This is a genomic window from Geobacillus sp. FJAT-46040 (genome assembly GCF_002335725.1).
GTDB lineage: Bacteria > Bacillota > Bacilli > Bacillales > Anoxybacillaceae > Geobacillus > Geobacillus thermoleovorans.
The window spans coordinates 174,805-405,490 of the sequence record NZ_NISS01000001.1; the positions used below are offsets into that span (position 1 = coordinate 174,805).

The 230,686-nt window shown below is 54.7% G+C and carries 208 protein-coding genes, 16 pseudogenes, 2 riboswitches and 7 other annotated features (1 of these 233 cut by a window edge); of the genes and pseudogenes, 179 read left to right on the forward strand and 45 right to left on the reverse strand.

Annotation, left to right across the window (positions count from 1 at the left end; genetic code table 11):
* On the reverse strand, positions 1 to 192 hold a 192-nt coding region (locus tag CD000_RS00965; RefSeq protein ID WP_143425270.1), incomplete at its 3' end, for a DUF4277 domain-containing protein.
* Between the two features lie 265 nt (positions 193 to 457).
* Here CD000_RS00965 and CD000_RS00970 point away from each other — a divergent pair.
* From CD000_RS00970 to CD000_RS00985, 3 genes and pseudogenes are all read left to right on the forward strand, one after another.
* Positions 458 to 1,099, forward strand: a pseudogene (locus CD000_RS00970) (5'-nucleotidase C-terminal domain-containing protein); the annotation flags it as partial.
* Between the two features lie 796 nt (positions 1,100 to 1,895).
* The gene (locus CD000_RS00980) at positions 1,896 to 2,528 is read left to right on the forward strand and encodes a LysE family translocator (RefSeq protein WP_096224682.1); all 633 of its coding nucleotides are present in this window, start codon (positions 1,896 to 1,898) and stop codon (positions 2,526 to 2,528) included.
* Between the two features lie 84 nt (positions 2,529 to 2,612).
* Positions 2,613 to 2,840: a hypothetical protein gene (locus tag CD000_RS00985; protein WP_033016373.1), complete on the forward strand. Its 228-nt coding sequence runs from the start codon at positions 2,613 to 2,615 to the stop codon at positions 2,838 to 2,840.
* A 36-nt stretch (positions 2,841 to 2,876) separates the two neighbouring features.
* On the opposite strand, the gene CD000_RS00990 is transcribed toward CD000_RS00985, so the two are convergent.
* On the reverse strand, positions 2,877 to 3,503 hold the full coding sequence (locus CD000_RS00990; RefSeq protein ID WP_096224683.1) for a LysE family translocator: 627 nt from the start codon (positions 3,501 to 3,503) through the stop codon (positions 2,877 to 2,879).
* Between the two features lie 130 nt (positions 3,504 to 3,633).
* A complete protein-coding gene (locus tag CD000_RS00995; RefSeq protein ID WP_011232353.1) occupies positions 3,634 to 4,584 on the reverse strand; it encodes a cation diffusion facilitator family transporter in 951 nt (316 codons plus the stop codon).
* A gap of 206 nt (positions 4,585 to 4,790) precedes the next feature.
* On the opposite strand from CD000_RS00995, the gene glgB reads away from it, so the two are divergent.
* Genes glgB through CD000_RS01020 form a run of 5 tightly spaced genes read left to right on the forward strand, consistent with a single transcriptional unit; the run spans position 4,791 to position 12,740 of the window.
* The gene (gene glgB, locus CD000_RS01000; RefSeq protein ID WP_233130489.1) at positions 4,791 to 6,803 is read left to right on the forward strand and encodes a 1,4-alpha-glucan branching enzyme; all 2,013 of its coding nucleotides are present in this window, start codon (positions 4,791 to 4,793) and stop codon (positions 6,801 to 6,803) included.
* Positions 6,685 to 7,854 carry a glucose-1-phosphate adenylyltransferase gene (locus tag CD000_RS01005; RefSeq protein WP_096224684.1) on the forward strand — a complete coding sequence of 390 codons (1,170 nt, stop codon included), beginning with the start codon at positions 6,685 to 6,687 and terminating at the stop codon, positions 7,852 to 7,854. The genes glgB and CD000_RS01005 overlap by 119 nt, the downstream gene beginning before the upstream one ends.
* The gene (locus tag CD000_RS01010; protein WP_096224685.1) at positions 7,851 to 8,885 is read left to right on the forward strand and encodes a GlgC family sugar phosphate nucleotidyltransferase; all 1,035 of its coding nucleotides are present in this window, start codon (positions 7,851 to 7,853) and stop codon (positions 8,883 to 8,885) included. Before CD000_RS01005 ends, CD000_RS01010 begins: the two co-directional genes overlap by 4 nt.
* Complete coding sequence (gene glgA, locus CD000_RS01015; RefSeq protein WP_096224686.1) at positions 8,882 to 10,339, forward strand: glycogen synthase GlgA; 1,458 nt, start codon at positions 8,882 to 8,884, stop codon at positions 10,337 to 10,339. Before CD000_RS01010 ends, glgA begins: the two co-directional genes overlap by 4 nt.
* Positions 10,326 to 12,740 carry a glycogen/starch/alpha-glucan phosphorylase gene (locus tag CD000_RS01020; RefSeq protein WP_096224687.1) on the forward strand — a complete coding sequence of 805 codons (2,415 nt, stop codon included), beginning with the start codon at positions 10,326 to 10,328 and terminating at the stop codon, positions 12,738 to 12,740. Before glgA ends, CD000_RS01020 begins: the two co-directional genes overlap by 14 nt.
* Before the next feature lie 114 nt (positions 12,741 to 12,854).
* Here CD000_RS01020 and CD000_RS01025 read toward each other — a convergent pair whose 3' ends face one another.
* The 3 genes from CD000_RS01025 to CD000_RS01035 all read right to left on the reverse strand — a co-directional run bounded on the left by CD000_RS01025 (position 12,855) and on the right by CD000_RS01035 (position 15,574).
* Complete coding sequence (locus CD000_RS01025) at positions 12,855 to 13,649, reverse strand: TIGR00266 family protein (protein WP_011232351.1); 795 nt, start codon at positions 13,647 to 13,649, stop codon at positions 12,855 to 12,857.
* A gap of 99 nt (positions 13,650 to 13,748) precedes the next feature.
* Positions 13,749 to 14,558, reverse strand: coding sequence for a yteA family sporulation protein (locus CD000_RS01030; protein WP_055358913.1), 810 nt, complete (start codon positions 14,556 to 14,558; stop codon positions 13,749 to 13,751).
* An 86-nt stretch (positions 14,559 to 14,644) separates the two neighbouring features.
* Positions 14,645 to 15,574, reverse strand: coding sequence for a 1,4-dihydroxy-2-naphthoate polyprenyltransferase (locus tag CD000_RS01035; RefSeq protein WP_096224688.1), 930 nt, complete (start codon positions 15,572 to 15,574; stop codon positions 14,645 to 14,647).
* Positions 15,575 to 15,742: 168 nt separating this feature from the next.
* Here CD000_RS01035 and CD000_RS01040 point away from each other — a divergent pair, with 168 nt between their 5' ends.
* The 5 genes from CD000_RS01040 to CD000_RS01060 all read left to right on the forward strand — a co-directional run bounded on the left by CD000_RS01040 (position 15,743) and on the right by CD000_RS01060 (position 22,074).
* Positions 15,743 to 17,119 carry an isochorismate synthase gene (locus CD000_RS01040; RefSeq protein WP_042381875.1) on the forward strand — a complete coding sequence of 459 codons (1,377 nt, stop codon included), beginning with the start codon at positions 15,743 to 15,745 and terminating at the stop codon, positions 17,117 to 17,119.
* Positions 17,112 to 18,845 (forward strand): 2-succinyl-5-enolpyruvyl-6-hydroxy-3-cyclohexene-1-carboxylic-acid synthase, encoded by a 1,734-nt coding sequence (gene menD / locus CD000_RS01045; RefSeq protein ID WP_096224689.1) that lies wholly within the window; start codon positions 17,112 to 17,114, stop codon positions 18,843 to 18,845. The genes CD000_RS01040 and menD overlap by 8 nt, the downstream gene beginning before the upstream one ends.
* A gap of 11 nt (positions 18,846 to 18,856) precedes the next feature.
* Complete coding sequence (gene menH / locus CD000_RS01050; protein WP_096224690.1) at positions 18,857 to 19,669, forward strand: 2-succinyl-6-hydroxy-2,4-cyclohexadiene-1-carboxylate synthase; 813 nt, start codon at positions 18,857 to 18,859, stop codon at positions 19,667 to 19,669.
* Positions 19,670 to 20,488 (forward strand): 1,4-dihydroxy-2-naphthoyl-CoA synthase, encoded by an 819-nt coding sequence (gene menB, locus CD000_RS01055; RefSeq protein WP_025950192.1) that lies wholly within the window; start codon positions 19,670 to 19,672, stop codon positions 20,486 to 20,488. It begins immediately after the preceding gene.
* Between the two features lie 113 nt (positions 20,489 to 20,601).
* Positions 20,602 to 22,074: an o-succinylbenzoate--CoA ligase gene (locus CD000_RS01060; protein WP_096224691.1), complete on the forward strand. Its 1,473-nt coding sequence runs from the start codon at positions 20,602 to 20,604 to the stop codon at positions 22,072 to 22,074.
* Positions 22,075 to 22,380: 306 nt separating this feature from the next.
* Here CD000_RS01060 and CD000_RS01065 read toward each other — a convergent pair whose 3' ends face one another.
* Positions 22,381 to 22,578 (reverse strand): hypothetical protein, encoded by a 198-nt coding sequence (locus CD000_RS01065; RefSeq protein ID WP_055358728.1) that lies wholly within the window; start codon positions 22,576 to 22,578, stop codon positions 22,381 to 22,383.
* A gap of 66 nt (positions 22,579 to 22,644) precedes the next feature.
* Entirely contained in the window at positions 22,645 to 22,806 is a 162-nt protein-coding gene (locus CD000_RS01070) for a DUF1540 domain-containing protein (protein ID WP_096224692.1), read from the reverse strand.
* Positions 22,807 to 23,131: 325 nt separating this feature from the next.
* On the opposite strand from CD000_RS01070, the gene CD000_RS01075 reads away from it, so the two are divergent.
* From CD000_RS01075 to CD000_RS01095, 5 genes and pseudogenes are all read left to right on the forward strand, one after another.
* Positions 23,132 to 23,422, forward strand: a complete 291-nt coding sequence (locus tag CD000_RS01075) for a DUF2325 domain-containing protein (protein ID WP_013144398.1) — start codon at positions 23,132 to 23,134, stop codon at positions 23,420 to 23,422.
* A gap of 18 nt (positions 23,423 to 23,440) precedes the next feature.
* The gene (locus CD000_RS01080; protein ID WP_033014575.1) at positions 23,441 to 23,929 is read left to right on the forward strand and encodes a hypothetical protein; all 489 of its coding nucleotides are present in this window, start codon (positions 23,441 to 23,443) and stop codon (positions 23,927 to 23,929) included.
* A gap of 146 nt (positions 23,930 to 24,075) precedes the next feature.
* A pseudogene (locus tag CD000_RS01085) lies at positions 24,076 to 24,510 on the forward strand (hypothetical protein); the annotation flags it as partial.
* 109 nt (positions 24,511 to 24,619) lie between these two features.
* Positions 24,620 to 24,853, forward strand: a pseudogene (locus CD000_RS17945) (hypothetical protein); the annotation flags it as partial.
* Positions 24,854 to 24,916: 63 nt separating this feature from the next.
* Positions 24,917 to 25,516: pseudogene (locus CD000_RS01095) on the forward strand (c-type cytochrome); the annotation flags it as partial.
* A 216-nt stretch (positions 25,517 to 25,732) separates the two neighbouring features.
* Here CD000_RS01095 and CD000_RS01100 read toward each other — a convergent pair.
* The 3 genes and pseudogenes from CD000_RS01100 to yidD all read right to left on the reverse strand — a co-directional run bounded on the left by CD000_RS01100 (position 25,733) and on the right by yidD (position 28,460).
* Complete coding sequence (locus tag CD000_RS01100; RefSeq protein WP_096224693.1) at positions 25,733 to 26,719, reverse strand: metal ABC transporter substrate-binding protein; 987 nt, start codon at positions 26,717 to 26,719, stop codon at positions 25,733 to 25,735.
* A 79-nt stretch (positions 26,720 to 26,798) separates the two neighbouring features.
* Positions 26,799 to 27,982: pseudogene (locus CD000_RS01105) on the reverse strand (GTP-binding protein).
* Between the two features lie 238 nt (positions 27,983 to 28,220).
* Positions 28,221 to 28,460 (reverse strand): membrane protein insertion efficiency factor YidD, encoded by a 240-nt coding sequence (gene yidD / locus CD000_RS01110; protein WP_096224694.1) that lies wholly within the window; start codon positions 28,458 to 28,460, stop codon positions 28,221 to 28,223.
* Positions 28,461 to 28,675: 215 nt separating this feature from the next.
* Here yidD and CD000_RS01115 point away from each other — a divergent pair, with 215 nt between their 5' ends.
* Positions 28,676 to 29,152 carry an S-ribosylhomocysteine lyase gene (locus tag CD000_RS01115; RefSeq protein WP_011232335.1) on the forward strand — a complete coding sequence of 159 codons (477 nt, stop codon included), beginning with the start codon at positions 28,676 to 28,678 and terminating at the stop codon, positions 29,150 to 29,152.
* Between the two features lie 22 nt (positions 29,153 to 29,174).
* Here CD000_RS01115 and ytzI read toward each other — a convergent pair whose 3' ends face one another.
* The gene (ytzI, locus tag CD000_RS01120) at positions 29,175 to 29,336 is read right to left on the reverse strand and encodes a YtzI protein (protein ID WP_015375668.1); all 162 of its coding nucleotides are present in this window, start codon (positions 29,334 to 29,336) and stop codon (positions 29,175 to 29,177) included.
* Between the two features lie 554 nt (positions 29,337 to 29,890).
* On the opposite strand from ytzI, the gene CD000_RS01130 reads away from it, so the two are divergent.
* The 4 genes from CD000_RS01130 (at position 29,891) to ytkD (ending at position 31,800) form a co-directional block, all read left to right on the forward strand.
* Positions 29,891 to 30,331, forward strand: coding sequence for a Dps family protein (locus tag CD000_RS01130; RefSeq protein WP_096224696.1), 441 nt, complete (start codon positions 29,891 to 29,893; stop codon positions 30,329 to 30,331).
* Positions 30,332 to 30,484: 153 nt separating this feature from the next.
* Positions 30,485 to 30,880: a phage holin family protein gene (locus tag CD000_RS01135; protein ID WP_013524459.1), complete on the forward strand. Its 396-nt coding sequence runs from the start codon at positions 30,485 to 30,487 to the stop codon at positions 30,878 to 30,880.
* Between the two features lie 61 nt (positions 30,881 to 30,941).
* A complete protein-coding gene (locus CD000_RS01140; RefSeq protein ID WP_011232331.1) occupies positions 30,942 to 31,274 on the forward strand; it encodes a hypothetical protein in 333 nt (110 codons plus the stop codon).
* 58 nt (positions 31,275 to 31,332) lie between these two features.
* The gene (gene ytkD / locus CD000_RS01145) at positions 31,333 to 31,800 is read left to right on the forward strand and encodes an RNA deprotection pyrophosphohydrolase (protein ID WP_011232330.1); all 468 of its coding nucleotides are present in this window, start codon (positions 31,333 to 31,335) and stop codon (positions 31,798 to 31,800) included.
* A gap of 118 nt (positions 31,801 to 31,918) precedes the next feature.
* On the opposite strand, the gene CD000_RS01150 is transcribed toward ytkD, so the two are convergent.
* From CD000_RS01150 to CD000_RS01160, 3 genes are read right to left on the reverse strand one after another with little or no spacing between them, the layout of a single operon-like run.
* Positions 31,919 to 32,728, reverse strand: coding sequence for an ABC transporter permease (locus CD000_RS01150; RefSeq protein WP_011232329.1), 810 nt, complete (start codon positions 32,726 to 32,728; stop codon positions 31,919 to 31,921).
* Positions 32,712 to 33,503 (reverse strand): ABC transporter ATP-binding protein, encoded by a 792-nt coding sequence (locus tag CD000_RS01155; RefSeq protein ID WP_096224697.1) that lies wholly within the window; start codon positions 33,501 to 33,503, stop codon positions 32,712 to 32,714. Before CD000_RS01155 ends, CD000_RS01150 begins: the two co-directional genes overlap by 17 nt.
* A gap of 18 nt (positions 33,504 to 33,521) precedes the next feature.
* Entirely contained in the window at positions 33,522 to 34,526 is a 1,005-nt protein-coding gene (locus CD000_RS01160) for an ABC transporter substrate-binding protein (protein ID WP_011232327.1), read from the reverse strand.
* A 293-nt stretch (positions 34,527 to 34,819) separates the two neighbouring features.
* Between CD000_RS01160 and CD000_RS01165 the strand changes: the two are divergent.
* The 4 genes and pseudogenes from CD000_RS01165 to CD000_RS01185 form a co-directional block, all read left to right on the forward strand.
* Positions 34,820 to 35,320: pseudogene (locus CD000_RS01165) on the forward strand (alpha/beta hydrolase family protein); the annotation flags it as partial.
* Positions 35,321 to 35,709: 389 nt separating this feature from the next.
* A pseudogene (locus CD000_RS01175) lies at positions 35,710 to 36,006 on the forward strand (alpha/beta hydrolase family protein); the annotation flags it as partial.
* Between the two features lie 92 nt (positions 36,007 to 36,098).
* Complete coding sequence (locus CD000_RS01180; protein ID WP_011232325.1) at positions 36,099 to 36,341, forward strand: DUF2584 domain-containing protein; 243 nt, start codon at positions 36,099 to 36,101, stop codon at positions 36,339 to 36,341.
* Between the two features lie 280 nt (positions 36,342 to 36,621).
* Positions 36,622 to 37,524 (forward strand): Rpn family recombination-promoting nuclease/putative transposase, encoded by a 903-nt coding sequence (locus CD000_RS01185; protein WP_025039217.1) that lies wholly within the window; start codon positions 36,622 to 36,624, stop codon positions 37,522 to 37,524.
* 143 nt (positions 37,525 to 37,667) lie between these two features.
* Here CD000_RS01185 and pckA read toward each other — a convergent pair whose 3' ends face one another.
* Complete coding sequence (pckA, locus tag CD000_RS01190) at positions 37,668 to 39,254, reverse strand: phosphoenolpyruvate carboxykinase (ATP) (protein ID WP_096224698.1); 1,587 nt, start codon at positions 39,252 to 39,254, stop codon at positions 37,668 to 37,670.
* Positions 39,255 to 39,472: 218 nt separating this feature from the next.
* A riboswitch (SAM riboswitch) is annotated at positions 39,473 to 39,587 on the forward strand.
* 129 nt (positions 39,588 to 39,716) lie between these two features.
* On the opposite strand from pckA, the gene metK reads away from it, so the two are divergent.
* Positions 39,717 to 40,928: a methionine adenosyltransferase gene (metK, locus tag CD000_RS01195; RefSeq protein ID WP_013144420.1), complete on the forward strand. Its 1,212-nt coding sequence runs from the start codon at positions 39,717 to 39,719 to the stop codon at positions 40,926 to 40,928.
* Between the two features lie 22 nt (positions 40,929 to 40,950).
* Here the strand turns inward: metK and CD000_RS01200 are convergent, their stop codons facing one another.
* Positions 40,951 to 41,499: a gamma carbonic anhydrase gene (locus CD000_RS01200; protein ID WP_096224699.1), complete on the reverse strand. Its 549-nt coding sequence runs from the start codon at positions 41,497 to 41,499 to the stop codon at positions 40,951 to 40,953.
* Between the two features lie 338 nt (positions 41,500 to 41,837).
* Here CD000_RS01200 and CD000_RS01205 point away from each other — a divergent pair, with 338 nt between their 5' ends.
* Positions 41,838 to 42,947: a tetraprenyl-beta-curcumene synthase family protein gene (locus CD000_RS01205; RefSeq protein ID WP_096224700.1), complete on the forward strand. Its 1,110-nt coding sequence runs from the start codon at positions 41,838 to 41,840 to the stop codon at positions 42,945 to 42,947.
* Between the two features lie 47 nt (positions 42,948 to 42,994).
* On the opposite strand, the gene mnmM is transcribed toward CD000_RS01205, so the two are convergent.
* Entirely contained in the window at positions 42,995 to 43,582 is a 588-nt protein-coding gene (mnmM, locus tag CD000_RS01210) for a tRNA 5-(aminomethyl)-2-thiouridylate-methyltransferase MnmM (RefSeq protein ID WP_011232318.1), read from the reverse strand.
* 285 nt (positions 43,583 to 43,867) lie between these two features.
* Between mnmM and CD000_RS01215 the strand changes: the two genes are divergently transcribed.
* The 7 genes and pseudogenes from CD000_RS01215 (at position 43,868) to CD000_RS01255 (ending at position 50,299) form a co-directional block, all read left to right on the forward strand.
* A complete protein-coding gene (locus tag CD000_RS01215; RefSeq protein WP_011232317.1) occupies positions 43,868 to 44,131 on the forward strand; it encodes a YtzC family protein in 264 nt (87 codons plus the stop codon).
* 18 nt (positions 44,132 to 44,149) lie between these two features.
* On the forward strand, positions 44,150 to 44,314 hold the full coding sequence (locus CD000_RS01220) for a hypothetical protein (protein WP_011232316.1): 165 nt from the start codon (positions 44,150 to 44,152) through the stop codon (positions 44,312 to 44,314).
* A gap of 210 nt (positions 44,315 to 44,524) precedes the next feature.
* A pseudogene (locus CD000_RS01225) lies at positions 44,525 to 44,959 on the forward strand (MFS transporter); the annotation flags it as partial.
* 154 nt (positions 44,960 to 45,113) lie between these two features.
* Positions 45,114 to 45,335 (forward strand) — a binding site (T-box leader).
* Between the two features lie 75 nt (positions 45,336 to 45,410).
* A complete protein-coding gene (leuS, locus tag CD000_RS01230; protein ID WP_096224701.1) occupies positions 45,411 to 47,828 on the forward strand; it encodes a leucine--tRNA ligase in 2,418 nt (805 codons plus the stop codon).
* A 57-nt stretch (positions 47,829 to 47,885) separates the two neighbouring features.
* The gene (locus tag CD000_RS01235; protein WP_013144427.1) at positions 47,886 to 48,200 is read left to right on the forward strand and encodes a rhodanese-like domain-containing protein; all 315 of its coding nucleotides are present in this window, start codon (positions 47,886 to 47,888) and stop codon (positions 48,198 to 48,200) included.
* A gap of 536 nt (positions 48,201 to 48,736) precedes the next feature.
* Positions 48,737 to 49,606 (forward strand): annotated as a pseudogene (locus CD000_RS01245) (M4 family metallopeptidase); the annotation flags it as partial.
* 513 nt (positions 49,607 to 50,119) lie between these two features.
* The gene (locus tag CD000_RS01255; protein ID WP_008880941.1) at positions 50,120 to 50,299 is read left to right on the forward strand and encodes a sporulation protein Cse60; all 180 of its coding nucleotides are present in this window, start codon (positions 50,120 to 50,122) and stop codon (positions 50,297 to 50,299) included.
* Between the two features lie 193 nt (positions 50,300 to 50,492).
* On the opposite strand, the gene CD000_RS01260 is transcribed toward CD000_RS01255, so the two are convergent.
* A complete protein-coding gene (locus CD000_RS01260; protein WP_011232309.1) occupies positions 50,493 to 51,803 on the reverse strand; it encodes a BaiN/RdsA family NAD(P)/FAD-dependent oxidoreductase in 1,311 nt (436 codons plus the stop codon).
* 112 nt (positions 51,804 to 51,915) lie between these two features.
* Here CD000_RS01260 and CD000_RS01265 point away from each other — a divergent pair, with 112 nt between their 5' ends.
* Complete coding sequence (locus CD000_RS01265) at positions 51,916 to 53,541, forward strand: putative polysaccharide biosynthesis protein (protein ID WP_096224702.1); 1,626 nt, start codon at positions 51,916 to 51,918, stop codon at positions 53,539 to 53,541.
* Positions 53,542 to 53,744: 203 nt separating this feature from the next.
* Here the strand turns inward: CD000_RS01265 and CD000_RS01270 are convergent, their stop codons facing one another.
* On the reverse strand, positions 53,745 to 53,957 hold the full coding sequence (locus tag CD000_RS01270; RefSeq protein WP_011232307.1) for a hypothetical protein: 213 nt from the start codon (positions 53,955 to 53,957) through the stop codon (positions 53,745 to 53,747).
* A 104-nt stretch (positions 53,958 to 54,061) separates the two neighbouring features.
* Between CD000_RS01270 and CD000_RS01275 the strand changes: the two genes are divergently transcribed.
* A complete protein-coding gene (locus CD000_RS01275; protein WP_011232306.1) occupies positions 54,062 to 54,808 on the forward strand; it encodes a pseudouridine synthase in 747 nt (248 codons plus the stop codon).
* Between the two features lie 117 nt (positions 54,809 to 54,925).
* Here CD000_RS01275 and CD000_RS01280 read toward each other — a convergent pair whose 3' ends face one another.
* Positions 54,926 to 55,147, reverse strand: a complete 222-nt coding sequence (locus CD000_RS01280) for a DeoR family transcriptional regulator (protein WP_096224703.1) — start codon at positions 55,145 to 55,147, stop codon at positions 54,926 to 54,928.
* Between the two features lie 250 nt (positions 55,148 to 55,397).
* On the opposite strand from CD000_RS01280, the gene pepV reads away from it, so the two are divergent.
* From pepV to CD000_RS01310, 6 genes are all read left to right on the forward strand, one after another.
* On the forward strand, positions 55,398 to 56,813 hold the full coding sequence (gene pepV / locus CD000_RS01285; RefSeq protein WP_096224704.1) for a dipeptidase PepV: 1,416 nt from the start codon (positions 55,398 to 55,400) through the stop codon (positions 56,811 to 56,813).
* A 95-nt stretch (positions 56,814 to 56,908) separates the two neighbouring features.
* Positions 56,909 to 58,072 carry a maltose permease gene (gene malA, locus CD000_RS01290; RefSeq protein ID WP_096224705.1) on the forward strand — a complete coding sequence of 388 codons (1,164 nt, stop codon included), beginning with the start codon at positions 56,909 to 56,911 and terminating at the stop codon, positions 58,070 to 58,072.
* Positions 58,069 to 58,647 (forward strand): RNA 2',3'-cyclic phosphodiesterase, encoded by a 579-nt coding sequence (gene thpR, locus CD000_RS01295; RefSeq protein ID WP_096224706.1) that lies wholly within the window; start codon positions 58,069 to 58,071, stop codon positions 58,645 to 58,647. The genes malA and thpR overlap by 4 nt, the downstream gene beginning before the upstream one ends.
* 11 nt (positions 58,648 to 58,658) lie before the next feature.
* Positions 58,659 to 59,597: a glucanohydrolase gene (locus CD000_RS01300; RefSeq protein ID WP_096224707.1), complete on the forward strand. Its 939-nt coding sequence runs from the start codon at positions 58,659 to 58,661 to the stop codon at positions 59,595 to 59,597.
* 101 nt (positions 59,598 to 59,698) lie between these two features.
* Positions 59,699 to 61,855, forward strand: coding sequence for a type I pullulanase (gene pulA / locus CD000_RS01305; RefSeq protein WP_011232301.1), 2,157 nt, complete (start codon positions 59,699 to 59,701; stop codon positions 61,853 to 61,855).
* Positions 61,856 to 62,308: 453 nt separating this feature from the next.
* Positions 62,309 to 63,091, forward strand: coding sequence for a phosphotransferase family protein (locus CD000_RS01310; RefSeq protein WP_015375644.1), 783 nt, complete (start codon positions 62,309 to 62,311; stop codon positions 63,089 to 63,091).
* A 109-nt stretch (positions 63,092 to 63,200) separates the two neighbouring features.
* Here CD000_RS01310 and CD000_RS01315 read toward each other — a convergent pair whose 3' ends face one another.
* Positions 63,201 to 63,470 carry a YtzH-like family protein gene (locus tag CD000_RS01315; protein WP_044744746.1) on the reverse strand — a complete coding sequence of 90 codons (270 nt, stop codon included), beginning with the start codon at positions 63,468 to 63,470 and terminating at the stop codon, positions 63,201 to 63,203.
* A gap of 208 nt (positions 63,471 to 63,678) precedes the next feature.
* On the opposite strand from CD000_RS01315, the gene trmB reads away from it, so the two are divergent.
* Together trmB and CD000_RS01325 are read left to right on the forward strand one after the other, a co-directional pair.
* Positions 63,679 to 64,332 (forward strand): tRNA (guanosine(46)-N7)-methyltransferase TrmB, encoded by a 654-nt coding sequence (gene trmB, locus CD000_RS01320; protein WP_096224708.1) that lies wholly within the window; start codon positions 63,679 to 63,681, stop codon positions 64,330 to 64,332.
* A gap of 80 nt (positions 64,333 to 64,412) precedes the next feature.
* Positions 64,413 to 65,261 (forward strand): YtnP family quorum-quenching lactonase, encoded by an 849-nt coding sequence (locus tag CD000_RS01325; RefSeq protein WP_096224709.1) that lies wholly within the window; start codon positions 64,413 to 64,415, stop codon positions 65,259 to 65,261.
* Here CD000_RS01325 and CD000_RS01330 read toward each other — a convergent pair.
* Positions 65,256 to 65,555, reverse strand: a complete 300-nt coding sequence (locus CD000_RS01330) for a PepSY domain-containing protein (RefSeq protein ID WP_096224710.1) — start codon at positions 65,553 to 65,555, stop codon at positions 65,256 to 65,258. The two genes, CD000_RS01325 and CD000_RS01330, sit on opposite strands and share 6 nt — an antisense overlap.
* 116 nt (positions 65,556 to 65,671) lie before the next feature.
* Between CD000_RS01330 and CD000_RS01335 the strand changes: the two genes are divergently transcribed.
* The 12 genes from CD000_RS01335 (at position 65,672) to ccpA (ending at position 76,675) form a co-directional block, all read left to right on the forward strand.
* Entirely contained in the window at positions 65,672 to 66,748 is a 1,077-nt protein-coding gene (locus tag CD000_RS01335) for a M42 family metallopeptidase (RefSeq protein WP_096224711.1), read from the forward strand.
* A gap of 45 nt (positions 66,749 to 66,793) precedes the next feature.
* Positions 66,794 to 67,324 carry a DUF84 family protein gene (locus CD000_RS01340; RefSeq protein ID WP_096224712.1) on the forward strand — a complete coding sequence of 177 codons (531 nt, stop codon included), beginning with the start codon at positions 66,794 to 66,796 and terminating at the stop codon, positions 67,322 to 67,324.
* A gap of 40 nt (positions 67,325 to 67,364) precedes the next feature.
* Entirely contained in the window at positions 67,365 to 67,538 is a 174-nt protein-coding gene (locus CD000_RS18980) for a hypothetical protein (RefSeq protein ID WP_014196573.1), read from the forward strand.
* Positions 67,535 to 68,332 carry a DUF1444 domain-containing protein gene (locus CD000_RS01345; RefSeq protein ID WP_096224713.1) on the forward strand — a complete coding sequence of 266 codons (798 nt, stop codon included), beginning with the start codon at positions 67,535 to 67,537 and terminating at the stop codon, positions 68,330 to 68,332. The genes CD000_RS18980 and CD000_RS01345 overlap by 4 nt, the downstream gene beginning before the upstream one ends.
* Before the next feature lie 20 nt (positions 68,333 to 68,352).
* On the forward strand, positions 68,353 to 68,958 hold the full coding sequence (gene ytpR / locus CD000_RS01350) for a YtpR family tRNA-binding protein (RefSeq protein ID WP_013144448.1): 606 nt from the start codon (positions 68,353 to 68,355) through the stop codon (positions 68,956 to 68,958).
* Positions 68,959 to 69,064: 106 nt separating this feature from the next.
* On the forward strand, positions 69,065 to 71,422 hold the full coding sequence (locus CD000_RS01355; RefSeq protein ID WP_096224714.1) for a DNA translocase FtsK: 2,358 nt from the start codon (positions 69,065 to 69,067) through the stop codon (positions 71,420 to 71,422).
* 153 nt (positions 71,423 to 71,575) lie between these two features.
* On the forward strand, positions 71,576 to 72,880 hold the full coding sequence (gene murC, locus CD000_RS01360) for a UDP-N-acetylmuramate--L-alanine ligase (protein ID WP_096224715.1): 1,305 nt from the start codon (positions 71,576 to 71,578) through the stop codon (positions 72,878 to 72,880).
* A 146-nt stretch (positions 72,881 to 73,026) separates the two neighbouring features.
* Positions 73,027 to 73,440 carry a DUF948 domain-containing protein gene (locus CD000_RS01365; RefSeq protein ID WP_011232288.1) on the forward strand — a complete coding sequence of 138 codons (414 nt, stop codon included), beginning with the start codon at positions 73,027 to 73,029 and terminating at the stop codon, positions 73,438 to 73,440.
* Positions 73,441 to 73,455: 15 nt separating this feature from the next.
* Positions 73,456 to 73,851, forward strand: a complete 396-nt coding sequence (locus CD000_RS01370) for a hypothetical protein (protein WP_011232287.1) — start codon at positions 73,456 to 73,458, stop codon at positions 73,849 to 73,851.
* Positions 73,852 to 73,856: 5 nt separating this feature from the next.
* Positions 73,857 to 74,186, forward strand: coding sequence for a bacillithiol system redox-active protein YtxJ (gene ytxJ / locus CD000_RS01375; RefSeq protein WP_011232286.1), 330 nt, complete (start codon positions 73,857 to 73,859; stop codon positions 74,184 to 74,186).
* Between the two features lie 211 nt (positions 74,187 to 74,397).
* Complete coding sequence (locus tag CD000_RS01380) at positions 74,398 to 75,480, forward strand: bifunctional 3-deoxy-7-phosphoheptulonate synthase/chorismate mutase (RefSeq protein ID WP_011232285.1); 1,083 nt, start codon at positions 74,398 to 74,400, stop codon at positions 75,478 to 75,480.
* A 202-nt stretch (positions 75,481 to 75,682) separates the two neighbouring features.
* Complete coding sequence (gene ccpA / locus CD000_RS01385; RefSeq protein ID WP_015375640.1) at positions 75,683 to 76,675, forward strand: catabolite control protein A; 993 nt, start codon at positions 75,683 to 75,685, stop codon at positions 76,673 to 76,675.
* Positions 76,676 to 76,821: 146 nt separating this feature from the next.
* Here the strand turns inward: ccpA and CD000_RS01390 are convergent, their stop codons facing one another.
* From CD000_RS01390 to CD000_RS01400, 3 genes are all read right to left on the reverse strand, one after another.
* Positions 76,822 to 77,991, reverse strand: a complete 1,170-nt coding sequence (locus tag CD000_RS01390) for an acetoin utilization protein AcuC (RefSeq protein WP_096224716.1) — start codon at positions 77,989 to 77,991, stop codon at positions 76,822 to 76,824.
* Entirely contained in the window at positions 77,988 to 78,632 is a 645-nt protein-coding gene (locus tag CD000_RS01395; protein WP_096224717.1) for an acetoin utilization AcuB family protein, read from the reverse strand. Before CD000_RS01395 ends, CD000_RS01390 begins: the two co-directional genes overlap by 4 nt.
* 92 nt (positions 78,633 to 78,724) lie before the next feature.
* Positions 78,725 to 79,357, reverse strand: a complete 633-nt coding sequence (locus tag CD000_RS01400) for a GNAT family N-acetyltransferase (RefSeq protein WP_011232281.1) — start codon at positions 79,355 to 79,357, stop codon at positions 78,725 to 78,727.
* Between the two features lie 174 nt (positions 79,358 to 79,531).
* Between CD000_RS01400 and acsA the strand changes: the two genes are divergently transcribed.
* Positions 79,532 to 81,247 carry an acetate--CoA ligase gene (gene acsA, locus CD000_RS01405; protein ID WP_096224718.1) on the forward strand — a complete coding sequence of 572 codons (1,716 nt, stop codon included), beginning with the start codon at positions 79,532 to 79,534 and terminating at the stop codon, positions 81,245 to 81,247.
* 355 nt (positions 81,248 to 81,602) lie between these two features.
* Here acsA and CD000_RS01410 read toward each other — a convergent pair whose 3' ends face one another.
* Complete coding sequence (locus CD000_RS01410; RefSeq protein ID WP_096224719.1) at positions 81,603 to 84,353, reverse strand: transglycosylase domain-containing protein; 2,751 nt, start codon at positions 84,351 to 84,353, stop codon at positions 81,603 to 81,605.
* A 155-nt stretch (positions 84,354 to 84,508) separates the two neighbouring features.
* Positions 84,509 to 84,733 (forward strand) — a binding site (T-box leader).
* A 50-nt stretch (positions 84,734 to 84,783) separates the two neighbouring features.
* On the opposite strand from CD000_RS01410, the gene tyrS reads away from it, so the two are divergent.
* A complete protein-coding gene (gene tyrS, locus CD000_RS01420) occupies positions 84,784 to 86,043 on the forward strand; it encodes a tyrosine--tRNA ligase (protein WP_015375638.1) in 1,260 nt (419 codons plus the stop codon).
* Positions 86,044 to 86,089: 46 nt separating this feature from the next.
* Here tyrS and rpsD read toward each other — a convergent pair whose 3' ends face one another.
* Positions 86,090 to 86,692 (reverse strand): 30S ribosomal protein S4, encoded by a 603-nt coding sequence (rpsD, locus tag CD000_RS01425; protein WP_011232276.1) that lies wholly within the window; start codon positions 86,690 to 86,692, stop codon positions 86,090 to 86,092.
* A gap of 310 nt (positions 86,693 to 87,002) precedes the next feature.
* Between rpsD and CD000_RS01430 the strand changes: the two genes are divergently transcribed.
* Positions 87,003 to 88,862: a sensor domain-containing diguanylate cyclase gene (locus CD000_RS01430; RefSeq protein ID WP_198962523.1), complete on the forward strand. Its 1,860-nt coding sequence runs from the start codon at positions 87,003 to 87,005 to the stop codon at positions 88,860 to 88,862.
* Between the two features lie 55 nt (positions 88,863 to 88,917).
* Here CD000_RS01430 and CD000_RS01435 read toward each other — a convergent pair whose 3' ends face one another.
* A complete protein-coding gene (locus CD000_RS01435) occupies positions 88,918 to 89,394 on the reverse strand; it encodes a GAF domain-containing protein (RefSeq protein WP_011232274.1) in 477 nt (158 codons plus the stop codon).
* Positions 89,395 to 89,486: 92 nt separating this feature from the next.
* Entirely contained in the window at positions 89,487 to 90,311 is an 825-nt protein-coding gene (hisJ, locus tag CD000_RS01440) for a histidinol-phosphatase HisJ (protein WP_011232273.1), read from the reverse strand.
* Between the two features lie 195 nt (positions 90,312 to 90,506).
* Between hisJ and ezrA the strand changes: the two genes are divergently transcribed.
* The 5 genes from ezrA (at position 90,507) to mbcS (ending at position 96,970) form a co-directional block, all read left to right on the forward strand.
* Positions 90,507 to 92,210, forward strand: coding sequence for a septation ring formation regulator EzrA (gene ezrA / locus CD000_RS01445; protein ID WP_011232272.1), 1,704 nt, complete (start codon positions 90,507 to 90,509; stop codon positions 92,208 to 92,210).
* Between the two features lie 378 nt (positions 92,211 to 92,588).
* On the forward strand, positions 92,589 to 93,734 hold the full coding sequence (locus CD000_RS01450) for a cysteine desulfurase family protein (protein ID WP_011232270.1): 1,146 nt from the start codon (positions 92,589 to 92,591) through the stop codon (positions 93,732 to 93,734).
* A 4-nt stretch (positions 93,735 to 93,738) separates the two neighbouring features.
* Positions 93,739 to 94,944: a tRNA uracil 4-sulfurtransferase ThiI gene (thiI, locus tag CD000_RS01455; RefSeq protein WP_096226212.1), complete on the forward strand. Its 1,206-nt coding sequence runs from the start codon at positions 93,739 to 93,741 to the stop codon at positions 94,942 to 94,944.
* A gap of 81 nt (positions 94,945 to 95,025) precedes the next feature.
* Positions 95,026 to 95,229, forward strand: a complete 204-nt coding sequence (locus CD000_RS01460; RefSeq protein ID WP_011232268.1) for an alpha/beta-type small acid-soluble spore protein — start codon at positions 95,026 to 95,028, stop codon at positions 95,227 to 95,229.
* A 148-nt stretch (positions 95,230 to 95,377) separates the two neighbouring features.
* Positions 95,378 to 96,970 (forward strand): acyl-CoA synthetase MbcS, encoded by a 1,593-nt coding sequence (gene mbcS / locus CD000_RS01465; protein WP_096224720.1) that lies wholly within the window; start codon positions 95,378 to 95,380, stop codon positions 96,968 to 96,970.
* Between the two features lie 163 nt (positions 96,971 to 97,133).
* Here mbcS and CD000_RS01470 read toward each other — a convergent pair whose 3' ends face one another.
* Positions 97,134 to 97,937, reverse strand: a complete 804-nt coding sequence (locus CD000_RS01470) for an NAD kinase (protein ID WP_096224721.1) — start codon at positions 97,935 to 97,937, stop codon at positions 97,134 to 97,136.
* Between the two features lie 110 nt (positions 97,938 to 98,047).
* Between CD000_RS01470 and sppA the strand changes: the two genes are divergently transcribed.
* From sppA to CD000_RS01520, 9 genes are all read left to right on the forward strand, one after another.
* Complete coding sequence (gene sppA, locus CD000_RS01475; protein WP_096224722.1) at positions 98,048 to 99,055, forward strand: signal peptide peptidase SppA; 1,008 nt, start codon at positions 98,048 to 98,050, stop codon at positions 99,053 to 99,055.
* 12 nt (positions 99,056 to 99,067) lie between these two features.
* Positions 99,068 to 99,541, forward strand: coding sequence for an RDD family protein (locus CD000_RS01480; protein WP_096224723.1), 474 nt, complete (start codon positions 99,068 to 99,070; stop codon positions 99,539 to 99,541).
* A 109-nt stretch (positions 99,542 to 99,650) separates the two neighbouring features.
* Positions 99,651 to 100,340 (forward strand): DUF2953 domain-containing protein, encoded by a 690-nt coding sequence (locus CD000_RS01485; protein ID WP_096224724.1) that lies wholly within the window; start codon positions 99,651 to 99,653, stop codon positions 100,338 to 100,340.
* Between the two features lie 11 nt (positions 100,341 to 100,351).
* Positions 100,352 to 100,816 carry a GerW family sporulation protein gene (gene ytfJ, locus CD000_RS01490; protein ID WP_013144472.1) on the forward strand — a complete coding sequence of 155 codons (465 nt, stop codon included), beginning with the start codon at positions 100,352 to 100,354 and terminating at the stop codon, positions 100,814 to 100,816.
* Positions 100,817 to 100,940: 124 nt separating this feature from the next.
* Positions 100,941 to 101,441 carry a thiol peroxidase gene (gene tpx / locus CD000_RS01495; protein WP_011232261.1) on the forward strand — a complete coding sequence of 167 codons (501 nt, stop codon included), beginning with the start codon at positions 100,941 to 100,943 and terminating at the stop codon, positions 101,439 to 101,441.
* A 119-nt stretch (positions 101,442 to 101,560) separates the two neighbouring features.
* Positions 101,561 to 102,550 carry a class I SAM-dependent methyltransferase gene (locus CD000_RS01500; protein ID WP_021322113.1) on the forward strand — a complete coding sequence of 330 codons (990 nt, stop codon included), beginning with the start codon at positions 101,561 to 101,563 and terminating at the stop codon, positions 102,548 to 102,550.
* A 379-nt stretch (positions 102,551 to 102,929) separates the two neighbouring features.
* Positions 102,930 to 104,120 carry an acetate kinase gene (locus tag CD000_RS01505; RefSeq protein WP_096224725.1) on the forward strand — a complete coding sequence of 397 codons (1,191 nt, stop codon included), beginning with the start codon at positions 102,930 to 102,932 and terminating at the stop codon, positions 104,118 to 104,120.
* A gap of 232 nt (positions 104,121 to 104,352) precedes the next feature.
* Positions 104,353 to 104,709, forward strand: a complete 357-nt coding sequence (locus tag CD000_RS01515) for a hypothetical protein (RefSeq protein ID WP_233130381.1) — start codon at positions 104,353 to 104,355, stop codon at positions 104,707 to 104,709.
* A 126-nt stretch (positions 104,710 to 104,835) separates the two neighbouring features.
* Positions 104,836 to 105,369 (forward strand): MogA/MoaB family molybdenum cofactor biosynthesis protein, encoded by a 534-nt coding sequence (locus tag CD000_RS01520; protein ID WP_023633831.1) that lies wholly within the window; start codon positions 104,836 to 104,838, stop codon positions 105,367 to 105,369.
* A 208-nt stretch (positions 105,370 to 105,577) separates the two neighbouring features.
* Here CD000_RS01520 and CD000_RS01525 read toward each other — a convergent pair.
* Positions 105,578 to 106,133, reverse strand: a pseudogene (locus CD000_RS01525) (AMP-binding protein); the annotation flags it as partial.
* A 285-nt stretch (positions 106,134 to 106,418) separates the two neighbouring features.
* Positions 106,419 to 106,769 (reverse strand): hypothetical protein, encoded by a 351-nt coding sequence (locus CD000_RS01530; protein WP_096224726.1) that lies wholly within the window; start codon positions 106,767 to 106,769, stop codon positions 106,419 to 106,421.
* A gap of 180 nt (positions 106,770 to 106,949) precedes the next feature.
* On the opposite strand from CD000_RS01530, the gene CD000_RS01535 reads away from it, so the two are divergent.
* Both CD000_RS01535 and argH read left to right on the forward strand, forming a co-directional pair.
* Entirely contained in the window at positions 106,950 to 108,170 is a 1,221-nt protein-coding gene (locus CD000_RS01535) for an argininosuccinate synthase (RefSeq protein WP_011232231.1), read from the forward strand.
* A 62-nt stretch (positions 108,171 to 108,232) separates the two neighbouring features.
* Positions 108,233 to 109,612: an argininosuccinate lyase gene (gene argH / locus CD000_RS01540; RefSeq protein WP_096224727.1), complete on the forward strand. Its 1,380-nt coding sequence runs from the start codon at positions 108,233 to 108,235 to the stop codon at positions 109,610 to 109,612.
* Positions 109,613 to 109,698: 86 nt separating this feature from the next.
* Here argH and CD000_RS01545 read toward each other — a convergent pair whose 3' ends face one another.
* Positions 109,699 to 110,145, reverse strand: a complete 447-nt coding sequence (locus tag CD000_RS01545; protein WP_096224728.1) for a universal stress protein — start codon at positions 110,143 to 110,145, stop codon at positions 109,699 to 109,701.
* A gap of 216 nt (positions 110,146 to 110,361) precedes the next feature.
* Here CD000_RS01545 and CD000_RS18625 point away from each other — a divergent pair, with 216 nt between their 5' ends.
* The 3 genes from CD000_RS18625 (at position 110,362) to ald (ending at position 112,570) form a co-directional block, all read left to right on the forward strand.
* Entirely contained in the window at positions 110,362 to 110,502 is a 141-nt protein-coding gene (locus CD000_RS18625; protein WP_011232228.1) for a hypothetical protein, read from the forward strand.
* Positions 110,503 to 110,598: 96 nt separating this feature from the next.
* Complete coding sequence (locus CD000_RS01550) at positions 110,599 to 111,363, forward strand: SDR family oxidoreductase (RefSeq protein WP_011232227.1); 765 nt, start codon at positions 110,599 to 110,601, stop codon at positions 111,361 to 111,363.
* 88 nt (positions 111,364 to 111,451) lie between these two features.
* Positions 111,452 to 112,570, forward strand: a complete 1,119-nt coding sequence (gene ald, locus CD000_RS01555) for an alanine dehydrogenase (RefSeq protein WP_096224729.1) — start codon at positions 111,452 to 111,454, stop codon at positions 112,568 to 112,570.
* Positions 112,571 to 112,700: 130 nt separating this feature from the next.
* On the opposite strand, the gene CD000_RS01560 is transcribed toward ald, so the two are convergent.
* Entirely contained in the window at positions 112,701 to 113,795 is a 1,095-nt protein-coding gene (locus CD000_RS01560) for a M24 family metallopeptidase (RefSeq protein ID WP_096224730.1), read from the reverse strand.
* 139 nt (positions 113,796 to 113,934) lie between these two features.
* On the opposite strand from CD000_RS01560, the gene CD000_RS01565 reads away from it, so the two are divergent.
* Positions 113,935 to 114,615, forward strand: coding sequence for a metal-dependent hydrolase (locus CD000_RS01565; RefSeq protein WP_011232224.1), 681 nt, complete (start codon positions 113,935 to 113,937; stop codon positions 114,613 to 114,615).
* 117 nt (positions 114,616 to 114,732) lie between these two features.
* A complete protein-coding gene (locus CD000_RS01570) occupies positions 114,733 to 116,040 on the forward strand; it encodes a CBS domain-containing protein (protein WP_096224731.1) in 1,308 nt (435 codons plus the stop codon).
* Between the two features lie 87 nt (positions 116,041 to 116,127).
* Here the strand turns inward: CD000_RS01570 and CD000_RS01575 are convergent.
* Positions 116,128 to 116,433: pseudogene (locus tag CD000_RS01575) on the reverse strand (YtpI family protein); the annotation flags it as partial.
* Positions 116,434 to 116,535: 102 nt separating this feature from the next.
* Between CD000_RS01575 and CD000_RS01580 the strand changes: the two are divergent.
* Positions 116,536 to 117,483, forward strand: coding sequence for a DHH family phosphoesterase (locus CD000_RS01580; RefSeq protein WP_011232221.1), 948 nt, complete (start codon positions 116,536 to 116,538; stop codon positions 117,481 to 117,483).
* A 152-nt stretch (positions 117,484 to 117,635) separates the two neighbouring features.
* On the opposite strand, the gene ytrI is transcribed toward CD000_RS01580, so the two are convergent.
* Complete coding sequence (ytrI, locus tag CD000_RS01585; RefSeq protein ID WP_014196532.1) at positions 117,636 to 118,139, reverse strand: sporulation membrane protein YtrI; 504 nt, start codon at positions 118,137 to 118,139, stop codon at positions 117,636 to 117,638.
* Positions 118,136 to 118,477, reverse strand: coding sequence for a sporulation membrane protein YtrH (gene ytrH / locus CD000_RS01590; RefSeq protein WP_011232219.1), 342 nt, complete (start codon positions 118,475 to 118,477; stop codon positions 118,136 to 118,138). Before ytrH ends, ytrI begins: the two co-directional genes overlap by 4 nt.
* A gap of 115 nt (positions 118,478 to 118,592) precedes the next feature.
* Here ytrH and dnaE point away from each other — a divergent pair, with 115 nt between their 5' ends.
* From dnaE to pyk, 6 genes and pseudogenes are all read left to right on the forward strand, one after another.
* Positions 118,593 to 121,868, forward strand: a complete 3,276-nt coding sequence (gene dnaE, locus CD000_RS01595; RefSeq protein ID WP_198962473.1) for a DNA polymerase III subunit alpha — start codon at positions 118,593 to 118,595, stop codon at positions 121,866 to 121,868.
* Between the two features lie 59 nt (positions 121,869 to 121,927).
* A pseudogene (locus CD000_RS01600) lies at positions 121,928 to 122,612 on the forward strand (FadR/GntR family transcriptional regulator).
* 39 nt (positions 122,613 to 122,651) lie between these two features.
* Positions 122,652 to 123,524 carry an acetyl-CoA carboxylase, carboxyltransferase subunit beta gene (accD, locus tag CD000_RS01605; protein ID WP_014196529.1) on the forward strand — a complete coding sequence of 291 codons (873 nt, stop codon included), beginning with the start codon at positions 122,652 to 122,654 and terminating at the stop codon, positions 123,522 to 123,524.
* Positions 123,509 to 124,486, forward strand: coding sequence for an acetyl-CoA carboxylase carboxyl transferase subunit alpha (gene accA / locus CD000_RS01610; protein WP_011232215.1), 978 nt, complete (start codon positions 123,509 to 123,511; stop codon positions 124,484 to 124,486). The genes accD and accA overlap by 16 nt, the downstream gene beginning before the upstream one ends.
* 179 nt (positions 124,487 to 124,665) lie before the next feature.
* Complete coding sequence (gene pfkA / locus CD000_RS01615) at positions 124,666 to 125,625, forward strand: 6-phosphofructokinase (protein WP_011232214.1); 960 nt, start codon at positions 124,666 to 124,668, stop codon at positions 125,623 to 125,625.
* A gap of 27 nt (positions 125,626 to 125,652) precedes the next feature.
* Positions 125,653 to 127,416, forward strand: coding sequence for a pyruvate kinase (pyk, locus tag CD000_RS01620; protein WP_025039133.1), 1,764 nt, complete (start codon positions 125,653 to 125,655; stop codon positions 127,414 to 127,416).
* 142 nt (positions 127,417 to 127,558) lie between these two features.
* On the opposite strand, the gene ytvI is transcribed toward pyk, so the two are convergent.
* Positions 127,559 to 128,677: a sporulation integral membrane protein YtvI gene (ytvI, locus tag CD000_RS01625; protein WP_096224733.1), complete on the reverse strand. Its 1,119-nt coding sequence runs from the start codon at positions 128,675 to 128,677 to the stop codon at positions 127,559 to 127,561.
* Between the two features lie 93 nt (positions 128,678 to 128,770).
* On the opposite strand from ytvI, the gene CD000_RS01630 reads away from it, so the two are divergent.
* The 24 genes from CD000_RS01630 to CD000_RS01745 all read left to right on the forward strand — a co-directional run bounded on the left by CD000_RS01630 (position 128,771) and on the right by CD000_RS01745 (position 153,089).
* Entirely contained in the window at positions 128,771 to 129,226 is a 456-nt protein-coding gene (locus CD000_RS01630; protein WP_021322131.1) for a DUF441 domain-containing protein, read from the forward strand.
* 286 nt (positions 129,227 to 129,512) lie between these two features.
* The gene (citZ, locus tag CD000_RS01635) at positions 129,513 to 130,631 is read left to right on the forward strand and encodes a citrate synthase (RefSeq protein ID WP_096224734.1); all 1,119 of its coding nucleotides are present in this window, start codon (positions 129,513 to 129,515) and stop codon (positions 130,629 to 130,631) included.
* Positions 130,632 to 130,703: 72 nt separating this feature from the next.
* Complete coding sequence (icd, locus tag CD000_RS01640) at positions 130,704 to 131,975, forward strand: NADP-dependent isocitrate dehydrogenase (RefSeq protein WP_011232209.1); 1,272 nt, start codon at positions 130,704 to 130,706, stop codon at positions 131,973 to 131,975.
* A gap of 26 nt (positions 131,976 to 132,001) precedes the next feature.
* The gene (mdh, locus tag CD000_RS01645; protein ID WP_013524302.1) at positions 132,002 to 132,940 is read left to right on the forward strand and encodes a malate dehydrogenase; all 939 of its coding nucleotides are present in this window, start codon (positions 132,002 to 132,004) and stop codon (positions 132,938 to 132,940) included.
* An 84-nt stretch (positions 132,941 to 133,024) separates the two neighbouring features.
* Complete coding sequence (locus CD000_RS01650) at positions 133,025 to 133,492, forward strand: MaoC/PaaZ C-terminal domain-containing protein (RefSeq protein ID WP_096224735.1); 468 nt, start codon at positions 133,025 to 133,027, stop codon at positions 133,490 to 133,492.
* A gap of 208 nt (positions 133,493 to 133,700) precedes the next feature.
* A complete protein-coding gene (locus tag CD000_RS01655; RefSeq protein WP_014196523.1) occupies positions 133,701 to 134,408 on the forward strand; it encodes a response regulator transcription factor in 708 nt (235 codons plus the stop codon).
* Positions 134,401 to 136,149, forward strand: coding sequence for a two-component system histidine kinase PnpS (gene pnpS, locus CD000_RS01660; protein WP_096224736.1), 1,749 nt, complete (start codon positions 134,401 to 134,403; stop codon positions 136,147 to 136,149). The genes CD000_RS01655 and pnpS overlap by 8 nt, the downstream gene beginning before the upstream one ends.
* Positions 136,150 to 136,302: 153 nt before the next feature.
* On the forward strand, positions 136,303 to 138,939 hold the full coding sequence (gene polA / locus CD000_RS01665) for a DNA polymerase I (RefSeq protein ID WP_020278097.1): 2,637 nt from the start codon (positions 136,303 to 136,305) through the stop codon (positions 138,937 to 138,939).
* 330 nt (positions 138,940 to 139,269) lie between these two features.
* Entirely contained in the window at positions 139,270 to 140,094 is an 825-nt protein-coding gene (gene mutM / locus CD000_RS01670; protein ID WP_015375584.1) for a DNA-formamidopyrimidine glycosylase, read from the forward strand.
* Between the two features lie 27 nt (positions 140,095 to 140,121).
* The gene (gene coaE / locus CD000_RS01675) at positions 140,122 to 140,727 is read left to right on the forward strand and encodes a dephospho-CoA kinase (protein ID WP_014196518.1); all 606 of its coding nucleotides are present in this window, start codon (positions 140,122 to 140,124) and stop codon (positions 140,725 to 140,727) included.
* Positions 140,728 to 140,843: 116 nt separating this feature from the next.
* Entirely contained in the window at positions 140,844 to 141,872 is a 1,029-nt protein-coding gene (locus CD000_RS01680; protein WP_011232200.1) for a glyceraldehyde-3-phosphate dehydrogenase, read from the forward strand.
* Positions 141,873 to 142,187: 315 nt separating this feature from the next.
* The gene (speD, locus tag CD000_RS01685) at positions 142,188 to 142,562 is read left to right on the forward strand and encodes an adenosylmethionine decarboxylase (protein WP_011232199.1); all 375 of its coding nucleotides are present in this window, start codon (positions 142,188 to 142,190) and stop codon (positions 142,560 to 142,562) included.
* A gap of 123 nt (positions 142,563 to 142,685) precedes the next feature.
* Entirely contained in the window at positions 142,686 to 143,084 is a 399-nt protein-coding gene (locus CD000_RS01690) for an aminotransferase class IV (RefSeq protein ID WP_014196515.1), read from the forward strand.
* Positions 143,085 to 143,151: 67 nt separating this feature from the next.
* Positions 143,152 to 143,613, forward strand: a complete 462-nt coding sequence (nrdR, locus tag CD000_RS01695) for a transcriptional regulator NrdR (RefSeq protein WP_013144522.1) — start codon at positions 143,152 to 143,154, stop codon at positions 143,611 to 143,613.
* Between the two features lie 104 nt (positions 143,614 to 143,717).
* Positions 143,718 to 145,103: a replication initiation and membrane attachment family protein gene (locus tag CD000_RS01700; RefSeq protein ID WP_096226214.1), complete on the forward strand. Its 1,386-nt coding sequence runs from the start codon at positions 143,718 to 143,720 to the stop codon at positions 145,101 to 145,103.
* Between the two features lie 11 nt (positions 145,104 to 145,114).
* Positions 145,115 to 146,056 (forward strand): primosomal protein DnaI, encoded by a 942-nt coding sequence (dnaI, locus tag CD000_RS01705; protein ID WP_013144524.1) that lies wholly within the window; start codon positions 145,115 to 145,117, stop codon positions 146,054 to 146,056.
* A gap of 333 nt (positions 146,057 to 146,389) precedes the next feature.
* Positions 146,390 to 147,265 (forward strand): putative sporulation protein YtxC, encoded by an 876-nt coding sequence (gene ytxC, locus CD000_RS01710; RefSeq protein ID WP_011232194.1) that lies wholly within the window; start codon positions 146,390 to 146,392, stop codon positions 147,263 to 147,265.
* A 45-nt stretch (positions 147,266 to 147,310) separates the two neighbouring features.
* Positions 147,311 to 147,541, forward strand: a binding site (T-box leader).
* A gap of 59 nt (positions 147,542 to 147,600) precedes the next feature.
* On the forward strand, positions 147,601 to 149,559 hold the full coding sequence (gene thrS / locus CD000_RS01715) for a threonine--tRNA ligase (RefSeq protein ID WP_096224737.1): 1,959 nt from the start codon (positions 147,601 to 147,603) through the stop codon (positions 149,557 to 149,559).
* Positions 149,560 to 149,785: 226 nt separating this feature from the next.
* Positions 149,786 to 149,919, forward strand: a sequence feature (ribosomal protein L20 leader region).
* On the forward strand, positions 149,914 to 150,498 hold the full coding sequence (gene infC, locus CD000_RS01720) for a translation initiation factor IF-3 (protein ID WP_096226215.1): 585 nt from the start codon (positions 149,914 to 149,916) through the stop codon (positions 150,496 to 150,498). Its footprint overlaps the feature before it by 6 nt.
* Before the next feature lie 13 nt (positions 150,499 to 150,511).
* Positions 150,512 to 150,712: a 50S ribosomal protein L35 gene (rpmI, locus tag CD000_RS01725; RefSeq protein ID WP_011232191.1), complete on the forward strand. Its 201-nt coding sequence runs from the start codon at positions 150,512 to 150,514 to the stop codon at positions 150,710 to 150,712.
* A 25-nt stretch (positions 150,713 to 150,737) separates the two neighbouring features.
* Positions 150,738 to 151,097: a 50S ribosomal protein L20 gene (rplT, locus tag CD000_RS01730; protein WP_011232190.1), complete on the forward strand. Its 360-nt coding sequence runs from the start codon at positions 150,738 to 150,740 to the stop codon at positions 151,095 to 151,097.
* A 57-nt stretch (positions 151,098 to 151,154) separates the two neighbouring features.
* On the forward strand, positions 151,155 to 151,406 hold the full coding sequence (locus CD000_RS01735; protein ID WP_047758142.1) for a DUF1294 domain-containing protein: 252 nt from the start codon (positions 151,155 to 151,157) through the stop codon (positions 151,404 to 151,406).
* A gap of 15 nt (positions 151,407 to 151,421) precedes the next feature.
* Entirely contained in the window at positions 151,422 to 151,907 is a 486-nt protein-coding gene (locus CD000_RS01740; protein WP_011232188.1) for a dUTP diphosphatase, read from the forward strand.
* Between the two features lie 93 nt (positions 151,908 to 152,000).
* A complete protein-coding gene (locus tag CD000_RS01745; RefSeq protein ID WP_011232187.1) occupies positions 152,001 to 153,089 on the forward strand; it encodes a M42 family metallopeptidase in 1,089 nt (362 codons plus the stop codon).
* 28 nt (positions 153,090 to 153,117) lie between these two features.
* On the opposite strand, the gene sspI is transcribed toward CD000_RS01745, so the two are convergent.
* Entirely contained in the window at positions 153,118 to 153,327 is a 210-nt protein-coding gene (sspI, locus tag CD000_RS01750; RefSeq protein WP_013524294.1) for a small acid-soluble spore protein SspI, read from the reverse strand.
* 127 nt (positions 153,328 to 153,454) lie between these two features.
* Between sspI and CD000_RS01755 the strand changes: the two genes are divergently transcribed.
* The 6 genes from CD000_RS01755 (at position 153,455) to pheT (ending at position 159,855) form a co-directional block, all read left to right on the forward strand.
* The gene (locus CD000_RS01755; protein WP_096226216.1) at positions 153,455 to 154,198 is read left to right on the forward strand and encodes an HI0074 family nucleotidyltransferase substrate-binding subunit; all 744 of its coding nucleotides are present in this window, start codon (positions 153,455 to 153,457) and stop codon (positions 154,196 to 154,198) included.
* Positions 154,199 to 154,326: 128 nt separating this feature from the next.
* Positions 154,327 to 154,851, forward strand: coding sequence for a peptide-methionine (S)-S-oxide reductase MsrA (gene msrA, locus CD000_RS01765; protein WP_013144533.1), 525 nt, complete (start codon positions 154,327 to 154,329; stop codon positions 154,849 to 154,851).
* On the forward strand, positions 154,848 to 155,603 hold the full coding sequence (locus CD000_RS01770; RefSeq protein WP_096224738.1) for a TrmH family RNA methyltransferase: 756 nt from the start codon (positions 154,848 to 154,850) through the stop codon (positions 155,601 to 155,603). Before msrA ends, CD000_RS01770 begins: the two co-directional genes overlap by 4 nt.
* A gap of 40 nt (positions 155,604 to 155,643) precedes the next feature.
* A complete protein-coding gene (locus CD000_RS01775; protein WP_033025969.1) occupies positions 155,644 to 155,994 on the forward strand; it encodes a hypothetical protein in 351 nt (116 codons plus the stop codon).
* Positions 155,995 to 156,049: 55 nt separating this feature from the next.
* Positions 156,050 to 156,285 (forward strand) — a binding site (T-box leader).
* A 99-nt stretch (positions 156,286 to 156,384) separates the two neighbouring features.
* On the forward strand, positions 156,385 to 157,419 hold the full coding sequence (gene pheS / locus CD000_RS01780; protein ID WP_011232181.1) for a phenylalanine--tRNA ligase subunit alpha: 1,035 nt from the start codon (positions 156,385 to 156,387) through the stop codon (positions 157,417 to 157,419).
* Positions 157,420 to 157,440: 21 nt separating this feature from the next.
* Positions 157,441 to 159,855, forward strand: coding sequence for a phenylalanine--tRNA ligase subunit beta (gene pheT / locus CD000_RS01785; protein ID WP_096224739.1), 2,415 nt, complete (start codon positions 157,441 to 157,443; stop codon positions 159,853 to 159,855).
* Between the two features lie 111 nt (positions 159,856 to 159,966).
* On the opposite strand, the gene CD000_RS01790 is transcribed toward pheT, so the two are convergent.
* The gene (locus tag CD000_RS01790; protein WP_096224740.1) at positions 159,967 to 160,890 is read right to left on the reverse strand and encodes a helix-turn-helix transcriptional regulator; all 924 of its coding nucleotides are present in this window, start codon (positions 160,888 to 160,890) and stop codon (positions 159,967 to 159,969) included.
* A gap of 124 nt (positions 160,891 to 161,014) precedes the next feature.
* Between CD000_RS01790 and modA the strand changes: the two genes are divergently transcribed.
* The 10 genes and pseudogenes from modA to CD000_RS01835 all read left to right on the forward strand — a co-directional run bounded on the left by modA (position 161,015) and on the right by CD000_RS01835 (position 170,601).
* On the forward strand, positions 161,015 to 161,806 hold the full coding sequence (gene modA, locus CD000_RS01795) for a molybdate ABC transporter substrate-binding protein (protein ID WP_096224741.1): 792 nt from the start codon (positions 161,015 to 161,017) through the stop codon (positions 161,804 to 161,806).
* A gap of 48 nt (positions 161,807 to 161,854) precedes the next feature.
* Positions 161,855 to 161,917, forward strand: a riboswitch (Fluoride riboswitch).
* A gap of 45 nt (positions 161,918 to 161,962) precedes the next feature.
* Positions 161,963 to 162,352 carry a fluoride efflux transporter FluC gene (locus CD000_RS01800; RefSeq protein ID WP_096224742.1) on the forward strand — a complete coding sequence of 130 codons (390 nt, stop codon included), beginning with the start codon at positions 161,963 to 161,965 and terminating at the stop codon, positions 162,350 to 162,352.
* Entirely contained in the window at positions 162,352 to 162,702 is a 351-nt protein-coding gene (gene crcB, locus CD000_RS01805) for a fluoride efflux transporter CrcB (RefSeq protein WP_013524286.1), read from the forward strand. The genes CD000_RS01800 and crcB overlap by 1 nt, the downstream gene beginning before the upstream one ends.
* A 520-nt stretch (positions 162,703 to 163,222) precedes the next feature.
* On the forward strand, positions 163,223 to 163,675 hold the full coding sequence (locus CD000_RS01810) for a MarR family winged helix-turn-helix transcriptional regulator (RefSeq protein WP_011232174.1): 453 nt from the start codon (positions 163,223 to 163,225) through the stop codon (positions 163,673 to 163,675).
* Positions 163,672 to 166,836, forward strand: a complete 3,165-nt coding sequence (locus CD000_RS01815) for an MMPL family transporter (protein WP_096224743.1) — start codon at positions 163,672 to 163,674, stop codon at positions 166,834 to 166,836. The genes CD000_RS01810 and CD000_RS01815 overlap by 4 nt, the downstream gene beginning before the upstream one ends.
* Before the next feature lie 674 nt (positions 166,837 to 167,510).
* A complete protein-coding gene (locus tag CD000_RS01820; protein WP_033010796.1) occupies positions 167,511 to 167,801 on the forward strand; it encodes a hypothetical protein in 291 nt (96 codons plus the stop codon).
* Positions 167,794 to 168,249 carry a PIN domain-containing protein gene (locus CD000_RS01825; RefSeq protein ID WP_158225530.1) on the forward strand — a complete coding sequence of 152 codons (456 nt, stop codon included), beginning with the start codon at positions 167,794 to 167,796 and terminating at the stop codon, positions 168,247 to 168,249. The genes CD000_RS01820 and CD000_RS01825 overlap by 8 nt, the downstream gene beginning before the upstream one ends.
* 206 nt (positions 168,250 to 168,455) lie before the next feature.
* Positions 168,456 to 168,551: pseudogene (locus CD000_RS17960) on the forward strand (Rpn family recombination-promoting nuclease/putative transposase); the annotation flags it as partial.
* Between the two features lie 31 nt (positions 168,552 to 168,582).
* A pseudogene (locus CD000_RS01830) lies at positions 168,583 to 169,707 on the forward strand (MMPL family transporter); the annotation flags it as partial.
* Between the two features lie 228 nt (positions 169,708 to 169,935).
* Positions 169,936 to 170,601: a type 1 glutamine amidotransferase domain-containing protein gene (locus CD000_RS01835; protein WP_033010793.1), complete on the forward strand. Its 666-nt coding sequence runs from the start codon at positions 169,936 to 169,938 to the stop codon at positions 170,599 to 170,601.
* 142 nt (positions 170,602 to 170,743) lie between these two features.
* On the opposite strand, the gene rnhC is transcribed toward CD000_RS01835, so the two are convergent.
* The gene (rnhC, locus tag CD000_RS01840; RefSeq protein ID WP_096224745.1) at positions 170,744 to 171,682 is read right to left on the reverse strand and encodes a ribonuclease HIII; all 939 of its coding nucleotides are present in this window, start codon (positions 171,680 to 171,682) and stop codon (positions 170,744 to 170,746) included.
* A gap of 111 nt (positions 171,683 to 171,793) precedes the next feature.
* On the opposite strand from rnhC, the gene zapA reads away from it, so the two are divergent.
* The 15 genes and pseudogenes from zapA to uvrC all read left to right on the forward strand — a co-directional run bounded on the left by zapA (position 171,794) and on the right by uvrC (position 185,870).
* The gene (zapA, locus tag CD000_RS01845; protein ID WP_096224746.1) at positions 171,794 to 172,069 is read left to right on the forward strand and encodes a cell division protein ZapA; all 276 of its coding nucleotides are present in this window, start codon (positions 171,794 to 171,796) and stop codon (positions 172,067 to 172,069) included.
* Positions 172,062 to 172,601 (forward strand): CvpA family protein, encoded by a 540-nt coding sequence (locus CD000_RS01850; RefSeq protein WP_096224747.1) that lies wholly within the window; start codon positions 172,062 to 172,064, stop codon positions 172,599 to 172,601. Before zapA ends, CD000_RS01850 begins: the two co-directional genes overlap by 8 nt.
* Before the next feature lie 90 nt (positions 172,602 to 172,691).
* Entirely contained in the window at positions 172,692 to 174,416 is a 1,725-nt protein-coding gene (polX, locus tag CD000_RS01855; RefSeq protein ID WP_096224748.1) for a DNA polymerase/3'-5' exonuclease PolX, read from the forward strand.
* A gap of 20 nt (positions 174,417 to 174,436) precedes the next feature.
* On the forward strand, positions 174,437 to 176,791 hold the full coding sequence (locus tag CD000_RS01860; protein WP_369806541.1) for an endonuclease MutS2: 2,355 nt from the start codon (positions 174,437 to 174,439) through the stop codon (positions 176,789 to 176,791).
* Positions 176,792 to 176,805: 14 nt separating this feature from the next.
* A complete protein-coding gene (locus tag CD000_RS01865; RefSeq protein ID WP_015375560.1) occupies positions 176,806 to 177,213 on the forward strand; it encodes a DUF350 domain-containing protein in 408 nt (135 codons plus the stop codon).
* Positions 177,214 to 177,226: 13 nt separating this feature from the next.
* Entirely contained in the window at positions 177,227 to 177,391 is a 165-nt protein-coding gene (locus tag CD000_RS18630) for a hypothetical protein (protein ID WP_011232165.1), read from the forward strand.
* Positions 177,392 to 177,479: 88 nt separating this feature from the next.
* Positions 177,480 to 179,180 (forward strand): long-chain-fatty-acid--CoA ligase, encoded by a 1,701-nt coding sequence (locus CD000_RS01870; protein WP_096224750.1) that lies wholly within the window; start codon positions 177,480 to 177,482, stop codon positions 179,178 to 179,180.
* 59 nt (positions 179,181 to 179,239) lie between these two features.
* Positions 179,240 to 179,827 (forward strand): fatty acid metabolism transcriptional regulator FadR, encoded by a 588-nt coding sequence (locus CD000_RS01875; RefSeq protein WP_011232163.1) that lies wholly within the window; start codon positions 179,240 to 179,242, stop codon positions 179,825 to 179,827.
* Between the two features lie 25 nt (positions 179,828 to 179,852).
* Positions 179,853 to 180,626, forward strand: a complete 774-nt coding sequence (locus CD000_RS01880; RefSeq protein WP_096224751.1) for an enoyl-CoA hydratase — start codon at positions 179,853 to 179,855, stop codon at positions 180,624 to 180,626.
* Positions 180,627 to 180,690: 64 nt separating this feature from the next.
* Positions 180,691 to 181,467: an electron transfer flavoprotein subunit beta/FixA family protein gene (locus CD000_RS01885; protein WP_044742492.1), complete on the forward strand. Its 777-nt coding sequence runs from the start codon at positions 180,691 to 180,693 to the stop codon at positions 181,465 to 181,467.
* A 65-nt stretch (positions 181,468 to 181,532) separates the two neighbouring features.
* Entirely contained in the window at positions 181,533 to 182,510 is a 978-nt protein-coding gene (locus CD000_RS01890; protein WP_096224752.1) for an electron transfer flavoprotein subunit alpha/FixB family protein, read from the forward strand.
* A gap of 152 nt (positions 182,511 to 182,662) precedes the next feature.
* Positions 182,663 to 182,980 carry a thioredoxin gene (gene trxA, locus CD000_RS01895; RefSeq protein WP_096224753.1) on the forward strand — a complete coding sequence of 106 codons (318 nt, stop codon included), beginning with the start codon at positions 182,663 to 182,665 and terminating at the stop codon, positions 182,978 to 182,980.
* A 46-nt stretch (positions 182,981 to 183,026) separates the two neighbouring features.
* A pseudogene (locus CD000_RS01900) lies at positions 183,027 to 183,176 on the forward strand (FTR1 family iron permease); the annotation flags it as partial.
* A pseudogene (locus CD000_RS19515) lies at positions 183,159 to 184,076 on the forward strand (nucleoporin-interacting protein); the annotation flags it as partial. The pseudogenes CD000_RS01900 and CD000_RS19515, both read left to right, overlap by 18 nt.
* Before the next feature lie 6 nt (positions 184,077 to 184,082).
* Complete coding sequence (uvrC, locus tag CD000_RS01910) at positions 184,083 to 185,870, forward strand: excinuclease ABC subunit UvrC (protein WP_096224754.1); 1,788 nt, start codon at positions 184,083 to 184,085, stop codon at positions 185,868 to 185,870.
* Between the two features lie 416 nt (positions 185,871 to 186,286).
* Here the strand turns inward: uvrC and CD000_RS01920 are convergent, their stop codons facing one another.
* The gene (locus tag CD000_RS01920) at positions 186,287 to 186,739 is read right to left on the reverse strand and encodes a YslB family protein (protein ID WP_096224755.1); all 453 of its coding nucleotides are present in this window, start codon (positions 186,737 to 186,739) and stop codon (positions 186,287 to 186,289) included.
* Positions 186,740 to 186,983: 244 nt separating this feature from the next.
* On the opposite strand from CD000_RS01920, the gene CD000_RS01925 reads away from it, so the two are divergent.
* The 24 genes from CD000_RS01925 to yihA all read left to right on the forward strand — a co-directional run bounded on the left by CD000_RS01925 (position 186,984) and on the right by yihA (position 214,678).
* Positions 186,984 to 187,592: a succinate dehydrogenase cytochrome b558 subunit gene (locus CD000_RS01925; RefSeq protein WP_011232147.1), complete on the forward strand. Its 609-nt coding sequence runs from the start codon at positions 186,984 to 186,986 to the stop codon at positions 187,590 to 187,592.
* A gap of 169 nt (positions 187,593 to 187,761) precedes the next feature.
* Entirely contained in the window at positions 187,762 to 189,519 is a 1,758-nt protein-coding gene (sdhA, locus tag CD000_RS01930; protein ID WP_096224756.1) for a succinate dehydrogenase flavoprotein subunit, read from the forward strand.
* Between the two features lies 1 nt (position 189,520).
* Positions 189,521 to 190,282, forward strand: a complete 762-nt coding sequence (gene sdhB, locus CD000_RS01935) for a succinate dehydrogenase iron-sulfur subunit (RefSeq protein WP_011232145.1) — start codon at positions 189,521 to 189,523, stop codon at positions 190,280 to 190,282.
* A gap of 232 nt (positions 190,283 to 190,514) precedes the next feature.
* Positions 190,515 to 190,739 carry a helix-turn-helix domain-containing protein gene (locus tag CD000_RS01940; protein WP_008881129.1) on the forward strand — a complete coding sequence of 75 codons (225 nt, stop codon included), beginning with the start codon at positions 190,515 to 190,517 and terminating at the stop codon, positions 190,737 to 190,739.
* A gap of 208 nt (positions 190,740 to 190,947) precedes the next feature.
* Complete coding sequence (locus CD000_RS01945; protein WP_096224757.1) at positions 190,948 to 191,391, forward strand: MarR family winged helix-turn-helix transcriptional regulator; 444 nt, start codon at positions 190,948 to 190,950, stop codon at positions 191,389 to 191,391.
* Between the two features lie 9 nt (positions 191,392 to 191,400).
* A complete protein-coding gene (gene racE, locus CD000_RS01950) occupies positions 191,401 to 192,195 on the forward strand; it encodes a glutamate racemase (RefSeq protein WP_011232143.1) in 795 nt (264 codons plus the stop codon).
* 104 nt (positions 192,196 to 192,299) lie between these two features.
* Positions 192,300 to 193,373: a GerMN domain-containing protein gene (locus CD000_RS01955; protein ID WP_096224758.1), complete on the forward strand. Its 1,074-nt coding sequence runs from the start codon at positions 192,300 to 192,302 to the stop codon at positions 193,371 to 193,373.
* A 151-nt stretch (positions 193,374 to 193,524) separates the two neighbouring features.
* The gene (gene rph, locus CD000_RS01960) at positions 193,525 to 194,295 is read left to right on the forward strand and encodes a ribonuclease PH (RefSeq protein ID WP_042382079.1); all 771 of its coding nucleotides are present in this window, start codon (positions 193,525 to 193,527) and stop codon (positions 194,293 to 194,295) included.
* A complete protein-coding gene (locus CD000_RS01965) occupies positions 194,292 to 194,906 on the forward strand; it encodes an XTP/dITP diphosphatase (RefSeq protein WP_011232140.1) in 615 nt (204 codons plus the stop codon). The genes rph and CD000_RS01965 overlap by 4 nt, the downstream gene beginning before the upstream one ends.
* Positions 194,903 to 195,409 carry a metallophosphoesterase family protein gene (locus tag CD000_RS01970; RefSeq protein ID WP_011232139.1) on the forward strand — a complete coding sequence of 169 codons (507 nt, stop codon included), beginning with the start codon at positions 194,903 to 194,905 and terminating at the stop codon, positions 195,407 to 195,409. The genes CD000_RS01965 and CD000_RS01970 overlap by 4 nt, the downstream gene beginning before the upstream one ends.
* Positions 195,410 to 195,921: 512 nt before the next feature.
* Positions 195,922 to 196,821, forward strand: coding sequence for a branched-chain-amino-acid transaminase (ilvE, locus tag CD000_RS01975; RefSeq protein ID WP_011232138.1), 900 nt, complete (start codon positions 195,922 to 195,924; stop codon positions 196,819 to 196,821).
* 22 nt (positions 196,822 to 196,843) lie between these two features.
* Positions 196,844 to 197,110: a binding site (T-box leader), on the forward strand.
* Between the two features lie 71 nt (positions 197,111 to 197,181).
* Positions 197,182 to 198,921, forward strand: a complete 1,740-nt coding sequence (gene ilvB, locus CD000_RS01985; protein WP_033845346.1) for an acetolactate synthase large subunit — start codon at positions 197,182 to 197,184, stop codon at positions 198,919 to 198,921.
* Positions 198,900 to 199,418: an acetolactate synthase small subunit gene (ilvN, locus tag CD000_RS01990; RefSeq protein ID WP_011232136.1), complete on the forward strand. Its 519-nt coding sequence runs from the start codon at positions 198,900 to 198,902 to the stop codon at positions 199,416 to 199,418. Before ilvB ends, ilvN begins: the two co-directional genes overlap by 22 nt.
* A gap of 342 nt (positions 199,419 to 199,760) precedes the next feature.
* The gene (gene ilvC / locus CD000_RS01995; protein ID WP_014196461.1) at positions 199,761 to 200,786 is read left to right on the forward strand and encodes a ketol-acid reductoisomerase; all 1,026 of its coding nucleotides are present in this window, start codon (positions 199,761 to 199,763) and stop codon (positions 200,784 to 200,786) included.
* Positions 200,773 to 202,320, forward strand: coding sequence for a 2-isopropylmalate synthase (locus CD000_RS02000; protein WP_096224760.1), 1,548 nt, complete (start codon positions 200,773 to 200,775; stop codon positions 202,318 to 202,320). The genes ilvC and CD000_RS02000 overlap by 14 nt, the downstream gene beginning before the upstream one ends.
* A gap of 17 nt (positions 202,321 to 202,337) precedes the next feature.
* On the forward strand, positions 202,338 to 203,453 hold the full coding sequence (leuB, locus tag CD000_RS02005) for a 3-isopropylmalate dehydrogenase (RefSeq protein WP_096224761.1): 1,116 nt from the start codon (positions 202,338 to 202,340) through the stop codon (positions 203,451 to 203,453).
* A 20-nt stretch (positions 203,454 to 203,473) separates the two neighbouring features.
* Entirely contained in the window at positions 203,474 to 204,889 is a 1,416-nt protein-coding gene (leuC, locus tag CD000_RS02010; RefSeq protein WP_096224762.1) for a 3-isopropylmalate dehydratase large subunit, read from the forward strand.
* A 97-nt stretch (positions 204,890 to 204,986) separates the two neighbouring features.
* Positions 204,987 to 205,580 carry a 3-isopropylmalate dehydratase small subunit gene (gene leuD / locus CD000_RS02015; protein ID WP_023633493.1) on the forward strand — a complete coding sequence of 198 codons (594 nt, stop codon included), beginning with the start codon at positions 204,987 to 204,989 and terminating at the stop codon, positions 205,578 to 205,580.
* A gap of 196 nt (positions 205,581 to 205,776) precedes the next feature.
* Entirely contained in the window at positions 205,777 to 206,757 is a 981-nt protein-coding gene (locus CD000_RS02020; RefSeq protein ID WP_096224763.1) for a tetratricopeptide repeat protein, read from the forward strand.
* Positions 206,758 to 206,921: 164 nt separating this feature from the next.
* Positions 206,922 to 208,208 (forward strand): trigger factor, encoded by a 1,287-nt coding sequence (gene tig / locus CD000_RS02025; RefSeq protein WP_021322169.1) that lies wholly within the window; start codon positions 206,922 to 206,924, stop codon positions 208,206 to 208,208.
* A gap of 231 nt (positions 208,209 to 208,439) precedes the next feature.
* Positions 208,440 to 209,705 carry an ATP-dependent protease ATP-binding subunit ClpX gene (clpX, locus tag CD000_RS02030; RefSeq protein WP_011232128.1) on the forward strand — a complete coding sequence of 422 codons (1,266 nt, stop codon included), beginning with the start codon at positions 208,440 to 208,442 and terminating at the stop codon, positions 209,703 to 209,705.
* A gap of 142 nt (positions 209,706 to 209,847) precedes the next feature.
* Positions 209,848 to 211,521, forward strand: coding sequence for an ATP-dependent protease LonB (lonB, locus tag CD000_RS02035; RefSeq protein WP_011232127.1), 1,674 nt, complete (start codon positions 209,848 to 209,850; stop codon positions 211,519 to 211,521).
* A 230-nt stretch (positions 211,522 to 211,751) separates the two neighbouring features.
* Positions 211,752 to 214,094 carry an endopeptidase La gene (lon, locus tag CD000_RS02040; protein ID WP_096224764.1) on the forward strand — a complete coding sequence of 781 codons (2,343 nt, stop codon included), beginning with the start codon at positions 211,752 to 211,754 and terminating at the stop codon, positions 214,092 to 214,094.
* Entirely contained in the window at positions 214,091 to 214,678 is a 588-nt protein-coding gene (gene yihA, locus CD000_RS02045) for a ribosome biogenesis GTP-binding protein YihA/YsxC (protein WP_011232125.1), read from the forward strand. The genes lon and yihA overlap by 4 nt, the downstream gene beginning before the upstream one ends.
* Before the next feature lie 41 nt (positions 214,679 to 214,719).
* On the opposite strand, the gene CD000_RS02050 is transcribed toward yihA, so the two are convergent.
* Positions 214,720 to 215,205 (reverse strand): LiaI-LiaF-like domain-containing protein, encoded by a 486-nt coding sequence (locus tag CD000_RS02050; RefSeq protein ID WP_011232124.1) that lies wholly within the window; start codon positions 215,203 to 215,205, stop codon positions 214,720 to 214,722.
* Positions 215,206 to 215,371: 166 nt separating this feature from the next.
* Here CD000_RS02050 and hemA point away from each other — a divergent pair, with 166 nt between their 5' ends.
* The 8 genes from hemA (at position 215,372) to ysxE (ending at position 223,811) form a co-directional block, all read left to right on the forward strand.
* Complete coding sequence (gene hemA, locus CD000_RS02055) at positions 215,372 to 216,736, forward strand: glutamyl-tRNA reductase (protein ID WP_011232123.1); 1,365 nt, start codon at positions 215,372 to 215,374, stop codon at positions 216,734 to 216,736.
* Positions 216,737 to 216,746: 10 nt separating this feature from the next.
* A complete protein-coding gene (gene ccsA / locus CD000_RS02060; protein WP_011232122.1) occupies positions 216,747 to 217,565 on the forward strand; it encodes a cytochrome c biogenesis protein in 819 nt (272 codons plus the stop codon).
* Positions 217,566 to 217,580: 15 nt separating this feature from the next.
* Entirely contained in the window at positions 217,581 to 218,513 is a 933-nt protein-coding gene (gene hemC / locus CD000_RS02065) for a hydroxymethylbilane synthase (RefSeq protein ID WP_096224765.1), read from the forward strand.
* Complete coding sequence (locus CD000_RS02070) at positions 218,510 to 219,277, forward strand: uroporphyrinogen-III synthase (RefSeq protein WP_096224766.1); 768 nt, start codon at positions 218,510 to 218,512, stop codon at positions 219,275 to 219,277. Before hemC ends, CD000_RS02070 begins: the two co-directional genes overlap by 4 nt.
* A complete protein-coding gene (hemB, locus tag CD000_RS02075; RefSeq protein WP_013144588.1) occupies positions 219,278 to 220,252 on the forward strand; it encodes a porphobilinogen synthase in 975 nt (324 codons plus the stop codon). It begins immediately after the preceding gene.
* A 16-nt stretch (positions 220,253 to 220,268) separates the two neighbouring features.
* Positions 220,269 to 221,558, forward strand: a complete 1,290-nt coding sequence (gene hemL / locus CD000_RS02080; protein ID WP_096224767.1) for a glutamate-1-semialdehyde 2,1-aminomutase — start codon at positions 220,269 to 220,271, stop codon at positions 221,556 to 221,558.
* 118 nt (positions 221,559 to 221,676) lie between these two features.
* The gene (gene spoVID / locus CD000_RS02085; protein WP_096224768.1) at positions 221,677 to 222,732 is read left to right on the forward strand and encodes a stage VI sporulation protein D; all 1,056 of its coding nucleotides are present in this window, start codon (positions 221,677 to 221,679) and stop codon (positions 222,730 to 222,732) included.
* Between the two features lie 44 nt (positions 222,733 to 222,776).
* Positions 222,777 to 223,811, forward strand: coding sequence for a spore coat protein YsxE (ysxE, locus tag CD000_RS02090; protein WP_096224769.1), 1,035 nt, complete (start codon positions 222,777 to 222,779; stop codon positions 223,809 to 223,811).
* Positions 223,812 to 223,849: 38 nt separating this feature from the next.
* On the opposite strand, the gene CD000_RS02095 is transcribed toward ysxE, so the two are convergent.
* The gene (locus tag CD000_RS02095; RefSeq protein WP_011232115.1) at positions 223,850 to 224,038 is read right to left on the reverse strand and encodes a hypothetical protein; all 189 of its coding nucleotides are present in this window, start codon (positions 224,036 to 224,038) and stop codon (positions 223,850 to 223,852) included.
* A 139-nt stretch (positions 224,039 to 224,177) separates the two neighbouring features.
* Positions 224,178 to 224,507: a binding site (T-box leader), on the forward strand.
* A gap of 100 nt (positions 224,508 to 224,607) precedes the next feature.
* Here CD000_RS02095 and CD000_RS02100 point away from each other — a divergent pair.
* The 3 genes from CD000_RS02100 to CD000_RS02110 form a co-directional block, all read left to right on the forward strand.
* Entirely contained in the window at positions 224,608 to 227,250 is a 2,643-nt protein-coding gene (locus CD000_RS02100) for a valine--tRNA ligase (RefSeq protein ID WP_096224770.1), read from the forward strand.
* Positions 227,251 to 227,467: 217 nt separating this feature from the next.
* Positions 227,468 to 228,775 (forward strand): bifunctional folylpolyglutamate synthase/dihydrofolate synthase, encoded by a 1,308-nt coding sequence (locus CD000_RS02105; protein WP_096224771.1) that lies wholly within the window; start codon positions 227,468 to 227,470, stop codon positions 228,773 to 228,775.
* Between the two features lie 55 nt (positions 228,776 to 228,830).
* A protein-coding gene (locus CD000_RS02110; protein ID WP_096224772.1) for a VWA domain-containing protein crosses the window boundary here: on the forward strand, positions 228,831 to 230,686 show its 5' portion. It continues 1,369 nt past the right edge of the window; 1,856 of the gene's 3,225 nt are visible here — the first part of the coding sequence; its start codon is at positions 228,831 to 228,833; its stop codon lies beyond the right edge, outside the window.

Sequence of the window (230,686 nt, forward strand, 5' to 3'; positions counted from 1 at the left end):
GTGAACGAGGGCTTGCCGGCCGTCAAACAGATTGTAGATGATGGCCTGAACGGCATCGCTGACTCGAGTCTGGCACTGTGGATCAACGGGAACGAGATGGTCAATCAATTGGGGCAGGCCCAGTTTCTTGAATAGGGCACTTATTATATTCAAATAATCATTACGATAGACCTTTTTGACTTGAACGTTCATGAGAGAAAAACTCCTTCACTTTCCTTGTATGTCAAGGATTCATTCGACTTATATTCAAATAATAATTGCGATAGACCTTTTTGGCTTGAACGTTCATGAGAGAAAAACTCCTTCACTTTCCTTGTATGTCAAGGATTCATTCGACGATGGACACAAAAAATCCTCCCGATTTTCGTTGGGAGGGTGCGAAATGTGAGAAATAACTAATTTTTATTCGATGAAATCAGGTTTATTTTGAATTTTTATTCAAGGTGCGAAATGTGAGTTGTATCCAAACACGGTGTATGCGCTGAAAATTACGGGAGCCGAGTTGAAAGAATGGCTTGAGTGGTCGGCGGGACAATTCAACCAAATCGACCCGAACAAGACAGGCATTCAGCCGCTTATCAACAACGACTTCCCGACGTACAACTTCGACATTATTGATGGAGTGACGTATGAGATCGATGTCACCGAGCCGGCGAAATACGACAAAAATCAAAATGTGATCAACCCGAAAGCAAACCGCATTAAAAACTTGCGATTCCAAGGCAAACCGGTGACGCCGAAGAGGGAATTTATCGTTGCGACGAACAACTATCGGGCGACGACGAACCGGATCATCAATCCGGGCGGGAAAAACACGATTTTGGCTGCGCCGGATGAAAACCGGCAAGTGATCATCGATTATATTCGCGAAAACGGAACGATCAACCCGTCCGCGGACGGCAACTGGACCTTTGCGCCAGTGAAAGGGAAAGCATCGGTGACCGTTTCCTTTGAATCGTCACCGGAAGCACAAAAATATTTGCCGCCAGACAGCCGCATCCGCTATGTGGCGACATTGTCCAACGGGTTTGCCCAATACGAACTTACGCTGTTGTCTTGGAAAGAAACGAAAACAAACCATTCGAAAGAGCTAGAAAAATCTGGACGTTAAGAAGAGGTTGGAAAAATAGCAGGTGATTTCGTATAAAATACTGCTAGTTCCAGCTGTTTCTTAATTAGAACAACCTTGCGGAATCAATCTTCTTTTTCGGCGAAATGCCGCTGATTTGCTCGTGACAGCCGTTTTTTACCGGCCTTTTAGGTGACACGAAAATGTGACTAAAAGTATTTCTGGCGCTACTGCCATTTTTTCCATTTCGAAAATATCGCCTTTTTGACTGACGATGAGAAGAAGATCTTTTACGTTAACGTCATTTCCGAAAGAAGTCTCCCACCTCAAGGAATGTGAAGAGCGATCGATCAATGAGTAGGTGGGAGATGAATTTCGGTTGGCCATCGCCGATGAATATGATCGTCTATGGTTCAAACCGACACCTTTGGAACGAAGGGAAGCGTAAAGGGTTCTTGTTTGTGGCTTACCGTTCAGCGAACACGCACAAGTCGCTTGAAGCCCCTGCCTCTAAGCGAAGCGTAGGTGGTGGGCAGTTCACTTCTAACAAGGACAGTGAAAAACAGCCGCTTTCGTTGAGCGGGCGGTCATGGAAGGAAAAAAGATGTTCGATTGGGGAAGCGCTGCTTGTCCGACCGGGCGCTACCCATCATCTGCTTTTTCGAAGGCCGGTGGACATCGAGGTTCTTGGGATCATTCGTTTTGGAAAACGGAACGATTTTGTCACTGTATCGGTGGTGAAGCCACCTACCTTTTGTAACATTGCCCGAAAGCAGTGCCACTGTCCATGGATGATTGTTTGCTAGCTTGGTCAGGAGGGAGACATGTGTTAGGCATTACAAGTTACGGGATGTATTTGCTGGCGTCGATTTTGATGCATGCCACTCCGGGAGTGGATACGATGTATATTATGGGGCGCAGTGTGGCGCAAGGGAGAAAAGCGGGCGTGTATTCGGTGTTGGGCATTTCGACGGGGGTGTTCATTCATACGTTGCTCGCTGCGTTTGGTTTGGCGGTGATTTTGCAGCAGTCGGTTGTCTTATTTACGGCTGTGAAAATCGCTGGCGCGGCGTATTTGGTGTATCTTGGCATCAAAATGATGCGGCAGCCGGCGCCGCCCGCGTTGGAGTCGGGGGAGTTGGCGCCGATGAAGCTGAACAAGATTTATTGGCACGGCGTGACGACGAATGTGTTGAATCCGAAAGTGGCGTTGTTTTTCCTTTCGTTTTTGCCGCAATTCATCGAAACGGCCCAGCCATACGGCCCGCTTCCGTTTCTGCTGCTCGGCGTTTCGTTCGTGGTGACGAGCACGCTGTGGGGGCTTGGCGTCGTCTATGTCGCCGCGCTGGCGACGAAACGGATGCGTCAAAACGCGAAAATGGCGCTTCTTGTCAATCGATTGACAGGGATCGTGTTTATCGGGCTTGGTGTGAAGCTGCTGCAAACGAAAGCGTCGTGAGCGAGGGCGAACGGCGTCAGAAAGCATGATCCTCACCTGCCTGAAAGCGCGGGCGGTGATTCGGTGCGGAGGTTGGCTAGAGGAATGGGGACGGATGACAAAGGAATAGCGGTGATTCTCCTTGTGGCGGGAATCGGGGTGTTTCCGTTTGGGATCGTGATCATTAAGCAGCAGTGGGAAGAATACAAGAAGAAGGAGGGGCGTGAGCGGAGAATAGTCTTGTTTTTTGAAATGATCGATCTTTGGTCAACATGGGTGCTATTTCTCTCCCTGCTCCTCATATTGGGAGGCGCGGCACTGTTGTGGAGATGAGCAGAAAAGAGGGCAGCCGCCCTCTTTTTTCTTCCGCTACGACCGCTCGCTGAAGGCGATTTGGATGCCGATGGCGGCGAAAAGGATCCCTTTTAGCCAGTTGATCCGCCGAGCGATTCGTTCGTTCGACAGCAGCCAGTGGCGCAGTTTTTCCGCACCGATGCTCACTAAGGTGAAGACAGCGAGAGCTTGAACGAGAAAGATGACGCCTAATACGAGCATTTGCTGCGGGATCTGGCCCGCTGACGGATCAACGAACTGCGGCAGGAGCGCCAAAAAGAAGAGCGACACTTTCGGATTGAGCACGTTCATGACAATGCCTTTTTTGTACAGCGAGGCGTATGCCATTGGCTTCTGCCGCCCAAAGGCGAGACTGCTGTCTTTTTCGCGGAACGCCTGCCATGCCAAGTACAGCAAATACGCGGCGCCGGTGTACTTGACGATGGCAAACGCCAAGGCGGATTGGTAAATGACAGCCGAGACGCCAAGCGTGGCTGCACTGATGTGGACAAGCAGTCCGGTGCACAGCCCGAGCGCGGTGGCGATGCCCGCCTGTTTGCCTTGGGACAGGCTTTGGGCGATGACGAACAAAATGTCTGGCCCCGGCGCTAACGTAAGCAAAACGGCGACGCCGAAAAACGAGAAGATCGTTCCGATTCCCATGAGGCATCCCTTCCTTCGGCATGATGACTCTATATGTTCGCCGCGGATCGTATTGATTCCTTTTTGTTTGAAAGGGAAAATGGACAAACGAAAAAGCCGCCCATGCCATTAGAAGCAGAGGCGGCATTTCCTATTCATGGAAAGCTTTTTTCTCCAAAAACGCCCGGCCATAGCGGCCATGGTCATGGAGCATGGCGTGCTCCACCTGGATGGTGGCGTGCTCGATTCCGTATTTTTCCTTCAACATTTCATTCACCGCCAAGATGACGCATAGCGGCTGGATGCGTTCGTTGACAAACACATGAGCCGACAGCGAGTAATGGTCGGTCGAGATGGCCCATAAGTGCATGTCGTGCACGTCTTCGACCCCTTCGATCTTTCGAATATCGGCGCGGATTTGTTCGAGGTCGAACCCATCTGGCACGGCTTCCATTAAGATGAGATACGATTCGCGCATAATTTTCGCCCCGCCTGTGAAAATGATGGCGGCGATCACTAAGCTGATGATCGGGTCGAACACCGTCCAGCCGGTGAAGTAAATGAGCAGTGCGGAAACGATGACGCCGATCGAGCTAATCAAGTCGCCGATGAAATGCCAAAGGGCGCTCTGAACGTTCAAGTTGTCTTCCTCTTTCGTGCTCCGGCTTAAGACGATGGTCAACGTCAAGTTGACGACGAGGCCGATCGCTGCGATCCCGAGCATGAGGCGAAAGTTGATCGGTTCAGGATGGAGAAAACGCTGAATGCCTTCCCATAAAATCCACAGCGCAATGACGGCCAACGTCAGCCCATTCAAAAACGATGTGATGATTTCAAACCGCAAAAAGCCGAACGTAAACCGACGGTTCGGCGGGCGCGTCGCCATGTAGAGGGCGACCATGCTTAAGCCAAGCGCCAATACATCGGATGCCATATGGGCCGAATCGGACAAGAGGGCGAGTGAGTTGGAAATCAGTCCGCCAATGATTTCGACGGCGGTGAAAAACATGGTCAACAAAAGCGTCACCCAGAGCGCTTTTTTCGATTCATTTTGCGTTTTGACGTGCGGGAGATGGTGAAAATCGTACAGTGTTGGAGCCATAATGCACCTCCATTATTTATAATAATTATCAACTTGTATATATTATAATATAAAAATCCACCTGTGTGCAAATGAAATTTCGACAGCCAGAAACAGCGGTTGTTGGAATTTGTCTAAAAATATAGACGAAGCATTCAAGGAATAAAGCCTTCTGTTGGCGAATAGGAATCAATGCTGTGTATGGCCATCATTTTGCTTCGGAAAGGATGCGATCCAGCTTGATTGCGGCGAATCCGACAGATTTAGAAGTGTATTTGTTTCATGAAGGCCGTTTGTATCAAAGTTATGAGCTGTTCGGCGCTCATGTCATCCGCGGCGGCGGAGCGGTCGGCACTCGCTTTTGCGTGTGGGCGCCCCATGCGCGGGAAGTCCGTCTTGTCGGCAGTTTCAACGATTGGAATGGGGCGAATTCCCCCCTGACGAAGGTGAACGACGAAGGGGTATGGACGATCGTTGTTCCAGAAAACTTGGAAGGGCATCTCTATAAATATGAGATCATCACACCGGATGGCCGTGTTCTGTTGAAAGCCGACCCGTACGCCTTTTACTCCGAATTGCGCCCTCATACCGCCTCGATTGTCTACGATTTGAAAGGATACGAGTGGAATGATTCACCTTGGCAGCGGAAGAAACGGCGAAAGCGGATTTATGACCAACCGATGGTCATTTATGAACTTCATTTCGGTTCGTGGAAAAAGAAACCGGACGGCCGCTTTTATACGTACCGTGAGATGGCCGACGAACTCATTCCGTACGTGCTGGAGCGCGGATTTACGCACATTGAGCTGCTTCCGCTTGTCGAGCATCCGCTCGATCGTTCGTGGGGATATCAAGGGACCGGCTATTATTCGGTGACAAGCCGCTATGGCACGCCGCACGATTTCATGTATTTCGTCGACCGCTGCCATCAAGCGGGGCTTGGCGTCATCATCGACTGGGTGCCGGGGCATTTTTGCAAGGACGCCCACGGGCTGTACATGTTTGACGGCGCGCCGACGTATGAATACGCGAATGAAAAAGACCGAGAAAATTACGTCTGGGGGACGGCGAATTTTGACTTGGGCAAGCCGGAAGTGCGCAGTTTTCTGATCTCCAATGCGTTGTTTTGGCTGGAGTATTACCATGTGGACGGGTTTCGCGTCGATGCGGTCGCCAATATGCTTTATTGGCCGAACAACGACCGGCTCTATGAAAATCCGTATGCGGTCGAGTTTTTGCGCCAGTTGAATGAGGCGGTGTTTGCCTATGACCCGAACGTCTTGATGATCGCTGAAGATTCGACCGACTGGCCTCGGGTGACCGCGCCGACGTACGATGGCGGCCTTGGGTTTAACTACAAGTGGAACATGGGCTGGATGAACGACATGCTGAAGTATATGGAAACGCCGCCGCATGAGCGGAAATACGCCCATAACCAGGTCAGTTTTTCCCTCCTTTATGCGTATTCGGAAAATTTCATTTTGCCATTTTCCCATGATGAAGTTGTGCATGGCAAAAAATCACTGCTCAATAAAATGCCTGGGTCGTACGAAGAGAAGTTCGCCCAGCTGCGCCTATTGTATGGGTACATGATGGCCCACCCTGGGAAAAAGCTGCTGTTTATGGGCAGTGAGTTTGCCCAGTTTGATGAATGGAAGTTTGCCGAGGAGCTGGACTGGGTGCTGTTCGATTTTGAATTGCACCGGAAAATGGACGAATATGTGAAGCAGCTGATCGCCTGCTATAAACGGTATAAGCCGTTTTACGAGCTTGATCATGATCCGAGAGGGTTTGAATGGATTGACGTTCATAATGCCGAGCAAAGCATTTTTTCATTCATCCGCCGGGGGAAAAAAGAAGGTGATGTGCTGGTCATTGTTTGTAATTTCACAAATCAGGCGTATGACGATTACAAAGTCGGCGTGCCGCTTTTGGCGCCGTACCGCGAAGTGCTTAACAGCGATGCAGCGGAGTTTGGCGGTTCGGGACATGTCAACGGGAAGCGGCTTCCCGCTTTCAGTGAGCCGTTTCATGGAAAACCGTACCATGTGCGCATGACGATTCCGCCGTTTGGCATTTCCATTTTGCGGCCAGTGCAAAAACGAGGGGAGAGAAAGCAGAATGAAGAAGAAGTGCATCGCCATGTTATTGGCCGGCGGGCAAGGAAGCCGGCTTCGCTCGCTGACGAAAAACATCGCGAAACCAGCCGTGCCGTTTGGGGGGAAGTACCGGATCATTGATTTTACGTTGAGCAATTGCACGAACTCGGGCATTGACACAGTCGGGGTGTTGACCCAATATCAGCCGCTTCTTTTGCACTCGTACATCGGCATCGGAAGCGCATGGGATTTAGATCGAAGAAACGGGGGCGTCACCGTCCTTCCCCCTTACTCCGCCTCTTCCGGCGTCAAATGGTACGAAGGCACAGCGAACGCCATTTATCAAAATATGAATTATATTGAACAATACGACCCGGATTACGTTCTCGTGCTGTCTGGCGATCATATTTACAAGATGGATTACCAGCAGATGCTCGACTACCATATCGCCAAACAGGCGGATGCAACGATTTCCGTTATTGAAGTGCCGTGGGAAGAGGCGAGCCGATTCGGCATTATGAACACGAATGAAAACATGGAAATTGTCGAATTTGCCGAAAAGCCGGCCAATCCGAAAAGCAATTTGGCATCGATGGGCATTTACATTTTCAATTGGCCGTTATTGAGGGAGTATTTGCAAATCGACAACGCCGATCCGCATTCGTCGCACGACTTCGGCAAAGATGTGATTCCGCGGCTTCTTCGGGAGAACAAGCGGCTCGTGGCCTATCCGTTCAAAGGCTATTGGAAAGATGTCGGCACCGTCAAAAGCTTGTGGGAAGCCAACATGGATTTGCTCGATGAACACAATGAACTTGACTTGTTTGATCGCTCGTGGCGCATTTATTCGGTCAACCCGAACCAGCCGCCGCAATACATCGCTCTCGAGGCGGAAGTGAGCGATTCTCTCATCAATGAGGGATGCGTCGTGGAAGGAACGGTGGAGCGCTCGGTGCTGTTTCAAGGCGTCTGCATCGGCAAGGGAGCGGTTGTGAAAGAATCCGTCATTATGCCAGGGGCAACAGTTGGTGAAGGAGCGTATGTCGAGCGAGCGATCGTCACTCCGGAGATCGTCATCCCGCCGCATTCGACTGTGAGCCCGGGCGATGCTGATGATGACGTCGTGCTCGTAACGACCGAGTGGATCAAGCAACGGAATAAGGACACCGCAAGGAAGGATGGAGCACAATGAACAACAACATGATGTTGGGCGTCATCGACGCGACCACGTATATGGAGGCAATGGCGCCGCTTGTCGAGCAACGCTCAATCGCAGCGGTGCCGTTTGCCGGGCGGTATCGGCTCATTGATTTCGTGCTTTCAAGCATGGTCAACTCCGGCATTGAAAGCGTCGCGATTTTTTCGAAATACCAATATCGGTCGCTGATGGACCATTTAGGATCAGGGAAGAATTGGGATTTAAACCGAAAGCGGGACGGATTGTTTTTCTTCCCATCGCCGGACTTGTTGTTTTCCGGTGAGCGCCGGATCGGGGCGTTTGCCCATTTTGAGCAGCATATCGACTATTTTTTGCGGAGTCGGCAAAAGTATGCGGTCATCGTCAATAGCTACACGGTGTGCAACATCGACTTTGACGCCGTCCTCGAGCGCCATATCGAACGCGGCTGCGATGTGACGCGAATCTGCCATCGCGGCGAGCCGCTGGAGATGTACGTGTTGGAGACGTCTCTTCTGCTTGATTTCATTGCCAATTATAAAAACCGCGGCTATCGAAGCATCGTCGATGTCGTCTGCGATAACTGTCATTCGCTGTCCATTTGCGACTATGAATACAGCGGGTATGCGGCCGTCATCGATTCGCTCGCCCGCTATTTCCGCGCGAGCATGGAGCTTCTTGACCGCAGTGTTTGGGAGCAGCTTTTTCTTCCATCGCGGCCGATTTATACGAAAGTGAAAGACGAGCCGCCGACGAAGTACGGGCGGGAAGGGATCGTAAAGCGCTCGATGATCGCCAACGGCTGCGTCATTGACGGGACGGTGGAAAACAGCGTCTTGTTCCGCTCTGTGAAGATCGGCAAAGGAGCGGTCGTGAAAAACAGCATTATTATGCAAAAGTGCCAAATCGGCGACGGCTGCGTCCTCGATGGCGTCATTATCGATAAAGACGCCAAGGTCGAACCGGGCGTGGTGTTGAAAGGAACGGCTGATCAACCGTTTGTCGTCCGCAAAGGAACGGTGCAGGGGGAGGTCGCCAGCCGATGAACGTGCTATTTGCCGTTTCCGAATGCGCCCCGTTCGCCAAATCGGGGGGATTGGCCGACGTTGCCGGCGCGCTGCCGAAAGAGCTGCGCCGGCTCGGCGTTGACGCCCGTGTCATGCTGCCGAAATATGAGACGATCGCCCGCGAATGGAAAGAGAAGATGAACAAAACGGCGGAGTTCACCGTGCCGGTCGGGTGGCGCCGCCAATATGCCGGCGTGGAGGAGCTCGAGCACGACGGGGTCATCTATTACTTCATCGACAACGAGTATTACTTCAAACGGCCGCAGCTGTACGGCCATGATGACGACGGCGAGCGGTTTTCTTATTTTTGCCGGGCGGTGCTGGACGCGCTGCCGGAGATCGGGTTTCAGCCCGACATCATTCATTGCCATGACTGGCACACCGGCATGATTCCATTTTTGCTGCGCGAGCAATACCACCATGATCCGTTTTATGCGGATATCCGCACGATGTTTACGATTCACAACTTGCAGTTTCAAGGGCTGTTTCCGCGCGGGATTTTAGAGGATTTGTTGAATTTGGACGGACGGTATTTCACTGTCGACCAGCTCGAGTTTTACGGAAGCGTCAGCTTTATGAAAGGGGCGCTTGTCGCCTCCGATTTGATCACGACGGTGAGTCCGACGTACAAAGAAGAGATTCAAACCGCCTATTACGGCGAGCGGTTGGACGGCTTGCTGCGGGCGCGGCGGGCCGATTTGCTTGGCATTTTAAACGGCATTGACGACGAGTTTTACAACCCGCAAACCGATCCGTTTTTGGCGGCGACCTATAGCGTACATACGCGGGAAAGAAAAAAACTCAACAAGCGCGCTTTGCAGCGGCGGTTCGGTCTGCCAGAGCGGGATGATGCGCCCATCGTCGCCATGGTGACGCGAATGACGGCGCAAAAAGGGCTCGATTTGGTGACGTGCGTCTTTCATGACCTCATGCAGGAAGACATGCAGCTCGTCGTGCTCGGCACCGGGGATTGGCGCTTTGAACAGTTTTTCTCGCAAATGGCAGCGGCCTATCCGGACAAAGTCGGGGTGTACATCGGCTTTCACGAACCGCTCGCCCATCAAATCTATGCGGGCTCGGACTTGTTTTTAATGCCGTCATTATTTGAACCGTGCGGGTTGAGCCAAATGATCGCGCTTCGGTACGGGACGATTCCGATCGTTCGGGAAACGGGTGGGCTGAACGATACGGTGCAATCGTACAATGAATTTACAGGAGAGGGAAACGGGTTCAGCTTTACGAACTTTAATGCCCATGACATGTTGTACACGATCCGCCGGGCGCTGTCGTTCTACCACCAGCCATCTGTCTGGGAGCGGCTCATGGAGCGGGCGATGCGCGGCGATTACAGCTGGCGCCGGTCGGCGAGGGAGTATCGAAAAGCGTACGAACAGCTGAACAAAAAGGGGGAAGACGCGCTTGTTCGCGGATAAAGAAACGTTTCAACGGGCGTTTGTGACGCGGGTCGAGGAGTTGTGCGGCAAACCGTTTGCGGAGTCGACGGCGCGCGATCATTATCATGTCCTTGGCCATATGGTGCGCGAACATATCAGCCGCCATTGGATCGCGACGAATGAACGCTACCGGGCGCAACGGTGGAAGCAAGTGTATTATTTGTCGATTGAGTTTTTGTTGGGTCGCCTGCTCGGCAACAATTTGTTAAACCTCGGCGTCCGCTCGGTCGTCGAGGAAGGATTGCGCGAGCTCGGCATTCGCCTCGAAGATGTCGAGGAATGTGAGGCGGACGCCGGGCTTGGCAACGGCGGGCTGGGGCGGCTCGCCGCCTGTTTTCTTGACTCGCTCGCCACATTGAATTTGCCGGGCCACGGGCACGGCATCCGCTACAAGCATGGGCTGTTTGACCAAAAGATCGTCGACGGTTATCAAGTCGAACTGCCGGAGCAATGGCTGCGAAACGGGAACGTTTGGGAAATCCGGAAAGAAGAGCTGGCGGTCGAAGTCCGGTTTTGTGGGCGGGTTGAGGTGTCGGAGCAAAACGGCCGCCTTGTCTTCCGCCATGTCGACAGCGAAAACGTGATGGCGGTGCCGTACGATATGCCGGTCATCGGCTACGGGACGAACACGGTCAACACGCTCCGGCTTTGGAGCGCCGAACCGGCGAAAACGTTCCCGCTTCATAAAGATGTCATGCAATACAAACGGGAGACCGAAGCCATTTCCGAGTTTTTGTACCCGGACGATACGCATGACGAAGGAAAAATTTTGCGGCTGAAGCAGCAGTATTTTCTCGTCGCCGCCAGCCTCAGCAGCATCACTCGCGCCCATCGCCGCCAGCACGGGAGCTTGCGCCGCCTCCATGAATATGTCGCCATTCATATCAACGACACGCACCCCGCGCTTGCGATTCCGGAGTTGATGCGCATTTTGCTCGATGAGGAAGGGATGAGCTGGGAAGAGGCTTGGCACATTACGACCCATACGATCGCGTACACGAATCATACGACTCTGGCGGAAGCGCTCGAGAAATGGCCGATTCGTCTGTTTCAGCCGCTGTTGCCGCGCATTTATATGATCGTCGAGGAAATCAACGAACGGTTTTGCCGCGAGCTGTGGGAACGCTACCCTGGCGATTGGGGGCGGATTGAACAAATGGCCATCATCGCCCACGGGATGGTGAAAATGGCGCACTTGGCCGTTGTTGCGAGCCATAGCGTCAACGGTGTGGCGAAACTGCATACGGACATATTGAAACAGCGGGAAATGCGCTTGTTTTACGAATGGGCGCCGCACAAGTTCAACAACAAAATGAACGGGGTGACGCATCGTCGCTGGCTGTTAAAGGCGAACCCGGAGCTGTCGGCGTTGATTACGGAAACGATTGGTCCGCGCTGGATCCGCGAGCCGGAAGCATTGATTGAGCTGAAGTCTTATGCTTCCGATCCGGCGTTTCAGCAGGCGTTGGCTGCGGTCAAACAGCAGCGGAAGGCGAGGCTCGCCGCCCGCATTTACGAAAAAACCGGGATTCTTGTTGACGAATCGTCCATTTTTGACGTGCAAGTGAAGCGGCTGCACGCTTATAAACGGCAGTTGTTAAACGTTTTGCACATTATGCATTTATACAATCGGCTGAAAGAAGACCCGTATGTTTCGATCCACCCGCGCACGTTCATTTTCGGAGCGAAAGCGTCGCCAGGCTATTATTACGCCAAGCGGATCATCAAGCTCATCCATTCGGTGGCGGATCAGGTGAACAACGATAAACGGACGAACGAGCAACTGAAGGTCATTTTTTTGGAAAATTACCGCGTATCGCTCGCGGAAGAAATCATTCCGGCCGCCGATGTGAGCGAGCAAATCTCAACAGCCAGCAAAGAAGCGTCCGGGACGGGCAACATGAAGTTTATGATGAACGGCGCCGTTACGCTTGGCACGCTGGATGGAGCGAACGTCGAAATCGCGGAAGCCGTCGGGGAGGACAACATGTTTTTGTTCGGACTGACGGCCGATGAAGTGCTCCGCTACTACGAACACGGAGGCTATCGGGCGCATGAGTATTACCATCATGACAAACGGATCAAGCAAGTTGTCGACCAGCTCATCAACGGCTTTTTCCCTGATGTCGGCGACTACTTTGAGCCGATTTACGACTCGCTGCTGGCGCAAAACGACGAATATTTTGTGCTGCGCGACTTTGCCGCCTACGCCGAGGCGCACGAGCGGGTTGAGGCCGCTTACCGCGATCCGGCGCGCTGGTGGCGGATGAGCGCCGTCAACATCGCCCATTCCGGCCGTTTCGCCAGCGATCGAACCGTAGCGGAATACGCCGCCGAAATTTGGGGTCTTTTGCCGTCGGGGGAACGTTTCTCAACTTAGAAAAGGACGTTTTTGGGCTGCTTTTTCATTTAATCATCGTCCTTTTAGGGAATTTCGAGGGGGAAGGCAGAAAAGCAAAAGGGCGTTCCGTTTGGCCGGAGCGCCCTTTCTCGCTTAGTCGTCGCCGTCGAGCCAGTCGCCGATGCCGCCGAGGATGCTGCCTTCGCCGACCGACCGTCCGCCGGCGCTCGGGGCGGCAGCGAGGACGCGGTCAGCGAGCCGGCTGAACGGAAGCGACTGCACCCACACTGCTCCCGGACCGGTGACGGTGGCCAAAAACAATCCTTCGCCGCCGAAGAAGGCGGTTTTGATGTTGCCGACATATTCAATATCGTAGTTGACGTCTTTCGTCATGGCGACAAGGCAGCCGGTGTCAATACGAAGCGTTTCCCCGGGCTGCAAGTCGCGGCGGTGGATCGTTCCGCCGGCGTGCAAAAAGGCAAGCCCGTCACCTTCCAACTTTTGCATAATAAACCCTTCGCCGCCGAAAAAGCCAGCGCCGAGCTTGCGCTGAAACTCAATGCCGACGGAAACGCCTTTTGCCGCACACAAAAAGGAGTCTTTTTGGCAGATGAGCTTCCCGCCAAGTTCGCTTAAATCGACCGGGATGATTTTTCCCGGATACGGAGCGGCGAAGGCGACGCGGCGCTTGCCGCTTCCTTGGTTGGTAAACACGGTCATGAACAAGCTTTCGCCGGTGAGCAGCCGCTTTCCCGCGCCGACAAGGCGGCCAAGCAGCCCTTTTCCGGACGAGGAGCCGTCGCCAAATACGGTTTCCATGACGATGCCGTCATCCATCATCATCATCCCGCCCGCTTCCGCGACCACGCTTTCGTATGGGTCGAGCTCGATTTCGACAAACTGCATGTCATCGCCGTACAGCCGGTAATCGATCTCATGTGCGTTCATCATTTCGCCTCCATTCGGATCATATGACGTTCTGCTCTGTACTACGGAAAACGGCATCGGCCCGTTTCACAAAAAAGACCATCTTGCCGATGGCCTTTTTCATGGAGTTGTTTCCCCAAAATGCTGCTGGGACAGTCTTTCATCGTACCGGCGGTAGCTGTCTGTCGATGTATACGGGTCTTTTTCATACGCCGGCAAATCGCCGATGTTCGACATGATGCCTTCGTCATCCAATATGTTTTCCAGCAGCTCATGCTCCCGCGTCGGGTACACACGTACGTGTCTGCCATGCAAATCGACGGCCGCGAAATTTTCCAAGTCTTCGACATAGCCGACGTTCTCTTCCGACTCGGCATACACTTCGCTGTAGGAATCGACGTTTTTGCCAAGGTCCGAAGGGGTGTCGGATGTGCCGTAGCGGGCTGCTTCCTGCCATGCATCTTCCGCGTCGTAAGCGACCGATTCCGCGCGGTCATCGAAATCGAATTTGCCAAACGGCGGCATAAGAACGCCCTCTTCAAGCGGCCGCTTTTGCGACACCGTTTGATCCGGGCTGTGCTCGCGGCAGTAGAGTGTTGTCGGCAGTGCCTCGAGCCGTTCGTATGGGATCGGGCGGCCGCATACGCGGCACGTTCCGTATGTGCCGTCGGCGATGGCGCCAAGCGCCCGTTCAATCTCGCGAACTTCGCGCTCGGCATGCTCCTTTAGGGCGAGATCTTTTTCCCGCTCATACAGCTCTGTCGCCTCATCGGCCGGATGGTTGTCGTAGCTCGCCAGCTCACCGACCGCATCGTGGGCGTGGCTGCGGATCATGCCGAAATGGTCGTTTTGCTTCAGCCGGTCTTCCGTCTCCCGTTTCATGTCGAGCAGTCTTGAGCGGAGGGCGGCAAGCTGTTCGTTCGTCAGCATCAGTCGCAATCCCTTCCTTCGCAGTAGCGTCTATATGGTGTAGTATGGGCGAAAATCAAAAAAAAAACACGGTCATGTTGACCGTGTTACAGCCAATGGGCAATGAGCAAGCCAGCGGCGAGCAAAAAGCCGAACTGTGTATTCGTTTGCGCCGTCGCCTTCATGGCCGGCATCATCTCGATCGGCTTGATTTTGCCGATAAATCCGCGCGTCGCGGCGATTGCTTTTGGAATGCTCAATAAAGCGAGCAGCGCCCAAAACGGCACGATCTGAAACACCGCAAGCGCGGCCGTCCAAAGAAAGGCAACGGCGAACATGGCAGCGAGCAGGCGGATGGCCCAATCGCGGCCAATCAAAATGGCGAGCGTCTTTCGCCCTTTTTCACGGTCGCCGTCCAAGTCGCGAATATTGTTCGCCAGCAAAATGGCGCCGACCAAAATCGCGATCGGAATGGCGGTGAGCACGGCGTCGCCGCTGATATAGCCCGTTTGGATGAAAAATGAAATCAAAATGATGACAAAGCCCATAAAAAACCCAGCCGCCAGTTCGCCAAACGGCGTATAGGCGATCGGAACCGGCCCTCCGGTGTAAAAATAACCGGCCGCCATGCAAATCGTTCCGACAACGGCGAGCCACCAACTGCTTTCGGCGCAAATGTAGATGCCGATGAGCATAGCCAACCCAAGACAGCCAAACGCCAACGCCAGCACCGTTTTCGGCTTGAGGCCGTCGCGGACGATGGCGCCGCCGATGCCGACCGACTCCGGTGAATCGAGGCCGCGTTGATAATCGTAGTATTCGTTGAACATGTTCGTCGCCGCCTGAATCAACAAAGAGGCGATCATCATCGCGGCAAACAGCAGCCAATCGATCGATGTTTCGCCAAGCGCCAGCACCGTGCCGACGCATACGGGCACAAATGCCGCCGTCAGCGTATGCGGGCGCGTCAGCCGCCAAAAGACGCGCCAGTCGCGGCGCGCCGGCGGGCGATGGTCCATATGTGTGAATGATTGCATATTCATTCCCCTTAGATTCTGTGAAAATATCATTCGTTTATGTCCAAAATAAGTGTAGGCAAACGTTGAAAGCATGTCAACCCTTCCCAATAGATAAATGATTTCCTATTGTATTATAATGGGAAGTGGGGATGGAGGGGGAATTTTACGACAGAAAGCGTGAGGAACGTGGCGATTGGATTTCGACATCACCTGCAGCAACAATTGCATAGATTGGCGGTGAATGCAGGGCGGCCGTTTGTCAGCTGGGCGGAACCGTGGGAGGGCGTTGATCCGGTTTCTTTTTTTATGCAAGGGCCGTCATGCGGCTTCCGCGAACGGTTTTTTTGGGCGGATCGAACCGGAGGCACGATATTGGTCGGCCTCGGCTCCGTTTATGCGATCGAAACGGAGAAGGCCGACAGCCGGTTTGATGACGTGGAAGCGGGCCGGCGCCGATGGAAGAAGGAGATGGAGCCATACGGCGCGGCCGATGCGCCGCCGTTATTGTTTGGCGGATTTTCGTTTGACCCCTATCGGCCGGGCACCGACATGTGGCGCGGCTTTCCGGCCGGGAAGCTCGTGGCGCCGGCCGCGCTTCTTGCCGTAAGAAACGGCAAAACGACGTTGACCGTCACCGTCCCAACGGACAAAAGAGGACGGGACTGGGAGCGGGTCGGGCGCTTGCTTGAGCGGATCAGCGACCCCATGGCCGCTCCAAAGCGGCTTCCGCGCCTTGTGTCAGACGAAGAAGAAGAGAAAGAACGATGGTTGGCGGCTGTTCGCGAAGCGATCGCCTCGATTCGGGCGGGGGCGTTGGACAAGGTGGTGCTCGCCCGCGCTCGGCGCCTGGCGTTTGCCAAAACGGTGGATGCCGCGGCCGTACTCCAGCGGCTTCGCGAGCAGCAGCCGTTTGCTTACATTTTTGCGTTTGAACAGGACGGCCGCTGTTTTATCGGGGCTTCCCCTGAGCAGCTTGTCCAAAAAGAAGGGAAAATGTGCCGGTCGGTTTGCCTCGCCGGATCGGTGCGCCGCGGGGCCGATATGGAGGAAGACGAGCGGCTTGGCGCTTGGCTGCGGGCAGATCGAAAAAACAACGAAGAACATCAGTTTGTTGTGCAAATGATCGGCCGCTTGTTTTCTTCCGTCTGCGAGACGGTCGAGATGCCGCCCGCACCGCAGCTGCTCAAGCTGCCGCACATCCAGCATTTATGCACTCCGGTTGTCGGCCGTGGCTCCCGCGAGCGCTCGGTGCTCCGCTTAGTGGAAATGATGCATCCGACACCCGCGCTCGGCGGAACGCCGCGCGATCGAGCGCTGGAGGTGATCCGCGCCCTTGAGCCGCTTGACCGCGGATGGTATGCAGCGCCGATCGGCTGGGTGGATGGCGAAGGCAATGGGGAATGGGCGGTCGCCATTCGCTCCGCCTTGCTCGCCGGGAAGGAAGCCATGCTGTTTGCCGGCTGCGGCATTGTCGCCGATTCCGACCCAAACAGCGAATATGAAGAGACAAATGTGAAAATGGCCCCGATGTTATCGGCGTTGGGAGTGATGAACGATGGCTGATGCCTTGTCTGTTTATGCAGCGGCATTGGTGGACGGATTGGCGCAGGCCGGGGTGACGGAGGCGGTGATCAGCCCCGGTTCGCGCTCGACGCCGCTTGCGATGGCGATGGCGGCCCACCCTGGCCTTCGACTATATATGAATATCGATGAGCGGTCGGCCGCGTTTTTCGCCCTCGGCTTGGCGAAAGCGAAGCAGCGTCCGGTCGCGCTCGTATGCACGTCCGGAACGGCGGCGGCCAACTATGGGCCCGCGGTTGTCGAGGCATACTATTCGCGCGTGCCGCTCGTGGTGCTGACGGCCGACCGGCCGCATGAACTGCGCGATGTCGGGGCGCCGCAGGCGATTGATCAGCTGCACTTATACGGACGCTACGCCAAGTGGTTTGTGGACTTGGCGCTGCCGGAAGAGGCGGATGATATGCTGCGATACGCGCGGACGATGGCGGCAAGAGCCGTCCAAACGGCCGCCGGTGCACCGTGCGGGCCTGTGCATGTGAACGCGCCGTTTCGCGAGCCGCTTGTCCCGCATATCGATGAGGCGGTTTGGGAGCGGGTGCGGTCTGTTTCGAGAGCGCCGCAAGTGTGGCACGGCCGCCCAGCGCTGCCGCAAGAAAGCGTATCGGCGCTGTATGAGCAGCTGTCGGCGGCGGAACGCGGGTTGATCGTCTGCGGGCCGCTCGATCGCCCTGGGTTTGCCGAGGCGGTCACCGAGTTGGCGCGGGCGCTTGATTTTCCGATTTTGGCCGATCCGCTTTCCCAGTTGCGCGTCGGTACGCATGACAAAACGTACGTGCTGGACAGCTATGATGCCATATTGCGGGAGGAAACCGCCGCTTCCAAGCTTGTGCCGGATGTGGTGCTTCGGTTCGGCGCCATGCCGGTGTCGAAGCCGCTCTTTTTATGGCTCAAGCGCCATCGCGCGATTCGTCAAATTGTTGTCGACGACGGCGGCTGGCGCGATCCAACGTTGTCCGCGGACAGCTTCGTTCGGAGTGATGAACTGATTCTTTGCCGCCAGCTTCTTGAATGGGCGAAACCGAAAGAAAACAAAAGCGCGTGGTCGGCGATATGGCTAGAGATGAACGCGATCGCCCGCGCGGCGCTTGAGCGCCATCTGCCAAAAGAAGAATGGTTTGAAGGGAAAGTGTTCACGGAACTTGCCGATTTGCTTCCAGCCGGGGCGACGCTGTTTGTCGGCAACAGCATGCCGATTCGCGATGCGGATACGTTTCTCTTTGCGACGGACAAGCCGCTTCGCGTTTTGGCCAACCGCGGCGCCAACGGCATTGACGGAGTCGTCTCGAGCGCCTTGGGCGCAAGCGTTGCCGCGAACCCGCTTGTGCTGGTGATCGGCGACTTGTCGTTTTACCACGATGTAAATGGCTTGTTGGCGGCGAAGATGCATTCGTTGTCAGCTACCATTGTGTTGTTGAACAACAACGGCGGCGGCATTTTCTCGTTTTTGCCGCAGGCGCGCCATAAAGGGGCGTTTGAAACGCTGTTTGGCACGCCGACGGATTTGTCGTTTGCCCACGCCGTCGAGATGTACGGCGGCCGCCATACGGTGCCGCACAATTGGGCGGAGTTCCGCCGCCATGTATCGGAATCGCTGTCGTCAGGCGGGCTTCATGTCATTGAAGTGCGCACGTCGCGCGCGGAAAATGTCCGAATGCATCGATTGTTGTGGAACGAGGTTGCTCGGGAAATCGCGAAATGTCTCGAATGAAGAGGATTGGCATGACTATGATGGTGAATGGGGTTTGTTACCATGTGGAACAATACGGAGAAGGAGAGCCGCTTCTGTTGCTTCACGGGTTTACGGGCAGCGCGGACACGTGGCGGCCGCTCGCCCCGTTTTGGCCGGACTTCCGTGTGATGGCCGTCGACTTGTTGGGCCATGGGCGGACCGAGGCGCCAAAGGACGCCCGACGGTATCGGATCGAACACGCGGCGGCTGACTTGGCGGCGCTCCTTGACGAATGGGGCGTCGAACAAGTGAACGTGCTCGGCTACTCGATGGGCGGCCGGCTCGCGTTGGCGTTCGCCGTTTGGCATCCGCGCCGCGTTCGCCGCTTAGTGCTGGAAAGCAGTTCGCCCGGCTTGGAGACAGAGGAGGAGCGGCGCGCGCGGCGGGAAGCGGATGAGGCGTTGGCGCGAAAGATCGAAACGGAAGGCGTCCGTGCTTTTGTCGATGATTGGGAAAAAATCCCGCTGTTTGCCACTCAGCAGACGCTCCCGGATCCGGTGCGAGCGGCGATTCGCCGCGAGCGGCTCCGCCATACGGCAACGGGGCTTGCCAACAGTTTGCGCGGGATGGGGACCGGCGTGCAGCCGTCGTTTTGGGAACGGCTTGGCGAACTTGCCATGCCTGTGCTCCTTGTTTGCGGGGAGCGCGATGAGAAGTTTTGCCGCATCGCCGCCCAAATGCACGAGCGGCTGCCCAACAGCGAACTTATCTGTGTAAAAGGAGCCGGACATGCAATTCACGTGGAACAGCCCGGCATTTTTGTTAAAATAGTAAGTGAATTCATGACAAAGGGGGAAGTGTAAATGCCGTTTGAATGGGTGAAGCAGTACGACTATGAGGATATTATTTACGAAACGTACAACGGCATCGCCAAAATTACGATCAACCGTCCGGAAGTACATAACGCGTTTCGGCCGAAAACGGTGAACGAGATGATCGATGCGTTTACGAAAGCGCGCGATGATTCGAATATCGGCGTCATCATTTTGACCGGCGCCGGCGGCAAGGCGTTTTGCTCGGGCGGGGACCAAAAAGTGCGCGGCCATGGCGGCTATGTCGGCGAGGATGAAATTCCGCGCCTCAATGTGCTTGATTTGCAGCGGCTCATCCGCGTCATTCCGAAGCCGGTCATTGCGATGGTCGCCGGCTATGCCATCGGCGGTGGGCATGTGCTTCATGTCGTATGCGATTTGACGATCGCCGCGGACAACGCCATCTTCGGCCAAACCGGGCCGAAAGTGGGAAGCTTTGACGGCGGCTATGGCGCCGGTTATTTGGCCCGCATCGTCGGCCATAAAAAGGCGCGGGAAATTTGGTATTTATGCCGTCAGTACACGGCGCAAGAAGCGCTCGAAATGGGGCTGGTCAACAAAGTTGTGCCGCTTGAGCAGCTTGAAGAAGAAACGGTCAAATGGGCGCAAGAAATTTTGGAAAAAAGCCCGACGGCCATTCGCTTCTTAAAAGCGGCATTCAACGCCGACTCCGACGGCTTGGCCGGCATCCAACAGCTCGCCGGCGACGCGACGCTTCTCTTCTACACGACCGAAGAGGCGAAGGAAGGAATGCGGGCGTTCAAGGAAAAACGGAAGCCGGACTTCGGCCAGTTCCCGCGTTTCCCGTGAGAACGGACCAAGCAGCTTGATGCCGCATCAAGCTGCTTTTTGTCGCTTTTCCGAAGGGAGGAATCCTTTCGCTGGCCGTCGGCGGAGGAGGGGGCAAGAAAGGAGGACGCTAGATGACAACGATGCCAAACTGGCTGAAGCAGCGGGCGTTTTTAACCCCGGAGCGAATCGCCGTGAGCGACGGGCGGCGGACAAAAACGTTTGCCGAATTGTATGAAGCGGCTGCCGTCTGGGCGCGGCGCCTCGCTCAAGCAGGCGTCAAGGAAGGAGATATTGTCGCCTTGCTGATGAAAAATCGCATCGAGATGATCGAGATCATCCATGCGTTGTTTTTTCTCGGCGCCCGCGTCCTGCTGCAAAACGTGCGCCTTACGTCCTATGAGCTTGGCTGGCAGCTTGATGACAGCGGCGCGCGGCTTGCCATCGCCGATGAGGAGCTAGCCGGGAGCCTTGACGGCGATGGACGCGTTCTGACTGTGGGCGCGGTTGCCGCGCTTCCGGAAGTGGACGTCTCCTTAAAAGAAACGTGCGATTTGGAGGAAGTCGCCACGATCATGTATACGTCCGGGACGACCGGCACTCCGAAAGGCGTCTTGCAAACGTACGGCAACCATTGGTGGAGCGCGGTCGGTTCGGCGCTCAATTTAGGCTTGCATGAGCGCGACTGCTGGCTGGCCGCCGTGCCGCTGTTTCATATCAGCGGCCTGTCGATCGCCATGCGCAGCGTCATTTATGGCATGCCGATGCGGCTGCAAACGTCATTCGACCCAAAGGAAGCGAGCGAATGGATCATGCGCGGCGACGTGACGATCATGTCGGTCGTGGCTGCCATGCTTCAGCGGATGGTGGCCGAGCTCGGGGAAGCGCGCTACCCCGATACGTTCCGCTGCATGCTGCTGGGGGGCGGGCCGGCGCCGCGCCCGCTGCTTGAGGCATGCAAAGAAAAGGGCATCCCGGTGTACCAGACATACGGGATGACGGAAACGGCGTCGCAAATCGCAACACTCGCGCCGGAATACAGTTTGACGAAGCTCGGTTCGGCCGGCAAGCCGCTTTTTCCGGCGGAGCTTTGCATCCTAAAAGACGGAAAGCCGGCTGCGCCGCATGAAGCGGGGGAAATTGTCGTCAAAGGGCCGAATGTGACAAAAGGATATTGGCAACGCCCGGAAGCGACGGCGCAAGCGATCCGCGGCGGCTGGTTTTTTACCGGCGATATCGGCTATCTTGATGAAGACGGATTTTTGTACGTCCTTGACCGCCGTTCTGACTTGATCATTTCCGGCGGCGAAAACGTCTATCCCGCTGAGGTGGAGGCGGTGCTGCTGTCGCATCCCGATGTGGAAGAAGCCGGGGTGACGGGCGTCGAGAATGAAACGTGGGGGCAAGTGCCGTATGCGTTCGTCCGCCTGAAACGCGGAGCGTCGCCAGACGAAGCGGCCCTTCGCGCGTTTTGCCGCGAGCGGCTGGCGAAATATAAAGTGCCGGCCCGCATTTACTTCGTCGACGAACTGCCGCGCAACGCCGCGCAAAAACTGCTGCGACGCGAACTGAAAAGGCTCATTCCAAAAACGGAACAAACCTTTTGATAGGAGTAAAAACGCCTGTTCGGAAGCAGAAAAGGCAGGGCCTCGCCTAAGTCGAGGTTCCTGCCTTTTTGCCGCTGCCATTCCCGCGGCGTTCCGACCGGGAGGCATGGCGTTCGCCGAATCGAAGCCCTTGCTTTTAGACCGCTGCGATCCAGCTTCATCCGTCCGCTTTGTCCCCTGTTGGAGGACGGCAGTCAAACGTCATCCCTTGCACGGCCGATTTCCATCGCGCAGATGGAAACATAGGGATGGCCATCCAACGTCGTTTTTTGCTCCACCTGGCGTTTGTTCCGAAATGGACGGCCCTCAAACGTCATCCATCCACCCGAGTTCAGCGGCCCGATGCGCGATGAGCCGTTCAATCTCAGGTGGGAGTTGATCAAACGAACCGAACTCATAATCCCACAAACGGGCGAAGGAGTCGATGCAAGCTGGGTATGTTCCTAAAGCGGCCCGCTTCATTTCCTTTTGGAACGCTTGAATGAGACTGGCGCGCTTGTCCACCGTCATCCCCCTCTAACGATGCAAGCGCCGCCCGCAACACCGGGCAGCGCTTTATTTGCTGAATCGTTACGCTTCATTGGAAGGAGTAAACGTTTTGCAGTCCGTTTCCGACGAATCAGACGCCATGTTTCCGGCATGGCTGATCACATAAATGGACTCCGCACTGCAACGGTTCCCTTCCGCCCAATAATGGCAGTTGCGCACTTCGCAAAGAACATCTTTCGCCATGGTCATCCCCCTTGTCGTGATGAAATCGCCCGCGTCTATAGTTTGACGCATTTGCAGGCATTTTATCCATCTCTAATCGAGAAGACTCCCGCTTGGGATCAACGGAAGCAGGGGCAATCGACAGCTTCCATCATGGTTGTTCTCCCACGCCTCCCCAAATATAAAAGAAGGATTTCGTGCAGAAATGGCGTTTCCTTCTTTACCATCGTTGAAGCGGGGGCTCATCGTCCAAAAAATGATGAAAATATCTCTTGTTATAATTGACATAGAAAATCATTCTCAATTAAAATAAAAAAGAAAGAAGCGAGCAAAGGAGGCTTTCGTGATGGCATCACTGCTTGTTGTCGGAGCCGATCATTTAGGCCATATTACCGATAAATTGGAGCGTTCCGGATTCCGGGAAATCATTCATCTCAATGGACGAAAAGTGAATATGGTGAAACGCGACATTCCGGAGCATGTCGACGCCATATTGGTCATGATCGATTACGTGAACCATAATTTGGCGAAGAAAGTGAAAGAGAAGGCGAAAAGCAAAGACAAGCCTATTTATTTTGCGAAACGGTCATGGAGCTCGATAAACGCCGTGTTGGAGCAGCTGGGAAAACATGCATGAACAAACAGGAGGCGAGCCATGGTGTCTATCCATCACGAGACGTTGGATGTCTGGCCGTATGCGTTGCGCCGGTTTCTTCGCCGCGTCATTCAAGCGTATTGCGACACCGCCCCTTCGCTGCGGTCGCCGCTTTGCTTGCTCCGGTTGATTGATCAGCACCGTTCGCTCCTTCCTTTGTCGATGTTTCCGACGCCGTTGCATTACGGACTTGTGTTGGCCAAGGTGACGGATCATTTGCTGCAGTTTTTCGGTTCGATGGAAGAGGCGGCATGCAAGCCTCTGCTACTGGCGGACGGCGGATTGGGCGAAGAAGCGGATCGGGAATTGTACATCGTTTACCGCGACCGGGTTCGCGTGTTGCTGTGGTGTGAGGAAGAGGAAGCCATTCGGCGATGCAAAGAAACGGCGTCGTCCTTATGCCGCAAAACAATCGGACGTTGTCCGAACGAACTGGAATGCTGCTTTTTATGGACGGGCGGACGCCGCATTGAGTGGATTCCGGCTTAAGGGAAGGAGAAGAGGCATGAAAAGCGTCTTTCTCGGGCGGAATGTGATGGAACGGATTCCGGCTTGAATGAAGGGGATCGCCTGCGTATAATGAAATAGATTGAAAATGAAAATCGTTATTTTTAAATAAAATGGGGGAGCAAGTTATGAAACGCATGCCTTGGAAAGTCATGGCCACGTCGGCGGCGGCCTCGCTGCTTTTGGCGTCCGGCTGTTCCGCCGTCGGGGAGAAAGAGAACGGCCGTTCAGCGGAAGCGCCGCGCCTGCACGTGCCGGTGGCGGACGATCATTTTGATACGGCCGGCAATATGTTTGCCTACTCGGAATTTGAACTTTCGGGCGAACCGCTCGCTGAAGGGCTCGGGCTTGATTTGGACACCCTTGACGCGAGAAAGCCGGATGAGCCGACGAAATTTGACTATACGGCCGGCATCGAGTCATACGAGTATTCCGAAGAAGCCATGTATGAGGTGACGGAAAAGTCAGGGCTCGGGCTCCATCTCATCAACGGCCCGATCGCCAAGCAACGGGCCGAACAGCGGCATAAGCCAGCCGATGAAGCACTCGCCGACCGTTTTTATCTTAATTAGGCGAGAAGACTCCCACTTCAACGAAGCGAAGCGGAGTAAGTGGGAGATGAATCGCCTTAACTATATTTTGCTGAAAATAGGATAGATTCAGTAAAATATAGACGGCAGATCATTCATCATTGATGGGCGGAGATTAAAAAGTATAAATCAATGGTTTAACAAAGAAAATGCCAGACTTCAAAGCATGAAAGATAAGCAAAAAATCAAAGGCACCACTCGTAAACAGGATGTCAATGGCGCATTAAACATCTTAAAGAAAAGTAAAGCTGTAGACCTGAGTGTCTTATGCTCTAGCGGCGAAGTGGACACGCCTCAAAGAATAAGGATTGCTTGAAGCAGTCAAACTTCTTTGGAAGCCCCTACTTCAAATTTTCGCTAGAAAATTAAGTGGGGGTAGTTCACGTGGGATGGTTCGCGCGACGATTTTACCGACTACATTCATACGGTGCAAGGCGAGATGGGCGGCATGACGGCGATCGACCCGTCCAAGCCGCTGCCGCCGAAAGTCCGGCATATGTTTGACGCCATTCTCGCCTACTTGAACGACCCGCGTTCGTTCCCCGTGCCGAAAAGCCCGTATCGAAAGGCGGACGGCAGCTTGACGGCGGAAGCGAAGGAAGGGGAGCGCCTGTTTAACGGGAAAGGGAATTGCTTAAGCTGCCATGGGGGCGAGTATTTCACCGACAGCGTCAAGGCGGTCGGGCCGGACGGGAAATTGACGACTGCCAATACCGCCTACTTGCACGATATCGGCACGGCCAATCCGAAGGACCGCGCCTCCAAAGGCGACGCCCGCGCCCGGTTCACAAACCCGCGGACGCCCAAACAGTGGGATACGCCGACGCTGCGCGGCGTATGGGCGACAGCCCCGTATTTGCATGACGGCAGCGCGAAAACGATCGAGGAAGCAATCCGGCGCCATCGGACGAAAGAAGTGCAAACATTGACGCCGGGAGAAATTGCGGCCATTGCGGCCTATGTCCGCTCGCTGCAATAGTGAGAGTGATGGGTGAGGAAAAGGGTGCTTTTCTTTCTGCAGGGCAGAAGATCGCACGTCATAAAGGAAGGTGTCCCACGCTCGTTGGGGACACCTTTTTCCTTGTTATTTTGGCCGTACATAGCGCTTATCGTGCATAAACAAACGCCAGAAATAGACGAAGCCGGGAAACAAAATGAGAAAGCCCACGAATCGAAAGAGACAGGCGGTTGTATTTTAATAAAGGGCTTTTTGCAGCACGCGGAGATTCTCGGCCATAAGAGCAAAGTAATCTTTGTGGGCTTTTCGATCTTCATCGGTCAGCGATTCCAAGTTATGCAGACGGAGCGGCTTGGCGCCGATTTCGTTCTGAATCACTTCCGCCGTTTTGGGATGAACATTTTGTTCGAAAATGACATAGCGGATGTGATGCTGTTTGGCTGTCTGGATGAGCTGAGTCAGCTCTTTTTGCGATGGTTCGTTGCTCGGAGAAAGCCCGGAAACGCTCAGCTGTTTGATTCCGTAGCGGTCTTCCCAATATCCGTAGGCTTGATGGGAAACGAGTATCTCTTTTCTGGGAGCTTTCTCCACTGTTGAACGGAATTGCCGGTCAAGGCGCTCGAGTTTCATCTTTAACGTTTCAAAGTTTTGCATAAACAGGTCTTTTTTGTCAGGTTTCAGTTCAATCAGCAAATCGCGGATGTTCTCGGCGATCGCAATGGATCGGATGGGGTCAAGCCATACGTGAGGATCTTTGTCTCCGTCTTCATGGCCATGTTCTTCCTCATGTCCCTCTCCGTGTTCGTCTTTGTGCCCTTCGCCATGCGCATCCTCCTGTTCATGGTTCGATTCAAGCAATTCGATGCCGTTTGTGGCAACGAGAAATCGGACGTGCTCATTTTGTAATGTTTCCTGCAGTTTTTCGGCGAACGGTTCCATCCCGTGGCCAATGTAAATGAAGGCGTCCGCATCGGCAATCTGCTGCACGGTTCTGGTTGTCGGTTCGAACGTATGGGCTTCCACTCCCGGCGGGTAAACATTTTTGACGTTCACAGCGTCGCCGCCGATTTTTTTCGTAAAGTCTTCAAGCGGATAGACGGTTGTATAAATCGTCAATGGGTCGTTCGATGTTTGGGCCTTATGTGCCTCCGGTTTTGCTTGGCAGCCGTATAGCCAGGCGCTTGCCGCCAAAAGGAAAGACAAAAGAATGGATGGTAGTCTCATATTGAACTCCTTTCTGGGCTCAAGATGTCCGCATTTATTATATCGTAATCATTACGATTTGAAAATGATGGATCGCCGTTTAGACCGAAGGGATCAATGAAGGAAACGGATTGGGCAACAGCGTCCAATCTTCCTTCATCTCCTCATCCGTCAGCAAGCATTGGTCCCGCGAGCGTTCGATGCGATCTGCGTTCATCTGGATGCCAATCAACACGAGTTCGGTCAAGTGATCGCCGTAGGTCTCATCCCACTTTTCCCGCCATCCTTCCTCTTCTTGCAACAGCTGTTTTATGTCCTCTTCTGGATAGGAAGCCATCCATCGTCCCACTGCTTGGATGGAGATGGATGTTCCTGCTTGCGATAGGAGAACGCACATGTCATTCCAGGAGGCAAGCCAAATAAATCCTTTCACGCGAACCACTTCTGTGGGCCAGTTTTCAAGCCAATTCATCAAACGTTCCGGATGAAACGGCCGTTTTCTTCGATAAACAAAGGAAGAGATGCCGTATTGTTCAGTCTCGGGTGTGTGCTCTTCATTCAGCTCTTTGATCCAGCCGGCTGATTGGCTCGCTTTTTCAAAATCAAATAAGTGGGTGTTTAAAATGGAATCAAGCGGCACTTGGCCGAAAGTTGCCGGGATGATGACGGCTTCCGGATTGAGCTTGTGAAGCACGGTTTGTAATTTTTGCACTTCCTCTGGCGAGACAAGATCGATTTTATTGACAATGATGACATTAGCGAATTCGATTTGTTCAATGAGCAAATCCGCAATTTCGCGGCTGTCCGTTTCATCGACGGCCTGTTGACGGTCAAGCAAGGTTTCGCCCGAGGAAAAGTCCGTCCAAAAACGGTTGGCGTCGACAACCGTCACCATGGTGTCCAATCGGCATTTTCGGGATAGGTCGATTCCAAGTTCCTCATCCAAATACGTAAACGTTTGCGCAACGGGAATGGGTTCGCTGATTCCGGAAGATTCAATGACAATATAGTCGATCTCTCCGTTTTCAACGAGCTGGTCGACCGCTTTGATTAAATCCTCTCTCAAAGTGCAGCAAATACAGCCGTTTTGGATTTGCACAAGCTTTTCCTCGGTGCGGAAAAAGTCGTTTTGCCGAATCAGCTCGGCATCCACATTGATTTCGCTCATGTCGTTGACAATGACGGCAATTTTTTCCCTTCGCGATTGTGCAAAATATGATGAAGCAAGGTTGTTTTTCCAGCCCCTAAATAACCGCTTAATACCGTGACAGGAATTTTGTTCATCTGTCCCACCTCATTTTTTTTGAAAATAGTAATCATTACGATTTAACAAGATCGATTGTACAAAAAAATGAACCAAATGGCAAGAGGGAAGTGATTTTGTGGCTCCTCATCAAAAGATGTGTTCGAATTGTAAAGACAAACATGATCGCCGTATTGAGCAAACGGCGGGGGCAAAAGAAAACAGGCTGTGTTGATTTTGGGCGTGATCGGTCAAGGACAATTTGTGGCAAAGAGACGACTATTTTGTTTTTTTCAGACGCCGAGAAGGTTCAGGAACGGGGTCAAAACCGCCCGGATGGAACGGGTGGCATTTCAAAATGCGCTTGACCGTCAGCCATCCCCCTTTTATGGCGCCAAAGCGCCGGATCGCTTCGATGCCGTAGTTCGAGCAGGTCGGATAAAAGCGGCATGTCGGCGGCTTGAGCGGAGAAAGGAAGCGTTGATAAAAGCGGATGCACCAAATCAGCCATTGGCCCATGTGGAGTTCTCCTTTCTGTGATCATCATGATTACAATAGAACAAACCGTTCTTTTGTTCAAGAAAAACGACTGTCGTTCGCTCGGAATGGGGGCGCCGACCCAGCCTTGCTTTTTGGGCATAGACGCCAAGCCGAACGAGAGGCAAAAAAGATGCGGGACGTTCCTCGTTTTGGTTATGATAAAAAAGAGAATAAATAACCTAGGAGTGATTGACATGCCTTCACCGGTGGAAAGCTTTGAATTGGACCATTGCGCGGTCAAAGCGCCGTACGTTCGGCATTGCGGCGTTCACAAAGTCGGCAGTGACGGCGTCGTCAATAAGTTTGACATTCGCTTTTGCCAGCCGAACAAAGAAGCGATGGACCCGGCCGCGATTCATACGCTCGAACATTTGTTGGCGTATACGCTGCGCCGACATGCGGCCAAATATGATCATTTCGATATTATCGACATCTCGCCTATGGGTTGCCAAACCGGGTTTTATCTTGTCGTGAGCGGCTCGCCGACCGTGGACGAGATCATTGATTTGTTGGAAGAAGCCATGAAGGACGCGCTCGCCGCGACGGAAGTGCCAGCCGCGACCGAGCGGCAATGCGGCCAAGCGAAGCTGCATGATCTAGAGGCGGCCAAACAGCTGATGCGCTTTTGGCTTTCGCAAGAGAAAGAAGAGTTGAAAAAGGTGTTTGGTTGATGAACAAGCCAGCCCCGCGCCGCTACTGCGGCTGCTTCGGGCCGGCTTGTTGTTCGCCGCCGTGTTCATTCGGGTGCGGATCGACCGTATGCTTGTAGGCATACGCTTTGGACGTCGTGACGACCGCCAGCACGAGAACGACAGCGGCGATGATGAGGCAAACGATCAAGGTCCAGTACATCATGACGCCCGCCTTTTTTCTTTTTATTATACCATATCTGGCAGAGCTGGCGTTCATATTTCCGGTGAAATCGGGCAAGCTATCCATCGACACGTTTTCCATGTTTCATCTCTATTTCGCGCAGGAGACTCCCACTTCAACGACCAAAGGGAGTAAGTGGGAGAGGAATGCGCGTTCCCCCTTTCTTTTGTGTATGATCGAATAAAGGCGTGGAGAAAACTGTTCAATAAAGGCACTCCAATCACGGCTGCTCGATGGATGGGGTTGGTTGCAGGAAACGTTACAACCGTAAAACATCGAGCGTAGGTCCGTCTGTTGTGTGTGGAAGCCAAGTACTGCCAACAGACACACCGAGAGAATCGGCAACGATGCAGGCATGACCTGCATCGTTGGGCAGTTGTCAACCTGCCCCTGATGCAACCCCAAGTCAAGGAAGGAGGACGAAGTCCGCTCGCACTTCTGGGGAGTTGCAAGCCCCCACTTCAAGCGTTCGCGAAGTGGGGGTAGTTGACCAACAAGCCAGCTGGGTATAGAGAACCATGAGGAGGAGTGAGACGATGACAACTCGACTGATCGATCTTGTCAACAAGCAAATCGCCAACTGGACTGTGTTGTACGTGAAATTGCACAACTATCATTGGTATGTCACCGGGCCGCAGTTTTTCACGCTGCATGAAAAATTCGAAGAGCTGTACAACGAAGCCGCGACCCACATTGACGCACTGGCCGAGCGGCTACTGGCGTTGGGCGGCAAGCCCGTGGCGACGATGAAAGACTGCCTCGAGCAGGCGTCCGTCAAAGAAGCGGCTGGGACGGAAACGGCCGAACAAATGGTGGCTTCGATTGTCCGTGACTTTGAAACGATGATCGGCGAATTGAAAGAAGGCATGCAGCTGGCGGATGAAGTGAACGATGAAACGACGGGGGATATGCTGCTTGGCATTCATCGCAGCTTGGAAAAACACGTCTGGATGTTGAAATCGTTCTTAGGACGATAAGAATGAGGAGGCTGTCCTCAGGCCGGGGGACGGCCTTTTGCTTTGTCCTTTCTTTGTCGAAAAAGGGCGATTTTTTAGGGAATGCGCCGCGCCGCGTTCTCCCCTCCGGGCATACGATAGTTACGCGTATCCTATGTTCAAGGAGGGGGGAGCGTGAACAAGCCGATCCCGATGGTTGCCGTGTCGCTGTTCGGTTCGTTTCTGTCGCTGTTTGTCGGCAGCGTGGACTCATTTGTCGTGATTTTGCTTGCTTTGGTCATTGTCGACTACCTTACCGGCATTGCCGCCAGCGCGGTCGAAGGCAAGCTGTCAAGTCAAGTCGGCTTTCGCGGCATCATCCGCAAACTGTTGATTTTCGTTCTGGTGGCAGCATCGCATCTCGTCGATTTGGCCATTGGATGGAACATGCATGTAATCCGCGATGCGATCATTTTTTTCTATATCGCCAATGAGTTTATCTCGATTGTGGAAAACGCCGGCCGGGCGGGCGTTCCGATCCCGTCCGTGCTGCGCAAGGCGATCGAGCTGTTGAAAGATGAAATAAAATAAGCATATTTTTCCCCGATTGCCCCACACTAAGCAAAAAGAGCAAAAGAAGGAGTGGACGAAGGTGGCAGACGAACGAAAAAAGACGTATTACGTCTCGATGGCAACCGGAGAAATCTCGCAGTTGAAAACCGCTTCGCCGTGGGACTTCCAAATTGAAGCAACGGATGAGGAAATCACCCAGCTGCGCGAATATTTTGATCAAAATTATTCGACCGACTGGCAGGCGTTTTGGCGCACCCATGTGCCGTACATCCAATACCATTATGATCGGGAAAACGATGCTTACGACCGGACGTTGACGAAAATTTATGAAATGATTTACCGCCTCGGCAACGAGGAGGCGAAGGAGCATATCCGCTCGCTCGGCATCCTTCCTGACGAAAAAGAAGAGTAAACGCCGCGAGTCGAGCGGCGTTTTTCTGTATAATGGGGAGAGGAAAGGGGAGAGTCCGATGCATGAATTTCGTGATTACTACGGACATCGCGTTCGGCTGGCCTTTGCGGATCATCCGTTTTCCCCCTCCCCCGGGCATGTATGGGTCATTTGCCGCTATGGCGGGCGATGGCTGTTGACGGATCATCCGCGCCGCGGCCTTGAGTTTCCCGGCGGCAAGGTGGAAGAAGGGGAAACAGCGGCGGAAGCCGCGGCCCGCGAAGTGATGGAAGAAACGGGGGGAATCGTCGGCCGGCTCGAATACATCGGCCAATATGAAGTGGAGCCCGATATCGTGAAAAACATGTATTTTGCCGACATCGCTGCGCTCGTCGAGCGGGGGTCGTATTTGGAAACGAACGGCCCGGTGCTGCTTGAGGCGCTGCCGGATGACATCCGCGCCGATCAGCGTTTCAGCTATTTCATGAAAGATGACGTGCTTTCACTGGCGCTTGCCAAGTTGAAACAGCGCGGGCTGATCGATTGAAAAGGGGCGCCGATCGGCGGCGGCTCCCGAAGATGGGCTTCCCAAAAGCGGCGGATGCCGGCTCATTGGGACGACAGGAATGAAACGAGACGCCCGGCAACATTCGGCGGGCGTCCCGCTAGCGGCGGTTTCCCCATTTTTTCTCGATCAAGGCGACAAGCTGATACATAACGGTCGACAGCAAGGCGACGATGAGCAGGCTCATCAACACAAGCGTGAAGTTGAACACTTGGAAGCCGTAAATGATTAAATACCCAAGCCCTTGTTTCGAGACGAGAAACTCGCCGGTGATGACGCCGACCCAAGCGAGGCCGACGTTTACTTTCAACGTCGAAATGATCGCCGGGAACGACGCCGGCAGCACCGCCTCTTGAAAGCATTGGTAGCGGGTGGCGCCGAACGTCCGCAATACTTTCAAATAGTTCGGATCGACCTCTTGGAACGCCGAATAGACGACGATCGTCGTGATGATGATGGAGATGACGACGCCCATGGCGACAATCGACGTAAATCCCGGTCCAAGAGCGACGATCAAAATCGGCCCGAGGGCGACTTTTGGCATGGCGTTGAACACGACCAAATACGGATCAAGCGTCTTCGCCAGACGCGGAAACCACCAAAGAAGCGCGCCAATCAGCGCCCCGCCGGCTGTGCCGATGAAAAATCCAAGCAGGGTTTCAAACAGCGTCGCCCATGTATGGGCGAACAGGGAGTGGTCGCTCATTTTTTCGACAAACAGCTTGGCGATGGCGGATGGAGAGCTAAATAGAAGGGGATCGACCCAATGGAAGCGGCTTGCCGCTTCCCAGACGGCGAAAAAGGCGACAAGCAGCACCGTCTGCCAAAGGCGGATGATCCGCTGTTCTTTGCGCAAGACGGTGAGGTATTCTGTGTGCAGCGCTTCAATGCGTTCATTGGGCGGATTCAAGGGCCTCCATCTCCTTCCAAATGGATTGAAAGAGCGCCGGAAACGATGGCTGCTGGCGGGCGGCAAGCGGCGGGCGGCAGCGCAGTTCATCCGGGATGACAAACGTCCGCACCAGGCGGCCGGGGCGCGGCGAAAACAAGAAAATGCGGTCGCTCATGGCGATGGCTTCTTCGATGTCATGGGTGACGAGCACCGCTGTTTTTTCGTATTGTTTTAACGTCTTCCAAACGAGTTCTTCCAGTTTCAGCTTTGTTTGTTGATCGAGGGCGGAAAACGGTTCATCAAGCAAAAGCAGCTTCGGGTCGGTCGCCAACGTGCGCACGAGCGCCGCGCGCTGGCGCATGCCGCCGGACAGCTGGCTCGGGTAATACGACTCGACGCCGGCTAGGCCGATCTCCGCCAGCAGAGCGAGCGCTCGTTCTTTCGTGTCAGCGGTCAGCGTGTCGGTGATTTTCAACCCGAGAAGGATGTTTTCTTCGATCGTTTTCCACGGAAACAAATAGTCTTGCTGAAGCATGTAGCCGATCGCGCGCCGCGCCGTCGGCGCGGCCGTTCCGCTCGGCCAAATCGGTTGGCCTTCGATGTGGACCGCCCCTTCCGTCGGCTCAATCAGCCCAGCGATGATCGACAAAAGCGTCGTTTTGCCGCAGCCGCTTGGGCCGAGAAAGGAGACAAATTCTCCTTTCTCGACGGACAGCGACACGTCATCGAGCGCAGTGACAGCGGTCGTTTTCGTCAAATACGTATGCGAAAGGCGGTCGATCGAAAGAAACATGACGTTCACCCGCTTTCGTCAATCGTTCATCGCTTTTTTGGCAAACGACGAATCGACAAGCGTATTCAGGTCGATGCGCTTCGGCAGCTCGCCGGCTTCGGCCATAATGGTTTGCAAGTTGTTCCATTCTTCTTCATCCAAAATCGGATCGGTCGCATAGGTCCCTTGGCTTTTGTAGCGCTCAACCACTTTTTCGATGATGGCCGAGTCCGTGTCCTTAAAGTACGGTTGAATGGCTTTGGCAATTTCAGCTGCGCTGTGCGATTCGACCCATTGCTGCGCTTTGTAGATCGCGCGCGTAAATTTTTCAATCACGTCTTTGTTTTCGTTCATGTAGCTTCGTTTTGCCATATACGACGTGTACGGCACGCGCCCGGATTCGGTGCCGAATGAAGCGACGATATAGCCTTTCCCTTCTTGTTCAAAAATGCTCGCTGTTGGCTCAAACAGCTGGACGAAATCGCCGGTGCCGCTCGCAAAGGCGTTGGCGATATTGGCGAAATCGACGTTTTGAATGAGATGCAAATCGTTGTGCGGGTCAATGCCGTGTTTTTTCAGCACAAACTCGCCGACCATCTGCGGCATGCCGCCTTTCCGTTGGCCGAGGAACGTGCTTCCTTTCAACATCTCCCATGTAAAGTGGCCGATTTTTTTGCGCGAGACGAGAAACGTTCCGTCCGTCTGGGTCAGTTGGGCAAAGTTGATGACCGGGTCGTCCGTTCCTTGGCTGTAGACGTAAATCGACGTTTCCGAGCCGACAAGGGCGATGTCCGCGCCGCCGGAAAGCAGCGTCGTCATCGTTTTGTCGCCGCCCCATGTCGTCGTCAGTTCGACATCCAGCCCCTCTTCTTTAAAGAAGCCTTTTGCCAGGGCGACGTACTGTGGTGCGTAAAAAATCGAGTGCGTCACTTCGGCGAGCCGCACTTTTTGGAGCGGCTTTTCGCTTTGGCCCCCGTCATTCGTGCAGGCGGAAAGCGGCAAAAGCAGCAGAAGAGAGCATAACCATACGGCCCATTTTTTCATGTTCGTTACCCCCCTTGGTTCGCATGCGGTAAACCGTGGTTTCACCTTATCGTATGCACGCAGCCAAAATGTGTGAATGCCTAGAAAAAATGGGCGGTCGAACGAGAACGGGCGACGGTCGGGACGCTCCTCGCGCTCCAGGGCTTTTTCAAGCTGACGCTCGGCCAAGGGGCGGCATGCAAGAGCGGCGAGGCAGTCGGACATCCCCACTTGCCCTAATGAAAGAAGGCGTTGGGGGATGATGACGGGTGGTTCGCACATCATCTGTTTTCGCGTAGGAAGGAGGCAGGCGTATGGACGGGGACATCATCGACCAATACCGGTTTCCGTCGCCGCATCCGGGAATCGATGTGTTCTTTGTCACCTATATGTCCCAAGGGCTGAAGGTGAAAGGATTTTTAGCGGCGCCGAAGCGAAAAGGCGTTTATGACGGGTTTTTGTATTTGCGCGGCGGCATCAAAAACGTCGGGCAAGTGCGGGTGCCGCGCCTTGTCCAATTCGCTTCGCACGGGTTTATCGTCTTCGCTCCGCTCTATCGCGGCAATGGGGGCGGAGAAGGAAACGAAGATTTCGCCGGTGAAGACCGTTATGACGCGCTCGCTGGGTTTCATCTCCTTCGCCGCCATCCGCTCGTCCATCCCGGGCGCGTGCACGTGTTTGGCTTCTCGCGCGGCGGGGCGATGGCGCTCCATGCCGCCCTAATGGCCGAGGGGGTCTGTTCGGTGGCGGTCTGGGGAGGGGTGGCGGATATGGAGCTTACGTATTGGGAGCGGCCTGACTTGCGGCGGATGGTCGACTACCCCCACTTAGCTAACGCTTGAAGCGGGGGCTTGCAACTCCCCAGAAGTGCGAACGGACTTCGTCCTCCTTCCTTGACTTGGGGTTGCATCAGGGGCAGGTTGACGACTACCCAACGACATAGGTCATGCCTATATCGCTACCGAGTGGCTCGGCATGTCTGTAGGCAGTACTTGACTTCCACGCACAACAGACGGATGTACGCTCGATGTTTTACGGTTGCAACGTTTCCTGCAACCAACTCCCTACATCGAGTAACGGGGATTGGAGTGCCTTGATTCAACGGTTTTCTCCACATTCTTATTCTATCATATACAAAAGAAAGGAGGAAGGGCGATTCCTCCCCGACTTTCGCTCTCGCTTAGAAGTCGGGGTCTCCTCGCCAAAGATGATGAAGCGCGTCATCGGCGGGATGCCGAACAAATGCCCGGAGCGCTACCGGCACCGCACGCCGCTCTATCATCTGGAACGGCTCAAGGCCCCGGTGCTCATCATCCACGGCGAGCGCGATGAGAACGTCTCGATTGAGCACGCCTGGCGGCTGGAACGGCGGCTGAAGCAGCTCGGCAAACCGGTCACGGCTTGGTACTTCCCTGAGTTCACCCACTATTTTCCGCCGCAAGCCAATCGCGAGACGGTGCAAAGGCTCACGGAATGGATGAAACAACAGCCGACGATGTGATACGATACAACTAGAGGGGCGGCTGCGTGCGCCGCTCGGGTGGCGGCGCGGCCGCCAACGAATCGATGGGGTGCCAAGGAGGTTGGAATCATATGGGCATGCCGATGGAGCTGCAGACGGTCATTGTGACAAAAGGAAAGGAACAGCGCGTTCAAGGAAATGTGTTTGTGTTGAAAAAAGAAGGCTACCGCTTGTATCCGCTTGACGTGCCGCTTGAAGTGCGCCGGACGGTGCAAAGCGAAGCGAGCGGCGTCGCGGTCGTGAGAAAGCTCGAATGGGAAGACAGTCGGACGACGGTGACGTATGAGCTCGTCAGCCTGTATTCGACGAATTGAACGAGGCTGCACACCATGAAGCGGCTGAATGAGAGCTGAACGGGTTCATCGGACAGGAGCGCAAACGGAAGAACGGTTTGCGCTCTTGGCTCAAGTTTTTTCCGTCTATAGTTAACTTGTGGCGTCAGGCCGGTTCAGACAAGCATAAAAATAGCCTTTGCTTGAGGATTTCCTGTGCGACGTTTGATCATACCATAAAAAAAGTAGGGGGGAGGAGAAGGAGTTTGGCCGCGGAGAGCGAATATCATACGATGAATTCGATGCCGCAAGGAGGGGAAACGTGGCCAAACCGCGAATCGATCACGACCGGTTGTTCAAAGAGTTGCTGTCGACGTTTTTCGAAGAGTTTTTGCTTCTTTTCTTTCCCAACGTGTACGAGCACATCGACGTTCGCCACCTTTCTTTCCTCACAGAAGAACTGTTTACCGACGTGACGGCCGGAGAGAAGCATCGCGTCGACTTGTTGGTCGAAACGAAGATGAAGGGGGAGGAAGGGCTCATCATCGTCCATGTCGAACACCAAAGCTACGCACAGCGGACCTTCCCCGAGCGAATGTTCCTCTACTTCAGCCGCTTGTTTCAAAAATACCGCCGCCGCATTCTTCCGATCGCCATCTTCAGCTATGATGAACACCACGATGAACCTTCCTCATTGGTCGTCCAGTTTCCGTTTTTGACCGTTCTCGACTTCCGTTTTCTGACGGTGGAGCTGCGCAAACTGCCGTGGCGCGCGTACATCCGCCATGACAATCCCGTCGCCGCTGCCTTGTTAAGCAAAATGGGGTATAATGAAGAAGAAAAGGTCGAAGTGAAAAAAGAATTTTTGCGCATGCTCGTCCGCCTTGAGCTCGATGAGGCGAAACAGCGGCTGTTGTTCGGTTTTTTTGAAACGTATTTGCGGTTGTCCGAAGAGGAGGAAGTCAAACTGCGAAACGAGGTGAGCCAAATGGAAACGAAGGAAGCGAAGCAAGTGATGGAGCTCATCGTCTCGTACGAACAGCGGGGAATGGAAAAGGGAATTCAACAAGGAGTCAAACAAGGGATGAAGCAAGGGCGCCAAAAAGGGATTGAGGAAGGGAAGCTCGACGTGGTGAAGAGAATGCTGGCGAAAGGGTACGATGTCGACACGATCCACGAACTGACCGGGCTGCCGGTTGAGAAGATCGAACGGGTGAAGGGGTAAGCAGAGCAGACTCTTCGCCGTCGAGCCTCACATTGTCGTCGACCCCCAATCGTGCAAAAACCCCGGGGGATCGACGACAATCATTTTATGCGTTCGAAAAAACAGCCGGACAGGGAACGGTTCCCTGTCCGGCTGGGTTCTTGTTAAACGAGCGGTCCGCCGAGTTTTTCGATCGTCGGGTCGATATGGGCGAACTTTCGGAAGTTGGCGCGGAACTTTTGCGCCAGCTCTTTTGCTTTTTGTTCGTATGCTTGTTTGTCAGCCCATGTGTTTTGCGGCTGCAGGACGTCATCCGGCACGCCGGGGACGTGGGTTGGGATAGCGAGGCCGAAAATCGGGTCTTGCACCGTTTCGACGTTGTCCAGCTCCCCTTCGACGGCGGCTTGCACCATCGCCCGGGTGTAGGCGAGCTTCATGCGGCTGCCGACGCCGTACGGTCCCCCTGTCCAGCCGGTGTTGACCAAAAAGACGCGGACGTTGTGTTCGGCGATTTTTTGCCCGAGCATTTCCGCGTATTCGACGGCCGGGCGCGGCAAAAACGGTGCGCCAAAGCACGTTGAGAACGTTGCTTCCGGTTCGGTGACGCCGCGTTCGGTGCCGGCGAGTTTGCTTGTGTAGCCGCTTAAGAAATGGTACATCGCCTGTTCACGCGTCAGCTTGCTGATTGGCGGCAGGACGCCGAACGCATCAGCCGTCAAAAACACGATCGTGGACGGATGGCCGGCGACGCTTGGGTCGATGATGTTTTTGATCGCCTGAAGCGGGTAGGAGGCGCGCGTGTTTTCCGTCAGCGTGCCGTCGTCGTAATTCGGCACCCGCGTCGCGTCGTCGAGGACGACGTTTTCGAGCACCGCGCCGAAGCCGATGGCGTCAAAAATTTGCGGCTCTTTCTCGCGCGATAGGTTGATGCATTTCGCATAGCAGCCGCCTTCGATGTTGAAAATGCCGCGGTTTGACCAGCCGTGCTCATCATCGCCGATCAAGCGGCGGTTCGGGTCGGTCGAGAGCGTCGTTTTTCCCGTTCCCGACAAGCCGAAAAAGAGGGCGACGTCGCCTTCCTGGCCGACGTTGGCCGAGCAGTGCATCGGCAGGATGCCTTGTTCCGGCAGCAAATAGTTCATCACCGAGAAAATCGATTTTTTCATTTCGCCGGCATACTCGGTGCCGCCGATCAACACGGTGCGCCGTTCAAACGAGATGATGATGAACGCTTCCGAGCGCGTGCCGTCAACTTTCGGGTCGGCTTTAAAGTTCGGCGCGCAAATGACGGTGAATTGCGGCTCGTGCGCGGCGAGCTCTGCGGCGCTCGGCCGAATGAACAGCTGATGGACGAACAAGTTGTGCCAGGCGAATTCGTTGACGACTTGAATCGGCAGCCGGTATTTCGGATCGGCGCCGGCAAAGCCTTTAAACACGAACAGTTCATCTTTCTTCATTAAATAGTCGAGCACTTTGTCGTACAGTTTATCAAACGTCTCCGGAGACATCGGCTGGTTGACCGCGCCCCAGTCGATCGTTTGCTTCGTTGACGGTTCTTCGACGATGTATTTGTCTTTCGGCGACCGCCCTGTGTACTTGCCGGTTGTCACCGCGACGGCTCCGGTGTGCGTCAGCCGTCCTTCGTTCCGTTGCAGGACTTTCTCAACGAGCTCGGCGACGGACAGTTGATGATGCACGTACGGTTTTTGCAGCAATAAATCAAGCTTATTCGTCATGTTTGCGATCCCCATATTCAAAACCTGCCTTCTTTTTGTAATCACTCTTGAAAATAGTATAACACATTTTTATTAATAGTCCATACTAATTGTGTGGGTTTTTCAAACTTTATTTTGCCCAATGTGTCGATTTCCTTGAGGAAAGAATTTTCGCGGCTGGAAATGATAAAAAATGAATTTTGATAGTTGACTTTGCCGATTCCGTTGCGATAAGATAAGTCATTGAACGGATACTCTTATCCCGAGCCGGTGGAGGGACAGGCCCGATGAAGCCCAGCAACCGTCACAACTGTACATGTGTGAAATGGTGCTAACCTGTGGCAAGGCGCAGTCCTTGAACGATAAGAGTGAAAGGAAGCAATACGATTGCCATGACCTTTCCTCAGCCGTTACAGGAAAGGTTTTTTATATTGCGAAGGGAAAAAGGGAAATGAGTTCCGTGTCGCCACATTATGCCAAGAGGAGGAAACAAACCGAATGTCAGCCAAACGCCGCTTGTTTACTTCAGAGTCTGTGACGGAAGGACATCCGGATAAAATTTGCGACCAAATTTCTGACGCCATTTTGGATGCCATTTTGGAAAAAGATCCAAACGCCCGCGTCGCCTGCGAAACGAGCGTCACGACCGGGCTGGTGCTCGTGAGCGGGGAAATCACGACATCAACATACGTGGACATTCCGCGCATCGTCCGCGATACGGTTCGGGAGATCGGCTACACGCGCGCCAAATACGGATTTGACGCTGATACGTGCGCGGTGCTGACGTCGATTGACGAACAATCGCCGGACATTGCGATGGGGGTGGACCGGGCGCTCGAGGCGCGCGAAGGTCAGATGACTGACGAGGAAATTGAAGCGATCGGCGCCGGCGACCAAGGATTGATGTTTGGGTTCGCCTGCAATGAGACGGAAGAATTGATGCCGCTGCCGATTTCGCTTGCGCACCGCTTGGCGCGCCGATTGGCGGAAGTGCGCAAAACGGACGTCTTGCCGTACTTGCGGCCGGACGGAAAAACGCAAGTGACGATCGAATACGATGAAAACGGCAAACCGGTGCGCGTCGATACGATCGTCGTTTCCGCGCAGCACCATCCGGAAATTACGCAAGAGCAAATCCAGCGCGACATTAAAGAGCAGGTCATCAAGCCGGTCGTGCCCGCGGAGCTGCTTGATGAGAACACGAAATATTTCATCAACCCGACAGGACGGTTTGTCATCGGCGGTCCGCAAGGGGATGCTGGGTTGACGGGGCGCAAAATCATCGTCGATACGTACGGCGGCTACGCCCGCCACGGCGGTGGCGCGTTCTCGGGCAAAGATCCGACGAAAGTCGACCGCTCGGCAGCGTATGCGGCCCGCTATGTCGCGAAAAACATCGTCGCGGCAGGACTGGCCGACAAATGCGAAGTGCAGCTTGCCTACGCGATCGGCGTCGCCCGCCCAGTTTCGATTTCGATCGATACGTTCGGCACCGGCAAAGTGTCGGAAGACATTTTGATTGAAGTCGTGCGCAACAACTTCGATCTCCGCCCAGCGGGCATCATCAAAATGCTCGACCTTCGCCGCCCGATTTACAAACAGACGGCTGCTTACGGCCATTTTGGGCGTACGGACATCGACCTGCCGTGGGAGCGCACCGACAAAGCCGCCTTGTTGAAAGAACAAGCGCTGGCGTTGGCGGACAAGTGATGAAAGAAAAAGAGCTGCCTGATCACGGCAGCTCTTTTTTGTCGGCGCACGATGTCCGCTGTTGCTGCAGCGCTTTGTAATACTGCCCTTTCTCGACATATTCGCGGCGGATGCGCTCCATTTCGCGGATATCGTCTTCCGTCAGTTCGCGGACGACTTTCGCCGGCCGGCCGAGGGCGAGCGTGTTGGGCGGAATTTTTTTGCCCGGCGGCACTAAACTGCCGGCGCCGATAAACGCGCCTTCCCCGATTTCCGCGCGGTCCAAAATGATTGAGCCCATGCCGATGAGCGCGTTTTTGCGAACGATGGCGCTGTGCAAAATGACTTGATGGCCGACTGTCACCCCGTCCTCAATGATAAGCGGATTGTTTGGACTTTGATGCAAAATTGAGTTATCCTGAATATTGACCCGGTTGCCAATCACCGTTGGCGCCACATCGCCGCGAATGACGGTATTGAACCAAATGCTTGTCTCTTCGCCGATCACGACATCGCCGGTGATCGTCACATAGTCGGCGATAAAGGCGGAGGCGGCAATTTTCGGCGTTTTGCCTTTGTATGGGTAAATCATGGGCGTTCGTTCCTTTCTGTTGCAAAATCGATCGTTCACCATGTATTGTACAACGCTGCGTCCAAATCGCCAACGAAAGCGAGCGCGCCTAATCGGGATTGGTGAAAAACGTTTCGTTTCGCCCGATGAGTGGTTGGGATCGGGGAAGAAGATCCGATTTCACAAAGCTTCTCAACGTGAGAAGAACCGTTGTTGAGCGGCTTTTTCATTCCGTCGCCAACCCTTTTATGGTTTGCCCCAGCCGCATTGATGGCAATACTGGAAGACGAGATCGCAAGCTGTTCAGACGCGAAACAATTTTGGTTGCCGATAAGATGGAAATGCTAGGAGACGAGACCATGGTGTTTGCACCTGAGGTGAGTCGATTGAACATTCCGAAAAACCCCATCGCCTTGATGAAAATGGTGTATCGTGACGTGCTTCCGCTTGTCCACCGCGAGCTTGCCTATTGGCGGCGCCAGGCCGAGCGCATTCCCGACCCGGAATTGCGGCGCCAGGCGCTCGCGAGCATCGCTTCGAAAACGTTCCATTGCGAAGGCGGCTCCATTTTGGCGCTCTTGGCCGGAGAAAACATGGAGGATTGCATCCGCTTTATCGTTGCTTACCAGACGATCAGCGATTATTTGGATAATTTGTGCGACCGCAGCACCTCGCTCGATCCGCTCGACTTTCGCGCCTTGCACGATTCGATGCCGGACGCTTTGACGATCGGCGCGGAGCCGTCGAACTATTACCGCCATCGCCGCGAACAGGAAGACGGCGGCTATTTGCCGGCGCTTGTCCGCACGTGCCAAGAGGTGCTCAAGACGGTGCGCCATTATGAGACGATCGCCCCATTTTTGCATGAATTGGCCGGATATTATTGCGACTTGCAAGTGCATAAACATGTTGAAGCGAGCGAGCGGGTGCCGCGGCTGGAGAAATGGTTCGCGCAATACAAAGACGCCTTGCCGCCGATGGAGTGGTATGAGTTTTCCGCCTGCTCCGGTTCGACGCTCGGCTTTTTCTGCCTCGTCGCCTATGCGTTTGGCGAATCGCTGCCGCCGGAGATGGCGAGACAAGTGCGCGACGGTTATTTTCCGTACATTCAAGGACTGCACATTTTGCTCGACTATTTGATCGATCAGGAGGAAGACCGGGACGGCGGCGATTTAAACTTTTGCTTTTACTATCCGAATGAAACGGTGATGCTTGAGCGGCTTTGCCATTTCATCGAAGAGGCCGACCGCCATGTCGGCGCCCTTCCGCACGGCGAGTTTCACCGCCTTATTCACCGAGGGCTTCTTGGATTGTATTTGTCGGATGCCAAGGTGAAAAAGCAACGCGGGCTGCGCCGGCTGGCGCGCCGGCTCGTCCGCGCCGGCGGGGCGGCGTCGCAGTTTTTCTATTGGAACGGAAAAGCATACCGCTTTTGGCAGGAGCGGCAAAAACGGCTGTCCTTTTCATAAGGGCGGCCGTTTGCTTGTATTGGCAAAAGGGGCGGGATCCGATTGATTCAGGCGCCCTTATCCGCCCGGGTTTCGAGCGCGAGCAAAAACGGCGGGTTGTTTTGCCGATTGATGAATTCGTATTTCAAGGCATGGACGCGCCGTTGATCAAGAGAGCGGACGTAATCAAGGAGCGCGTCGCGTTCGCGCTTTCCTTCCGGATGGCCGTGGTAGACGACAAGAACGATGACGCCGCCCGGCTTCATGACGGAAAGCAACTGGCGGACCGCTTCGATCGTCGATTCCGGCTGGGTGACGATTTGCTTATTGCCGCCCGGCAAATAGCCGAGGTTGAACACCGCGCCGGCGATGCGCCCGTGTACATCGGCGGGAAGCGCCTCAAGCAGTTCACTATGGCTTCGCTCGAACAACGTCGCCCGCCCGCATAGCCCATGTTTCGCGAGGCGGGCGGAAGCGGCGGTGATGGCCTCAGACTGAATGTCAAAGCCGAACACATGGCCGAAATCCCCGACGCGTTGGGCCAAATACACGGTGTCGTGCCCGTTGCCGACGGTCGCGTCGACGGCGATGTCGCCTTCGTTGACTGCTTGATCAAGCAAAAAGCGGGCAAACGGCAAAATGTTCATCAAAGCCATCGGTTGTCCCCTCCTTGTGATCGTTTCATCGTTTACGTTGGCAGGCGTGGCGTTGCGCCAAAGTGTCGGATGCCATCGCTTTTCCCCTAAACTTTCCATCCTCTGCGCCGGCGTGACAGAAAACCTTGAGCTGACCGACATTGATCGAGCTGAACGAAGATCCTCACGTCGGCATTGTAACAAAAACTTCATGGAAAATCGACCGCTGCCAATCATTGGCGTGATACGGCCGGCCTATGCGGCGCATAGTAAACATGAGGGAATATCACGAAACGAGGTGAGCGCATGGCGACAAGACAATCCGTTGAGGAATTTTTGCAGCGGTGTGAAGATGTGATCCGCTACGCGAAAGAGCAATATACGGAAGCGCAAAAGCAGGAGCATTACAACATCACCGAATACACCAACGCCCAGCAGATGCTCGAGCAGACGGTCATCGATTTAGCGCACTTGGCGCGAAGCTGCAACGCCCAGCAGCGCGAGCAGCTGCATCGGATGCGGCTCCAACTGGAGCAATTGCAAAATGACATGATTTTGCTTGACCGCTGAAACGAGGAGGAACACGACATGAAGCGACGCTTGAAACAAACGAATCCGGAACAAAAAACACGCAACGGCCAAAACAATAACGATTTGGAGCTTGGTCAAGACTTTGACCCGGTGAAGCTGGCGAAAAAGCAATACGAGGAAACGGGCGGCCAACCGATCCGCTCCAAGCAGCGGAACGGGTGACGACAAGCCAAAGGGGCGGAAGCCGCTCCGTCTTGTTCTTCTTTTCGCGCAGGAGCCCCGCTTCAAAAGCCATTGTTTCCGTGGGGAGTTAGTTTGGCAAAAAAGTGGCGGACGCATCGGAACGCTCCGCCTTTTTGATTGCATTTTTTCCTGTTTTCCCCTACAATTATTTCGGAACTCAAAATAAAAACCAGAAAAGGATGATGACCGATGCCCCGCGCTCTTTGGTGGCTGCTTGTCGGCATGGCGCTCAATGTGACAGGGGCGTCGTTTCTATGGCCGCTAAACACGATCTATTTGCACGAACAGCTCGGTCAGCCGCTCGCTGTCGCTGGTGTCGTGCTCATGCTCAACTCTGGGGGAAGCGTCATCGGCAGCTTGGCCGGCGGCTTTTTGTTTGACCGGATCGGCGGGTTTCGCGTTTTGTTGGCCGGAGCGGTGTTGACGATGGCCGCGCTCGGCGGCTTAAGCGTTTGGCACGGTTGGCCGCATTATGCGGTGTTTTTGGCGTTTGTCGGCGTTGGCAGCGGCGTCGTCTTTCCGGCGGCGTCGGCGTACGCCGGGGCGATTTGGCCGGAAGGGGGGCGGCGGGCGTTCAACGCCTTGTATGTCGCGCAAAACATCGGCGTCGCCGTCGGGTCGGCGCATGATCGTCGGCTCCCGAAGCGGACGGAGAACGCGGATGAAAAAACCGCGGCTTCCGTATAGATTTCGGCTTGCAATTGATCGACAAATTTTTTAAAATAATAATAAATTTGTCATTCTGTCCACTCATCGGTCGATTCATGTGCGAATAAGGCGAATAACGGTGAAGAGGAGCAGTAGCGGGCCCGACGGACGGCAGAGAGTTGACGGATGGTGCGAGTCAACCGAAGTCGGCTCGTGAACTCGCCTCGGAGTTGCCGGCGTGAACGGTCATCGACAGCGCCGGCCGTCCATCCGCGTTAAGGAAGAAAGCGGGTGCGCCGTTTGGCGCGCCAAAAAGGGTGGTACCGCGGGAAGCGCGCCTCTCGTCCCTTTGCTGTGGGGATGGGGGGTTTTTTTGTACATATTTTCGTCAATGATGCAAGTAGAACTTGATAGGAGGAGTGCTGAGATGAGCTTCAACCACCGCGAAATTGAACAAAAATGGCAGGACTATTGGGAGAAAAACAAAACGTTCCGCACGCCCGATGATGATGACAAGCCGAAGTTTTACGTTCTCGACATGTTCCCGTATCCATCCGGCGCCGGCTTGCACGTCGGCCATCCGGAAGGATATACGGCGACCGATATTTTGGCGCGCATGAAGCGGATGCAAGGGTACAACGTCCTTCACCCGATGGGCTGGGACGCGTTCGGGCTGCCGGCCGAGCAATATGCGCTCGATACCGGCAACGACCCGGCGGAGTTTACGCAAAAAAACATCGACAATTTCCGCCGGCAAATCAAATCGCTTGGCTTTTCGTACGACTGGGACCGGGAGATCAATACGACCGACCCGAACTATTACAAATGGACGCAATGGATTTTCTTGAAGCTGTATGAAAAAGGGCTCGCCTACATGGATGAAGTGCCGGTCAACTGGTGCCCGGCGCTCGGCACGGTGCTGGCGAACGAAGAGGTGATCAACGGCCGGAGCGAGCGCGGCGGGCATCCGGTCATCCGCAAGCCGATGCGGCAATGGATGCTGAAAATCACCGCCTATGCCGACCGCTTGCTTGAAGATTTGGAAGAGCTCGACTGGCCGGAAAGCATTAAAGAGATGCAGCGCAACTGGATTGGCCGTTCGGAAGGAGCGGAAATCGAGTTTGCCGTCCACGGCCATGACGAAACATTCACCGTGTTCACGACGCGTCCGGATACGCTGTTTGGCGCGACGTACACCGTCTTGGCGCCGGAGCATCCGCTCGTTGAAAAAATCACGACGCCGGAGCAAAAGCCAGCCGTTGACGCCTACTTAAAGGAAATTCAAAGCAAAAGCGACCTTGAGCGCACCGATTTGGCGAAAGAAAAAACGGGCGTGTTCACCGGCGCGTACGCCATTCACCCGGTCACCGGCGATCGGCTTCCGATTTGGATCGCTGACTACGTCTTGATGAGCTACGGCACCGGAGCGATCATGGCCGTGCCGGCGCACGATGAGCGCGACTACGAGTTTGCGAAAAAATTCCACTTGCCGATGAAAGAAGTCGTCGCCGGCGGGAATATCGAAAAGGAAGCGTACACCGGAGATGGTGAGCATATCAACTCCGAGTTTTTGAACGGCTTGAACAAGCAGGAAGCGATCGACAAAATGATCGCCTGGCTTGAGGAGCATGGCAAAGGGCGGAAAAAAGTGTCGTACCGGCTGCGCGACTGGCTGTTCAGCCGCCAGCGCTACTGGGGCGAGCCGATTCCGATCATCCATTGGGAAGACGGCACGATGACGCCGGTGCCGGAAGAGGAATTGCCGCTTGTGTTGCCGAAAACGGATGAAATCCGTCCGTCGGGAACGGGCGAGTCGCCGCTGGCCAACATCGAAGAATGGGTCAATGTTGTCGACCCGAAAACCGGGAAAAAAGGGCGGCGCGAAACGAACACGATGCCGCAATGGGCTGGAAGCTGCTGGTATTATTTGCGCTACATCGACCCGCACAACGACAAGCAGCTCGCCGATCCAGAAAAGCTGAAAAAGTGGCTGCCGGTCGATGTTTACATCGGCGGGGCGGAGCACGCGGTTTTGCATTTGCTTTATGCCCGCTTCTGGCATAAGTTTCTCTATGACCTTGGCATCGTGCCGACGAAAGAACCGTTCCAAAAGCTGTTCAACCAAGGGATGATTTTAGGCGAAAACAACGAAAAAATGAGCAAATCAAAAGGCAATGTCGTCAACCCGGACGACATCATCGAAAGCCATGGGGCCGACACCTTGCGGCTGTATGAAATGTTCATGGGGCCGCTTGAGGCGTCGATCGCTTGGTCGACGAAAGGGCTTGACGGTGCGCGGCGCTTTCTCGACCGCGTCTGGAGGCTCTTTGTCACCGAGAATGGCGAACTGAACCCGAACATTGTCGACGAACCGGCAAACGATACGCTCGAGCGCATCTATCACCAAACGGTGAAAAAAGTGACGGAAGACTACGAATCCTTGCGCTTTAACACCGCCATTTCGCAGCTTATGGTGTTCATCAACGAAGCGTACAAAGCGGAGCAAATGAAAAAAGAATACATGGAAGGCTTCGTCAAGCTCTTGTCGCCGGTCTGCCCGCACATCGGCGAGGAGCTGTGGCAAAAGCTTGGCCACACGGACACGATCGCCTATGAACCGTGGCCGACGTATGATGAAACGAAGCTTGTGGAAGACGTCGTGGAAATCGTCGTGCAAATCAACGGCAAAGTGCGGTCGCGCTTGCACGTGCCAGTTGACTTGCCAAAAGAAGCGCTCGAGGAGCGGGCGCTCGCCGATGAAAAAATCAAAGAGCAGCTTGAGGGCAAAACCGTGCGCAAAGTGATCGCCGTCCCCGGCAAGCTCGTCAATATCGTCGCCAACTGATGATGAGGGCGGGCTTCGGCCCGCTCCCTATCCACCAACGAAAGGGGTCGATCTGCCATGGAAGAGATCAAGGAAATCACGCCGGCTGAAGTGAAAGAAAAACTCGAACGCGGGGAAAAGCTGAACATTGTCGATGTGCGCGAAGACGAGGAAGTCGCCCTCGGCATGATCCCCGGCGCCAAACATATTAAAATGGGCGACATCCCCGATCGGCTTGAGGAATTCGACCGCAACGAAGAATATATTTTCGTCTGCCGCTCCGGACGGCGGAGCGAAAACGTCTGCCGCTACTTGCAAGAGCTTGGCTATCGCGTCCGCAACATGACGGGCGGCATGCTCGAGTGGGAAGGCGAAACAGTGCCGAAGCGATAAGCGCTTCCGGCTCAAAGAACAGGGCATGGCGGCGGGCCGTCATCCAAGTGATCCCGTTTTTGTCGAGACCAAAACGACGGAACGTGTCAGCGGATGGGAAATGGATCCATCCGAACGGCCCCGTTCAGTCAAGAGGCAGAGGAATGGCTGGCTGCCGCGGGCCTTTTCATGCGTCGGCGGCTTGCGCTTCCCCGGTCCGCTTGCGGGGTAGGAGCGAAAAAGCGTCCCAGCTTTTTGGGGCGCTTTTTCCATTTTGTTTTAGTACCAAAGTGTGATGCAAGAAAAAAAAGTATTGGAAGTTTTTTGGGCTTTTATATTATTGTCAAGAAAAATATGACGACGCCTTGCATTGTTATCAAAAGGCAGAAGAGTTGTTGAAGGGGGAATGGAAAACGAGCGGGGAGGAGGCCGATTTGGCTTACTTGTCGGCGCTTGCATAAAGATCAATCGTTTTTTCGCTTGGCAGCTTCGCTGTCGGTCGTGTTTCACTTTGGCTGTTTTGTCGCAGGCCGACGTATTCCTCGTATTATGGCTACTACTATTTGCAAGACAATACGCGCGGCAGCGGCATTTTTACGTATGACGGACGAAACCGCACCGTTTTGCCCGGCAGCTTATGGGCCGATGTCGACAACCAATTTTTCGCCAGCTATGACGCGGCGGCCGTGGACGCCCATTATTACGCCGGTGTCGTGTATGATTACTACAAAAATGTGCACGGCCGGCTGAGCTATGACGGCAGCAACGCCGCCATCCGTTCGACCGTCCATTACGGCCGCGGCTACAACAACGCGTTTTGGAACGGTTCGCAAATGGTGTACGGCGATGGCGACGGACAGACGTTTTTGCCGTTTTCCGGCGGCATTGACGTCGTTGGGCATGAGCTGACCCATGCGGTGACGGATTATACGGCCGGGCTTGTTTACCAAAACGAATCCGGCGCCATCAATGAAGCGATGTCCGATATTTTCGGCACGCTCGTGGAGTTCTACGCCAACCGCAACCCGGACTGGGAGATCGGCGAAGACATTTACACGCCGGGAATTGCCGGCGACGCGCTTCGCTCCATGTCGGATCCGGCGAAATACGGCGATCCGGATCATTATTCCAAACGGTACACCGGCACACAAGACAATGGAGGAGTCCATACAAACAGCGGCATCATCAATAAAGCGGCGTACTTGCTCAGCCAAGGCGGCGTCCATTACGGCGTAAGCGTCACCGGCATTGGCCGCGACAAAATGGGGAAAATTTTCTACCGGGCGCTTGTCTACTATTTGACGCCGACGTCGAACTTCAGCCAGCTGCGCGCCGCCTGCGTGCAAGCGGCCGCTGATTTGTACGGGTCGACAAGCCAAGAAGTCAACTCGGTGAAACAGGCGTTCAATGCGGTTGGAGTGTATTAAGACGAGTCAACTACCCCCACTTAGCTAACGCTTGAAGCGGGGGCTTGCAACTCCCCAGAAGTGCGAACGGACTTCGTCCTCCTTCCTTGACTTGGGGTTGCATCAGGGGCAGGTTGACGACTACCCAACGACATAGGTCATGCCTATATCGCTACCGAGTGGCTCGGCATGTCTGTAGGCAGTACTTGACTTCCACGCACAACAGACGGATGTACGCTCGATGTTTTACGGTTGCAACGTTTCCTGCAACCAACTCCCTACATCGAGTAACGGGGATTGGAGTGCCTTGATTCAACGGTTTTCTCCACATTCTTATTCTATCATATACAAAAGAAAGGAGGAAGGGCGATTCCTCCCCGACTTTCGCTCTCGCTTAGAAGTCGGGGTCTCCTCGCCAAAGATGATGAAGTTTCTGACGTCACGCGTCCCGCTGTTCGAGGGCGCGTGACGCCTTTTGTGGGCAGGATTTTCCCTAAATGCGTGGAAAAGGAAAAAGAAAACGGGGGAATGGCGATGTACAAAGTGAAAGTGTTTGATAAAGAGCATGAAAAAGATTTGGAAGCGGCGGTCAATGATTTTTTAGCCCGATTGAAAGACGGACAGTTGATCGATGTCAAGTACAGTGTGGCGGCGATGGAATCGGAAGGCGAGCAAATCTACTGTTTTTCCGCCATGGTCATTTACCGGACTTGACACTCCACACGGCTTCAGACCGTGGGATTCTTTGGGCCGTTTTCGTGCTGATCCCCCTAAAGCGGGCGACGTTTTGTTCATTGCGGCATTTCCATTTCAGGCGGCGAAATTTTGCGATCGCCCGCCTTGAAGACGGGCGTTGTCGGAATGTCAGCGGACGCCCCGGAGCACCCGAGGGGCATGAGGACGGCGGTCAATTCGTTGCTGTCTGCCCCGCGGAGCCGCTCGCCCCGTTTTTTTCCGCCAATGCATAGCGGGCGGCGTTCACGCCGGCGAGCCGCCCGGTGACAAGGGCGGCGGTGATGTTGTAGCCGCCCGTGTAGCCGTGAATGTCCAAAATTTCCCCGCAAAAGTAAAGGCCGGCCATGCATTTGGAGGCCATTGTCTTCGGCTCAATTTCTTTGACCGACACGCCGCCGCCGGTGACGAATGCTTTCTCAAGCGGCAGCGTGCCGTGGACGTAAAAGGTAAACTGTTTGCACTGTCGGACAAACGCCCGCAGCGCCTCATGGCCGACCGTGCCGGCAGAGGCGTGCGGGTCGATGCCGGCCCGCTCGAGCAAAAAGACGGCGTACCGCTCGGGAAGAACCGTTTTGGCGATCGTTTTCATCGCCTTTTTCGGCTCCTCTTTGCACAGCTTGGCGAAATGTTGAAACAGCTCTTCCTGCGTCACGTCCGGAAGCGCGTCGATGCTCATTTCGACCGCGCCGTCCGCCGCTTTTTTCAACGCCTTGACGACAAACTGGCTGCAGCGGAGGGCGGCTGGGCCGGAAATGCCGAAGTGCGTAAACAGCATATCCATCCGGTGGGTGATGATCGGCTTGCCGTTCGGCTTTAAGACGCTTAACGCGACGTCGCGCAGCGACAAGCCTTGCAGCGTCCGCTCTTTGATGAACGGCTCATGCGAGACGATCGGAACTTCGGTTGGAAACAGTTCGGTCACCGTGTGACCCGCTTTTTCCGCCCACGGATAGCCGTCGCCTGTTGAGCCGGTTTGCGGCACCGATTTGCCGCCGACGGCGACGACAACCGCACGGGCGTGGATCGTCTCCCCGCTTTTCAGCGTGACACCGACTGTTTTTCCTTGTTCATACAACACGTCCGCCACTGGCGATTCAAGCCGAACATCGACGCCAAGGCGCGACAATTCGCGAACAAGCGCGTCGACGACCGACTGGGCGCTGTCGCTTTTAGGAAACATGCGGCCGTGGTCTTCCTCCTTGAGCGGCACGCCGAGCCGCTCAAAAAAGCGGATGATGTCTTCATTGTTAAATACGGAAAAGGCGCTGTATAAAAAGCGGCCGTTGCCGGGAATATGGCGGACCATTTCATCCACCGGCAGCCGATTCGTCACGTTGCAGCGTCCGCCGCCGGAGATGGCGAGCTTGCGCCCGAGCTTCGTTCCTTTTTCCAACAAGAGCACTTTCGCCCCTTCTTCGCCGGCGCCGATGGCCGCCATGAGCCCGGACGGACCGCCGCCGATGATGATGACGTCGTATCCCATGTTCATTCCACCCTTTCTTTCTGCGCGTGGCCGATATTTTTCGTTCCATTGACAACTATGGTAAAATAGATACGCTGTCATTTTCAACGTCCATGGCTAGGGAAGGGGTCATATGTCAACATCGAAACTGCTGCGCGGCACGTTTATTTTAACGGCTGGCATGATGATTTCTCGCCTTCTTGGTTTATTTTACGTCATCCCGTTTTACCATCTTGTCGGCGAGCGTGGCGGGGCGCTGTACGGATACGGCTATGTGCCGTACCAAATTTTTTTGAGCTTGGCGACCGGCGGGCTGCCGGTGGCGGTGTCAAAGTTTGTGTCGAAATACAACGCGCTTGGGGAATACGGCGTCGGCTATCGGCTCTTTCGCTCCGGCCTTGTCTTGATGATCGCAAGCGGCATCGCCTCATGGCTCATTTTGTACGCCCTGGCGCCCATCTTGGCGCCGCACGTCATCGATGCGAAAACGAACGTCAACTCGGTCGACGACGTCACGGCCGTCATCCGCGCGGTCAGCTTTGCGCTCCTCATCGTGCCGGTGATGAGCTTGATCCGCGGATTTTTCCAAGGACATGAGTCGATGGGCCCGACGGCGCTGTCGCAAGTCGTCGAACAAATCGCGCGCATCGCGTTTTTGCTTGGGGCGTGCTACGTCATTTTGCGCCTGATGGACGGCTCGATCGTCTCCGCTGTGAGCGCGGCGACGTTTGCCGCGTTTGTCGGGGCGGCGGCGGGGCTTTTGGTGTTGCTTGTCTATTGGTGGAAGCGGCGTCCGTATTTGCAGTCGCTGCTTGCGCGTGACCGCGGCGAAGCGGACGTGTCGCTTTTGGCGATGTATAAAGAGCTGCTTCTTTCTTCGATTCCGTTTGTTTTTGTCGGCTTGTCGATGTCGCTGTACCAGCTCGTCGATCAGTTTACGTTCAATCACGCGATGGCGGCGGCGGGCCGCGGGAACATCTCGGAGCACGCGTATTCCGTGTTCAACATGTGGGCGCAAAAGCTCGTCATCATACCCGTGACGCTCGCGACCTCGTTCAGCTTGGCGCTCATCCCGACGATTACGAAAGCGTATGTCGCGCAAGACCGGAAAGCGCTGCGGCAATATTTGAACCAGACGTTTCAAGTGCTCATGTTTTTAACGCTCCCGGCGGTGGTCGGCATGGCGGTGCTCGCCGGTCCGGTGTACAGCTCGTTTTACAGCTATGATCCGCTTGGTGAACAAGTGTTGCGCTGGTATGCGCCGGCGGCGATTTTGTACGCTTTGTTTTCTGTGACGGCGGCGATCATGCAAGGCATCAACGAGCAGCGGTTTACGGTCGTCAGTTTGACAGCCGGCTTGCTTGTGAAGCTTTTGCTCAACACGCCGCTCATTATGAAATGGTCGGCCGTCGGGGCCATTGTTGCCACGATGGCGGGCTATTTCGTCTCTGTGGCGTTCAACTTATGGGTCATTCAGCGCCGCACGCGCTACCGCTATCGGTTTGTCGCCCGCCGGACGGCGTTTATGGCCATCTTGACGGCGGCGATGTCAGCGGCGGTTATGGGGGTCGAGGCGCTGGCGTCCCGATGGATCGATTACCGCGCCGGCACCGCTGAATCGGTGGGCGCTGCTGCCATCGGCGCAGCGGTCGGGGCAGCCGTCTACTTGTTTCTCAGCATCCGCTCCGGGTTGTTTTCGGCGCTGTTTGGCGACCGGTTTGCGTTTTGGCGCCGGAAAGAGAAAAAGGCGGTATCGTAGAAGGGATCGGCCGTTGACCGGACGGCCGTTTCCTAGAAGCGGCTCGTTTAGGCCGGGAGCCCGGCGGACGGCGCTTCTTGCGAACGTCGCGGCGCCCTAGCGAAAGGGTTCGACGACGGCTGTTTTTCGCCCTCCCCCATGCCGTTCGGCTTGCGGCAAAAAAAGAAGAAGGCGGTCGTCCCCGCCTTCTTTCTCCATTTTGCTTACGACAGGCCGAGCCGGCGTTCGATGCGATCGAGGCGGCTTTCCACCCGGTCGAGCCGGCGGTCGAGCCGTTCGACGGCCCGCTCAAGCCGTTCGATGCGCCGCGCCCAGTTGGCGAATGGCCCGCCTGGGTATCCGGGCCAAAATTGGCTGGCTGGCGGCTGTTGACGGTAATCATCCAACGTTGGGACATAATAGTAATATTCATTCATCGGCAAATCCCCCTTCTTGATGTTTCCTTCACAGTGTATGGGGGGAAGGCGGAAGCGGACTAGATGAACGCCTAATGAAGGCCATATTTTTAGGAGGGAGATTTGTGGAACTGCGCATTGACAAGCTGCTCGCCCATATGGGGTATGGGACGAGGAAGGAAGTGAAAAAGCTGCTCAAGTCCGGAGCGGTGAAAGTGGATGGCGCGCCGGTCCGTGATGCGAAAACGAAAGTGCGGCCGGATGAGCAAATCGTGACCGTTTGGGGAGAAACGGTCGAGTACAAGCCGTTCATTTACTTGATGATGAATAAGCCTTCGGGGGTCGTTTCCGCGACGGAAGATGCCGTGGAAGAGACGGTCGTCGATTTGCTTGAAGAAGAAGACCGGGCATTTTCCCCGTTTCCGGTCGGGCGGCTTGACAAAGATACGGAAGGGCTGCTGCTCTTGACGAATGACGGCCAGCTCGCCCATCAGCTGTTGTCGCCGAAAAAACACGTGCCGAAAACGTATTTTGCCGTCGTGGACGGGGAAGTGACGGAAGCGGATGTCGCGGCGTTTCAGCGCGGCGTCGTCCTTGATGACGGCTATGAAACAAAGCCGGCCAAGCTCGTTGTGTTGAAATCCGGCCTTCGTTCCGATGTCGAGGTGACGATCACCGAGGGGAAGTTCCATCAAGTGAAGCGGATGTTTCAAGCGGTCGGCAAGCGGGTCGTCTATTTAAAACGAATTCAAATGGGGCCGCTGCCGCTTGACCCGGATTTGGCCGTCGGCGAGTATCGGGAATTGACGGATGAAGAGGTGGGCATGTTGAAGCAATACCGGCCAGAGACGGACGAAAAAAAAGGAACCTGACGCGGTTCCTTTTTTATGGAAAAATAGTGGATATTCATCTGTGGAAAAGTGGTTTGCGTTCATCTCCCATCTTGCCTACCCTATTGGCACCGGGTTTACGACCTATTGGCACCGGGTTTACGAAGAGATGCGCACTTTTTTGTTTGTGGTCGTCCATTTGCCCTTGCTTGGGCTGCGAACGAGATCGTTGTACATAAGCACGTTCAAGTCGCGCTGGATCGTTCGTGGGGTGGTGCCGAACTCATCAACAAGCTCTTGGGTCGTAACCGTTCCTTTTTCGCTAATGTACATATACATGGACTTGATGCGGGTAAGCATCCGATGTGTTGAAGGTTTCAAAAGACCACTCCCTATCTTAGCATCATTCGCATGGCACAACCGACCGCTAGCAGATGAGAGATGTCTTTGTCTGTTTACTACCATTGTACACGAAATGAGAGGGAAAATGCTACCCGGTTGCTTCTATTCACGAAAAATTTCAACATTTTGTCATGAAACGGAAGTCGATTTGCAACGAATGAAACATTTTGACTTCCTGTTTTTGATATGATACGTTGGCAACAAAGGTTGTTGAATAAGGAAAGGAAGAATGGCGTTGAACATCGACTGGATGAACGAAGCGAAGAAACGAAAAGACGATCTTGTCCGCGACGTGCAAGCGCTTGTCCGCATTCCGAGCGTCCGCGAGGATCAGCAGGCGCAGCCGGGCGCGCCGTTTGGGCCCAAGGTGGCCCAAGCGCTTGAGCATATGCTTCGCCGCGGCCGGGAGGAAGGGTTTCGCGTCAAAAATGTGGACGGATTTGCTGGGCATATCGAAATGGGGCATGGGGAGAAACTTGTCGGCGTGCTCGGCCATATCGACGTCGTGCCGCCCGGGGACGGCTGGACGATGGATCCGTTTGCCGCTGAGGTGCGCGATGGCCGCCTTTACGGGCGCGGCGCGATCGATGACAAAGGGCCGACGGTCGCGGCGTTTTACGCGATGAAAATCATCCGTGAACTCGGGCTGCCGCTTGGCAAGCGGGTGCGGCTCATCATCGGGGGCGATGAGGAAAGCGACTGGCGGTGTGTGGAGCATTATTTTCGCTATGAGGAAATGCCGGATGTCGGATTTGCGCCGGATGCTGATTTTCCGATCATTTATGCTGAAAAAGGAATCATTGACGCCGATTTGTCGTACCGCCCGCCTAAATCGGCGGAGGCGGAAGGGCTCGCGCTTGCCTCATTCCAAGCTGGGCGCCGCTACAACATGGTGCCGGATGCGGCTGAAGCGGTGGTGGAAGGAGCGGGACGGACGGAGGAGCTGCTTGGCCTCTATGAACAGTTTTGCTGGGAGCGCGGCGTAAAGGGGAGCATGAGGCAAAGCGAAGGGGCCGTCGTCTTTCAATTGGAAGGGGTGTCCGCTCATGGCGCCGAGCCGGAGCGCGGCAAAAACGCCGGCGTCTATTTGGCTCAGTTTTTGGCGTCGCTTCCGCTCGATGGCCGAAGCCGGCCGTTCGTTCAGTTTGTGGCCTCCGCCTTTTTCGGCGATGCCCGCGGCCGGCGGCTCGGCCTTGCGTATCGGGACGAACAAAGCGGCGACTTGACGGTCAACGTCGGGGTGCTGTCGTATAACCGGCGGCATGGCGGAACGATTGGGCTGAACATCCGCTATCCGGTGACGGCCGACGGTGACGCGATCCGCCGGACGCTCGCCGGCGCTGCGGCTGAACATGGATTCGCGCTCAGCCGTTTCAGCGATACGAAGCCTCATTATATCGATCCGAGCCACGAGCTTGTCCGCACGCTTCAGCGCGTCTACGAAGAGCAGACGGGCGAGCCGGCCCGGCTTTTGGCCATCGGCGGCGGCACATACGCCCGCGCCTTGACCGCCGGGGTGGCGTTTGGCGCGTTGTTTCCGGGCCGTCCGGATGTCGCCCACCAGAAAGATGAGTATATCGAAATCGACGATTTGGTGAAAGCGACAGCCATTTACGCGCAGGCGATCTACGAGCTGGCGAAATAAACGGCGGTCCGCCGCCCCGGCGAAAAAAGAGAGCGGGGCGGGCGTTGTTTTAACGAAAGGGGGGACGGGAAGCGGCGTTCAAACGGGAGGCGGCGGTGCGAAAACAGGTGTTTCCGCTCTTTTATTTTCTCATCTTTTTTGCTTTTGGCGCGTTGTTTCCGCTTTTGTCCGTCTATTTGCAGGAAGAGGCGCGCCTTTCGGGGGCGGCGATCGGCTGGATCATGTCGCTTCCCCCGATCGTGACGATGGCGGCCCAGCCGCTTTGGGGCACGGCGGCCGATTATACGCGCAAACCGGTCGAACTGTTGACGCTGGCGCTCGGGGTGACAGCGCTGTTTGGGCTTCTTTATTCGCTGGCCGGAAACTACCAGGTGTTCGTCGCCCTGACCGTGCTGCTTTCGGCGGCGCAAAGCGCGATCGTTCCGCTCTCAGACAGCATCGCCCTTCATCATGTGCGCCGCTCGGGCGGAAACTACGGGGCGATTCGGCTTTGGGGGTCGATCGGGTTTGCCGCGTCGGTGTTGGTTGTCGGATGGCTGTCCGATCATGTCGCGTTTGCGGTCATTTTTTACGCCTTTTCGTTGGCGCTGTTGGCCGCGTCTGTTTTGGCCGCCCGCCTGCCGCGCTACCCGATGGCGGCGCCGGGGGCGTTGACGTTTCAGGATGTGCGCGGGCTGCTGTCCGTCCGCTCGTTTCAGCTCCTGCTTGTCGCAACATTTTTGCTGTTTGGTCCGATTTATGCCAACAATTCCTATTTCGGGCTGTTGATCCACGAGCTTGGCGGCACGCTGACCGGCATCGGCTTCGCCTTTTGGCTGGCTGCCGGAAGCGAAGCGCCGTTTATGAAAACGGCCGACCGGCTCATCCGCCGGTTCGGCATGACGCGCCTGCTCGTGTTGGCTGCGCTCGTGTCGGCCGCCCGCTGGTGGTCGTATGTCGCCGATCCGCCGCTTTGGTTTGTCTATATCACAGCGATCGTTCAAGGATGTTCGGTCGGGCTGGCAATTCCAACCGCCCTCCAGTATGTGCGCCGCTTGGCGCCCGAGCGGGTGCAGGCGACGGCCGTCGCCCTTTACTCGGCGACGAGCAGCGGACTTGGCGCGTGGTTTTGCACGTTGGTGGGCGGATATTTGTTTGAGCGTTGGCAGATTGGCGCTGTCTACGTGTTTTTTGGCGCTTGCACCATCGTTGGAGTGTTCGTGCTCATTTGGTTGGGGAAACTGGAAAAAACGACCAAATCGGCAGGTGAGAAAGGATGAAACGGAGTCATTATTTCATCGCTGTTCCGCTGGCAGCCGAAGCGAAACAAGCCATCGCCCGTTTTTCGAGCAATGCGGCGCCGTCGCTGCCGTTTCGCACATGGGTGCATGAAGAGGACTATCATATCACCCTCGCGTTTTTAGGCGATGTGCCGCCGAAAAAAATGGCGCCGCTGTGCGAAGCGATGGCCGCCACCGCCGCCCGATGCGCCCCGTTTCCCCTCGTGCTTGCCGGGCTTGGGACGTTCGGGGAGCGGACGGCGCCGCGCATTTTTTGGCAAGGAGTCGAAATGGAAGAGCGGCTGCATGCGCTGCGGCGCGACGTGTATGAAGCGTGCATGAAGCTTGGGTTTTCCTTGGACCGGCGGCCGTTTGCCCCGCATATTACGATCGCTCGCAAATGGCAGGGAGCCGAACCGTTTCACCCGGATCGCCTCCGTTCGCTTGCCGCGGCCAAGGCGGTGTTTTCGGTGCCTGAGATCGTGCTGTATCGGACGAATATGGAACAGACGCCGAAGTACGAAGCGATCGCCGTGTTCCCGTTGCTTGGCGCGCCGATGAATGGCCGGAAATAGCAGGTGAAACAATGGGTCAGCTCGTTAAACTCATGGATTGCATTTCCCGCTACGAAACGGATGTGTACTATTATGTGCCGGAGTTCATCCGGCTGAAGCAGCGGCAATGGGAGCAGGCAAAAGCGCGGTGGCAAGCCGAACGAACGGCTGAGGCCAGCGGATGGCTTGAAACGGGCGAGACGTGGAATGCTTGGCTTGACAAACCGTCATGGTGGGAACGGCTGACGAAACGACGGCGCCGCCGTGCCGCGCTTACGGAAGAAGAGACGTTTTCTCTTGCGCCGATGGCTCGTCCGGCGGCTACTCTGGAGGAATTGAAACAGCAGTTTTTGGATGAGTTGTTCGAGTTGCAGCTGAAATGGGCGAGTTCCACGATGATGTACGTTTCCTCCCTCGATGAAGCCGTGTATGGCGATGAGACGTTGAAATATTTTTTGCAGCGGTTTCCGGATACGCATTTATGCTTTTACCGGCCTGTGGCGATGGTCGGCAAGGCGCCGGTGGAGCTGGAGACGATGATGTTGACGCCATCCGCGCTCTGGTGCATTGCCTTCGTCGAAGGAAGGCCGGACAACATCGTCATGGCGTCAACCGGCCGGTTTTGGGTGGAACAGGCCGGAACGAACGAAACGAGGCTGGTCAACCCGGTCGTGTCGCTGCGGCGGACGGAGCAGATCGTTTCGGAGATTTTTCGCAAACATGAGGTCGATTGGCCGATCCACCTCGTGCTGTTAAACCGCTCCGGCTACATTGACAGCGGCGGTCTTTTTCCGTTTATCCGCTATATTGATAAGCGAAATTATGACGAGTGGTTTTCCCGCCTGCGCCGCTCCGCTCTCCCGCTTCGGCACGGGCAGCTGAAAGCGGCTGAGGCGCTGCTTCGCCATTGCGCCAGCTTTTACGACCGCCGCCATGACGGGAATATGAGCGGCGAGGAAGGGCAACAATAGAAACATCTGTGCATCGATAGGGCGACCGGCCGATGATTTGGCACCGCCCTTTTTCTTTTACGTATGATGGTATTAACGGGAGAAAAAAGGGGTGAACGCACATGCTTCACATCAGCCGAACGTTTGCCGCCTATTTGGACGAGATGGATCAAATCGTTGTGCTTGCGCCGAAATCGCTCGGCTTTGATGGAATGGCGCCGTTTACGCTCGTGGCGCCGAGCGGCGAGGAGATTCCGCTGTCCGTGCAGCACGTCGAGGATGTTGGGGAGACGGTGAAATATGTGTGCCGGTTTGCATCCGCGTTCGAGTTTGGAGCGACATACTGGGTGCGTTCTTGCCGCGGGGAGGAGACCGATGTTCAAATCGGCGCCGTTGTGCGCACTCCTGCATTTGATGATCGGTTTTTCTATGATGGACCGTTAGGAGCGGAGTATCTCAAAGAACAGACGGTATTTCGCGTATGGGCGCCGACCGCCACCGCGGTTAGCGTCAAGCTGGTTCATCCGCATCTCGACGAGATCCGCTGCGTGCCGCTTGTGCGCGGCGAACGCGGCGTATGGTCAGCCGTCGTCCCCGGCGATTGGGAGCGAGCGCGTTACACATATATCGCCTGCATCAACCGCGTATGGCGCGAGGCAGTGGACCCGTATGCGACCGCGGTTTCGGTCAATGGCGAGTTCGGCGTCGTGATCGACTGGGAGAAAACGAAGCTGGCGCCGCCCTCTTTGCCGCTTCCACCGCTCTGTTCGCCGACGGATGCCATCATTTATGAGCTGAGCATCCGCGACTTTACCAGCCACCCGGACAGCGGCGCCGTCCATAAAGGGAAGTATCTCGGGCTGGCCGAAACGAACACGAGCGGGCCGAACGGGACGGCCACCGGGCTTTCGTATGTCAAAGAGCTGGGCGTCACCCATGTGCAGCTCATGCCGTTTATGGACTTTGCGGGCGTCGATGAGCGCGACCCACAAGCGGCTTACAACTGGGGATACAATCCCCTTCATCTATATGCGCCGGAAGGGAGTTATGCGACCGATCCAGCGGATCCATACGCGCGCATTGTAGAATTGAAGCAGGCGATCCACACGCTGCACGAAAATGGCTTGCGCGTCGTGATGGATGCGGTCTACAACCATGTCTATGACCGGGAGCAATCGCCGCTTGAGAAGCTCGTTCCCGGTTATTACTTCCGCTACGACGCCTATGGCCAACCGGCCAACGGCACCGGCGTCGGCAACGACATCGCTTCGGAGCGGCGGATGGCGCGCCGCTGGATCGTCGATTCGGTGGTGTTTTGGGCGAAAGAATATGGCATTGACGGGTTCCGCTTTGATTTGATGGGCGTGCACGATATCGAGACGATGAAAGCGGTGCGCGATGCCCTCGACGCCATCGATCCGTCGATCCTTGTGTATGGGGAAGGGTGGGATTTGCCGACGCCTCTTCCACCGGAACAAAAGGCGACGATGGCCAACGCCAAGCAGCTGCCGCGCTTCGCTTATTTCAATGACCGGTTTCGCGATGCGGTGAAAGGGAGCACCTTTCATTTGCCGGACCGTGGGTTCGCCCTCGGCAACCCAGGCGGGCGAGAACAGGTGAAGCTCGCCATTGCCGGGAGCTTGCGAGCGCTCGGCGGGCTGTTTTGCCACCCGCGTCAGTCAATCAATTACGTCGAATGTCATGACAACCATACGTTTTGGGATAAGATGGAGGCGGCCAACCATGATGAGCCGGAATGGCTCCGGCGAAAGCGGCAAAAGCTGGCGACGGCGATCGTTCTGTTGGCGCAAGGCATTCCGTTTTTGCACAGCGGCCAAGAGTTTTATCGGACGAAAGGCGGCGATGGGAACAGCTACCGATCGCCGGATGCGGTCAATCAGCTGGATTGGGAGCGGAAAAGCCGCTATGAAGACGACGTCCGCTACGTTCAAGGATTGATCGCCCTTCGCCGTGCGCATGGCGCATTTCGCCTCGCCACGGAGGCGGAAGTGCTGCGTCATTTCACGTTTCTTGAGCCGCTGCCGCCGTCGGTCATCGCCTACCGATTGCATGATGCCGCCGTCTATGGGCCTTGGGAGGACATCATCGTCGTGCATCATAACGAGGAGAAAGAGACAGCCATTGCGCTCCCCGACGAGCGCGAGTGGGCGGTTGTATGCGACGGACAGCGATGCGGGACAACGCCCTTTGGCCAAGCGCGCGGCATGCTTCGGCTTGACGGCATCGGCACATGGGTGCTCGTCCATCCTGCAGGGTGACCGCTCAGACGGCGCGCGGGGTTCGCCACAAGACCTTTGGAAGGCCGATGAAAAACGAGTATGTTCGCCAAGCCAATGGGGGTTGTCGGAAAGGAGAAGCCGATTTGGCAATCCTTCTGCACTTGAGAAAGACCGGCGTTGAGCAGGTTGTTTGTTTCAGTCGTCAGCCCTTTGCAAGAGCGGCTGCGCTCGTCTTTGGCGCACCCAATGAACGGTGTTCCAGTTGAGACGAAACAGGAAAGGGCGGCCGATCGGAGTGAGAGACGCGGGGCACTTCCGCTTTGGCAGTTTTAAGCAGGGCGTTTGCCGAGAAAAATGTTTGCATGCCGGAGCGGTATTTCAGTATAATACAAGTAAAACGGACGGAGGAAGGACGCGGCCTGGCCGTCCTTTTTATTTGGGCGCGAGAAGCAAACGGAGATGTTTCTATTTTTAAGTCGCAGGTGAACACGCTTGGAACAGTTACTAGGTAAGGAGTGGGAGATCACTCCCGCTGGCGGCGCTACAGGGGATGCGTATTTTGCGGAATATGAAGGAAAGAAATTGTTTTTAAAGCGGAATTCTTCTCCGTTTCTGGCTGTATTGTCGGCCGAGGGCATCGTCCCGAAGCTTGTATGGACGAAACGGCTCGAAAACGGCGATGTGTTTACGGCCCAGCAATGGCTGAACGGCCGGGAGCTGAAGCCGTGGGAGATGGGAAGCGAGCAAGTGGCGGCGCTGCTAAGGAAAATCCATCGTTCAAAAGAGCTGGTGACGATGCTGAAGCGGCTCGGCAAATCTCCGCTGCGCGCGAAGAAAATGCTCGCTCTCCTCGCTGAGCAGCAGCGGCGTCATCCGGTCGGTGGTTCTGTCGTCTGTCAGGCGCTTGACTGGCTGGAGCAGCATGTGTCGTCATTGCCGGATGGCGAATATGTTGTCTGCCACTGTGACATCAACCATAACAATTGGCTGCTGGCCGATGATGGCACGTTGTACTTGATCGATTGGGACGGAGCGATGATCGCCGATCCGGCGATCGACATCGGCATGCTCCTTCATCTGTACATTCCGCGCGCCGAATGGAAGACGTGGCTCGACCAGTACGGATGGGAATGGAGCCAGGAGCTTGGCCTCCGCCTAAAGTGGTATACGATCGCTCATACGTTGCACTCGCTGTTTTGGCCGAAAGGGAAGGATGGCCAAAAAGAAAAGGAGCAGTCGCTTCGGTTATTGAAGCGCGTCATGGTAGAGAGTTGACCAAGCGAGGCCTCAGCGTCCGAACGGCTGGCGCCGGGGGCTGCGCGATCGCTGTGTTCGGCTGCCGCCGCGCCATTTGTTTCCGCTGCCGATGACGAAGGCGCCGCGGTCAGGACAGCCCATTCACCCAATCGGCGAGCTGGCCTTGGTGGGCGGAAATGTGGGCGTTTAAGTCAGCGCTGTATTTCCCGCCTTGGCCATAAGCGTAAATATGGGGGAGAATTTGCTTGACTTGGCTGTTCACCTCATCGTTGGCGAGCAGCGATTTGGCGAGCCGTTCAATTTGTTCGCATTCGGAAACCGTTCCGCAGCAATCGAGCTGATGTTCGGATAAAATGTCGCGAAGTACGGTCAATTGATGGTTATAGTTGAGCGGCATGCTGGTCACCATCCTTTCGCCAGGCTGTACGGTTTTATCATGCCCGGATCGAGCCGAGTTTATGATTCGAAACCGAAAAGACCCCCTGCTTCTACGCGTGAGCGTAGGCGGGAGAGCGTTCAAGCCCGGGCGTTTTTTCGCGTTTGCTTCTTTGGCGCGAGTGTGGTATCGTCAAACCAACAAACGGAAACAAGGCTGAGGTGTCAATATGCGTTTGCGCAACAAACCGTGGGCGAAAGACAAAATCGCCGCGTATCCGCAATACGTCATTCCCGATCCCGAAACAAAGCGCGGGCGATGGCGCGAGCTGTTCGGCCACGACCAACCGCTCCATGTCGAGATCGGGACGGGGAAAGGCAAATTTATCACGGAAATGGCCAAACTTCATCCGGATGTCAATTTCATCGGCATCGAGCTGTACCCGAGCGTGCTCGTGTCCGCGCTTGACAAACTGATCGAAAGCGGGCTCGCGAACGTCAAGCTGCTGAACGCCAATGCGAAAGATCTGACCGCGTTTTTTGCCGACGGGGAAGTGTCGCGCATTTATTTGAACTTTTCCGACCCATGGCCGAAAAAGCGGCACGAAAAGCGGCGGCTGACGTATCGGGACTTTTTGGCGCTCTATGACCGCATTTTGGCGGAAGACGGAGACATCCATTTGAAAACGGACAATCAATCGTTTTTCGAATACTCGCTTGTCAGTTTGTCGCAATATGGGTTTGTGCTCGCATCGGTCCAGCTCGACTTGCATCAAAGCGGCATGACGGACAATGTCATGACAGAGTATGAGGAAAAATTTTCTGCCAAAGGAAACCGCATTTACCGATGCGAGGCGGTGCGCCCGCCGCGGCAGTCGTCATAGGCCCGAACCGATTGGTCGGGTCTTTTTCTATTTCCGATTGATGGAGAAAATGGTACACTAGTGGAGGGGGGAGAGAGGAAATGGAACAGTTGCGAATTGGACAAGTCACATTGACATGGCTTCGGGGCGGCGTCACCCATCTTGACGGCGGGGCGATGTTTGGCGTCGTGCCGAAACCGCTTTGGTCGAAAAAATATCCGCCGAACGACAACAATCAAATCGAGCTGCGCACCGATCCGATTTTGGTGGAAGCCTATGGAAAACGGCTGCTCATTGAATCCGGCATCGGCAACGGCAAGCTGACCGACAAGCAAAAGCGAAACTTCGGCGTCACGGAAGAATCAGCGATTGATGAATCGCTTGCCAAGCTCGGGCTGACGCGGCGCGACATCGACATCGTCATCATGACCCATTTGCATTTTGACCATGCGTGCGGATTGACCGTTTGGGAAGACGGACGGCTCGTGCCGGCGTTTCCGCGCGCGGCGATCATCACCTCGGATGTCGAGTGGGAGGAAATGCGAAACCCGAACATCCGATCGTGCAATACGTATTGGAAAGAAAATTGGGAGCCGATCGCGGATCAAGTCGTTCCGTTTACAAAGGAAACGGAAGTCGTTCCTGGCATCCGCCTCGTCCATACCGGCGGGCATAGCGCCGGGCATGCGATCGTGCTCATCGAATCAGACGGGGAGACGGCCATTCATCTTGGCGATTTGCTTGGCACGCACGCCCATCAAAACGTCCTTTGGGTGATGGCGTACGACGATTACCCGATGGATTCGATTTTTGCCAAACAGCGATGGCTCCCGTACGGCATAGAAAGAAACGCGTGGTTTACGTTTTATCACGACGCCTATTACCGGGCGGTCAAATGGCGGGCCGACGGAACGATGGAAGCTGCCGTGAAGCGGGAGCGACCGCTATGACAGCGGCTTGGCGTCTACGATGGCTCCCGTGTAGGCGTTGATGAAAAACTCGTCATCCCCGTCGTCGCGGCAGACGCCGCCGCGGTATACGGTGTACGTCAAGCCGTCCTTCTCATACCGCTCCGGGGCGGACTGAATCCAGGAACCGCGGATGGCGCGCGGACCGCCAAGCGCGGCTTTCGCCAGCGCCAGCGCTTGTTCCGGGGCAAGGAGCGCCGGTTTGGAAGCGGAGCGGATGGCATAGACGACGGCCGCACCGACGGCGGCGCCGACGAGCCACTGTTTCCAAGCCATGTTTCTTTCCTCCTTCTCGCTTTGATACGGTTTAGTATAGCCGATTTTGGCGGAACATGTAAGAAGGACGGAAAGAAACGGAACGGTGAAATCGAACATAGAAAGGGAGACGCGTGATGAATGAGGACACGCTGCAATTATTCCAAACGTTGACCGAGCTTCCAGGCGCACCGGGTTATGAACATCCGGTGCGGCAGTTTATGCGCCAAGAGCTCGCGAAATACGCCGATGACATTGTGCAAGACCGCCTCGGGAGCCTTTTCGGCGTCAAACGCGGTGATGAGGCGGGCCCGACGGTGATGGTCGCCGGCCATATGGATGAAGTCGCATTTATGGTGACGGCGATCACCGACAATGGCATGATTCGGTTTCAGCCGCTCGGCGGCTGGTGGGATCAAGTGCTGCTCTCCCAGCGCGTGCAGATTATCACGGACGGAGGGCCGGTCATCGGCGTGATCGGGTCGATTCCGCCGCATTTGCTTGATGAGGAGCAGCGCAAAAAACCGATGGAGATCAAAAACATGTTGATTGACATCGGAGCGGAAAGCCGTGAAGATGCCGAACGAGTCGGCATTCGCCCCGGCCAGCCGATCGTGCCGGTCAGCCCGTTCACTTTGCTTGCCAACGGAAAAACCGTGATGGCAAAAGCGTGGGACAATCGGTTTGGCTGCGGGTTGGCGATCGAGCTGTTAAAAGAGCTGAACGGCGAAACAGTGCCGAACGTCTTGTACGCCGGGGCGACCGTGCAGGAAGAGGTCGGGCTGCGTGGGGCCCAGACGGCGGCAGCGATGATCAACCCGGATATCTTTTTCGCCTTGGAAGCCAGCCCGGCCAACGATATGTCCGGCGACAAGCAGGCGTTCGGCCATATCGGCAAAGGAGCGCTCATCCGCTTGTACGACCGGACGATGATTACGCACCGCGGCATGCGCGAATTTGTGCTTGATACGGCGGAAACGATCGGCGTCCCGTACCAGTTTTTCATTTCCCCAGGCGGCGGAACCGACGCCGGGCGGGTGCATATCGCCAACCGCGGCGTGCCGTCGGCGGTGATCGGCATTTGCGCCCGCTACATTCATACGCATGCGTCGATCATTCATGTCGACGATTACGCGGCGGCCAAACAGCTCATCGTTGAGCTCGTCAAACGGTGCGACCGGACGACGGTCGAGACGATTCGCCAAAACAGCTGAGGAGAAGCGAGGGCTTCTCCTTTTCCATGACAAGGAGGGCACTGGATGAAAACCGTTGCGGTTGGAACGAACAACGAAGCGAAAATCGCCGCCGTTCGGGCGGTGCTTTCGGAAAAGGAATACCGCATTGTATCGCTTGAGGTGCCATCAGGCGTTTCCGCGCAGCCGCTGTCCGATGAAGAGACGCGGCTTGGCGCCATCAGGCGCGCCAAACGGGCGCTCGAAGCGACGGAGGCGGACATCGGCATCGGATTGGAAGGCGGCGTGACGAAGATCGATGGGCAATGGTGGCTGTGCAACTGGGGGGCGCTCGTTGACCGAGACGGAGTGATGGTGGCCGCCGGCGGTGCACGCCTCGCCCTCCCGCCGGACGTCGGCGCCGGCATCGAGGCGGGGCGCGAGCTCGGCGACGTGATGGAAGCGTACACCGGGCGGAGGAACGTTCGGCGGAAAGAAGGCGCGGTCGGCGTATTGACGAACGGGCGCGTTGACCGATCGGCGATGTTTTCCCACATCGTCGAGCTTTTGGCCGGTCAATATGAATGGCTTTGTCAAAACGGGTCGTTCCATGTATGATAAATAACGAACGGTCATGCCGATGATGGCGGCCGGCTGAATGAGCGGGCCGCGCGAGGATCTAGACCGAGCGGCTGGCAACGTCAAACGGTGGAAAACGCCGCACGGGCATGGCCTGGCATTGTCAACGCCGGATGCGCCTTTGGCCAAGTCCCGGCCGAAAGAGGGAAACGGAAGGCACGGCCGCCGGCAAAACAAGGAGGAACACGAATGAACAGCCGGCAAATGTATGAGAAGATTAAAGAGCGTCTCGTCGCCCACCGGCACTGGACGTTTCGCTTTGACGCCAAGCAAGACGCGATGCGTGTCGAAGACCGCCGCACGAAAAAAGGCGTCACGATCTCGCTTCCCGGCGTGATCGCCAAATGGCACGAACAAAAAGATGAGGCGGTGCGCGAAGTCGTTTATTATATAGAGGAAACGTTGAAAACAATGGAGGAAGACGCGGCGCTTTCCGGCAACGAGGGAAACATTTATCCCGTCATTCGCTCGGCGTCGTTTCCGACGGAGACGAAAGAAGGCATTCCGTTGCTGTTTGATGATCATACAGCCGAAACGCGCATTTACTATGCGCTTGATCTCGGCAAAACGTATCGCTTGATTGATGAGCGCATGCTGGAGAAAGACAAATGGAGCCGCGAGCGGGTGAAGGAAATCGCCCGTTTCAACGTTCGGTCGCTGCCGACGCCGGTGAAAGAGGATCGGGTGGCCGACAACGTGTTTTATTTTGTGAACACCAATGACGGGTATGATGCGAGCCGCATTTTAAACGAATCGTTTTTGGCCGGCATGCGGGCGCGCGTGGAAGGAACGATGGCCGTCGCTGTTCCGCATCAAGATGTGCTCATCATCGCTGATGTCCGCAACGACATCGGTTATGACGTGCTCGCGCAAATGACGATGAGCTTTTTTGCCGGCGGCCGCGTGCCGATCACGGCGCTGTCGTTTTTATACGAAAATGGGAAACTTGAACCGATTTTTATTTTAGGAAAAAAACGGAGAACGTAGCGGCAAGGAGGAATGAAGCGATGAACGTGTTTTACAACCGAGAAGGGGTCGGCGACGTGCTGCTCGTGTCGCTGAAACCGGCGGCGGATGAGGAACGGACGTTTGTCAGACAAGGCGATGTCGTCCGCATCATGTCCGAACGGACGGGCGAGACGGTCGGCTATAACATTTTTTCCGCGTCTTCGTACTATCCGTTTTCCGGCAACGGTCCGCTGGAAGTGAATGAGGAGCTCGTCGGCGTCATCAACGACATCTTGGCGAAAAACGGTTTTGACGAACCGATCGAAGCTGACTTGTCGCCGAAGTTTGTCGTCGGATATGTGAAAGAGAAAACGAAGCATCCGAACGCCGATAAATTGAGCGTCTGCCAAGTCGATGTCGGCGGTGAGGTGCTGCAAATCGTCTGCGGAGCGCCGAACGTCGCCGAAGGGCAAAAAGTCGTCGTCGCCAAAATCGGCGCCGTGATGCCAAACGGCCTCGTCATTCAAGAAAGCGAGCTGCGCGGCGTCCGGTCATCCGGCATGATTTGTTCGGCCCGCGAGCTTGGGCTGCCAAACGCCCCGCAGGAGAAAGGCATTTTGGTGCTGTCCGATGAGTATGAGGTCGGCCAGCCGTTCGTTTTTTGACGTTCCGACGGGCGGTGCAGACGGATTCCGACTGTTGTTTCGCCACTGGAACGACGCCAGTGGCGTTTTTTCCGACAATGAAGGCAAAGAAAGAGTGACGTGATGGATGAAATTTTGGAAACGATGGCTTCGTTTTCTCACGAGCGATGAGGAAGAGGAAGGGAACGAACAGCGAGCGAATTCCCCTCTGTCGGCCAGCATGCCCGAACGCGGCGCGGTGAATGTCATTTACCAATATCCGCAAGGCCGCTTCCGCTTTCCGTTGATTCCGGATGACCAGCCCGGTGAAAATCGGGAAAGGTCGGGGCGGGCGAAAAGCGAGGCATCCCGGCCGCTGCCGAGTCGGCGCCCGTCGGCTGGCGTTTCAAGGGAAATAGCGGAAAAACGGCCGTTCCGCCCGTCCGATGTGCCATCCCCGGTTTTTGGATATGATCGGAATCGGGGGAAACAGCGGCAACGAGCGGATGAACCCGGGCTGACCGGTGCGGGGGACATGGAGAATCGGAGCGATGAGGCGGTTCGGGAAGAGGCCCTCCGCGGTGAAGCGACACGGCGAGACGCGCGAGAGGGCACGGAAAGCCGGGCGGCTGAACCGCCAAAAGAAGAGGCGCCTTTGGCCAAGGGGGCAGAGGAATGGAACGAAGACGCGAGCGGAGCGATGCCCGCGGCTGTTATGGAAACGGAAGGAAAACATGAGCTGGCGCCGGCGGCAGGGCAGGAAGAACGTGATGCCGAGGCGGATGAAAAGAAAGGGCGGGAGCTGGACGAACGAGGCAACGAACGCGCGCCGCACGCAACAGACGGCGGCTTGGAGAGCGAAGGACGAGGGGTGCCGTCACAGATGAGGAAGAATGGAGACGGAGGGAGCGCTTCTTCGACAGAACAGCGGGAGACGACCCCAGATCGCGAAATCCGTCACTCGGCGGCGCCCGCGGGCCGGGAGGAGGCTTCCCGCCCCGAACGAACGCGCATCCCGTATAATGTGATCATGTTAAAGCAAGATTGGCGCAAACTCGAAGAAAAGGCGGCGAATCGATCGAACGGCTGCGTGCTGCCGCCATTGGCGCTTCTTGAACCGCCCGAGAAAGCGGCCGAACGCGACGAGCAGTGGCTTCGCGACCAATGCCAGCGTTTGGACCGGACGTTTGCGAGCTTCCATATCGGCGCCAAAGTCGTTGGGGCGACGCAAGGACCGACGGTGACGCGGTTTGAAGTGCAGCCGGATTTAGGAGTGAAAGTGAGCAAGATTACGAGTTTAATCGATGATATCAAACTCAGTCTGGCGGCGAAGGACATTCGCATCGAGGCGCCGATCCCGGGAAAACGGACGATCGGCATTGAAGTGCCGAACCGAACGAGCCGTCCGGTGCGCCTGCGGGAAATTTTAGAAAGCGAAGCGTTCCGTAAAAGCCCATCGCCGCTCACCGTGGCGCTTGGGCTTGACATTAGCGGTGCGCCGGTCGTGACTGACATCCGAAAAATGCCGCATGGGCTGATCGCCGGGGCGACCGGGTCGGGAAAAAGCGTATGCATGAACGCGATGCTTATCAGCATGTTGTATAAAGCAGCGCCGCACGAAGTGAAATGGCTGCTTATTGATCCAAAAATGGTCGAACTGGCGCCGTACAACGGGCTGCCGCATTTGCTCAGCCCGGTGATCACCGAGGCGAAGGCGGCGGCGGGGGCGCTCAAGTGGGCGGTCGGCGAAATGGAACGGCGGTATGAACAGTTTGTCCACGCCGGCGTGCGCGATATTGAAAAGTATAACGCCCATCTTCGCGAACGCGGAAGCAGCGAGCCGCCGCTGCCGTACATCGTCATCGTCATTGATGAGCTAGCGGACCTCATGATGGCCGCTCCAGCCGATGTCGAAGAATCGATTTGCCGGCTGGCGCAAAAAGCGCGGGCGTGCGGCATCCATCTGCTGATCGCGACGCAGCGGCCGTCGGTCGATGTCCTCACGGGATTGATCAAGGCGAACATTCCGACGCGCATTGCGTTTTCCGTCTCCTCCCAAGTCGATTCGCGCACCATTTTAGATGTGAATGGGGCTGAGCGGCTGCTTGGGCGCGGCGATATGCTGTTTTTGGAAAATGGTTCGGCCAAGCCGGTGCGGCTGCAAGGCTGCTTTATTTCTGATGAGGAGATCGAGCGGGTGGCAGCGCACGTGAAAGAGAAGCAAGGCCCATCCTATCTGTTTGATCCGGACGATTTTCGGCAAACGGCGTCGATGGGCGGCGAGGATGACGAACTGTTCGAGGAGGCGTGCCGGTTTGTCATCGCCCAAGGAGGGGCGTCGACATCGAGCCTGCAGCGTCATTTCCGCATCGGCTACAACCGCGCTGCCCGGTTGATCGAGATGATGGAGGAACGAGGGTTGATTTCGGAGGCGCGCGGCAGCAAACCGCGCGATGTGTTGATGAGTGAGGATGAGTGGGAGCGCTGGCGCGAGCAGAACAGCTGAGGGTGGGCGGCCTCCTTTGGGCGGGCGGTAGTGTTTTGCCTCCTTGCGTGCTATAATGGGGAAATGAATGGTGCACCGCAATGAGAGAAATGGCAAAACGAGATGGATATCATATACTGTCTTACAGAGAGACGATGGTTGGAGGGCTTAACGATGACAGTTTACCATTTTGTAGGCATTAAAGGCACGGGGATGGGCGCGCTCGCACAAGTGCTTCATGACCTTGGCTATACGGTGCAAGGGTCGGATGTAGAGAAATGGTTTTTCACGCAAAAGGCGCTTGAAGAGCGGGGAATCCCGGTGCTGCCTTTTTCGAAAGACAATATTCGTGCAGGTTATACGGTCATTGCCGGCAACGCATTTCCGGATACGCATGAGGAAATCGAGGCGGCCCGTCAGCTTGGTGTGCCTGTCATTCGTTACCATCGCTTTTTAGGCCAGCTGGCAGGCAAGTTTACGAGCATCGCGGTGACCGGTTCGCATGGAAAGACGACGACGACGGGGTTGCTTGCCCATGTGATGCAAGGAGCCCATCCAACGTCCTATTTGATCGGAGACGGCACGGGAAAAGGAGAACCAGGGAGCAAATACTTTGTGTTTGAAGCGTGCGAATACCGCCGGCACTTCCTTTCCTACTTTCCAGATTATGCGATCATGACAAATATTGACTTTGATCACCCGGATTATTTTGCCAATGTCGACGATGTGTTTTCCGCTTTCCAGCAAATGGCGAATCAAGTGAAAAAAGCGATCGTCGCCTGCGGGGATGATCCGTATTTGCCGAACATTCAAGCGAAAGTGCCGATTTTGTTTTATGGATTCGGCGAAGAAAACGATTTTCAGGCGCGCAATATCGTCAAGACGACGGAAGGGATGGCGTTTGATGTGTTCGTGCGCAATACCTTTTTCGCTTCGTTTGCCATTCCGCGCTTCGGCGATCATAACGTATTGAATGCTCTCGCCGTCATCGCCCTCTGCCACTACGAAGGGGTGGATGCGGACACGATCGCCAAGCGGCTGCAAACGTTCCAAGGTGTGAAGCGCCGCTTCAGCGAGAAAACGGTCGGGCGCCAAGTGCTGATCGATGATTACGCGCATCATCCACGCGAAATTACGGCGACATTGGAGGCGGCAAGGCAAAAATATCCGGGGCGCGAAGTCGTGGCGATTTTCCAGCCGCATACGTATACACGGACGCAGACGTTTTTGCGCGAGTTCGCTGAAAGTTTGCGCCAGGCGGACCACGTCTATTTGTGCGACATTTTCGGCTCGGCGCGCGAACATGAGGGCAAATTGTCGATCCGTGATTTGCAGGCGCAAATTCCGCGTTCCCAGCTGCTTGAGGAACAAAACGTAGCCGTGTTGAAGCAGCATCAAGATGCGGTGTTGGTGTTCATGGGCGCCGGCGACATTCAAAAGTTTCAACAAGCGTACGAACGGGCCGTTCTTTCCGCCTGACGGCCGACAGGGAACGGGCTGTGATGAAGATGGCCCGTTTTTTCCTGTTTCAAAAAGGAAGCCGTCTTTTCTATGTCGAAGTTTGAAAGCGGGAAAAGATGGGTACAAAGGGAATGAAACGTTCGAATGGGCAAGGAGGGAATCGGGTGGAATGGCTTTTGTATGGAAGCGTGGCGCTCATCGCGCTTGCTTTTTTGCTGCTTGTTGTTTACATAGCCAGGACGCTCATCGTTTTGCAGGAAACGCTGCGCCGGCTGACGGCGGCGATCGACCATGCCGATGAGCAAGTGCAAACGGTGGCGAAAGAAGTTCGTGAACTTCTCCATACGGCCAACGGCATCGCCAGCGATGTGCAAAAAAAAGTAGAAACGCTAAATGGCGCAATCGAAGCGGTCGGAGAGATCGGCGGCACGATTCGTTCGCTCAACCGCGCGCTTCGGCAGGCGGCTGCCGGTTTGTCGGCGCGGGCGGGCCTGGGGCAAGGAAAATGGGGCAAGGCGTTGCGCTGGACAAATGTTTTGCTCGATTTACGGGAAAAATGGAGAAAAAACAATCGTTAAAGGAGGGTGTATCGAATGGCGAAAAATAACGGTGGATTTTTGCTTGGCGCGCTGGTCGGCGGCATCGCCGGCGCGGCTGCTGCGTTGTTTTTGACGAGCGAAAAAGGGCGGAAATGGCTGGCCGAGTGGAGCAACGATGAAACGTGGGAGCCGGTGAAAACAACGGCTGTCGAATGGTTGGAAACGGCGAAAGAGAAAACGAAGGAAATCGCCAACTTCATCCCGTTGAAATCCACGACGGCGCCAGCCGGCGGGGAAAACGATGGAGAGGAAGCCAAGGAGGCGACGATTCCGATTCCGCCATCCGCCGGGCCAGCCGACCGGGAAACGCTGCAAAAGCTGCTTGAGGAAGCCGAGGCGGCGCTTGATGACGCCGAGCAAAGCATCACGTCGCGAAAAGAAACGGAGTGAAGGCGATGGGAATGGAGAAGCTGGAGACGATCGAACAGTTTGACCGCGTCATGAAGGAAACGGAGCGTTTTTTGTTCGTCAAGCATAGCCTCACCTGCCCGATCAGTCAAGCGGCGTTTGGCGAATGCGAGAAGTTCGCCGCAGACCATCCAGAGCTGGCGGTGTATTGCCTGTACGTCCAAGAGGCGCGGCCGCTCTCCAACTATATCGCCGAAACGACCGGGGTGAAACACGAGTCGCCGCAAGTGCTGCTGTTTGAAAACGGCCGCGTCGTCTGGCATGCGTCCCATTGGGCCATTACGTATGGCGCGCTCTCGGAGCATGTCGGCGCTTGACCGTCCGCCTTTACTGCGGGCGGTTTTTTGCACACTTTTTACTTTATCGCTTAAAAGCGTTTAATCAAAAAAGCATTTTTTTCGTGACAACGATAGCTCCATCGATTATAATAAACACTAATTAAACGACTTCGCTCTCCAAGACGGGGGCGCCGCTTGCCGGCAAGCGGCGAAAACAATGCACTACACTTGGCGAAAGGATGAGAAAAGCATGAGCAATGAGAGATTAGACGAACTGCGGGCGCGAGTCGATGAGATCAACTTGCAGCTGTTGAAACTGATCAATGAACGGGGGCGGCTCGTTCAGGAGATCGGAAAAATTAAAGAAGCGCAAGGGACGCACCGCTACGATCCGGTGCGCGAACGGAAAATGTTGGATCTCATTTCCGAGCATAACGATGGGCCGTTTGAAACATCGACGCTGCAGCACATTTTCAAGGAAATTTTTAAAGCAGCGCTCGAGCTGCAGGAAGACGATCACCGCAAGGCGCTCCTTGTCTCGCGGAAAAAGCATCCGGAAAACACGATTGTTGAAGTGAAAGGCGAGCGAATCGGCGACGGCAACCAATATTTCGTCATGGGCCCGTGCGCTGTGGAAAGCTATGAACAAGTCGCTGCGGTGGCGGAGGCCGTGAAAAAACAAGGGATCAAGCTGCTGCGCGGCGGCGCCTACAAACCGCGCACGTCGCCGTACGATTTCCAAGGGCTCGGCGTGGAAGGGCTGAAAATTTTGAAACGGATCGCCGATGAGTTTGATTTGGCGGTCATCAGTGAAATCGTCACCCCGGCGGACATTGAAATCGCCTTGGACTATATTGACGTCATCCAAATCGGCGCGCGCAACATGCAAAACTTTGAGCTGCTCAAGGCAGCCGGCCAAGTGAACAAGCCGATTTTGCTGAAGCGCGGCTTGGCGGCGACGATTGAAGAATTCATCAACGCCGCTGAGTACATCATGTCACAAGGAAACGGGCAGATCATTTTGTGCGAGCGCGGCATCCGCACGTACGAGCGGGCGACGCGCAACACGCTCGACATTTCGGCTGTGCCGATTTTGAAGAAAGAAACGCACTTGCCGGTGTTCGTTGATGTCACCCACTCAACGGGGCGGCGCGATCTGCTCATCCCGTGCGCCAAAGCGGCCTTGGCGATCGGCGCCGACGGCGTCATGGCCGAAGTGCATCCGGACCCGGCCGTCGCCTTGTCCGATTCCGCCCAGCAAATGGACATCGCTCAATTCAACGAGTTTATGGAAGAAGTGCGCGCGTTCCAACGTCAGTTTGTTCAGGCGTAAGACGATCCCCTCGGTTGTTGCCCGAGGGGATTTTTTGATGAGATGGCGAGTGTTGGGGCAAACTACCCGTGAACGGTTTGTGAACAAACCGGCAAAATGGTTGCGATTTCGTTGCGAGTTGGCGATAATGTATCGTATGATAGTTGTACATACATTCGGAATTTGACCGGTTATCGGATCGAGCGAAAAGGAGTGAAACAAAATGACGGTAACGATTTATGATGTGGCGCGGGAGGCGAACGTCTCGATGGCGACCGTCTCGCGCGTCGTCAATGGCAACCCGAACGTCAAACCGTCGACGAGGAAAAAAGTGCTTGAGGCCATCGAACGGCTCGGCTACCGCCCGAACGCCGTGGCGCGGGGGCTCGCCAGCAAAAAAACGACGACGGTCGGAGTGATCATCCCGGATATTTCGAGCATTTTCTTCGCCGAACTGGCGCGCGGCATTGAGGACATCGCCACGATGTACAAGTACAACATCATTTTGAGCAACTCCGACCAAAACAAAGAAAAAGAGCTGCATTTGCTCAACACGATGCTCGCCAAGCAAGTGGACGGCCTGTTGTTTATGGGCGGGACGATCACCGAAGAGCACGTCGCCGAATTTCAAAAGTCGTCGGTGCCGATCGTGCTTGCGGCGACGATGGGACCGAACGAGATTCCCTCGGTCAACATCGACTATGAGCAGGCGGCGTTTGAAGCCGTGACGTATTTGCTGGAAAAAGGAAACCGCCGCATTGTCTATGTAACCGGTCCGACCGATGACCCGATCAACCAGCGGAAGTTGGCGGGGTACCGACGCGCGCTTGAGGAACACGGCGCGCCGTATGAGGAAGAGCTCGTCATTGAGGGCGACAACTCGTACGACTCCGGCTTGGAGGCGTATGAGAAAATCACAGAGCTTGCCGAACGGCCGACGGCGGTGTTTGCTGGCACGGACGAAATGGCGCTCGGCATCATCCACAGCGCCCAAGACCACGGGGTGCGCGTGCCGGATGAACTGGAAGTCGTCGGTTTTGACAACACGCGATTGGCAACGATGGTGCGGCCGCGGCTGACGACCGTCGTGCAGCCGATGTACGACATCGGGGCGGTGGCGATGCGGCTCTTGACGAAGTATATGAATAAAGAGCCAGTGGACCACCATATCGTTGTCTTGCCGCACCGGCTTGAAGTGCGGGAGTCGACGAAATGAAAAAAGCTGGCCTCAACACGGGGACCAGCTTCTTGCTTGCTTTGCTCCATTTCTTTTTTGACAGCTGCAATCGCCTTGCAGTCGGCCCGTTTTTCGGTGAAAACGGAAGTTGACTAGGAAAACAGGACGTTTTAAATGAAAAAAAATCAAGTCCCCGCCCGGCGTTGACTGCGAATGAAATACAACGCCTTTTCCACCGTTTGCGCATTTTTTTCGCTGATCTCCGCCTTGCGCGGGATCGGGGGATACAAGTCATCCGGGTCGTCCCACTCGAGCGGAAGCGCGACGGGTGAAAGCGGTTGCCAACGTTCGCGCCACTCATCCGGCAGCGGGCCGGACACATCGGCTTGTCCCGTCATCTCGAGCCAAAGGAGCGCCCATGCCCGCGGCACGACGCGCCAGATGTCATAGCCGCCGCCGCCGACGGCGATCCAGCGTCCGCCGCAATATTCATGCGCGATTTCGTGCGCGAGTTTCGGAATGGCGCGGTAGGTTTTCATCGTCACCGACAAATGGGTGAGCGGATCGTAATAGTGGGCGTCGACGCCGTTTTGCGTCACGATGACGTCCGGGCGGAAAAAGTCGGCGATTTCCCGAAGCGCGGTCGTATAGGCGGCGATCCATGATTCGTCTCCCGTGAACGCATCAACGGGAATGTTGAACGAATAGCCGTAGCCCGCGCCTAAGCCGCGCTCGTTGACATTTCCGGTCCCTGGGAACAAATAGCGCCCCGTTTCATGAATGGAAAACGTGCAAACGTTCGGATCGTCGTAAAACGCCCATTGCACCCCGTCGCCGTGGTGGGCGTCCGTGTCGACGTACAACACGCGCAGTCCGTATTTCTCCCTGATGTATTGAATGGCGACCGCGCTGTCGTTGTAGACGCAGAAGCCGGATGCTTTGCCGCGGAAGCCGTGGTGCAGACCGCCGCCAAGGTTGAGCGCATGCTCGGCCGCTCCGGAAAGAACCGCGTCGACGGCGGTGAGGGTGCTGCCGACCAAAAGAGCGCTCGCTTCGTGCATGTTTGGGAAAATCGGCGTATCCTCGGTGCCAAGGCCGTAGTTTTGCGCCGCCGCTTCCGACAGCTCGCCGCGTCCGGCCGCTTTCACCGCCTCGATGTAGGAGCGGTCGTGAATGAGCGCCAGCTCGTCATCGGTCGCCATGCGCGGGGCGACGATCTGGCGGTCTTCGAGCGCGCCGAGCGTGCAAAGCAAGTCGTATGTCATTTTGACCCGCAGCTGGTTGAACGGATGGTCGTCATGAAATTTGTACTGAAGAAATTGCTCGCTATAGACGAATGCGCAGTTTCGGCTCATGACGTAACCCCCGGCAAGTTCGGCCATAGCACGTGATAGCCGGCGTTTTGCAAATCGCGGATCAATGGAAGCGGATTCATCGTCTGCACGCGGAAAACTAAAATTTTCTCATTCGGATCCGGAGCTGGATACACCAAGACGCTGGCGATGTTCACATGGCGCTCGCTGATGATGGCCGCCGCTTTGCTTAACATGCCGGTTTCGTTCGGCACTTTGATCTCGATTTGCGACCCCGGCTGGTGAACGCCGGTCAATTCAATGAACGTGCGGAGCAAATCCGTTTGCGTGATGATGCCGACGAGTTTCCCGTGATTGACGATCGGCAGACAGCCGATTCGGTGTTCGTAAAAGAGCGCCGCCACCTCCTCGACGAAAACGAGCGGATGGCCGACGATGAGGTCGGTTTTCATAATCGTGCTGACCGGTTTTTGCAAGTCTTCAAGATGTTCATGAAGATGGAAAATGGACGGGCTCGCGTCGCGCAAATCGCGATCGGTCACAAGACCGATCAATCTCCCGCTTTCATCGATGACCGGCAGATGGCGGATGCGGTGATGTCTGAGCAGCTGCAGCGCTTCGGCGATCGTATTCGTGGCGCGAAGCGTGATAACCGGTGCTTTCATCACTTGTTCGACAAGCATCGTTCTCCTCTCCCCTTTGTGCGTGGCATTTTATGCGCGCCGCCCGCAACCGGCAAGGCGGGCGCAAACGTCCGGACAGCTGAGAATTTCAGCTAGTACATATAGCGGTTCATAAACCGCAGCCGGTCGAACCGTTGAATCGATTCGGCGTCGACCCGTTTGCCAATGCGGACCATGAGGCAGTTCGCCGGATGGGAGCAAATTTCCGGGTCGTCGGTCGCATACCAGACGAGCCCGCCGGCGTTCATCATTTTCTCCATCACTTTTCGGTACTCCCACACGTTCAGCCCCGTGCCTTTTAAATCCCAATGCCAGTAATATTCAGTTGTAATGATGATGTAGTCTTCCATGGCGTCGTCCATCATCGAGACGATCAATAAATTTTTTCCGACGCCAAACCCGCGGAACTCCGGAATGACTTCAATGGCGCCAAGCTCGAGCAAATTTTCCATGTTCCCTTCCGACCAACGCTCAAGCGGATCGGGATACAAAAACGTCACATATCCGACAATCACCTCGCCGCGGCGGGCGATGATGATCCGCCCTTCCGGCAGCTTGGCGATTTCGATCAACGCTTTGTGCTGTTTGGCAGGCGGGCGGAAGGAAGTGAGGTCATGGTGGAATTCGTAGCTGGCCAACGCTTCCGGCGTCACCGGCCCTTCGATGAGGAGCGTTCCTTTCGGGGTTTTCAGCTCTTTGGCGTTATACGTTTTTTTATGTTCCATTCGTCCACCACCTGAATTGGTCGTTCTGCTTCCATTATACATAAAAGCGGCGCCGGCTGGTGCGGTTCAAAAAAATTTCAAAAAAGTGAGAACGAGGAATATTTTAAAAATTGAGAAATGGTTTTCAATCGACTATAATAGAAATGTAATCACTTACATAAGGGGGATCGGAGAATGAACACAGAACGGCTTCCTGTCATACAAGGGGACTACAATTTGAAAAACTACGAAGAAACATATAAACAGTTTCAATGGTCGGAAACAGAGAAAGCGTTTTCTTGGCATGAAACGGGCCTAGTCAACATGGCGTATGAGGCGATCGACCGCCATGCTGAGTCGTTCCGTAAAAATAAAGTGGCGCTCTATTACCGCGACGCGGTGCGGAACGAGAAATATACGTTCAAAGAAATGAAAGAGATGTCCAATAAGGTGGCGAACGTCTTAAAACAGGCGGCGGACATTCAGAAGGGCGACCGTGTGTTCGTGTTCATGCCGCGTTCTCCGGAACTGTACTTTGCGGTGCTTGGGATCATTAAAACCGGCGCCATCGTCGGGCCGTTGTTTGAGGCGTTCATGGAAGGAGCGGTGCGCGACCGTCTTGAAGACAGCGGGGCGAAGGCGATCATTACGACGCCGGAGCTTCTGCCGCGCGTGCCGGTCGGCGATTTGCCGGAGTTGAAGTACGTCTTTTTGGTCGGCGACGGCATTGTCGAGGAAGGGCCGTACATCGATTTGAAAAAGCGGATGAATGAGGCAAGCAAGCATTTCGACATCGAATGGGTCGACCGCCAAGACGGCTTGATTTTGCATTACACATCCGGTTCGACCGGCAAGCCGAAAGGCGTTTTGCACGTCCATAACGCGATGATTCAGCACTATCAAACGGCGAAATGGGTGCTCGACTTAAAAGAAGACGACATTTACTGGTGCACGGCTGACCCGGGGTGGGTGACCGGGACGTCGTACGGCATCTTCGGCCCGTGGCTGTGCGGAGCGTCAAGCGTCATCGTCGGCGGCCGCTTCAGCCCGGATGCTTGGTATCAAACGATCCAAGATTTCGGCGTCACCGTCTGGTACAGCGCGCCGACGGCGTTCCGCATGCTGATGGGCGCCGGCGATGAAGTCGTGAAAAAATATGATTTAAGCTCGCTCCGCCACATTTTGAGCGTCGGCGAGCCGCTCAACCCGGAAGTCATCCGCTGGGGGATGAAAGTGTTCGGCCGCCGCATCCATGATACGTGGTGGATGACGGAAACAGGCGGGCATCTCATTTGCAACTACCCGTGCATGGAAATCAAGCCGGGATCGATGGGGAAACCGATTCCGGGCGTTGAGGCGGCGATCATTGATGACCAAGGAAACGTCTTGCCGCCGTACCGGATGGGCAACTTGGCCATCAAAAAAGGCTGGCCGTCGATGATGAAAACGATTTGGAACAACCCGCAAAAATATGAATCATACTTTATCGGCGACTGGTACGTATCCGGCGATTCGGCCTACATGGATGAAGACGGCTACTTCTGGTTCCAAGGCCGTGTTGACGATGTCATCAACACATCCGGCGAGCGCGTTGGGCCGTTTGAAGTCGAAAGCAAGCTCGTCGAGCATCCGGCCGTTGCCGAAGCCGGCGTCATCGGCAAGCCGGATCCGGTGCGCGGGGAAATCATCAAAGCGTTCATCGCGCTTCGTGAAGGGTACGAGCCGTCCGAGGAGCTGAAAGAAGACATCCGCCAATTTGTGAAAAAAGGGCTTGCCGCTCATGCCGCGCCGCGTGAGATCGAGTTCCGCGACAAACTGCCGAAAACGCGGAGCGGGAAAATCATGCGCCGCGTCCTAAAGGCGTGGGAGCTCAACTTGCCGACCGGCGATTTGTCGACGATGGAAGACTGATGAGCGAAAAGCGTCTGGAACATCCGCTGTTCCAGGCGCTGTTGTTCTTTTCAGACTGGGGCCGAAGCGGGGCGGCTGCAAAGACGGTGATGGAACGGAAAACGCGGCCAACAGCGTGATTTCTCCATTTGAAAAACTTGATACATGCCCGTTTCCTCTTCGCTTAAGAACCATCCATTTGGCGAAAATCGTTGTGCTTTCCCCATCTTCACCAAACAAGAAAGGGTGTCCCAACAAGGATCGGGACACCCTCTTTTCGATCACCATATATACGCGCCAACTCTTTATTCAAAACGAATGGCATCTTCTAAAGAAAGCCAATCAAAGAAAGACAATCTTTTGGGTCAGCTCCTTGTCACTCTACGTCACCCGACGGCGGGGGAGAAGACGGCTCGCCGCTCTTTTGACGACCAGAATTGGGCGGCGAGGCGGACGGCAGCGAAACGAGGTTCGACGGCGCCGATTCCTGTCCGGCGATGTCCACAGCAGTGACGCAGTACGCGGCGCCCGGCTGCAGCGGCGAAAACGAGGCTGCCTCGTCCGCTTTAACAGCGGCGGCGAGGCGTCGTTCCCCCGTTTCGTTCACTAGATAGACGCGGTAGCCGATGACATCCGGCTCGTTATGGCGATTCCAGACGAGCTTGCCCCCTGCAAGCCGAGCGGCGGGTGGAGCCGGTGGACGGCCGTTTTCCTTTAATGTGGAGACGAGCGATGCATCGCCCGCCTGCCCTTCGCCGTTGATCCCCCAATCGGCGAGAAGCTTCGGATTCACGATCACTTCGCGAGTGACAAACTCTTCCGGCGTCGTCTCAAGCGCCACATAGCGGCGTCCGCCGATGACGACGACCCGGCTTTCCATCACTTTCTCGCCGCTTCCTTCCCGCGGTGCAAACTTCGTATTGTATAGATCGTAACGGACGAGCCCGGCTTTTTCGCACGCGGCCGACGGGCTGAAGCCGCTCGCGGCGCAGTAAGCGCGGCGGACGATGCCGCCTGGCATGAGAAACCGCTTCGGCGGAGCGATGAGCTTCGGGTTTTCTTGATAGGCAGCATTGATCAACCGCGCCCATAACAGCTGGGTGCGCTGGCTGTAGGAAAGCCCTTTGTAGCGGGACTCAAGCGGCGCCGGCCGGTCATAGCCGATCCAAACGCCGAACGTGACGTTCGGATTGACGGCGATAAACCACGAATCGCGCTTGTCTTGCGATGTGCCGGTTTTTCCCGCCCAATCGGCGGAAAAGGTCAAGTAGCGCGGCACCGACGAGGCCGTTCCGCCGTGAAGCACGTCGCGCATCATATCGATCATCAAGTACGACGTTTGCGGCGAAAACACCGGGACGGGTTTGCTTTGATGTTTGTAAACGATCTTTCCGTTTTTGTCCACAATCTTCTCAATCATGTAAGCGTCCACGAACGATCCGTAATTGGCGAACGTCGCATAGGCGTTGACGTTTTCCTCGACCGTGACGCCAATGTGCGTCCCGCCGATCGCCAAAGCTGGATTGGCCTCTTCTTGTTTGGCGACGCTCGTGACCCCCATTTTATGCAAATAGTCGATCGGATGGCGGGATCGAATTCTCATATACGTCCGAACGGCCGGAATGTTGAACGATTGCTGCAAGGCATAGCGCGCCGTGACGAGCCCGTGCGTTTTTCCGTCCGCGTTTTTCGGTGTATACGAACCGATCGAAAGCGGCAAGTCGGGAATGATCGTCGCCGGCTGGATGACGCCCATCTCCATCGCCGGCGCGTATACTAAGAGCGGTTTCATCGTTGACCCGTTGGACCGGTGCGCTTGGGTGGCGTGGTTCAACTGCTCGCGCCCATAATCGCGGCCGCCGACGAAGCTGATGATTTTTCCCGTTTTGTTTTCGATGAGCATCGCCCCGACTTCGACCGGTTGGCGATGGGGGATCATTTTTCCTGTTTTCTTGTCTTTGGTGTAATACACATTGTCGCTTCCGTAATACGGGTAGCGGGCGGCGATGCGCTGCATTTGTTCATAAATCTTTTTGTCGATCGTCGTATAAATCCGATATCCGCCTTGGCGCAACGCTTTTTCCGCCTCGCCGAGATAGCGGCGGAAACGAGCGGGGTCGCGCTTCACCTCTTCCGGCTTATAGCCGTCGCGCTTGGCGAACGTCTCGGCGAGCACCTCTTTCGCCCGCCGCTCAATCTCCAACGTCAAAAACGGATATTGTTCAAACGGCGACGGCTTCGGGGCGGCCAAATGCTTCGCCACATCATAGGAAAGCGCTTCCTTATACTGTTTTTCCGAGATGTAGCCGGCCCGTTTCATCCGGTACAGCACCGTTTTCATCCGTTTCAATCCCGCCGAGAGATCCGATTTGACGCGGCCGTCAGCGGCAAACGGGGTGTAGACGAACGGGTTTTGCGGCAGTCCGGCCAAAAACGCCGCTTGAGCGAGATTCAACTCTTTGGCGTTGACGCCAAAGACGCCTTGGGCCGCGGCTTGGATGCCGGCGATGTTGCGCCCTGAAGAATTGCGGCCGAACGGAACGACGTTTAAATACGCCTCTAAAATGTCTTCTTTGGAAAAAAATTTCTCCAGACGAAGTGAAAGCAGCATTTCTTTCGCCTTCCGCTCAAACGACACCTCGTTCGTCAACATCTGGTTTTTGACGAGCTGCTGCGTAAGCGTGCTCCCGCCGCTTTTGACCGGCGAGTTGGTCAGCTCTTGAAACACGGCGCGGATGACGGCCTTCGGAACGACGCCGTCGTGTTCATAAAAATGTTCGTCTTCGGTCGCGATGATCGCCTGCACGACGTATGGCGACACCTCGGAAAGAGGCACCGCCTCGCGGTCAAGGTCGGACCGGAACCGGCCTAAATATACGCCGCCGTTAAAGTACATGTGGCTCGTTTCGCCGTAATGGTAAATCTCCTTTTTCATCTCGTCGGGCGAGGGAACGGGCATATCTTTGACCAAAAAGGCAAAATAGCCGGCGCCGGCGCCGATGGCAAAGCAGACAAGGCAGAGTGCGGCGATGAGCAAAATTAAGATGACGTTCCAAACCACATCGTATGTAAGGGAAAAATAATGCCACGCTTTTTCAAGAGAAATGGAAAGTTGGTTTCGCTTCATGCCAGCCCCCCTATGCGGCAAGTCATTATACATCAGTATACCATAGGAAGGGGAGGCATTGTGGAATTTTGCCGATTTTTCGCCGTTTGTGCGAAAAGCGTTAGAGTTGACAGCGAGCGCATCGCTATGGTAATAAGAATGTATATATTTCATATGAGAAAGCGATGATGGGAACAAGTAGCGGCTGTCTCCCTGGTGCAGAGAGCTGGCGGACGGTGCGAGCCAGTCCACAGGCAGGCGTGAATTACCTCCCTGAGCAGCGATGGCGAACGTTTTTGGCACCTAGTAGCCATCCGCCGGCCGGCGCCGTTATCCAAATGAGTGAGAAAGCACCATGCTTTCTAAGTAGGGTGGTACCGCGACGAACACTCGCCCCTTCATCACGGGCGGGTGTTTTCTTTTGCATGACATTTATAGAGAGGTGAAGGACATGGATTTGCTTGCGGAATTGCAATGGCGCGGGCTCGTCAACCAAACGACGGATGAAGACGGGTTGCGCAAGCTGTTGAATGAGGAGCGGGTGACGCTCTACTGCGGGTTTGACCCGACGGCGGACAGTTTGCATATCGGCAACTTGGCCGCCATTTTGACGCTGCGCCGCTTCCAGCAGGCGGGGCACCGGCCGATCGCCCTAGTCGGCGGAGCGACGGGGTTGATCGGTGACCCGAGCGGGAAAAAAAGCGAGCGCACGCTCAATGCGAAAGAAACCGTCGAGGCATGGAGCGCGCGTATTAAAGAACAGCTCGGCCGTTTTTTAGATTTTGAAGCGGACGGCAATCCGGCGAAAATCAAAAACAACTACGACTGGATCGGGCCGCTGGATGTCATTACGTTTTTGCGCGATGTGGGCAAGCATTTCAGCGTCAACTACATGATGGCGAAAGAGTCGGTGCAATCGCGCATCGAGACGGGCATTTCATTTACCGAGTTCAGCTATATGATGCTGCAGGCATACGATTTTCTCCGCCTGTACGAGACGGAAGGCTGCCGCCTGCAAATCGGCGGGAGCGACCAATGGGGCAACATCACGGCAGGGCTTGAGCTTATTCGCAAAACGAAAGGCGAGGCGCGGGCGTTTGGCTTGACGATCCCGCTTGTGACGAAAGCGGACGGCACGAAATTCGGGAAAACGGAAAGCGGCACGATTTGGCTCGATAAAGAGAAAACATCGCCGTACGAGTTTTACCAGTTTTGGATCAACACCGACGACCGCGATGTGATCCGCTACTTGAAGTACTTTACGTTCCTGTCAAAAGAGGAAATCGAAGCGCTTGAACAAGAGCTTCGTGAAGCCCCAGAGAAGCGGGCGGCCCAAAAGGCGCTTGCTGAGGAAGTGACAAAGCTCGTGCACGGCGAAGAGGCGCTCAGGCAAGCGATTCGCATTTCTGAAGCGCTCTTTAGCGGCGACATTGCCAATTTGACAGCGGCGGAAATTGAGCAAGGGTTCAAAGATGTGCCGTCATTCGTTCATGAAGGAGGCGACGTTCCGCTTGTCGAGCTGCTCGTTTCTGCCGGCATTTCGCCATCGAAGCGGCAAGCGCGCGAAGACATCCAAAACGGCGCCATTTACGTCAACGGCGAGCGCCTTCAAGACGTCGGAGCCATATTAACGGCTGAACACCGCCTTGAGGGGCGGTTTACGGTCATCCGCCGCGGGAAGAAAAAGTATTATTTGATTCGCTACGCCTAAGAAAAAAGATCCGAAATGCATCGGCATTTCGGATCTTTTTTGCGCCTTAACGCGAGTAGAACTCGACGATGAGCGCTTCGTTGATTTCCGCCGGTAGTTCGGAACGCTCCGGCAAGCGGGTGTACGTCCCTTCCATTTTTTCCGGATTGAACGTCAAGTAATCCGGAATGTAGTTGTTCGCTTCGAGCGCTTCTTTAATCACTTGCAAGTTGCGCGATTTTTCGCGAACGGCGATCGTTTGTCCCGGTTTGACTCGGTACGACGGGATGTTGACACGGCTGCCGTCGACCAAAATGTGGCCGTGCGTCACGAGCTGGCGGGCTTGACGGCGCGTGCGGGCCAACCCTAAGCGATAGACGAGGTTGTCTAGGCGCGATTCTAACAAAATCATGAAGTTTTCGCCGTGTTTGCCCGGCATTTTGCCTGCTTCTTCAAACGTTTTGCGGAATTGGCGTTCGTTCACGCCGTACATATGGCGCAGCTTTTGTTTTTCTTGCAGCTGCAAGCCATATTCCGACAATTTCCGCCGTTGCCCCGGACCATGTTGGCCAGGCGGATACGGACGTTTTTGCAATTCTTTCCCCGTGCCGCTCAACGAGATGCCAAGGCGGCGGGAAATTTTCCACATTGGGCCAGTATAACGAGCCATTCGTTGCTCCTCCTTACGCTTTTATTCCCGTAAAATAAAAGCAGATGTGCGCCAACAATTATGGCCATTTTGTTTTCATGCATCCTCGCTCTCGCAGCTAAGAGTTACACGATGCACCTCGGCGGGTCGAGGAACAAAATGAACCATAAAGGTGGGCACAAAGGCTGCTATATTTTACACAAAGGCTATTATATGATTTTTAGAGGATAAAGTCAACATTTTGTTTCCCTTCTTCTCTATTTGTATGATATAATAAAAGATGCAATTTTTAGAAAAAATTTGTCATCCCATTCTCTCATTTGGAATGATGATGCCGGTTTGGGTGGAAAAGGCGATGAACAAGGAAGAAATAAAGCGGTATGAATCATTTAAACAAAAATTTTTCCACTGGTTTTTAGCGTTTCAGGACGATGGGCCGTTTTCGGCGGCGGCGGGCGAGTTGCTCGCGCTGCTAAAAGAAGAGCTGGCGCTCGAGCAAGCCGTTTTTTATTTGTACGACCCGGTGCGGGCTGCCTTTTATCCGGAAGCGGCCGCGGTTGGGACGCCGGACGCTGGGCCGATCGCGGCTGATGGAGAGCGGAAAGTCGCTGTTGTCGATACCGGTGGGCCGCATATGGCGGCCCGGCTCTTTTTCATGCTTTCCGATGAGACGCCGGCGATGGTCGAGCTGATGTATCGAAAAGATGGCGGTTTTGACGAGCGGTTGTTGTGGGAGATCCGGACGGATTTGGCGCGATTGTTTCGGAAACTTAGCGCGGTGCTGCAAGGAGAGGGCGAAGAGAAACGGTATGGACAGCTGCATCACTTTGCCGCAAAAATTCATTCCTCGATGCATATCGATGTTGTGCTTGAAGAAATTATCCGCACGCTGCAAAACATCTATCCATCATTCACCTACCACCTTCTGTTGTCGCATGACAACCATCTGCGCGGAAATTTGCCGATTAAAACGCTTGTATTGGATGAAAGGGAAAAACAGACGGCGGCGTTGCGGGCGTTTTTGACTGGACAAGTGCAATGCGAGGAGATGGAGGCGCCGCCGCGCTCGGTGCTGTACGCCCCGATTAAAGGGGTGCAGGCGGTGTATGGGGTGATTGAAATTATCGCCCCATACGCTGCGCCATTTCCAAAACGAGAGATTCATTTTATTTCGCTGCTGGCGAGCACGGCTGGAAGCGCGCTTGAGAACGCCAAGTTGTATGAACAGTCGCGCCGGCTTGTCGCCGATTTGCAGCTGATCAACGACACAATGCGCCAATTGAACGCCCGGCCGCGGCTTCATGAAGCCATTGAGTACATGGTATCGCAAATCCAACAATCGTTCGGCGCGGATGAAGTCGGTTTTTTCTTGTTTGCCGACGGCAAGCGGGAGCTTTTGCCAGGCAGCACGCCGTTTTTTTTCGACCATCGGTCCGAGCCCTATATCGAATGGGTGGAAAAGCGGCGCCAAAGCGGAAATGACATTTTATTTGCCGGTGATGTATGCGTGTCCGCTTTCGGTTCGTTTCGTTCCATCATGGCGGCGCCGATGCAGCAAAACAAGGAAACGAAGGGACTGTGCATTGCGCTCGCCAGCGAGCCATACCGATTTACGTTTGAGATGTTTAAGCTCTTGGAATCCCTCGTTCAACATTCAACGCTGGCGTTTATGAACGCGATGCTGCGCGAAGAGCTCGAGAAGATGGTAGTCACCGATTATTTGACAAAGCTGCATACGCGCCGTTACTTGGACGAGGTGATCCAAACATCCATGGGATCCGATGCATTCGGGGCGCTCATTTTGTTTGACATTGACAACTTTAAGCAAATCAACGATGTGTACGGCCATCAAACGGGCGATGGGGTGCTCGTCCAAGTGGCTGAGACGGTGCGCGCCAACATTCGCGATGGCGATGTGGCGGCGCGTTGGGGCGGGGAAGAGCTGGCGGTGTATTTGCCGAAAGTGCCGCTGTCTGACGCCATTTCGATTGCCCGCCGCATCACAGAAAAAGTCAGAGAACAAACGATTCCGACGGTGACCGTTTCGTGCGGCGTGTCATGGTGGGAGCGCCAAGGCTGCGAGGATGCAAAACAGCTGTTCAAACGAGCCGACGCCGCGCTTTATATGGCAAAAGAGACGGGAAAAAACTGCATTTTTGTGCACGATGACTGTCATTTGTATAAGGTGTAAAAAAAAGGAATCCGAGCAAGCGGATTCCTTCTTCGCGCTTGGTGCGCTTTTTTCGTCAGGCGGAAATGAGCACGCTGGCAAACTGCTCCAAGTAGCGGCGGTCGATGTCATCGAAGCGGTTTTTCACCGGGCTGTCGATGTCAAGAACGCCGATGACGCGGTCGTCTTTGATGAGCGGCACGACGATTTCCGATTGAGACGCCGCATCGCAGGCGATATGGCCCGGGAATTGGTGAACGTCTGGAACGACCACCGTCCGCCGTTTGGCGGCCGCCGTGCCGCACACCCCTTTGCCGAACGGAATGCGCACGCATGCCGGCAAGCCTTGGAACGGGCCAAGCACAAGCTCCTCGCCGTCTGCGAGATAAAAACCGACCCAATTGATGTCGGTGAAAAACTGGTTGAGCAAGGCGGCTGCGTTCGCCAAGTTGGCGATGAAGTTGGGTTCCCCGGAAATGAGCGATTTCAGCTGTTCGATGACGAGCGCGTAATTTTCTTCGCGTGTTCCGTTGTAAGCCATGGGACGAAACACAGAACTAGCCTCCTTTTTCATCATGGTTGGAGCAGGACTCTGGCCTCAACATCCAGCAGGATGCAAGCAGGGAAATGGCTGATTCGCCTATTTTATGACGGCTGCGGGCGGTTGTCAACCGAAAGCGCCTCGCGGTCCATCCTCTCCCGTCCTTGGTGCAAGTCGGCGGCGCGATGGGCGTCGGATCCGTAGACGATTGGGATGCCCCGCCGCCGCGCCTCGGCGATCACGCCGCCCGGCGGATACGGCTCAAGGCAGAGCGGTTTGGCGGCGCCGGCGCCGTTGTAGTCCAATTCATAGCCGAACTGCTTAATGTCATCGAGAATGGCAACAATCCACTCATCCATTGGTTCCAAGCATGGGAAACGGCGTTGGAACTTGCGCACAAGCGTCATATGGCCGATGCGTCTCGGTTTGTAGCGGCCAAGCTCCGTGCGGATCGATTGCAGCACCGTTTCGTAGTAGGCGCGGTGGACGCGTTCGACCGATCCGAACAAGCGGACGATGTCGGCGAACATATCTTCGCTGTAATCAAGGCATACATATTGCCCTTCGTGGGCCAAAAAGTGAACCGATAAAATGCTGTCGTCAAGCAGCGGGCCGACCTCGTCGAGCAGGCGGGTTGTTTCTTCCTCAAAGCCAGGAATAAAATCGACTTCGAGCCCGACACGGATGGCAATGTCGTTTCGGTAGCGGGCTTTCACCTCAGCGACGGCGTGCAAATAGCGCTCAAGCTGGCTAAGCTTCATCGAACAGTCCTGGTTGGGCGTTGGATCGATAAACCGCTCAGGAAGCGGGGCATGCTCCGTAAAGGAAATGTCGGTATAGCCCAGTTCGATCGCGCGCTCTACATAGGCCTCAAGCGGATCTTGGCTTCCGTGCGGACAAAACGGCGTATGAATATGCCCGTCGCGCATGATCGATTTTCCTCCTTTCTTCCTTATGTATCATAGCAAAAATAGTGAAGATTCTTGTAAAAAAAATAAAAATTTTGGTCAAAAAATGTCGTTAACATGGTATCATAAAAACATTGAAAAACATATATTTTTGCCTTCTCCGCTATTTTCGTTTGTTCGATAGAAGTAGCTTGAATGCAAGGAGGGCATCAGCGGATGGGAATGGCATGGATCGTTCTGCTCCTCGGAGCGGGGGCAATCATATATAATCATGTGTACCGGAAACGGATGTACCGGGAAATCGATCGGCTCGAGGAATGGAAAATCAACTTGATGAACCGGCCGGTGCCGGATGAGCTGGCGAAAGTGAAACAGCTGAATATGACAGGGGAGACGGAGCAGCTGTTTGAACGATGGCGCCAGCAATGGGATGACATTGTGGCAGTGAAGCTGCCGAATGTGGAAGAACAGCTGTTTGACGCGGAGCGGCTGCTCGACAAATACCGCTACCGGCAGGCGCGCCGGCTGCTTGGGCAGATCGCCGACGGATTGCGTCGTCTTGAGGAAGAAGTGCATGAAATCATTCATGAAGTGAATGAGTTGATCGGCAGCGAGGAACAAAGCCGGGCGGAGATCGAGGAGCTGCGTGCGGCTCACCGGGAAGCGAAAAAGGCGCTGCTTGCTTACCGTTATACGTTCGGTTCGGCTGCCGACTTGCTTGACGTCCGTTTAACGGAAGCGGAAAAGCAGTTTCAGCGGTTTGCCGAATTGACGGAAGCCGGCAACTATTTGGCGGCGCGCGATGTGGTTCTGACACTGAAGGAAGAGCTCGGCCGGCTCACAGCCATGATGGAAGAAATTCCCAAACTTCTTGGCGAATGCCAAACGTCGTTGCCAGCTCAGCTCGCTGAGTTGGCTGATGGCTATCGAGAGATGGAAGAGCGCGGATACATCCTTGACCATTTGCACATGGAGCGCACGCTTCAGGAAAAACGGGAAAAAATCGAGCAATGTCTGGCCATGATCCATGAGCTGCGCATCGAAGAAGCGAAGCAGATTGTCGCTGAGCTGAAAGAAGAGATCGACGCGCTCTACGATTTGCTCGAAAACGAAGTGCTCGCGCATCAATATGTGCAAACGGAAATGCCGCGCCTCAGCGGCATGCTTCAGGAGCTCGCCGCCGAGGCGAAGGAAACCGAGGCCGAGGCGCTGTTCGTCCAGCAAAGCTACCATTTGGCGCCAAGCGACCTCGAAAAGTACCGGAGCATCGAAAAGCAGCTGCACCAGTTGCAAAAGCGGTTTTTTCTCATTCAAGACCGCGTTGCCGAGGCGAAAACAGCGTATTCGCTCCTGAAAGAGGAGCTTGAGCAGCTTGTGTCTCAGATCGACCTCATGAAGGAAGAGCATGAACAGTTTCGAACGATGCTGCAGACGCTGCGCAAAGACGAATTGATCGCCCGCGAAAAGCTTGACGGCATGAGAAAAACATTGGCCGAGGCGCTCCGCCTTGTGCAAAAAAGCCGGCTGCCGGGGCTGCCTGAACCGTATGCGCTTGAATTGGCGGAAGCGAGACGCAGCTTGCAAGCCGTTGCCGCGCGTCTTGAAGAAAAGCCGCTTGACATGCCGGCGGTCGACCAAGCGTTGGAGGAGGCGAAAGCGGCTGTGGAACGGTTGTATGAGCGGACGGTGGAAATGATCGAACAGGCGACGCTGGCGGAGCGGACGATTCAATACGGCAACCGCTACCGCCGCCGCTATCCAGCGGTCCGCAAAGGGCTGGAAGAAGCCGAATTTTTATTTCGCCATTATGATTATGAGGAGGCGCTCCGGCAGGCGGTGGCGGCCGTTGAAGAAGTCGAGCCGGGCGCGTTTGACCGTGTGCAGAAATTATGGCAGGAGGATAACAGCCGCGAACAGTGATAAACCACCCGATCACGAGTATTGATTATCCATTATTTTACCTAAAAAACACAGAATCATATGGCTGAACACAAGCTTTTCTGCCTCTTCCCTCGAACAAGAACGCCGCCCGGAATATCTTGAATGAGGGGCTTCGTTTGCTGTCTTCGTAAGGCAGCCAAACCGTGGGACGCACGGGGATGGCTTGGCTGACAGCCTGCCGTGGGGCGGGTGTTCCCAAGAATCTCCCACCTCTAAGCGCAGGTGGGAGATTGTTCAATGGGTTTTTGGTGAATAATGTAAATGACGGTGTGTTTTCGTTGTCGATTGGCGCCTGTTTTGGTTAAGATGGACGATGTACAGCGATATTTTGCCGACAATGAGCGGAGGATGGAAGCGATGATTTATCTTGACAACAGTGCGACGACCAAACCATTTCCCGAGGTGATCGATTCGTTCGTCGCCGTCGCAACGAACTATTTTGCCAATCCGTCGTCGCTCCATGGGCTGGGCATGAAGGCGGAGCGGCTTTTGGCGCAGGCGCGTGAACAAATCGCCGCCATGCTGCGCGTTAAGCCGAACGAAATCGTTTTTACCTCCGGCGGAACGGAGGCGAACAATTTCGCCATCAAAGGGGTCGCCTGGCAATATCAGCGGCGCGGCCGGCATATCATTACGACGAAAATCGAGCATCCGTCTGTCGCTGAACCGTGCCGCCAGCTTGAGGAGCTTGGTTTTGAGGTGACGTACTTGCCGGTCGACCGCGAAGGAAGGGTATCGGTTGAGCAAGTGGAACGCGCGCTGCGCGACGATACGATTCTCGTGTCGGTCATGCACGTCAATAACGAAGTTGGCACGGTGCAGCCGATCGAAGAAATCGGCGCCCTCTTGTCCCGCTATCCGAAAACATTGTTTCACGTCGATCGGGTGCAAGGGATCAGCAAAGTGCCGCTCGACTTGAAGCAAGCCGGTGTCGATTTATGCACGATATCGGCGCATAAATTTCACGGATTGCGCGGCGCCGGCTTGCTTTACGTCCGTGAAGGCGTCCGCTTGGCGCCGTTGATTGCCGGCGGCGGGCAGGAGCGGCAGCTTCGGTCCGGAACGGAAAATGTCGCCGCCATCGTCGCGATGGCGAAGGCGCTTCGCTTGGCGCTCGAGCGCTACGAGCGGGACATCGGCCGGCTTCAAGCATTGAAAGACGAGTGGCTTGAAGCGCTCTTGGCGATTCCAGACATCGAGATCAACACGCCGCGCGATGGCGCCGCTCCTCATATCATCAACTTTTCGTTAAAGCGCGGCGTGAAGCCGGAAGTGTTTGTTCACGAACTGGAAAAAAGCGGAATCTACGTTTCGACGACGTCAGCCTGTTCATCGAAAAAAAAGGCGCCGAGCAAGACGCTTTTGGCCATGGGGCTTGGTGAAGACCGAGCCGAGCGCGGCATTCGCATCAGCTTGTCGTTTGACAACAGCCGGGAAGAAATCGCGCCGGCGGTGGCAGCGATCAAGCAGGCGATCAAAACATTAAGCGAGGTAACGGAATAAGATGATGAACTATGACCGCATTTTGATCCGCTACGGAGAAATGACGACGAAAGGAAAAAATCGGAACATCTTCGTCCGGCGTCTTAAAAACAACATTGCCCGTAAACTGCAGGCGTTCGAGCGGATTCAGATTGAATATATGCGCGACCGAATGTACATTTTATTAAACGGCGAGCCGCATGAACCGATCATCGAAAAGCTGAAAACCGTTTTTGGCATTCATTCGTTCAGCCTGGCGATGAAGTGCGAAAACGATCTGGACGCCATTAAGGGAACGGCGCTCGCCGCCGTCCGCCAGCTCCCATACAAAGGAAAAACGTTTAAAGTGAGCGCCCGCCGCGTCGATAAGCAGTTTCCGTATCGAAGCGACGAGCTGAACTACGAGGTGGGGGCGCATATTTTGCGGCAGACGGACGGGCTTAGGGTCAACGTGCGCGAGCCGGATATTGACGTGCGCATTGAAGTGCGCCAAGACGGGACATATGTCACGTGCCGCGACATTTTCGGCGCCGGCGGCCTGCCGGTCGGAACGAGCGGCAAGGCGATGCTCATGCTCTCCGGCGGCATCGACAGCCCGGTTGCTGGTTATTTGGCGATGAAGCGCGGTTTGGAAATCGAGGCCGTCCACTTTTTCAGCCCGCCGTTTACAAGCGAACGGGCGAAGCAAAAAGTGATTGACCTCGTGCGCAAGTTGACGACATACGGCGGGAGAATCAAGCTTCACATCGTGCCGTTTACGGAAGTGCAGCAAGCCATTTATCAAGGAGTTCCGAACGAGTACTCGCTCATTTCCACTCGGCGGGCGATGCTTAGGATCACCGACGCGCTGCGCCGCCGCCAGCGGGCGTTGGCGATTGTCACAGGCGAAAGCCTCGGCCAAGTCGCGAGCCAGACGCTAGAAAGCATGTACGTGATCAATGAGGTGACCAATACCCCGATTTTGCGCCCGCTTGTTTCGATGGATAAACTTGAAATTATCGAGCTGGCGAAGCAAATCGGCACACATGATATTTCCATTCTTCCGTATGAAGACTGTTGCACCATTTTTACGCCAAGAGCGCCGAAAACGAAGCCAAAAAAAGAAAAAGTGTTCCATTATGAGAGCCAGCTCGACCTCGCTCCGCTTCTGGAAAAGGCAGTCAATGACACAGAAACGCTCGTCATTGATGAAGAAACAGGGCAGGGCGATGAGCTTGCCGAGCTGTTTTGAATCTCAAAATTTACCAAAAAGCATCGCTGCATATCGCCATCTGTTTTCACACATTCTATAGGTACAAGGAGGTGAAAACAGATGGCACGCAACAACAGCAATCAACTGCTTGTTCCGGGTGCGCAACAAGCGCTGGAGCAAATGAAATATGAGATCGCTCAAGAATTTGGCGTGAACTTAGGCGCTGACACGACTTCGCGCGCCAACGGTTCGGTCGGCGGCGAGATCACGAAACGTCTCGTAGCCATGGCGCAGCAACAATTGGGCGGCGCACGCCAATTCTAATTTCATAATGATGGCTTACTGATGGCTTACGCGGCGGGGGCATTCCCCGCCGCTTTCATATGAGAAAAACGGTATTCAAAATAGAACGACTATTTTGTATAATAGAGATACCGGCCAAGGCGAAACAAGACAGAGGGGGAGAGGAACGATGAGGCGGGAAGACTTGATTGCTCCCGAGCGCTACAATTTAACATCGGAAATGGAACGACATGCGGCCGCCGACCCGGACCGGATCGCGTTGAAATGGGAGAGCGAGCAAGGCGAAACGAAAGAGATTACATACGGCCGCTTGATGGCGCGCGCCAACCAAATTGGAAACGCTTTCTTATCGCATGGGCTCGAAAAAGGCGATAAAGTGCTCGTCATGATGCCGCGCCTCATTGAAACATACGAAGTGTATATAGGGGCGCTCAAAGCCGGGCTTGTCGTCATCCCAAGCTCGGAGATGCTGCGGACAAAGGATTTGCAATATCGGCTCGTCCATAGCGAAGCGAAAGCTGTTGTCGCTTATGCGCCGTATACGGACGAATTTGCGCCGATTGACGGCATCGAACGTTTGACGAAGTTCGTCATCGGGGAACCCCGGGACGGATGGATTCCGCTTGAAGACGCCATGGCCAAAGAGAGCGAAACGCTCGAGGCGGCGGATACCTCGCGCGATGATATGGCGTTTTTGTCGTACACATCCGGCACGACCGGCAATCCGAAAGGGGTCGTCCATTGCCATGGTTGGGCGTACGCCCACTTGCGCACGGCTGCGAAAAACTGGCTGTGCATTGAAGAAGGCGACCTCGTTTGGGCGACGGCCGGACCGGGATGGCAAAAATGGATTTGGAGCCCGTTTTTATCGGTGCTCGGCTCGGGGGCGACCGGTTTCGTCTACTACGGCCGCTTTGAGCCGGAAACATATTTGCAGCTATTGGAAAAATACAACATCAATGTGCTGTGCTGCACGCCAACCGAGTATCGTTTGATGGCGAAAGTGCCGGACATCGGCCGCTATCATCTATCTCATTTGCACAGCGCCGTGTCCGCCGGAGAGCCGCTCAACCGCGAAGTGATCGACACGTTTGCCAAGCATTTCGGCGTCGAAGTGCGCGACGGCTACGGCCAGACAGAAAACACGCTGCTTGTCGGCGTCATGAAAGGAATGCCCATCAAGCCGGGTTCGATGGGGAAACCGACGCCAGGCAACCGCGTCGAAATTATCGATGAAAACGGCGAGCCGTGCCCGCCCAGACAAGTCGGCGACATCGCCGTCCATATCGAAACGCCGGCGCTGTTTAAGTATTATTACAAAGATCCGGAGCGGACAGCGATGCAGTTCCGCGGCGACTACTACATTACGGGAGACAAAGCGCGCAAAGACGAAGACGGCTATTTCTGGTTTGAAGGCCGCGGGGATGACATCATCATCAGCGCCGGCTATACGATCGGCCCGTTTGAAGTCGAAGACGCGCTTGTCAAGCACCCAGCCGTAAAAGAGTGCGCCGTCGTCGCCAGTCCGGATGAAGTGCGCGGCCATGTTGTCAAAGCGTTTGTCGTGCTGCGCGACGGGGTCGACAAAGACGATCCGTCTCTGATTCCGGCCCTGCAAGAACATGTGAAACAGTTGACGGCGCCGTACAAATACCCGCGCAAAATCGAGTTTGTCGACGATTTGCCGAAAACGGCGTCCGGAAAAATCCGCCGCGTCGAGCTGCGCGAGCGGGAAGCCCGCCTTGCCGGCCGGTCGTTGTAAGCAGAAAGAGCCGATTGAGCTGGCCGTTGCCAGAAGCGGAGCGATGTCCGCACAGCGGCCAAACAAGAGGGTGTCTCGTTGCGAGACACCCTCTTGCCGCATGCGCGTCGAACGGATTCGCCATTTTAGATCCGGTGTTTCGCCGGGAGAACAGACACACGCTTCACAAAAAGACGCGTTTCACTTTATCCCAGAACGAATTGTCTTTTAGGCGCACCGTTTTGACCACCCGGTCGCTTAAACGAATGTCAATCCGCTCAATATGCTGGATGCTGAGCGCTTCATTGTCGAGGCCGATGATTGGAAAATGGCTTGTTTCTTCCGACATTTTCAGCGTCAACGTCCGCGAGCCGCTCAAAATGAACGGCGAGCCGAGCGTCCGATAGCGGTTGCTGTTGAGCGAGGCGAGTTCGCTCACTTGAAAGCACGGCAAGAGCGGATCGACGACCGCTCCGTGCACCGATTTATTGTAGCCGGTGCTGCCGGTCGGCGTCGAGACGATAATGCCGTCGCCGCGGAACGTCTCAAAATGCAAATCGTCGATGAACACGTCGACCGCCATCGTTTTAATGATTTGCGAGCGGATCGAACATTCGTTTAAGCAGAAAAACGAAGCCGCGCCGTCGATCGTCACTTCGATGATTGGGTAGCGCCGCACTTCGAGTTTCCAATTTTTCACCGCTTCCACCATATGATCGATGTCATCAATATGGAAATCGCAGTAAAACCCGCGCGCCGGCAAGACGGACACGCCGACGTACAAACGGTCAGGAAGAAATCCCGTCTGCCGGACCGCCTGCAAAAATGCGCCGTCGTCGCCGATGCTGACAATGATGTTCGCTTCCCGATAGTCGTCGACAACGACAAACGGCCCGCGCTCAGCCCATTCGATGAGCGGTTTCACTCGCCGGACGAGTTCATCGTCGCGCTTATAAAAAAAATAAAGGCGGTTGCGTTCGGTATCCATATTTTGCATCCTCCTAGTAGCGTCGAATCTTGAACCGATGTACAATGAATATTGTACCACATTTGCCACGATTCTAAAAATATGGCAGCCGATGCAAAGGGGGGAAGATGATGAATCGAAAACGATGGACGGCGTTGGCCATCGCCGCCGCCTTGTTTGTGATCTCCGTGCTTGTTCAGGCGGTTGGCGTTCTTTTGTCCGACAAGGAGGGCGGCTGGTCGGAAAGGTGGCTGGCGCTCATGGAGTCGCCATTTAGCGAAGAAGTCATCGCCGAGGGCGACCCGTTGAAAAAAATCGCAGTGTTGGAAGTGAACGGAGTGATTCAAGATGCGGGGGAAGCGGAGTCGTTTCTTTCCTCATCACAGTACAATCACCAAACGTTTTTGCAAATGATCAAACAGGCGAAGGAAGATCGAGACGTCAAAGCGATCATCTTGCGCATTAATTCGCCGGGCGGTGGTGTCGCGGAAAGCGCGGAAATTTACGATCAGCTGATGAAGCTGAAAAAGAAGACGAACAAGCCGATTTATGTATCGATGGGGACCATGGCCGCCTCGGGCGGTTACTATATCGCAGCGGCCGGCGATAAAATTTTCGCCAGCCCGGAGACGATCACCGGCTCCATCGGCGTCATCATGCAAAGCGTCAACTATGAAGGGCTGGCAAAGAAGTACGGCGTGGAGCTTGTCACGATCAAAAGCGGGCCGTACAAAGACATCATGAATCCGGTGCGCAAAATGACCGAAGCGGAACGGGAGATTTTGCAGCGGCTGATCAATGATTCGTATGATGCGTTTGTTGATGTGGTAGCCAAAGGGAGAAAGCTGCCGGAAGACACGGTGCGCAAGCTGGCGGACGGCCGCATTTATGACGGGCGACAGGCGAAGGAGCTCCGCCTTGTCGACGAGTTCGGCTACTTGGATGACGCGATCGCTGCGCTCAAAAAAGAGCATCATTTGACCGGCGCTCAAGTCGTAAAATACGTGAACGATGCGCCGTGGAGCTCTCTCTTTGAGATGGTGTCGAACCGGATGAAGCCGGACAGCGAGGCGGCCGGGCTCATCCGCCTGTTGTCGCGCCCTTCCTCGCCGCGGCTTATGTATTTATACGCCGAATAAAGGAGTGGAAACATGACGGACATGCAAATAACGGCGACGCTGGCGGATCATCATCTCCCGCCGGCAGAGCGCCCCCTCTGCTACGGCGGCTTTTGGCTTCGTTTTTGGGCGTATTGCCTTGATGTCATTGTTGTCTCGAGCCTCAACCGGCTCATCGTTTGGCCGCTTTTTCGCCTGTTCGATTGGCCGCTTGCGCAGGACGGTTTGTTCGCGCCAGCGACGGTCGCGGCCGCCGTCGTCTTTTACACCTATTTCGTGTTGATGACGAAAGCGTTTGGGCAGACGCTTGGCAAAATGGTGTTCGGCTTAAAAGTGGTCGATGAGCGCGGCGAGCCGCTCACCTGGCTGACCGTGTTGTTTCGCGAAGTCGTCGGCAAATTCATCGCGAAAAAATTGCTGTTCATCGGTTTTTTGTTTGTTGCGTTTTCCGAAAAGAAAAAAGGGATGCATGACCAGTTCGCGGATACGATCGTCGTCCGCGAGTAACAATCCGCCTGCATCAAGAACAGAACGTCAACCAATGTCCGCCTGCCGAAACGGCAGGTTTATTTTTTTTCCAGATGGCGACAATGTATGATGAAAGGGAGGGCGGACATTGAAAGCAGTCATCGCGGTCATCGCAACGGTTGTTCTTTTGCTTCTTCTCGTCGCCTGGATGAAAGTATCGGTGACGGTCGTGTTTCGCCATGTGAAAGACGACGATGAATGCAAAATCGTGGTGCGCACGCTGTTTGGCCTCCTCCGCTATACTGTCCGCATTCCGTTCATCAAGCTGGACATGGATCCGGATGCGCCGGGAGTGGCGTTTCTCCAGAAAAAAGGAGTGGAGGGAACGCGCGGGAAGGAGGAAAAGAAAAGGAAATTGACCCTAAAAAAAATCGCTGACCTGTTTCGACAGCTGAAACGGTTTCTCGAGCAAGTCGTCGACTTGCATGAAATTATGAAACAATTTTGTCGCCACGTGACGATTACGAAATGGGAGTGGAAAACGAGAATCGGCACCGGCGACGCCGCGTCAACCGGCTTGCTCGTGGGGCTTGGCTGGTCGCTGAAATACATGATCATCGGCGCGGCGAGCCGCTATATGAACATGAAAACAACTCCGGCTGTCGTCATCGTTCCGGCCTACGATCGGGCCGCTTCGGAAACGGTGTTTTTATGTATGATTCAGTTTCGAATCGGGCATGCTATGGTAGCAGGATTGCGAGTGGTCAAACATTGGCGCGGACGGCGGCTGCCAAAGCGAAACCCATTGGCGGCCAAGCAGGCAAATGAAGGCTACTAGGAGGAATGACGATGACGAACCATCCGATTCAAGGGCTGATGACAACAGCGATGGAAAACTTAAAACAAATGATCGACGTCAATACGATTATCGGCGACCCGGTGGAGACGCCTGACGGCAGTGTCATTTTGACCGTTTCGAAAGTCGGGTTTGGCTTTGCCGCCGGCGGCAGCGAGTTTATGCTTGACGGTCAACAAAATGGCCACCAAGGGGCGCAAGCCGACGGGAACGGGCAGGCCCAAGGGAACGGACATCCGTTTGGCGGCGGCAGCGGCGGCGGCGTCTCGATTACGCCGATTGCGTTTCTCGTCGTCAACTCATCCGGGGTGAAGCTGCTCCATTTGGATGAAAGCACGCACTTATACGAAAAAATTCTCGATGTCGCGCCGCAGGCGTTTGAGAAGATTCAGGCGATGCTGAAGAAAAACAAGAAAGACGGCGCCGCAGGCCAAAAAGCAGACGACTTTGACATTTAGCCGGACCGTTGGCGTCCGGCCTTTTGTTTGTCTGCTGTCATGAACGGACAAAATCGTTGAAAAATTCCGTTCCGCGTTTTAGTATGGAAGTAGTACATATTTTTTCTAAAGGGGGAGAGAACCCATGGCCTATGTGACGTTTAAAGGGCAGCCGGTGACGCTTGTCGGCAACGAAGTGAAAGTCGGCGACAAAGCGCCGGATTTCACCGTGCTTGATCAAAACTTGCAGGAAGTGACGCTCGCGGATACGAAAGGGCACGTCCGCCTGATCAGCGTCGTTCCGTCGCTCGACACCGGAGTTTGCGACGCGCAAACGCGCCGGTTTAACGAGGAAGCGGCAAAGCTCGACAATGTGAAAGTGTTGACGATCAGCGTCGATTTGCCGTTTGCGCAAAAGCGGTGGTGCGGCGCCGCCGGCATTGAGAACGTTCAAGTGTTGTCCGACCATCGCGATGTTTCGTTCGGACAAGCATACGGCGTCTTGATCAAAGAACTGCGCCTGCTTGCCCGCGCCGTGTTTGTCATCGACAGCAATGACACAGTGACGTATGTCGAATACGTGCCGGAAGTGACGAACCATCCGAACTACGAAGCGGCGATTGAAGCGGCGAAAGCGGCGAAATAATGAAAAGGCCCCGACCCGTTCGGGGCCTTTTCGTTCCTATCGGCGCTTTTCTTGCGGCGCGAGGCGGACGGTCGTACAATATACAGAAGGGACGTTGGCAGAAAGGTGGGGACGTACAGATGATGACGCCAGTCGAACGGTTGTTCACGGTATTCGATGAAACGGCCCAACTTTTGCAAGAAGAATTGCAATGCACGTATTTAGAAGCCGTCGCGGAGACGGGGGAGAATTTGTTCCACGGCGACGTGCTGCAAAGCGAAGTGAGCGAGCTGAACGCGAAACGGCTGAAAAAGCAGTATCGCGAACTGATGCTGGAACGGTTTCAAAACGAAGAAATCCGCAAGGCGTTTCAGCTTGCGGTGTTAAAAGGGATGCGCAAGCATGTCCAGCCGCACCACCAAATGACTCCGGATGCGGTCAGTTTGTTTTTGGCGTATTTGGTCCGCGAGTTTACGCGCTCGCATTTGGCGCTTAAGATCCTCGACCCGGCCGTCGGCACGGCGAATTTATTGACGGCGGTGTTAAACGGCCTTCGAGGAAAACAGGCGGCGAGCTACGGCAGCGATGTCGATGATCTGCTTGTCAAATTGGCGTACGTCAACGCGAACTTGCAAAAGCATCCGGTGCAGCTGTTTAACCAAGACAGCCTAAGGCCGCTGTTTGTTGAGCCGGTTGACGTCGTCGTCTGCGATCTGCCGGTCGGCTATTACCCGGATGACGACAATGCCGCCCGCTTCGCCTTAAAAGCGAAGGAAGGCCGGTCGTATGCCCATCATTTGTTCATCGAGCAAAGCTTGCGCTATACGAAAGAGGGCGGCTACTTGTTTTTCCTCATCCCGAATATGTTGTTCTCGAGCCCGCAGGCGGGGCAGCTGAACGAATTTTTAAAAGAGGCGGCCATTGTCCAAGGAGTCTTGCAGCTGCCGCTGTCGATGTTTAAAAACGATCAGGCGGCAAAAAGCGTGTTGATTTTGCAAAAGAAAGGGCCGAACGTCAAAAAGCCAAAACACGTGCTGCTTGTCGAGCTGCCGCGGTTTTCCAACAAATCGGCGATGCAGGCGATGATGGCGAAAATCGACGCCTGGATCACCGAGGAAAAAGAATGTTGACGAAAGGGTGTCCCAAACGCAACGGGACGCCCTTTTTGATCACCGTATAGGCCGTCAAGCCCCTTCACAAAACGAGAGGTTGCATCTTCCTCCCCTTGCGCTCACGCGTGGAAGTGGGGGGGCTTCTCGGCTCAAGATGATAAATGTTGCTCTTTTCTTCATCGAAGAATCGCTGTTTTTCACCGACCTTTTCGGTCAGCTCCGTTTTCATTTTTCACAACATAAAAACTTTTTCTTGCAACCGGTTGCGAAACAAAGCCGCGCTTGAAACGCGAAAACGGAAGGCATACAATGAAAAAGGCATAGTGAAACGGCGCCCAATCGCGCACACTAACGGTAAGCGCGAGCGGATTTTGGCAAAAAAGGAGATGTGTTTTCGATGGCGAAAGTGCTAGCCATTAATGCGGGAAGTTCCTCGTTGAAATTCCAGCTGTTTGAGATGCCGGCAGAAACGGTGTTGACCAAAGGGGTCGTCGAACGGATCGGCTTTGACGACGCGATTTTCACCATTGTCGTAAACGGTGAAAAACATCAAGAAGTGACGGCGATTCCGGATCATGCCGCGGCCGTTAAAATGCTGCTTGATAAGCTCATTCGCTACGGCATTATCCGTTCGTTTGACGAAATTGACGGCATCGGGCACCGCGTCGTCCACGGCGGGGAGAAGTTCAGTGATTCGGTGCTCATCACCGAGGACGTCATCAAGCAAATTGAAGAAGTGTCCGAGCTCGCCCCGCTCCATAACCCGGCCAACCTCGTCGGCATTCGGGCGTTTCAGGAAGTGCTGCCGGACGTGCCGGCCGTGGCGGTGTTTGACACGGCGTTCCACCAGACGATGCCGGAACAGTCGTTTTTATACAGCTTGCCATATGAGTATTACACGAAATTCGGCATCCGCAAGTACGGATTCCACGGCACGTCGCACAAATACGTCACCCAGCGGGCGGCGGAGCTTCTCGGCCGGCCGATCGAACAGCTGCGCCTCATCTCGTGCCATTTAGGCAACGGGGCGAGCATCGCGGCGGTTGAGGGCGGCAAGTCGATCGACACGTCCATGGGCTTTACGCCATTAGCCGGCGTGGCGATGGGAACGCGCTCCGGCAACATCGACCCGGCGCTCATCCCGTACATTATGGAAAAAACGGGAATGACTGCGGATGAAGTGATTGAAGTGCTGAACAAAAAGAGCGGCATGCTCGGTCTGTCCGGCATCTCGAGCGATTTGCGCGACTTGGAAAAAGCGGCCGCCGAAGGAAATGAGCGCGCGGAACTGGCACTTGAAGTGTTTGCGAACCGCATTCATAAGTACATCGGCTCGTATGCGGCGCGCATGTGCGGAGTCGATGCCATCATCTTCACCGCCGGCATCGGCGAGAACAGCGAAGTCGTGCGGGCGAAAGTGTTGCGCGGCCTCGAGTTTATGGGAGTTTACTGGGACCCTACCCTAAACAAAGTGCGCGGCAAGGAAGCGTTCATCAGCTATCCGCACTCGCCGGTCAAAGTGCTCGTCATCCCGACCAATGAAGAGTTGATGATCGCCCGCGACGTCATGCGGCTGGCGAATTTGTAAGCGGATTGTAATAAAAAGAATCGTTGCAGCCATTTTGGCCAAAACGGCTGCCCCAAACAAACGGGGCAGCCATTTTTTTGTTTTGCCGCTTTGGTGCGCTTGATTCTTGTTTCAACAACTCCGGACGGAGATGTCTTGCGTTTTTCGTCTCCCCGGCAATCATCGGAATTGCCGGCGGCGTTGTTTCACGCCAAAATGAGAGTGCATACTCGGTTGAAGGGAGTGAACGGATATGGCATTGTTTCGTGATGATGCTCATGTGTATCGGGTGATTGGCGAGTTTATGCAAATTCCGTCGCGCCCAAGGACGGAATTTGAGCTGCGCAGCTGGTGGGAGCGGCATCCAGCGTATAAGGAATACGGCAACGAGGTGGAGCAAATCAATCGGATTGGAGAACAAATCCGCCGTTCCCGCGCCGCGTTCGTCTTTTATTTGACCGATCCGGAGGCGGTCATCAGCATCGATGCGAGGCGGCCGGAAACCGGTGAAAACTACGCCATTTATCCGAAAGTGTACAAAAAAGACGGCCGCCCGAAAACGGCCAGGCGCGCCTTCGGGACAGCCGATTGGTTGTCTTGTGGAGTGTAGGCGGAAGACATCGATTTCACGATGGGGTCTTTTCCTTTCGTTTCGCCAGCGAGAAGCAGCCGGCAAGAGTTGGGTAATTTTTGCTATACTATAGCCAACAACACAATGACAAAAGGAGATGAGGGAATGAGCACAGCTGTCCATAAACAAGAAGCTCCCCAAACCGTCCGCTGCAAAGTCATCACCGTCAGCGACACGAGAACGGAGGAAACCGACCAAAGCGGCCGGCTGATGATCGAGCTGCTCACGGAAGCCGGGCATGAGGTCGTCGGCTATGAGATCGTGAAAGACGAAGCGGACGCCATTCGCGAGGCAGTGCTTGACGGCTGCCGCCGCCTTGATGTTGATGCGGTGCTCACGAACGGCGGCACCGGCATCGCCAAGCGCGACGTGACGATCGAAACGGTCGGTGCGCTGCTTGAGAAAGAACTCGTCGGCTTTGGCGAGCTGTTCCGCTTCCTAAGCTACACCGAAGACATCGGCCCGGCCGCCATGCTGTCGCGCGCCGTCGCCGGCGTGGCAATGGACACCGCCGTCTTTTGCACTCCCGGCTCCACCGGCGCTGTGCGCCTCGCGATGACGAAGCTCATTTTGCCGGAGTTGGGGCATGTGGTGAGAGAGATTCGGAAGGATAGGGAGAAGCAGCGAAAGACGCTTTGACGAAAGGAGAGGATGAGCGGAAATGGGGGGGCTGACCTAAAAGGTTGTTTTTTCTTAAACAAAACACAACACATCGTTTCTTCAAGATTGTTTTACGCCTACATCATAGTTAAGAAAGGGTGTCCCGAGCCTTTTGGGACACCCTCCTCTTTGTTTTTTTGTATATTTTACCAAATGGAAGAAAATCCCGATTCTGTTCCCCCCTGACCGACAAGCCATAATGGTCATGGATCGTAACGCCCAAATGCTCTTGGAAAAAGCGGATGACTTCCGGATTGAGCGGCTCGCCGGCCGAGCTCATGGCGCGCACGTTCAGTTGATAGCGGCGAATGACGTCCGCGCCGGCCGCCGCCATCGCCCGATACGCGGTCGGGGCGTACGCGAAATTGGTCACCCGGTATTTTTCCATCAAGGAATAGCACGTCTCCGGCTTAAACGGCCCTTCGTAAAAGACGATCGGCACACCAAAGGCCATCGGCGCGAAGGTGCAAAAGATCAGCTCGTACGCCCAGCCCGGATCCGCCCCGCCGAAAAAGACATCGTCATCGCGCAGGCCAATCGCGCAATTGCCGATAGGTGATCGTTTTTTGCTCTCCTAAAGCGTTTTCATAAAACAGCGCAATGCGATTCGGATCCTCGGCATACCGGTCGCATACTTCGTGGGCGGCGTTGAACCGTCCGCGCGGATCGCCGTCGTAGTGGGCGAATGCCTGATCCCAAGAAAACGATTGAATGATAGAAGCGGGTGATAGATGGTTGGCCATGTCTGATCCCTTCGTTGTGTGAAAAATTGAAATAAAAATAAAATTCAATATATTTTTGGCGGATAATAAATGGAAATCGTTTGAGAAAGGGGATAGAATGAAAAAAGAGGAGCTCTCCAGCTTGAGTGCTCCTCTTCAATCGCCAAGAAAGCTTTCGTTTGCGACAGCGTATCCTTCGTCATCGCGGCGGAATCCGCCGCATCAATCCTCGATCTTCTCGTCAAAATTGTTGCGGCCGCATGGTTTGTCTGCCGTCTTCAAAAAGGGGACAAGCGGCATCGGCGCTCATTTGTTATGGGGTGTTATGGTTTTTCGACCCGCTTTTTTCCGTGTCGGCGATGAAACGGATGGAGCAATGCGATACCAAATCCATAAATCGTTGACGATCGAAGCGAGTTCGGCAATGTCGGCATTGAGCCGGCAGGAGCGTTCAAAATCATGCTCTTCGCCGAGTTCGTCTTGTTTTTCGTTGATTTCCCGCTCCAGGGCGGCGATGCGGTCGGGGATCAAGCCGCGGATCGTTTCCCATTCCAGTAAAATCGCCTCTTGTTCGTTTGGGCTGTAGTCCTCCCAAGGCTTGTCCAGATGCGGCAGGCGGATGCCGAGCCGTTTGTCTTCGATGAAGATGCCGTTCATTCTTGCCGCCTCCTTTTTTTCTATTATACGAAACATTTCCGCATATCGGTGAGGAATTTTTATTCTTTTTATTGAATAAGTATTGAAAAATCACGGGAAAGCTGATAAAGTGATAATGTGTTCAATTTGAATATTTATTTATATTTAAGTATATTTATGTGACAGGAGAGGAGAACGACCATGGCAAATCCAAAATTGGTGTTGGCCTACTCGGGCGGTTTAGATACATCGGTGGCGATCAAATGGCTTCAGGAGCGCGGGTATGATGTGATCGCGTGCTGCTTGGACCTTGGGGAAGGAAAAGACCTTGATTTCGTGAAAGAAAAAGCGCTCAAAGTCGGCGCGATGAAATCGTACGTGATCGACGTCAAAGACGAGTTTGCGAACGAGTATGCACTCATCGCCTTGCAGGCGAACGCGTTGTACGAAGGGAAATATCCGCTCGTTTCGGCGCTGTCGCGTCCGCTCATCGCGAAAAAACTCGTTGAAATCGCCGAGCTTGAAGGCGCGGTGGCGGTGGCCCACGGCTGTACGGGGAAAGGGAACGACCAAGTGCGCTTTGAAGTGTCGATCAAAGCGCTCAATCCAGATTTGGACGTGATCGCCCCGGTGCGCGAGTGGAGCTGGTCGCGCGAGGAAGAAATCGAATACGCGAAAAAGCACGGCATTCCAATTCCGGTTGACCTTGACAGCCCGTTTTCCATCGACCAAAACTTGTGGGGACGAAGCAACGAGTGCGGCATTTTGGAAGACCCGTGGGCGGCGCCGCCGGAAGAGGCGTATGAGCTGACGGCTTCGCTTGAGAACGCGCCGGATGTGCCGGATGTCATCGAGATCGGCTTTGAACAAGGCGTGCCGGTGACGTTAAACGGGAAGGCGTATCCGCTTGCGCAATTGATTTTGGAGCTGAATGCGTTGGCCGGCAAGCATGGCGTCGGCCGCATCGACCACGTCGAAAACCGCCTTGTCGGCATCAAGTCGCGCGAAGTGTACGAATGCCCAGGGGCGATCACGCTCATTAAAGCGCATAAAGAGCTGGAAGACTTGACATTGGTGAGAGAAGTCGCCCATTTCAAACCGATCATCGAACAGAAAATCGCCGAAGTCATTTACAACGGCCTTTGGTTCTCACCGCTGAAAGACGCGTTGGTCGCGTTTTTGAAAGAAACGCAGAAAAACGTCACCGGCGTCGTGCGCGTGAAGCTGTTTAAAGGCCATGCGATCGTCGAAGGGCGCAAATCGCCGTTCTCGCTCTATGATGAAAAATTGGCAACATACACGTCCGAAGATGAATTTGACCATCAAGCGGCGGTCGGATTCATTTCGCTGTACGGCCTGCCGACGAAAGTGCACAGCATCGTGAACAAGCAAAACAAGGCGTCGGTGCCGACCGGCCAATGAAGGAAAATGAAGGGAACTTCATGAAAGGAAGGAGGAAGTCGCATTCCTCTGCGGCGAGATTCGTGAAAAAGCTTTGGGGCGGACGGTTTACGAAAACAGCGGAAGAATGGGTCGACGAGTTTGGCGCGTCGATCCCATTCGACCAAGAGCTCGTTGAAGAAGACATTGAAGGCAGCCTTGCCCATGTGACGATGCTTGGCGAATGCGGCATCCTGCCTGAAGGCGATGTAGAGCAGATCAAAGGCGGGCTCATCCGCCTGTTGGAAAAGGCGAAGCAAGGGGAGCTCAAATTTTCCGTTGCCTACGAGGACATTCATTTAAACATTGAAAAAATGCTCATCGACGACATCGGACCGGTCGGCGGCAAGCTGCACACTGGACGGAGCCGGAACGACCAAGTGGCGACCGATATGCATCTATACTTGCGCAAGCGGGTTGAAGAGATTCTCGGCCTCATCCGCGGGATGCAGCGGGCGCTTGTCGCTCAAGCCGAAAAGCATGTCGAAACGATCATGCCCGGATATACGCATTTGCAGCGGGCGCAACCGATTTCGTTCGCCCACCATCTGCTGGCTTATTTTTGGATGCTCGAGCGCGACTATGAGCGGTTTTCCGAGTCGCAAAAGCGCATCAACCGCTCGCCGCTCGGCGCCGGGGCGCTCGCTGGGACGACGTTTCCGATCGACCGGCATCGGACGGCGGAGCTTTTGGGCTTTGCCGATATTTACGAAAACAGCCTCGATGCGGTGAGCGACCGCGACTTCATCATCGAGTTTTTAAGCAACAGTTCAATGCTCATGATGCACCTGTCGCGGTTGGCCGAGGAGTTGATTCTTTGGTCAAGCCAAGAGTTCCAGTTCATTGAGCTGGATGATGCGTTTGCGACCGGCAGCAGCATCATGCCGCAAAAGAAAAACCCGGACATGGCCGAACTCATCCGCGGCAAAACCGGCCGCGTGTACGGCCACTTGATGGCGCTCCTCACGGTGATGAAAGGGCTGCCGCTTGCTTACAATAAAGATATGCAAGAAGATAAAGAAGGCATGTTTGATACAGTAAAGACGGTCATTGGGTCGCTGAAAATTTTCACCGGCATGATCGAGACGATGAACGTGCGCACGGACGTGATGGAGCGGGCGACGAAACAAGACTTTTCAAACGCGACCGAGCTTGCCGATTACTTGGCCGCGAAAGGCGTCCCGTTCCGCGAGGCGCATGAGGTCGTCGGCAAGCTCGTCTTGCGCTGCATCGAACAAGGCGTCTTTTTGGCCGATTTGCCGCTTGACGTGTACAAAGAAGCGTCGTCGCTTTTTGAAGAGGACATTTATGACGCCTTGCACCCGCGCACGGCCGTCAACCGCCGCAACAGCGCCGGCGGCACCGGTTTTGCCGAAGTGCGCGCGGCGCTGGCGAAGGCGAAACAGTTGCTTAGCACCCCGTAACGGCGGGGTGTTCTTTTTTGTCCGTCACATGTTTTCGCATCGGACAAGGAAGTTTTTCGGTCCATCTGCTTCATGTGACGAAGACATTATTCTTTCGGCGTCCTTACAACGAGCACATCGCATTTCGCATGGCGGACGATGTTTTCGGAAACGCTGCCGATCAAGAGCCGTTCGACAGCGTTTAAACCGGTCGCCCCGCAAACGATGAGATCGGCTTTGTATTTCGGAGCGACGTCTTTGGCGATTTTCACTTTCGGCGAGCCGAATTCGACCGCGATGTCCACATCGTCGAGCCCGGCGGCGATGGCTTCGTTTTTACACCGTTCCAGAAGTTCGTTCGCATATTGCTCCGACCGTTCGGCGAGGGCGTAATCGTGCGCTTCCACGGTTGTGAACCCGCGCAAATCGATGATGTGGGACAAAATGAGTTTCGCTCCGTTTCGCTTGGCGATTTGGATCGCTTTTTTCAACGCCCATTCCGCTTCTTTCGAGCCATCGACGGCGACGACGATCGTTCGGTAGGTCATGGTCATGTTCTCCCCTCCCTGTGGTTAAAAATGCTATCTCTATCCTGAAAATACCCGAACTTCAAAATGTGCAAGGTTTCAGAGTTCGACATAGCGGCATTTTCATCCCTTCGATGGTGACGAAATTTTTTTGTCATGGGAGTCTATATATGGTATACCCATCGCCCTTTGATGAGAAACTAGGCCATATATTGAGATTTTGTGAACAGGGGAGGAAGAGCAATGGAAAAGCGGTATAACGACTGGCAGTACGATGAGGAGGAAGTGCGGACGATCACCGAGCAAATTACCGAGTCGTATGAAAGCGGCATTGTTGACGAGGATGAATCGTATTACGACCCGCGCCGCGAAGTCGGCGAATAGCCATAGCGCCTGCGCGTTATGGTTATTTTTTTGTATTCGCTCCGGTTTGTAGTAAAGTAAAAATGAGACAGCAAATCGCGACGAGGAGGGAGAAGGGTGCGGCATGCCTTGATTACGGCCGGAGCGAAAGGATTGGGGAGAAAAGTGACCGAGCTGTTGCTTGATAAAGGCTACTCGGTGACGGTGAACTACCGGAGCGATGAACAGGCGGTGCGCTCGCTTGCCGAGAAGTACCGCGGCGCCGCTGACCGCCTCCAGTTTGTGCAGGGAGATGTGACGGACAAAAACGATTTAGCGGCGCTTGTGGACGCCGCCATGGAGCGGTTTGGCCGCATTGACTGCCTCATCAACAATGCAGGGCCGTACATTTTTGAACGGAAAAAGCTGGCCGATTATACGGAAAACGAATGGTACGAAATGATTGAAGGCAATTTGAGCTCGGTCTTCCATTTAGTGAGAAGGACGATCCCGATTATGCGAAAACAACGGTTTGGCCGCATCATTACGTACGGATTTCAAGGAGCGGCGGATGCCCCGGGCTGGGTGCACCGTTCGGCGTTCGGCGCGGCGAAAGTCGGGCTTGTATCGCTGACGAAAACGATCGCCCTGGAAGAGGCGGAATATGGCATTACCGCCAATATGGTGTGCCCAGGCAATATTGTCGGCGCCATGAAAGAGGCGGGGATCGCCGACGCCCGCGCCAGGCGGGATGCGGAAACGCCGGTCGGACGCCCGGGGACTGGTGAAGATATCGCCCGCGTGATCGCGTTTTTATGCGAGGACGACTCGGATTTCATCACCGGCGCCGTCATTGACGTCACCGGCGGAGCGAACGTCATTTACCGCCACCTTTTCCGTTGAGAACAGCGCCTCCTCCTTTTTCGTTTGCTTTTGCGCGAAACGGGGCACAATAAAAGAAGAAGAGGGAAGGAAAAAGGAGGAAAAAGTAATGAAGATCGGCATTCCAAAAGAAATCAAAAACAATGAAAACCGCGTCGCCATCACTCCGGCAGGCGTGATGACGCTCGTCAAAGCGGGGCATGACGTGTATGTGGAGACGGAAGCCGGCGCTGGGTCGGGTTTTTCCGATTCCGAGTATGAAAAAGCCGGGGCAGTGATCGTGACGAAAGCGGAAGATGCCTGGGCGGCGGAGATGGTGTTGAAAGTGAAAGAACCGCTGGCTGAGGAGTTCCGCTATTTTCGCCCCGGATTGATTTTGTTTACGTATTTGCATTTAGCCGCGGCCGAAGCGCTCACGAAAGCGCTCGTCGAGCAAAAAGTGGTCGGCATCGCTTACGAGACGGTGCAGCTTGCGAACGGCTCGCTGCCGCTGTTGACGCCGATGAGTGAAGTCGCCGGCCGCATGTCGGTGCAAGTCGGCGCCCAGTTTCTCGAGAAGCCGCACGGCGGGAAAGGCATTTTGCTTGGCGGCGTGCCCGGGGTGCGGCGCGGCAAAGTGACGATCATCGGCGGCGGCACAGCGGGGACGAACGCGGCGAAAATCGCGGTCGGCCTCGGGGCGGACGTGACGATTTTGGACATTAACGCCGAGCGGCTGCGCGAGCTCGATGATTTGTTCGGCGACCAAGTGACGACGTTGATGTCCAACTCGTATCATATCGCCGAGTGCGTGCGCGAATCCGATTTGGTCGTCGGCGCCGTCTTGATCCCGGGGGCGAAAGCGCCGAAGCTTGTGACGGAAGAGATGGTGCGCTCGATGACGCCAGGCTCGGTGTTGGTCGACGTCGCCATTGACCAAGGCGGCATTTTTGAAACGACCGACCGCGTCACGACGCACGACGATCCGACATACGTCAAGCACGGCGTCGTCCATTACGCCGTCGCGAACATGCCGGGCGCTGTGCCGCGTACGTCAACATTCGCGCTTACGAACGTCACGATCCCATACGCCTTGCAAATCGCCAACAAAGGCTACCGCGCCGCTTGCCTCGACAATCCGGCGCTGTTAAAAGGGATCAACACGCTCGACGGGCACATCGTGTACGAAGCGGTCGCGGCGGCGCACAACATGTCGTATACGGATGTTCATTCGTTGCTGCAGGGATGAAACAATGAAGATGGAGCCGCCTTGATGGCGATGAGAAAACAAAGCTGTCCGAATCGACTTGGGGATCGGGCCGGTGGACAGCTTTTTTGATGCGCTCATTCGCGGCAGCTTTTGCCAATGGCCTCTCTCGTTAAACAATGATCAACTCCTTCGAAAACGACGTCAACACCTCAACCCCATGATCCGTGACCGCGACGTCGTCTTCAATGCGCACGCCGCCGATGGATGGGACGTAAATGCCTGGTTCGATTGTAAACACCATGCCGGGGGCGAGCGGTTCGTTGTTGGCGCCATGAAGCGATGGGTATTCGTGGATCTCGATCCCTAAGCCGTGCCCGACGCGGTGGGTGAAATAGTCTCCGTAGCCGGCTTGTTCGATGACGTTTCGGGCGGCGCGGTCGATCTCGCCCATCGCGGTTTGCGGGCGGCAGGCGTCGATCGCCGCCTGCTGGGCGCGCCGAACGGTATCGTAAATGAGCCGCTGTTCGTCGCTTGCCGTCTGACAGACGACGGTGCGGGTAATGTCGGAGCAATACCCATCGACGATGACGCCCAAATCGAACAGCACGAAATCGCCTGGTGCGACCGCCGCCGTTCCCGGCACGCCGTGCGGATCGGCTGATTTTGCGCCCGCAAGCACGGTCGTGGGAAACGACATCCCTTCAACGCCGAGTTTTTTCAGCTCATATTCAATAAGGGCGACAAGTTCGAGCTCTGTCACGCCCGGGCGGATGGCCGAGACGCCGATTTCGATCGCTTTGTCGGCCAGTTTTGCCGCCTGGCGCAACACCTTCATTTCCTGCTCATCCTTGATCAGGCGAAGCTGGCGCAGCTTTTCTTCGGCGTCGTGCCACTTGGCGTTTGGAAACAATGCCGAGAGACGCTCGAAACGGGCGAACGACAAATGGTTTTTCTCGATGGCAATCAAGCCGGGTTTTGCGCCGCGCGCTTCGAGATGGCGCCCGATCTCTTCCCATGGGTCGGTGCTGTCGTCGTAGCCGATCACCGTATACCCAAAGCCGCTCCGGCGGGCGCGCGGGACTTCCATTTGCGGACAGACGAGCGCGGGCTCGCTGTCAGGGAAGACAAGCAATGCAAGCAGCCGCTCGTGTGGATCGCAAAAAAAGCCGCTCAAATAAAAAACGTTGGCGCTTGACGTAATGAAGGCAAATGAATCATCATGATGTTGAAGCCATGATGAAAAAGCATCCAGCCGTTGGTTCATCGTTCCCTTCCTTCCTTTTTTCGTGATCGTCCATTTTGAGCGTATCAAGAAACGGGCCGTTTGTAAATGGACAGGAGGGAAAAGAAGGGAATGGATGGGCGGCGGCGAATCATGTGTAGTGGAAAGGAGAGATGTGACGATGAAAATCAGCTACCATGGCCATTCGGTCGTCCGCATTGAGACGAACGGAAAAACGATTTTGATCGACCCGTTCATCACCGGCAATACGACGACCGATTTGAACGCGGCGGATGTGAAAGCGGATGTCATTTTGTTGACGCACGGGCACGGGGATCATGTCGGCGATACGGTTGAAATCGCCAAGCGGAACAACGCCCTTGTCGTGGCCACATTTGAGCTGGCGACGTATTTAAGCTGGCAAGGCGTCGAGACGTTTGGTATGAACATCGGCGGGGCGCGCGAATTTGACTTTGGCACGGTCAAGTTCACGCAGGCGTTCCACAGCTCCGGGTTTGTGACGGACGACAAGCAAATCATTTATTTAGGCATGCCGACCGGCATTTTGTTCACGGCCGAAGGCAAAACGATCTATCATGCCGGCGATACCGGGCTGTTTTCCGACATGAAGCTGATCGGCGAGCGCCATAACATCGATGTCGCCTTTTTGCCGATTGGGGACAGCTTCACGATGGGGCCGGAAGACGCGGCGGTCGCCGCCGAGTGGCTCGGGGCGAAACTCGTCGTGCCGATCCATTACAACACGTTCCCGCCGATCACCCAAGACCCCGAGCGGTTCGTCTCGCTCCTTCCGCCGGGCGTCGGCCGCGCGTTGAAACCGGGGGAAAGCATCGAGCTGTAACAGAGGCGCTCTTCCCGCTTTGGGAAGGGCGCTTTATGATGGCCGGCGCGACCGTTGAATCCCCGCCGCCAGGCCCGTTATAATGAAAGTAACAAACGCGTAAAGGGTGAAGAACCGTTGGCGACAAAACACGAGCAAATTTTGGAATACATCCACCGGCTGCCGATCGGCGAGAAAATTTCTGTCCGGCAGATCGCCAAGGAAATGGGCGTAAGCGAAGGGACGGCGTACCGGGCGATCAAGGACGCCGAGAACAAAGGGTATGTGAGCACGATTGAACGCGTCGGCACGATCCGGATTGAGAAGAAACGGAAGGAAAACATTGAGAAGCTTACGTACGCCGAGGTTGTCAACATTGTGGACGGCCAAGTGCTTGGCGGACGTGAAGGGTTGCATAAGACGCTCAACCGTTTTGTCATCGGCGCAATGCAGCTGGAGGCGATGATGCGCTATACGGGCGCAGGGGATTTGCTTATCGTCGGCAACCGGACGAAGGCGCACGAGCTGGCGCTTCAGGCGGGGGCGGCCGTGCTCATCACCGGCGGGTTTGACACGGCCGACCACGTGAAAAAGCTCGCCGATGAGCGGCAGCTGCCGATCATTTCGACGAGCTATGACACGTTTACGGTCGCGACGATGATCAACCGGGCGATTTACGACCAGCTCATCAAAAAAGAAATTGTGTTGGTCGAGGATATTCTCATTCCGCTTGACAAAACAGCGTACTTGCGCGTCCATGATCCGATTGAGCGGTGGTATGCGTTGAACAAAGAGACGCGCCATAGCCGGTTCCCGGTCGTCGATGATGAGCTGAAAGTGCAAGGGGTTGTGACGGCAAAAGACGTGCTGGATGTCGACCGGCAGCTGCCGATCGAAAAGGTGATGACGAAGCAGCCGATTACGGTGAACGGAAAAACGTCAGTGGCGTTTGCTTCTCATATTATGGTATGGGAAGGAATTGAGCTTCTCCCGGTGGTGGATGACTATAACCGGCTGCAAGGGATCATCAGCCGCCAAGACGTGTTAAAAGCGCTGCAAATGGCGCAGCGCCAGCCGCAAGTCGGGGAGACGATCGATGATCTCATCACCGCCCAGTTTCGTGAGTCAGGCGACAAAGAAACGCTGTTTCGCTGCACGATCACGCCGCAGATGACGAACTATTTAGGGACGCTCTCGTACGGCGTGTTTACGACGATCGTCACCGAAGCGGCGGCGCGCATGCTTCGCGCGTACAAACGCGGCGATTTGGTGATGGAAAATATCACGATTTACTTCATCAAGCCGGTGCAAATCGAAAGCACGGTCGACGTGCGGGCAAAGCTTTTAGAGCTCGGGCGCAAGTTCGGGAAAGTGGATGTCGAAGTGTATAACGAAGGCGATCTTGTCGGCAAAGCGATGATGATGTGCCAGCTGATCGACCGATAAACGGTAAAGGAAAAAAAGGATGTCCACTTCCTTATGGGAACATCCTTTTCCTTTATCGTTGACCGGCGCATACGCCAAACGGCATTGCCCTTGTTTTGCCGCTTCCTTTGCCTCTTCGACCGCCTGCGGCAGATAGTAGCGGTAGGCGCGGTAGCCGGCCCAAACGCTCCCGAAGCCTAAGGCGATAAAAATGGCGCAGATGATATAGGTCACGGTTGTCTGATACAAAAACAATTGGTTGATCCCGAACAAGGCAACGAACAGTCCAAGCGCCATGCTCGATTTCGCTGAGAGAAAGCGGCGTTCCATCGGGCGCTGGGAGCGGACGTAGCGGATTTTATAATAGACGTAAAACGAAAAGGAAAATATAATGAAAATAACCAAGGCTGGCATGGTTGGGTCCCTCCGTTGTTCATTTTTCTTTTTTCATTGTACATAGAAGCAGGGAAAAATGCCAGCGGTTGAATATGACAGGTGACTAAAGGGGAAGAACGAATGAAACCGGTTCATCAACAAATTCTTGATGCGATTCGTGAATTTGACACGATCATCATCCACCGCCATGTTCGCCCGGACCCGGACGCGTACGGGTCGCAAGGCGGGTTGGCGGCGTTGCTCCGGGCGTCGTTTCCGGAAAAACGAGTGTATGCGGTGGGGACCGATGACCCATCGTTATCATTTTTACGACAAATGGATGTCATTGACGATGCCGTTTATGAACAGGCGCTTGTGATCGTCTGCGATACAGCCAATGAGGAGCGGATTTGCGACAGCCGCTATCGGCTCGGGCGAAAGCTCATTAAAATTGACCATCACCCGAACGACACGCCGTATGGCGACATTATGTGGGTCGATACCGCCGCCAGTTCGACAAGCGAGATGATTTATGAGTTTTATTTGGCGGGGAAAGAGGAAGGGTTGACGATGACCGCTGAGGCGGCGCGTCTCATTTACGCCGGCATTGTCGGCGATACGGGTCGCTTTTTGTTTCCGCGCACAAGTGAAAAAACGTTCCGCTACGCTGGGGAGCTCATTTCGTACGGTTTTTCGCTGACGGAATTGTACGACGGATTGTATCGGACGAGCTTGCCGCTCGCCCGCTTAAGCGGTTATGTGTTGTCGAACTTTATGATCGAGGAAGGGGTGGCGGCTGTGAAAATGCCGCGGGCGCTGCTTGGGGAATACGGCGTCACCCCGCTTGAGGCGTCGCAACTCGTCAGTTTGCTCGGCAATATTGACGGCATTGTCGCCTGGGTGTTTTTCATTGAGGAAGAACGGGAAATCCGCGTCCGCTTCCGTTCCAAAGGGCCGGTCATCAATGTGGTCGCCAAACGCTACGGCGGCGGCGGCCATCCGCTCGCAGCCGGTGCGTCCATTGCTTCTTGGGAGGAAGCGGATCGCGTGATTGAAGACGTAAAAGCGGTTTGCCGGGCTGAGCGGTGACGGAAACGGGTGGTTTTAAAAAGTTGTTGTTTCAAATGAAGCGTCATGTTGATAGGAGAAGGCGTCCCGAAGGCTTTCGGGACACCCTCTTTTCCCGCAAGACGCGCTTGTTTGGCACTCCACCGCGGCGGAATGGGGCGGCAAGGCGCGCTCTACGGAAGCGGCGTCAGTTTCACTTCGACGGCCAATAAGGTAAAGATCGTGAGTGTGTGAAGTTCAAGCCGGTATGTCTTCTCGTGGATCGTATACGTTTTGTTTTCAATTGCCCGCTCAATCAGTTCGCGGCTGTTGTACACCGTTTCGATGTCTTTCGCAATCAAATGGGACAAATCTTCTTTGACGCTGTCTTCAATGCGAAACGTCGTGTATGAATCAAGTTTATATTGCTCGGCGTTGGCGAGATGGACGGAAACGTCCTGCACGGTCAGCTTTTTTTTCATTTCCTTATTGTAATGAATATAGTCTTCCTGCCAAATGCGAATTTCGTTTTGCAAATCGGCGATCTGTTCGTTGAGCTCATTGACGTGTTGCACTTGTTTTTCCTGCAAGACGCCGAAAATATACAAAAAGACAAACCAACTGATGAGCGCTCCGATCGCCGCGCCGGCGAAAAAGCGCTGCCATGACGGGTATTGGTAATACGGAGGAATTCTCATGGCGAAATGTGCTCCTGCGTCAGCCACGTGATGATCGCCACTCCGGTCTGTGCTCCGCCCATGGCGGACAAAATGAGCAAAAATTGCCGCACGATGTCTTTCGTTTCCCCTAAAAACAGCCCTCGCTCAACGACGTAAAACGTGTCAAACGTCCCGCCGATGGCGGCGACGACCGCCCAAATGCGCAAATCGCCGGCAAATCGGTACATGGCCGTCAGCGGCTGGCCGCCGCTCAAAAACGCGCCGAGCGCGCCGATGATGGCGCCGCCAAGCAGCACGCCGACGGCGATAAAATAGCTTTGAATAAACGCCGGCAAGAAGGCCGCTTTTTCGTTCATGCGTTTCCCCGCCCTTTCTTTCTCTCTTATCTATGTATATCAATAGGGTGGACGGAGTATGTAGCCGAAAGAAAAGTTTTCGCCCGTCAAGCGCACGGATGAGGGAGGGATGGTCATGATGTTCGTCCACTTGCATGTGTTGAGCGGATACAGTTTGTTTCAAAGTGCAGCGGCGGTGGAGGCGCTTGCAGCGAGGGCGAAACAGCTCGGCTATCAAGCGCTCGCGCTCACGGACCGGAATGTGTTGTATGGCGCTATTCCGTTTTACCGGGAATGCAAGCAGAACGGCATTCGCCCGATTATCGGCGTGACGGCTGATGTCGCTCTTTCTGGGGAGGAAGCGTTCCCGCTCGTGCTGTTGGCCGCCAATGAAGAGGGGTATCGCCATTTGCTTGAAATCAGCACCATGATGCAAATGGGGGAAACAAAGCATATGGAGGAAGCCGCTCTTGTACGCTTAAGCGGCGGCATCATCGCCATCACTCCCGGAAGCGAGGGACGCGTCGAGTCGCTTGTGGCCGCCGGCGAATGGGAGCGGGCGAAAGAGGCGCTTGGCCGCTATCATCAGCTGTTTCCAGGACGGCTGTATGTCGCCGTTCAGCGCGGCGAGCAAACGCGAGCCCCATATGAAGCCGGGTTGTTGCAGCTGGCGGAGGAAACCGGCGTCCCGATCGTGGCGACGAACGACGTCCGTTACGTGGAGCGCAGCGATGCCGTGGCGTGGCGTTGCTTGCAGGCCATCGGCCGCGGCGCGTTGCTCGCTGACATTGAGGACGATAACGGCCGCTATTTGGCGGGGCCAGAGGAGATGGCGCGCCGGTTTGCGGACTTGCCGGAGGCGCTCGAGAACAGCCTGGCGATCGCCGATCAATGCGAGCTGCAGATCGAGTTTGGCGGTTGGCGGCTGCCGGCGTATCCCGTTCCGGACGGAGAGACGGCCGACAGTTATTTGCGCCTCTTATCGGAACAAGGGCTCGCCCGACGCGTGCCGTCGGCCGATGAGCGCTACTGGCGTCGGCTTTCGCATGAGCTGGATGTGATTCAGTCGCTTCATTTCAGCGACTATTTTTTGATCGTCGCCGATGTGCTCGCCTACGCCCGCCGGCGCGGCATCTTAACCGGCCCGGGCCGCGGTTCGGCGGCCGGGTCGCTTGTCGCCTACGCATTGTCGATCACCGATGTCGATCCGATCAAGTATGGGCTTTTGTTTGAACGGTTTTTAAATCCGGAGCGGGCGTCGGTGCCGGATATTGACTTGGATTTTCCTGATGGCCGGCGCGAAGAAGTGATTCGCTATGTGGCGGATAAATACGGGCGCGACCGCGTTGCGCAAATCATTACGTTCGGTACGTTCGGCGCCAAAGCGGCGCTGCGCGAGACGGCCAAAGCGCTTGGCGTCCCTGAGCGGGAGGCGGAACAGGTCGCGGCGCTGCTGCCGAGCAAACAAAGTGTGACGCTCCGCCAATGGCATGCCGAGTCCGCCGCTTTTCGGCGCGCGGTGGCAGCGGTTCCGCAAGGGAGAGAGTGGCTGGCTGTTGCGCAAAAACTGGAAGGGCTGCCGCGCCATACGTCGATCCACGCTGCTGGTGTCATCATCAGCCCAGAGCCGCTCGTTCGCTTCGTGCCGCTGCAGCCAAGCCATGGCGAATGGCCGCTGACGCAATACGCGATGGGGGCGCTTGAAGCGCTTGGATTGCTGAAAATTGATTTTCTCGGTTTGCGCACGCTCACGTTGATCGAGCAGATCGTGCGTTTGATCGAGCGGCAGACAGGAAAGCCGTTTGACATCCGCACGCTGCCGCTCAATGATGAAAAAACGTACGCGCTGCTTGGCGCTGGAGATACAAACGGCATTTTTCAGCTGGAATCAAGCGGGATGAAGCGTGTGCTCGCCGAGCTGCGGCCGTCGCAATTGGAAGATGTCGTCGCCGTCAATGCCTTGTATCGGCCAGGGCCGATGCAAATGATCCCCGTTTACATCCGGCGCAAGCGCGGGGAAGAGCCGGTGTCCTATGCCCATCCTGATCTTGAGACGATTTTGGCGCCCACATACGGGGTGTTGATCTACCAGGAGCAAATTATGCAAATCGCCGCCCGGCTTGCCGGATTTTCGCTCGGACAAGCGGACGTGCTTCGCCGGGCGGTGGCGAAAAAAGAGAAAGCGCTGCTTGCCAAGCAGCGTCAGGCGTTTGTCGCCGGCTGCGTGGCGAACGGCTATCCGAAAGCAGTCGCCGAGGAACTGTACCGACACATCGTCCGCTTTGCCGATTACGGCTTCAACCGAAGCCACGCGGTCAGCTATGCGCTGTTGTCGTATGCGATGGCGTATATGAAAGCTCATTACCCGCTTTGTTTTTATGCGGTCATGCTCACCAATGCTTCCGGCGACCGAGAAAAAGCGGCGGTATACTATTGGGAGGCGGCGCGAAAAGGGATCAACGTCCTTTTGCCGTCGGTCAACAAAAGCGGTTTTCGCTCTTCCGTGGAGGGGAGCGCCATTCGCCTTGGGCTCGCGATGGTGAAGCAAGTCGGCTCGGCGGCGAAGCTGATTGTCGAGGAGCGGAAAGCGAACGGACCGTTTGCCGACTTCTTTGATTTCGCTGCTCGCCTGCTGCCAAAAGGGCTCGGGCGCCCGGCGCTCGAGGCGCTCATTTCCGTTGGGGCGTTTGACGAGTTCGGTGCAGATCGGGCTTCGCTTCTTGCCAGCATTGACATTGCGATCGAACATGTGCAATGGGTTCAGGCGCTGCAAGCCGGAGGGCTGTCGTTAAAACCGAAATATGCTGCCGCACATTCGTGGCTTTTGTCCGAACGGCGGCGGCGGGAAGTGGAGTTTCTTGGCTTCGCCGTCACCCCGCATCCGGCGGCGGTGTGCCGCCCGTTGCTGCAAGCGGCGGGGGCGGTGTGTGTTGCCGATGTACAAGGTCCGTCAACTGTGGTTGGAGGAGCGGTCGTCCGCATACGGAAAACGAGAACAAAGCAGGGTGAAGAAATGGCGTTTTTCACCGTCGGCGATGAGAGCGGGGAATTGGAGGCGGTGGCGTTTCCGAACGTTTACCGCCGCGCGGCGGACATATTGAAAGAAGGACAGTTTGTATTGCTTGCCGGAACGATCGAGGTGCGCGGCGGACGGCGTCAGCTCATCATCCGCCGCGCCGAACGCTTGACGGCGTCGGCGCTGTATATCGACGCCAGCCGCCAAGACAAGGCGCGTCTTGCCGCGCTGAAGCCGCTGTTGGAACGACACCAAGGCCGCACTCCGGTGTATTTGTACGATGAAGCGAAGCGGAAGCTTCTCCGTCTTCCCGAGCGGTATGCGGCCGATCTCACCGCCCCGCTTGTCGATGAACTGCTTTCCTTGTTCAGCTTCGGACGCGTGGTCGTCAAGTAAATCGCTCTTTACTATTTCATTATTTTGTTATATCGTATAACCATTAGTTGGTCAGACCAGTGGATGAAGCGAAGGAGAGGGGTCATTGTATCAAAGAGGAGAACGTGTATGCCGAGACGTTGAAACATATCCACCGCATGATGGCGGAAGACAACCTAGCCCCTGGCGACAAGCTGCCGTCGGAGCGCGAGCTGGCCGAACGGCTCGGCGTCGGGCGTTCATCGGTGCGCGAGGCGTTGCGGGCGCTTGAATTTCTCGGCTTGATTGAAACGCGGCGCGGCGAGGGGAGGTATAGGCGTGAGGTCGGCAGCCACCAGCTGATCGACCTGTTGGCGATGTTTTTGTTGGAAAACGAACGGGCGAAGGCCGATTTGGCGGAAACAAAATGGCTCATCGAGCGCCTGTTGCTTGCGCTTGCGTGTCGGCGCCGGAGCGCGGAGGACGTAGACGAGTTGAAAAAAATCGTTCGTCAAAAACCGATTGATTTCGCGCGGTTTTTCGAGACGGTGGTGGAAGCGGCTGTCAATGTTTTGCTCGCCCGCATTTGGCGGGTGCTGTCGGGGTTTGCCGCTTCATTTGCGCCCGAGCCGCCCCTTGCCGACGCCGGTTATGAACAGCTGCTTGCCGCTTTGGAAAGGCAAGATCCGGCGGAGACTGTCGCCGTCTGGGAGGCGCAACGGCCCTTCGCCGTTGTCGAAACGGGCCGGACATCGTTTGACAAACAATGATGTCCATTTTCGATAAAGTAGTAGAGAGGCGAAAACGCAAAGGAGGGGCTCCCTCGTGTGGAAAGACTTGTTTGTGAAAAAGAAAAAGTATGCACCGCTGCCTTCAGAACAAGCGAGGCATGAAGTGCCGGAAGGCGTGATGACGAAATGTCCGCAATGCAAGAAAATTATGTATACAAAAGAGTTGATCAAAAACTTGCGCGTTTGCCTAAGCTGCGGCTACCATCATCCGATGCCGGCGCGTGAACGGATTGCAAGCCTTCTTGATGACGGCAGCTTCCGCGAGTATGACGCCGATATGATCTCGGTCAATCCGCTCGGCTTTCCGGGCTACATCGAAAAACTGGAAGAAGACCGGCGCAAGTCAGGGCTGAACGAGGCGGTCGTCACCGGCGAAGGGGCGCTTGACGGCCATCCGCTCGTCATTGCTGTCATGGATTCATCGTTTCGCATGGGCAGCATGGGCTCGGTCGTCGGCGAAAAAATCACCCGCGCCGTCGAACGGGCGCACAAACAGCAGATGCCGTTTCTCATTTTCACCGCTTCCGGCGGCGCCCGCATGCAGGAAGGGGTGTTGAGCCTCATGCAAATGGCGAAAACAAGCGCGGCGCTCAAACGGTTCAGCAACGACGGCGGCTTGTTCATCTCCGTCATGACCCACCCGACGACCGGCGGTGTATCGGCGAGTTTCGCCTCGCTTGGGGATTATAACTTTGCCGAGCCGGGGGCGCTCATTGGTTTTGCCGGCCGCCGCGTCATCGAGCAGACGGTGCGCGAAGAGCTGCCGAACGATTTCCAGACGGCGGAGTTTTTGCTGAAGCACGGGCAGCTTGATGCCGTCATTCACCGCCACGAGCTGAAAGAAACGCTTGCGGTCGTCTTGGATCTTCATCAAAAAGGAGGGGAAGAGGGATGGTGGCGGAATTAGAATTCGAAAAGCCGCTTGTCGAGCTGCGCCGCAAAATTCAAGAGTTGAAAGAGTTCATGAAAACGGCGGACGTCGATTTATCGGCGGAAATCGAAAAGCTTGAGGCGCGCCTCGCCAAGCTGGAAAACGAGATTTATGCGAATTTGACGCCGTGGGACCGCGTGCAAATCGCCCGCCACCCGCAGCGGCCGACGACGCTCGATTACATCGAGCGGTTGTTTACGAACTTTCTTGAGTGCCACGGCGACCGCTGCTTTGGCGATGACGAGGCGATCGTCGGCGGCATCGCCAAATACGACGGACTCCCCGTGACGGTCATCGGTCATCAGCGCGGCAAAGATACGAAAGAAAACTTGCGCCGCAACTTTGGCATGCCGCATCCGGAAGGATACCGGAAGGCGTTGCGGCTCATGAAGCAGGCAGAAAAGTTTTCGCGGCCGATCATCTGCTTTATCGACACGAAAGGCGCCTACCCGGGCAAAGCGGCCGAAGAGCGCGGGCAAAGCGAGGCGATCGCCCGCAACTTGTTTGAAATGGCTGGGCTCACGGTGCCTGTCGTCTGCATCGTCATCGGAGAGGGCGGAAGCGGCGGGGCGCTTGCTCTTGGCGTCGGCAATCATATCCATATGCTTGAAAACTCGACGTACTCGGTCATCTCGCCGGAAGGGGCGGCGGCGATTTTGTGGAAAGACGCCTCATTGGCGCAGCGGGCGGCGGAAACGATGAAAATCACCGCTCATGACTTAAAGGCGCTCGGCGTCATCGATGAAATCATTCCAGAAGTCAAAGGCGGCGCTCATCGCAACGCCGACGAGCAGGCAAAAGAAATTGACCGCGTGCTGCGCCGTTCGCTCAAACAGCTGTTGGCGCTTGACGGCGAAGAGCTCGTCCGGCAGCGCTATGAAAAATTTAAACAAATGGGCCAAGTGTCGTTTTTGCCGGAAACGATTCGGGCAAGATAAGGAAAAAGCTGTCTCCGTCGCGGGACAGCTTTGTTCTATCGTGAAAAAATCCACTTTTGTAAGCCGTTTCAGCGATCGCTTCTATATTGTGTTCCGCTGTTGTTCATGGTACATTAGGGATGTTCAAGAAGACGTATGAGGTCGGACGTGTGCAATTCGATGCAAACGAGGTGGAAATGATGAAACGGATTGGTGTGTTGACAAGCGGCGGCGACTCGCCGGGCATGAATGCGGCCATTCGCGCTGTCGTCCGCAAAGCGATTTACCATGGGGTGGAAGTGTACGGAATCTACCACGGGTATGCCGGGTTGATCGCCGGCAATATCAAAAAGCTGGAAGTCGGGGACGTTGGGGACATCATCCATCGCGGCGGCACCATCCTTTATACCGCGCGCTGCCCGGAGTTTAAGACGGAAGAAGGACAGAAAAAGGGGATCGAGCAGCTGAAAAAGCACGGTATTGAAGGGCTGGTCGTCATCGGCGGCGACGGGTCGTATCAAGGGGCGAAAAAATTGACGGAGCACGGCTTCCCGTGCGTCGGCGTGCCCGGGACGATCGACAACGACATTCCAGGCACCGATTTTACGATCGGTTTTGACACCGCGCTCAATACGGTCATTGACGCCATTGACAAAATCCGCGACACGGCGACGTCGCATGAGCGGACGTACGTCGTCGAAGTGATGGGCCGCCATGCCGGCGATATTGCGCTATGGTCGGGGCTTGCCGGAGGGGCGGAGACGATTTTGATTCCGGAAGCGGACTACGACATGGACGACATCATCGCTCGCTTGAAGCGCGGCCATGAACGCGGCAAAAAACACAGCATCATCATCGTCGCCGAGGGAGTCGGCAGCGGCGTCGACTTCGGCCGGCAAATTCAAGAGGCGACCGGCTTTGAGACGCGCGTGACGGTGCTTGGCCACGTGCAGCGCGGCGGATCGCCGACGGCGTTTGACCGCGTGTTAGCGAGCCGCCTCGGCGCCCGTGCGGTCGAGCTGCTCCTTGAAGGCAAAGGCGGCCGCTGCGTTGGCATTCAAAACAACCAAATCGTTGACCATGACATTGCCGAAGCGTTGGCGAAAACACATACGGTCGATCAGCGGATGTATACATTGTCGAAAGAGCTGTCGATTTAATTTCCGAGGGGAAAGGAAGAAGAAGTGATGAAGCGGAAAACGAAAATCGTCTGTACGATCGGGCCGGCAAGCGAGAGCGTAGACAAGCTCGTGCAATTGATCGAAGCGGGGATGAACGTGGCGCGCCTCAACTTTTCGCACGGAGATCATGAGGAACACGGGCGGCGCATCGCCAACATTCGCGAGGCGGCGAGGCGGACGGGCCAAACGGTCGCCATTTTGCTCGATACGAAAGGCCCGGAAATCCGCACGCACAATATGGAGAACGGCGCCGTCGAACTGAAGGAAGGGGCAAAGCTCATCATTTCGATGAGCGAAGTGCTCGGCACGCCGGAAAAAATTTCTGTCACCTATCCGGGGCTGATCGATGATGTGTCCGTTGGTTCGAAAATTTTGCTGGACGACGGGTTGATCGGCCTTGAAGTCAACGCGGTCGACAAGCAAGCTGGAGAAATTGCCACGACCGTCTTAAACAGCGGTGTGCTCAAAAACAAAAAAGGGGTCAATGTCCCCGGCGTGCGTGTCAATTTGCCGGGCATCACCGAGAAGGACCGAGCCGATATTTTATTTGGCATCCGCCAAGGCATCGACTTCATCGCCGCCTCGTTTGTGCGCCGGGCGTCTGATGTGCTCGAAATCCGCGAGCTGCTCGAGGCGAATGACGCCTTACATATCCAAATTATCGCGAAAATTGAAAATGAAGAAGGCGTCGCCAACATCGATGAAATTTTGGAAGCCGCCGATGGCCTCATGGTGGCGCGCGGCGACCTTGGCGTTGAGATTCCGGCTGAGGAAGTGCCTCTCATTCAAAAAATGCTCATTAAAAAGTGCAACATGCTTGGCAAGCCGGTCATCACGGCGACGCAAATGCTCGACTCGATGCAGCGCAATCCGCGGCCGACGCGGGCTGAGGCGAGCGATGTCGCCAACGCCATTTTTGACGGCACCGACGCCGTCATGCTTTCCGGAGAAACCGCAGCCGGCCAGTATCCGGTCGAAGCGGTAAGGACGATGCACCAAATCGCGCTCCGCACCGAGCAGGCGTTGGAGCATCGCGACATTTTGTCCCAGCGCACGAAAGAGAGCCGAACGACGATCACCGATGCCATCGGCCAATCGGTCGCCCACACAGCGCTCAATTTGGATGTCGCGGCGATCGTGACGCCGACGGTGAGCGGAAAAACGCCGCAGATGGTGGCGAAATACCGCCCGAAAGCCCCGATCATCGCGGTGACATCAAACGAAGCGGTCTCGCGGCGGCTGGCGCTCATTTGGGGCGTGTATACGAAAGAAGCACCGCATGTCAATACAACCGATGAAATGCTCGATGTGGCGGTCGACGCGGCAGTGCGCTCCGGCTTGGTGAAGCACGGCGACTTGGTCGTCATCACGGCCGGCGTGCCGGTCGGCGAAACGGGATCGACGAACTTAATGAAAGTGCACGTCATCAGCGACTTGCTTGCCAAAGGGCAAGGCATCGGCCGCAAGTCGGCATTCGGCAAGGCGGTCGTCGCCAAAACGGCAGAAGAGGCGTGCCGAAAAATGGTAGAGGGCGGCATTTTAGTCACCATCAGCACCGATGCCGATATGATGCCGGCGATCGAAAAAGCGGCGGCGATCATCACCGAGGAGGGCGGGTTGACGAGCCATGCGGCGGTCGTCGGCTTAAGCCTTGGCATTCCGGTCGTCGTCGGGGTGGAAAATGCCACAAGCTTGTTTAAAGATGGGCAAGAGATCACGGTCGATGGCGGCTTTGGCGCCGTCTACCGCGGCCATGCGAGCGTGTTGTAACGGACGTTGCAGCAAAACAGGGTGTCCCAAAAGCAGCGGGACACCCTTTCGCATCGTCCTATATACCCATTAAACATCTTTGTGAAACGAAAGATTGTATTCCTATTATAGAAAGCCGAGCTTTTGAGACAGCTCCCTTCGATTACGTGGTCGGCTTGCCGATAATAAAGCGCCAAAGATCACGAAAAACATTGGCGCTATGGAGCGTGCGGATGATGACAAGCGCGACGGGGCCGGCAATCAAGCCGAGAAAGCCGAGCAGTTTGAAGCCGACGAACAAGGCGATGAGCGTCGCGAGCGGATCGAGGCCGATCGTTGAAGAAAGCACTTTCGGCTCCATGATTTGCCGTTGGACGAGGACGACGACATACAGCACGCCCAATCCGATGGCAAACGGAATGTCGCCGCTAGCCATGGTGTAAATGATCCAAGGAACAAATACAATCCCCGTTCCCAAATATGGCAAAAGATCGACGAACCCGATGATCAATGAGATCGTAATGGCGTAATCGACGCGCAAAATAAGCAAGCCGATCAACACGATGACCGTCGTAATCGAAATGAGCGTCGCCTGCGCTTTGATAAAGCCAAACAGCGCCCGCTTTAAATCAAGAAACACCGTTTTTCCGCTTGTGCGGGCTTTCGTCGGCAGCCATTGCTGCGCCATGCGCATCAGACGGTGCCAGTCTTTGCTGATGAAAAACGTCGCCAACAGCGAAAAAATAAACACGGTCGCGGCATTCGGCAGCCAGGCGAGAAGCTGCGGAATGTTTTGCAGGATGCTCTGGACAAATTCACCAACCGTCGTCCCAATTTTTTTTCCGACGGCTTGAATGTTTTGCATAATCGTATCCTGTTGGGCGGCGCTTAAACTTTTAAACATCCCGGCCAAATCTTTGTAAATCGGGATGATTTGGTCGGCGACGAACGTCTCCATGTACGTGATCAATGCTTGAAATTTTTCAGGCACGACGCGGGCTAAATATTGCGTTCCCGAAACGATTTCGGCAACAAGAAGCGTGACCAAGCCGGCGACCGCGACAAACAACATGATGAGCGTGACGCTGACCGCGAGCCAGCGCGGCATTTTCGCTTTCCGCTCCAAAGCATCGACGAGCGGGTTGATGATCATCGCGATGAAAAAGGCGATGATGAACGGATACGTCACCGTCGCGATGTAGTACATAGCGATGGCGCCGAGCGCGACAGCGGCGATGACAAGAAAAAAGCGCAAAAAGCGATCAACATAAACTCGGGACAATGTTTCACCTCCAACGACGTTCCATATTGATATATTACACGTTTTCTTACGGGGAAGCAAAAAGACAAGTTTCATAGGAAAGGACGGACGACCGTGAACGAACCGGTGTTGTTTTTATTGTTGTTGCTTGCGCTCGGCTTTCTTGCGAAAAACAAGTCGCTTATTGTCGCCGTCGTTGTGCTGTTGGCCATCAAACTTGTCGGCTTGGATCAAAAAGTGCTGCCGATCATTCAGTCCAAAGGGATCAACTGGGGAGTGACGGTCATTACGATCGCCGTGCTCGCTCCCATCGCTTCTGGGGAGATCGGCTTTCGGCAGCTTGTCGGCTCTCTGCAGTCGTTGTCGGCCTGGGTGGCGCTCGCATCTGGCATTTTTGTCGCCTTGATCGCCAAAAATGGAGTAACGCTCCTTGCCAATGACCCGCATATGACCGCCGCGCTTGCATTCGGCACCATCCTCGCGGTTTCGCTGTTTCATGGGGTGGCGGTTGGTCCATTGATCGGCGCTGGCATTGCCTATACGGTCATCAAAATGGTAGAATATTTTTGATCATCAGGCGGTGTGTGGGATCCTCCGTTTTGAGATGAATCGATTTCTTCCTGATCATCATTTCTTTTGACGTGTGACAGCTGACAAAAGTCTGATAATTGTTTATAATAATAAACGTGAGTGGGTTTTCGGCCAAGCATTGTGCAGCTGTTGCGACGGGGCGGTTGTCGCCGGCGTCATGTAAGCACTTTCGCGCGCGCGTTTGTTTTTGCCTCCATTTCGAGCAAGCGCTCATCGGCCATCGGTCGTTATGGCCGGAACTTATGAAGAGAAGGGGAGATTGAACATGACAGTAACCCGTGGGTTAGAGGGAGTTGTGGCCACAACTTCAAGCATCAGTTCGATCATCGATGACACGTTGACGTATGTCGGTTATGACATTGACGATTTAGCCGAAAACGCTTCCTTCGAAGAAGTCGTTTATTTGCTTTGGCATCGCGAACTGCCGACGAAAGAGCAGCTTGAGGAATTAAAGAAACAGTTGGCGGAAAACGCTGAAATTCCAAATGAAATCATTGAACACTTCAAGCTGTATCCGATTGACAAGGTGCATCCGATGGCGGCTTTGCGCACCGCGGTATCGCTTCTCGGCTTGTATGACCAAGAGGCGGATGTGATGACGAAAGAGGCGAATTATCGGAAAGCCATTCGCCTGCAGGCGAAAATCCCGACGATTGTCACCGCCTTCGCCCGCGTGCGCAAAGGGTTGGAACCGGTTGCGCCGCGCAAAGATTTGAGCTTTGCTGCCAATTTCTTGTACATGCTGACCGGCAAAGAACCAGACGACATCGCCACGGAAGCGTTCAACAAGGCGCTCGTGCTGCATGCCGACCACGAGTTGAACGCGTCGACGTTCACGGCGCGCGTCTGCGTAGCCACGCTGTCCGATATTTATTCCGGCATCACGGCGGCGATCGGAGCCTTGAAAGGGCCGCTTCACGGCGGGGCGAACGAAGCGGTGATGAAAATGTTGACGGAAATCGGCACGGTCGACAACGTCGAGCCATACATCCGCAGAAAGCTCGCCAACAAAGAAAAAATTATGGGCTTTGGCCATCGCGTTTACCGAAAAGGCGACCCGCGCGCCAAACATTTGAAAAAAATGTCGGAAAAACTGACGAAGCTCGTCGGCGAGCCGCATTGGTATGAAATGTCGACGAAGATTGAAGAAATCGTCACATCGGAAAAAGCGCTGCCGCCGAACGTTGACTTTTATTCCGCCTCGGTTTACCATTGTTTAGGAATCGATCATGATTTGTTTACGCCGATTTTTGCCGTCAGCCGCACCTCGGGATGGTTGGCTCACATCTTGGAACAATACGACAACAACCGTCTCATCCGTCCGCGCGCTGAGTACACCGGCCCAGGCAAGCGGGCGTACGTGCCGATCGACGAGCGCGGCTAAAACAAGTGGACAAGGCGGTGAAGGCGCGCCTTCACGCCTTTTTATAAAAAAACTGCATTGGGGGTTTTGCTCGTGACGCAAGGAGAAAAAATTACAGTCCAAAATGGTGTGCTCAACGTTCCGAACAACCCGATCATTCCGTTCATCGAGGGGGATGGAACCGGCCCGGACATTTGGGCGGCCGCTTCGCGCGTGCTCGAAGCAGCGGTGGAAAAAGCGTACAAAGGTGAGAAAAAAATCGTCTGGAAGGAAGTGCTCGCTGGTGAAAAAGCGTACAAGCTGACGGGCAGCTGGCTTCCGGATGAAACGCTTGAGACGATCCGCGAATACATAATCGCCATTAAAGGGCCGTTGACGACGCCGGTCGGCGGCGGCATCCGCTCGCTGAACGTAGCGCTCCGCCAAGAGCTCGACCTGTTTGTCTGCTTGCGCCCGGTTCGCTACTTCCCAGGCGTTCCGTCGCCGGTGAAACGCCCGGAAGACACCGATATGGTCATTTTCCGGGAAAACACGGAAGACATCTACGCTGGCATTGAATATGCCAAAGGCACGCCGGAAGTGAAAAAAGTCATCGACTTTTTGCAAAACGAAATGGGCGTGCGCAAAATCCGCTTCCCGGAAACGTCCGGCATCGGCATTAAACCGATTTCCGAACAAGGGACGAAACGGCTTGTGCGCGCGGCGATCAACTACGCGATCGAACACGGCCGCAAGTCGGTGACGCTCGTTCATAAAGGAAACATTATGAAATTCACCGAAGGCGCGTTTAAAAACTGGGGTTATGAATTGGCGGAGGAAGAATTCGCCGACAAAGTGTTCACGTGGGCGCAATACGACCGAATCGTTGAAACGGAAGGCAAGGAAGCGGCGAACAAAGCGCTTGCTGATGCGGAAGCGTCCGGCAAAATCATTATCAAAGATGTCATCGCCGACATCTTCCTGCAACAAATTTTGACGCGTCCGCGCGAATTTGACGTCATCGCGACGATGAACTTAAACGGCGACTACATTTCCGACGCGCTGGCCGCTCAAGTCGGCGGCATCGGCATCGCGCCGGGGGCCAACATCAACTACGAAACCGGCCACGCGATTTTCGAAGCGACGCACGGCACGGCGCCGAAATACGCAGGGCTTGACAAAGTCAACCCGTCGTCCGTCATTCTCTCGGGCGTCATGATGTTTGAGCATCTTGGTTGGAACGAAGCAGCGAAATTGATCATCAAAGCGATGGAGAAAACCATCGCCGCGAAAATCGTCACGTATGACTTCGCCCGCCTGATGGAAGGGGCGACGGAAGTGAAATGCTCCGAATTTGCTGATGCGCTCATCCGCAATATGGACTAACCTTTGAAGGAAAGGGATGGCAAACGATGGCGATGAAACGGAAAAAAATCTCGGTGATCGGCGCCGGATTCACGGGGGCGACGACGGCGTTCCTTTTGGCGCAAAAAGAGCTCGGCGACGTCGTGTTGGTCGATATTCCGCAGCTTGAGAACCCAACGAAAGGGAAGGCGCTCGATATGCTCGAGGCAAGCCCGGTGCTCGGCTTTGACGCGAATATCATCGGCACATCGGATTACGCTGACACAGCCGATTCCGACATCGTCGTCATCACAGCAGGCATCGCCCGCAAGCCGGGCATGAGCCGCGACGATTTGGTGACGACGAACCAAAAAATTATGAAGCAAGTGACGAAGGAAGTCGTCAAATACTCGCCGAACTGCTACATCATCGTCTTGACGAACCCGGTCGATGCGATGACGTATACGGTCTTTAAGGAATCCGGATTCCCGAAAAACCGCGTCATCGGCCAGTCGGGCGTCTTGGATACGGCGCGCTTCCGCACGTTCGTCGCCGAGGAGCTGAACATTTCGGTAAAAGATGTCACTGGGTTTGTTTTAGGCGGCCATGGCGATGACATGGTGCCGCTCGTCCGCTACTCGTACGCCGGCGGCATTCCGCTCGAAAAACTCATTCCGAAAGATCGTTTGGACGCCATCGTTGAGCGGACGCGCAAAGGCGGCGGTGAAATCGTCAACCTGCTCGGCAACGGCAGCGCCTACTACGCACCGGCCGCCTCGCTTGTCGAAATGGTCGAAGCGATTTTGAAAGACCAGCGCCGCATTTTGCCGGCGATCGCCTACCTTGAAGGCGAATACGGCTATGAAGGCATTTATTTGGGCGTGCCGACGATCCTCGGCGGCAACGGCATCGAGAAAGTGATCGAGCTCGAGCTGACCGAAGAGGAAAAAGCGGCGCTCGCCAAATCCGTCGAATCCGTTAAAAATGTCATGCGCATGCTGGAATAGCGGCGAGGCAAAAATTCGGGCATTGCCCCGGATTTTTGCCCACAGTCAATGAAAGCGCTTTCTAGACAACGAAGGGGTGGGAACATGTTGAAAAAACGAAAGCTCGGGAGACGGATCGGGGAAATTCAAGCGGGGGAAAAGCTCGTGTTCCAAGCCGCCATCGAAGACAAAGACTTGCTTCTTTATCTTGGGCTGACGGATGATGCCAATCCGCTCTATATCCAGCATGATTATGCTTCACAGACGCCGTTTGGAAGACCGGTCGTGCCGCCGGTCATGTTGACGGGGATGATCACTTCCGCGGTTTCCAAATATTTGCCGGGCCCGGGCAGCTACATTACGCGGCAGGATCTTCGCTTTCTCCGCCCAGTTTATCATTATGAAACGCTCGAATTTTTGCTCGAAGTCGCCGATGTCGATGAGGCGGGCCATTGCGTGACGTTGTCCGTCATGGCGACGCGTGGTGCGGAGACGGTGCTTGACGGAACGCTGTCTGTCTGCCCGCCGCATACGTTGCCGCGCCTAGACGGGCGGGTGCTCGAGAACTTTTGACCTCATGTTGAAAGCAGTCCCCCACTTCGAAACAAAGGGGGAGTTTCATGCCGCTTTCCGCCAAAGGAAGCCAGCCAAACGCGAGGGGCAGTTTTCCGAGGGCAACCTGTCCGCAGGAAAACGCCCTTTTTTCTTTTTTTTGTCCGAATCAAGGCGTCAATTGTGGTATCATAAAGGCAGAAACCATTGGACGGGATGGAGGAGCGGCATGGGACGAAAAATTTTAGTTGTCGATGACGAACAGCCGATTGTGACTCTGTTGTCGTACAATTTGGAGAAAGCCGGATTTCACGTCGTGACCGCTCACGATGGCGAAGAGGCGCTCGTGAAAGTAGCGTCCGAGCAGCCGGCGCTCATTATTTTGGACTTGATGCTGCCGAAGCTTGACGGCGTTGATGTGTGCAAGCGGCTTCGCCAGCAGCAAATCATGACGCCGATTTTAATGTTGACGGCTCGCGATGATGAATTTGACAAAGTGCTTGGTCTTGAGCTTGGCGCCGACGACTATATGACAAAGCCGTTCAGCCCGCGCGAAGTCATTGCCCGCGTCAAGGCGATTTTGCGCCGCACGGAGATCGTTCAGCCGGCGGCTGAATCGAGCGAGCGGCTTGTTGTTGGCGATCTGGAAATTTTTCCGGAACGCTATGAAGCAACGATCGACGGCAAGCCGCTTGAGCTGACGCCGAAAGAGTTTGAGTTGCTCCTTTATTTGGCTCGCCATAAAGGGCGGGTGTTGACGCGCGACCAGCTGCTCAGCGCCGTGTGGAACTACGAGTTTGCCGGCGATACACGCATTGTCGACGTCCATATCAGCCACTTGCGCGAGAAGATCGAAACCGATACGAAAAAACCGATGTACATTAAAACGGTGCGCGGCCTTGGCTACAAGTTGGAGGAACCGAAGCGGCATGAATAGCTTCCGCACCCGCCTTTTGTTTTGGCTCGTGACGCTCATCGCCACGGTGTTGATCGCCCTCGGGCTTTTGCTCGGGCAATTGCTGAAAGATTTTTACGCCGAGACGATGAACAAACGGATGGAAAAAGAGGCCCAAGCGCTTGCGATTTTGCTTGAAAATGAACCGCTCGAGCAAATCCGCGCCGATTTGCAGGAAATGGGGAATGAGCTGTCGTCCCGCATCACCGTGCTCGATAAAGAAGAACGGGTGCGGTTTGACAGCGGTCGCGTCGCAGCGATCAGCGACAAAGACCATGAGCGCATCGTCCGCACGATTTTGCGCAAAAAGCAGTTTCCCCGCTTTTCCGTGATTGAAAAAACAAACGACGTCTATTACTACATCGTCCCGTACGAGCGCGGTGAACGGAGCGGGTACGTCGTTTTAAGCACACCGACGAGCTCACTCCAAAAAGTAAACGAGCAAATTTGGGGCGTGCTCACGAGCAGCCTCGGGATGGCGCTCGTTGTCATCATCGCCCTCGTCTGGAAAATCGCCAATCAATATATGAAGCCGATTGAAGAAGCGACGAAAGTGGCGTTTGAGCTGGAAAAAGGCAATTACGCCGCCCGTGTGCCCGATGGTGAATATAACGAGGCCGGGATGCTTGTGCGCTCGATCAATCGGCTGGCCCGCCATTTGCAGGAGATGAGCAGGGCGCGGGAAATTCAGACCGATCGGCTTCACACGCTCATTGAAAACGTCGGCAGCGGCCTGTTGTTTATTGACCACCGCGGACATATTTCTCTCATCAATCGGGCGTTCCAGACTCAGTTTCATCTCGATCCGTCGGATTGTTTGTACCGTCCGTACGCTGATGTGCTGCCGCACCGCGACATCGTCCGGTTTATCGATGATATTTTCATCACTGAAACGACGATGCGCCGGCATATGCGGCTGACGATTGGCATCGAGCGGAAACATTTCGATGTATACGGGGCTCCCATCATTGGCACGAACGCCGAATGGAAAGGGATTGTCGTCGTGTTTCATGACATTACGGAGCTGAAGCGCCTTGAGCAAATCCGCAAAGACTTTGTCGCCAACGTTTCGCACGAATTGAAAACGCCGGTGACGTCCATCAAAGGATTCGCCGAAACGCTATTGGATGGCGCTATGAAGGATGAAGCGGCGCTCGAACATTTTTTGACCATCATCTTAAAAGAAAGCGAACGGCTGCAAACGCTCGTTGAGGAACTGTTGGACTTGTCGAAAATCGAGCAGCACGGATTTCAGCTGCAACTCGAAGACGTGGATATCGCTCAAGTCATCGCCGAAGCGGCTGCTGTGTTTCGCCAAAAAGCGGCGGAAAAACAAATTGATTTGCATATCGAATCGCCATCCGGGCTTGTCATCCGCGGTGACAGAAATCGGATGAAGCAAATTTTGCTGAACTTGCTCGCCAACGCCATCACGTATACGCCGGAGCACGGACGGGTCGCTGTCGAGGCGGAAGAGACGAAGAAAGAAGTGCTGATCCATGTGAAAGACACCGGAATCGGCATTGAGGAAAAAGAAATCCCGCGCATTTTTGAGCGTTTTTACCGCGTCGACAAGGCGCGCAGCCGCGATTCCGGCGGAACGGGGTTGGGCCTGGCGATTGTGAAACATTTGGTTGAGGCTCACCATGGATATATTACCGTAGCGAGCAAAGTGGGGCGCGGCACCGTGTTCACGATCCATTTTCCAAAGCCGGGGCGGTAGCCGGCTTCTTTTTATCATCTCCAACTGAGAAGCCTGCCATTTTTCAGCGTGAGCGTGAGCACGGGATGAATCGGCGCCTCCCATCATGGTGGGAGAGCGTTCAAGGCAAGCCGCAGGCATGGTACAATAGGACAAGGAAGCATCCGAGGAGGGATGAGATTGAAAAAAAAGCTTGTTTTAATCGACGGCAGCAGCGTGGCGTACCGCGCCTTTTTCGCCTTGCCGCTTTTGCATAACGACAAAGGCATCCATACGAACGCCGTCTACGGGTTTACGATGATGTTGAATAAAATTTTGGCGGAAGAAGAGCCAACTCATATGCTTGTCGCGTTTGACGCCGGGAAAACGACGTTCCGGCATGAAGCGTTTCAAGAGTATAAAGGTGGGCGCCAGCAGACGCCACCGGAGCTGTCGGAGCAGTTTCCGCTGTTGCGCGAGCTGCTGAGGGCGTATCGCATCCCCGCCTATGAACTCGAGAACTACGAAGCGGACGATATTATCGGAACGCTTGCCGCCCGCGCTGAGCAGGAAGGGTTTGAGGTGAAAGTCATTTCCGGCGACCGCGATCTGACCCAGCTCGCCTCCCCCCATGTGACGGTGGACATTACGAAAAAAGGGATTACCGATATCGAACCGTACACGCCGGAGACGGTCCGCGAAAAATACGGCTTAACTCCGGAACAAATCGTTGATTTGAAAGGATTGATGGGCGACAAATCGGACAACATCCCCGGAGTGCCGGGCATCGGGGAAAAGACGGCGGTCAAGCTGCTCAAGCAATTCGGCACGGTCGAAAACGTGCTTGCCTCCATTGACGAGATCAAAGGCGAAAAGTTGAAAGAAACGCTGCGCCAACACCGGGAGATGGCGCTGTTAAGCAAAAAGCTCGCCGCCATTCGCCGCGACGCCCCGGTCGAGCTCTCGCTTGATGACATCGTCTATCAAGGGGAAGACCGGGAGAAAGTGGTCGCTTTATTTAAAGAGCTTGGGTTTCAATCGTTTTTAGAGAAAATGGAATCGCCGTCATCAGAAGAGGAAAAACCGCTTGCCAAGATGGCATTTACGCTTGCTGACCGCGTGACGGAGGAGATGCTTGCCGACAAGGCGGCGCTTGTCGTTGAAGTGGTCGAGGAAAATTATCATGATGCGCCGATCGTCGGCATCGCTGTGGTCAACGAACATGGACGGTTTTTCCTGCGCCCGGAGACGGCGCTTGCCGATCCGCAGTTTGTCGCCTGGCTTGGTGATGAAACGAAGAAAAAAAGCATGTTTGACTCAAAGCGCGCGGCAGTCGCCTTGAAATGGAAAGGAATTGAGCTATGCGGCGTTTCCTTTGATTTATTGCTGGCCGCCTATTTGCTTGATCCGGCGCAAGGTGTTGATGATGTGGCTGCCGCAGCAAAAATGAAGCAATACGAAGCGGTGCGCCCGGATGAAGCGGTGTATGGCAAAGGGGCGAAGCGGGCCGTGCCGGATGAGCCAGTGCTCGCCGAGCATTTGGTCCGCAAGGCGGCGGCGATTTGGGCGCTCGAACGGCCGTTTTTGGATGAGCTGCGCCGCAACGAACAAGATCGGTTGCTCGTCGAGCTCGAGCAGCCGTTGTCTTCGATTTTGGCGGAAATGGAATTTGCCGGAGTGAAAGTGGATACGAAGCGGCTCGAACAGATGGGCGAAGAGCTCGCCGAGCAGCTGCGCACGGTCGAGCAGCGCATTTATGAGCTCGCCGGCCAAGAATTCAACATCAATTCACCGAAACAGCTCGGCGTCATTTTATTTGAAAAACTGCAGCTGCCCGTCTTGAAAAAAACGAAAACCGGCTACTCCACTTCGGCGGATGTGCTTGAAAAACTTGCGCCTTATCACGAGATCGTGGAAAACATTTTGCATTACCGCCAGCTTGGCAAGTTGCAGTCGACGTATATTGAAGGATTGCTGAAAGTCGTGCGACCCGATACAAAGAAGGTGCATACGATTTTCAATCAGGCGTTGACGCAAACCGGACGGCTCAGCTCGACGGAGCCGAACTTGCAAAACATTCCGATTCGGCTTGAGGAAGGACGGAAAATCCGCCAAGCGTTCGTGCCGTCGGAGTCTGATTGGCTCATTTTCGCTGCCGACTACTCGCAAATTGAGTTGCGCGTCCTCGCCCATATTGCGGAAGATGACAATTTAATGGAAGCGTTCCGCCGCGATTTGGATATCCATACGAAAACAGCGATGGACATTTTCCAAGTGAGCGAGGACGAAGTGACGCCCAACATGCGCCGTCAGGCGAAGGCGGTCAACTTTGGGATCGTTTACGGGATCAGTGATTACGGCTTGGCGCAAAACTTAAATATTTCACGCAAAGAGGCCGCTGAATTCATCGAGCGCTACTTCGAAAGCTTCCCTGGCGTGAAGCGGTATATGGAAAACATTGTGCAAGAAGCAAAACAGAAAGGGTATGTGACGACGCTGCTGCATCGGCGCCGCTATTTGCCGGATATCACGAGCCGCAACTTCAACGTCCGCAGCTTTGCTGAACGGATGGCGATGAACACGCCGATTCAAGGGAGCGCCGCTGACATTATTAAAAAGGCGATGATCGATCTGAACGCCAGACTGAAGGAAGAGCGGCTGCAAGCGCGCCTTTTGCTGCAGGTGCATGACGAGCTCATTTTGGAGGCGCCGAAAGAAGAGATGGAGCGGCTGTGCCGGCTCGTTCCGGAAGTGATGGAGCAAGCGGTCACACTTCGCGTGCCGCTCAAAGTCGATTACCATTACGGCTCGACATGGTATGACGCGAAATAAAAAGGAGTCTTGGTGTGGATCGCCGGCACCCTTAAGAAGGCCTGTGATAGAATGAAAAAGCAGTTTCACAACGACTCTTCTCCAGTTGAGAAGCCTTGGAACATCGAGTCGTCCTTCTCAACCAACATGGCCGATTTTGCGAAAATCAGCGTTTCTCACCGGCCTTCTAGGCAGAATCTTTCGGTGCGACGATTCTCGGCTGCAACTCGATGAATTGGAGCGAAACAGCTGCCGCCCCATGGAGAATCTTTCTCTCGGCGGATGAACCGGCGTCAATGCGAAAGCGTCGGCGGGAACGATGCAGGAAAACGGAGGAAAGGGGGGATCGCCATGCCGGAATTGCCGGAGGTGGAAACGATCCGTCGTACGCTTTTGCCGCTTATTGTCGGAAAAACGATTGAGGATGTGCGCATCTTTTGGCCGAACATCATCCGCCATCCGCGAGACCCCGAGGAGTTTGCGGCAAGAATGATCGGACAGACGGTGCGTGGTTTGGAACGGAGAGGGAAGTTTTTGAAATTCCTGCTCGACCGCGATGCACTCATTTCCCATTTGCGCATGGAAGGGCGCTACGCCGTTGCTTCTGCCCTCGAGCCGCTCGAACCGCATACGCACGTCGTGTTTTGCTTCACGGACGGCAGCGAACTCCGTTACCGCGACGTGCGCAAGTTCGGAACGATGCACGTTTATGCCAAAGAAGAAGCTGACCGTCGGCCGCCGCTTGCTGAGCTTGGGCCGGAGCCGCTTTCCCCGGCGTTTTCCCCAGCTGTATTGGCGGAGCGGGCGGTGAAAACGAAACGGTCGGTCAAAGCGTTGCTCCTTGATCAGACGGTCGTGGCTGGGTTTGGCAATATTTATGTCGACGAATCGCTGTTTCGCGCCGGCATTCTTCCCGGCCGGCCGGCCGCCTCTCTCTCCAGCAAAGAGATCGAGCGCCTGCATGAGGAAATGGTGGCGACGATCGGCGAGGCGGTCATGAAAGGGGGAAGCACGGTGCGCACGTATGTGAACACGCAAGGCGAGGCCGGCACGTTTCAACATCATTTGTACGTGTATGGCCGCCAAGGCAATCCGTGCAAACGATGCGGCACGCCGATTGAAAAAACGGTCGTCGCCGGCCGCGGCACGCATTATTGCCCGCGCTGCCAGCGCTAGGCGGCGTGTAAAAAGGAGAGAGGTTCCATGACGTTGACGATCGGATTGACCGGCGGGATCGCCAGCGGCAAAAGCACGGTGAGCGCGATGATGCGCGAGCTCGGCCTTCCGGTCATTGATGCTGACGAAGCGGCGCGCGCCGTCGTCCGACCGGGGGAAGACGCCTACCGTCAGATTGTCGCCGCCTTCGGTCCGGGCATTTTGCAGACAAATGGAGAGATCGATCGGGCGAAACTCGGGGCGATCGTGTTCAACGACGAAGAAGAACGGAAAAAGCTAAACGCCATCGTTCACCCGGCGGTGCGTCAGAAAATGCTCGCGGAGAAAGAAGCGCTCGTCCGTTCCGGGGCGAAAACGGTCGTATTGGACATTCCGCTTTTATTTGAAAGCGGATTGACATCCTGGGTCGATAAAGTACTTGTCGTGTATGTTGACGATGACATCCAGCTTCGCCGGCTGATGGAGCGGAACGGGTTCACTGAGGAAGAAGCGCGCGCCCGCATTCGCGCTCAATGGCCGCTGGCGGAAAAAATGAAGCGGGCCGATGCGGTCATCAACAATAACGGAACGAGGGAAGAGACACGCCGTCAGCTGTTGGCTATTTTGAAACAATGGGACGCCTTGGAAAAATAGGCGTCTTTTTTGTTCGCTTTCAGTCATTTTGTTCTCCACATTTCCTAAAAATATGATATACTATTTATACAAATATAAGGAAATAGTATAACATATATGAGAGGAGAACAAAGTGAATGAAGGCGAAAGTGGCGATTAACGGTTTCGGACGAATCGGACGGATGGTGTTCCGGCGCGCCATCAATTCCCCTGATCTCGACATTGTGGCGGTGAACGCCAGCTATCCGCCGGAAACGTTAGCCCATTTAGTGAAATATGACTCAAACCACGGTAAATTTGACGGTGAGGTCATCGCCTTGGAAGACGGCCTGCTCGTCAACGGCAAAAAAGTGAGGCTGTTAAACTCGCGCGACCCGAAACAGCTGCCGTGGAAAGAGCTTGATATCGATATTGTGATTGAAGCGACCGGAAAATTCAACGATCGTGAAAAGGCGAGCCTTCACCTTGAGGCAGGGGCGAAGCGCGTCATTTTAACCGCCCCGGGCAAAAATGAAGATGTGACGATCGTTGTTGGCGTCAACGAGCATATGCTTGACATCGACCGCCATTTCATCATTTCGAACGCCTCGTGTACGACAAACTGTTTGGCTCCGGTCGTCAAAGTGCTCGATGAAGCGTTTGGGATTGAAAACGGCCTGATGACGACGGTTCACGCGTATACGAACGACCAAAAAAACATCGACAACCCGCATAAAGATTTGCGCCGCGCCCGCTCATGCGCGCAGTCGATCATCCCGACGACAACGGGAGCGGCGAAAGCGCTTGGCCTAGTGCTGCCGCATTTAAAAGGGAAGCTTCATGGCATGGCGCTCCGCGTCCCGACGCCGAACGTCTCGCTCGTCGACTTGGTCGTCGACTTGAAGCGCGATGTGACGGTTGATGAGGTGAACGAGGCGCTGATCCGCGCTGCCAACGGCCCATTGAAAGGCATCTTGGATTTCACGATGGAGCCGCTTGTCTCGATCGATTTCAATACGAATCCGCATTCTGCGATTATCGACGGCCTGTCGACGATGGTGATGGAAGGGCGAAAAGTGAAAGTGCTCGCTTGGTATGACAATGAATGGGGCTATTCGTGCCGCGTCGTTGATTTAGCCCATCTTGTCGCGGCCAAAATGAATGAGCGTCTCAGCGTCAATGCGTAACAGCGGTTCGATGTGAAGCGCGCCGCCTGCGCTATGGCTTTTGCGATCCGCACAAACGGATCGGGCCACGGTGCGGGAGTGGGCGCTTTTTCTCTTTTTTATGCAAAAAAAATTAAAAAAGCCTGTTGCAAAAACCCCCTAAACAAAGTATACTATGTCTCGTGAACTTCTTAACGGCAAGGGTAATGTGACTACTTAAAGGGTTAGGACCTCTTAGGACTAACTTTCCCCCGTGGTAGTTATACATGCCATTTTGCAACTCACCTTCTGTTTTTTTATTTGTTTGAGAAAATTGGTTAAAGGGGGATTCTTTTCATGGACACGATGGGTCGTCACGTTATCTCGGAACTTTGGGGATGCGACTTTGACAAACTGAATGATATTGATTTTATTGAAAAAACGTTCGTTGACGCCGCGTTAAAGTCGGGAGCGGAGATTCGCGAAGTGGCGTTCCATAAATTCGCTCCGCAAGGCGTAAGCGGGGTTGTCATTATTTCGGAATCGCATTTGACGATTCACACGTTTCCCGAACACGGCTATGCGAGCATTGATGTGTATACATGCGGCCATTTAGACCCGACGATTGCCGCCGATTACATTGCCGAAATGCTGGGCGCGCAAACGCGGGAAACGATTGAACTTCCGCGCGGCATGCGCCCGATCGAAGTGAAAAAGGCGCAGGCGCTGTAATTGGATAATGATAAACCGAAAGGAGCGTAAGCGAAACGCTCCTTTTTTTGCGCCCTCGGCGGTGCAACAGCGGCGAAAATCATGGTATGATGGAAGAAAAAGAATGACTAGGGAGACGTGGCAATGAGCATGTGGAAAACACTCAAATACGCCTTCACAAACCATTGTGAAACGCGGGAAAATCATGAAGATGAAGAGCTAAGAAGCCATTATTACAAAGCGACGAACCGCGCCGTCATCGATGCGGTCAAGGAGCTGCTCTCGTCGCTGCCCGGCGCCGAGCTCGTTTCTGTTTCCGAAGAGCGCGGCGAAATTTGTGCGCAAACAAAGCGCGGCAAAAAGTTGTTCATCGTCGCTACCGTCATTTCCGTGCGGCCGTTTGAAACGGCGGTCGACTTTTCCGCGACGACGGAGACGAAGCTATTGCCGTTTGATTTTGGGCATAGCCGGGCGGTCATTCTCGATTTGTATCGGAAGCTCGACGCCCGCCTGCCTTATATCGGTTCCGGACTGAACAGCTAACTATATCTTGTCTGCTTTCGTCCATTCCGGTATGATAGAAAATAAGAAGATCAACGGAGTGGATGTTATGCGATGTCCTTCATGCCATCATCAAGGCACGCGCGTGCTTGACTCGCGCCCGGTTGAAGAGGGTCGTTCGATCCGCCGCCGGCGGGAGTGCGAACAGTGCCATTATCGGTTTACGACGTTTGAGCGGATCGAGGAGCCGCCGCTGATTGTTGTGAAAAAAGAGGGAACGCGCGAAGAATTCAGCCGGGAGAAAATTTTGCGCGGCTTGATCAAAGCGTGCGAGAAGCGGCCGGTGGCGCTCGAGGAGCTTGAAAAAGTGACGCAGGAAATTGAGCGCGAACTGCGCAATCAAGGCGTCTCGGAAGTGAAAAGCGAAACGATCGGCGAAATGGTGATGGAGCGCCTGTCACACATCGATGAGGTCGCCTATGTCCGCTTCGCTTCCGTCTATCGGCAGTTTAAAGATATTAATGTGTTCATTGAAGAACTGAAAGAGCTGATCAAAAAAGGGCAACGGTAAAAAGGGCTTTGGCGTTAGGCGGCAAGCCCTTTTTTCAACGTCTTTTCGGCAGGAAAGGGGAGAGCCGGTTTGAAACGAATACGGCGGAATGGAAGGTCGGAGCGATGCAGCACCATTGGAAAGAGCTGATTGCTGTCGACCGTTATACCGTGCAAAGCCGTGGGGTGTTGCAAGAGGTGGACCGTAAAGTGCTGACGCTGCTTTACCAGCCGCTCATCGGCTGCCAGGCGTTGGCGCTTTATATGACGCTTTGGGGGGAGCTTGAGCTGCTTGACGGCCAGGAAGCGACCCATCATCGGCTTATGGCGCTCATGCAGTGCGGACTGCCGGACATTTACAGCGAACGGTTGAAACTCGAAGGAATCGGGCTGCTCAACACATACGTCCACGCTCCAGAGGCGGATGAACCGAAGCTGTTTCTTTATGAGCTGCGTCCGCCGCTGGCGCCAGACCAGTTTTTCCGCGACGAGATGTTGAGCGTTTTTTTGCACCGGCAAGTCGGCCGCCACTTGTTTATCCAGCTGAGCAACTTTTTTGCCCGTCCTTCCATTGATGAAACGAAATTCACCCAGGTGACGCGGTCGTTTTCCGACGTGTTTTCGGCCGTGCCCGCTGAACAAATCGTCGCCGGCCTCAGCGAAGAAGCCGGGCCCGAGCTGCTTGAAGGGAAGGATCACATCAGGCGGGATGAGGCGTCGTATGTGCTCGATGATGATGTATTCGACTTTGAGCTGTTTTTTGCCGGCCTGTCCAAGCAGCTTGTGCCGCGCCGGGCTGTGACAGCGAAAGTGAAGGAAGCGATTAAAAAGCTGGCGTTTTTATACGGCATTCCGCCGCTTGAGATGCAAAAACTGGTCCTTGGCGTCATCGATCCGGCCTATCATATCGATATTGACGCGTTGCGCCGGGCGGCGCGCGAATGGTATGAGCTCGAACATGGCGGTGTCGAGCCGCGCCTCGTCGAACGAGTGCAGCCGCTCGCCTACCGGACGATGGAAAACATCGAACCGCGCACAAAAGAGGAGCAACTAATGAAACAGCTGGAAACAATTTCCCCGCGCCAGCTGCTGAAAGAGATTTCAGGCGGCGCTGAGCCGTCGCTTGCTGATTTGCAGTTGATCGAAGACATTATGTTCCAGCAGCAGCTGCTCCCCGGAGTTGTCAACGTGCTCATTTATTATGTCATGCTCCGGACGAATATGAAGCTGTCGAAAAAATACGTAGAAAAAATCGCCAGCCATTGGGCGCGCAAAAAGGTGAAAACCGTGAAAGAAGCAATGGAACTGGCGAAAGAAGAGGCGAAAACATACCAAAACTGGGCGAACGAAAAGGAAAAAGGGACGCGGACGGTGCGCAAAGTCGTGCGCACGGAAATCGTCCCGGACTGGCTGAACATGGATTACAGCCAGCCGGATGATGATGATTTTGACGTCGAACAGGCGCGCAAAGAGCTTGAGGAACGGCTGAAAAAATACCGTGATGAATCATAGAGGGAAAAGCCATGGAACGAGTAAACCACCTGTTGCAGCGGTTGCTTGGCAATCAACGGTTTAAACAACGCTACGAACAAATGAAACGCTACATTTTGGAGCATCCGGACGTGCAGCCGTTTTTGCGGGCGCACGAACGGCAATTGTCGGCCGATGCGGTTGACCGCAGCTTGATGAAGCTGTATGAGTTCATCGAGCAGCACGGGAATTGCCGCCAATGTCCGGGCCTTGAGCGATGCAACAACATGCTGCCGGGGTACCATCCAAATTTGGTGGTCAACGGTGGAAGGATCGACGTTGAGTACGACCGCTGCCCAAAAAAAGTGCAGCATGACGAGCGAAAACGGCAAGAGTCGCTCATTCAAAGCATGTTCATGCCGCGCGAAATCTTGCGTGCTTCGCTCTCTGACGTCGATCTCAATGACGATGGGCGGATCAAAGCGATCCGATTTGCCGAGCGGTTTGTGGCGGAATACGAGCCAGGGAAAAAAATGAAAGGCTTGTATTTGCACGGATCGTTTGGGGTGGGCAAAACGTATTTGCTCGCCGCGATCGCCAACGAGCTGGCGAAGCGAAACGTTTCGTCGCTGATCGTCTACGTGCCCGAGCTGTTTCGTGAGATGAAACATTCGCTTCAAGACCAGACGATGAACGAAAAGCTTGATTATATCAAAAAAGTGCCGGTGCTGATGCTCGATGACCTTGGGGCGGAGGCGATGTCAAGCTGGGTGCGCGATGATGTATTTGGCCCGATCTTGCAATACCGGATGTTTGAAAACTTGCCGACGTTTTTTACGTCGAACTTTGATATGCAGCAGCTCGCCCATCATTTGACGTATTCGCAGCGCGGCGAAGAAGAGAAGGTGAAGGCGGCGCGCATTATGGAGCGAATCCGCTATTTGGCCTATCCGATTGAAATCACTGGACCGAACCGCCGTGAGCAAAATATATAAAGGCGATTTGAAACGTTGCCGTTTGCACAGGCGTGTTGATTAACCCATAAAAACTAGTTGAGCAGGTTCTGTTTCTAGCTTTTCTGCCGTAGTCGGCAAGCGGTTCGTTTGCCGACTGGGGCTGACCCAAAAGGGTAATTTCCCTTAAACAAAACACAACATATTTGTTTTATGCCTGTATACGGTAATAAGAAAGGGTGTCCCGATCCTTTTGGGGCATCCTCTCCTCGAACAATGAACGCCGCTAAGCTTTGTGGTTTTTTAGTCTAAACAGCCCGTTGTCCCCATATATATAAACCGAGCATTCCTTTCGGGCTAAAGGGGGGACAGCGGGTGATCGAAATCCATTTTGACGAGGCAAGCGAGGCGGAAAAATTGGTTGGGCTGCTAGATCACCGGCAACCGGATGACGGTCCGCTGTTTCATGCTGCTTATGACGGGAACAAAACCGTGGCGGTTTACATACAGGGCGAGGAGAAGCGTGTGCTTGAGGAGCATATCATCCCAGCGATGACGGCGTTTATGCAGGAGGTGATGGAAGACCGGCTGCTGCTATCCATCATTGCCAATGTTTTTTATTTCCGCGACGTCGAAGAACAGCAGCAAATTTTGGCCCTCGCTCATTCGTTTTTGGACGGCGAGCGGCGCGATTACCGGAAAAGCGCGGCGTTTGCCGCCTCGCGCACCGTGATGTTGCGCGACGCTTTTGCCTCCTTTTTGCGCGACGGCTTGTCATTTTCGTTTTCTTCGTTCGTTACGTTCCGGTTAAAGCCGTATATGGAGCGCCTCCAACATTATGTCGAGCTGGCGATTGATGAATACAAGCTGGAGCAGGAGTATCAAAATTTTGTGCAAATGCTGCGCGACTGCCTGGCTGGCCGGACGCCGCAATGGCCGCGCCTGTATTTGGTGCACGATCCGCCGCACTTCGTATTTTACGACAGCGAGCGGCGGGAGCTGTCGGCGGCGGAAGTGAGACAGTTGATCGACCGCCATCTCGTCTTCAGCCAGCCGATGTATATTGATGCATCGGTGCTCGCTCCGCTTGTCTCGCTCGCTCCGGCGGAAATTGAGCTGTACACCGATCATCCGGATGACGGCATGGTGCAGACACTGCAAAACGTGTTTCAAGAACGGCTGATCGTCTGCCGCCGCGCCGATTTTTCCCGCTTGTTTGCCGCCAACGCTGGAAATGGGGGAGAAGCTTGATTTTTCCTGCTGTTTTCGCTATAATGTCGTCATGAATATGGATGAATACAAGCGATGACGAGGACATGGGTGCATTTTTACGGTTTCCAGAGAGGGAAGGCAGCGGCTGGAACCTTCCTAACACGAAAAATGCGCTTACCCCCTCAGAGCTGCGGCAGCGAACGCAACGCCCAGTAGTTGCCGCCGGTGGACGACCGTTATTCTTGTTGAGCCATGGCATGGCAAGGCGCTGCCATGGGAAGAAGGGTGGAACCACGATGAAAACTCGTCCCTTTAGGAGGGAGGAGTTTTTTTATTTTTCCATTTTCATCATCATGACAAAGGAGTGATTGCCGATGCCAGACGTCATTCGCATCACGTTCCCAGATGGGGCGGAAAAGGAGTTTCCGAAGGGGACGACGACGGAAGACATCGCTGCCTCGATCAGCCCGGGGCTGAAGAAAAAAGCGATCGCCGGCAAACTGAACGGCCGGTTCGTTGATTTGCGCACGCCGCTTCACGAAGATGGCGAGCTTGTCATCATTACCCAAGACATGCCGGAGGCGCTTGACATTTTGCGCCATAGCACCGCCCACTTAATGGCGCAGGCGATCAAGCGGATGTATGGCAACGTCAAGCTCGGCGTCGGTCCGGTCATTGAAAACGGCTTTTACTATGATATCGACATGGAGCATAAACTGACGCCAGACGACCTCCCGAAAATCGAAGCGGAAATGCGCAAGATTGTCAAAGAAAATTTGGACATCGTCCGCAAAGAAATGAGCCGCGAAGAAGCCATCCGGCTGTATGAAGAAATCGGCGATGAGTTGAAGCTCGAGTTGATCGCCGATATTCCGGAAGGCGAGCCGATTTCGATTTATGAGCAAGGCGAGTTTTTCGACCTTTGCCGCGGTGTGCACGTGCCGTCGACTGGAAAAATCAAAGAGTTCAAGCTGCTCAGCATCTCGGGGGCCTACTGGCGCGGCGACAGCAACAACAAAATGCTGCAGCGCATCTACGGCACGGCCTTTTTCAAAAAGGAAGACTTGGATCGTTATTTGCGCCTGCTTGAAGAAGCGAAAGAGCGCGACCACCGGAAGCTCGGCAAAGAGCTTGAGCTGTTTACGACATCGCAACAAGTCGGACAAGGCTTGCCGCTATGGCTGCCGAAAGGAGCGACGATCCGCCGCATTATCGAACGGTACATCGTCGACAAAGAAGTGGCGCTCGGATACGATCATGTCTACACACCGGTGCTCGGCAGCGTCGAGCTGTACAAGACATCGGGCCATTGGGACCATTACAAAGAAAACATGTTCCCGCCGATGGAGATGGACAACGAAGAACTTGTGCTTCGTCCGATGAACTGCCCGCACCATATGATGATTTACAAAAGCAAGCTGCACAGCTACCGCGAGCTGCCGATCCGCATCGCCGAGCTCGGCACGATGCACCGCTATGAAATGTCTGGAGCGCTTACCGGCCTGCAGCGCGTCCGCGGCATGACGCTCAACGACGCCCACATTTTCGTGCGCCCGGACCAAATCAAAGACGAGTTCAAGCGCGTCGTCAACTTGATTTTGGAAGTCTATAAGGATTTCGGCATTGAGGAATACTCGTTCCGCTTGTCTTACCGCGATCCGCATGACAAAGAAAAATATTATGATGACGATGAAATGTGGGAAAAAGCGCAACGCATGCTGCGGGAAGCCATGGACGAGCTCGACCTCGATTACTACGAAGCGGAAGGGGAAGCGGCGTTTTACGGGCCGAAGCTCGATGTGCAAGTGCGCACGGCGCTTGGCAAAGACGAGACGCTCTCGACGGTGCAGCTTGACTTCCTGTTGCCCGAGCGCTTTGATTTGACATACATTGGCGAGGATGGGAAGCCGCATCGTCCGGTCGTCATCCATCGCGGCGTCGTCTCGACGATGGAGCGGTTTGTCGCGTTCCTCATCGAGGAGTATAAAGGCGCGTTTCCGACATGGCTCGCCCCGGTTCAAGTCAAAGTGATCCCCGTGTCGCCGGAGGCGCATCTCGATTACGCGTATGACGTGCAACGGACGCTGAAAGAACGCGGCTTCCGCGTCGAAGTCGACGAGCGCGACGAAAAAATCGGCTATAAAATCCGCGAAGCGCAAATGCAAAAAATCCCGTACATGCTCGTTGTCGGCGATAAAGAAGTGTCTGAGCGAGCGGTCAACGTCCGCCGCTATGGAGAAAAAGAAAGCCGGACGATGGGGCTTGACAAGTTTATGGCCTTGCTCGCTGACGATGTGCGGGAAAAACGGACAAGATTAGGGAAAGCGCAATAAACCGTTGACAGGCGACATAAACGTTCAAGCGCTACAAGGAAGCAACGGTGGCGATGGCCCATGTCATGGGCGGTTTTTCAAAGAAATGGCGGCGTGAACAAGATTTTCTCTTGCCAATTGAATGTTGATCCGCTATAATAAAGGACGTTGTGTTTATCAAGATCCGCTCCTTGACATGCCATCGCCAAGGTGGTATAGTGTATAAAGTGGAATGATTGCTTGTTTGTAACAAAAGCAGAAGCACCCCGCTTCTCACCTGACCGACGCCAAGACGGCTGTTGGCAGGTTGTTACGGTTCGTCAATGCGAGTGTGAGGACGTACTGCGCGGGTGCTTTGTGCATCTGCGCTTTTTTTTGGGCTGGAAGTGGGGCTCTGCTGGCAAACAAGCCAGTCGGAAAAAACCTTGGAGGTGGCTCATTATTAGCAAAGATTTTATTATCAACGAACAAATTCGTGCCCGTGAAGTGCGCTTGATCGACCAAAACGGCGAACAGCTTGGCATCAAGTCGAGGCAGGAGGCGCTTGAGATTGCGGCAAGACGCAACTTGGATCTTGTGCTTGTCGCGCCGAACGCCAAACCGCCCGTTTGCCGCATCATGGACTACGGCAAATTCCGCTTCGAGCAGCAGAAGAAAGAGAAAGAAGCGCGCAAAAAACAAAAAGTGATCAACGTCAAAGAGGTGCGCCTCAGCCCGACGATCGAGGAGCATGACTTCAACACGAAGCTGCGCAATGCGCGCAAGTTTTTGGAAAAAGGCGATAAAGTGAAGGCGACGATCCGCTTTAAAGGTCGGGCGATCACCCATAAAGAAATTGGGCAACGCGTCCTTGACCGCTTCTCGGAAGCGTGCGCCGACATTGCCGTTGTCGAAACGGCGCCGAAAATGGACGGGCGCAACATGTTTTTAGTGCTCGCACCGAAAAACGACAACAAGTAAGGAGGAACCTGCGATGCCAAAAATGAAAACTCACCGCGGCTCGGCGAAACGGTTCAAAAAAACGGCCAGCGGCAAATTAAAACGCGGTCATGCCTATACGAGCCACTTGTTTGCCAATAAAACGAAAAAACAAAAGCGTCATCTCCGCAAAGCGACGCTTGTCTCGCCTGGCGATTTCAAACGCATCCGCCAAATGCTTGACAACTTGAAATAACGACCGACTATAGGAGGGAACGATTATGCCACGCGTAAAAGGTGGACCAGTGACGCGCAGACGTCGCAAAAAAGTGTTAAAACTCGCAAAAGGCTATTTCGGCGCGAAACACGCATTATATAGAGTCGCGAACCAACAAGTGATGAAATCGCTCATGTATGCGTATCGCGACCGCCGTCAACGGAAGCGCGACTTCCGCAAACTGTGGATTGTCCGCATCAACGCGGCGGCTCGCCAAAATGGCTTGTCGTACAGCCGTTTGATGCACGGCTTGAAGCTGGCCGGCGTGGAAGTGAACCGGAAAATGCTCGCCGACTTGGCGGTGAACGATCAAGCCGCGTTCGCCCAACTCGCCGACTTGGCGAAAGCGAATTTGAATAAATAACAACGATGGCCATCCTTGATCAGGGTGGCCATTTTCTTATCAAGGAAAGGGATCGATATGGTACAATACGGGATAGCGATCAACCTTCTCGCTTTTTTCGTGATGGGGGTCGACAAATACAAGGCGAAGCGCCGCCGCTTTCGCACCGCCGAGCGGACGCTTTGGCTGCTGGCGTGGTTGGGTGGAGCTCTGGGGGCAATGGCGGGCATGTACACGTTTCGTCATAAAACGCGCCATCGGACGTTTCGCTATGGTTTGCCGCTGTTGGCAGCGGTGGAGCTGTTTCTCTATTGGCGATGGATGAGGTAGAAAGGGGAGGAGAGAATGAATTGGCCTTTGCTTTACGATATGCAGCGCATGTTGGATCGGCGCATTGAAACGGAGCATGGCTTGATGGAGGAAGATTTGTTTGCCCGCAAGCAGCTCGCCTTTCTTGTGGAGCTGGGTGAACTCGCGAATGAGACGCGTTGCTTTAAATTTTGGAGCATCAAACCGCCCGCGCCAGCCGAGCGAGTGCTTGAGGAATATGTTGACGGCTTGCATTTTTTATTGTCGCTCGGGCTGGAGTGCGGCTTGTTTTATGAAGAAAACGAAGCTCCGTCGGCGGGACGGCCGCTTGTCGAGCAGTTTCTTGCCGTGTTTCGCGCCGCCGAGCGGTTCGGGGAGACGAGAGCGCGAGGGGAATATGATGCGCTGTTTGCGGAGTATTGGCGGCTTGGCGTGGCGCTCGGTTTTTCTTCCGACGACATCGAGGCGGCGTATCGGCGGAAAAATGAAGTGAACCACAAGCGGCAAAACGAGCGCTATTGATCTTTTTTTCGGGTGGCGAATGATTCATTTTGCCAATCGTCAGCCTTTTCAAGTATAATAAAAAAGTGGACAAAACCGGAAAGGGGTGCCAAGATGGCGAAGTTGGACGAAACGTTGACGATGCTGAAAGCGCTGACCGATGCGAAAGGCGTCCCGGGCAATGAGCGGGAAGCGCGCGATGTGATGAAGACATACATAGCTCCGTATGCGGATGAAGTGACAACGGATGGCCTCGGCAGCTTGATTGCCAAAAAAGAAGGGAAATCGGGCGGGCCGAAAGTGATGATCGCCGGCCATTTGGATGAAGTCGGCTTTATGGTGACGCAAATCGACGACAAAGGATTCATCCGCTTCCAAACGCTTGGCGGATGGTGGAGCCAAGTGATGCTCGCCCAGCGCGTGACGATCGTGACGAAAAAAGGCGACATCACCGGCGTCATCGGTTCGAAGCCGCCGCACATTCTGCCGCCGGAGGCGCGCAAAAAACCGGTGGAAATCAAAGATATGTTCATCGACATCGGCGCGACAAGCCGCGAGGAAGCGATGGAGTGGGGCGTCCGCCCGGGCGATATGATCGTGCCGTATTTTGAATTTACGGTATTGAACAATGAAAAAATGCTGCTCGCGAAAGCATGGGACAACCGGATCGGCTGTGCGGTCGCCATCGATGTGCTCAAGCAGCTGAAAGGCGTCGACCATCCAAACACGGTATACGGCGTCGGCACGGTGCAGGAAGAAGTCGGCTTGCGCGGCGCGCGCACAGCGGCCCAGTTCATTCAGCCGGATATCGCGTTTGCTGTTGACGTCGGCATTGCCGGCGACACACCGGGCGTGTCGGAAAAAGAAGCGATGGGCAAACTCGGCGCCGGCCCGCACATCGTCTTGTACGACGCAACGATGGTGTCGCACCGCGGCTTGCGCGAATTTGTCATCGAAGTGGCGGAAGAGCTCAACATTCCGTACCATTTTGATGCCATGCCAGGCGGCGGTACGGACGCGGGAGCGATTCACTTAACCGGCATCGGCGTTCCGTCGCTCACGATTGCCATCCCGACGCGCTACATCCACTCGCACGCCGCCATTTTGCACCGTGACGACTACGAAAACACGGTCAAGCTGCTTGTTGAGGTGATCAAACGGCTTGACGCCGACAAAGTGAAACAACTGACGTTTGACGAATAAAAACACCGGCCGATTCGGCCGGTGTTCGTCATTGTTTAACCGCCTGCTCGAGTGTTGTGAGCATCATGTCTTTTTGCTGCTCATTGGCATGCGTCCAAATGGCTTCAAAGAGGACACCGAGGCCGGGCAAATATTTTTCCTCGCCTCGTTGGATCGCATCTTCGATCGTATGTTCCAGCTGCTCTTTCGAGTTGTTGGCTACGTTGTGCATAATGGCTTCCCGCAAGTTCAAATCCATTTGTCTCACCTCATTGGCCGTATTGTACACCGTTATCGTTTGCCAATGGCGGCGGATTTATACATGGAGCGGCTCTCGTATATGGTATAATAGAGGAAAAACTAGACCGAAATGAGTGATGGCGACGATGGACGAGAAACCGCTCTATGGATTGGAACGAACGGTATTTCGCCAACTGCTCCATCTATTTTCCCGTTATGCTGATGTCATTGAAAAAGTCATTTTGTTCGGCTCAAGAGCACGAGGCGATTACAAGGAAGGATCGGATATCGATTTGGCGATCCAATTTCGAAAACCGGGAGGCCCGCTGTACCTCCTGCAATCGGACTTGGATGAACTTCCGATCATTTATCCGATCGATGTTGTTGATTACAATCAAATTCACAACGAACAGCTAAAAATGAATATTGACCAAGAAGGAAAGACGATTTTTCAAACGAACGAGCACGGGAAGGTGATGGTTACAATGAGCCGGCTGATGGATCGATTTTACGATTTCGAACGGGCGCTCTCCAAACTCCGGCAAAGTGCCGCAAGAGACGCTCAAACGGATGACCTTGTTGTTGATGCGACCATTCAACGCTTTGAATTCACGTACGAACTAGCATGGAAATGGATGAAACTTTATTTGGAGCATCAGGGATACTCTGAAGTGACGAGTCCGAGGAAAACGATTCGCGAGGCGTTTCGGGAAGGGTTGATTCAAGACGGAGAGACATGGCTTCGCATGCTCGAAGACCGCAACCGGACGTCCCATACGTATGACGAAGAAACGGCGATGGACATTTACGAACGCATCCGTACACACTATATCCCGCTGTTTGACCGCTTGCTTGACGAAATGAAACAACGGCTTGACTCAGCGACATGAGCGGCCGGCGTGCGGAACGGAACGCGCTTGGCTTTGTGAAGGAACTTGGCTTTGGTCGTGAAAGATGACAACGGCGCACATTTTGTTATAATCAAATGAAGAAACTTGACGCATGAGGTGACGACACAATGGAAAAAGCGACATTCGCCGGCGGCTGCTTTTGGTGTATGGTGACGCCGTTTGAGGAGCTTGACGGCATTTACGGCATCGTCTCCGGCTATACAGGGGGACATGTGGAAAATCCGACATACGAGCAAGTGAAAACCGGCACGACCGGCCACTACGAAGCGGTGCAAATCACGTTTGACCCGGACGTCTTTCCGTATGAGCGGCTCTTGGAGCTGTATTGGTGCCAAATCGACCCGACCGATGACGGCGGCCAGTTTCACGACCGCGGGCCGCAATACCGGACGGCGATTTTTTACCATAACGAAAAACAGCGCCAGCTCGCCGAGCAGTCAAAGCGGGCGCTCGAGGAAAGCGGGCGCTTCTCCAAGCCGATCGTGACGAAAATTTTGCCGGCCACCACGTTTTATCCGGCGGAAGAGTACCATCAAAACTATCATAAGAAAAATCCGGAACATTACAAGCAAGATCGAGCCGCCTCGGGGCGTGACGAATTTATCGCCAAACATTGGGGGACGAAGCGGTGAAGCGGATCGAATCGCCGAAAAATGCGCGCGTCAAACAATGGAAAAAGCTGCTGACAAAAAAAGGGCGCGATGAGACTGGATTGTTTTTGCTTGAAGGGTTTCATCTTGTCGAAGAGGCCATAAAAAGCAACGCGCCCCTTGTCGAGCTGATCGTTGATGAGCGGACGGCCGTCCCGCCCGGCTGGAACGTCACAGGTGTCCCGGTTACGATCGTGACCGAAACGGTGATGAGGGCGATCAGCAGCACGGAGACGCCGCAAGGCATCGCCGCAGTGTGCCGGCAGCTGTCGACCGAGCTTGAAGGCGTGAAGACCGCCTTGCTTATTGACGCCGTGCAAGATCCGGGCAATCTTGGGACGATGATCCGCACCGCCGATGCCGCTGGGATCGATGCCGTCATCCTCGGCGAAGGGTGCGCCGATGTGTACAATCCGAAAGTGGTGCGGGCGACGCAAGGGTCGCTGTTTCACCTTCCGGTTGTCAAAGGCGATTTGGCGCAATGGATCGCGCGTTTCAAGGAGCAGGGCATTCCGGTGTACGGAACGGCCTTGGAGAATGCCGTCGATTACCGCACCGTTCCACAATCGTCTTCGTTCGCCTTGCTCGTCGGCAATGAAGGAAGCGGCGTCCGACCCGACCTGCTGCGCCTAACGACAGAGAACGTGTACATCCCGATTTACGGCCGCGCCGAGTCGCTGAATGTCGCCGTCGCGGCCGGAATTTTGCTTTATTCCTTGCAGGCGGTGCGGTAAAATAGAATCGAAAATCAATAGGACAAGGGAGCGGAGACAGATGGATGGCGAACTGCGGGCGTTATTGAACGCTGTGCTCGAGCGTCTTGATGTTCAAGGGGCCTACATCGAACAAATGCGCATGGATATCGTCAAGCTGCAAGGAAGCGTGAAACAACTCGAAGACAAAGTCGATCGCCTTCAAAGTGATGTGGACGCCATGAAAAAAGACATGGACGCCATGAAAAAAGACATGGATGCCATGAAAAAGGACATGTTGGGGGTCAAAAAAGATGTCGCCGCGCTCAAGGAAGGGCAAGTGCGGCAGGAAAAAATTATGGAGCGCCTTGCCATCCGCTCGATTGAACAGGAAGCGGAAATCGATGAGCTGCGCAAAGAAATTTCGGCCTGACCTTGCCTTTGCCTACTCATTTGCGTATAATGAATAGCGACAATTTCCCATACGGACAACAACGATGACGGAGAAAAGTAGCTTGCTGTCCGCCATCCAGGGAGAAAACGCCATAGACTGGGAGCGTTTTTATGGACGGCGCAAGTGAAGTTCACCTCCTGAGTTGACACCGGGACCATCCCGACGAGGGATGTAAAGGTGTTCCGGCTTTCGGCCGTTATCGCAATGAAGTGAACAGCACGCTTATGCTGTTAACAAGGGTGGTACCGCGAGCAACAACTCGTCCCTTACCGGGGCGGGTTTTTTTTATCATCTTAAACCGAGAAGCCCCCCGCTTCTACGCGTGAGCGTAAGTGGGAGGGCGTTCAACTGAAATGAGGAGGGATTGATGTGAAAGAACGGCTGTACGAGCTGAAACGCCAGGCGCTCGAACAAATCGGCCAAGCCCGCGACTTAAAAGCGCTGAACGACGTGCGCGTCGCCTATTTAGGCAAAAAGGGGCCGATCACCGAAGTGCTGCGCGGCATGGGGGCATTGCCGCCGGAAGAGCGCCCGAAAATCGGCGCGCTTGCCAATGAAGTAAGAGAGGCAATCCAACAGGCGCTGGAAGCGAAACAAGCGAAACTGGAACAGGAGGAAGTGGAGCGGAAGCTGGCTGCCGAGGCGATTGATGTGACGCTGCCGGGCCGGCCTGTTAGTCTTGGCAACCCGCATCCGCTGACGCGTGTCATTGAAGAAATTGAAGACTTGTTTATCGGCATGGGCTATACGGTCGCCGAAGGGCCGGAAGTGGAGACCGACTATTACAACTTTGAGGCGCTCAACTTGCCGAAAGGACATCCGGCCCGCGATATGCAAGATTCGTTTTACATCACGGAAGAGATTTTGCTTCGCACCCATACGTCGCCGATGCAGGCGCGGACGATGGAAAAGCACCGCGGGCGCGGTCCAGTGAAAATCATTTGCCCGGGCAAAGTGTATCGCCGCGACACCGATGATGCGACGCATTCGCACCAGTTTACGCAAATTGAAGGATTGGTTGTTGACCGGAACATCCGGATGAGCGATTTGAAAGGGACGCTGCGCGAATTTGCCCGCAAGCTGTTCGGGGAAGGGCGCGACATTCGCTTCCGACCGAGCTTTTTCCCGTTCACGGAACCATCGGTCGAAGTCGATGTGTCCTGCTTCCGCTGCGAAGGGCGGGGCTGTGGCGTCTGCAAAGGCACCGGTTGGATCGAAATTTTAGGAGCCGGCATGGTGCATCCGAACGTGCTTGAGATGGCCGGTTTTGATTCGAAAACGTACACCGGCTTTGCGTTCGGCATGGGGCCGGAGCGGATCGCGATGCTGAAGTATGGCATTGATGACATCCGCCATTTCTATCAAAACGATCTGCGTTTCTTGCGGCAATTTTTGCGTGTGTAACAGAAAAAGGAGGAGTTGGGAATGCTCGTTTCTTACCGTTGGCTAGGGGAATACGTCGATTTGACGGGCATCACCGCCAAAGAGCTCGCGGAGCGGATTACGAAAAGCGGCATTGAAGTCGAGCGGGTCGAAGCGCTTGACCGGGGAATGAAAGGAGTCGTCATCGGTCATGTGCTCGAGTGCGAGCCGCACCCGAACGCGGATAAACTGCGGAAATGCCTTGTCGACTTGGGAGAGGACGAACCCGTGCAAATCATTTGCGGCGCCCCGAACGTCGCCAAAGGGCAAAAAGTCGCCGTCGCCAAAGTCGGGGCGGTGCTGCCGGGCAATTTCAAAATCAAACGGGCGAAGCTGCGCGGGGAAGAATCGAACGGTATGATTTGTTCGCTCCAAGAGCTTGGCGTCGAAACGAAAGTCGTGCCGAAAGAATACGCGGACGGCATTTTCGTCTTTCCAAGCGACGCGCCGATCGGCGCCGATGCCATCGAGTGGCTCGGCTTGCATGACGAAGTGCTTGAACTGTCCTTGACGCCCAACCGCGCCGATTGTTTAAGCATGATCGGCGTCGCCTATGAAGTCGCCGCCATTCTCGGCCGCGATGTAAAACCGCCGGAAGCGGCGGTCAAGGAAAACAGCGAACATGTCCATGAATACATTTCCGTGCGCGTTGAGGCGCCGGAAGACAATCCGCTGTACGCCGGGCGGATTGTGAAAAACGTCCGGATCGGCCCGTCGCCTCTTTGGATGCAAGCGCGTTTGATGGCGGCCGGCATTCGCCCGCACAACAACGTCGTCGACATTACGAACTACATTTTGCTTGAGTACGGCCAGCCGCTTCATGCGTTTGACTACGACCGCCTCGGTTCGAAGGAGATTGTCGTCCGCCGTGCAAAAGCGGGCGAAACGATCATCACCCTTGATGATGTCGAGCGGAAGCTGACGGAAGAACATCTCGTCATCACCAACGGCCGCGAGCCGGTCGCCTTAGCCGGCGTGATGGGCGGGGCGAATTCGGAAGTGCGCGACGACACGACGACCGTGTTCATTGAAGCGGCGTACTTTACAAGCCCGGTCATCCGCCAAGCGGTGAAAGACCACGGGCTGCGCAGCGAGGCGAGCACCCGATTTGAAAAAGGGATCGATCCAGCGCGGACGAAAGAAGCGCTCGAGCGCGCCGCGGTGTTGATGTCGGAATACGCCGGCGGCGAGGTCGTCGGCGGCATCGTCGAAGCGAGCGTGTGGCGCCAAGACTCAGTGGTGGTGACGGTCACGCTCGAACGCATCAACGGCGTCCTCGGCACGGCAATGTCGAAAGAGGAAGTGGCCGCGATTCTTTCGAACTTGCAATTTCCGTTTACGGAAGACAACGGAACGTTCACGATCCACGTCCCGTCGCGTCGGCGCGACATTGCAATTGAAGAAGATATCATTGAAGAAGTCGCCCGTTTGTACGGCTACGACCGCCTGCCGGCGACGCTGCCGGTGGCCGAGGCGAAACCGGGCGGACTCACGCCGTACCAGGCGAAGCGCCGCCGCGTCCGCCGCTATTTGGAAGGAGCCGGCTTGTTCCAAGCGATCACGTATTCGTTGACGAGCCCGGACAAAGCGACGCGCTTTGCGCTTGAGACGGCCGAACCGATCCGCTTGGCGCTGCCGATGAGCGAAGAGCGGAGCGTTTTGCGGCAAAGCTTAATTCCGCATCTGCTTGAAGCGGCGAGCTACAACCGCGCCCGCCAAGTCGAGAACGTCGCCTTGTACGAAATCGGCTCTGTCTACTTGTCCAAAGGAGAACACGTCCAACCGGCGGAAAACGAGCGGCTTGCCGGCGTTCTCACCGGCTTATGGCACGCCCATTTGTGGCAAGGCGAGAAAAAAGCGGCTGATTTTTACGTCGCCAAAGGCGTTCTTGACGGGTTGTTCGACTTGCTTGGGCTGTCCAAGCGCATCGCGTACCGCCCGGCGAAACGCGCCGATTTGCATCCCGGACGGACGGCGGAGATTGCGCTTGACGGCAAGGTGATCGGCTTTGTCGGCCAGCTCCATCCAGCCGTGCAAAAAGAGTACGATTTAAAAGAAACGTACGTCTTCGAGCTCGCCTTGGCCGAGCTGTTGAACGCCGAAAGTGAAGCGATCCGCTACGAGCCGATTCCGCGATTCCCGTCCGTCGTGCGCGACATTGCCTTGGTCGTCGACGAAAACGTCGAAGCTGGCGCCCTCAAGCAAGCGATCGAAGAAGCCGGGAAACCGCTTGTCAAAGACGTCTCCCTCTTTGACGTCTACAAAGGTGACCGCCTGCCGGACGGGAAAAAATCGCTCGCCTTCTCGCTCCGCTACTACGATCCGGAGCGGACGCTCACGGATGAAGAAGTCGCCGCCGTCCACGAGCGGGTGCTCGCCGCGGTCGAGAAACAATTTGGCGCGGTGCTGCGCGGGTAAAACGAAAAGCTGTTCCGAAAGCGATGGGCTTTTGGAACAGCTTTTTTTGATGAGAGCTCGTTTTCAAACAGATTCAGAAAACGAAGGATGCTAACAAAGGTGGATGCCCTGTCAGCCGCGTTCAGCTATAATGCGCCCGGTTTGCGACACATCGTACCCGCCGAGCGCTTCGAGTTCGGCGCGGAACGAATCGGAGCGGAGCACGTCGAGCACGGAAGCGATGAGCGATTCATTCTCCGGCGTCCGCAGCATGACGACATCATACTGTTCGTTCATTAGCGGAATGAACTCGACGCCGGCCATTCGCGCCACCTTTTCCGTGCCGATGCCGACATCGGCGAGACCTGACGCCACCGCGGAGGCGACGCTCAAATGGCTTGTTTCCTCGCGTTCATAGCCGCGAATGGCGGACGGCGACAATCCATGCAGGCGCAGCTGTTCATCTAACAGGACGCGCGCCCCGGCCCCTTTCTCCCGATTGACGATCACGACGTCGCTCCTTCCTAAGTCGTGCCACGTTTGAATGCTGCGAGGATTGCCTTTTGACACATAAAATCCAATCGGCCGGCGCATGACGTTCACCATGATGTACGCATGGCCTGTCAACAGCTTTTCCACATACGGACGGTTGTACTCGCCTGTCTGCCCGTCAAACAAATGCACGCTGACGATGTCGCATTGCCCTTTATACAGGGCGATCAGCCCATTGAGGCTGCTCGTGTAGGTGCGGAGCGATTGATAAGGGCCGTTTTTTTCCAGATGGACGCCAAGCAAATCGAGCGCCGCATCTTGGCCGCTGATGATAATGGGGCGAACGGCGGCTTCGACCGGCCGTGAAACGGCGGAAGAAACGGGGCTTGTCTCCCCTTTTTGCCCGTCGATGTACCGGCGAAGATCATCCGCGGTAATCCGCATTTGCCGCCCGACGCGAAAGGCGGGCAGCTTCCCTTTTTTCACTAAATCGTACACCGTTAGTTTGGACACTTTTAATAAGGAAGCGATTTCTTCAATCGTGTATGACTGTGGCTCCGTCATCATGCCATCCTCCTTTCTTTCATTGTAGCGCAAAGAACGCATGGGGAAAAATTTTTCTTTCCTAACTACTTATTATTATTTATAATTAGATATAATTACATATAAAAAGATAAGGGGGAGACAGATGCGAAAAATCGCATGGCTTGCCGCATTGCTCTTGCTGTTCGGCTTGTATGGCTGCGACAGCGGCTCAAAAGAGGGGAAGGGGCAAACGAAACCGGCGGATAAAGTGGAGCTCACCGTCTCCGCCGCCGCCAGTCTGCAAGAAGCGCTGGAAGAAGCGAAAACGGCGTTTGAACGAAAGCACCCGAACATCCGCATCCAATATAATTTTGGCGCGTCGGGCGCCTTGCAAAAACAAATTTCCGAAGGGGCGCCGGTCGATCTCTTTTTCTCCGCGGCTGCCGAGCCATTTGAGGAACTGAAAAAGGAAGGGCTGATCGATTCCAAACACGAAAAAACCGTGCTCGCCAACGAGCTGGTGCTCATCGTTCCGAAACAAGGAGAAGAGGCGATTCGGTCGCTCGATGACATCACCCGCGCCAAACGAGTGGCGATCGGCATCCCCGAGTCGGTGCCGGCCGGCATGTACGCCAAACAAACGTTGGAGAAGGCGGGGTTGTGGGAGCAGGTGAAAGCGAAGCTTGTTTACGCGAAAGACGTTCGTCAAGTGCTGACGTACGTAGAAACCGGAAACGTCGACGCCGGGTTTGTGTACCGGACGGACGCGCTCGTGTCGGACAAAGTCAAGATCGCCGCCTCCGTGCCAAGCGGCATGCACGACCCGATCGTCTATCCGCTTGGTGTTGTCAAGACGAGCAAACATCTCAAGGAGGCGCGGGAGTTGTATGATTATTTGACGAGCGAACAAGCGCTCCAAATATTCGATCAACACGGGTTCCGACCAAGCCGTTGAATCTGCTTCCCATTGGGAGGGGATATATGGTAAAATAAAGGCGATGCCAATCGAATAGGCGATGGAGTTCGCCATAACCGCCGGCTTCCGGCTGATGACTCCTGCTGCAAATTGAAGCGGCAGGAGTCTGTTTATTTTACGAAGGAGGGGTCCTTATTGGTCTATCTCGCCGTCGGCGCAGCCGGCATGATCGGCGCGCTTGTCCGCTATGGCTTCGGTTTGGTTGTTCCCGCCGCCGCCGTCGGCGGCTTTCCGCTCGGGACGCTTTTCATCAACTGGACAGGCTCGTTTTTGCTCAGCTGGTTCACCGTGATGTTCACCCGCCGCCCCGCGTGGCCGCCATGGCTGAAAACAGCCGTAACGACCGGGTTCGTCGGTTCGTATACGACGTTTTCGACGCTTAGCGTTGAATGTGTGGAATTGATGGAACAAGGGCGCTTTGGCATGGCGGCCGTTTATATCGCTGCCAGCCTGTTTGGCGGGTTGCTCGCCTCATGGGCTGGATATGCCGCCGCTCAACCGGAACGGAAGGAAGGGATTGGATAATGTACGCACCGCTGTTTGTGGCGATCGGCGGTTTTTTCGGCGCCATGGCCCGCTATCTCGTCAGCCGCTGGGCGGCTCGGCGTTCGCCGCGTTTTCCCATAGGGACGCTCATTGTCAACTTGCTTGGGTCCTTCTTGCTCGGCTGGCTCGCCGGAAGCGGCGCCGCCGATGCCGCAAAACTGCTTGTTGGCACGGGCTTTATGGGCGCGTTCACCACGTTTTCGACCTTAAAATGGGAAAGCGTGCAAATGATGCAGCAACGCCAATGGGCGAAGGTTGTCGTTTATTTGGCGGCTACGTATTTGTGTGGCGTGTGGCTCGCGTGGCTTGGCTATCACGTGGGGCGGTGACCGCAGCGCCGAAAAACAAGCATTGTTTCTTAATTAGTTGATTGTGAAAAAGAACGTTCTTGGCTTGCTTTTAGAGGGCTGGTGATTGAATGAAAAATGTGAATCAACAACAGTGTTTTTCAATTTGATAAGCCTTGTAAAATCTGTTTTTCTCTTTGATCAAAAATGACCGGCTTGATGCAGCGCCAGTCCGGCGCTCAGCACGGCGATGAGCAAAGCCGTGCGGCGTTTCGATTGGAACATCGTTCTCCTTTCCCTCTTCAGATGATTTTGTCATCTTTATCGTACAAGCTGGATGTTAAGTGTTCGTGAATGCCATGTAATCGTTTTGAAAACATTTCCTTATTATTCGAATGGGGCGACAGAATGGGTTCTCTTTTGCCAACATTCCTCGTTGACTTTTTCTTTTTTCCTTGGTATCGTTACTAATAGTTCAACAGTTGAACTAAATGGACAAATGCCGCCGTGCAAGAGACCATCTGGTTGATTGTGCAATCATGAAACAAACGGAGGTGAATCAATGCCGGGACGAAACATCGATGAATGGATTGACCGCTATTTGTCCGTGTCGTTTCTCGTGATGAAACGCGGAGCGGCGCTTGTCAAAGGCAGTCTTTGCGAAGAGATGACGCACGATCAATATTATTTGCTTCGCTACATCCGCAGGCGGGGGGCGTGCACGTCAACGGAGCTCGCTGCGATGTTTGGCGTGAACAAAAGCGCGGTGACGGCGATGACAAATCGCCTCGTCGACAAAGGCTGGCTGCGCCGCGACCGTGACGAGAACGACCGGCGCGTCATCGTCTTATCGCTGACGGAGCAGGGGGAAGCATGGGTAGAGGAAATGGACCGCAGCGTCTATCGGCTCGTCGAAGAAGTGATCGCCCGCTTTCCAGAGGAGGAGATCGAAACGTTCATCCGTACGTATGAACGGTTGGCCCGCGTGCTGCAGGAGGTGGAAGAAGCGAAATGAGGGCGATGATCAAAGGAAGATGGTTTGTGCTTGCGGCGTGGATCATCATGGCGGCGGTGCTTGTGATGACCGCGCCGAACATGGGCGAGCTTGTCAGGGAAAAAGGGCAGCTGAGCGTGCCGGACGGCTACTCGTCGTCATTGGCGGCAAAATTGATCAAAGAGGCAAACGGCCAGGAAAACAAACAAAATGAACGATCCGCGGTGCTTGTCTTTTACCAAAAAGGCGGGCTGACGGCGGACGATAAAAAAGAGATTGAACGGGCGGTAAACGCGCTCGAAAAGAAAAAAGAGGAACTTCATGTCACGAACATCGTCTCGCCGTTTGCCAACCGGGAGCTGGAAAAAGAACTCATCTCCAAAGATGGAACGACGATGCTCATTTCCGTCAGCATCGACCCGGCCGGGCGGACGGCGAAGCAATTGACCGACGCCCTGTATAAAGCGGTCGATGGCGTCAAGGTCGAGCATTATTTCACCGGCGGCTGGATGATCGATGAAGATGTCGTGACGAGCTCGCAGGAAGGCGTGAAGAAAACGGAAGGGATCACGGTCGTCTTTATTTTAATTGTGTTGCTCGCCGTGTTCCGCTCGCCGGTGGCGCCGCTCATTCCGCTGCTCGCGGTCGGGGCGACGTATGTCGTCTCGCAGTCGGTCGTTGCGTTTTTAGTAGATAAAGTGAATTTCCCGCTGTCGACGTTCACGCAAACGTTTTTAGTCGCGGTGTTGTTTGGCATTGGGACCGACTATTGCATTTTGTTGCTGAGCCGGTTTAAAGAAGAACTGGCGAAACGCGGCGATCGGGTGGAAGCGATCGTCGCCACGTACCGGACGGCTGGGAAAACGGTGGCCGCAAGCGGCATTGCCGTCATGATCGGCTTTGCGGCGATCGGTTTGTCGACGTTTAAGCTGTACCAATCGGCGGCGGCCGTCGCCGTTGGGGTAGCGGTGCTGCTTTTGGCGCTTGTGACGCTCGTGCCGTTTTTCATGGCCGTGCTTGGCGAGAAGCTGTTTTGGCCGGTGCGCGGAAAGCTTGAGCACGGACAAAGCCGGCTTTGGCTCGCGGCTGGACGGTTTGCATTCGCCCGTCCGCTGCTGGCGCTCGCCATCGTCGCAGCGGTAACGGTGCCGGTGCTCGTGACGTACGATGGCAAACTGTCGTTTGATTCCATGGAAGAGATCGGCGATCATTACCGTTCGGTCAAAGCATTTCGCATCATCGCCGATCATTTCAATCCGGGAGATGCCATGCCGACGCAGGTGGTATTGAAAAGCAAAGAGCCGCTTGATTCGGAAGAAGGGCTGGCGTTGATTGAGAAAATGAGCCGTGAGATCGAAAAAGTTGATGGCGTGGCGAGCGTCCGCTCGGCGACGCGTCCGACGGGAGAGCCGATTCAGGAGCTGTATGTCACCGAACAGGCGAAACAGCTGAAAAGCGGCCTTGGCGCCGGCAAAGAGGGCATTGAGAAAATCGGCGCCGGCCTTGAGGCGGCAAGCCAAAAGTTGTCCTCGTCCGCTCCGCAGCTGAAGCAGGCGTCATCCGGCGTCGGCCAGCTCGTCTCCGGAACGGAGCGGCTTGAAGACGGCCTGCGCCAGCTGCAAACCGGTCTCAGTCAAATTGAACAAGGGGTGCGCCGGGGAGCAATGGGCGCCGGCGAGCTGAAAAACGGCTTAGTGACGCTTCGCGACAATGCGAAAAAGCTGCAGGAAGGCGCCACGCAGCTGCTTGACGGCTACAAGCAGGCGGAACAAGGACTGTCGGCGCTAAGCGGCCAGTACCGGCAAATCGAAGCGGGATTAAAAGCTGTCGCCGCTCAGCTTGCCGCCGTGCAGACGATGCTCGGGCAAGTCGAACAGTCGCATCCGGAACTCCGTCAAGATGGACAATACCAACAAGCGAAAATGACGGTCGCCGCCTTGTCCGGCCAGACGAAACAAATGGCGGACGGACTCACGCAATTGAACGGGGCGCTTGAGCAGGCGCGCGCCGGTTTGGCGAAAGCGAACGAATCGTTCGCCCAACTCGCGGCTGGTCAAGCGGCGGTCAACGGCGGCTTGGATCAAGTCATTGCCGGGCTTAGTGAGCTCGAAGCCGGATTGACGAAAGCGGCCGACGGCCAGAAACAGGCGGTTGACAAATTGCCGCAATTCTCCCGAGGGCTTGAGCAAGTGAACGGCGGCCAGCGCCAATTGCTTGAGCATTTCTCCGCGCTTGGCGGCCAGCTCGGCCAGCTTGTAAATGGCTTGGACCAAAGCGCGTCCGGCCTTCAAAAAGTGGCGGATGGCCTCGGAACGGCGGAAACGTATTTAGCCGATTTGTCATCGGCCCCGGAGAAAGAAATGGCCGGCTGGCACATGCCGAAAGAGGCGCGCGAAAGCAAAGACTTTGCGCAGGCGAAAGACGCGTATATGTCGAAAGACCGCCGCATCGTGACGTTCGATGTCATTTTAAAAGAAAATCCGTATTCAACATCGGCGCTCGGCCGCATCGATGACATTCGCGCCGCGGCCGAACGGGCAGTGAAAGGAACGAAGTGGGAAGACGCGACGATCGCTGTCGGCGGCGTCACAAGCACGTACGCCGATTTGCAGGCGATCTCAAACGCCGACTATAAACGGACGGCCGTGCTGATGTTGATCGGCATCGCCATCGTGCTCGCAGTGCTCCTTCGTTCGCTGATCATGCCGCTTTATTTGATCTTGTCGCTCGTGTTGACGTACTACACGTCGATGGCCGTCACCGAGCTCATTTTCGTCAACGGCCTTGGCTATGCCGGTTTGAACTGGGCGGTGTCGTTCTTCGCCTTTGTGTTGCTGTTGGCGCTTGGCATCGACTACAGCATCTTCCTGATGGATCGGTTCAACGAATACCGCGGCCGGTCGGTGAAGGAAGCGATGCTGTCGGCGATGAGCCATATGGGGACGGTCATTATCTCCGCCGCCGTCATTTTAGGCGGAACGTTCGCCGCGATGTATCCGTCCGGCGTCTTGTCGCTCTTGCAAATTGCGACGATTGTGCTGACGGGGCTTCTCCTTTACGCCCTCGTCGTCCTGCCGCTCTTCGTGCCGGTCATGGTCCGCACGTTCGGTCGCGCGAACTGGTGGCCGTTCCGGCAGCCGGTGAGTGAAGCGGACGGACTGGAACAACAAAAAATCAGTTAAGATGGCGAGCCAACGCCGCTCCCATATGGCTGAGGGAACAGCGTTTCTTTTTGATAATGAATGGAGGACTGCAAGCAGGTCCAAAGATCCAACCAAAATCGATGCCGCTTAAAGCCTGCCCCTACTTGATGGAATATATGTTCTGTTTTAGTTTGATGCAAGAGGAAAAGCGATAGGAAAAGACAACAATTCACCCGTGGTGCTAGTTGAGCGCTAGCGCTCAACTAGCCCTAGTGTGACAAGTGAATACGTCTACAAATATGTCATCTAGTGCCACTTCAATCCCTGCAATCGAGATACTTGTTCATTAGGACAGAGAGTACCGTTACCGTGGGGAGAATAACTGCTTTATGCTATTTCAACTTCTATACTTGCTTATTATTACGTTTTTGTTGTATGCGCTTATTGAACGAAAAGGGAAACCGCGAGAAAAGGTACTATTTTACACATGCATTTTCATTCTTTTATCCATATAAGTTGAAATTTTGTTTTACATCCAACTGATTCCCCGCCGTGCTACACCGTATCAGCTCGTATCGAGATGAAAACGGAAACGAAAAATTCGGAAATTCTTTATTGCAACTTATATATTTGGAAGAATGCGTCTATATTTTTGATATACTTGGTTGGTGTTGAATGGTATAATAAAAATATACAGAAATCGAGGGATAGCAATGGGAAATGTAGACATTTTAAAAAATCATAATGAAGATGAGCGCCACGACTACGTGCATATTTTTCAATTAGTTAAGCGGGCGTTACAGGAAGCGAATTTATTGCAGTTGACTGTTATTGAAGAACAAACAGATAAATTGATCGTGAAGCCGAAACCGTTGAGTACCGAGGATAAAGTGAAAGCTTTTGAAAGCTTAGCAGGTAGTGCCGTTCTCGCTGGTGAAAATGTAAAAGAGTTGCTTAAGATGGCTAATCGGGAAGAAGAATGGAGGAATAATGAGCTTGAGTAATATCGCACTTATTGATAATAACATTTATGTTTGTCATTATTTGGGCTATGAGCCAGTGAAACACCTCTTCACCCAACTGTTAAACGATGGTTTTGAAATCGCAATGTCTAGCGTTGTTGCGATGGAGTTTCTTTCATATGAAAAGGTAGAAACGAACGAAGCCATTCGTCATAAGCGATACAGCTATATTCGGGCATCAACGCTATACAACGTGGACTTCGAAATAGCAGAAAAAGCAGCGGAATTACGAAGAAAATGTAAGATGGAAACCGGAAAAACATTAAAAGCAGGGGATGCGCTTATTGCTGCTACAGCGATTGCAAAAGGAATGACATTGTTTAGCAATAATGATAAAGATTTTGTACGTTTGCAAAAATGGGGATTGAATTATGTGAATCCTATTCAAGATCCAGAAGACTTGCAAAAATTTCTTAATAAGCTGTTATAAGACCGTTGCAATTCATTTAGACCTTTTTCGAAACATGGGCATGATGCTGTCTTCTAATTCAATGTCTTTGTCACGCAAGCTTTTTGCGATGGTGAGTTTTTCAAAGAAACATTATACTCTCCTATGCTCACCGATCGTTCTCTCCTTACTTTTCCTTACAAACCCATATTTCTACATTTGCATTTCTCTTCTTCCTTCAGTATAGTATGTCAGAACGCCTGTTGTACTATTGGGCGCGGCTGTTTTCGTCCTCTCTTTTGCAAGGACAACGGTATGCCGCACTTCCACCGACGATTATGATCGTCATCCTGGGCGTGACAGGCACGTATCTTAGCGGCGATCAACGGCGGCTTGGACCGGATCATCGCCGGGCTTTCGGAGCTCGAAGCCGGGTTGACGAAAGCGGCCGACGGCCAGAAACAGGCGGTCGACCAATTGCCGCAATTCTCCCGAGGGCTTGAGCAAGTGAACGGCGGCCAGCGCCAATTGCTTGAGCATTTCTCCGCGCTTGGCGGCCAGCTCGGCCAGCTTGTAAACGGCTTGGACCAAAGCGCGTCCGGTCTGCATAAAGTGGCGGACGGCCTCGGAACGGCGGAAACGTATTTAGCCGATTTGTCATCGGCGCCGGAGAAAGACATGGCTGGCTGGCACATGCCGAAAGAGGCGCGCGAAAGCAAAGACTTTGCGCAGGCGAAAGACGCGTATATGTCGAAAGACCGGCGCATCGTGACGTTTGATGTCATTTTAAAAGAAAATCCGTATTCAACATCGGCGCTCGGCCGCATCGATGACATTCGCGCCGCGGCCGAACGGGCAGTGAAAGGAACGAAGTGGGAAGACGCGACGATCGCTGTCGGCGGCGTCACAAGCACGTATGCCGATTTGCAGGCGATGTCGAACGCCGACTATCGGCATACCGCGGTGCTTATGCTCATTGGCATTGCCATCGTGTTGACGGTGCTGCTCCGTTCGCTGATCATGCCGCTCTATTTGATCTTGTCGCTCGTCCTGACGTATCACACATCGATGGCCGTCACCGAGCTCATTTTCGTCAACGGCCTTGGCTATGCCGGTTTGAACTGGGCGGTGTCGTTCTTCGCCTTTGTGTTGCTGTTGGCGCTTGGCATCGACTACAGCATCTTCCTCATGGATCGGTTCAACGAATACCGCGGCCGGCCGGTGAAGGAAGCGATGCTGTCGGCGATGGGCCATATGGGGACGGTCATCATCTCGGCCGCCGTCATTTTAGGCGGAACGTTCGCCGCGATGTATCCGTCCGGCGTCCTGTCGCTTTTGCAAATTGCGACGATTGTGCTGACGGGGCTTCTCCTTTACGCCCTCGTCGTTCTGCCGCTGTTTGTGCCGGTCATGGTCCGCACGTTCGGCCGCGCGAACTGGTGGCCGTTTCGGCAGCCAGTGAGCGAAGTGGATGGTCTGGAACAACAAAAAATCAGTTAGGAAGGCGAGTCAACGCCGCTCCCCGCATGCTGGGGGCGGCGTTCTTTTTCAGGAGAGCTGGCACGATGCCGCCTCTCCTCATCAACGAAATATAGGTGCTCGTTGCTTGATCGTCCGCCAGCGATTCATTCCTTTTCCATTTCACAAAGCATATTTTTTCCTCTTTTGCCCAACATAAAGTATGATGAGTAGTAGAGAACATTCCAAAACCTAAAGGAGGGCTGCCGCATGACGAAACGAGTGCTCATGGTGGTGACGAACCATACGACGATCACCGACGACCATAAAACCGGGCTTTGGCTTGAGGAGTTTGCCGTACCGTATTTGGTATTTAAAGAAAAAGGGTATGACGTGAAAGTGGCGAGCATTCAAGGCGGCGAGGTGCCGCTTGACCCGCGCAGCATCAATGAAAAAGACCCGTCTTGGGCGGAGGCGGAAGCAGTGCTGAAGAACACAACACGTTTAAGCAAGGACGATGCACACGGGTTTGACGCCATTTTCCTTCCCGGTGGACACGGGACGATGTTCGATTTTCCCGACAATGAAACGCTGCAATACGTCTTGCAGCAGTTTGCCGAAGACGGGCGCATCATCGCCGCTGTCTGCCACGGTCCGTCAGGGCTGGTGAACGCCACATACAAAGACGGCACGCCGATTGTGAAAGGAAAAACGGTCACGTCATTTACGGATGAAGAAGAGCGTGAAGTCGGGCTTGATGTGCATATGCCGTTTTTGCTCGAGTCGACGCTGCGCCTGCGCGGTGCAAATTTCGTCCACGGCGAGAAATGGACCGATTTCTCGGTGCGCGACGGTAACTTGATCACCGGGCAAAATCCGCAATCAAGCCGAAGCACGGCGGAAAAAGTCGTCGCCGCGCTGGAAGAGCAGGCGTGAGCGATAAAGGCTGAATGTGCGGCAAAGGGGTGTCCCAAGAGAACGGGGCACCCTTTCTTCATGACGGGATGCAGGGACACACATATTACCCGTGGTGCTAGATAAACTCAAACAAACATCATTGTTCATCAATTCCACTCCTTCACTTCCGGCGCTTGGCGATGGCAAGCGCCTTTTTCGTATTGGCGAAATGAAGCTTGGCGCACGCCGCGAGCGCTTCTTCCCCCCGCGCGCGGATGATCCGGGCGGCGGCTTCGTCAACGATGGCGCCGGCACCTTTCGGGAGCAAAAGGCCGACGGTGCGGGATAATCGCTCCATCTCTTCTAAAAACACATAGCGGGCGATGATCGAGGCGGCGGCGACTGATACGTGGACACTTTCCGCCTTGGGAAGGCAGTGCACCCGCTCGCGGATAATGCGATCTTCATCGGAAAGGTAACGGAAATACGAATCCTGTTTTAAAAATTCGTCGATGATGATTGCTTCTGGTTCGGCGGGCGCGATGGCGTCAACGAGTTTCGCGAGCGTCCGGTTGTGAAGCAGCGCTTTCATTTTCGTCTGCGGCATGCCGCTTCGCTGCCAGCGGTTGTATTCGGCATTGTCCAACACGGTGACCGCATGCGGCACGGTTTCCATGATGGCGGGGGCGATCCGTTTGATTGCCTCATCGTTCAATTGTTTCGAATCTTTCACGCCAAGCGCCGCGATTTTGGCGATATGCGGCCGATCCACGTAGGCGGCGGCGACGACGATCGGGCCGAAATAATCGCCGGTGCCGACTTCATCCGAACCGATGGCAGAAAGCTTCTCGAGCCTATGTTCCAATGGGGGCGAGGCGGTCTCGCTCTCCTGTCGTTTGCCTGGATCAGCCCCCCTCTTCACCATCCATTTCCCTGCCTCTTGCTCCGCCGCTTTCCCTTGAAACAGCACTTTGCCTGAGCGGTAGGCGGTGATCACGACATCCGGGCGCTTGACGGCAAACAACGCTCCGGCCGGAAGCCGGTCGGATAAGGCGTCTTGGTAGTGGGCGCGCAAGGCGTCAAGCAGCTGTTGGTCGGCTTGAATCACATAGTTTGACAACGTTCGATCGCTCCTTTATCTTCTCTATCGTTGCTGTGTGTCGCTTCTTTCCATTATACCAGCGTTCATGATATGATAAACAGTAGGATTTGGCGAAATGGGGGAGAAAGCTTGACAGGACAGCCAAAAACGCGGGTGAGCGTCCGCATCTATGGTCAAGACTACACGATCGTCGGCGCGGAAAGCCCGGCCCATATCCGGCTCGTGGCGGCGTTCGTTGACGATAAAATGCATGAATTCAGCGAGAAAAATCCGCTCCTTGATGTGCCGAAGCTGGCCGTGTTGACAGCCGTCAACATCGCCAGTGAGTATCTCAAACTGAAAGAACAATATCAACGGCTGGCGGAACAGCTGAAACAGGAAAAGGACGGGAAACAGGATGATTGATGTCGTGCTGCTGTTTGTCCTGTTGATGGGGGCGATGATCGGGCTGAAGCGCGGCTTTATTCTCCAATTCATTCATATGGCCGGGTTTCTGATCGCCTTTTTCGTCGCCTATCGCTATTATGAACGGTTTGTGCCGACATTGCGCCTTTGGATTCCGTATCCGACGTTCGGCGATCCGGAGACGATGAAGCTGCTGTTTCAGAGCACCCATTTAGACGATGCCTATTATCGGGCGATTTCCTTTGCACTTTTATTTTTTGTGGTGAAAATCGTGCTTCAAATCGTCGGCTCGATGCTCGATTTCGTCGCCCAGCTGCCGCTGTTGCGCAGCGTCAACCGTCTGGCGGGGGCGGCGCTCGGATTTGCGGAAGTGTATTTGCTCGTCTTTTTGCTTTTGTATATCGGGGCGCTCGTGCCGATTGACAGCGTGCAGGAGCAGCTGCAGCATTCGCTCATGGCGACCGTGATTGTGAAACATACGCCGGTGTTGTCGGAGATGCTTGGCAACTGGTGGATTCATGGCCGCGTCTGATGACCTGCTTGAAGGACGACAAACGCTTTCACCGATTCATGACTATGTTTGCTGGAATGTGGCCGTGGTGTTGGAAAGAGAGGGGACGGCATGGACATAAACAAAAAAGATGTCATCCGCCTGTTGGAAACGATTGCGTTATATTTGGAAATCAAAGGGGAGAATCCGTTTAAAGTGAACGCATTCCGCAAGGCGGCAAGCGCGTTGGAGGCGGATGAGAGGAGCCTCGCGGAAATCAGCGACTTTACCGCCATCCCTGGCATCGGCAAAAGCACAGCGGCGATCATCACCGAATTTATCAAGAGCGGCTCGTCGTCGGTGCTGAATGAACTAAAACGCGATGTTCCGGAGACGCTGCTCGCCTTGCTCAAACTGCCGGGGCTTGGCGGCAAAAAAATCGCCAAGCTGCATCAGGAGCTTGGCATTGTCGATATGGACGGATTGAAAGAAGCGTGCTTGGCTGGAAAAGTGCGCGCGCTTGCCGGTTTTGGCGCGAAAACGGAAGAAAAGCTGCTTGCGGCCATTGAAAAGTCAGGCAAACGCCCCGAGCGGCTGCCGCTCGCCCGGGTGCTCGCGATCGCGGCGGACATTGAACGCCAGCTCGCTTGTCTTGATGGCGTGATTCGCTTCTCGCGAGCCGGCAGCTTGCGGCGCTTGAACGAAACGGTGAAAGATTTGGATTATGTCATCGCTACCGATCGTCCGGCCGAGGTGCGCGACGGGCTGCTCGGCTTTGAGCGCATCCGCGAAGTGCTCGCCGCTGGGGAGACGAAAGTGTCGCTTCTTTTTCAGTATGATGATGAAATTGCGGCTGATTTCCGTCTCGTCGGCGAGGACGAGTTTGCGACCGCGCTTCACCATTTTACCGGATCGAAGGACCATAATGTGCGCATGCGCCAGCTCGCCAAAGAGCGCGGGGAGAAAATCAGCGAATATGGCGTGGAAGACCAAGCGACAGGCAAGGTGAAAACGTTCCCCGATGAATCGGCGTTTTACGCCCATTTCGGGCTGCCGTACATTCCCCCGGAGCTGCGTGAAGATGGCACGGAAGTCGATCGATATTCTTCTGATGATCCACTTGTCCATTTTGACGATATCCAAGGCGACTTGCATATGCATTCGGCATGGAGCGACGGCGCGTGTTCGCTCGAGGAGCTCGCCGAAGCGTGCCGCCGCCGCGGCTATCGGTATATCGCCATTACCGACCATTCGCACTATTTGAAAGTCGCCAACGGCTTGACCCCGGATCGGTTGCGGCGCCAGCGCGAGGAAATTGAGCGGCTGAACGCGCGCTATTCGGATTTTACGATTTTGGCCGGCATTGAGATGGATATTTTGCCGGACGGGACGCTCGATTACGACGATGACGTGCTCAAGGAGCTTGATTTTGTCATCGCCGCCATTCACTCTGCGTTCAAACAGCCGCGCGAGACGATCATGAAACGGCTTGAGGCGGCGCTTCGCCACCCGTACGTCGATGTCATTGCTCATCCGACCGGAAGACTGATCGGCCAGCGCGACGGCTATGACGTCGATATCGAGCGGCTCATGAAACTCGCGGCCGAGACGAACACGGTGCTTGAGTTAAACGCCAACCCAAACCGGCTCGACTTGTCGGCAGCTTACGTGAAAAAAGCCCAGGAAGCGGGGGTGTACATTGCCATCAACACGGACGCCCACCATTTGGACATGCTCGAGGATATGGCGATCGGCGTAGCGACGGCAAGAAAAGGTTGGATCCATAAGGAAACGGTCATCAACACATGGCCGCTTGAAAAGCTGCAACAGTTTTTGCACGACAAACGAAAGAAATGAATCAGCTGGGGGTCAGATACGTGCAACCAAAAGTGCTTCACACCTTGGAGTTTGATAAAGTGAAAGAGCAGTTGGCTGAGCATGCGTCCTCGCCGCTCGGTTTGGAAAAAATCGACGCTCTCATGCCGTCTTCTGACTTGGAGGAGGTGGCCGCTTGGCTTGACGAAACGGATGAAGCCGCCGCTGTTTTGCGGCTTGCTGGCTATGTGCCGCTTGACGGAGTAGTCGACATCCGTCCGCATCTCAAGCGGGCGGCGATCGGCGGCACGCTCAGCCCGCAAGAGCTGCTTGAAGTGGCGGCCACCTCGGCCGCAAGCCGGCAAATGAAGCGGCTGATCGCGGGTCTCTATGACGAGCATGGCGGACTTGAGCGGCTTTTCCGTTATGCGGACACATTGGCTGAAGCGCCGGAACTCGAGCATGACGTTCGCCGCTCGATCGATGACCATGGCGAAGTGCTGGATGCCGCAAGCGACCGCCTCCGTTCGCTCCGCGGGCAAATTCGGTCAGTGGAAGCGCGCATCCGCGAGAAACTTGAGAGCATCATCCGCTCGCCGTCGGCGCAAAAGCGGCTGTCGGACGCCATCATTACGATCCGCAATGACCGATATGTCATCCCGGTGAAACAAGAGTATCGCGGCGCCTACGGCGGCATCGTCCACGACCAGTCGGCGTCCGGGGCGACGCTGTTTATTGAACCGCAGGCGGTCGTCGAGTTGAACAATGCGCTCCGCGAAGCGCGGGCGAAAGAAAAGCAAGAAATCGAACGCATTTTGCGCGAACTTTCGGCAAAAGTCGCTGAGCAGGCCGAGCCGCTTGCGCGGACGGTCGAAGCGCTCGCGGCGCTTGATTTTGCGTTCGCCAAGGCGAAATACGCCCGCCGGTTGCAAGCCGCGAAGCCAGCGGTCAATAGCCGAGGCTATCTTCGTTTTTTGCAGGCACGCCATCCGCTGCTGGATCAAGAAAAGGCGGTGCCCAATGATATTGAATTGGGCGGCGACTATACGACGATCGTCATCACCGGGCCGAACACCGGCGGAAAAACGGTGACGTTAAAAACGATCGGCTTGTTGACGCTCATGGCGCAAGCGGGGCTGTTCATCCCGGCGGCCGACGGATCGGAAGCGGCGGTGTTCCGTTCCGTTTTCGCCGATATCGGCGATGAGCAGTCGATCGAACAAAGCTTGAGCACGTTCTCGTCCCATATGGTCAATATCGTTGACATTTTGCGCCATGTCGATGGCCAAAGCCTTGTGCTGTTTGACGAGCTTGGGGCTGGCACCGACCCGCAGGAAGGGGCGGCGCTCGCCATCGCCATCTTGGATGAAGTGCACGGGCGCGGGGCGCGAACGGTGGCGACGACGCATTATCCCGAATTGAAAGCGTACGGCTACAACCGCCCCGGGGTGGTGAACGCGAGCGTTGAATTTGACACCGAAACGCTCCGCCCGACGTATAAACTGTTGATCGGCATCCCCGGCCGCAGCAACGCCTTTGATATTTCGCGCCGCCTTGGGCTTGATGAACGCATCATCGAGCGGGCGAAAGCGCAAGTGAGCGCGGAAAGCCATAACGTGGAAAACATGATCGCGTCGCTTGAACGAAGCAAAAAGCAAGCGGAGGAAGATGAAGCGCGGGCGCGCGCGGCGCTGGAGGAAGCGGAGCGGCTGCGCGCCGAGTGGGAGCAAAAGCTCGAAGCGCTCGAAGAAGAAAAAGCGGAGCGGCTGGCGGAAGCAACGCAAAAAGCAGCCGACATCATCCGCGCCGCGGAACGCGAAGCCGAGCGGATCATCCAGGAGCTGCGCCGCTTGCAAAAAGAAAAGCAGGCGGAAGTGAAAGAGCATGAGCTCGTCGAGGCGAAACAGCGGCTCGCTGCCGCTATGCCGAAAGTGGAGAAGCGGAAAAAGGCGAAAAAGGCTGCTTCACGCCATGTGTTCCAGCCGGGTGATGAAGTGAAGGTGACGAGCCTCAACCAAAAAGGCTACTTGATCGAAAAAGTGTCGGACGACGAATGGCAAGTGCAGCTCGGTATTTTGAAAATGAAAATTCATGAACGTGATTTGGAGTATATCGGCAGCGCGCCGGCGAAAGATGTGACGCCGATTGCGACGGTGAAAGGCAAGGACGCCCATGTTAGCCTCGAGCTTGACTTGCGCGGCGAACGGTACGAAGATGCTCTCATTCGGCTTGAGAAATACTTGGATGATGCTGTGCTCGCCGGATATGCGCGCGTTTCGATCATCCACGGCAAAGGGACGGGCGCGCTCCGCCAAGGAGTGCAGCAGTTTTTAAAACAACACCGGGCGGTGAAAAGCTTCCGGTTCGGAGAGGCGAATGAAGGCGGCACCGGGGTGACGATCGTTGAACTGAAATGATGGGGGCGATGGCAATGGCGTCGTTTTGGGAGCACGACATGGTGAAAACGGCGGCCAATTTCAGCGTCGCCGTGTTGTGCATCGTCGTCTTTTTAGCCGTATTTGAATTGGTGACGAAGTACAAAAACTGGGAAGAGATTCGCAAAGGCAATGTGGCGGTGGCGATGGCAACCGGCGGGAAAATTTTCGGCATCGCCAACATTTTTCGCTATGCACTCGCCCGCCATGAGTCGCTGCCGTCGATGATTGGCTGGGGGCTGTACGGGTTTTTGCTTCTGCTCGCCGCGTACTTTATTTACGAATTTTTGACGCCGAAATTCAATATTGATGACGAAATTGCCAATGACAACCGGGCCGTCGGCTTGATTTCCATGGTGATTTCCGTCGGCTTGTCGTTTGTCATCGGCGAAGGCATTCAGTAAAGGGGAACAACGAATGAACGCAGTAGTGAAATGGTTGTTGATTGCGGTCGGGCTGTTTTTGATCGCCGGCATCGTCTATATGGCCGTGCGCAACCGATCGGTCGATGTGCTGGCGAAAATCTTGTTTGTCATCTGCGCGTGCTTTTTCTTCGTTGGTTTGGTGTACTGGTTTTGGTAACGCTCGGTTCAAGCCCGGCGTTCTTTTTTTTTTTTTTGATGAAAAATTAGAAAAAGTAAAATAAAATAGAAGCAAGGGGGGATTGCATATGGAAAAACCGTGGCTTGCTCACTACCCGCCGGAGATTCCGCACACGCTCGACTATCCAAAGAAAACGCTTTCCGACTATTTGCGGGAGACGGCGGAACAATTCGGAGACCATGAGGCGATCGACTTTTTCGGAAAGACGATGACGTTTCGCGAGCTGTACGAGCAAGCATTGACATTCGCGCATTATTTGCGGACGATCGGATTGAAAAAAGGGGATCGGGTGGCGATTATGCTGCCGAACTGCCCGCAGGCGGTCATCAGCTACTACGGGACGCTCCTAGCCGGCGGCATCGTCGTGCAGACGAACCCGCTTTACACCGAGTATGAGCTTGAATACCAGCTGAACGACAGCGGCGCCTCGGTGCTCGTGACGATGGATCTTCTGTATCCAAAGGCGGAAAAGGTGAAAGGGAGGACGCCGGTCAAACATTGGATTGTCACGAGAATGCAAGATTATTTGCCCACGGTGAAGAAATGGCTGTATCCGCTTGTGCAGCGGAAGCAAAACATGCCCATCGTCCGCATCGCGGAAAGTGAAACCGTTCATATGTTCCGCACGATCGTCAGTCAGAAGGAAACCGCTCCGATCGGGGTGGACATCGATCCGGTGGAAGATGTGGCGCTGCTGCAATATACAGGCGGCACGACGGGACATCCGAAAGCGGCCATGTTGACGCATCGCAACTTGATCGCCAATACGCTCATGTGCGCCCATTGGGTGTATAAATGCGAAAAAGGAAAAGAAACGGTGCTCGGTGTGCTTCCGTTTTTCCACGTGTACGGCATGACGACGGTGATGAATTTGTCCGTGATGATGGCGAGCAAAATGGTGCTGCTCCCGCGCTTTGATGTCAAGCAAACATTAAAAGCAATCGAGCGAACCCGGCCGACGATGTTCCCAGGCGCGCCGACGATGTACATCGCTTTGTTGAACCATCCGGATTTGCCGAAATATGATTTATCCTCGATCAACGTCTGCATCAGCGGCTCCGCTCCGCTGCCGGTCGAGGTGCAGGAGCAGTTTGAACGGGCGACGGGCGGGAAGTTGATTGAAGGCTATGGGTTAACCGAGGCGTCCCCTGTCACCCACAGCAACTTCCTTTGGGACGGGGAGCGGGTGAAAGGAAGCATCGGCGTTCCGTGGCCGGATACGGACGCGAAAATCATTTCCTTGGAAACGGGTGAGGAAGCAAAGCCGGGAGAGTGTGGAGAACTCGTCGTGCGCGGGCCGCAAGTGATGAAAGGCTACTGGAATCGTCCGGAAGAGACCGAGCAAGTGCTGCGCGACGGATGGCTGTATACAGGTGACATTGGATATATGGATGAGCGTGGGTATTTTTATATCGTCGACCGCAAGAAAGATGTCATTATCGCCGGCGGTTACAACATTTACCCGCGCGAGGTCGAAGAAGCGCTGTATGAGCACCCGAAAGTGCAGGAAGCGGCCGTGATCGGCGTTCCGGATCCGTACCGCGGCGAGACGGTGAAAGCGTTCGTCGTGTTAAAGCCGGGGGAGATGTGCAGCGAACAGGAGCTTGACGCGTTTATGCGCCAGCGCCTGGCTGCTTACAAAGTGCCGCGCATCTACGAGTTCCGCAGCGAATTGCCGAAGACGGCGATCGGCAAAATTTTGCGCCGCGTGTTGGTGGAAGAGGAGAAAAAGAAGCTTGACAAATCGGCAGAATTGCCCGTAAAATGAAAATATGAATGATGGTTCATTCATTTGGCGGATGGAAAGTGAGAAAAGGAGAATCCATATTGCGGAGGGAAAAGCCGAAATTTAAGCAAATCATTGACGCTGCCGTCGTCGTCATCGCCGAGCACGGCTACCATCAAGCACAGGTGTCGAAAATCGCCAAGCAGGCCGGTGTCGCCGACGGCACGATCTACCTTTATTTTAAAAACAAAGAGGATATTTTAATTTCGCTTTTTCAGGAAAAGATGGGGGCGTTCATCGAGAAAATTGAACAAGAGACAGAAGGAATTTCAAGCCCCCTAGAGAAATTGTATGTATTGGTGAAAACTCATTTTTCCGCCCTCGCCGCTGATCCTCATATGGCGGTCGTGACGCAGCTTGAGCTGCGCCAGTCGAACAAAGAGCTGCGCCATCGCATCAATGAGGTGCTGAAAGGATATTTGCGGCTCATCGACCGCATCATCATGGAGGGGATGGAAAAAGGGGAGTTTCGCCAAGATTTAGACGTCCGGCTCACTCGGCAAATGATCTTTGGCACCCTGGATGAAACGGTGACGACGTGGGTGATGAACGAGCAAAAGTATGACTTGGCCGCCCTCGCCGATCCGGTGTACGAACTGCTCGTCAAAGGGTGCGCCGCCGGACGTTAGGAAAGGCAGAAAGGGGAGAGGCTTCATGGACTTTTTTCGTCTGGCGAAAGAAGAGTTCGTCGCCGTCGTGACGTTTTCGCGGCCGCCGGCGAACGCCCTTTCATCAGCGGTTTTGAAAGAGCTTTCAACCGTGTTGGACGAGCTCGAGACCGACCCGGACGTGCGCGTCGTGTTGCTTCATGGCGAAGGAAGATTTTTCTCAGCCGGCGCCGATATTAAAGAATTCACGTCCATCGCTTCCGTCGAGGAGGCATCCGGCTTGTCGCGCAACGGCCAACTCGTGATGGAGCGGATCGAACGCTTTTCCAAACCAGTCATTGCGGCGATTCACGGCGCCGCATTAGGCGGTGGGTTGGAGCTGGCTATGAGCTGCCACATTCGTGTGGTGGCGGAAAACGCCAAACTCGGCCTTCCGGAGCTGCAGCTTGGCATCATCCCTGGATTTGCTGGCACGCAGCGGCTTGTGCGCTACGTCGGCTTTGGTAAGGCAGCCGAAATGATGTGGACGAGCGAGCCGATCACCGGACTCGAAGCGGTTGAATGGGGGCTTGCCAACAAGGCGGTGCCGGAAGAACGGCTTCTTGACGAGGCCAAAGCGCTGGCGAAAAAGATCGCCGCCAAAAGTCCGCTTTCCGTTCGGGCGGTTATTGAGTTGCTTAACGCCGCCAAGGAAAAAACGTTCGTTGAGGCCGTGCGCGAGGAAGCGGAATGGTTTGGCCGCGTGTTTGGATCCGAGGATGCAAAAGAAGGCGTGCAGGCGTTTTTGGAAAAACGGCCGCCCGTCTTTAAAGGGAAATAATCTTTGTCAATATCTGAATGTTGGAACATGAAACAATGTTCAATCAAACCGAGGAGGGAACGACATGAACATTTTTGTGTTGATGAAACGCACGTTTGACACGGAAGAAAAAATCTCCATCGTCAACGGCAAGATTAACGAGGAAGGGGCAGAATTCATCATCAATCCGTACGACGAATACGCCATTGAAGAAGCGATTCAAGTGCGCGACAAACACGGCGGCGAAGTGACGGTCGTCACCGTCGGCAGCGAAGAGGCCGAAAAAGAACTCCGCACAGCGCTCGCCATGGGTTGCGACAAAGCGGTGCTCATCAACATTGACGATGATGTCGAAGAACAAGACCAATATACGACAGCGAAAGTGCTCGCTGAATACTTAAAAGACAAAAACCCGGACTTGATTTTAGCCGGCAACGTCGCCATTGACGGCGGTTCCGGGCAAGTCGGCCCGCGCGTTGCGGAATTGCTCGGCATTCCGTATGTGACGACGATCACGAAGCTCGACATTGCCGACGGCGGCAAAGTGACCGTCGTGCGCGATGTCGAAGGGGATGAGGAAATCATCGAAACGTCGCTGCCGCTCCTTGTCACCGCTCAACAAGGCTTGAACGAACCGCGCTATCCGTCGCTGCCGGGGATCATGAAAGCGAAAAAGAAACCGCTTGAAGAGCTAGAGCTTGACGATTTGGACCTCGACGAAGACGATGTTGAAGCGAAGACGAAAACGATTGAAGTGTTCTTGCCGCCGAAGCGCGAAGCGGGCAAAATTTTGCAAGGCGAGATCGCCGATCAAGTGAAGGAACTCGTTCAGCTGCTCCGCTCCGAAGCGAAAGTGGTATAAGCGGAAACCGCTGTCGGCGTTCGGATGAAGCACAACGGGGAATCAAAGGATAGGGGGACTGAAACATGGCACGTAAAGTATTGACCTTAGCAGAAGTGCGGGACGGATCGCTGCGGAACGTTTCGTTTGAGGCTATTGCGGCCGCCAAAACGATCGCCGAAGGCGGGGAAGTCGTCTCGGTGCTCGTCGGCGACCAAGTGCAGGCGCATGCGAACGAACTCATTTACCGCGGTGCGGACCGCGTCGTCGTCATCGAACATCCGAATTTGAAATTTTATACATCAGATGGCTATTCGCAAGCGTTAAAAGCCGTGATTGACAAAGAGCAGCCGGAAGGCATCGTCTTCGGCCATACGGCGCTTGGCAAAGACTTGTCGCCGAAATTGGCCATCAAGCTCGACGCCGGCCTTGTGTCCGACGTCATCGCCGTCGAAGAGGCAAGCGGCAACATCGTTTTCACGCGTCCGATCTACTCCGGAAAAGCGTTTGAAAAGAAAATCGTCACCGATGGCATCATCTTCGCGACCGTGCGTCCGAACAACATCGCGCCTCTTGAGCGCGACGAGTCGCGCACAGGCAGCGTGGAAGCGCTCGCCGTCGAGATTAAAGACTTGCGCGCAATTATCAAAGAAGTCGTCCGCAAAACGGCGGAAGGCGTCGACTTGACCGAGGCGAAAGTGATCGTCGCCGGCGGCCGCGGCGTCAAAAGCGCCGAAGGCTTCAAGCCGCTCAAAGAGCTCGCCGAAGTGTTGGGCGGCGCGGTCGGCGCTTCGCGCGGGGCGTGCGATGCCGGCTATTGCGACTACTCGCTGCAAATCGGGCAAACGGGGAAAGTCGTCACGCCGGACCTTTACATCGCTTGCGGCATTTCAGGCGCCATCCAGCATTTAGCGGGGATGTCCAACTCGAAAGTCATCGTCGCCATTAACAAAGACCCGGAAGCCAACATCTTTAAAGTCGCGGACTACGGCATTGTCGGCGATTTGTTCGAAGTCGTTCCGCTCCTCACCGAAGAGTTCAAAAAACTGAAAATGCATTCGTAATGAACAACACGGGCGGCTTGATCCGCCCGTTTTTTGACGGATAAATTCCGCGGCAAAAGCGAATAGTAGAAACGAAGCAAAACATTCGCGCCGACATGCATTCCATGGTATACTTTGCTTGCAGCATTCAATGAAGATGGGAGGGAATCCATATGGCGATTGTCAACGCCACTGACCAAACGTTCGCCGCAGAAACGAAAGACGGCCTCACGCTCGTTGACTTTTGGGCGCCATGGTGCGGACCGTGCCGCATGATCGCTCCGGTGCTGGAAGAGCTTGACCGCGAAATGGGCGACAAAGTGAAAATCGTCAAAGTGAATGTCGATGAAAACCAGGAAACAGCGTCGAAGTTCGGCGTCATGAGCATCCCGACGCTGCTTCTGTTCAAAGATGGCGAACTTGTCGATAAAGCGATCGGCTATCAGCCGAAAGAGGCGCTTGTGCAGCTGGTTGGCAAACATGTGTCATAACGGAGAAAGAAGGAAATCCAGAGGGGAAGAAGCCTCTGGATTTTTTTATTTAAAAGCGCTGTTTGGCTATTCAGCGATGCCGTCGCTTGAGGAAATGATCGCCTATATCGGCTACTTCGTCGTCGTGTATTTGTTGGTGGCGAGCCGCCGCGGTCAAAAGAGCGCTGTGGTCGAGAAACCTCCGGCTGCCGCGTTGTTGATCCTTTGGCATGGAGACTGGAAAACGCACCGCCGCCTCGGCCGCGTGGCGGCATCGCTGTTGGCGGCGGCCGCCTTTCAATTTGTTTGGGTGGCGGCGGTCGCGGCGACGGAAGGCGGCCTTTGGCCGTTTTTCAAGCTTGGCTTTGCGTTTGTTGTCGGTCATTTCAGCGACTGGGGGGGAACGGCGGCGGCGAGCCCTCTTCCATTTTGGGAGCGGGTGTGCCGCTTTGTCCTTGACAACTTTCTTTGGACCGGCATGGCCAGCCGAAATGCTTGGCTGCTGGCTGCCTATGCAGTGGTCGGCGCCATCGCCTGGCGCGCGGGGCGGTTGGGGCTTCCGCGCCCGCTTGTCGTTTCCGCGTTGCTGTATGCTTTGTGGGCGCTTTTCGGACAAAACATTGACAAGCCGCGTCATCTCCTTCCGCTCGTTCACATTGCGCTCGTTTTCGTGTGGGGGCGGCTGCTGGCCGCGCCCCGGACATGGCGGTTTGTTCTTGCCGCGGCAGTGGTGATGCTGCAGTCTACAATCGGCATCGGGCTGTTGCGCGAGCAGGCAAAGACGCCGCCGGCAGTGTATCAGCTTGCGGACGATTTGCGTGACAAACGGCAGCCGTTTGTGGTATATACGTGGGAAGAGACGCGCGTCCTAGACTATTTGAACGTGCCCTTTCCACATAAAGACGTGCTCCATTTTTCCTTCTTTTTGCAAGACAAAGAAAACTACCGCCATGCTACAATTTATATGACCAATCATGTTGTTGACGGGTTTCGCGCCCAAGGAGTCGATGTTTCCCGCCATGTGCGCAAAGTGAAAACATATCGTTCCAGTTTGCTTGCTGATCCGGTGTATGGGACGATTACGCTGTACGAATGGGTTGATGGAGCAGTGAGGTGATGGCCAATGAACGAGCGGCTGAAAGAAAAATTGGCTGTGCTGCCGGAGCAGCCGGGCTGCTATTTGATGAAAGACAAACACGGAACGGTCATTTACGTCGGCAAAGCGAAGTCGCTGAAAGCGCGCGTCCGCTCGTATTTTACCGGGACGCATGACGGCAAAACGCAGCGGCTTGTTGAGGAGATCGCTGATTTCGAATACATCGTCACCTCGTCAAACGCCGAGGCGCTCATTTTGGAGATGAATTTGATCAAAAAGCATGATCCAAAATACAACGTCATGCTGAAAGATGATAAAAGCTACCCATTTATTAAAATCACCGCAGAAAAGCATCCGCGCCTGCTTATCACCCGCAAAGTGAAAAAAGACGGCGGCAAATATTTCGGCCCGTACCCGAACGTGCAGGCGGCGAATGAAACGAAAAAGCTGCTTGACCGCTTATATCCGCTCCGCAAATGTTCGACGCTGCCTTCGCGCGTCTGTTTGTATTACCATATGGGCCAATGCCTCGCCCCGTGCGTTTACCCGGTGCCGGACGAGCAAAACAAGGCGATGGTCGAGCAAATCGTCCGCTTTTTAAACGGCGGCTATGAGGAAGCAAAGCGGGAGTTGACGGAAAAAATGCATCAAGCGGCCGAAGCGCTCGAGTTTGAACGGGCGAAAGAATACCGCGATCAAATCGCGGCGATTGAGATGACGATGGAAAAGCAAAAAATGATGCTCAACGACTTCATCGACCGCGATGTATTCGGCTATGCGTACGACAAAGGCTGGATGTGCGTGCAAGTGTTTTTCCTTCGCCAAGGGAAGCTGATTGAGCGCGACGTGTCGATCTTCCCGCTTTACCAAGACCCGGATGAGGAAATGCTTACGTTTTTGGGTCAGTTTTATGCGAAAGCGCATCATTTGAAGCCAAAAGAAGTCGTCCTCCCGTCCGACATTGACGGCGAGCTCGCCCGCGAATTGCTCGGCGTTGCCGTCGTCCAGCCGAAAAAAGGGAAGAAAAAAGAGCTTGTTGAGCTGGCGAGCAAAAACGCGGCCATTGCTCTGAAAGAAAAATTTTATTTCATCGAGCGGGACGAAGAACGGACGATCAAAGCAGTCGAACGTCTCGGAGAGCGTCTTGGCATTCCGGCGCCGCGCCGCATCGAGGCGTTTGACAACTCGAACATTTACGGGGCCGATCCGGTCTCGGCGCTCGTCGTTTTCCTCGATGGCAAGCCAGCGAAAAAAGAATACCGGAAATATAAGGTGAAAACGGTCGCAGGCCCGAACGATTATGAAACGATGCGCGAAGTCGTGCGCCGCCGCTATACGCGCGTGTTGAAAGAAGGATTGCCGCTTCCCGATTTGATCATCATCGACGGCGGCAAAGGCCACTTGTCGGCGGTGCGCGATGTGCTCGAAAACGAACTTGGACTGGATGTGCCGCTGGCTGGATTGGCGAAAGACGAAAAACATCGCACATCAGAGCTTTTGGCCGGCGACCCGCCGGATGTCGTGCCGCTTGACCGGCAAAGCCAAGAGTTTTATTTATTGCAGCGCATCCAGGATGAAGTGCATCGGTTTGCCGTTATGTTTCACCGAAAGACGCGGCAGAAAACGATGTTCCATTCCGTGCTTGATGACATCCCCGGCGTCGGGGAAAAGCGGAAAAAAGCGCTGTTAAACTATTTCGGATCAGTCAAAAAGATGAAAGAGGCGACCGTTGATGAGCTGCAACGGGCGAACATTCCACGGGCGGTGGCGGAGAAAATCTATGAAAAACTGCGTCAACTACCCCCACTTAGCTAACGCTTGAAGTGGGGGCTTGCAACTCCCCAGAAGTGCGAGCGGACTTTGTCCTCCTTCCTTGACTTGGGGTTGCATCAGGGGCAGGTTGACAACTGCCCAACGACACAGGTCATGCCTGCATCGTTACCGATTCTCTCGGTGTGTCTGTTGGCAGTACTTGGCTTCCACACACAACAGACGGACCTACGCTCGATGTTTTGCGGTTGCAACGTTTCCTGCAACCAACTCCATCCATCGAGCAGCCGTGATTGGAGTGCCTTTATTAAACGGTTGTCTCCACATCTTTATTCTATCATACACAAAAGAAAGGGGGAACGCGCATTCCTCTCCCACTTACTCCCTTTGGTCGTTGAAGTGGGAGTCTCCTGCGCGAAATAGGATGAATAATGGCTGAACGGGCGCCCGTTGCCTACATTTCATTCGATCGCCTGCTTCCGATCCCATTTCACCAAAATGCGCGCTTTGCCGTCCCGCTTTGGCGGCAGTTCGACCGCTTCGGTGACGAACCGCTTTTGTTGTTCGATTTGCTGGGCGAGAAATCCAGCCTCAAGCTGGAACGAGCAGCTGCCGTACAAGGAAAAGCGGGCGGCGATGATGGGGCCTGACAGCTCGATATATAGTTCGTCGTTTCGCTCTTCGCTGGTTGATAGCTCCCCCCAGCCCGCCCGTTCAAAAAATACGGCGACGTCATCGAGCGTTCCGAGCGGGTAGCGCCGTGCCAGCTGTTTGCCGGCCCAGTACAGCAGCGAAGCGGCATCTTTGCCAAGCAGCTCGGGAAGAAGCGAATGGCGAAGCAGCTCAGCCCCGAATGCGGAAAGCGCAATCGACCCAAACATTTGATATTGATCCTCTAATGGTGGCTGTTTCATCGTTTTCCCCTCTTTCTATCCATTTCCCCATTATAGCTGAATTGCTGCCGGAGTGCATCCTCTTTCCTAAGGTGGCGCAACTATGAGAATGTTTGAACATTTTGTGGCAGTGTTTTCTTGACGCTTGTACAATGTGGGAGTACAATGAATGTGACAAAGCGAATAAGGGAATGGAAGGCGTTTTCGTTTCCGCATGGCGAGCGAGAGGGACATATTTTTTATTCAATTGAAGGGGGTTTACATAATGGCAGGGAATCGCGAGTTTTACTATCGCCGGCTCCATTCGCTGCTGGGGGTTGTTCCCGTCGGCATCTTTTTAGTGCAGCACTTGGTCGTCAACCATTTTGCGACCCGTGGGCCGGAAGCGTTTAACCGGGCGGCGGCGTTTATGGAAAACTTGCCGTTCCGCTATTTTCTTGAAATTTTTGTTATTTTCCTTCCATTGTTGTTCCACGCTGTATACGGCATTTATATCGCGTTTACAGCCAAATTCAACACTCGCCAGTACGGCTATTTTCGCAACTGGATGTTCATGCTTCAGCGGATCACCGGCATCATTACATTGATTTTTGTCGTCTGGCATGTGTATGAAACGCGGGTGCAAGCCGCATTCGGCGCCGAAGTGAACTACGATATGATGGCCAACATTGTCGACAATCCGTTTATGCTCGGATTTTATATTGTTGGAATCTTGTCCACGGTCTTTCACTTCGCCAACGGCTTATGGTCGTTCTGCGTCAGCTGGGGGTTGACGGTGTCCCCTCGTTCGCAGCAAGTATTTACGTACATTACGATGATCATTTTCATCGCGCTTTCCATTGTCGGCATTCGCGCCATCTTGGCGTTTGCGTAAGACAAGCGTTCCATTCTTAGGGAATGATTCGACGATGAACTGCTGCGTTGGCTCGTGACAGATCGCGTCTTAGCCGTTCGCCGAACGATCGCTTGGTCGATGGCGGGCCGGCAAGGCAAAACGTGCGGCATGCAAGCAAAAGCAGCAATCTATTAGGGAGTGAGTAGCTATGAAAAAAGGGAAAATCATCGTTGTTGGCGGTGGGCTGGCCGGTTTGATGGCCACGATTAAAATCGCCGAAGCAGGAGTGCCTGTCGAACTGTTTTCGCTCGTTCCGGTAAAGCGTTCTCACTCCGTCTGTGCCCAAGGCGGCATTAACGGAGCGGTCAACACGAAAGGGGAGGGCGACTCGCCGTGGGAGCATTTTGACGACACCGTCTATGGCGGGGACTTCTTGGCGAACCAGCCTCCGGTCAAAGCGATGTGTGAAGCGGCGCCGGGGATTATTTACATGCTCGATCGGATGGGCGTCATGTTCAACCGGACGCCGGAAGGGTTGCTTGATTTCCGTCGTTTCGGGGGGACGCAGCATCACCGAACCGCCTATGCTGGAGCCACGACTGGCCAACAAATTTTGTATGCACTTGATGAACAGGTGCGCCGCCATGAAGTGGCCGGGCTCGTCACGAAGTACGAGCATTGGGAGTTTTTAGGCGTCGTTTTGGATGACGAGCAAATCTGCCGCGGCATCGTCGCACAAGATTTGCGGTCCATGGAAATCAAAGCGTTTCCAGCCGATGCCGTCATTTTGGCGACCGGCGGCCCGGGGATCATTTTTGGGAAATCGACGAACTCGGTCATCAACACTGGTTCAGCGGCTTCGATCGCCTATCAGCAAGGGGTTTACTACGCGAACGGCGAGTTTATCCAAATCCATCCGACCGCGATTCCAGGCGATGACAAGCTTCGGTTGATGAGCGAATCGGCGCGCGGGGAAGGCGGCCGCGTCTGGACGTATAAAGATGGAAAACCATGGTATTTCCTTGAGGAAAAATATCCGGCTTACGGAAACTTGGTGCCGCGCGATATCGCCGCCCGGGAAATTTTCCATGTGTGCGTCGACTTGAAGCTCGGCATCAACGGCGAAAACATGGTGTATTTGGATTTGTCACATAAAGATCCGAAAGAGTTGGATGTTAAGCTCGGCGGCATTATCGAAATTTACGAGAAGTTCATGGGCGAAGACCCGCGCAAAGTGCCGATGAAGGTGTTCCCGGCCGTTCACTACTCGATGGGCGGCTTATGGGTCGACTATGACCAAATGACGAACATCAAAGGGTTGTTTGCTGCCGGCGAGTGCGACTATTCGATTCACGGCGCGAACCGCCTCGGGGCAAACTCGCTTCTGTCGGCGATTTACGGCGGAATGGTCGCCGGCCCGAACGCCGTCCGCTACATCCGCGGCCTCGAGAAATCGGCGGATGCGATGCCGTCGACGTTATACGACAGCTATGTGAAACGGGAGCAGGAAAAATGGGAGAACATTTTGGCGATGGACGGCACGGAAAACGCCTACGTGCTGCATAAAGAGCTCGGTGAATGGATGACGGCGAACGTGACGATCGTCCGCTACAACGACCGGTTGCTGAAGACGGATGAGAAAATTCAAGAGCTGATGGAGCGGTACAAAAACATCAGCGTCACCGACACGTCGAGATGGAGCAACCAAGGAGCGACGTTTATCCGCCAGCTGTACAACATGCTGCAGCTCGCCCGCGTCATTACGCTTGGCGCTTACCATCGCAATGAAAGCCGTGGGGCGCACTACAAGCCGGAGTTTCCGGAGCGCAATGACGAAGAGTGGCTGAAAACGACGATGGCCCGCTACACGCCAGATGGTCCGGCGTTCCATTATGAAGACGTTGACGTCTCGTTGATTAAACCGCGCAAGCGCGACTACAGCAAAAAGAAAGAGGAAGTGAAGTAAGATGAGCGAGAACAAAACGGTTCGTTTGATCATCACGCGCCAAGATCGTCCGGATTCCGCGCCGTATGAAGAAGAGTTTGTCATTCCGTACCGCCCGAACATGAACGTCATTTCGGCGCTCATGGAAATTCGCCGCAATCCAGTCAACGCCAAAGGGGAAAAAACGACGCCGGTCGCTTGGGAAATGAACTGTCTGGAAGAAGTATGCGGAGCCTGTTCGATGGTCATTAACGGCAAACCGCGCCAGGCGTGCGCCGCGCTCATTGACAAACTCGAGCAGCCGATCCGCCTTGAGCCGATGCGCACATTCCCTGTCATCCGCGACTTGGTCATCGATCGGAGCCGGATGTTTGACGCGTTGAAGCGAGTGAAAGCATGGATTCCGATCGACGGAACGTACGACTTGGGTCCGGGGCCGCGCATGCCAGAGCGGAAGCGGCAATGGGCGTACGAGCTGTCAAAATGCATGACATGCGGCGTCTGCCTCGAAGCGTGCCCGAACGTCAACAGCAAGTCGAACTTTATCGGCCCGGCGCCGCTGTCGCAAGTGCGGCTGTTTAACGCCCACCCGACCGGGGCGATGCATAAAGCCGAACGGCTGCGGGCGATTATGGGCGACGGCGGACTGGCCAACTGCGGCAACTCGCAAAACTGCGTGCAATCGTGCCCGAAGGGCATTCCGTTGACGACATCGATCGCGGCGTTAAACCGCGAAACGACGATTCAAATGTTCCGCGATTTCTTTGGCAGCGACGAAGTGTAGCGGCAGAATCAAAATCCCCTTCATTCGAATAGACATGAGGGGGATTTTTTGTTTTTCTGGACAAGCGGCAGCCAACCGTCTCCGGCGAACCGAAAGATGAAGAAAAAAAGACCCATTTTTCTATTAGATAAGCAAATTTTCGTCACCGCCGCTCTTGCTCTCACATACGATATGGCGAGGAAATACCCATCCGGCAGTTCGGGCCCATTGAGAGCAAGGAGGGTTACAACCGTTGAAGGACAAATCGTTTCAATCGAAGCCGCTTTTGACAAAAAGAGAAAAAGAAGTCTTCGAATTGCTCGTGCAAGACAAGACGACGAAAGAGATCGCCAAAGAGCTGTTTATCAGCGAGAAAACGGTCCGCAACCATATTTCGAATGCGATGCAAAAGCTTGGGGTCAAGGGGCGCTCGCAAGCTGTCATTGAATTGCTTCGAATGGGCGAACTTGAACTATAAACGATGCCGGCTTTCCTTGTTGGACAGCCGGCTGTTATGTTCCCTTGCGGCCGGACGAGGCTTGGCGCCCGTCCAGCCTTCGTCCGCGGCGGCCGCCGCATTTTTTTGTTGATTATCTTTGCCGGTGTTGTAAAATGAAATGTAAGAATAGCTGTCGGCGCAAGCCGCCGTTTGAGGCTGGCCGCGGAAACGATCAAGGAGAGATGGTATGCCGTCTGCGATGAATGAAAGAACGGTCGCCGAGTTGGAAAAATTGCTTCGCTATATCGCCGCAAATTTGAAACAGCGCGGCCGTGAAATTTTAACCAACTATCCGATCACCCCACCGCAATTTGTCGCCCTGCAGTGGCTGCTTGAAGAAGGGGACTTGACGGTCGGCGAGTTATCGAACAAAATGTATTTGGCGTGCAGCACGACGACCGACTTGGTCGACCGCATGGAGCGGAACGGACTTGTCGCCAGAGTCCGCGATGAACACGACCGCCGCGTCGTCCGCATTCGCCTTCTTGAAAAAGGGGAGCGCATTATCAAAGAAGTGATTGAGAAACGCCAGCGCGATCTAGCGAGCGTGCTTGAAAGCTTTTCAGACGAGGAAATCGTCGTCTTTGAGCGTTGTTTGCGCAAATTGCATCAAGAAATGACGAAAAAATGAGGCGATCACTTGGAAAGAGCAATTGGTGTCATTGACTCAGGAGTCGGCGGTTTGACCGTCGCCAAAGAAATTATGAGGCAGCTGCCGAAAGAACAAATTATTTACTTAGGCGACACCGCCCGTTGTCCGTACGGGCCGCGGCCGGTGGAAGAAGTCCGTCGATTTACGTGGCAAATGATTGATTACTTGCGGCAATATCCCTTGAAAATGCTTGTTATCGCCTGCAACACCGCGACGGCGGTCGCGCTTGACGACGTGCGGGCGAAGCTTGACATTCCTGTGCTTGGCGTTATTCATCCCGGCGCTCGCGCCGCCCTGAAAGCGACTAGGCGCGGGCACATCGGCGTCATCGGCACGATTGGCACGATCCGAAGCCGGGCGTATGAAAAGGCGCTTCAATCAATCAATCCGCGCGTCCAAGTCGAGAGCTTGGCCTGTCCGAAATTCGTTCCGCTGGTGGAAAGCGGCGACTTTGAAGGGCAGGAGGCGATGGCGATCGTCGCCGAATCTCTCGCTCCGCTCCGACCGCTGCCGATCGATGTGCTGATTTTAGGCTGCACACATTATCCGTTGCTCGCGCCGCTCATTCGCACGTATATGGGCAAACGCGTGAAGCTCATTTGCTCAGGCGGTGAGACAGCTCGTGAAGTGAGCGCGATTTTGCATCACAGCCAGCTCCTTTACACCGGCGAGCGCGAACCGGAGCATTTGTTTTTCACGACTGGGCCGAAAGAGCTGTTTGAAAAGATTTCCGGGAAGTGGTTTGGCAAGCCGATCGGCACGGTCGAAGCGATTCGGCTGTAACCAACAAGTCCTTTAGCGTCCATGCGCTAAAGGATTTTTTTATTCTATTTTGGAAAACGGCTCGTATACATAGTAGTGCAAACTACGAGTAGGAGGGAACGTCAATGAAACGGACGACTCACATATGGGCGGCGCCGCTGCTCGCCTCGCTGTTGTTGCTTGGCGGCTGCGGTTTGTTTGGGCGAGATGAGGCGATGAAGGAGATCGATCCGCCGCAAGAGACGAGTTATGTCAAAGACGGCCAAGCGCTTCAGGAAGCGACGGAAAGCCAAAAGGAAGAGAAGGAGAAAGCGAAGGCCACCGAGACGGTGAAAAGAGAGCTGTACTTGATTGACAAAAACGGCTTTGTCGTGCCGCAAACAGTGGAATTGCCGAAAACGCAGGCCGTGGCGAAACAAGTACTCGAATATTTGGTTGAAGACGGACCTGTGTCAGAAATGTTGCCGAACGGCTTCCGCGCGGTCATTCCGACTGGAACGACGGTGCTTGGCACAAAATTGGAAAAAGACGGAACGTTGATCGCCGACTTTTCTCCGGAATTTAAAAACTATAAGCCGGAGGACGAAAAACGAATTTTGCAGTCCATTACGTGGACGTTGACGCAATTTGACAATATCAAGCGCGTCAAAATCCGCATCAACGGCTACGATCAAAACGTGATGCCGGTCAATAAAACACCGATTCAAGATGGGGTAAGCCGCGCCGACGGCATCAATATGGAAGCGAGCGGCGTGCCAGACATTACGAATACGCATCCAGTCACCGTTTATTTTGTCGCCCAACAAGGGAACAGCACATACTATGTGCCGGTGACACGGCGTGTGTCCAATAAGGAGAAAGATGATATTGCCGCGGCCGTCAACGAACTGATTCAAGGACCAGAGCAAGGGAGCGGGCTTGTCGGCGTCTTTCAGCCGGACGCGAAGCTTGTCGATGCCCCGAAATATGAGGATGGCAAAGTGACGCTCAACTTTAACGAAGGCATTTATGGAAGCAACAAGAAAAATGTCATTTCCGACGTCGTGTTGAATTCCCTCGCTTTGTCGCTCACTGAGCAAAAAGGAGTCGAAAGCGTGGCGATCACAGTCAATGGCAAAGCCAATCTTGTCACGGAAGACGGCAAGCCGCTCACCAAACCGGTCGCTCGGCCGCAAAACGTCAATACCGGGACATTTTAACCGGTTGGTGCTGACAGGCTGGAAACGAATAGGACGTTATGGTATAACAAAGAGGTGGAAACGTATTCCGCCTCTTTCTTTTTTTCGCTAGGCGGAAAGAAATGCGGTGTCTGGCATTCCGTTGAAGATGGAGAAAAGGAGGACTCAGTTGATGAGAGCGGACGGACGAAGCAGTTGCGAGCTGCGCCCTGTACATATACACCCGCATTACATGAAGCACGCTGAAGGGTCGGTGCTCATTGAAATCGGCGACACGAAAGTCATTTGCACGGCGACGGTCGAAGAGAAAGTGCCGTCGTTTATGCGCGGCGGCGGCAAAGGATGGATTACGGCCGAATATGGGATGCTGCCGCGGGCGACAGAGCAGCGGAATGTGAGGGAAGCGAGCAAAGGAAAAGTGTCGGGGCGGACGATGGAAATTCAGCGCTTAATCGGCCGTGCGCTTCGCTCGGTTGTTGATCTTGAACAGCTTGGTGAGCGGACCATTTGGATCGATTGCGACGTCATTCAGGCGGATGGCGGAACGCGGACGGCGTCGATCACCGGTGCGTATGTGGCGCTTGTGTTGGCGCTTGCCAAACTGGTGGAAGAAGGGAGGCTCGAGGCGCTTCCGATCCGCGATTTTCTCGCCGCTACCTCGGTCGGCATCGATCCGGAGCATGGGGTGATTCTTGATTTAGATTACAACGAGGATGCGCGGGCGAAAGTGGATATGAACGTCGTCATGACCGGAGCCGGTCAATTTGTTGAGATTCAAGGGACCGGAGAGGAAGCGGTTTTTTCACGCGCCGAGCTCGATGAATTGCTTGAAGCGGCGCAAATAGGCATCGAGCAGCTCATCGCCGTTCAGCGCCGCGCATTGGGCGAGTGGGCGGCGCGCATCGGCGAAAAAAAAGAAGCGGCAGAGGAGGACACAGAGTGAAGGAGATTGTCATCGCGACCAAAAACGCTGGCAAAGTGCGCGAGTTCGCCGCTTTGTTTGCCAAGCGGGGCGTCGAAGTGAAATCGCTGCTTGACTTTCCGGACGCTCCGGATGTCGCAGAAACGGGAAGCACGTTTGCGGAAAATGCCGTGCTCAAAGCAGAAGCGGCGTCGCGGCGTCTAAAGCGGCCGGTGATCGCCGATGATTCCGGGCTCGTGGTCGATGCGCTCGGCGGCCGGCCGGGCGTTCATTCGGCCCGTTATGCCGGGGAAGATAAAAACGATGCACGCAACATCGCCAAGCTGCTTCGCGAGCTTGACGGGGTGCCGATGGAGCAGCGCACGGCTCGTTTTCATTGTGCGCTCGCCGTCGCGATCCCAGGGCGGCCGACCGCCGTTGTCGAAGCGACATGCGATGGTTATATCGCCGAAGCGCCGCGTGGGGAGGGGGGCTTTGGCTATGATCCGGTTTTTTACCTTCCGGAGCGGGGAAAAACGATGGCGGAGCTTGCGCCCGAGGAAAAAAATCAAATCAGTCATCGCGCCAAGGCGCTGACGAAGCTCGATGAGCAGTGGGAGGAGATCGTCGGTGGAAAGGGGCGGACGGAATGAAGGCGGTGATTGTGAGCGACAGCCATGGGCTGACTGCCGAACTTGCTGCAATTGTCAACCGTCATCGCCATGAAGCGGATTTGTTTATCCATTGCGGCGACTCGGAGTTGGAGGTGGGGGCGGACGAGATTGCCCCGTTTGCCGTCGTACGCGGCAACTGCGATTTCGCCGCGTTTCCTGCTGAGCGCATCGAAGAGGTGGGCGGCGTTCGGTTGTTTGTCACCCACGGCCATTTATACGGGGTGAAAACGTCGCTTTTGCGTTTATCCTATCGCGCACAAGAAACAGGGGCTCACGTCGTTTGTTTCGGCCACTCGCATTTGGCCGGTGCTGAACAAATCGATGGGTTGCTGTTCATCAATCCCGGCAGCATCGCCTTGCCGCGGGGAAGAAAAGAAAAAACGTACGCGGTGCTGACGGTCGACAGCGGACGGGCGCACGTCCAGTTTTATGAAGTGGATGGACAGCCTATTCTCAAAATGGAACAAACGTTTTCTATCTAAGCCGGCAAAACCGCCGGCTTTTTCACGGTAAGCAAGGCCGCTTCAACAGGTTCGCTTTCAAAATGGAAGTGCCATATAGCGTGTTTGGAAAGGGGGGCTGTGTTTGGGCCGCCTTTTTTCGTTTTGGGGAGATGAAGTGGAAAAAGGCGCATCGTTTTGATTCGTCATTTTCATGTCCGAGTGAGAAGCGAACGTTGCTTACGGATCTTTTCTATCAGAAAAATGAGCGCGCCTTGAGCCCGTTATGTTCATATCGAATGAGGAGCGAACTGCGCTCAAGGGCGTTTTCTATGAGCCGCCAAGAAAGAAAAAATTTTTTGAATCGGCAAAACCTTGATTCTATCATAATGTAAGCGCATTCAAATAATTTGACCAATCGAAATTTTCAAAAAACGTTATTGACGGCGCAAAGGTTTCGGATTATTATAATTTTCAAATAAGAGAAACGACTCAATGCAATGATCGAGCCGTTCAAAGCAACTGCTGTCTGATCAAGGAAGAGGGGAACCGAAGTGGGCGAACAATGGATCTTTTTAAACGGAGAATTTGTGACAAAAGAAAACGCCAAAATTTCCGTGTATGACCATGGGTTTTTGTATGGCGACGGGGTATTTGAAGGCATTCGCGTCTATAGCGGCAACGTATTCCGCCTCGAAGAACATATAGATCGGCTATACAATTCAGCGAAGTCGATTTTGCTCGACATTCCGTACACGAAGGAAGAAATGATTGGCCACGTGCTCGAAACGATCCGCCGCAACGGCTATCAAGATGCATACATCCGCTTGGTCGTTTCGCGCGGGGTCGGCGATTTAGGACTGGATCCGTACAAATGCAAAACGCCGCAAATCGTGATTATCGTCGAGCCGCTCGCGCTCTTCCCGAAACATTTATATGAAACCGGCATCGAAGTGGTGACAGTGGCGACGCGCCGCAACCGCTCTGATGTGCTGAGCCCGAAAGTCAAATCGCTCAACTACCTAAACAATGTGCTTGTCAAAATCGAGGCGCATTTGGCGAACGTAAGCGAAGCGCTGATCTTAAACGATCAAGGCTATGTCGCGGAAGGTTCGGGAGACAATGTTTTCATCATCAAAAACGGCGTCATTTACACACCGCCTGGGTATGTCGGGGCGCTTGAAGGCATTACGCGTCAAGCGATCATCGAAATCGCGGAGGATCTCGGCTATACGGTGAAAGAGGAGCCGTTTACCCGCCATGATGTCTATGTCGCGGATGAAGTGTTTTTGACGGGGACGGCGGCCGAAGTCATTTCGGTCATTAAAGTCGATGGCCGGACGATCGGCGACGGGACGCCGGGACCGCATACCAAGCGGTTGCTTGAAGAATTTCGCCGCCGCGTGGTCGTCGAAGGAGTAAAGGTGTATCCGACGAACGCCAATGTCGGTTGATCGTCCATGACAAGTGGATAGCGAAAAAGCGTTGACGAGGATAAGTAGTCAGCGGGGTCAACATCCACAGAGAGCCGGGGGAGCTGCGAACCGGTGATGTTGCCGCTTGATGAACTCACCTCTGAGCGCCAGTCTGAACGCCGGACGGCTAGTAGGGCTGGACGAGTGGAGACGCGCGCTTCACTCGTTACCAAAATGAGCGGCCGGCTTCGGCTGGCCGCTCCTGAGGCGGCCGTCACGGCCGTGAAGAAGGGTGGTACCGCGGAAAGGAAACCTTTTCGCCCCTTTGGCTGGAAATGACAGCCATCGTGGGCGGAAAGGTTTTTTATATGGATGACAAAATCACAGGGAGGATCGACGATGACAAAAATGAAAGTCGAGGAACAAGAAAAAGCGAGGACGAAGGCGAGAATGAGCGGGTCGCTGATGCTCATTGAAGCGCTCAAGGAAGAAAAAGTCGAAGTCATCTTCGGCTATCCGGGGGGGGCGGTGCTCCCGCTGTATGACGAGTTGTATAAAGCCGGCGTGTTCCACGTGCTGACGCGGCATGAGCAAGGGGCCATCCATGCGGCGGAAGGATATGCGCGCATTTCTGGAAAACCAGGGGTCGTCATCGCCACCTCCGGCCCGGGAGCGACCAACATCGTCACCGGGTTGACCGACGCGATGATGGATTCGCTGCCGCTCGTCGTCTTTACCGGGCAAGTGGCCACGAGCGTCATCGGCTCGGATGCGTTTCAGGAGGCGGACGTTGTCGGCATTACGATGCCGATTACGAAACACAACTACCAAGTGCGCGACATCAGCGAGCTGCCGAGAATCATTAAAGAGGCGTTTCACATTGCGACGACCGGGCGCCCCGGACCGGTGTTGATCGATATTCCAAAAGACATTACGACGGCCGAAGGGGAGTTTGATTACGATCAAGACGTTCATTTGCCTGGCTATCAGCCGACGACGCAGCCGAACCATTGGCAAATCCGCCGGCTTGTCGAGGCGGTCAGCCAATCAAAGCGGCCGGTCATTTTAGCCGGCGCTGGCATCTTGCACGCCAATGCGTCCAATGAATTGCGGCAATACGCCGAACAGCAAAACATTCCGGTCATTCATACGCTCCTTGGCCTTGGCGGTTTCCCGGCCGACCATCCGCTGTTTTTAGGCATGGCCGGCATGCACGGTACGTATACGGCGAATATGGCGCTGTGTGAATGCGATTTGCTCATCAACATCGGCGCCCGCTTCGATGACCGGGTCACCGGCAATTTAAAATATTTCGCGCCGAAAGCGACCGTCGCCCATATCGACATCGATCCGGCGGAAATCGGCAAAAACGTGCCGACGAAAATTCCAATCGTCAGCGATGCAAAAGCCGCCTTGCAAGAGCTGATCGCCCAGCAAGGCAAGCCGGCGGACACCGCGGCGTGGCTCGCGCAGCTTGATGAATGGAAGCGGCGCTTCCCGCTCCATTATGAGCCGGAAGCCGGCACGATCAAACCGCAAAAACTGATCGAGATGATCTATGAAATGACAAACGGCGAGGCGATCGTGACGACGGACGTCGGCCAGCATCAAATGTGGGCGGCGCAATATTACAAGTTCAACCGGCCGCACCGGTGGGTGACGTCCGGGGGGCTCGGCACGATGGGCTTCGGGCTTCCGGCAGCGATCGGCGCCCAGCTCGCCGACCGGAGCGCTACGGTCGTTTCGATCGTCGGCGACGGCGGCTTCCAAATGACGTTCCAAGAACTGTCGGTCATCCAGGAGCTACGGCTGCCGATCAAAATCGTCATCGTCAACAACCAGGCGCTCGGCATGGTGCGGCAATGGCAGGAGCTGTTCTATGACAAACGGTACTCCCATTCGCTCATTCCGAACCAGCCGGATTTCGTCAAGCTTGCCGAAGCATACGGGATGCCAGGTCTGCGGGCGAAGACGGAGGCGGAAGCGGCCGAAGTGTTAAAACAAGCGTTTGCGATGGATGGGCCGGTGCTGCTTGATTTCCATGTCCGCGCCGACGAGAACGTCTATCCGATGGTGGCGCCCGGCAAAGGGCTTCATGAAATGGTGGGGGTGAAAGCATGCGAAGAATCATCACGATGACAGTCAACAACCGCCCCGGCGTCTTAAACCGCATTACCGGGTTGTTTACAAAGCGGCATTACAATATCGAAAGCATTACGGTCGGGCATACGGAAATCGAGGGCATTTCGCGGATGACGTTCGTCGTCAACGTTGACGATGAACGGACGGCGGAGCAAATCATTAAGCAGCTGAACAAGCAGATTGATGTGTTGAAGGTGAATGACATCACCGACCAAGCGATCGTCGCCCGCGAGCTGGCGCTCATTAAAGTTGCCGCTCCTCCGGCGGTCCGCCAGGAAATTTACACGCTCATCGAGCCGTTTCGCGCCTCGATCGTCGACGTAAGCAAAGACAGCCTCGTCATTCAAGTGACCGGCGAGCCGGAGAAAGTCGAGGCGTTGATTGAACTATTGCGCCCGTACGGCATTAAGGAAGTGGCGCGCACGGGAACGACCGCGTTCACCCGCGGGGCGCAAAAAGCGACGACGAATCAGAAAACGGCGTTCATTATTTAACGGATTTCCGAAAGAGGTCTCCCACCTCAAGGAACGCGAAGGGTGTAACCCAGTGAGTAGGTGGGAGATGAATGTCGGTTGGCGTTAGCCAACGAATAGGATAGAATATGGCTAGAACGGACACCTTCGGAACGAAGGGAAGCGTAAAGGGTTCTTGTGTGTGGCTTACCGTTCGGCGAACACGCACAAGTCGCTTGAAGCCTCCACCTCTAAGCGAAGCATAGGTGGCGGGTAGTTCACCAGCTATCATACAAAACAGCGCTGATTGCTTCATGGAACCGCCAAACAAGGGGCGGCCAAGCGTAGGGATTGTCAAACTACAGAACAAAGGAGAGGGTAATCATGGCAAAAGTCTACTATAACGGGGATGCAAACGAACAATATTTGCAAGGGAAAACGGTCGCGATCATCGGCTACGGCTCGCAAGGCCACGCCCATGCGCAAAACTTGCGCGACAGCGGCGTTCGCGTCATCGTCGGACTGCGAAAAGGAAAATCGTGGGAGCAGGCAGAACAAGACGGGTTTGAGGTGTATTCAGTCCGCGAAGCGGCGAAGCAGGCTGATATCGTCATGGTGCTGCTGCCGGATGAGAAGCAGCCGGCCGTGTACAAAGAGGAAATCGAGCCGGAACTCGAGCCAGGCAATGCGCTTGTGTTTGCGCACGGCTTTAACATCCATTTCAGCCAAATTGTCCCACCGAATCATGTTGACGTCTTCTTGGTTGCGCCGAAAGGCCCAGGCCATCTCGTGCGGCGCACATATACGGAAGGAGCGGGCGTGCCGGCGCTCATCGCCGTCTACCAAGATGTGACCGGACACGCGAAAGAAACGGCGCTCGCCTACGCGAAAGCGATCGGCGCTGCTCGAGCTGGGGTGTTGGAGACGACGTTCAAAGAAGAGACGGAAACCGACTTGTTCGGTGAACAAGCGGTGCTGTGCGGTGGGCTGACGGCGCTCATCAAAGCCGGGTTTGAAACGCTCGTTGAAGCCGGGTATCAGCCGGAAGTCGCCTATTTTGAGTGTTTGCATGAGATGAAGCTCATCGTCGATCTCCTTTACGAAGGCGGTTTGTCGTGGATGCGCTATTCGATTTCCGATACGGCGCAATGGGGCGACTTTATCACCGGCCCGCGCATTATTAACGACGCTGTGAAAGCGGAAATGAAAAAGGTGCTCGATGACATTCAAACCGGCAAATTCGCGAAGAGCTGGATTTTGGAAAACCAAGCGAACCGTCCGGAGTTCAACGCCATCAATCGGCGTGAGAATGAGCATTTGATTGAGATTGTCGGACGCGAACTGCGAAGCATGATGCCGTTTGTGAAGGCAAAACAAATCGAGGCGGTGGTGCCAGGTGCGAAAAATTAAGTTTTTTGATACCACATTGCGTGATGGGGAACAATCCGCTGGTGTGAACTTGAATTTGCAAAAAAAGTTGGAAATTGCCCGTCAACTTGAACGGCTGCGGGTTGACATCATCGAGGCGGGTTTCCCCGCCTCATCGAAAGGCGATTTTGAGGCGGTCAAACAAATTGCTGAAACGGTGAGAACATGCTCGGTCACCGGGCTGTCGCGCTCGGTCCGAAGCGACATTGATGCGGCGTGGGAGGCGTTAAAAGGCGGCGCGGAGCCGCGGCTCCACCTATTCATCGCCACCTCGCCGATCCATATGGTGCATAAATTGCGGATGACGCCGGAACAAGTGATTGAAGCGGCGGTTGAGGCGGTGAAATACGCGAAGCGCTTTTTCCCGATCGTCCAATGGTCGGCGGAAGATGCGTGCCGAAGCGAGTTGCCGTTTTTGGCAAAAATCGTCGCCGAAGTGATCAAAGCCGGCGCCTCGGTGATCAACATTCCGGATACGGTCGGCTATATTACGCCGAAAGAATACGGGGAAATTTTCCTCTATTTGCAAAACAATGTTCCGAATATTGAAAAGGTTTCACTCTCCGCTCATTGTCATGATGACTTGGGCATGGCGGTGGTGAACTCGCTGTCGGCCATTGAACATGGAGCGACGCAGGTCGAGTGCACGATCAACGGCATCGGCGAGCGGGCCGGCAATGCGGCGCTTGAGGAAATCGCTGTCGCCCTTCACATCCGCAAAGACTACTATCAAGTGGAAACGCGCCTCAATTTGCAGGAAATTAAGCGCACAAGCAATCTTGTCAGCAAGCTGACCGGGGTCGTCGTTCCACCCAACAAAGCGGTCGTCGGCAAAAACGCGTTTGCGCATGAATCGGGCATCCATCAAGACGGCGTCTTAAAAGAAAAAACGACATACGAAATCATTTCGCCGGAGCTCGTCGGCGTGCCGTCGAATTCGATGGTGCTCGGCAAACATTCCGGCCGCCATGCGCTTCGCAACCGGGTTGAGGAGCTCGGCTACACGTTGTCCGATGAAGAAATCAATCAGCTGTTTGTCCGTTTTAAAGAATTGGCGGACAAAAAGAAGGACATTACCGACGACGATTTAATCGCGTTGATTTTCGAAGAGAAGTTCGACCACTTTAAAGATTTTTACCAATTGTCTTCCATTCAAGTGCAATACGGGACGAATCAAATTCCGACAGCGGTAGTTGTACTGAAAGACGGGAAGGGGAATGAAATCCAAGAAGCGGCGACCGGCGCCGGCAGCGTCGAGGCGCTGTACAATACATTGGAACGTTGCTTCCAAACGCCGGTGACGCTGCTTGACTACCGGATCGAATCGGTCGGCGGCGGCCGCGATGCGTTGGCCCAAGTGTTCGTCAAAGTGCGCGTCCATGACATCGAGACGAGCGGGCGCGGCACTGCACAAGACGTGTTGGAAGCATCGGCGAAAGCGTACATCAACGCCATCAACCGTGTGTTTATGATCGAAGCGATGCGCGGCGAAAACGAGAAAGTGGCAACACCATAAAAACGGGGGGATTCAGAATGGGAAACTATCGGATTGCCGTCTTGCCAGGGGATGGCATCGGCAAAGAAGTGACGTCCGGAGCGGTCGAGGTATTAAAAGCGGTCGGCATCCGGTTTGGCCACGAGTTTACGTTTGAATATGGATTGATCGGTGGAGCGGCGATCGATGAGGCGGGGACGCCGCTCCCCGAGGAAACGCTCCGCCTTTGCCGAGAAAGCGATGCGGTGCTGCTTGGGGCGGTCGGCGGTCCGAAGTGGGATGACAACCCTCCGCATTTGCGCCCGGAAAAAGGATTGCTTGCCATTCGCAAGCAGCTCGACTTATATGCCAACTTGCGGCCGGTTGTTTGCTATGACAGTTTGGTTTCCGCTTCGCCGTTAAAACCGGATCTCGTGCAAGGCGTCGATTTTGTCATCGTCCGCGAGCTGACCGGCGGCATTTACTTCGGCCAGCCGAGCGGCCGCGTCGTCGAAAACGGCGAAGAAAAAGCAGTGGACACCTTGTTATATAAAAAGGAAGAAATTGAGCGGATCGTTCGCATGGCGTTTATACTCGCACGCGGGCGGAAGAAAAAAGTGACTTCGGTCGACAAGGCGAACGTCCTTTCGTCAAGCCGTCTATGGCGGGAAGTGGCTGAAGAGGTGGCGAAGCAGTTTCCGGACGTCACGCTTGAGCATATGCTTGTTGACAATGCCGCGATGCAGCTCATCCGTGCGCCGAAGCAGTTTGATGTCATTGTGACAGAAAACATGTTTGGCGACATTTTAAGCGATGAAGCCTCCATGTTGTCCGGTTCGCTCGGGATGCTGCCGTCAGCCAGCTTATCCGCTTCCGGTCCGAGCTTGTATGAGCCGGTGCACGGTTCAGCGCCTGATATCGCCGGCATGAACAAAGCCAATCCGATTGCGGCGATTTTGTCGGCCGCGATGATGCTTCGCCTGTCGTTCGGGCTCACCGCGGAAGCGGAGGCGGTAGAGCACGCGGTGTGGCAGGCGCTCGCCCAAGGTTTGCGCACCGCCGACTTGGCGCCAAGCGGCGGCCGCATCGTATCTACGAACGAAATGGTCGAAGAAATCAAAGCGGCGGTGCTGGATTATACGGCCATTGCTCAAATTATGACCGTTTATGCCTAAGACGTGCGAGGTGAAAGCCAATGAAGCCGAAAACGATCATCGATAAAATTTGGGAAAACCACGTCGTCTACCGTGAGGAGGGCAAACCGGATTTATTGTACATCGATTTGCACTTAGTGCATGAAGTGACCTCGCCGCAAGCGTTTGAAGGATTGCGGCAAAAAGGGCGGAAGGTGCGGCGGCCGGATTTGACCTTTGCGACGATGGACCATAACGTGCCGACCGTTAACCGATTTGTGATTACCGATGAAGTGGCGCGCAACCAAATCGCTGCGCTTGAGCGCAACTGCCGCGAGTTCGGCATTCCGCTCGCCGACCTACACAGCGAAGAGCAAGGAATCGTTCACGTCATCGGCCCAGAGCTCGGGTTGACCCAGCCGGGGAAAACGATCGTTTGCGGCGACAGCCATACGTCGACGCACGGGGCGTTTGGCGCCTTGGCGTTCGGCATCGGCACGAGCGAAGTCGAGCATGTATTGGCTACACAAACGCTTTGGCAGCATAAGCCGAAAACGCTGCAAATCTGCATCAACGGCCGCCTCGGCAAAGGAGTGACCGCCAAAGACGTCATCTTGGCCATTATCGGCCGCTATGGCGTTGGCATCGGCACCGGTTATATTATCGAATTTACAGGCGAAGCGATCCGACGCATGTCGATGGAAGAGCGAATGACGATTTGCAACATGTCGATTGAAGCTGGGGCGAGAGCCGGCCTCATCAGCCCGGATGAAACGACGTTTGCCTATTTGCGCGGCCGCAAATATGCGCCAAAAGGCGAGGAGTTTGACAAGGCGGTGGAACGGTGGCGGGCGCTTGCAAGCGATGAGGGGGCGGAATACGATAAAACGATTGAAATCGATGCGTCGACGGTCGCTCCGATGGTGACGTGGGGGACGAACCCCGCGATGAGCACTTCCGTCGATGGCGTCGTGCCGCATCCCGAGCAATTTGAAAGCAAAACAGAGCAAAACGCGGTGCGCCGGGCGCTTGAGTACATGGGGCTCAAGCCGGGCACGCCGATTACGGATATTCCGGTGCAGCACGTCTTCATCGGTTCGTGCACCAACTCACGCCTCAGCGATTTGCGCGCGGCGGCGAGCATCGTGAAAGGGAAAAAAGTGGCTCCGGGTGTACGGGCGCTCGTCGTGCCTGGATCGCAGCAAGTGAAAAAACAAGCCGAGGCGGAAGGGTTGGCGCAAATTTTCATCGACGCCGGTTTTGAATGGCGCGACTCCGGCTGCAGCGCCTGTTTGGGCATGAACCCGGACATCATTCCGGAAGGCGAGCACTGTGCGTCAACGTCGAACCGCAACTTTGAAGGGCGGCAAGGAAAAGGGGCGCGCACGCATCTCGTCAGCCCGGTGATGGCCGCGGCGGCTGCGATTTACGGACATTTTGTCGATGTGCGCCAGCTTGAAGCCGAGCCGGTCTGTTAAATTGACGATCGTGATGGCAAAAGAGGCGGCGCGGCATCCTAGGAAGCCGAGCTCCTTTGCCATCAGTGACATCCATAACGGAAGGGGGGAAAGGACGATGAAGCCGTTTACGATCCATCGCGGAAAAACCGCCGGCATCGATCGTGCGAATATTGATACCGATCAAATCATTCCAAAGCAGTTTTTGAAACGGATTGAACGCACCGGCTTTGGCCAGTTTCTCTTTTACGATTGGCGGTATTTGAGCGACGGCACGCCAAATCCAGAGTTTGAGCTCAACCGCCCGGAAAACGAAGGGGCGACGATTTTAGTCGCCGATGAAAACTTCGGCTGCGGCTCATCGCGCGAACATGCGCCGTGGGCGCTGCAAGATTACGGATTCCGCGTCATCATTGCCCCATCGTTTGCCGATATTTTTTACAACAACTGCTTAAAAAACGGGCTGTTGCCGATCCGGCTGGATAAAGAGGATGTCCGCTACTTGCTGCGCCAAAGCGAGCGCGCAGACTATGAACTGACGGTTTCGCTTGAAGAACAGCGGGTATTTGACGATGAAGGATTTTCGCGTCCGTTTGACATTGACCCGTATCGAAAACAGTTGCTGTTAAAGGGATGGGATGAAATTGATTTAACGTTTGTCTATGAACCGTATATTCAAGCGTATGAACAACAGCATAGCCCGCGGCCGTAAGCGTCTATTTTTTGCGGTGCAGCGCGGCGGCAAAAATCGGCTGTTCCACCGTTATTTTGGCAGGAACAGCCTCTTTGTTTTGCATATAGGAGGATGAAGAAAATGGACGGCGGCAGCAAGCGCCAAAAAGGGTTGGCTTGTTTCGGCTAAGAAAACTTGTTACACTTGTGGTAAACACATATAGGAGCGGGCGAAGATGGCCGGGAAAAAAGGAAAAATCATCATGTTTCCGCAAACGAAAGAACGGCTGATGGAAGAGGCGTTTGCTGCGCTCGAGGCGAAGCGGTATAAAGAAGCGCTCCGCTTTTTGCGCGCCGCCGAACAGCTTGGCGACCACAGCTTTCCGGTTCGGCTTGGGCTGGCTGTCTGTTGCTATGAGCTTGGGGAATATGATGAGGCGGAGCGGCGTCTTGCCGGTTTGCTTGACGAGCAACCGGGCAACGGTGAACTGTTGCAAATGTATATTGCCATATTGTTGCAAACGAATCGATACAGCAAGGCCGAAACCGTGATCCGCCACGCCTTGCGCCGTCCGTCGTTATCCGTTTCGCTGCGCGAACAGCTTCACCAGCTGCTTCGATTCAGTGAAAAAATGAATGCCCGCACGCTTCCGCCCGCGGAGTGGAAGCGGGTGAGACGGCTGCTTGAGTCCGGGGACATTGCTGAGCAGCTGCAACTGATTAAACAACTGGAAAAAGAAGACATCGAGCCGGTGCTGCCGTTGCTCAAGCAATATTTACGCGCACCGGAAAAAAGCCCGATGGCGAAAACGATGCTCCTTCGCCTGTTGACAGGGAAGCGAGTCAACGAAACGGTGACGGTTGAGAAATTTGGCCGTTGCATGGAGGTCGTCCCGTCAGGGTTGGACGAACAGACGGAAACGGAATTTGCTTCATCGCTGCTGGGTCGGCTTGAACAGCAGCTCGCGGCGGAAAGCCCGAGTTTGTATGAAACGGCGGCGGACATTTGGCTTCGCTATGCATATGTGTTGTACCCGTTTCCGCCAGAGCCGGCGGATGCAGCGGCCTGGCTTGCTGCTCTCCATTGGATGGCGAGCCGGTTTTTAGGCTTGGATGCTGACGCGACCGCCTTGGCCGACCGCTACGGTGTGGAGGCGGCGGAGATGGCAACGCTTTGCCAAAAGCTATACGAAATAGAGGAACTTTCCTCCCTCTAATGGCTCGTTCTCTGTTGAAACATGGCTGTTGTATGTTATAATATAATGGCTGTGCTATGTATCTGTTTTCGCATACTTGTCTACATAATTGGGCATCATAAAAAGATCTGGACAAGCGGAGTGCGCTATGGTCCGAGCAATGATTTCAGGTGGAGGGAACAAGGATGTCAGTCAAATGGGAAAAGCTTGAAGGGAACGAAGGCGTATTGACCGTTGAGGTCGACGCCGAGAAAGTGAACAAAGGCTTGGACGCCGCGTTTAAAAAAGTGGTGAAAAACATCACGCTTCCGGGCTTCCGCAAGGGGAAAGTGCCGCGCGTTCTGTTTGAAAAACGCTTCGGCGTCGAAGCGCTCTATCAAGATGCGCTCGACATTTTGCTGCCAGAGGCGTATGCCAAAGCCGTCGAAGAGGCAGGCATCGAACCGGTGTCAATGCCGGAGATTGACATTGAGCAAATGGAAAAAGGCAAAAGCTTAATTTTCAAAGCGAAAGTGACCGTAAAGCCGGAAGTCAAGCTCGGTCAATACAAAGGGCTTGAAGTGGAAAAAATGGATACAACCGTGACGGACGAAGATGTCGAAAACGAATTGAAACGTTTGCAAGAAAATTACGCCGAACTTGTCGTGAAAGAAGACGGGACGGTGGAAAACGGCGATACGGTCGTCATCGATTTCGAAGGGTTTGTCGACGGCGAGCCGTTTGAAGGCGGCAAGGCAGAGAACTATTCGCTTGAAATCGGCTCTGGAACGTTCATTCCGGGGTTTGAAGAACAGCTTGTCGGCATGAAAGCCGGCGAGGAAAAAGAAATCCAAGTCACATTCCCGGATGAATACCACGCGAAGCAATTGGCCGGCAAACCGGCGACGTTTAAAGTGCAAGTGCATGAAGTGAAAGCGAAACAGCTGCCGGCGCTTGACGATGAGTTTGCCAAAGACGTCGATGAAGAAGTCGAAACGCTTGACGAACTGAAGGCGAAAATTCGCGCCCGTTTGGAAGAGGCGAAAAAGAACGAGGCGGAGACTGCCTTGCGCAATGCGGTTGTCGAAAAAGCGGCAGCCAACGCCGAAATGGATATTCCGGAGGTTATGATCAAAAACGAAACCGACCGGATGCTTCGCGAATTTGACCAACGCCTGCAAATGCAAGGTCTGAACTTGCAGTTGTATTACCAATTCTCCGGCCAAGATGAAGCGTCGTTGCGCGAGCAAATGAAAGAAGATGCCGAAAAACGGGTGCGCGCGGCGTTGACGCTTGAAGCGATCGCGAAGGCCGAAAACATTGAAGTAACCGACGAGGAAGTAAACAAAGAGCTCGAAAAAATGGCGGAAGCCTACAAGCTGAGCGTGGACAAGCTGAAAGAGCTGCTCGGCAGCTTAGATGGCGTCAAAGAAGATTTGAAATGGCGGAAAACAGTCGATTTTCTTGTAGAGCACAGCAAGGTTGCGGCATAATATATCTTTAAGGAAAGAACAAGGCGCGAGACGTTCGTGCCTTGTTCTTTATCCACAACAATGGCGCCTGAGCGGCAATTTTCAAACTTTTCTAAACAGATAACGGTTTTTTCATTCGCTTTTTCAGGAACATTTATGGTAAAATAGCGAATACATACGTTTTTACGACATAAGAGATGGCGGAAATGGATACATAAGCAGGCGCGATTTCGTTGGCAAGGGGTGAATGATATGTTTAAATTCAATGATGAAAAAGGGCAGTTGAAATGCTCGTTCTGCGGCAAAACACAGGATCAAGTGCGAAAGCTCGTTGCCGGTCCGGGGGTTTACATTTGCGACGAGTGCATTGAGCTATGCACGGAAATTGTTGAAGAGGAGCTCGGCAATGAAGAGGAATTTGAATTTAAAGACGTGCCGAAACCGTTGGAAATTCGGGAAATTCTAGATGAGTACGTCATCGGTCAAGATGAGGCGAAAAAATCGCTCGCCGTTGCTGTTTACAATCATTATAAACGGATCAATTCCGGCAGCAAAATCGATGATGTCGAGCTGTCGAAAAGCAACATTTTAATGATCGGGCCGACCGGGAGCGGGAAAACGCTGCTGGCGCAAACATTGGCGCGCATTTTGAACGTGCCGTTTGCCATCGCCGATGCCACCTCGCTTACAGAGGCCGGCTATGTTGGCGAAGACGTCGAAAACATTTTGTTAAAGCTCATCCAAGCGGCGGATTATGACGTCGAACGGGCGGAAAAAGGCATTATTTACATCGATGAAATTGACAAAATCGCCCGCAAATCGGAAAACCCTTCCATCACTCGCGACGTATCCGGCGAAGGGGTGCAACAGGCGCTGTTGAAAATTTTAGAAGGCACCATTGCCAGCGTTCCGCCGCAGGGCGGCCGCAAACATCCGCATCAAGAATTCATTCAAATCGATACGACGAACATTTTGTTCATTTGCGGCGGGGCGTTTGATGGCATTGAGCCGATCATCAAGCGCCGCCTTGGCAAAAAAGTGATCGGTTTTGGCGCGGAAATGAACCAGACGGATGTCGACGAGAAAAACTTGTTGTCGAAAGTGCTGCCGGAAGACTTGCTCAAATTCGGACTGATTCCGGAGTTCATCGGCCGTCTGCCGGTCATTACGACGCTCGAGCCGCTCGACGAACAGGCGTTGATCGACATTTTGACGAAACCGAAAAATGCCATTGTCAAGCAATACCAAAAAATGCTTGAGCTTGACGGCGTTGAGCTCGAGTTTGAAGAAGCGGCGCTCCGTGAAATCGCGAAAAAAGCGATTGAGCGGAAAACGGGCGCGCGCGGCCTTCGCTCGATCATCGAAGGCATTATGCTCGATGTGATGTTTGAGCTGCCGTCGCGCGAAGATGTGCAAAAGTGCATCATCACGCTCGACACGGTGCGCGGCACAAAGCCGCCGACGCTGATCCGTCATGATGGCACCGTCATCGAGCTGGAACGGAAAACATCTGCCTGATGGGAAAACCGCCTTTTTTCGGCGGTTTCTTTTTTCGCCGCCCATGCCCTGGGCGCCGGTCGGCGCTTTTTTGTTTATTCCCGCCAGTTCGCGGAGATACTATCATACTACATACCATCTAAAGGCAGGAGGATATCGGGGCATGGATTGGACGAACATCGTACTGGTCATCCAGCTGTTTTTCGGGGTCATCATCGGCCTTTATTTTTGGAATTTGCTAAGAGGGCAACGTGTGCAAAAAGTTTCGATTGATAAAGAGTCGCGCAAAGAGATGGAACAGCTCCGCAAGCTGCGTTCGATTTCGCTCACCGAGCCGCTGGCGGAAAAAGTGCGGCCGAAAAGTTTTGACGACATCGTCGGTCAGGAAGACGGCATCAAGGCGTTAAAAGCCGCTTTATGCGGCCCCAACCCGCAACATGTCATCATTTACGGGCCGCCCGGCGTCGGCAAGACGGCAGCTGCTCGGCTCGTGCTTGAGGAAGCGAAAAAAAATCCGCTCTCCCCGTTTAAGAAAAATGCGGTGTTCGTTGAGCTTGACGCGACGACGGCGCGCTTTGACGAGCGCGGCATCGCCGACCCCCTCATCGGCTCGGTGCACGACCCGATTTACCAGGGGGCCGGGGCGATGGGGCAAGCCGGCATTCCCCAGCCGAAGCAAGGGGCGGTGACGAACGCCCACGGCGGCGTTTTATTCATCGACGAAATCGGCGAGCTTCATCCGATCCAAATGAACAAGTTGTTGAAAGTGCTTGAGGACCGGAAAGTATTTTTTGAAAGCGCCTATTACAGCAAAGAAAATCCGCAAATCCCAAGCCATATTCACGATATTTTCCAAAATGGACTGCCGGCTGATTTCCGTCTTGTCGGGGCGACGACGCGCACGCCGAACGAAATTCCTCCGGCCATTCGCTCTCGCTGCCTGGAAGTATTTTTCCGTGAATTGGACCAAGATGAAATCGCCCTCATCGCGAAAAAGGCGGCGGAAAAAATCCGCTTGAACGTGTCAGAAAGCGGCATTCGCCTCCTTGCCGCCTATGCGCGCAACGGGCGGGAGGCGGTCAACATGATGCAAATTGCCGCTGGCCTGGCCATCACGGAAAACCGAGAAAACATTTTGGACAAAGATATTGAATGGGTCATTCAATCGAGCCAAATGACTCCGCGCTATGAGAAGAAAATCGCTTCCGCTCCGGCGGTCGGCGTCGTCAACGGTCTGGCTGTGTATGGACCAAACACCGGTGCGTTGCTCGAAATTGAGGTGACCGCTTTGCCGGCGAAAGGAAAAGGATTGATCAATGTCACCGGCATTGTCGAGGAGGAAAGCATCGGCAGTGCAGAAAAATCGGTGCGGCGCAAAAGCATGGCGCGCGGCTCGGCGGAAAACGTCATTACGGTGTTGCGGGCGATGGGCGTGCCAGCGGACCGCTACGACATTCATGTCAACTTTCCGGGCGGGGTGCCGGTTGACGGCCCTTCAGCCGGGGTGGCGATTGCAGTCGGCATTTATTCCGCCATTTACCAGCTGCCAGTCGATCATACGGTCGCGATGACCGGAGAAATCAGCATCCGTGGCTGCGTGAAACCGGTCGGCGGCGTGTTCGCCAAAATCAAAGCGGCCAAACAAGCCGGGGCGAAAAAAGTCATCATCCCGATTGAGAATATGCAATCGTTGCTAGGCGAAGTCAGCGGCATTCAAATCATCGCCGTCCGCCGCCTCGAGGAAGTGCTCGTCCATGTGTTCGGCGAAGAGGCGCTCCGCCGCGGCCCCGCGCTGCTGCCAGCGGCTATGGACCGCTCGGAGAAAAAGCTCGTCTAGCCAAAGGAAACGGCGGCAAGGCGAACGATTGGCAACGAAAGCGGGCGATCCGCTCGCAACCGAGTCGGGCGGTTCGCCCGGCCTCTCTTTTATGTACGGCTTCGGCGCAAGCGGATCGTCGCTGAAGTCGGTTTTTCTTTGCCTGCAGACGGAGCGCCGCGCGCTTTTTCGTTCGTCAAATTTTACAAACCCGGCTACCGTACTATACAATAAACGAATAGAAGCGAGAGATGGAGGTGTTCGGCGTGAACGGAAAGAAAAAGGAGACGGTCGTTCCGCTTTTGCCGCTGCGTGGGCTGCTCGTGTTTCCGACGATGGTGCTCCATTTGGATGTCGGGCGCGAGAAATCGGTCAAAGCGCTCGAACAAGCCATGGTTGAGGATCATATGATTTTGCTGACGTCGCAAAAAGACGTTGCCATCGACGAACCGGACATGGATGACTTATATAAAATGGGAACGATCGCGCGCGTCAAGCAACTTCTAAAACTCCCGAACGGCACGTTCCGCGTGCTTGTCGAAGGCGTCGCTCGGGCGCTCATTACGGAAGTGATCAGCGAGGAGCCGTACTTTCTCGTCAAAGTCGAAAAGTTTGCTGATCGGGCGGCGAAAGATTTAGAAGATGAGGCGCTCAAGCGGACGATGCTTGAATATTTCGAGCAGTACATAAACTTGTCCAAGCGGCTGTCGGTCGACATTTACGCCTCGATCGTCGACATCGATGAGCCGGGGCGAATGGCGGACATCATCGCCTCGCACTTGCCGCTTAAGCTTGAGGAAAAGCAGCGCATTTTAGAAACGATCGACGTGAAAGAGCGCCTCAATAAAATCATCCAAATTTTGCACAACGAAAAAGAAGTGCTCCAGCTTGAGAAAAAGATCAGCGCCCGCGTCAAGCAGTCGATGGAGCGGACGCAAAAAGAGTATTATTTGCGCGAGCAAATGAAGGCGATTCAAAAAGAGCTTGGCGAAAAAGAAGGAAAAACGAGCGAAGTCGAGGAGCTGAAAGAAAAAATCGAGGCGGCCGGCATGCCGGAGCATGTGAAACAAACGGCATTGAAGGAGCTTGACCGCTATGAAAAAATTCCGGCGACCTCAGCGGAAAGCGCAGTCATTCGCAACTACCTCGATTGGCTCATCGCCTTGCCGTGGTCGAAAGAAACAGAAGACATCCACGACATTAAGCGGGCGGAAGCGATTTTAAACGAGGAGCATTACGGGCTCGATAAAGTGAAAGAACGGGTGCTTGAATTTTTATCTGTCAAGCAGCTGACGAAATCGTTAAAAGGTCCGATTCTTTGCCTCGCCGGACCGCCGGGGGTCGGCAAAACGTCGCTCGCCCGCTCGATCGCCAAAGCGCTCGGCCGCCGCTTCGTCCGCGTTTCGCTCGGAGGCGTCCGCGACGAATCGGAAATTCGCGGCCATCGCCGCACGTATGTCGGCGCCATGCCGGGACGCATTATCCAGGGAATGAAAAAAGCAGGCACGATCAACCCCGTCTTCTTGCTTGATGAAATCGACAAAATGTCGAGCGATTTCCGTGGCGATCCATCGGCGGCCATGCTGGAGGTGCTTGACCCGGAGCAAAATCATACGTTCAGCGACCATTACATTGAAGAGCCGTACGATCTATCGAAAGTCATGTTTATCGCCACGGCCAACCATTTGGCGGCGATTCCGCAGCCGCTCTTGGACCGGATGGAAGTGATCCACATACCAGGCTACACAGAAGTGGAGAAGCTGCATATCGCCAAGCGGCATTTGCTGCCGAAACAAATCACCGAGCACGGGCTGAAAAAGGCGGCGTTGCAAATTCGCGATGACGCGATGCTCGATATCATCCGCCATTATACGCGCGAAGCCGGGGTGCGGGAGCTGGAGCGGCAGCTCGCCGCTATCTGCCGAAAAGCGGCCCGCCTCATCGTTTCCGGCGAGAAAAAGCGGGTTGTGATCACAGAAAACAATCTTGAGGAATTTTTAGGGAAGCGAAAATACCGCTACGGCCGAGCGGAGGCGGAAGACCAAGTCGGCGTGGCGACCGGGCTGGCGTATACGGCGTTTGGCGGCGATACGCTCGCCATCGAAGTGTCGCTCGCGAAAGGAAACGGCAAACTCGTTTTGACCGGCAAGCTCGGCGATGTCATGAAAGAATCAGCGCAAGCGGCGTTCAGCTACGTGCGGTCGCGCGCCGAGGAGCTTGACATTGATCCGAAGTTCCATGAGAAATATGATATTCACATCCACGTTCCGGAAGGAGCGGTGCCGAAAGACGGGCCATCGGCCGGCATTACGATTGCGACCGCACTCATTTCCGCTTTGACGGGCAAGCCGGTGAGCCGCTTTGTCGGCATGACCGGGGAAATTACGCTGCGCGGCCGCGTTCTTGCGATCGGGGGGCTGAAAGAGAAAACGTTAAGCGCCCATCGTGCCGGATTGAAAACCGTCATTTTGCCGAAAGACAATGAAAAAGATTTGGCTGACATTCCGGAAACGGTGAAGCGCGACTTGCGCTTTGTGCTCGTCTCTCATCTCGATGAGGTGCTGCCGCACGCGTTGGTGGGGTGGAAGCGATGAATGTGAAGAAAGCAGAGCTTGTGACCAGTGCCGTCAAGCCGGAACAATATCCGGACGGCGGACGGCCGGAGGTGGCGCTCGCCGGCCGTTCGAACGTCGGCAAATCATCATTCATCAACAAAATGATCAACCGGAAAAACTTGGCGCGCACCTCCTCAAAGCCAGGTAAAACGCAAACGTTGAATTTTTATTTGATTAACGACTCGTTTTACTTTGTGGACGTGCCAGGTTATGGTTTCGCCCGCGTGTCGAAGCAGGAGCGGCAAAAATGGGGGAACATGATGGAGACGTACTTTACGACGCGCGAGGCGCTTAAGGCGGCGGTCCTGCTCGTTGATTTGCGCCATCCGCCGACGAAAGACGATGTGATGATGTACGAGTTTTTGAAACATTACGAGATCCCGGTGATCGTCATCGCGACGAAAGCGGATAAAGTGCCGCGCGGCAAGCATCAAAAACACGCGAAAATCGCGCGCGAGACGCTGCGGATGGCTGACGGCGACCCGCTCATTTTGTTTTCCGCCGAGACCGGACAAGGGAAAGACGAAGCATGGGCGGCGCTTTTGCCGTTTGTGGCCTCATGACGAAAACACCAGCGATTCCGCTGGTGTTTTCGCTTTCAAGGCTATTTTCGCCTAGTCCATAATATATAGACGCCGATGGCGATGAGTCCGAGCGGCCAAAACTTCCAGACAGAGGAAAGTCCGGCTTGGACGAGGTGAAAGAACGGCTGGCCGCGCCCGGAAAACGTCAGCACGACAGCGAGAAGCAAGAAAAGCACGCCAAAGCCGGCCCCGCCTTTTTGTTTGCGGCTGCTGGCGAAAAAAGCGAGCGCGATGAGGAAAAAAAACATGTTCACGCCGCGGGGCCAGGCCGAAAATGCACTCGCAAGGAGCAACTCAACGCCAAATCCGAGTAAAAGAAAGCCGGGGAAAAGGTAAGCATATTCGCGCGCTGAATGCGCCTGGCCAAGCAAAGCCGCGCCGCAAATGGCAAGCAAGGCCGGCCACCCTTGGAAGAAATGGAAAAGGGGGGATTCCAACTGTCCGGCGAGAAAATACAGCCCGAGGCCGATGAACAAGATGCCGGCGAATACCGTTCGGGTTTTCATGATCGTCGCGTCCTCCGTTTCCCTTTTGGACATGTTTATGATAGAATGATCACTGTCTACAGTTTAGCATAGCTTTGAAGGCATGTTCACAATTTTTTCAAACCGGAACGATGGACGGTTGTGATATAATGATGGAAGGGATTCGGTCAATAAGGGGGATGGCATCGTGCAAATCGTAGTCGTTGGCGTCGACTATAAAACCGCCCCTGTAGAAATCCGCGAAAAGCTCGCGTTTGCGGAAGCGGAACTCGGTGCGGCGATGAAACAGCTCGCCAAGCAAAAAAGCGTGCTCGAAAATGTGATCGTTTCGACGTGCAACCGGACGGAAGTTTATGCAGTGGTTGATCAACTGCATACCGGCCGTTACTATATGAAAGCATTTTTAGCCGAATGGTTTGGCGTCAAAGTGGAAGCGATTGCTCCGTATTTGCGTGTGCTTGAAGGAGAAGCGGCCATAAAGCATTTGTTCCGCGTGGCGGCCGGCCTTGATTCGATGGTGCTTGGGGAAACGCAAATTTTAGGGCAAGTGAAAGACAGCTATTTGCTCGCTCAAGAGGTCGGGACGAGCGGCACGATTTTCAATCATCTGTTCAAGCAGGCGGTGACCTTTGCGAAGCGCGCCCACTCGGAAACGGGCATCGGCGCGCACGCTGTATCGGTCAGCTATGCGGCGGTTGAGCTGGCGAAGAAAATTTTCGGCCGCCTTGCCGGCAAGCACGTCTTGATTATCGGGGCCGGCAAAATGGGGACGCTGGCGGCGCAAAACTTGTACGGCAGCGGCGTCGGGAAGGTGACGGTTGTCAATCGGACGCTTGAAAAAGCGAAACAGCTTGCTAAGCAGTTTGCCGGCGAAGCGAAGCCGCTCGGCGAATTGTCATGCGCTTTGCTGGAAGCGGATATCGTCATCAGCTCGACGGGAGCCAAAGGCTATATTTTGACGAAGGAAATGGTGGCGCCGCTTGAGAAAATGCGCAAAGGCCGCCCGCTCTTTATGGTTGACATCGCGGTGCCGCGCGATTTGGATCCGGCGTTGGCTGATTTGGAAACGGTGTTTTTGTACGACATTGACGATTTGCAAGATGTGGTGGCGGCCAACTTGGCGGAACGGCAAAAGGCAGCGGCTCGCATTGAAACGATGATCGAAGCGGAACTTATGGCGTTCAGCCAATGGCTGCAGACGCTCGGCGTCGTGCCAGTCATTGCCGCATTGCGCGAAAAGGCGCTGGCCATTCAAGCAGAAACGATGAAAAGTTTGGAGCGGAAACTGCCGCATTTGTCGGAGCGCGACTGGAAAGTGTTGAATAAGCATACGAAAAGCATTATTAACCAGCTGCTCCGCGATCCGATTTTGCAGGCGAAGGAACTCGCCGCCGGCCCGAATGCCGAGGAGGCGCTTTTGCTGTTTATGAAAATTTTCAATATCGAAGATGCGGTGAAAGCCGAGCGGCATATAGAGCAGGCGAAATCCGTGCAATGCGATGAACAAGACGCGGAAGCGGTCCGTGCCGCCCGCCCATCATGGCAGCTGTAAGGTGGGATGGATGGTGGCGCTGTTGTATGAGTTGTCCATTTTGCTTTACATCGCTTCGATCCTATTCTATTTCATCGATTTTTTACAACAAAACCGGAAGGCGAACGACATCGCCTTCTGGTTGCTTTCTATTGTGTGGCTTTTGCAGACAGTGACGTTTGTTTCTCGCATCATGGAGACGAAGCGCTTTCCGATTTTAACGATGTCGGAAGGGCTTTATTTTTACGCTTGGCTGCTCATTACGCTGTCGCTCGTCATCAATCGGCTGCTGCGCGTCGATTTCATCGTCTTTTTTACGAACGTGCTTGCTTTTTTTATTTTGGCCATTCATACGTTTGCACCGTCTTCGCAGTCGCCGGCTGTTGCGGAGCGGCTCGTCTCGGAGCTGCTGATCATCCACATCACCCTTTCGCTCGGAGCGTATGCGGCGTTTACGCTGTCGTTTCTGTTTTCGGCGCTTTACATGTTGCAGTACAGTTTGCTGAAAAAGAAAAAGTGGGGGGCGCGCCTTTGGCGCATGGCGGATTTGTCGCGGCTTGATTTTTTGTCGTATGTTTTAAATGCGCTCGGCTTGCCTATGTTGTTATTAGGACTCATTCTTGGCGTGATTTGGGCGTATATTCAAATCGACCATTTCCATTGGTATGATGCGAAAGTGCTCGGGTCGTTTGTCGTTCTTCTCGTCTATGGCGTCTATTTTTACAAGCGAGCCGTCCGGCAGATGCAAGGGAAGGCGATCGCGCTATGGAATATCGGTTCGTTTTTATTTTTGCTTGTCAACTTTTTCTTGTTTGGCAGTTTGTCAAAATTTCATTTTTGGTATTCGTAATCGAGGTGAAACGAGATGCGGAACATTGTCGTTGGCTCGCGGTGCAGCAAGCTTGCTTTGACCCAGACGAAGTGGGTGATCAACGAATTGAAACAGCTTGGGGCGCCGTTTACGTTTGAAGTGAAAGAAATCGTCACGAAAGGAGATCGGGTGCTTGATGTTACGCTCTCGAAAGTCGGGGGCAAAGGGTTGTTTGTGAAAGAGATTGAGCATGAATTGCTCGCCGGCGGCATCGATATGGCGGTCCATAGCATGAAAGATATGCCGGCTGTGCTGCCCGAAGGTTTAGTGATCGGTGCGGTTCCGCGTCGCGAAGATGCACGCGATGTGCTTGTCAGCAAAGGAAACCGGATGCTCTCCGACTTGCCGCCTGGGTCGGTCATTGGCACGAGCAGCTTGCGCCGTTCAGCGCAGCTGCTTGCCTATCGCCCGGATTTGACGATCAAATGGATTCGCGGCAATATTGACACAAGGTTGGCGAAGCTCGAAAGCGAAGAGTACGATGCGATCGTGCTGGCGGCGGCGGGTCTTGCGCGCATGGGTTGGGGCGATGACGTCATCAGCGACTATCTTCCTTTTGATGTCTGTGTTCCGGCGGTCGGCCAAGGGGCGCTGGCGGTCGAATGCCGGGAGGATGATGACGAATTGCGCCAATGGCTCAGCCGGTTAAACGACGAGCAAACCGAGCGGGCTGTTCGGGCGGAGCGCGCCTTTTTGCAGCAAATGGAAGGAGGCTGTCAAGTGCCGATTGCCGGCTACGCGGAAGTGAAGGAGGGGACGGTGCGTCTTACCGCGCTTGTCGCCTCCCCGGATGGCAAAGAAATGTATAAAGAAATCGTCACTGGCGCCGATCCGGAAGCGGTCGGCCGACAGGCGGCTGCCATCTTGAGCGAACAAGGGGCGAAAGCGCTCATCGAGCGGGTGAAACAGGAGTTGAGCCAATCATGACACACAGCGCGCTCGCCGGCAAAACGGTGCTCGTGACGCGCGGCAAAGAGCAGGCGGCATCGTTTTCTGCCAAGCTGCGCGCTGTCGGCGCCGTGCCGGTCGAGATCCCGCTCATTGCCATCCGACCGGCGGCGCCGGAAGAAATCGCTTCTATGGTTGAGCGGCTTGGCGAATACCGTTGGCTCGTTTTCACAAGCGCGAACGCCGTCCGCTTCTTTTTTCCGCACGTTTCGTTGCCGCGGCCGCTGCCGAATGTCGCCGTCGTCGGGCGGAAGACGGCGGCCGCGCTCGTTGAGTACGGTGTTTCACCGGCGCTCGTACCGGATGATTTCACCGCTGAACGGCTTGCCGCCATGCTTGCGCCGCGCGTAAAACAAGGCGAGCGGGTGCTGTTTGTCAAAGGCAATTTGGCGCGCCCGACCTTGCCTGAGGCGTTGCGAAACGCCGGCGCCGCGGTCGACGAGCTCACGGTGTATGAGACCGAGCCTGATGAAAACGGCCGGGAGCGGTTGTTGTCGCTGCTGCGCCGGCGGGAGCTTGATGCGGTCACCTTGATGAGCCCGTCGGCGGTTGACAGCCTTGTCCGCCTTCTCGACAAAGAAGTGGATGCCCTTCTTTCCGGTGTTGCGGTCGCCTGCATCGGACCGGTGACGAAAGAAGCGGCCGAGCGGGCGGGCATTCCGGTCCACATTTGTCCGACGGATTACACCACGGATGGTATAATCAAAGCGATGGAACAATATTTTTCCATGGAGGGACGATGAATGGCACTGTCATTTGACCGCCATCGCCGTTTGCGGCAAACGGCTGCGATTCGGGCGATGGTGCGTGAGACGCATCTTCGCGTCGAGGATCTCATTTATCCGCTGTTTGTGGTCGAGGGAAGCGGCATTAAGCGGGAAGTGCCGTCGATGCCAGGGGTTTACCATTTATCGCTTGACCGTTTATCTGAGGAAGTGGACGACATCGCCAAGCTTGGCATTCCCGCCGTCATGGTGTTTGGCGTGCCAAATGAAAAAGATGAAGTCGGTTCGCAGGCGTATTGCGAAACAGGGATTGTGCAGCGGGCGATCCGCCAAATCAAAGCTGAACACAAAGATCTAGTCGTCATTGCGGATACGTGTTTATGTGAATATACGAGCCACGGCCATTGCGGCGTCGTCGAAAACGAGCGCGTGCTGAACGACCCGTCGCTCGAGCTCCTCACCAAAACGGCGGTGAGCCAAGCGCAAGCCGGCGCCGACATCATCGCGCCGTCGAACATGATGGACGGCTTTGTCGCCGCCATTCGCCGTGGGCTTGATGAAGCAGGGTTTGAGTATGTGCCGATCATGTCGTATGCAATCAAATACGCTTCGGCATTTTACGGCCCGTTCCGTGATGCCGCCGACAGCGCGCCGCAGTTTGGCGACCGGAAGACGTACCAAATGGATCCGGCCAACCGCCTTGAGGCGTTTCGCGAGGCGGAGTCGGATGTCAAAGAAGGCGCTGATTTCTTGATGGTGAAGCCAGCGCTTGCCTACATGGATATTATCCGCGACGTCAAAAACCGTTTTCCGCTTCCGCTTGTCGCCTATAACGTGAGCGGCGAGTATGCGATGGTCAAAGCGGCGGCGCAAAACGGCTGGATCGATGAGAAGCCGGTCGTCATGGAAATGTTGACAGGGATGAAACGGGCGGGCGCGGATTTGATCATTACGTATTTTGCTAAAGATGTCGCCCGCTGGCTGGCGGAATAAAGAGGAGGGCGGAAGCATGCGAAGCTACGAACGGTCAAAAACCGCTTACGAAGAAGCGGTGAAATTGATGCCGGGCGGGGTGAACAGCCCGGTGCGCGCCTTCAAGTCGGTCGGGATGACGCCGATTTTCATGGCGCGCGGCCAAGGAGCGAAAATTTACGATATTGACGGCAATGAATACATCGATTATGTGCTGTCATGGGGTCCGCTCATTTTAGGGCATGCCAACCCGCAGGTCGTGGAAGCGTTGAAGCGCGTGGCGGAACAAGGCACGAGTTTTGGCGCTCCGACATTGCTTGAAAATGAGCTCGCCAAGCTCGTCATCGAGCGGGTGCCGTCCGTCGAGGTTGTGCGCATGGTCAACTCCGGCACCGAGGCGACGATGAGCGCCCTCCGTTTAGCGCGCGGCTATACGAAGCGCAACAAAATTATCAAATTTGAAGGCAGCTACCATGGCCATGGCGATTCGCTGCTCATTAAAGCCGGCTCCGGCGTGGCGACGCTCGGCCTGCCGGACAGCCCGGGCGTGCCGGAATCGGTCGCCCAGCATACGATCACCGTGCCGTACAACGATTTGGACAGCGTCCGCTATGCGTTTGAGCGGTTTGGCGAAGACATCGCCGCGGTGATCGTCGAACCGGTCGCCGGCAACATGGGCGTCGTTCCGCCGGTGCCTGGCTTTTTGGAAGGGCTGCGCGAGGTGACGAAACAATACGGCGCTTTATTGATTTTTGATGAGGTCATGACCGGATTCCGCGTCGATTACCACTGCGCCCAAGGGTATTATGGCATTGAGCCGGATTTGACGTGCCTTGGCAAAGTGATCGGCGGCGGCTTGCCAGTCGGAGCGTACGGGGGCAAAGCCGAGATCATGGAGCTTGTCGCGCCGAGCGGCCCGGTGTACCAAGCCGGCACGCTCTCCGGCAATCCGCTCGCCATGACGGCCGGGTACGAGACGCTCCGCCAGCTGACGCCGGAAACGTACGAAGAGCTTGGCCGCAAAGCGGCGCGCCTTGCGGATGGTCTTCATCAGGCGGCGGAGAAGTACGGCATTCCGCATACGATCAACCGCGCTGGATCGATGATCGGCTTTTTCTTCACGAACGAGCCGGTGGTCAACTACGAGACAGCGAAAACGTCCGACTTGAAGCTGTTTGCCGCCTATTATCGGGAAATGGCGAATGAAGGCATTTTCCTGCCGCCGTCGCAATTTGAGGGGCTGTTTTTGTCGACGGCGCACAGTGATGATGATATTGAATATACGATTGCCGCTGCTGAGCGGGTGTTTGCCCGTCTGCGTGGATAAGGAAAGGGGCTGCCGACGGTCGGCAGCCCAATTTTTTATCATACCGCCTCTTTTCCGTTCATACAATGGATAATGTCATAGAAACCATTTGCCGAAGGGACGGAAGGAGGAGGCCCGGTTGGAGCAATCGTATTTGCGTTTTTCATTGGAAGAATCGGTCTGGTTTAAAAGAGGACAGGAAGTCGCCGAGTTTTTATCCATTTCTCTTGATCCGGTCATTTCCGTCGATGAGTACGACCAATATATTACGATCCGCGGCGCGCTTGAGTTGAGCGGCGAATTCCGCCAAGCGGACGAAGGGCAGGCCGAAGCGGATGACGACGTGTTTGAGATGGCTGGTTATCGGTTCATTCAGCACATTTCGGTGCGCGAAGACGGGATCAGCGAACTGTCGCACCGCTTTCCAATCGATATTACGATTCCAAAAAACCGCATTCGTTCCCTTGAGGATGTATACGTGACGGTTGAATCGTTTGATTATGATTTGGATGAAAACGGAAGATTGCTGATCACTGCCGACATTTCGATCAGTGGGATCAGTGAAGCGCCGCTTGACGATGATTTGCCGGACGATGAGGAGGACGATGAGCCGCTGTTTGCCCCGTTTGAATCAATCGCCCGCAAGGAAGCGGCCGGTGAGGAAGTGTTTGCTTCGGCGGATGATCTCGCCGATGAGGCGGCTGAACAGCCCACGTTTGCCGCCGACGAAACGACGGTTTCCGTCATAGAGCCAGCCGCTATGCGCCATGAAGAAGCGGAGGCTGAGGAAGAAGAGGAGGCCAAAGAGCCGTTTTTGCCGCTCGAGACGGAAACGAAGGCGGTCAGCGCACAGACGGAGGAAGACATCGCTTCACTGCTGCCGCCAACTGAGGCGAAAGTATCGATCGGGGCGGCGAAAAAGGCGGCAGAGGAAGAAGAGGAAGAAGAAACGAAAACAAAAAGCGAAAATGCGCTTTACTTGACGAAGCTGTTTGCGAAAAGCGAGGCAGAAGAGTTTACGAAACTGAAAATTTGCATCGTCCAGCAAGGAGATTCATTGGACAAGATTGCCGAACGGTATGATGTGACCGTCTCGCAGCTTTTGCGCGCCAACGATTTGGAAGGCCCAGATGACGTGCACGAGGGGCAGCTGCTCTATATTCCGGCCATGGCGGGAAGCCGTCCTTTCTCATGAAAGGAACGCTTTCCGTTTCTTTTGCCGATAAGGGGGCGTAACAAATGGCCACACAGGCTGACCGATATGAGGCTGTGCTCGCCCAGTACGGTCTTCGTCCAGAGCGCATGGAGCAGCGAGGCAAAGCCGTCAAAGTATACACGAACCGCGGTGTTTTCGCCTTAAAGCCGCTTGAAAGCGAGCAAGAAGCCGCCGCCGTTTGGCAGTCTCTGCAACATGGCGGCGGCCGCCGCTGCCTCCCATTGTACTTTACGCAGCAGCGGTCGCTGTTTGCCACAGAAGGCGGCCGTCTTTATTATTTGCAAGCATGGCATGACGGCGAATCAAAGGTGGAGAAGGATGCGGTGGACGCCTTTTTTCGCGAGCTCGCCCGCTTCCATCGCGCCACCGTCCGTACGATCGAGGTGAGTGAGGAAGAGGCGGCGGCGTACCGAAAGCAAAAAAAGGACGAATGGCAACGGGCGCGGATGGTTTGGGAAGAACGGATTGAGCGGTACGAAGCGGCGTGGTACATGTCTCCGTTTCAGCTCCAATGCTGCACCTATTTTCATGAGGTGATGCGCGCGTACTCGTTCGCTGAAGAACGGCTCGATGTGTGGGAAGAGACGCTCAAAGAGACGAAGCAATGGCGCATCGCCTGGGTGCACGGCAAAGCGCGCCTCTCCCACTATATCCCGCCGTATTGGATCAGTTGGGAGCGGGCGCATTGGAATTCGCCGCTCTTTGATGTGATCGCCGCGCTCCGTTTTCACGTACAGACAATGCCGCCGCTTGGGCGCGAGTGGCTTGAAGGGATGGGGGAGTACGAGAAGGAGCTGCCGCTGTCCGACGGGGAGCGGGCGTTTTTATACAGCCATTTGGCGGAGCCGCGTGGGTTTGTCCGCTGTTTGGAGCGGTATGAGGCCGCTTCGCGGAACGAGCGGAACGAACGGGAATATGTGGCCGCGTTGCAGCGTCGTTATTTGGCGTTCAAAAATATGGAGGCGCTCGTTATGCACCTTGTCCAACGCGACGCCGCGCAGCAGCAGGAAGAAGCGGTGGACAACGAACCGCCGGCGGATGAAAGCAGCAATGGTTAAATCGATTTTGAATCCAGCCCAAACAAAATGGCGTCCCACTAAATCCATTCCAGATGGAGCGCCACGGCAATGAAAACGAAGATGGCCAATAAAATGACATCAAACGTCGTTGGCAGAAAAATAGTGCGGATCGCTTGAAAAATGGTGAGCGGGATGATCACTTGGGCGCAGACGGCGCGCACTTGCCGAAGCCACGGCGGCCACGAATACGGATTGAATCGCCGCATCGACATTCCCTCCTTCTCCGGTTTACTATACAATATGAAACGTGCGGTGGTTTGTCACCAAATGCACACGGATGGAATAAATAAATAAAAACTTGGCAAAGATGATGGACAATGGTAGTATAATAATCGAATCGTGACGACAAAAGCGAAGACGGGGAGGAGTACAGCGGTCCGCGCCTGCAGAGAGGGAAATCAGAAGCTGCGAGATTTCCTAGGATGACGGCTGCTGGAAGGTCGCCCTTGAGCTGCTTCTTTGAAAGGCGCTGCTGCCGAGTAGAGGAAGCCGGCATCATGCCGTTATGCCAATGAAGCGCTTAAGCTTCTAGAAGGCCGGTCAACCAAACTGATTGTGGGCTCGCCAGCCGATGTTTCACCGGTGGGTTGGCCGTGTTGCGGTTCTCTTCATCACCAGCCTTCTAGGCTTAAGAAAAAAGGTGGTACCGCGAAAGCAGCTCCTTTCGTCCTTTTTGGATGAAAGGGGCTTTTTTGCTTGCCGGCTGTGCGGCATTGCTTAGTGGGAAGCCGCCGTCGGCCGCATTGTCCATCATGTTGAAGGAGGGAAATGAAACATGGCACAGCACGAAGTGTCGATGCCGCCGAAATACGACCATCGCGCCGTTGAAGCCGGGCGCTACGAATGGTGGCTGAAAGGAAAATTTTTTGAAGCGACCGGTGATCCGAACAAACGACCGTTTACGATCGTCATCCCGCCGCCCAACGTCACCGGCAAATTGCACTTAGGGCATGCGTGGGATACGACGCTGCAAGACATCATTACGCGCATGAAGCGGATGCAAGGGTATGACGTTTTGTGGCTTCCGGGAATGGATCACGCCGGCATCGCCACCCAGGCGAAAGTCGAGGAAAAATTGCGCCAGCAAGGGCTGTCGCGCTACGATTTAGGCCGGGAAAAATTTTTAGAAGAAACGTGGAAGTGGAAGGAAGAATACGCCGGCCATATTCGCAGTCAATGGGCGAAGTTAGGGCTTGGGCTTGATTACACGCGCGAGCGGTTTACGCTTGACGAAGGGCTCTCAAAAGCGGTGCGCGAAGTGTTCGTCTCGCTCTACCGGAAAGGGCTCATTTACCGCGGCGAATACATCATCAACTGGGACCCGGTGACGAAAACCGCGTTGTCGGACATTGAGGTTGTTTATAAAGAAGTGAAAGGCGCGCTCTACCATATGCGCTATCCGCTCGCCGACGGCTCCGGCTTCATCGAAGTGGCGACGACCCGTCCGGAAACGATGCTCGGCGATACGGCCGTCGCTGTGCACCCCGATGACGAGCGGTACAAGCACTTGATCGGCAAAATGGTGAAACTGCCGATCGTTGGCCGCGAAATACCGATCATTGCCGACGAATATGTCGATATGGAGTTCGGCTCCGGAGCGGTCAAAATTACGCCGGCGCACGACCCGAACGACTTTGAAATCGGCAACCGCCACAATTTGCCGCGCATTCTTGTCATGAACGAAGACGGCACGATGAATGAAAACGCCATGCAATACCAGGGGCTTGACCGGTTTGAATGCCGGAAGCAAATCGTCCGCGATTTGCAAGAACAAGGCGTCCTCTTTAAAATCGAGGAGCACGTGCACTCAGTCGGTCATAGCGAACGGAGCGGCGCGGTCGTTGAGCCGTATTTGTCGACGCAATGGTTTGTGAAAATGAAGCCGCTCGCCGAAGCCGCCATCAAGCTGCAGCAAACCGACGGCAAAGTGCAGTTCGTGCCGGACCGGTTTGAAAAAACGTATTTGCATTGGCTTGAAAACATCCGCGACTGGTGCATTTCGCGCCAGCTTTGGTGGGGGCATCGCATCCCGGCATGGTACCATAAAGAAACGGGCGAAATTTACGTTGACCATGAGCCGCCGAAAGACATCGAAAACTGGGAACAAGATCCAGATGTGCTCGACACATGGTTCAGCTCGGCGCTCTGGCCGTTCTCGACCATGGGCTGGCCGGATACCGACTCGCCGGATTACAAGCGCTACTACCCGACCGATGTGCTGGTCACCGGCTATGACATCATTTTCTTCTGGGTGTCGCGCATGATTTTCCAAGGGCTTGAATTCACCGGAAAGCGTCCGTTCAAAGACGTGCTCATCCACGGCCTCGTCCGCGACGCCCAAGGGCGGAAAATGAGCAAGTCGCTCGGCAACGGCGTCGATCCGATGGATGTGATTGACCAGTACGGCGCCGATGCGCTCCGTTACTTCTTGGCGACCGGCAGCTCGCCGGGGCAAGACTTGCGCTTCAGCACAGAAAAAGTCGAAGCGACGTGGAATTTTTCTAACAAAATTTGGAACGCCTCGCGCTTTGCCTTGATGAACATGGGCGGCATGACGTACGAGGAGCTTGATTTGAGCGGCGAAAAAACGGTCGCCGACCATTGGATTTTAACGCGTCTCAACGAAACGATCGAGACGGTGACGAAGCTCGCTGAGAAATACGAATTCGGCGAAGCGGGGCGTACGCTGTACAACTTTATTTGGGACGACTTGTGCGACTGGTATATCGAAATGGCAAAGCTGCCGCTGTACGGTGATGACGAGGCGGCGAAAAAGACGACACGTTCGGTGTTGGCGTATGTGCTCGACAACACGATGCGCCTGCTTCACCCGTTCATGCCGTTCATTACCGAGGAAATTTGGCAAAACTTGCCGCATGAAGGCGAATCGATCACCGTCGCTCCGTGGCCGCAAGTGCGTCCCGAACTGTCGAACGAAGAAGCGGCTGAAGAAATGCGGATGCTTGTGGACATCATCCGCGCCGTCCGCAACGTCCGCGCCGAAGTGAACACGCCGCCGAGCAAGCCGATTGCGCTCTATATTAAGGTGAAAGATGAACAAGTGCGGGCGGTGCTCATGAAAAACCGCGCCTATCTTGAGCGGTTCTGCAACCCGAGCGAGCTCTTGATTGATACAAACGTTCCCGCGCCGGACAAAGCGATGACGGCGGTCGTCACCGGCGCCGAGCTCATCATGCCTCTTGAAGGATTGATCAATATTGAGGAAGAAATGAAGCGGCTTGAAAAAGAGCTTGACAAATGGAACAAAGAAGTCGAGCGCGTCGAAAAGAAACTGGCGAATGAAGGCTTTTTGGCGAAAGCGCCGGCTCATGTCGTCGAAGAAGAGCGGCGCAAGCGGCAAGATTACATGGAAAAACGCGAAGCCGTCAAGGCGCGCCTCGCCGAGCTCAAACGGTAGACAAACGATCTGGCGGTTGATTATGATGAAGACGAATCCGCTTTCCTGTAGATTCGTCTTTTTCGATGGATCATGATGGAAGGTTTGTCATATTCTGAGAAGAGGTTTGTTGTCAACATATACTCGCTTTCGCCACGCTTCTCGATGTGTGGCGCATCTGCCGCATGAAGCCGGCAGGGGGCGGCAAGACACCAATGGAAAAAGGAGGACGATGAACATGGTTCGAACGTATGAAGAAGCAGTCGCTTGGATTCACGGGCGGCTGCGGCTCGGCATGAAACCGGGATTGAAACGGATGGAATGGATGATGGAAAAACTTGGCCACCCGGAACGCCGCGTCCGCGCCGTCCATATCGGGGGAACGAACGGCAAAGGGTCAACGGTCGCCTATTTGCGCTCGATTTTGCAGGCGGCGGGCTATTCGGTCGGCACGTTCACCTCGCCGTATGTCGAGCAGTTTAACGAACGAATCAGCATCAACGGCGAACCGATTTCCGATCAAGAGATCGTCGAGCTCGTGCGAGTCATTCAGCCGCTTGCCGATGAGTTGGAACAAACAGAGTTTGGCGGACCGACCGAGTTTGAAGTGATCACGGCGATGATGCTGTATTATTTTGGAAAACAGAACATTCAAGACATCGTGCTCATTGAAGTCGGGCTCGGCGGCCGCTTGGACTCAACTAACATCATTTATCCGCTCGTTTCTGTCATTACAAACGTCAGCTACGATCATATGAACATTTTAGGCGATACGCTTGGGCAAATCGCCGCGGAGAAAGCCGGAATCATCAAATCGGGCGTGCCGCTTGTGACGGCGGTGAAGGAACCGGAGGCGTGGGAAGTGATCGCCAAAACGGCGGCGGAGCGGAAGGCGAAAACATATCGTCTCGGCGTTGATTTTACTGTAACAGACTGGAAAACGATCGCCGAAGGAGAGCAGTTTTCCCTCGCCACGCCGTTTGCCGAATACCGCGATTTGCGCATTCAAATGCCCGGCGCCCATCAAGTCGACAATGCGGCGGTGGCGGTGATGGCGGCAGAATTGTTGCGCCTTGGCTATTCGTTTTTAATCGAGCCGGAGCATATCGCCGATGGGCTGGCCACTGCTGCTTGGCCCGGCCGGTTTGAGCGGGTGAGCGGCAAACCGCTCATCATTCTCGACGGCGCCCATAACGAAGCCGGCATTCGCGCCCTTGTCGAGACGGTGCGCGCTCATTATCCCGACAAGCGCGTCCATGTCTTGTTCGCCGCGCTGACCGACAAGCCGCTGGAGCGGATGATTCGGCAGCTTGATGAGCTTGCAGATACGATCACGTTTACCACGTTTGACTTTCCGCGCGCGGCGGCGGCGGAACAGTTGGCGGACCTTTCGTCCCATCCGCAGAAAGCGGTGACAGGTGATTGGATCGGTTGGATCGGGGAAAAGAAAAACCAAATGGGGAGCGATGAGTTGATGCTCATTACAGGATCGCTTTACTTTATATCTGAAGTGCGAAAACGGTTAAAAAATAATGCCAAGCGATGAAAAGGATTGGTATAATGGAAGAAAGATAGTTCCTTTGGCGCGGGAGGGGAGGCGCATGAAGCGGTGGCGCGGTTGGCTGTTATGGGGAATGGTGTTTTGTCTCATCGCAAGTCTATGGCCGGTGAGGGTTGACATCGTTTATGCCGATCAAAAAGAGGGCGCTCTCACCATCGTTTCAGATGAAAAAATAGAAGGATGGGCCGTTGCCCCAGGGGCCGGGGATGGCCGGGGCAACAGCATCCGCTTTTTTGAGATCCGTATTAAGGTGAAGGAACAAAACGGCTCTGCTGTCAGCTATCGCACGGAAGCAGTGGAAGCGCCGGCGGGCCGAAACGGAGCGAAAACGTATACGTTTTCGCTTGATATGCGCGGCAAGTGGCCATCGGCCCAAGGGGAGAGAGCGGCTTACGAGATTACCGTCGATGCTTACCGGGTGTTGGGAAACGGGCAGGAAGATTTGTATTTTTCATTCCCAGAGCCGCCTTATGAGTATACGAAACGAAATGAAGCAAGCACCGCTGCACTCGATTTCTCCATGGCGTTTTCACAGCCGGAATACGCCAAGCCGCCAAACGGCAATGCCGAGGGACGGCTTGATGTGACGCTGATCCCGAAAGGCTCGGTTTCGGCGCCTGTCCGTCCCCCGATTGACGTTGCGTTTGTCATGGATGCATCAGGGTCGATGACAACCGAGAAACTGTTGAGCGCCAAGGCGGCGCTCCGTTCGGCTGTCGATTACTTTAAAGCTCATTCGCATCCGAATGACCGGTTTGCCCTTATTCCATTTTCTGACTCAGTGAGAGATATCGTGCCGTTTTGGGATCAGCCGAATGTCGCCGCCCAACTCGAGAAAATTCGGACGGTCGGCGACAGGCTGACGGCTGAAGGATTGACCAACTATTCGGCTGCTTTGGCTAATGCGCTTAACCAGTTGAATTTCACCGATCCGAAGCGAAAGAAATATGTTATTTTCTTAACTGATGGCATGCCGACAATATTAAGCACGCGAGATGCCATTACGTATCAAGAAATTATACGGAAGAATAACCGGCATTACAATTATACTGAAAAAAAAATTACCGATTCTTTAGACTTAATATATGGTTTGCTTGGTGACGTGGCGTTCATTAGCTTTAAAGATAAGCAGGGGCTTTCTCGTGTGTTTACTAGCCGTGAAGAGGACTATGCCAATGGAACTTATGTAGGGCGAAGCGGCTATCCATTTAGTTACAAACAAATAGAAACAAAAATACAGGACCATGCCCTCAATCTAGTTAAAGGCTTTGGACTGAACAATATCACGCTCTATTCCATCGGCTTCGGTGACAGTAAGGAAGTCGATATGGACTATTTGCGCGCCCTTTCAGCGGTTGCCGGCGGCGAGGCGCGGCAAGGAACGGCGCAAAACTTAACCGCTTTATTCCAACAGTTTTCCCAGCTCGCCACCACCCCGGCGATCACTGGAACGATCCGCATTCCGCTGTCGTCATTTGGCGGCAATGTCGCCATCGCGGAAAATGGCCAAGTATGGCTCGATGAAACAAAGCAAAACGCCTACATTTCGTTTTCGATTCCGTACCAGATCGGCCAAGGCGCTCCACCGCCGGTGACGATTCCGGTTCCGGTATCGTTTAAAGCTGAAGGGACGTATACGTTTGAAGCCGAATTGACGTATCGCGACGTGTATGGCCAACCGCAGCCGCCGGTGACGAAAAAGGTGACGGTCACGGTTAAAGATGAAGCGCCGCCGTCCTTTACAGGCACGGTGACATTGCAAGGAGTGACCAATGATGTCGCAAGCTTAATCAAGTTCGGCGCCGCTAATGGCGATGACAACCGCTTCCGCGCGGCATATTCACTGTCGCTTGTCGGCTATGTCGGCAATGCGAGCGGGACGATTAGCAATGTAAG

What these genes read in the sequence shown, in the direction of transcription:
- hemB (WP_013144588.1), top strand. Translation starts at nt 219,278, where the DNA reads ATGGCACTGTCATTTGACCGCCATCGCCGTTTGCGGCAAACGGCTGCG.
- CD000_RS01520 (WP_023633831.1), top strand. Translation starts at nt 104,836, where the DNA reads ATGAGCACAGCTGTCCATAAACAAGAAGCTCCCCAAACCGTCCGCTGC.
- leuS (WP_096224701.1), top strand. Translation starts at nt 45,411, where the DNA reads ATGAGCTTCAACCACCGCGAAATTGAACAAAAATGGCAGGACTATTGG.
- ccpA (WP_015375640.1), top strand. Translation starts at nt 75,683, where the DNA reads ATGACGGTAACGATTTATGATGTGGCGCGGGAGGCGAACGTCTCGATG.
- CD000_RS01565 (WP_011232224.1), top strand. Translation starts at nt 113,935, where the DNA reads ATGAAAATCAGCTACCATGGCCATTCGGTCGTCCGCATTGAGACGAAC.
- CD000_RS01460 (WP_011232268.1), top strand. Translation starts at nt 95,026, where the DNA reads ATGGCACGCAACAACAGCAATCAACTGCTTGTTCCGGGTGCGCAACAA.
- CD000_RS01810 (WP_011232174.1), top strand. Translation starts at nt 163,223, where the DNA reads ATGCCGGGACGAAACATCGATGAATGGATTGACCGCTATTTGTCCGTG.
- leuD (WP_023633493.1), top strand. Translation starts at nt 204,987, where the DNA reads ATGAAGCCGTTTACGATCCATCGCGGAAAAACCGCCGGCATCGATCGT.
- nrdR (WP_013144522.1), top strand. Translation starts at nt 143,152, where the DNA reads ATGCGATGTCCTTCATGCCATCATCAAGGCACGCGCGTGCTTGACTCG.
- pepV (WP_096224704.1), top strand. Translation starts at nt 55,398, where the DNA reads ATGGCGTTGAACATCGACTGGATGAACGAAGCGAAGAAACGAAAAGAC.
- glgA (WP_096224686.1), top strand. Translation starts at nt 8,882, where the DNA reads ATGAACGTGCTATTTGCCGTTTCCGAATGCGCCCCGTTCGCCAAATCG.
- yihA (WP_011232125.1), top strand. Translation starts at nt 214,091, where the DNA reads ATGAATGTGAAGAAAGCAGAGCTTGTGACCAGTGCCGTCAAGCCGGAA.
- thpR (WP_096224706.1), top strand. Translation starts at nt 58,069, where the DNA reads ATGAAACGGAGTCATTATTTCATCGCTGTTCCGCTGGCAGCCGAAGCG.
- CD000_RS01260 (WP_011232309.1), bottom strand. Translation starts at nt 51,803, where the DNA reads ATGGGATACGACGTCATCATCATCGGCGGCGGTCCGTCCGGGCTCATG.
- CD000_RS01515 (WP_233130381.1), top strand. Translation starts at nt 104,353, where the DNA reads ATGGCATTGTTTCGTGATGATGCTCATGTGTATCGGGTGATTGGCGAG.
- CD000_RS01690 (WP_014196515.1), top strand. Translation starts at nt 142,686, where the DNA reads ATGAGCATGTGGAAAACACTCAAATACGCCTTCACAAACCATTGTGAA.
- trmB (WP_096224708.1), top strand. Translation starts at nt 63,679, where the DNA reads ATGCGTTTGCGCAACAAACCGTGGGCGAAAGACAAAATCGCCGCGTAT.
- CD000_RS01775 (WP_033025969.1), top strand. Translation starts at nt 155,644, where the DNA reads ATGGATGGCGAACTGCGGGCGTTATTGAACGCTGTGCTCGAGCGTCTT.
- ilvB (WP_033845346.1), top strand. Translation starts at nt 197,182, where the DNA reads ATGACAAAAATGAAAGTCGAGGAACAAGAAAAAGCGAGGACGAAGGCG.
- pyk (WP_025039133.1), top strand. Translation starts at nt 125,653, where the DNA reads ATGAAGCGGAAAACGAAAATCGTCTGTACGATCGGGCCGGCAAGCGAG.
- sspI (WP_013524294.1), bottom strand. Translation starts at nt 153,327, where the DNA reads ATGGATTTGAACTTGCGGGAAGCCATTATGCACAACGTAGCCAACAAC.
- CD000_RS01345 (WP_096224713.1), top strand. Translation starts at nt 67,535, where the DNA reads ATGAACAGCCGGCAAATGTATGAGAAGATTAAAGAGCGTCTCGTCGCC.
- CD000_RS18980 (WP_014196573.1), top strand. Translation starts at nt 67,365, where the DNA reads ATGAGCGGGCCGCGCGAGGATCTAGACCGAGCGGCTGGCAACGTCAAA.
- ytrI (WP_014196532.1), bottom strand. Translation starts at nt 118,139, where the DNA reads ATGAGAATTCCTCCGTATTACCAATACCCGTCATGGCAGCGCTTTTTC.
- CD000_RS01920 (WP_096224755.1), bottom strand. Translation starts at nt 186,739, where the DNA reads ATGAAACAGCCACCATTAGAGGATCAATATCAAATGTTTGGGTCGATT.
- hemC (WP_096224765.1), top strand. Translation starts at nt 217,581, where the DNA reads ATGCGGAACATTGTCGTTGGCTCGCGGTGCAGCAAGCTTGCTTTGACC.
- CD000_RS01700 (WP_096226214.1), top strand. Translation starts at nt 143,718, where the DNA reads ATGCAGCACCATTGGAAAGAGCTGATTGCTGTCGACCGTTATACCGTG.
- CD000_RS01480 (WP_096224723.1), top strand. Translation starts at nt 99,068, where the DNA reads ATGACGGACATGCAAATAACGGCGACGCTGGCGGATCATCATCTCCCG.
- CD000_RS01945 (WP_096224757.1), top strand. Translation starts at nt 190,948, where the DNA reads ATGCCGTCTGCGATGAATGAAAGAACGGTCGCCGAGTTGGAAAAATTG.
- CD000_RS01650 (WP_096224735.1), top strand. Translation starts at nt 133,025, where the DNA reads ATGTTGAAAAAACGAAAGCTCGGGAGACGGATCGGGGAAATTCAAGCG.
- dnaE (WP_198962473.1), top strand. Translation starts at nt 118,593, where the DNA reads ATGATGTTCGTCCACTTGCATGTGTTGAGCGGATACAGTTTGTTTCAA.
- CD000_RS01330 (WP_096224710.1), bottom strand. Translation starts at nt 65,555, where the DNA reads ATGGCTTGGAAACAGTGGCTCGTCGGCGCCGCCGTCGGTGCGGCCGTC.
- CD000_RS01160 (WP_011232327.1), bottom strand. Translation starts at nt 34,526, where the DNA reads ATGAAAAAATGGGCCGTATGGTTATGCTCTCTTCTGCTGCTTTTGCCG.
- ytzI (WP_015375668.1), bottom strand. Translation starts at nt 29,336, where the DNA reads ATGATGTACTGGACCTTGATCGTTTGCCTCATCATCGCCGCTGTCGTT.
- CD000_RS01970 (WP_011232139.1), top strand. Translation starts at nt 194,903, where the DNA reads ATGAAGGCGGTGATTGTGAGCGACAGCCATGGGCTGACTGCCGAACTT.
- hemL (WP_096224767.1), top strand. Translation starts at nt 220,269, where the DNA reads ATGCGAAGCTACGAACGGTCAAAAACCGCTTACGAAGAAGCGGTGAAA.
- msrA (WP_013144533.1), top strand. Translation starts at nt 154,327, where the DNA reads ATGGAAAAAGCGACATTCGCCGGCGGCTGCTTTTGGTGTATGGTGACG.
- CD000_RS02050 (WP_011232124.1), bottom strand. Translation starts at nt 215,205, where the DNA reads ATGAAAACCCGAACGGTATTCGCCGGCATCTTGTTCATCGGCCTCGGG.
- CD000_RS01680 (WP_011232200.1), top strand. Translation starts at nt 140,844, where the DNA reads ATGAAGGCGAAAGTGGCGATTAACGGTTTCGGACGAATCGGACGGATG.
- CD000_RS01580 (WP_011232221.1), top strand. Translation starts at nt 116,536, where the DNA reads ATGAAACCGGTTCATCAACAAATTCTTGATGCGATTCGTGAATTTGAC.
- CD000_RS01265 (WP_096224702.1), top strand. Translation starts at nt 51,916, where the DNA reads ATGTCAACATCGAAACTGCTGCGCGGCACGTTTATTTTAACGGCTGGC.
- CD000_RS01395 (WP_096224717.1), bottom strand. Translation starts at nt 78,632, where the DNA reads ATGCTTGTCGAACAAGTGATGAAAGCACCGGTTATCACGCTTCGCGCC.
- CD000_RS01100 (WP_096224693.1), bottom strand. Translation starts at nt 26,719, where the DNA reads ATGAGACTACCATCCATTCTTTTGTCTTTCCTTTTGGCGGCAAGCGCC.
- CD000_RS01315 (WP_044744746.1), bottom strand. Translation starts at nt 63,470, where the DNA reads ATGCCGCTCAACTATAACCATCAATTGACCGTACTTCGCGACATTTTA.
- CD000_RS01390 (WP_096224716.1), bottom strand. Translation starts at nt 77,991, where the DNA reads ATGAGCCGAAACTGCGCATTCGTCTATAGCGAGCAATTTCTTCAGTAC.
- rph (WP_042382079.1), top strand. Translation starts at nt 193,525, where the DNA reads ATGAGAGCGGACGGACGAAGCAGTTGCGAGCTGCGCCCTGTACATATA.
- CD000_RS01865 (WP_015375560.1), top strand. Translation starts at nt 176,806, where the DNA reads ATGGCGTCGTTTTGGGAGCACGACATGGTGAAAACGGCGGCCAATTTC.
- CD000_RS02020 (WP_096224763.1), top strand. Translation starts at nt 205,777, where the DNA reads ATGGCCGGGAAAAAAGGAAAAATCATCATGTTTCCGCAAACGAAAGAA.
- CD000_RS01870 (WP_096224750.1), top strand. Translation starts at nt 177,480, where the DNA reads ATGGAAAAACCGTGGCTTGCTCACTACCCGCCGGAGATTCCGCACACG.
- CD000_RS01370 (WP_011232287.1), top strand. Translation starts at nt 73,456, where the DNA reads ATGGCGAAAAATAACGGTGGATTTTTGCTTGGCGCGCTGGTCGGCGGC.
- leuC (WP_096224762.1), top strand. Translation starts at nt 203,474, where the DNA reads ATGAAGCCGAAAACGATCATCGATAAAATTTGGGAAAACCACGTCGTC.
- CD000_RS01080 (WP_033014575.1), top strand. Translation starts at nt 23,441, where the DNA reads ATGGTGTCTATCCATCACGAGACGTTGGATGTCTGGCCGTATGCGTTG.
- CD000_RS01450 (WP_011232270.1), top strand. Translation starts at nt 92,589, where the DNA reads ATGATTTATCTTGACAACAGTGCGACGACCAAACCATTTCCCGAGGTG.
- pfkA (WP_011232214.1), top strand. Translation starts at nt 124,666, where the DNA reads ATGAAACGGATTGGTGTGTTGACAAGCGGCGGCGACTCGCCGGGCATG.
- citZ (WP_096224734.1), top strand. Translation starts at nt 129,513, where the DNA reads ATGACAGTAACCCGTGGGTTAGAGGGAGTTGTGGCCACAACTTCAAGC.
- mnmM (WP_011232318.1), bottom strand. Translation starts at nt 43,582, where the DNA reads ATGGCTTTGATGAACATTTTGCCGTTTGCCCGCTTTTTGCTTGATCAA.
- uvrC (WP_096224754.1), top strand. Translation starts at nt 184,083, where the DNA reads ATGAACGAGCGGCTGAAAGAAAAATTGGCTGTGCTGCCGGAGCAGCCG.
- CD000_RS01885 (WP_044742492.1), top strand. Translation starts at nt 180,691, where the DNA reads ATGAACATTTTTGTGTTGATGAAACGCACGTTTGACACGGAAGAAAAA.
- CD000_RS01530 (WP_096224726.1), bottom strand. Translation starts at nt 106,769, where the DNA reads ATGAACGGCATCTTCATCGAAGACAAACGGCTCGGCATCCGCCTGCCG.
- CD000_RS01025 (WP_011232351.1), bottom strand. Translation starts at nt 13,649, where the DNA reads ATGAACGCACATGAGATCGATTACCGGCTGTACGGCGATGACATGCAG.
- CD000_RS00985 (WP_033016373.1), top strand. Translation starts at nt 2,613, where the DNA reads ATGGGGACGGATGACAAAGGAATAGCGGTGATTCTCCTTGTGGCGGGA.
- CD000_RS01130 (WP_096224696.1), top strand. Translation starts at nt 29,891, where the DNA reads ATGACAACTCGACTGATCGATCTTGTCAACAAGCAAATCGCCAACTGG.
- CD000_RS01740 (WP_011232188.1), top strand. Translation starts at nt 151,422, where the DNA reads ATGAATTGGCCTTTGCTTTACGATATGCAGCGCATGTTGGATCGGCGC.
- speD (WP_011232199.1), top strand. Translation starts at nt 142,188, where the DNA reads ATGGACACGATGGGTCGTCACGTTATCTCGGAACTTTGGGGATGCGAC.
- menH (WP_096224690.1), top strand. Translation starts at nt 18,857, where the DNA reads ATGACTATGATGGTGAATGGGGTTTGTTACCATGTGGAACAATACGGA.
- CD000_RS01505 (WP_096224725.1), top strand. Translation starts at nt 102,930, where the DNA reads ATGGCGAAAGTGCTAGCCATTAATGCGGGAAGTTCCTCGTTGAAATTC.
- rpmI (WP_011232191.1), top strand. Translation starts at nt 150,512, where the DNA reads ATGCCAAAAATGAAAACTCACCGCGGCTCGGCGAAACGGTTCAAAAAA.
- CD000_RS02105 (WP_096224771.1), top strand. Translation starts at nt 227,468, where the DNA reads ATGGTTCGAACGTATGAAGAAGCAGTCGCTTGGATTCACGGGCGGCTG.
- CD000_RS01155 (WP_096224697.1), bottom strand. Translation starts at nt 33,503, where the DNA reads ATGTTTCTTTCGATCGACCGCCTTTCGCATACGTATTTGACGAAAACG.
- CD000_RS01890 (WP_096224752.1), top strand. Translation starts at nt 181,533, where the DNA reads ATGGCACGTAAAGTATTGACCTTAGCAGAAGTGCGGGACGGATCGCTG.
- mdh (WP_013524302.1), top strand. Translation starts at nt 132,002, where the DNA reads ATGGCGATGAAACGGAAAAAAATCTCGGTGATCGGCGCCGGATTCACG.
- sdhB (WP_011232145.1), top strand. Translation starts at nt 189,521, where the DNA reads ATGAGCGAGAACAAAACGGTTCGTTTGATCATCACGCGCCAAGATCGT.
- CD000_RS01235 (WP_013144427.1), top strand. Translation starts at nt 47,886, where the DNA reads ATGGAAGAGATCAAGGAAATCACGCCGGCTGAAGTGAAAGAAAAACTC.
- thrS (WP_096224737.1), top strand. Translation starts at nt 147,601, where the DNA reads ATGCCAGACGTCATTCGCATCACGTTCCCAGATGGGGCGGAAAAGGAG.
- CD000_RS01850 (WP_096224747.1), top strand. Translation starts at nt 172,062, where the DNA reads ATGATTGATGTCGTGCTGCTGTTTGTCCTGTTGATGGGGGCGATGATC.
- CD000_RS01655 (WP_014196523.1), top strand. Translation starts at nt 133,701, where the DNA reads ATGGGACGAAAAATTTTAGTTGTCGATGACGAACAGCCGATTGTGACT.
- coaE (WP_014196518.1), top strand. Translation starts at nt 140,122, where the DNA reads ATGACGTTGACGATCGGATTGACCGGCGGGATCGCCAGCGGCAAAAGC.
- ald (WP_096224729.1), top strand. Translation starts at nt 111,452, where the DNA reads ATGAAGATCGGCATTCCAAAAGAAATCAAAAACAATGAAAACCGCGTC.
- polA (WP_020278097.1), top strand. Translation starts at nt 136,303, where the DNA reads ATGAGATTGAAAAAAAAGCTTGTTTTAATCGACGGCAGCAGCGTGGCG.
- lonB (WP_011232127.1), top strand. Translation starts at nt 209,848, where the DNA reads ATGGATTGGACGAACATCGTACTGGTCATCCAGCTGTTTTTCGGGGTC.
- mbcS (WP_096224720.1), top strand. Translation starts at nt 95,378, where the DNA reads ATGAGGCGGGAAGACTTGATTGCTCCCGAGCGCTACAATTTAACATCG.
- CD000_RS18625 (WP_011232228.1), top strand. Translation starts at nt 110,362, where the DNA reads ATGGAAAAGCGGTATAACGACTGGCAGTACGATGAGGAGGAAGTGCGG.
- ytxJ (WP_011232286.1), top strand. Translation starts at nt 73,857, where the DNA reads ATGGGAATGGAGAAGCTGGAGACGATCGAACAGTTTGACCGCGTCATG.
- sppA (WP_096224722.1), top strand. Translation starts at nt 98,048, where the DNA reads ATGAATCGAAAACGATGGACGGCGTTGGCCATCGCCGCCGCCTTGTTT.
- CD000_RS01070 (WP_096224692.1), bottom strand. Translation starts at nt 22,806, where the DNA reads ATGGCGAAAGATGTTCTTTGCGAAGTGCGCAACTGCCATTATTGGGCG.
- CD000_RS01355 (WP_096224714.1), top strand. Translation starts at nt 69,065, where the DNA reads ATGAAATTTTGGAAACGATGGCTTCGTTTTCTCACGAGCGATGAGGAA.
- CD000_RS01075 (WP_013144398.1), top strand. Translation starts at nt 23,132, where the DNA reads ATGGCATCACTGCTTGTTGTCGGAGCCGATCATTTAGGCCATATTACC.
- CD000_RS01500 (WP_021322113.1), top strand. Translation starts at nt 101,561, where the DNA reads ATGATGACGCCAGTCGAACGGTTGTTCACGGTATTCGATGAAACGGCC.
- CD000_RS01300 (WP_096224707.1), top strand. Translation starts at nt 58,659, where the DNA reads ATGGGTCAGCTCGTTAAACTCATGGATTGCATTTCCCGCTACGAAACG.
- CD000_RS01270 (WP_011232307.1), bottom strand. Translation starts at nt 53,957, where the DNA reads ATGAATGAATATTACTATTATGTCCCAACGTTGGATGATTACCGTCAA.
- CD000_RS01815 (WP_096224743.1), top strand. Translation starts at nt 163,672, where the DNA reads ATGAGGGCGATGATCAAAGGAAGATGGTTTGTGCTTGCGGCGTGGATC.
- yidD (WP_096224694.1), bottom strand. Translation starts at nt 28,460, where the DNA reads ATGGGCCAATGGCTGATTTGGTGCATCCGCTTTTATCAACGCTTCCTT.
- CD000_RS01755 (WP_096226216.1), top strand. Translation starts at nt 153,455, where the DNA reads ATGGACGAGAAACCGCTCTATGGATTGGAACGAACGGTATTTCGCCAA.
- CD000_RS01835 (WP_033010793.1), top strand. Translation starts at nt 169,936, where the DNA reads ATGACGAAACGAGTGCTCATGGTGGTGACGAACCATACGACGATCACC.
- rpsD (WP_011232276.1), bottom strand. Translation starts at nt 86,692, where the DNA reads ATGGCTCGTTATACTGGCCCAATGTGGAAAATTTCCCGCCGCCTTGGC.
- tpx (WP_011232261.1), top strand. Translation starts at nt 100,941, where the DNA reads ATGGCCTATGTGACGTTTAAAGGGCAGCCGGTGACGCTTGTCGGCAAC.
- CD000_RS01115 (WP_011232335.1), top strand. Translation starts at nt 28,676, where the DNA reads ATGCCTTCACCGGTGGAAAGCTTTGAATTGGACCATTGCGCGGTCAAA.
- pheT (WP_096224739.1), top strand. Translation starts at nt 157,441, where the DNA reads ATGCTCGTTTCTTACCGTTGGCTAGGGGAATACGTCGATTTGACGGGC.
- CD000_RS01215 (WP_011232317.1), top strand. Translation starts at nt 43,868, where the DNA reads ATGGCGACAAGACAATCCGTTGAGGAATTTTTGCAGCGGTGTGAAGAT.
- CD000_RS02100 (WP_096224770.1), top strand. Translation starts at nt 224,608, where the DNA reads ATGGCACAGCACGAAGTGTCGATGCCGCCGAAATACGACCATCGCGCC.
- CD000_RS01400 (WP_011232281.1), bottom strand. Translation starts at nt 79,357, where the DNA reads ATGGAACATAAAAAAACGTATAACGCCAAAGAGCTGAAAACCCCGAAA.
- CD000_RS01035 (WP_096224688.1), bottom strand. Translation starts at nt 15,574, where the DNA reads ATGCAATCATTCACACATATGGACCATCGCCCGCCGGCGCGCCGCGAC.
- CD000_RS01005 (WP_096224684.1), top strand. Translation starts at nt 6,685, where the DNA reads ATGAAGAAGAAGTGCATCGCCATGTTATTGGCCGGCGGGCAAGGAAGC.
- CD000_RS01255 (WP_008880941.1), top strand. Translation starts at nt 50,120, where the DNA reads ATGTACAAAGTGAAAGTGTTTGATAAAGAGCATGAAAAAGATTTGGAA.
- ytpR (WP_013144448.1), top strand. Translation starts at nt 68,353, where the DNA reads ATGAACGTGTTTTACAACCGAGAAGGGGTCGGCGACGTGCTGCTCGTG.
- pulA (WP_011232301.1), top strand. Translation starts at nt 59,699, where the DNA reads ATGCTTCACATCAGCCGAACGTTTGCCGCCTATTTGGACGAGATGGAT.
- CD000_RS01340 (WP_096224712.1), top strand. Translation starts at nt 66,794, where the DNA reads ATGAAAACCGTTGCGGTTGGAACGAACAACGAAGCGAAAATCGCCGCC.
- tig (WP_021322169.1), top strand. Translation starts at nt 206,922, where the DNA reads ATGTCAGTCAAATGGGAAAAGCTTGAAGGGAACGAAGGCGTATTGACC.
- ilvN (WP_011232136.1), top strand. Translation starts at nt 198,900, where the DNA reads ATGCGAAGAATCATCACGATGACAGTCAACAACCGCCCCGGCGTCTTA.
- CD000_RS01335 (WP_096224711.1), top strand. Translation starts at nt 65,672, where the DNA reads ATGAATGAGGACACGCTGCAATTATTCCAAACGTTGACCGAGCTTCCA.
- CD000_RS01535 (WP_011232231.1), top strand. Translation starts at nt 106,950, where the DNA reads ATGGCAAATCCAAAATTGGTGTTGGCCTACTCGGGCGGTTTAGATACA.
- CD000_RS01745 (WP_011232187.1), top strand. Translation starts at nt 152,001, where the DNA reads ATGGCGAAGTTGGACGAAACGTTGACGATGCTGAAAGCGCTGACCGAT.
- CD000_RS01380 (WP_011232285.1), top strand. Translation starts at nt 74,398, where the DNA reads ATGAGCAATGAGAGATTAGACGAACTGCGGGCGCGAGTCGATGAGATC.
- clpX (WP_011232128.1), top strand. Translation starts at nt 208,440, where the DNA reads ATGTTTAAATTCAATGATGAAAAAGGGCAGTTGAAATGCTCGTTCTGC.
- CD000_RS02095 (WP_011232115.1), bottom strand. Translation starts at nt 224,038, where the DNA reads ATGCGGCGATTCAATCCGTATTCGTGGCCGCCGTGGCTTCGGCAAGTG.
- murC (WP_096224715.1), top strand. Translation starts at nt 71,576, where the DNA reads ATGACAGTTTACCATTTTGTAGGCATTAAAGGCACGGGGATGGGCGCG.
- menB (WP_025950192.1), top strand. Translation starts at nt 19,670, where the DNA reads ATGCCGTTTGAATGGGTGAAGCAGTACGACTATGAGGATATTATTTAC.
- trxA (WP_096224753.1), top strand. Translation starts at nt 182,663, where the DNA reads ATGGCGATTGTCAACGCCACTGACCAAACGTTCGCCGCAGAAACGAAA.
- CD000_RS01925 (WP_011232147.1), top strand. Translation starts at nt 186,984, where the DNA reads ATGGCAGGGAATCGCGAGTTTTACTATCGCCGGCTCCATTCGCTGCTG.
- CD000_RS01470 (WP_096224721.1), bottom strand. Translation starts at nt 97,937, where the DNA reads ATGGATACCGAACGCAACCGCCTTTATTTTTTTTATAAGCGCGACGAT.
- sdhA (WP_096224756.1), top strand. Translation starts at nt 187,762, where the DNA reads ATGAAAAAAGGGAAAATCATCGTTGTTGGCGGTGGGCTGGCCGGTTTG.
- CD000_RS01205 (WP_096224700.1), top strand. Translation starts at nt 41,838, where the DNA reads ATGGTGTTTGCACCTGAGGTGAGTCGATTGAACATTCCGAAAAACCCC.
- ytkD (WP_011232330.1), top strand. Translation starts at nt 31,333, where the DNA reads ATGCATGAATTTCGTGATTACTACGGACATCGCGTTCGGCTGGCCTTT.
- tyrS (WP_015375638.1), top strand. Translation starts at nt 84,784, where the DNA reads ATGGATTTGCTTGCGGAATTGCAATGGCGCGGGCTCGTCAACCAAACG.
- CD000_RS01410 (WP_096224719.1), bottom strand. Translation starts at nt 84,353, where the DNA reads ATGAAGCGAAACCAACTTTCCATTTCTCTTGAAAAAGCGTGGCATTAT.
- ezrA (WP_011232272.1), top strand. Translation starts at nt 90,507, where the DNA reads ATGGGAATGGCATGGATCGTTCTGCTCCTCGGAGCGGGGGCAATCATA.
- CD000_RS01545 (WP_096224728.1), bottom strand. Translation starts at nt 110,145, where the DNA reads ATGACCATGACCTACCGAACGATCGTCGTCGCCGTCGATGGCTCGAAA.
- CD000_RS01735 (WP_047758142.1), top strand. Translation starts at nt 151,155, where the DNA reads ATGGTACAATACGGGATAGCGATCAACCTTCTCGCTTTTTTCGTGATG.
- CD000_RS01220 (WP_011232316.1), top strand. Translation starts at nt 44,150, where the DNA reads ATGAAGCGACGCTTGAAACAAACGAATCCGGAACAAAAAACACGCAAC.
- CD000_RS01200 (WP_096224699.1), bottom strand. Translation starts at nt 41,499, where the DNA reads ATGATTTACCCATACAAAGGCAAAACGCCGAAAATTGCCGCCTCCGCC.
- lon (WP_096224764.1), top strand. Translation starts at nt 211,752, where the DNA reads ATGGAGGTGTTCGGCGTGAACGGAAAGAAAAAGGAGACGGTCGTTCCG.
- metK (WP_013144420.1), top strand. Translation starts at nt 39,717, where the DNA reads ATGTCAGCCAAACGCCGCTTGTTTACTTCAGAGTCTGTGACGGAAGGA.
- CD000_RS01430 (WP_198962523.1), top strand. Translation starts at nt 87,003, where the DNA reads ATGCCGGTTTGGGTGGAAAAGGCGATGAACAAGGAAGAAATAAAGCGG.
- CD000_RS01955 (WP_096224758.1), top strand. Translation starts at nt 192,300, where the DNA reads ATGAAACGGACGACTCACATATGGGCGGCGCCGCTGCTCGCCTCGCTG.
- CD000_RS01060 (WP_096224691.1), top strand. Translation starts at nt 20,602, where the DNA reads ATGACAACGATGCCAAACTGGCTGAAGCAGCGGGCGTTTTTAACCCCG.
- pnpS (WP_096224736.1), top strand. Translation starts at nt 134,401, where the DNA reads ATGAATAGCTTCCGCACCCGCCTTTTGTTTTGGCTCGTGACGCTCATC.
- modA (WP_096224741.1), top strand. Translation starts at nt 161,015, where the DNA reads ATGCGAAAAATCGCATGGCTTGCCGCATTGCTCTTGCTGTTCGGCTTG.
- CD000_RS01820 (WP_033010796.1), top strand. Translation starts at nt 167,511, where the DNA reads ATGGGAAATGTAGACATTTTAAAAAATCATAATGAAGATGAGCGCCAC.
- ysxE (WP_096224769.1), top strand. Translation starts at nt 222,777, where the DNA reads ATGGCCACACAGGCTGACCGATATGAGGCTGTGCTCGCCCAGTACGGT.
- ccsA (WP_011232122.1), top strand. Translation starts at nt 216,747, where the DNA reads ATGGTGGCGCTGTTGTATGAGTTGTCCATTTTGCTTTACATCGCTTCG.
- CD000_RS01030 (WP_055358913.1), bottom strand. Translation starts at nt 14,558, where the DNA reads ATGCTGACGAACGAACAGCTTGCCGCCCTCCGCTCAAGACTGCTCGAC.
- acsA (WP_096224718.1), top strand. Translation starts at nt 79,532, where the DNA reads ATGAACACAGAACGGCTTCCTGTCATACAAGGGGACTACAATTTGAAA.
- crcB (WP_013524286.1), top strand. Translation starts at nt 162,352, where the DNA reads ATGTACGCACCGCTGTTTGTGGCGATCGGCGGTTTTTTCGGCGCCATG.
- ytfJ (WP_013144472.1), top strand. Translation starts at nt 100,352, where the DNA reads ATGACGAACCATCCGATTCAAGGGCTGATGACAACAGCGATGGAAAAC.
- accA (WP_011232215.1), top strand. Translation starts at nt 123,509, where the DNA reads ATGGTGGCGGAATTAGAATTCGAAAAGCCGCTTGTCGAGCTGCGCCGC.
- polX (WP_096224748.1), top strand. Translation starts at nt 172,692, where the DNA reads ATGGACATAAACAAAAAAGATGTCATCCGCCTGTTGGAAACGATTGCG.
- ilvC (WP_014196461.1), top strand. Translation starts at nt 199,761, where the DNA reads ATGGCAAAAGTCTACTATAACGGGGATGCAAACGAACAATATTTGCAA.
- ytrH (WP_011232219.1), bottom strand. Translation starts at nt 118,477, where the DNA reads ATGAACGAAAAAGCGGCCTTCTTGCCGGCGTTTATTCAAAGCTATTTT.
- pckA (WP_096224698.1), bottom strand. Translation starts at nt 39,254, where the DNA reads ATGGGGATCGCAAACATGACGAATAAGCTTGATTTATTGCTGCAAAAA.
- hisJ (WP_011232273.1), bottom strand. Translation starts at nt 90,311, where the DNA reads ATGCGCGACGGGCATATTCATACGCCGTTTTGTCCGCACGGAAGCCAA.
- CD000_RS01325 (WP_096224709.1), top strand. Translation starts at nt 64,413, where the DNA reads ATGGAACAGTTGCGAATTGGACAAGTCACATTGACATGGCTTCGGGGC.
- CD000_RS00990 (WP_096224683.1), bottom strand. Translation starts at nt 3,503, where the DNA reads ATGGGAATCGGAACGATCTTCTCGTTTTTCGGCGTCGCCGTTTTGCTT.
- glgB (WP_233130489.1), top strand. Translation starts at nt 4,791, where the DNA reads ATGCGATCCAGCTTGATTGCGGCGAATCCGACAGATTTAGAAGTGTAT.
- CD000_RS01790 (WP_096224740.1), bottom strand. Translation starts at nt 160,890, where the DNA reads ATGACGGAGCCACAGTCATACACGATTGAAGAAATCGCTTCCTTATTA.
- CD000_RS01010 (WP_096224685.1), top strand. Translation starts at nt 7,851, where the DNA reads ATGAACAACAACATGATGTTGGGCGTCATCGACGCGACCACGTATATG.
- rplT (WP_011232190.1), top strand. Translation starts at nt 150,738, where the DNA reads ATGCCACGCGTAAAAGGTGGACCAGTGACGCGCAGACGTCGCAAAAAA.
- CD000_RS01880 (WP_096224751.1), top strand. Translation starts at nt 179,853, where the DNA reads ATGGACTTTTTTCGTCTGGCGAAAGAAGAGTTCGTCGCCGTCGTGACG.
- dnaI (WP_013144524.1), top strand. Translation starts at nt 145,115, where the DNA reads ATGGAACGAGTAAACCACCTGTTGCAGCGGTTGCTTGGCAATCAACGG.
- leuB (WP_096224761.1), top strand. Translation starts at nt 202,338, where the DNA reads ATGGGAAACTATCGGATTGCCGTCTTGCCAGGGGATGGCATCGGCAAA.
- CD000_RS01180 (WP_011232325.1), top strand. Translation starts at nt 36,099, where the DNA reads ATGGGCATGCCGATGGAGCTGCAGACGGTCATTGTGACAAAAGGAAAG.
- CD000_RS02070 (WP_096224766.1), top strand. Translation starts at nt 218,510, where the DNA reads ATGACACACAGCGCGCTCGCCGGCAAAACGGTGCTCGTGACGCGCGGC.
- menD (WP_096224689.1), top strand. Translation starts at nt 17,112, where the DNA reads ATGGCTGATGCCTTGTCTGTTTATGCAGCGGCATTGGTGGACGGATTG.
- mutM (WP_015375584.1), top strand. Translation starts at nt 139,270, where the DNA reads ATGCCGGAATTGCCGGAGGTGGAAACGATCCGTCGTACGCTTTTGCCG.
- thiI (WP_096226212.1), top strand. Translation starts at nt 93,739, where the DNA reads ATGAACTATGACCGCATTTTGATCCGCTACGGAGAAATGACGACGAAA.
- CD000_RS01560 (WP_096224730.1), bottom strand. Translation starts at nt 113,795, where the DNA reads ATGAACCAACGGCTGGATGCTTTTTCATCATGGCTTCAACATCATGAT.
- CD000_RS18630 (WP_011232165.1), top strand. Translation starts at nt 177,227, where the DNA reads ATGAACGCAGTAGTGAAATGGTTGTTGATTGCGGTCGGGCTGTTTTTG.
- CD000_RS00995 (WP_011232353.1), bottom strand. Translation starts at nt 4,584, where the DNA reads ATGGCTCCAACACTGTACGATTTTCACCATCTCCCGCACGTCAAAACG.